The sequence below is a fragment of the Mucilaginibacter sp. R-33 genome (assembly GCF_049949235.1).
Lineage (GTDB): Bacteria > Bacteroidota > Bacteroidia > Sphingobacteriales > Sphingobacteriaceae > Mucilaginibacter.
Window position 1 is genome coordinate 1,153,432 of sequence record NZ_CP188089.1, and the last position, 230,686, is coordinate 1,384,117.

Genomic DNA, 230,686 nt, shown 5'->3' on the forward strand with positions numbered 1-230,686 from the left:
ACATCAAGATTATTGGTTTGCAGCTGCCTGGCTGCTTCCCGGGCTGTTTCGTTACTTTTGAGCACGATACATTGGATGGAGCTATCGCTGTTTAGCAGTGTATAGGTTTCGCCCGCGTTTACTTTCTGTTTAAATAACCGAATGTTCCTTTTTAGGTTAATGATGGCCTCGTTTGAGTTTTCCAATAGCTGATATGCCATTTTGATCGCCGCAAGCTGATGGAAAGATGCAGCAGTAGTATAAATAAAAGAACGTGAAAAATTGATGAGGTAATTCCGTAGGTTGCTGCTTCCAAGTACTATTGCACCATGACTACCCAAAGCTTTACCAAACGTAATCACACGGGCAAAGATCCTTTGCTGTAAACCAAGTTCACAAACCAACCCTTTAGAATAGAGACCTACAGCATGTGCTTCATCAACAATCAGGGCGGCGTTATATTTCTCAGTAAGGTTGAAAATCTCTAAAAGGGGAGCGGTATCTCCATCCATGGAGTAAACACTTTCAATAACCACATAGCAGTTGCCCTTAGCTAACTTTAATTTGGCTTCTAAACTTTCCAGGTCATTGTGCCTGAAACTATAGCGATTGGCATAGCTTAACCTTGCGCCGTCGATGATCGAGGCATGTACCAGCTCGTCCAAAATTAGCGTATCACCGCGCTGGGCCAGGGACGAAAGCAAACCCAGGTTAGCATCATAACCCGAATTAAAAAGCAGGCCGGCTTCACTTTGGTGATAAGCAGCTATTTGATCCTCCAGATCTTCGGCATATTGTATGTTGCCCGATAGCAGCCTTGAACCGGCGGCTCCATTTAAGCTAAGCGGATGGTTGTTTACCTCGCGAGCGATGCTTTGTTTCAGAACTGCCGATCGGGCAAAGCCGAGGTAATCATTAGAGCAAAAATCAATCAGGCTGCTTTCGGGTTTCAGTTGCCGGTATGTGCCTGCCTGTTGTCTTTCATCTAATCTGCGTTTTAAAAAGTCTTCGGCTGTATTCAATGTGCTTCGTTTTGTGCAAAAATAAAAAAAGCGACCATTGGCCGCTTTTTTCTATTTGATAATATTTACCGGCCGCCGCCGCCCTGGCGCATGCGATCCATTCTTTCCTTCATTGCCTTATCATAAGCAGCAGCCTGCTCTGCTGTTAAAATAGCTTTGATCTTGGTGTTGGTTGCTTCCATCATGGGGCGCATTGCCGAACGCATTGCATCCCTGTCGCCGTTGGCAGCAGTGCGTACGCTGTCCATTTTGGTTGCCTGCTCTTTGTAAATTGCCGTGATCTTAGTAGTTTGATCATCTGTTAATTTAAGCTGGGTTTGCAATTCTTTTGCTCTTTCTTCCGGGCTTCTTCTCATGCCACCCTGTGCGTAGCTGGCTGCTGAAATTCCTAAAAGGAAGCAGCACATTAACAATAATTTTTTCATAGCTTTTTAATTTAATTTACGTTTTATCAGTATGATAAAGATAGATCGTAATGGTTTAAAAAAGCCGATGTAACTTAATTGTTGCCTTGCTGTAAGTTAGATATGGAGCGCTGCATCTGGGCCATCATTGCTGTAAGGCTTTCCATGGTAGGCTCAGGAGAAGGTGTTGGTAATTGTGTTGAAATATAACCTTTAGCTTTCCATATTTCCAGTACATCTTCGCCCGATATTTCATAAGGTTCATAAACCGGGTTATCAGAAATAAGTTTTAGCTTTTTGTTTTCTTTAAATTTATTACCGATGCGTTTGTAAACCACGCCGTCATTTTTAGATATTACTACATAGGTTTCGCCGCTTTTTACATCGCCCCAATTCTCTACATATTCACCTATTATAATAGTACCGGATACAAGGGGTAGCATGGAGTCGCCTTTGATCTCGAAAGCACGGTAAGTGCCCTGTTTAAACATAGGCAGGTAAAACTTCGGAAGCTGTGCCACGTATTCAGGATCGGCATAACCATTAAGGTATCCGGCGCTGGCTTTTACGGGCACCATTTCTATATTTTCATTTTCTTCCTTATCAACAGAAATACTCAGGATCCGCAGGTTGGCGGGGTTGCCTTTTGGTTTTGGCTGCCATTTTTCGTTGATGGTTTCGTTGATAAAGTCATCAATAGTAACATCAAAATAGGTTGCTAATGTTTTTAGTAAGTCATATTTAGGGTCGGCCCGGTCTTCTTCGTATGCGCCTACTAATGAACGTTTTATACCTAATTCGTCCGCAAATTGCTGTTGCGTTAAACCCTTCTTTTTGCGGAGAAACTTAATATTTTGTGAAATTATTGACATAAAATTTGGATTTGCTAAATTTATTAGTAATTTTATGCTCATAAAGTTAGTAATAATTATCTGTTCACCAAATTTTTTATCATAAAATGAAACGTTTTGTTTATATCATTACCGACAGGAACCGTAAAAATCTGCATGTAGGCCTATGTTCAGACCTGATGAAAACCATCCAGTTTTACAGCGAAATGCCAACTTTGTTTTTCGATAATGCACAGCAGCTTAACCGTTTGGTTTATTTTGAGGAGATCAATACCGAAGAGCAGGCAATGGAACGTTTTAAAGTGGTGAGCACTTTTACACGCCCGCAAAAAGAAAAAATGATCAGATCTGTTAATGCCGATTGGATAGACCTCACCATTGGCTTAAAATATGAGCAGGGCTTACGTGTAAGGCCGCAGCTGCGCCCGTCCTTAAATGTGAACCGCAGGGTTATGGCTTTTTAATAAATTTTAAAGCCCCTGAGTTCATGCAGTACCTTTTGCCGCCGCGGTCGGCAGGCCCGTCATCAAATACGTGGCCAAGGTGTAAGCCTGTACTTTTTTCAATAACTTCATCACGACTCATGCCGTAGCTGTTATCAGTAATTATTGCTACTTTTTTCGGGTCGACAGGTTTAACAAAACTTGGCCAGCCCGTACCGCTATCAAATTTGTCATCAGAGGTGAATAGCGTATCGCCGGTTGCGGCGCTTACGTAAACACCTTTTTCATGATTGTTCCAATACTCGTTCTGATAGGGTGGTTCGGTGCCACTTTCAACCATAATATGGTATTGATTGGATGTAAGCGTCTTTTTCCATTCATCGGCAGGTTTGCTCAGTTTACGTTTGGCACCCTGCCCGTTGGTATTTTGGCATCCTAATGCTATCAGGATGCTTAAAGCTATCACTGTTAAGATGAGTGTTTTCATAACCCATTATGTTTTGATGTTATAGATGCTTCCTTTTCGTTGCCGGAAACTATTATGAGCTTTAACTCAAATACGTAATTTTATTGTATGAGGATTGTCATTTGGCAGTCTGTTTATATGAGCTTCTTTTTGGGTACCAGTACTTTGTTTACCAGATGTACTATGCCGTTGTTTTGTTTAATATCAAACTGACTGATTGTACTTTTACCTCCGTTGCCATCAATCAAAACAATATTGTTATTGCTATCTATTTTAGCGAACAATTTACCGCCCGATAGCGTGGTAAACACTGCCAACCCTTTTCCTTTGTTGATCTTTTTCTGAATATCTTTTGCTTTTAGCTGCCCGGCAATGGCGTGGTAGGTAACTAAATCTGTAAGTTCCCAAATATGCGCAGGTTTGGCAAGAGAGTCGAACTTTCCGGTAGGCATATCGCTATATCCGTCGTCAACCGGCACAAATACGGTGATTGGTCCCCGGCTGGTATAAGTGAGTGCAAGGTTTGTTTTTTGAATAAAAATGTAAAAGGTATGCGTATTGGGCGCTGCGGATATGTTTTTTACAATATCATTGGCCGGGAGCATTGCTGTGATATTACTGCTTTTGTTTTCGGTTTGGGCCAGCAATAATGCCGGGCAAAATACAATGGATATTAACAGCAGTAACTTTTTCATAGTCTGTAGGTTATAGGTTAAACATACAAAATATAAATAGGTTTTAAAATGGATAACCGGGTTGTAGATTATAAGCTACCTTTGTTAACCTATGGAAATCTTCCCTACGCAATACTCAACCTTATCATCAAAAGCACTGAATATAAAACTTCAGGAAAGTTATGGTTTAAGCCATACAACATGCCGGTTATTGATCCGCAATGTGAGCGACACTTATATTATAGAAAATGCAGCCGAAAAGTACATTTTTAAAATTTACAGGGATGCGCACCGAAAGCTGGAAGAGATCAAAGGCGAGGTAGAGTTATTAACTATCCTGTTTCAAAGAGGCGCAAAAGTATCCCGGCCTATTCCTGATAAAAGCGGCGAAACGTTACAGGTATTCAATGCTGCCGAAGGGATTCGTTATGGTGTGTTGTTTTCATGGGCACAAGGCGGTGTTGTTTATTCCATGAATGATCAGCAACTCGAAACTGTGGGCAGGGAGATGGCCGCTATTCATAATATTACATCTGCAATGGAGCTTAGCTATCACCGTCATACGTACTCAATAGAAACTGTTATCGTTAATCCACTTAAAATACTTGAGCCTGCATTTGCAGGCCTTGAAGATGACTATGCCTATCTAAAGCAAACTGCCGCTGAAGTAATGGAGAGGTATAATCAATTTGATGAAGGTTTTAGCTATGGCTATTGCCATTTTGATTTTCTTCCGAAAAACTTTCATTTCGATGATGCGGGTGAAATAACTTTCTTTGATTTTGATTTCGTAGGTAAAGGTCTGTTGGCTTATGATATTACATCTTTTTTTATTCACTATTTTTTAGAGTTTACCTACGGAAAAATCACTGAGCAAGAAGCGCGTGATGCTTTCCGGACTTTTATTAATAGTTACCGTAAAGTACGGGCTTTATCAAATGAAGAAATAGCCGCCATACCATATTTAGGTTTTGGATTTTGGGTGTTTTATTTTGGCTTTCAATATGAAAACTTTGATGACTGGTCGAATTTATACTGGGGGCCTAAGTTTATGAAAGACCGCGTTGCATTAATTAAGAAATGGATGGAGACGGCTCATCTTTTATTGCCATAGTTTGATATTGAAGTAAAGATAAAATAGAAAAGGCGGTCACTAAGCCGCTTTTCTGTTTTATCATCGTAATAAGTAGTATTACATATTACCAACCTGGTGTAAAACCTAAACCAAACAACGGTTTTTTAACATCGCTGCGGTTAAAGGGAACAGCCAGGTAAGGCTCTAAAATAAAAGCACCAAATACGTTAATACGAAGAGAAATCCCCGCGCTCAAGGCAGGTACCCGGCCGTAAACGTTTTGTGTTGTAGTAGTGCCGTCAGAGTTTATAAAATCCTGTTGACCAATCACCGGCGGATCTTTCTGAAAATAGATATGATCTCCGGCGTTCCAGGCTAAACCGGCATCAAAAAACAAGTTAAGATCGGTAAACAGGAATTTGGATTTAATAGCAGCCAATTTTTCGGGACCGGTAAATGGCAAGCGTACCTCAAAGTTAAACACAGCCAAACGACTGCCTGATAATTGATCGATAGTAAAGCCGTTGGTTGTAGCTTTACCGTTGTTATAAAATGTTTGCCCTTCGTAACCCCTGATGTAGAATGGATAGCCTACAAATAAGGGATAAAGTCCCTTATCATCACCAAATCTGCCCGTTGCAAAGAACCTCGCTGCAAAGGTTACAGGCGCGGTGCGTACATATTTCCTTACATCAATAGTGGGCGAAAAGAAACGATAGGTACCAAAGTTATAACCCGCTTCCAGCCTGTACCTGAAACCATTCAACGGCGCTGTTACACCAAAAAACGAATTATCACCAATTAACGCGGTTGAAAGCGTTAGGATGGAATATGATTTTAGATTATAAAAATAGGTTGAGCCGTAGTTTTGATTAAGGGTTGCAGACTCTTCTTCGTTAGGGATTTTTTTCCTGTCGGAGCTGATGTAATTACCAATTCCTATTTGCTGCTTGCCATTTACTACAGCAGTATCAATCAGGTAATAATCGCTGTAACGGTCAACACGGTAATAGTTGTGTGAGGCTGCTCCGCTCACCTCAAAACGGGTTGTCCTGGAAATAGGGTATGAGGTGAACACCCTGCCCGCATCCTCAAAATTGCGGATAATGTCAATGTTATCAGAATAAACGGTTTGATTTTTACCGCCCACATTCCTGACCGGGTAAGTAGTTGTATTGAAGCCGAACTGATAAGGGATGTGAGAAACGCCCACACCAAGGTTCCAGCGGCCGGTTTGGTTTACGTAGGTTACAGCAGCGCCTGAATCATAGATCTGCCCGTTTACCGATGCAGCGGCAAAGATTTGGTTGCGCCCTAATATATCACTGAATACGCCCTGGATCCCGCTTGAAAGACTTGTGCCATAGAAGTTACTTACACCAACACCAATGCCGCTGCCTGCAAGGTAATCAAGCTTAAACTTGGAACGGAACGGAATAGCCTTAACCGAATCAGTCGGAATTTTACGATAGGCTAAAAAGTTGTTCAGGTTAGAGTTAATCAGGTCGACGCCAACAGAGCGGTTTGGCGGCAGAGTGCCTGCTGCAAAGTTAACTTCACCCGGCTGCACAACAACAGGAGTAAAGTCGGACGCTTTGGCGTTATAAATGGAATATTTTTGCGCGCGATAGTAAGAGTAAACCACGTCATCGTGATTGGAAATACTTAATGCTGGTGAATATTCAGTAATGCCCGAAATGCCGGTAAACAGGTTGGTCATTTGTTCTATCTGACCCGACGCGATAGTATAGCGGTAAAGGTTGCGAAAGCCATCACGGTTTGACAGGAAGTAGATCTGCTTGCCATCAGCCGAATATTGCGGGTTCAGATTGTTTGCGCCGTTAAAAATTTTAATGTCGGTTACTTTTCCGGTTGTTAGATCAAGCTCGGCCAGATTAAAGGGGATATCCTGCTCCAACGACTGATCATAAGTGGTCCTATCGCTCGAAAAGATGATCTTTTTACCGTCCGGTGAATAGCTTGGCTGGTAATCGGAAAACTTATCGTTGGTAAGTTGCGTGATCTTTTTAGTATCGAAGTTATAAGAGTACAGATCACTTTGCCCTTCTACCAATCCCTGGAAAACGATATCCTTGCCGTTGGGTGACCATGACAGGTTACTAAACTGGACTACCTGCTCCATCGAAATATCATCAATTACATTGCCGCTTTTCAGGTCAACTACATCGAGCCTGTTACGCCCTTTGCTAAATACACTAAAGGCGAATTTAGTCCCGTCTGGCGACCAAGCACCTGCCGATTCGATGAAGTTAAACTCATCAATATGGGTGTTGGATACCTTACTCGTGAGCTTTCGTAATATGCGCCCTGTTTTAGCATCGGCCAAATAAAGATCAATGCTGAATAAACTTTTGGCCGATAAAAAGGCGACATATTTGCCATCGGGACTAACGGATGGAGCAACCACAAGGTCACCGCCGTTTTTACTGTCAACCAGTTTGATGCCTTTTGGTGTTTGAGTGGTATCCTTTAAAAAGGGTTTATAAGTAGCCTCGATAGAGTTTTTCCAAAGTCGGGAGAGCGTCCGGTCATCATAACCAAATGTACGCCTGATGCCATATTCCAGACCAAATCTGGCCGCGTTTTTAAAGAAGGGTACTATAACCGTATCACCATAAGTTGAACCTATGAACGACCAGAATGCTTCGCCATAACGATAAGGGAAGTATTTGCTGCTTTCGGTAAGATCGCGAACAGTAGGAATATCATGGTTCAAATAGGCGTCACGCATCCACATGGCTGTATAAGTGTCCTTCTTACCTAAAGACAGGTATTCGGCCATACCCTCTATCATCCAAAGCGGAATGTTGTTTATATTTTCGTATTCGGATGAATCATGTCCCAGCAATAAACGATATTGGAAAGCGTGTACCAACTCGTGCCCGATAACGTGCCTCGTGGTTTGGTTGGTTTCCATCACCGGCATCACCACCCGGTTTTTTAGGCCTTCGGTAACACCGCCTGTACCTACGCTAATTTCACCATCAATAGCGGTTGTTTGCTGAAAATCGGGATGGTTGGCATATAATATTATTGGATTGGCATGTTTAAATGTATCCTTGAAAACCTGTTGATGCAGGGTGTACCACAGTTCACTTTCCTGGGCAAAGCGTTTTACCATACTATCATTTTTCAGGTAATAGTAAATCTCGAAGTGAGGGGTTTTATAAACGTTAAACTTAAGGTTTTTGTACCTTACCTTGTTTTGGCCAAAATATTGCGCCCTGGCATTGATGCTTATCAACAGCGGGCCAACAAAACAAATGAATATAATGGTGTGCTTTTTAACTCTATTGAAAAGTGAGTAAACTTTATTCATATATTATTTAACTAAATAGATATGGCTAATTTAACAAAATAAGGTTGCTCTTAATTAAAAAACAACCTTATTCATTTTCTCTTCATTAACAGAAAGTAAGCGCCGATAATCCTTATTTATTGCCCGGCGGTATATTTTCCGGGTTTTCCGGATTGTTTTCCTGTACAGGTGTTACGCCTGTTGTATCAATTGGGTTGCTTATGCTATCTGTTGAGGTTGTATCTTCTTCAATATGCGGCGACGGGCAATTATAAGTTTTGGTGATCTTGGTCCATGGTTTTGGGAATGGTCCGTAAGTATATCCTAACGACTGATCGGCATATACTTTTTCCATAAACCTGCCGAAGATGGGCAACGCCGTATGCGAACCTTCGCCGGTTTCGGATGTGGTAAAGTGTACTGAGCGGTCATCGGCGCCAACCCAAACTCCCGTAACGAGATCTTTGGTGATACCCATATACCAGCCATCCACATAATCAGATGATGTACCGGTTTTGCCGCCTATCTGGTTGTCTTTTTTCCAAAGGCCGTTGTATTCCCACAGCGCCTGTGAGGTTCCACCGGGTTCTTCCATTCCCCCGCGGAACATGTAGAGCATGAGCCAGGCAGTTTCTTCACTTAAAACCTTTTCGGTTTTAAGCTTAAACTCCTGTATAACATTGCCTTGCTGATCAGTGATTTTAGTGACCAGCAACGGATCCAATTTTTCGCCCTTGTTAAGAAACGTGCTATAAGCCCTAACCATCTCATAAACCGAAACATCATTTGAACCCAATGATACCGATGGAACGGCCTTTAAAGGGCTTTCGATGCCGCAGCGGTGAGCGTATTCCACAATTTTATCCCAGCCCACTTTTTCGGTTAGTTGTGCTGTAATGGAATTTACAGATTTACCCATAGCCCAGCGCAGTGACATTTCACGATAGGAGAAATGGAAGTCGGCATTGTTAGGCTCCCAAACTTTGTCCTCGCCATTGTCTTTGTATTTGATGGATACCGGCTTGTCGGTAAACTTATCGCAAGGGGTAAAGCCATTATCAAGCGCCGTTAAATAGGCAAATGGCTTAAAGGTGGAGCCTGCCTGTCTGCGGCTTTGGTTTACGTGATCGTAATTAAAGAAACGGTGATCGATACCGCCAATCCAAACTTTTATTTTACCGGTTGATGGCTCCAGTGTCATCATGCCGGTGTTCAGGATTTTAGCGTAATATTTTATAGAATCTATAGTAGAAAAAGTAGTGTCCTGTTCTCCATGCCAGGTAAACACAGTCATCCGCTTTTTCGTTTTAAAGTAATCCTGGATCTTTATCGTATCCCCGCCGTATTTTTTTTCAAGTAACTTGTAAATGGGGAGCCTTTGTTCGTTTTTGAGAATGAAATCTTTGATCTCAACGCCTTTTGAATCGCGCCAGGGATTTTTGTTCCCCCAAAGATTATAGAAGCGTTTTTGCAGCATCTTCATTTTTTCGGTAACAGCTTCCTCGGCATATTGCTGCATTTTTGAATCGATGGTAGTATAGATTTTCAGGCCATCTTCATAAAGATTGTAATCGTTTTCCTTACACCATTTATCCAGCCATTTCTCAACGGCGCGGCGCAGGTATGAATCGCCGTGGGAGTCGTCTTCAACATAACTCAGGTCGAGCCCGAGTGGCAATGCAACGTTATTTTTATACTGGTCGGCAGTGAGGAACTTATATTTTTCCATTTGTCCCAATACAGTATTGCGCCTTTCGGTAGCGCGCTGCGGATTTTTAATGGGGTTGTAGCTCGATGTGGCTTTCAGCATGCCGATAAGTAAGGCTGATTCGGCAGGGTTTAAGGTGCCGGGCTGCTTATTAAAATATTTTAACGATGCTGTTTTAATACCGTATGAATTGTTGCCAAAGGGCACGGTATTGAAGTACAGCGTCAATATTTGCTGCTTGCTGTAAACGTGCTCAATTTTAAAAGCGGTAAGCCATTCCTTGCATTTATAAACAATGGTGCGCAGTACCGGGATATGCTTAATGACGCCCTGCGATTTCTTTTTACGCGTTTCAAAAAGGTTTTTGGCTAACTGCTGGGTTATGGTGCTGCCGCCGCGGCGGTCGCCTTTGGCTGTTGAGAGTACACTGGTAAAAAAGGAGTAAAAATCTACGCCGCCATGACTGTAAAACCGTACATCCTCAGTTGCCACAAGGGCGTTTATGAGGTTGGGGGAGATCTCTTTAAATTCAATTGGTGAGCGGTTTTCCTTGTAATATTGGCCTATTAGCTTTCCATCGGCAGTGTAAACTTCCGATCCCACCGAAAGTACGGGGCTTTTAATATCCTGCATGTCAGGTGAGTATCCGAAAAGCCAAAGGAAGTTAAGCTCAATAGAACAAAAGAAAATAATTACGAAGTAAATGAATATGACAAAATATCTCAGAAATCGGTTGCGTATACGTCTGAACATTGGGTAAAGATGTAAAATTATGACACTATATCATAGTGCAGTTTAACAAATATAAACAACGTAAAATAGACAGGTAAATTTTAGGTTAACGCTGGCATAATACATATTTATATTGTGCAAAGTACACAATAAATAAATCAAAAACTTTTTGGATATAAAAAATCGCCTATTGAAGGTTGCCGCGTGTATTTGAAATCAAGTTGCTAAAACTTTAATGTTGTTTTTGTACTTTGTATGGATATCTATTTATATGAAAAGTTTAACAGAACAATTTAAAGTACCAAGTAATAGCAAATTTTCGCTGAGTGATCATGATCCTGCATTTAGTGATGGTTACGAAAAAGAAGATGCTCGGTCTGTTTTGGATGAACTGATAGCTGAAACTTCTAAATTGGAGGCGCAACTTTATGCCTCAAATAGTTATTCATTGCTTATTATTTTTCAGGCGATGGATGCTGCCGGAAAAGACAGTGCTATAGCGCACACTATGTCGGGCATAAACCCGCAGGGCTGCCAGGTGTATAGCTTTAAACAGCCCAGTTCAGAAGACTATGACCATGATTTTTTATGGCGACATTATAAAGCCCTGCCTGAAAGAGGGCGTATTGGTATCCATAACAGGTCGCATTATGAAAATGTACTTGTCGTTAAAGTCCATCCGGAGCTTGTTTTAAAAGAAAATAACCCCGCGATAAAACAAGTAGAAGATATTGATAAACAGTTTTGGGAACAACGATATGAGAGCATCCGCAATTTTGAAAAGCATATCTGTAACAGCGGAACTGTTGTGATTAAATTTTTCCTTAATGTTTCAAAGCAGGAGCAAAAAAAGCGGTTTTTAAAGCGAATAGATAACCCCAAAAAAAATTGGAAGTTCCAGGCCAGCGATATTGCGGAACGGGAGCATTGGGATGAGTATATGAAAGCTTATGAAAAAGCCATTAACGAAACTGCTACAGATGATTGTCCCTGGTATGTTATCCCGGCTGATAAGAAATGGTTTACGCGCATCGCGATATCAACTATAATCAGGGATACCTTGAAAAAGTTGAAGCTGGAATTCCCTGTTTTGCCTAAAGACGAAATGGAAAAACTACAGGAGGCTAAACAGTTGTTAGAAAAACAATAACGGAAATATTAAGACTTACGAAATTTTCAAAACTTCGTAAGTCTTAAACTGCGCTGTGAAAATCTTAAATGCCTGAAAACATATTTTGTGCGGGCTCGCCTATAAGGGGCATTGGTTTTCTTTCGCCGTTAATTGCGCCAATTAAACCGATGATCCAAATAACCAGTAAGCCCAAGCGTATAATCCAGAGGATAGACGCACCAATGAATATTCCTGATGTTACAAAGGCCATGCCTATAATAAAACCGGCAATCCATGAAATAAGAATTGAAACCAGGTGAAACAATAAGGTTTGCCTCATATGGTAGGATGCAAGCGGTGTTTTATTGTTGGTGTATAATGCAAAATAAGCAATAAGCCACCCGATAAGCGTAAAATAACTGATGATGCCGGCGGTCTTACCGTCGTCGGTTGTTGGTTTGTAATTTTCCATGTGTGGTAAAGTTTTTTGTATAAAGCTAACCGTTTAAAAATGAAATAGTTTTATTCATTTTTAAATGGTTAGCTATAGCAAAACTTCAATCATTTGCACATCCACACATCTAAAATCACTCCACGGTTATCTCATCAGCAAAAATGTAGGACTGGCTGCCCTTATTCTCATGCCAATCTGGAAGCGGGCCGTATTGTTTGGCAATGAGTTTAATGTAACGGGCATTAGTGTTTAGTGGCGTGACAAACTCCTGTGTTTGTACGTTGGTATCTTTAATGTCAATTTTGGTATTAACGGTGGCAGCCAGCTTATAGGTTTTACCATCGTTTGATGTCCAGAATTGTACATATTTAGGGAACACAATCCATGCTCGGCTATCCTGCAAGGTACTGATGCTGATTTGTTTGATGGGCTTAACGGCGCTCATATCGACAATGGCTATAAAATCTTTTCCCTGGTAGCCCTGCCAATTGCCTAAACGCCAGTTGGTAGTGCCGTGCTGTCCATCAATTAATGATTCATCGCCTTTAGCCGCGTAGTTTGGCAGGTATTTGTTCAGTATAGTTAGCTTAATATCGTTGCGGAGTTTGATGAAACTTGCCTCATCAATAAAGCTGCTTTTACCCTCCTTTATCGCGATAGCTTTTACCGTGATGTTATCGCTAATAGTAATTGGCTGTGTATAAGGTGTTGACGATGCAGTAGGAGCAGAGCCATCGAGCGTGTAATAGATCTTCGCATCCGCATCCTGGTCTTTGATTTGAAGGGTGAAAGGCTGTTTGAATGATTTAGCAGGTGCAATGATATATGGGTTAGAAATAATCAGGTTATCCGTAATTTTTGAAACAGGTTTTTCCAGGTCCTGGGTAAAGATCTTATTAGCCAGCCTGCCGGTAAACACTTCAAAATCCCCGCCTTTGGTAATATCATCGTAGTTGATAAAAAGCTTACTATATACCTTTTTATCAAGGTTCATGCCCTGCAGATAGATATTGCTGCGGGTAATGCCGGCGCCGGGGTTAATAATGCTGAATTTTTTGCCGTTCTCCAAATTGATCACTGCCTTATCAAACTGCGGGATCCCAATCTGAAAATCCTGCTGGCCGGGTGCAATATTGTAAATTCCTAAAGAACTCATCACATACCAAGCCGACATTTGCCCGCAATCCTCATTACCGGCTAAACCATCAGGTTTGTTGCTGTATTCTTCGCGCAAAATTCGGCTCACGTAAAACTGGGTTTTATCCGGCGAGTCGGTAAAATTGTACAAGTATGCCATGTGGTGACTTGGTTCGTTGCCATGGGCGTATTGGCCTATCAATCCGCTTACATCGGGAATGTCACTGCCGCTAAGTTTTGATTGTGTGCTAAACAATTCATCGAGCTTATTTTCAAATGCCTGCTTGCCGCCCATTTTATCAATCAGGGTTTCTACATCGTGCGGTACCAGGAACGAGTATTGCCAGGAATTACCTTCGGTATAATTGCCGTTGATCTCTGCAGGATCGAAAGGCTCCAGCCAGCCGCCGTTGGTACGGGCTTGCATAAAAGTATTCTGGTTGTTGAAGACGTTTTTCCAGTATTGTGCCCGCTGAATGTATTGGGTATAATCGTCGGTTTTATTGAGCATTTTTGCCATTTGGGCTATACACCAATCGTCATAAGCATACTCCAATGTTTTAGACACGGACGCATCTTCTTTATCTGATTGAACTGCGCCGTTTTGGCGATAATTATCCAGCCCAAACTGGTTACGGTTTACGGCGGCTTTCATGGCGGCAAAAGCTTTCTCGGCATCAAAATCGCGGATGCCCTTCGCATAGGCATCCACAATAACCGGGATGGAATGATTGCCGATCATGCAGTAAGTTTCGGTACTCGCAAGCGGCCATATCGGTAATAAGCCGCCCTGATCATACATCGCCATAAAACTCTTGATAAAATCGAGCGTGCGCTTGCGGTCTATCAGCGTAAGCAGCGGGTTCTCGGCCCGGTAGGTGTCCCATAAGGAAAACACGGTATAATAGTCAAATCCCTGAGCTGTATGTACCTGTTGATCCATGCCACGATATTGCCCATCCACATCACTGTAAATATTGGGGGCAACCATGCTGTGGTATAAGGCGGTATAAAATATGGTTTGTTTGATTTTAGCATAATCGGGTTGCACCACTTTTTTAGCAGGAGGGGCATAACTGTATGGACTTGTTCCGCCTACGGGTTGGGTTTGGGTTGCCGGGGCCGGTGCGCCGCCTTCTACCTGAATCTTATTCAATTCATGGTTCCAGGCTATTTTGGCATCTTTCTGAACTTTTTTAAAGTCGAAATCAGGTATTTCTGCATCCAGGTTTTTTAAAGCACCTTCGGTGCTTACCGAGGAGATACCCACCTTACTGATCACTTCGCCGGGATTATCAAACTGCAAAAACAACTTTATATTCTTGCCCTGTGCTTTGCTTTGGCCATTTTGTACCTCGTTATTTACAGCAGTACCGTAGGTTTTAAAAGGCTTTGAAAACTTAGCGTAAAAATATACCTGCTGTTTGTCGGCCCATGATTTCGACATACGGAAACCACGTACTTCATGATCATTTACTACTTCTATCCATGAATCCAAAACCTCATCGCGGTGCTGCAAATCGATAATGATATTTGCCTTATCGGTTGATGGGTAAGTGTAGCGATGCATACCTACACGGGTTGTTGCAGTTAGCTCAACGCCAATATTATATTTATCGAGCAGTGTTTTATAATAACCTGGTGTGGCACTCTCATTCTTTTTGCTAAAGTGCGACCGATAATCGGTGTTTTTAAATTTGGGATCGCCAGTGGTTGGCATAAACAATACATCACAGTAATCAGGCACACCGGTACCGCTCAGGTGCGTGTGCGAGAAACCATATACCAGGCTATCGGTATAATGATAACCGGAACAGCCATCCCAACCCTCCAACCGGGTATCCGGACTAAGCTGTACCATGCCGAAAGGCATCACCGCACCGGGATAAGTATGTCCATGTCCGCCTGTACCTATAAATGGATCAACCAGTTGGGCGTAGTCTTTTTCCTTCTCTTTTTTCTTTTGCGCCGATGATAAAAAAGGCAGAACAAGCAACAGGGCAACCGGCAAAGCAGAGCGGAATACGGGTTTGATCAATGACATATTATTTAAAACCAATTATATGATTTGAGTGTGCACAAATTACACTAATTACCACGAATATTTACTAACAGGAAAGTTCCCTATTTTATTATTAGTGTAATAAATGGTCACTAAAAACAAATAGCGACAGGCATATCCCCATCGCTATTTATTTTAGAATAACTAATTCGTGAAATTCGATTTAATTCGAAATAATTAGTGTTCAGTTTTATCCTTTTATCATACCTACTTTTTTCAGCAGCTTACGGTTTTCACGAAGGTGTATTAAACGGTACACGATTGCATAAATAATAGGTAATATCAATAAGGTTAGTATGGTAGATGTCACAAGCCCACCTATAACTACTATAGCCAGCGGTTTCTGAGTTTCCGAACCAATACCGGTTGAGATAGCTGCCGGCATTAAACCAATAGCAGCCATCAGCGCGGTCATCACTACCGGGCGCACACGTGATATCACGCCTTGCATAATGGCCTCATCAAGGTGCATTTTTTCTTCAATGTTTTTCTTAAACACTGAGATCAGTATCACACCATTCTGAATACATACGCCAAACAAGGCAATGAAACCGATACCAGCTGATATACTAAAATTTGTATTAGTAATATGTAATGCTAAAATACCGCCTATCAAAGCAAAAGGCACGTTCAGGATAACCAACACTGCATCTTTAGCGTTACCGAAGGTGATGAACAGGATCAGGAATATCACCAGTAAACACACAGGCACTACGTGCGCTAATGTATTTGATGCCCTGATCTGGTTTTCAAACTCACCGTTCCAGGTAAATGAATATCCCTGGTCAAGTTTTACAGCGGCGCCTACTTTTTCCTGCGCTTCGGCTATAGTGCTACCTAAGTCGCGGCCACGCACCGAGAATTTCACAGCGATGTAACGCATGTTGTTATCGCGGTAAATAAATGCAGGGCCGGTTAATGTGGTGATTTTGGAAATCTCTTTGATTGCAATTTTTGAACCGTTAAGTGTCGGTACCATCAGGTTCTCAATTTTGCTTTGAGTATCCCTGAATTGTTTTTGATAACGGATCCGGATATCAAATTTACGTTCGCCTTCATAAAGCTGCGAGGCTGCTTTACCGCCTATCGCCATCTCAATAACCGAGTTGGCATCGGCAGTAGACACACCGTAAAGTGCCATCTTGCGCTGGTCAAGCTCAATACGAAACTCCGGCTGACCGAGGTTTCGTAAAATACCAAGGTCTTCAACACCATGGATCTTCTTGAGCACAGCCATTACCGAGTCGGCCTTCTGATCAAGCACCTGGAAATCAGGCCCGAATATTTTTACTGCCATAGATGCCGGTACGCCGGCAACTGCTTCGGCTACGTTATCGATAATAGGCTGCGAATAGTTAAATACAATACCCGGAAACTGACTCAGTTTTTTATCCATTTCGGCTATCAGCTCTTCTTGGCTGATGCTTCGTTTCCATTCTTTTTTAGGCAGAAGGTCAACCTGGATCTGAACGTTAAAGAAACCTTTCGGGTCGGTACCGTCGTTGGTACGGCCAACCTGCGACAGGGTTTGTTTCACTTCGGGGAAGGTTGAAAGGATCTGCCTCATTTTATCAGTTACCTTAACCGAACTTTCCAGCGAGGTACTCATTGGCAGCTGCGCGGTTACCCACAGGGCGCCCTCGTTAAGCTGCGGAAGGAATTCCGAACCTAAAAACTTAGCCGAAAAGAAGGTAACCGACATAAAGGCTATTGCTACAATGAGACTCAGTTTTTGGTTACGGTAAGTGTAGCTGAACATACGGCGGATACCGTTTTCAAAGAATATCACTACCGGGTTATGCTTCTCCCTTACATTTTTGTTAAGTAAGATACTTGACAAAGCTGGTACCAGGGTAAGGGTAAAGATCAACGCGCCAAGCAAAGCAAAACCCAAAGTGTAAGCCAGCGGAGAGAACATTTTACCTTCAACCTTTTGGAAAGCGAAAATTGGTACCAAACAGGTAAGGATGATAAGCTTGGAGAAGAAGATCGCTTTACCCATCTCGGCGCCGACATTTTTGAATAGGCCAAGTTTAGCCAACCCGTTGAATTTTTGCATCCCTACTTCCTTAGCCCGGTGATCAAGCGCCACGAAGATCCCCTCAACCATCACCACCGCGCCATCTATAATAATACCAAAATCGACTGCACCCATAGAGAGCAGGTTGGCGCTCATTCCCTTTAACCGTAAACAGATGAAAGCAAATAATAATGCCAGCGGTATAATGATAGCAACAATGAGCGTTGTGCGCCAATCGGCCATAAACAGGAATACGATAACGGTTACCAGGATAATACCCTCGCATAAATTATGGATCACCGTTTCGGTACAAAAATCCATCAGGTTGGTACGATCATAAAAGGTGGAGATCTTTACATCGGCAGGTAACACGCTTTTGTTGAGGTCGACAACTTTCTGGTTAATGAGCTTTAATACCTCGGCAGGGTTTTCACCTTTACGCATTACCACAATACCTTCAATAACGTCGTTGTTTTTATCCCGGCCCACCTGGCCTAAACGCGGTAAACCACCCTCTTTAATCTCGGCAATATCACGGGCCAGGATAGGAACGTTATTAACGTTTTTGATAATAATATTCTGAATTTCTTCGATATTATTGATTAAGCCAATACCACGCACTACATAAGCCTGGTCGTTTTTTTCGATGATATCACCACCTACGTTAATGTTACTGCGATTAAGGGCCGTGTAAACATCAAGCGAAGTAAGACCGTATTTTTGTAACAGCGAAGGGTTTACACTCACTTCATAAGTTTTTTCCTCGCCACCAAAACTGTTCACGTCAGCTACGCCGGGGATTGATTTAAACTGGCGGTCAAGCACCCAATCCTGTATGGCGGTAAGGTCATGCAAAGATTTGGTGTGGCTTTTTAGGGTGTAGCGGAAAATTTCACCTGTTGGGCCGTATGGCGGTTCAACCTCGGGTTTAACACCATCAGGCAAATCAGCGTTGCCCAAGCGGCTTAATACCTGTTGGCGGGCAAACGCATCATCAACATCATCATCAAAAATAATACGGATGTATGATAAACCGAAAGATGATGTGGTACGGAGGTTAGCCTTTTTTTGCACCGAGTTTAAAACGGTTTCCATTGGTATGGTAACCATTTTTTCCATTTCTTCGGCACTGCGCCCCGGCCATTGGGCTATAATTATGATCTGTGTATTGGTAACGTCGGGAAAAGTCTCGATAGGGGTGTTGGTGTAACTCCACACACCCAATGCTACCAATACAAGTGTCATAAAAAACACAAAGTAACGGTGCCTGAGCGAGAAGTATATTATATTTTTGATGAACTTGTTCATTGTTGTCTTTGTATTTTAAAAACGTAAATGCCTGGTTTTAAAACCCGGCAATTTTTGGTTTATCCACCTGTTAGTTGTTGCCGGCAATGGCATCATAAAAAAGCAGCTGGTTTTTTGAGATGATCTTATCACCGGCTTGCAAACCTGATGATATATAGGTGGTGTCTTCAACGGTTTTGATAACCGCTACCTGACGCACCTTCAAATCGTCTTTATTGTTATAAACCACTACAAAGTTTTTGCTATTGTCATAAACAACGGCTTTAGCTGGTATAGCAACCGACTGCGCTTTTTCGCTGTTGGCTATTATCACACTGGTGAACATCTCCGGCTTAAGCAGCATGCCATCGTTAGGTAGTACTATTTTGATTTTCAATACCTTGTTGTCCGGATCGAGTACAGAGCTCACTGCATCAACCTTGCCGGTAAATACCTTATCCGGATAAGCGATAGTGGTAACCTTCGCGGTATAACCAACTTTAACACGGCTAATGTCTGATTCAAACACGTTTGCCCAAATCCAAACATCTTTCATGTTGGAAATGGTGAACATGCTGTTATTATTATCCGGACGGATATAGCCGCCTGCCGTAATATTTTTTTCGACCACGAAACCGCTTTCAGGCGCTTTGATCACCAATGTACCGCCGGGGCTGGTATTACCGCCGCCGTTGATTGCAATCTGCTCTTTTACTTTGTTGTAGGCAGCTTCGGCTTTGTTGAAATTTTCTTTAGCCTCGGTATAATCGCGCTCGCTTGAGATGCCGTTTTTGTAGAGGTATTCGGCCTGTTCAAGCTGGCGTTTGTAAATAGCAAGGTCGGATTTTGACGAGCTCAGGTCGGTATAATTACCTGCAACATCGGCGCTCCGTACAATGGCGAGGGTTTGGCCTTTGCTCACTTTATCGCCCAGTGAAACTTTTACATCCAACACCTGCCCGCTTGAAAAAGGGAATACTTTAACAACGGTGTTGTCATCATATGATACCTCGCCCGAAAGTGTAAGCTCATTTTTTATGGTAGCGATTTTGGCAGTATCGATTGTGATAATTTTAGCCATCGAATCACTCACAGTTACCTGTTTGTTTTCAACAGCAGGAGGTGTCTTGCCTTTGCAGGCGGCAAGTAGTAGCAAAGCTGAGATGCCGGAAAACAGCGTTTCTCTTTTCATCATAGTAAGTCTTAAAAGTTTAGTCAGGATTTTATTACGGTTGTGCCAACGGCAAAATTGAGGTCGGCAATTGCTTTTTGCAGGTTGAATTGCTGTTGCAATATTTTTAATTTGGTGTCCTTATAGGTGTCAAAAAAGTCTACAAACTCCACAAGGCTTATCTGGCGCTGCTGGAAACTCTTTAGCATTGCGTCAAACAGTTTGTCGTACTGCTCATTAAAGGCGATTTGCTGGGTTGAGAACAACTGCACGTTTAGCTTATATTGATTAACAGCAGCAACTACATCATTTTTAAGCTGGAATTCATTTTGTTTCAGGGTGCTCTCCTGGCTTTTTATATTGTATTGTGCCGACTTGATATTGCCCTGGTTGCGGTTAAACAACGGTATCGGGAAACCAATTTGTAAACCATAGTAGTGCGCGGCGTAGCTGCTGTGTTGATCGTAGGATACACCTAAGGTAACATCAGGCACTGCAAGTGCTTTCTGATAAGCGAGGTTATGGGTAGCTGAATTTAATTGATACTGGTTCGATAAATAATCGGGCCTGTTGGTCATGGCCTGGCTAATAAGCGACTGCACATCAAGATCTACGGTTTCTACCGGCTTATCATTTATAACAGGCTGTACAAATGTGGTTTCCTTTGTTTGCAGCAATGTTTTAAGCTCTGTTTGCAGATCGTTGATCTGGCGGTTATTTTCAACCATATCATTTTGCAAACCGAACAAAAGGGCTTTCAAACGGATGAGGTCCTTCATTGAGGTATTACCTACATCAAATGATTTTTGAATTGCATTAACCAGTTCAGTGGCTGATTTAATTTCGTTTTGATAAACTAACTGTTGCGCATTCAAGGAGCCCAACTGGCTAAAATCAAGCTGCAGGTTATAACGCAGGTTACGCATCAAGTCATTAAAGGCGGCTTCCTGAACTTTAGCGTCGTCTTCGGCTACTTTTACCTGTTTACCACGTTTGCCGGCAGTGGCAAACACCTGGTTTAACTGGACAAATATTTGCCCGCCTCCGTTTGAGTGGTTGAAAAATTTATTGGTGCTGCCGTCATGAATATTCTGGTCGGTGCTTAACACAGGGTTGTCCCATAGTTTGGCTTGTTGAATGAGCGCCTTTGAGGCATCAACATTATACTTTTGGGCAAGCAGGCTCAGGTTATTTTCAATGAACTGTTTTTCAGCATCAGGGAAAGTGATCTTTAACGTATCTGTTTGTGCTTCGGCCTTTTGTGTTAATAAACTAAAAAATAACGGTGATATAAATAGCAGGGATTTTATAGTACGCATGTTTCCTTCTTCAATTCTACAGTACAAAATTTCAAAACGGTTATGAATTTTGTATGAAGTGAAAGAAAACTAATGGTAGGGAGGGGAACTATCTGAACCCGAATTAAACGAATTGAAGAATTTATTGAATTCTATATTCTGGCAATTCAATAAATTCTTCAAATTCCGGTTCAGATAAAATCAAGAAATCTTCAAATCCCATGAATCAGGGTTATTTCAGATATTTATTTCAAAATCATCCGCATCTTTCAAAAAAGGTAGTGCACGGCGTACTTTTTCAACCTCATCACCTATGATACTGAAAGTGTAAAGGTCTTCTTCATCACGTTTATAGTAAACTACCTTACCGTTAGGATCGATACAGGTGGAATCGCCGCTATGGTAAATTTCGTTTCCATCGTGGCCTACGCGGTTTACCGCTATTACGTACGACTGGTTTTCAACCGCACGGGCAGGTATCAGGGTACGCCAGTGTGCGGCACGGCGCTCGGGCCAGTTAGCAACCACGATGAGCAGATCGTAAGGATTAGCTTCTATATTACGCAGCCACACCGGGAAACGCAGGTCATAACAGATTACCGGGCAAATTTTCCAGCCGTTAAGTTCAACGAAAAGCTTTTTGGTGCCGGCGGTGTAGGTATTGTGTTCCTGGCCAAGTGCAAAGAGGTGGCGTTTGTCGTAATGTTCATGGCTGCCGTCAGGGCGCATCCAGATTAACCGGTTGTAGTACTTGCCGCCCTCTTTAATAATAATGGTCCCGGTTATCACACAATCATATTGTTTGGCTATTTTTTCCATCCATTGCATGGTTTTGCCATTCATAGGCTCAGCCAATTCGGCGGCGTTCATGGTAAAACCCGTACTGAACATCTCGGGCAGTATGATGAGATCTGTTTTTTCGCGGATCCCTCCCGATAACCTGAGGGTAATATTCTGAAGATTTTTATCGGTATTTTCCCAAAAAAGGTAGCCTTGAAAAACAGTAATTTTAAGATTTTCCATAATATTTGGTTCATAGTTGATGGATCATGGTTCATGTCAAAAATGAATGACGATTGGTTGATCCATATTGATAAAACTTATACAATTTGGCTACGATTCTTGAACTATCGACCATGAGCCAAAATCAAACTTAAATAATTTGGCTATGGTCCATAAACTATGGACGTTTAACCAAAAATTAAACTCGAATTAACCTATCAACGGCTTTATCTAAAGTTTCTTGCCTTTTGGCGAAACAAAACCTTAACACATGGTGATCTATACCCTTACTGTAAAATGCCGAAACAGGTATTGATGCTACCCCAAATTCCTTCGCCACACGGATAGAAAAGTCGGCATCTTTTTCGTCGGTAATAGCGCGGTAACTCACTGACTGAAAGTATGATCCTGAACACGGCAAAAGCTTAAAACGGGTTTGTTCAAGGCCTTTTCTAAAATAGTCGCGTTTGTCCCTGAAAAATTCGGCCAGGCCAAGATAGGTTTCTTCATTTTTTAAATGCTCGGCAATGGCATACTGAATCGGGGTGTTTACCGCAAACACCAAAAACTGATGGATTTTCCTGAACTCGTTCATCAAATAGGCAGGGGCCATGCAATAGCCCACCTTCCAGCCGGTAGCATGAAAAGGCTTGCCGAACGATGCTACGATGAAGCTGCGTTGCTGCAGATCAGGGTAGCGGGCCATGCTGTGGTGGGTTTCGCCATCATATATCAGGTGTTCATATACCTCATCGCTAAGGATCAGGATATCCTGGTTTTTCACCAGCGCACTCAGCTCATCGATATCTTCCTTATGTAAAATGGTTGCCGTTGGGTTATGAGGCGAGTTAAGGATGATCATTTTTGTTTTTTGATTAATAAGCCGCTTAACCATGTCCCATGCAATGCGGTAATTAGGCGGCTCAAGTGCCAGCGATTTTACAACACCGCCCATCAGTTTTATGGCAGGGGCATAGCAATCAAAAGCCGGTTCAAATATGATCACCTCATCGTTGGGGTGAATTACAGCACTTATAGCCGTAAATATGGCCTGTGTACCGCCGGCCGTGATGGTGATCTCCGTTTCGGGGTTATAAATCGCGCCGTAAAGTTTTTCGGTTTTTTCGGCAATACGCTCTCTTAAAGCCATTACACCGGCCATGGGCGCGTATTGATTATGCCCCTCTTTCATGGCTTTATTTACAAGCTCAATCAGGTCAGGCGAACAGTCGTAATCAGGAAAACCTTGCGACAGATTTATTGCACCCAGTTCGTTGGCCAGGGCCGACATAATGGTGAATATGGTAGTTCCGGTTTGGGGTAATTTTGAAACAACAGGTATCATCAATGGCTAAAGTAGGGAAAAATCATTATGAACGTATCCCCATAACCCGGTATTTTTGTATTTGGAAATATTTTAATTTAAAGGTTTAAACATGATTGGGATGTTTAAGCGGAAATCTTAAGCGGAAAACGATTTACTTCTCAGTGTGAAAAATTCCCCTTTTCCTAACGGATAAAAACTTCGGGACGATTACCATTGCTAACAAAAATGCCGAAATAGCCGATACTACCACATTGGCAAAAACATGGTAGTCGGGCACTATCCAAAACCTCAAGGCAATTACAATTATAGTAAAAATTGCAACCCATATCCAGTATTTTGAGGCGGGTTGGTTTGCATAACAACCTGCCGGCATTCTTTGTATATAATAAACTATATATATCGTACTTGCCAGCGTAAATAAATGTTGCAGAATTTTATAAAGAGGAATAGTCGCTACAACATTTTTATTAAATATTCCCGGAAGTAGTTTGACGAAATAACCTTTGGGGTGGGTAAAAGCATCTAAAAACAGATGAGAAAAGGCACCGATCAAAACGGAGATCAAAACCACATGCCAGTACCTTTTAAAATGGTTGCTCCAGTTAAAAGTTTTGTACCGGCATAACCGGTTGCTTAAAGCCGAGGGCAGGTTATCGAACAAATTATTGCGGACGATGTTGTGGAATAAAAACGCACTCAGCAAAGCCAAAGGAATATCGAACCAAAACAATCCCGCAATTGTATGACTGTAAATACTGTAGATGTGCATCCGGAGAAAATATTCAAAATCTGGAACAATTGCGCCTGCTATTAAGCCGGTTAAAGAAAACCACCGGGTTTTAAGTTTATCAAGTGGTAAAACGATGGCAGGATGCGCAAATGTAAAAGGCATAGGTTATTATGTAAATCTAAACCAAAATACTATCCGTAATCTTTGCAATATCATAGCTGATCTTGTTGATAAAGCCCAATTGTTCTTTCAATAAAGCATCTTCGGCCTGGGCTACAGGCTTTTGAGCTTCGGGGTTAACAGGAGGGATTTTACCTATATTAAATTCAATATTTTGAGCATGCAGTTTTTGACCGGTATCGTTCAATACGGTTATACTTTTTTTGATGAGCTTCATGGCTTCGGGGTGTGCAACCGGGATTTCCTTTTTGCTTTGTGCCGATGCTATGGTAGCGATGTATGATGAAAGGATATGGTTCAGCACCACAAATTTATGCACATCCTTTATTTTACGCTGTTTGCTTTTAGGTTCTGATGTCATGCGCTCAAATGCGGCCGAAAGGTTGGCCGATTTTACATATACCTCTTTTCGCGCCAGCTTATAAGTTGTAATGCTGATCATTTTGCCCGAGATGCTTTCGGCAATAGTTACGAGGTAGTTGATATTAGCAACAATCACGTCGCGAAGCGTTTCCTGGATCTGTTCAAACTCCCAGGTCGGGAAAATGAGGTAGCTGGCAACAAGGGCAATGGTTGAGCCAATAATAGTATCGATGATCCTTTCCTGCGCTACATTTAACAATCCCACACCTAAAAACTTAAACAGGATAAGTACATACGGGGTCATGAAAATTACGCTCACTACATAATTAAGGCGTTGAAAGCTGTAGGCACCCATCATAAAAATCACCAGGAAAATAAACTGCACGGTGACGTTAGGGATAAAGGTAAGTATGGCTATACCAATAACACCACCGCCAATGGTGCCTATTAAACGCTGGTAGTTACGCTGTTTTGAAAGACTGAACCCGGGCTTCAATATTACAATAATGGTAAGCAGCACCCAATAGCTATGATGGCCTAATGATACTAATTTAGCTGTGATAAAACCTACCAAGCATACCAACGCTACACGCAGGGCATGTTTGAATGCGCCGGATGCCAGCGTAAAATTGTCGAAGAAAATATGCGGTGCAAAATCCTGGTGGGTAACGAAGGCCGAATACTCTACATCGCCCTTGGGCTCGTTTAATGATTCGGCTGCTTTTGAACTGTAGTACTTATAAATATTGTTGATTCCCTCGCTAAGTGAACGCAGGTTTACCAACACCTTTTTAAGTACCAGATTGCTGGTTTCCTGGTTGTTTTTGCCGATGGAGTCAATTTTTATTTTTAGTTTTTCCAGCTCGATATTAAAATCAGTGAGATGGCGGCGACGGGTATTTGATAATATAATGTAGGCTATATCATCAAGCTCATCGGCCATATTATGGATAATACGGGCTATTTCGGTTAGTACGCCGGTGTCTTTAAATTTTTCGCGAATGTGGTTGTAATCATAATGCGTGGCCATGATCTGCTCGTAAATATCAACCAGGTCCACAAAGGTAAGTACCAGGATCCTGCTTGGTGCCGTTGATTCCCGGGCCATGATGCGGCTTTTAAAAAGCAGTTCGCGTACAGCATCCTGGTGCTGGCTCACCTGGATCTGTTTGGAAACCAGCTTGCGGTAGTTTTCGTCAATATCGGTATCCGATAAATAAAAATCGGCTTTGATGCGTAAAAAACGTGCTATATCGGTCACATTTTCACCAAGGGCCTGCTGTGCCGCGCGATAAGGACGGATACCGAAAAACAACAAGCTAAAGATCATATACCAAACACCGCCTGCTAAGATAGTCGCGCTGTAACCCAATACCTCGGGAGCCGCCAATGCCTTATCCATCATAAAGATCATGATCAATAATGAAGAAGTGCCTACGGATGCTGCCCTGTTACCATAAACCGTAAACATGGAAAACAAAAAAGCGAAGAAGGTGATCTCGAAGCCAAGGGTAAATACATTGAGCCGCGCAAACCCGGTAATAGCGGCAACCAAAAACAAACACAGGTTGCCGGCCGCCATTGCATTACGCTTGTGCGATACCGGGCCGGGAGTGTCTATAACGCAGATACACAATGCGCCCAGTGAAAGTGTAAGGCCCAGATCAAATTTATCAAACTGCATTAGCAAGAGGGAGGGCAGTAAAATGCCTATACAAATGCGGATCCCATCAGAAAAATATTGACTGTAAAAGAAACTTTTTATCTCCCTGATGTTTATAGACATGGTAGCAGTAGCTTTGTAAATAACAGAACTATTATAAGCAATTTTGTTTGTTCGGCCCGTTTTATTAAATATAATTTAATGGCTCAAAATGACGTTGCAAATTTACATAATTTTAATTTATGTATCTGTTTTTGATAAAAATGGCATTAATTGAAGATTTGTGTTAATAAATATTTACTTTTTGATGAAATTAAATTAAAGATCAGTAAATTCACCCCCCGGAAAAGGCCAAAAGCTAAACCAATCAATTTTACCTCAATTTAATTTTTTACTATGTCGCCAACGTTAAAACTCAGCCAAAGAGAAGCAGCCTTCAATAACGAGGTTGTTACCCGATTTGAGTTATATAACAGTTTGTTTCAAACACTTCCGTTTTACCAGGTAAAGGATACAGGGATCTTATTACCGTTCTTCAGTTCACATTGTGAAAAAGGCGCTATCACCCATGATTCGCCGACAGATATTATCGAGTCGTTTTTTGAAAAGTATGTACCGGATATCGATCATCGCGAGCAGATTAACCGCATGTTCAGGTTTATTCAGTACATTGAACGGCAGGTGGTTTTATTTGACGCCATTGAAGATTCGTCATTTAATAAAATAGGTAAGTTTGATGACAGTGGTACCCTGCAAAGCCTGTTGCAGCATGCAGCCATCAGTGATGAAAGCCGGCAGGATATCAGTGACAAATTAAAAGATTTTTCGTTACGCCTGGTGCTTACTGCTCACCCTACGCAGTTTTATCCGGGTACGGTGCTTGGCATTATGACGGATTTAATTGAAGCTGTAAAAACCAACGATATCAATAATATTGATGTATTGCTGCAGCAATTAGGTAAAACGCCATTCTTTAATAAAACATCGCCAACGCCGGTTGATGAAGCTATCAGCCTTTCCTGGTTCCTGGAAAATATATTTTATCATGCCGTATCTGGGATCCAGTCAAAACTGGAAGAGGAGTTTGATATTGATGCTGCAAGCCGCCAGATACTGGAACTTGGTTTTTGGCCGGGTGGCGACCGTGACGGTAACCCCAACGTAACTACCCAAACCACTAAAGAAGTTGCCAGCTTTTTAAGGCAGCGCCTGTTCAGGTGTTACTACCGGGATTTCAGGGTACTTAAACGCCGAATTACTTTCCGCGGTGTTGAGGGGGCCATGACTAAACTGGAAACGCTGTTTTACAAAAACGCTAATGAACAGTTAACCCCGGTTGATCTTCAAGGCGAACTACTGGAGTTGCTGCTTTCTATAAAAGAAGTTATCCTTCGGGATCACGATGGTTTGTTCGTGAATATTGTTGAGGATATGATCCAGAAGGTACGCCTTTTTGGATGCTATTTTGCAACACTTGATATCAGGCAGGACAGCCGTATTTTACGTAAGGTGTTTGATTACGGAACCAAAAATATTGACACAGGTGTAGCGGAAGGTTATTCGGAACTAAGCGAGGAAGATAAAATAAAGAGCATCACCTTTAAAGAGGCCGATTTTGTTTGCCCTAAAGAGGAAAAAGATGCTATGATCCACGATACACTGGATACGATCAGGTTGGTTAAGCAAATTCAACAGGGTAATGGTGAAAGGGCGTGCCAGCGCTTTATTATCAGTAACTGTCAGCGCGCTTCGGATATTTTGCAGTTGATTAACCTGTTTTTATGGAGCGGGTGGAAAAAAGACAGCTTAAGCATCGATTTTATGCCGCTGTTTGAAACCGTGAACGATCTGGAACATGCTGCAGGCATCATGGAACAGTTGTATACACATCCGTTTTATGCAGAGCACCTGAAAAACAGGGGGAGCCAGCAAACAATCATGCTTGGTTTCTCCGACAGTACTAAAGATGGCGGTTACCTGATGGCTAACTGGTCGATATATAAAGCTAAAGTTGAGCTTACCGCGATGGCCCGCAAATACGGCATCCAACTGGCTTTTTTTGATGGCAGGGGAGGACCGCCTGCCCGCGGTGGAGGTAAAACACACCGTTTTTATGCGTCAATGGGTAAAGAGATTGCTAACGAGCATATCCAGTTAACTATACAGGGTCAAACCGTTAGTTCACAATATGGTTCGGTTGAAACTGCCCAATTTAATATGGAGCAGCTGATCAACGCAGGTATTATCTCAGCTTTGCACCCTAACCGTAACGATCTGCTGGATAACCGTCATAAGGAACTCATTCAGCAAATGGCCGATGTAAGCTATAAGTTGTTTATTGATCTGCGTGCACATCCGCTGTTTGTTGAATACCTCGAAAAATTCAGTCCACTGAAATTATTATCAAGGATTAATATCAGCAGCCGCCCAACCAAGCGTAATGCTGGGGCCCAATTAAAACTGGAAGATCTTAGGGCTATCAGCTTTGTAACTTCATGGAGCCAGTTAAAACAAAGTATCCCCGGTTTTTATGGTGTGGGTACAGCACTTAAACAGGTTAAAGAAACTGGCGGCTGGGACGAGATTAAAGAGCTTTACCAAACATCAGGCTTTTTTAAAACTATGCTGGATAACTGTATGATGTCGATGTCGAAGTCGGACTTCAGGGTTACAGCGTACCTGGAACAGGATGAAAAATTTGGCGCCTTCTGGAAAATGCTTCGTGATGAGTTTATCCTCACCCGCGAAATGCTTCTTGAACTAACCGGTAGCACCGTACTGATGGAAGAATACCCGGTTGAACGGCGTTCTATCGCTATTCGCGAAAAAATAGTGTTACCGCTGGTGATCATTCAGCACTACGCCCTGCAATGTATTAATTATGAAAAGGATACTGAGCTTAATGATGTTTATAATAAATTGGTGATCCGTACGGTTTACGGTATTGTAAATGCCGGGCGCAATTTGGCTTAAGAGTTTATTGTTTTAATTTATATCCCCATCCACCTGTTAGCAATAGCAGGTGGATTTTTTTTGATTTAATTATATGATCATGATGGGCTGTGTTAAAAACTTTTTCAAAGGTTTTAACTTTTGATCTGAAAAGCCTCTGTCCTCAACTTAAAGAAAAAACCGGGAGCCATTATAAAATTAAAAGCAGAATACGTAAAGCTTAAAACTAACAGGTTGGTTATCCGTGTTTGTTCAATTGCTTTATATGCAAAAAAAAAAGACCGCATCATTTGTATTTGATGCAGCCTCATTTGTATTTAGGGGAAAGGAATTTTATTTCAATTCGAGTGTTACGATTGATTTTGCAGGCAGACTTACTACCAGTTTGTCACCGTCTTTTTTAGCGCCGGTAAAAGCGTTAAGGTGAATTTTGTTGGCATCTTTAAATGTATTAATATCTGTTAATTTAGCCGAAGTTAATACCTGGCCGCTAACGGTTTGCCATTTTATATCGCTAAGGCTGGTTGTAATAGTAATGGTATTGTGCGGATCAAGGTTAACTAATGAGATGTGTACCTTGCCGGCCGCATCCTGCGAAGCAGATGCATTTACAGCTTCAATTTTTTTGCCGTCAACTTCGTAATCAGGTACGCTCAACTTAATGGGCAGATATTTGGCATCCTGGTGTACTTTATACATATCAAATACATGGTAGGTAGGCGTAAGCACCATTTTTTCTTTATCAGTTAATATCAACGCCTGCAGCACGTTGATGGCTTGTGCAAGTGCAGCCATTCTAACACGGTCGCTATGGTTATTGAATATATTAAGCGTTGTGCCTGCTATTAAAGCATCGCGCAAGCTATTTTGTTGATACAGAACACCCCAGTTGCCGGGTTCCGGATCGGTCCAGATGCCCCATTCGTCAACAACGAGGGCCACTTTTTTATCCGGGTCATATTTATCCATAATGGCCGAATGTTTGGTAACCAGTTCCTCCATTTTAAGGCAGTTTACCATAGTGCTGAAGTATTCTTTTTCGTCAAAGTTAGTTGCCGAACCTTTTTTGCCCCAATTACCTGTTGGTATGGTATAATAATGCAACGATAAACCTGCCATCATACCGCTCGAGATGTTTTTCATGCAAACCTCCGTCCAGCGGTAATCATCTGCATTCGGTCCGCTGGCTATTTTATTTAATTTGGCGCCGGGGTAATCTTTAGCGAATGAAGCGTATCGTTTAAAAAGGTCGGAGTAATATTCAGGTGTCATATTGCCGCCGCAACCCCAGCTTTCGTTACCTACGCCCCAAAATGTTACTTTATAAGGAGCCGGATGCCCATTCTTTTTGCGTTCCTGTACTACCGTGCTGCTGCTGTTTGAATTAAGATATTCTATCCATTTCGACATTTCGTCAACCGTGCCGCTGCCCACGTTACCGGCAATATAAGGCTCACAACCCAGTAAATCACAAAGTTCCAAAAACTCATGCGTACCAAAGCTATTATCTTCGGTAACACCGCCCCAATTGGTATTTACCATGCGTGGGCGTGCGGTAGCCGGACCAATACCATCGCGCCAGTGATATTCGTCGGCAAAGCAGCCGCCGGGCCAGCGCAGGTTAGGAATCTTTATCTTTTTAAGGGCATCAACAATATCAAGCCTGATGCGGTCCTGTTTTTTTACAGGGAGGGTTTTATCAACCCAAAAGCCTCCATAAATGCCACGGCCAAGGTGTTCGGCAAACTGGCCGTAAATGTGCTTGCTAATGGTTGTTTTTGAATCGGTACTGATATTAAGTGTACCTGTTTGCCCGAAGGATGCCGAGCTCAATAAGGACAAAGCGATAACGCCGAGGTGTAAAAACGGGTTCTTTTTCATTGAAACTTAGGATTTAACTAATTGTGCAGTAAAGAAAAGAAAAAAAATGAGAATAAGTGTTAAAAGAACAATAAAAAATATTAACCATGATTAGCTTGATTAAAGGATTACCTTGAATTATAAGCATAATTGAATAAAACCGGTGGTTAGCCTTTAAGAAAAGTATTATCAGGGAATCCTTTAATCAAGCTAATCAAGGTTCCTCATAAATTTTTCAAATTCCTCGCTGCTATAATCTGCCGCGCCGGAGTGCTTATAAATAAGCATGCCCTCTTTATCAAATACGAGAGTAGTAGGGATAGTGCCATCCAGTAAAGTGCCGGGTACATTGCTCATTTGTATATATAAAGGTAGGTCGTAGTTGTTTTTAAGCATAAAAGCTTTGGCTTTGGGCAGGTCGTTATCTACATCAACCAAAAGAAAGGCTACTTTTGGATCGTTCCTGAATTTTTTGTAGAGTTCATTTACCTTAGGCATTTCTGCGATGCAGGGAGGGCACCAGGTAGCCCAATAGTTTATAAATACCACTTTAGATTTTAAGGTGCCTAACGATATGGTATTACCGCCTGCATCTTTAAACTGGATATCCGGTACATTGGCAATATTTTCGTGATGCTTAGCGTACCCCCCGGGATCGGGCTGGAAAAAACCCAGCGACATCAATCCCCTGATCAGATAGCCTTTTGCATTTGGATTAAAAATTATCAACAACGCCAATGCCATAATGAGGATGCTGAAAATATTTGAAACCGGGATCTTTTTTCGTTGGATCATGAAGTAATATTTAAGTGCTTGTAAATCCTTTGCTGCTTCGCACCTTTGCATGAAATTAATTTAATGTGGTAATTTTTCTCTGAGCAAGCCATAAACCCATGTCCCCACAATAGCGCTTAAAAGCGTAACTGAAGTAACCAAAAAGCCGCTTCCAATCTGCGCAAACAGCGGGCCGGGGCAGGCACCTGTAATTGCCCAGCCTAAGCCAAATATCAGCCCGCCATATACATTGCCCCAGCTAAATTTTTTGTCGGGAATAACAATAGCATCGCCGGTAAGGGTTTTGATCTTAAAACGTTTAATGATCATAACAGAGATCATCCCTACAATAATAGCACTGCCAATGATACCATACATATGAAACGATTGCAGTCTGAACATTTCCTGGATCCTGAACCACGATATCACTTCTGATTTCACCAGCACTATGCCAAAAAGGAGGCCTGCAAACAGGTATTTGATATTGCGCATATTATAAATGTAATAGGTAGGGTAAAATAAACCAGCTCATGATGAAACCGCCTGCCATAAAACAGCAGGTTGCCACCAGCGATGGCCATTGCAGGTTCGAGATTCCCATGATGGCGTGGCCGGATGTGCAGCCGTTGGCATACCTGGTGCCAAAGCCCACTAAAAAGCCGCCTGTCACCATAAAAATAAAACCCCTTAAGGTAAGCAGTTCACCAAAACTGAAGATATCCTTTGGTAATAAACCATTAAAATCTTTAACTCCATGTTGTTGCAGCAATGCATGGGTTTGCGGATTGATATTAACCGGATGATTAGCAGAAAGATATTGTGCAGCCAGAAAGCCGCCCAAAACAATGCCGGCAACAAAAAACACGTTCCAGCTTTCCTTTTTCCAATCATACTTAAAAAAGGAAATATTAGCCGGAATGCATGCCGCGCAGATATGCCTCAGTGATGATGAGATACCAAAAGTTTTATTTCCGATAATAAGCAGGGCAGGTACAACAAGGCCTATCAGCGGGCCGGCTACATACCAGGGCCAGGGTTGGGTTATCAGATCCATAGTTTACGGGTTAATACCCGCAAATATATCTAATGTAGATTGGCAAAATCCTAATTAGGCTGGCGTTTAATTGTGATTGATACAATTTTACTTTTTATTTGTTTTAACAATATTGTTACATATATTTACTGGCAATTATATACCCTGACAAAATTTCTTTTGGTGAAGAAGCTTATAGCGATACTTTTATTAAACGTACATCTGTTCAATTTGGGCGGATACAGTTTAGTATTTGAGTATTTTATTCACCGGTCCGAAGTACAAATTGTTAAGCAGATCTATGAAAATAAGGTTGACGCTACCAAACTTGTAGAGATCAAGATTCCTGTACATCTTCCCAAAATTCACAGTTGGAGTGGCTATGTCCATGATCAGGGGCAACTGCAATTAAAAGGTGTTTACTACAATTACCTGCGTTATAAGGTTACGCAGGATACCATGTCATTTATTTGTATAGCCAATAGTGTTAAAACCCGTTTGGTTAATGCAAACCTCATTATTGCTAAAGAAATAAGCGATGTGCCTTTAAGTAAAAAGGGGCATGATTCATCGCAAAAAAAGATAAACGCCGGGGGCGAATACAGCTTCCAGGTTATGCATTACCAATTCTTATCTTACGGAAGGACATTAAAGGTAAAACCACGCCCTATAGCCTACCATGTAAATTCACCCTTCATCGAGTCGCCCGGCAAACCGCCAAACTCTGCCTGCTGATTATTGCCTGTAAATTATGAGTTAAATTGATTTTTGTGCCTGCTCTTAAGGACACAAAGCTTTTTTTATCATTTTGTTGTTTGAACCTGCACAACAACTGTGCTGTTAATTTTAGGTACAACAGTTTCGTTTACAGCTTTGATCATGCTTCTTAATGCTGATGTATTATCAACAAATCGGTGGTTAAGCGATTTCAGTTGATAATGTTGATCCGGCTTTTGTTTTACCATTTTTTTATACCCTTTATTTAAACGTAATGAAATTTATGTCGCTGTATTTTTACAGATGTTGTATTGTAGTTTCTTTTTTAATGGCTGTTGCACAATGTGCCAAAGCCCAAACCGATGCTGACGCATTGATGATCCCTAAAAATTATTTTTGTGCTGCCGCAGTATACACCCATGGGAGTTGGGACCACTACTGGGAGGGTACCTTTAAAAGGGATAATCCAAATTTGGGCACTGTAAGTACCAATGTTTACAGTCTGGGTGGAAATTATGGTCTTTCAAACCGGATCAACCTGCTATTTATGGTGCCTTACGTAACCACCAACGCCTCTGCGGGTACTTTAAGGGGCGAAAAGTCATTTCAGGACCTTATGGTTTCATTTAAATGGATGGCGGTAAAAGAAGAGATAGGCCGCGGTTTATTCAGCGTTCATGCAATTGCTACAGGTAGTTTGCCGTTAGCCAATTATGAGGCCGATTATTTACCCCTATCTGTAGGTTTACATAGTAAAAGTGTAGCGCTCCGTGCGTTGCTTAACTATCAAACAGGCAGATTCTTTGTGGCAGGCTCAGGTCAGTACATTCGCCGCGATAATATTACTATCGATAGAAATTCATACTACACTACCGAAATGCATTACACCAATGAGGTGCAGTTACCAAACGCTACCAACTTTATGTTTAGCAGCGGCTACCGCAGCCTCAAATTTAATGCCGAGGCCACTTTTACAAAGATTACAAGCACAAACGGCTTTGATATCCGTAAAAACGATATGCCTTTTCCAAGTAACCGCATGAATAGCACAGCTGTTGGTCTAATATTGAAATACAGTTTCCAGTCTGTCAGCGGACTTGAGTTTACTGCAGGCGGTAACTATGTTTTAAACGGACGTAATGTAGGCCAAACCCGGTCGGGATTTGCAGGTGTGTACTATGTGTTTAGCACCAAAAAGGAGAAGTAATAACAGGTTGGACAATCAATGATCAATGAAATGAAAAAAACTATACTTAATATATTTACAATCACAGCTTTGGCGGCGGTAACCTTTAGCTCATGCCGAAAGGATATTTTAGACCGTACTTCGCTGTATCCCGCACTTAAACCCTCAAATCTTGACCTTACTGCCGATACCTGGAACCCCGTGCTTGTTAAAGATTTTAGTGTGTTGAACGTAGGCGCGCCTGATGCTGTTACATCACCGGCCTATGTAGCCGACCTGAACGAGATCAAAGGATTACAGAAAAATCTAACCAGTGATCAGCAGTCAAAGATCCAATATTGGAGCGCGGGCTCTGTATTAAGATGGAATGAGATTTTGCGCGAACTGGTAGCCAAACATAATATACCGCCATACCAGAACCCTGATGGTACTTATCCGGCTCCAAGTTCTACCAATCCTTTTAATTACCCCGAATTTCCGTTTTCAAACCCGCCTTATGCTGCACGTGCCTACGCTTATGTAAGTGCTGCACAATATGATGCGCTGATAGCTGCATGGCATTTCAAAAACGTTTATAAACGTACAGCACCATATAAAAATGACTCGGGTGTTAAAGCACTGATCCCGGCATCCGAACTGCCCTCATACCCAAGCGAGGACGCGGTAGTATCTGGTGCGACATCTGAGATCATGAAATTATTATTCCCTGCGGATGTAGCCTATATACAACAAAAGGTTGATGAAGAAAGATTATACAGGATGGCATCAGGAGCTAATACCCGTGGCGAATTTGCTGCCGGCGAATCGTTAGGCAGGCAGGTAGCCGCCATATTTGCCACCCGCGCCCGTAATGATGGTGCAGGCAAGGCCGGCGGTTCTCCCGCTATCTGGAAAAACTTTGAAACCATCACCGCTGCAAAAGGCGAGCAATTTTGGGTGAGCCTGGAAACCCCCAAAAGGCCACCAATGCTGCCGTTGTTTTCAAAAGTTACGCCTTTCTTGTTCGATTCAACTACTGTAGCTGCAATCAGGCCCCCGGCTCCGTACGCAACAAATTCAGCCGAATTTAAAAAAGAAACAGAAGAAGTATTGTCATTCAGTAAAGACCATAGCCGCGATCATGAAGAGCTGGTTGCTTTCTGGGCCGATGGTGCTGGTACTTATACGCCTACAGGTCACTGGAATGCTATTGCAGCTGATGAATTTGTAAAACAAAATTACAGCGAAGTACGCTGGGCTCGTAACTTTGCCTTGTTAAACATGGCCGAAATGGATGCTGCTATTGTATGCTGGGATACCAAATATTTTTACTTTAACCAGCGTCCGTCGCAAGCCAATCCAAATATCAAAACCTTAACCGGGGTGCCAAACTTCCCGGCTTATACATCAGGCCACTCTAACTTTAGCGGTGCGGCTGCTACTGTGCTAACCTATTTGCTGCCTGATAGGGGGAGTAAATTTACCGATATGGCGCATGCGGCGGCTATGTCGAGGTTGTATGGGGCTATTCATTATCGTAGCGACTGCGAAGTTGGTTTGGTAACCGGAAATAAAGTTGGCCAGTACGCAGTTAACAGAGGGAAGGCTGATAGGGCAGACGCGAAATAACAGGATGTTGATTTGAGGACGAATAAACAATGCGCAGCTTAACAAAGGATCAAAAGATATATTTCACACTTCGCCTTGCGGTGATTATGTGTTTCATTGGGCATGGTGCTTTTGGAATTATCACCAAGCAGATCTGGTGTAACTACTTTGGTGTTTTTGGAATAGGTAAAGAAATGGCCTATGCCCTTATGCCATATGTAGGTACCGTTGATATATTGATGGGGATTTCTATGCTGGTTTATCCAACCCGCGCCGTTGCTGCATGGCTGGTGGTTTGGGGACTGGCTACGGCATCTATGCGACCACTATCAGGCGAACCTTTTGCCGAGTTCATTGAACGGGCCGGCAATTACGGAGCTCCATTTGTATTGCTGCTGATCCAGGGCGGCTTCCCGACCGGAAGAAAACAATGGTTTACCCGTATGGATGATAGCGTGAGTATTAATGCTGACACGCTGCATAAGGTTGTTACCTGGTTAAAGGTATTTGCCTTTATGCTGCTGATAGGGCATGGCTGGCTTAACCTCATCCAAAAGCAAGGTTTGTTGAACCAATACCACGCCCTTGGTTTTGCCGATCCCGCTAAAGCAGCCCTGATTGTTGGCCTGTTTGAGGTGTTGGCCGCGTTTGCGGTGCTTATTCGTCCTTTTAAAAATGTACTCCTCGTTTTTATTATATGGAAAATATCCAGCGAGCTCTTTTATCCCAAATACGAAATGTTTGAGTGGATAGAACGTGGCGGGAGCTATGGTATATTGCTGGCCTTATGGTTTGCACTTAAGAAAGCCCCTGCCGGATCTATACTTTGGCCTTTTAAACATACCTCACATTTAAGAGCAAGCTAAATCATCAAAACAAAAAAATATCTACTGAACAGGGTGAAAATTACCCTGCCCTATAAACTTACTAACCAAACAATTGCAAATGCAAACCAACACTTTTAATAACACTATGAAAAAACCGGTCCTGAAATTTATTGGCGTTATAACGATCATCATATTTACAACCTTTGCAAAAGTAAACGCACAAGGCTGTGTTGCCATCAGAAGTACGGGTGGCCTATGTACTATGGATGAACATCCCGATAGTATTACCAATAGCGGTAGCTGGCTGTTAAACAGTAATAACCGGTATTTTCGTTCTTATAAACATTTTGTGGGTACCAAAGAGCAAAAACAACGTATTGCGCAGGGAACTAATGTAATTAATCATTCATATACGCAGGATCTTACTTTAACCCGCATATTCAATAACCGTTGGTCGTTTGCTGTGGACTTGCCGATAGTTGACAACAGCCGTTCATCATTATATGAGCATGGCGGTAAAGAACGTTTGCAAACTCATTCATTTGGTTTGGGCGATGTACGTTTAACCGCTTATGCATGGCTGCTAAACCCGGCCAAGGCGCGTCGCGGAAATATCCAGGTTGGGTTGGGTATAAAATTGCCAACCGGAAACTATAATTACCAGGATTATTTTTACCATACAGCTGCCAATGATGGCAAAACCCTTGGTCCCGTTGATCAGTCTATCCAGTTAGGTGATGGCGGCACCGGTATCACTACCGAGATTAATACATATTATAATTTCACGCATCAGTTTGGCTTATACGGAGGCTTTTACTACCTCATTAGTCCAAGGGAGCAAAATGGTGTGTCATCGGCCCGTGGGGGTACGCCAAGTGCCAAGGCGGTTGCCAATGGAAGCGACGTAATGAGTGTGCCCGACCAGGTAATGATCCGCGGTGGTGCAAGTTATGGTGTCAGCAAGTTTGATTTTTCGGCCGGTGTTCGTTACGAATGCTTGCCCGTGCATGACCTAGTAGGTGGCAGTAATGGCTTCCGCAGGCCTGGATATATCATCTCTGCCGAGCCCGGCGTTACCTATCGTGTTAAATCATTTTCAATTTATGCTTTTGTTCCTGTAGCATTAAAACGCGACCGCACTCAAAGTGTACCGGATAAAATTACAACCCGCTTAACAGGAACTTATGCCCAGGGTGATGCTGCATTTGCAGATTATGCCATTAACGTAGGAGTAACTTTTAGAATTAAATAAAGAATTGGCTTGTCGATTAAAGCCGGGCGTGAATCCCCGGCTTTATTTAACCAATCATTTACAAAACGCCTTAACGTAAACATTATATTATGAAACATACTTTACAATTTCTTTTTTGTACAGCGATATGCCTGACGTTAACTTATACTGGTGTGCATGCCCAGGGCTGTGTTGCCATTAAGGCTGATGGCCCGTTCAGCAACATGGAGCATACTACTCAGGATACCTCATACAAAGGCTGGGAGCTTACCGCTTCGTGGCGCTATTTTAAATCGTTCCGTCATTTTAAAGGCAGCGATGAGCAAAAGCAGCGCCTGGTGATAGGTAACGAGGTGATTAACCATCAGCATACTTTTGATCTAAACCTTACCCGTAATTTTAATCAGTATTGGTCGGTATCTGTTGGTGTACCGTACCTTGTTAACACCCGTTCTTCATTATATGAGCATGGCGGTAAAGAGCGCCGTAAGTCATACTCCCAAGGTATTGGTGATGCCCGCATCGTTGTTAACAGGTGGTTGTTTGACAGCCGCAAAAGCAATGGTAATATCCAGGTTGGTTTAGGTATTAAGCTGCCTACCGGCGATTTTAATTATAAATCACATTTCTACAACGTGATCCCATCCGAACGCCCTGTTGATCAATCTATCCAGTTAGGCGATGGCGGCGTTGGCATCATTGCCGAAGCAAATGGCTACCTGGGTTTTGGCAGTGGGTTTAGCGGGTATAGTAACCTGTATTACATGAGCAACCCGCGCAATACCAACGGTACTCGTACTTATCGCGAAACATTAAGCGCTACGCTTGCAAACGAAGCTATTTCAAGCGTGCCTGATCAGTATCTTGCCCGTTTAGGTGTTAACTACACCATAGCGCATGTGTTCACTATATCAGCAGGCGGTCGTATTGAAGGGATCCCTGTTCATGACCTGATCGGTAAAAGCGATGCTTTCCGCCGCCCGGGTTATATTATTTCGGCCGAGCCATCCCTAAGCTACGCCTTTAAAAAGGTGAGCATTTTTGCCAGCGTGCCCATCGCCCTGAAACGCGACCGCACACAAAGTGTTACTGATAAAGAAAACTCGATAGCCACCGGTAAATATGTTATCGGCGACGCGGCATTTGCCGATTATGCTATCAATTTTGGAGTGTCGTTTAAATTTTGAGATTATATATACTACTTAGTTGATTTGGTGAAGCCGGGAGTGAGATCCCCGGCTTTTTTATTTAAACTAATTTTTCGGAATTAAATTCTCTTCGGTGGGCTGCATTCGTGTAAAATTATTTTTTATGGATACTTTTTTACTTAAAAACAATAGTTTTACGTTCATGAACACTCCCGAAGAAAACTTTGCAGCGCTGGGTTTAAATCTGCCGCCTGCACCAAAACCACTTGGCGTTTATAAACCATGTTTAGTTGATGGCAAATATTTATACCTGTCGGGCCATGGTCCGGTACAGGATGATGCTTCGCTGATTATTGGCCGCATTGGTGATACCGTAAGCCAGGAAGCTGGCAAGCTCGCCGCACAACAGGTTGCTTTAACTATGCTTGCTACCATTAAAGCCAACATCGGCAGTTTCAATATGATAAAACGTGTTATAAAAGTGTTGGGTATGGTTAACTGTACACCCGAATTTGAAAAGCACCCATTCATCATAAATGGCGCAAGTGAACTTTTTGCCAAAATTTGGGGCGAGGAGAATGGCATAGGCGTACGCAGCGCGGTAGGTATGGGCTCATTACCCGATAATATCCCCGTTGAAATTGAAGCGCTGTTTGAATTAGAATAAAATCTACAATTTCCATTCTGTAGAGACGCATAATTGCGTATCCCGCTTGCAGAGGTACCATAATGGCGGCTCTGTATATTCGAAGACGCAATTATGCGTCTCTACATGAAAAAATAATTAAACCATGACCGTTAACTGGTATAATATACAGGATATTGATGAGTTGGATACCCCGGCACTGGTGGTTTACCCCGACAGGGTTAAAACAAACATAGCCACGCTTACCGGCATGATTGATGATATTAAGCGTTTGCGCCCACATGTTAAAACCTATAAAAATGCCGAAGTTACCGCTTTACTGCTGGAGGCCGGCATCAGTAAGTTCAAATGCGCTACCATCGCCGAGGCCGAACTGCTGGCCATAAGCAAGGCCTCCGATGTTTTGCTGGCTTACCAACCCCAGGGGCCTAAACTGCACCGTTTCATCAGGCTGATCCATGCTTATCCGCATACGCGTTTTTCGTGTTTGGTTGATAACTCCACATCGGCAAAGGAGATTTCTGACGAAGCGGTAAGATTTAATGCTAATGTCGATGTTTATCTGGACTTGAACGTAGGTATGGACCGTACAGGTATAACGCCAGGTTTTGAAGCTTTGCAGCTTTATATGGATTGCGGTGTATTGCCGGGTATTAACCCGGTAGGCTTGCACGCTTATGACGGCCACATTCATGATGTCGATCTGCAAAAACGGGCCGAACGCTGTGAGTTTGCATTTGCCCCCGTACTTAAATTGCAACAAACCATAAAAGGTAAGGGCTATCCCGAACCGGTTATCGTGGCTGGTGGTTCGCCAACTTTTTCCATTCACACTAAACGTAAATACGTTGAATGCAGCCCCGGTACGTTTGTTTACTGGGACAAAGGCTACCAGGTGGGTATGCCCGAGCAGGATTTTTTGCCTGCCGCACTGGTTATTACACGTGTAATCTCTCTGCCCGGCGCAACAAAGCTTTGTCTGGATGTTGGGCATAAGTCGGTTTCGGCAGAAAATGAATTAAGTAAACGCATTTACTTTTTAAATGCGCCCGAACTTTACCCGGTAAGCCAAAGTGAAGAACATTTGGTAGTTGAAGCGGGACCCAATCACCAATATAAGGTAGGCGATGTGCTTTATGGTATTCCGCACCATATTTGCCCTACTGTTGCGTTATACGAGCGCGTTTATACTATTGAGCACGAAAATATAAGCGGCGAGTGGCTCAACGAGGCCCGCGACCGCAAGATCACCATTTAATTTCCCCTAAGCAATGTTTGTTGTAGATGCCCATTTAGATTTAAGCATGAACGCACTGGAGTGGAACCGCGACCTCACGCGCCCGCTGGCTGAGGTAAACCAACGCGAGAGAGGTTTAACTGATAAACCCGATCGCGCCAAAGCGGTTGTTACCTTGCCCGAATTACGTAAAGGCAACATTGGCCTGGTAGTAGCTACACAGATAGGTCGTTACGTAGCACCGGATAATCCCTTGCCGGGTTGGCATTCACCTGAGCAGGCTTGGGCGCAAACGCAGGGACAGGTAGCCTGGTATAAAGCCATGGAAGATGCCGGGGAAATGGTGCAGGTGAATGATTTGTCATCACTTGAAAAACATCTGGAGCTCTGGAATGATGGCACACCGGCGGAAAAGAAGCCGGTGGGATATATTTTGAGTTTGGAAGGCGCTGACTCTATAGTAACTGTTAAATACCTGGAGCGGGCATATAATTATGGCCTAAGGGCGGTTGGGCCAGCGCATTATGGCCCCGGCAGGTATGCGCAGGGCACGGATGCTACCGGTTACATGGGGCCAAAAGGTCATGAATTATTGAAAGAAATGGAGCGCCTGAACATCATTTTAGATGCAACCCATTTATGTGATGACAGCTTTTGGGAAGCACTTGATCATTTTAATGGGCACGTTTGGGCCAGTCATAACAATTGCCGTGCGCTGGTGAACCATAACCGCCAGTACAGTGATGAAATGATCAAAGCCCTGATAGGCCGTGGCGCGGTAATCGGTGCAGCCCTTGATGCCTGGATGATGGTGCCGGGCTGGGTGAGGGGTGTATCCACACCAAAAGGAATGAACTGTAATATGGAAGTCATGGTTGATCATATCGATCATATTTGCCAGATAGCCGGTAATGCCCTGCACGTAGGCATGGGCACCGATCTTGACGGCGCTTTTGGCAGGGAGCAGTGCCCTTATGACCTGGAAACAATTGCCGATTTGCAAAAAGTACCGGATCTGTTAAAAAAACGTGGCTATACGGATGCGGATATCCAAAATATGATGCATGGCAACTGGCTCAGGTTTTTAAGGAACGCCTGGGCATAAATCAGTTGGCAGTTTTTAGTTTGCAGTGGGTTGTTTAGACACTGGTCGAAGCGATAGCACTAAACGAATAACAACCTTCAAATTCTGCCTATTCTTCATAGTACGGTAAAACAAACCGTACCTTAACGTATTTTTACCTAATTAAATCTACTTTGCAAAACACTTACCTTAAATTGGGGATAGTGTAAATTTGCTATCTATACTATGAATGCAGAACAATCAAGGTTAAAGGATACAGGCTGGAAAAAGTGGGGACCTTATGTGAGCGACCGCCAGTGGGGTACCGTGCGTGAGGATTACAGTGCCAACGGTGATGCCTGGAACTATATTACCCATGACATGGCCCGCAGCAAGGCTTACCGCTGGGGTGAGGAGGGCATAGCCGGTATTTGCGACAGGCAGCAATACCTTTGCTTTGCAATTGCGTTGTGGAACAAAAAAGACCCTATTATTAAAGAACGCTACTTTGGCCTGAGTAACCCCGAAGGTAACCATGGTGAAGACGTAAAAGAGATGTACTATTATTTAGATAGTACGCCTACGCACTCATACATGAAAACGCTATATAAATATCCGCAAAATGAGTTTCCGTACAAATGGCTGGTTGATGAGAACAAACGTCGTGGCCGCCAGGATCCGGAGTTCGAACTAATGGACACGGGGATATTTGATCGTAACGAATACTTTGATGTATTTACCGAATATGCAAAAAACGCCCAGGAAGACATCCTGATAAAAATAACCGTTCATAACCGCAGTGATAAAGATGCACCGGTTAATGTAATGCCGACCTTATGGTTCCGCAATACCTGGGGCTGGGGATATGACTCGCGTAAGCCTGATCTGTCGGCTTCTTCAGATAAAGCAGTAAGTGTTTTTCATAAAGATCTTGGTCAAATGTGGTTGCATACCGAGGGCGGCGGTCAACTATTGTTTTGTGATAATGAAACCAACTCGCGCAGACTATATAATTACGATGATGGCCGTAAATATTATAAAGACGGTATAAACGATTATATTGTACGTGGTGAGAATACCGTAAACCCTAAAAATATGGGTACCAAAGCAGCGGTAAACTACGATCTGAATATCCCGGCGGGGCAAAGTGTAGTCTTGCGTTTGCGCCTGTCTGAAGATGCCAATTATAGTTTCGAGGATTTTGACGAGGTTTTTGATATTCGTCAAACAGAAGCCGATCAATTTTATAATGATATCCATGGCGCTACAATGAACCCTGATCGTCGCCTTATTCAGCGGCAGGCGTTTGCCGGTATGCTATGGAACAAGCAGTTTTACTATTCAGATATCCGCCATTGGCTGGGCGGCGATAAAGGGATGCCGCGGCCTCCCGCACAAAGAGAAAAGGCCCGTAACAGCAAGTGGGCACATCTGAATACCCGTGATATTATTTCGATGCCCGATAAATGGGAGTATCCCTGGTTTGCAGCCTGGGACCTGGCTTTTCACTGCCTGCCGCTGGCAACCGTTGATATGGCCTTTGCCAAAAATCAGTTGATTTTGCTTACCCGCGATTGGTATATGCACCCTAACGGCCAGTTGCCGGCCTATGAATGGGACTTTGGCGATGTAAACCCTCCGGTACATGCCATGGCCGTATGGAACGTTTATAAAACTGATAAAGAAAACAATAACGGTAAGGGAGATACCTATTTTCTGGAGCGGGTTTTTCACAAACTCATGCTCAATTTTACCTGGTGGGTTAACCGTAAGGACCAATCGGGGAACAATATTTTTGAGGGTGGTTTCCTGGGCATGGATAATATTGGCGTTTTCGACCGTAACATGCATTTACCCTCCGGGCAGCATTTAGAACAAGCCGATGGCACCAGTTGGATGGCCATGTATTCGCTTAACCTGCTTCGCATTGCCACCGAGCTTACCGAAACCGACAAAGCTTACGCTGATATCGCTTCCAAGTTTTTTGAGCATTTCATTTATATTGTTGGGGCCATGTCAAACCTGGGCGAAAACAATGAAGGCCTTTGGGATGATGACGACGGCTTTTTTTATGATCAGATCCGTTTCCCTGATGATGGTTCTATTAAAATGCGGGTACGGAGCATCGTAGGGCTGATTCCACTGTTTGCTACCGAGGTATTAGATGAAAAAGATATTACGGAAAGCCCGGTGTTTAAAGACCGCATGAAATGGTTTGCCGAAAATCGCCCCGATCTTGCATCGCTGGTTTCACGCTGGAATGAGAAGGGGAGCAACGGTAAGCACCTGATAAGTTTGCTGCGTGGTTACAGGATGAAGTCATTGCTCAAATACATGTTAGATGAAAATGAGTTTTTAAGCGACTATGGGATCCGTTCACTTTCAAAGTATCACCTTAAACATCCTTATCACGTTTCGGTAAATGGAGTTGAATTTGGCATATCCTATGTGCCGGGCGAGAGTGACAGCGGTTTATTTGGTGGTAACAGTAACTGGCGCGGCCCTATCTGGATGCCCATCAATTACCTGATTATTGATAGTTTGCACCGGTTCCATATGTTTTATGGCGATGAGTTTAAAATAGAATGCCCAACCGGCTCGGGAAATTTTATGAACCTGAAAGAGGTAGCTAACGAACTATATGCCCGGGTTTCCAAACTGTTTATGAAAAACGAAAATGCTGAGCGGCCGGTGTATGGTAAAAATTCCAAACTGCAAACCGATCCGCATTTTAAAGATCACATTTTGTTTTATGAGTTTTTTGATGGCGATACAGGTCTTGGTTTAGGTGCCGCACATCAAACCGGCTGGACAGGACTGATTGCCAATTGTTTGTATCTGGAATAGGGTGTATGTATATAATAACCTGGCACGGTGCTATAAATCAACACTGTGCCATGGTTGGACTGCTGCAGATCATGTACACCCTTCCATCTGTCAATCGGCCTTCAGCGTTATGCTTTTAGCTTGATATAATTATTGTGTAAAAAAGACACAATAAAATTTCTTTGCTCATTATTAATTAATTAGCTTTACTGTACCAGTTAATTATTAACCATTATCGAAGCATGAATTACAGCAGAAGAAATTTTATTAAAGGCACCGGGGCATTGGTGCTTGGCGGCATGGCCTTATCGGGCAAAGCGGCAGGTTTTTTGACTAATATGGAGCATCATCCTGTTGGGTTACAGTTGTTTACTTTTTTTGGCGTTATTGACGAAGATGTTAAGGGTACGCTTAGCAAAATAGCCGCTATTGGCTACAAAGAAATAGAATCGGCTTTTAGTAAAAAAGGCGGATACTATGGTATGAAACCTAAAGAATTTAAAGCTATGGTGAATGACCTGGGCATGAGCTGGACTTCGCACCATGTTCTTGGCGCTCCGTTTAAACTGCCACCGGGAGCAAAAATGCCTGCAGGTGCAGATGGTAAGCCGATGGTATTGCCTCCTGTATTGAACCTGCGCGATAATATGCAGCAGGTGATTGACGAGGTTGCTGAAGGCGGCGTTCAATACCTGGTTTGTGCTAATTCGCCTACGGCTACACTTGAAGAAATAAAAGGCACCATTGAGGTATTAAACAAAACAGGGGAGGCTGCAAAAAAAGCGGGGATCCAGTTTGCTTATCATAACCATGATATGGAGTTCCATGCAGTTGATGGCAAAGTACCCTATGATCTGCTGCTAAGTGAAACCGATGCAAATAATGTAAAAATGGAGCTTGATTTGGCCTGGGCTGTTAAAGCAGGTAAAAATCCGGTGGAGATGTTTAAGGAGCACCCGGGGCGTTTCCCGCTTTGGCACGTGAAGGATCTGGACGCCGGCAGGGGAAATATACAGCCGGTAGGTGGCGGCACCATTGATTTTAAACCGATTTTCGCGGCGGCGAAATCAGCAGGGATGCAGCACTTTTTTGTCGAGCATGATATGCCTAAGGATGCCTTTGCAAGTATTACCGCAAGTATGGCTTATTTGAAAGATAAGTTAATGGTTTAAATAGGAAAAGTAGTTTGAATCACTAACTGTTGATTGTTTTTATAATAGAATGACAGCGGGTAAATTGAATTTTACCCGCTGTTTTTGTTGTTAGTGGCTATGGGCAGCTTTGAGTTTTGTGCTGTTTTGGTTTGTAAGCTTTTTCATATAAGATGATGCTGTAATTTGTTGTGTTTTTTTAAAAAGCAGGGCTTAACAATTCCATAATGTGCCGTAATTTTGATTTAACCTGCCTGTTGAGTAATTTAAGGCGATAAAATATTTATTTATAACAGCGGCGCATGGCAGAAACATCTACAGAACATTTAAAAAGGGTTTTGAAACCTATCCATTTATGGGCCATAGCCGTAGGTCTGGTTATTTCGGGCGAATATTTCGGGTGGAATTTGGGATGGGCTGTATCCGGCACTATAGGTTTGCTCATAGCCACCCTGGTTATCACCTTAATGTACATTACATTTATTTTTAGTTATACCGAATTAACTGCCTCCATACCTCATGCGGGCGGCGCTTTTGCTTACGCATATCGAGCCATGGGGCCATTTGGCGGGCTGATAGCGGGTTATGCAACGCTTGTGGACTTCCTGGTCGCTACGCCTGCCGTGGCGGTTTCTTTGGGAAGTTACCTTCACTTTTTATATCCGGTAATTCCTATAACTGCGGCCGCCATGGGCTTTAATGTTCTTTTTATCCTGCTCAATATGTTGGGCGTAAAGGAGTCGGCAACCTTTTCGGTGTTCATTACCATACTTGCTGTGGTTGAACTAATGCTTTACCTCGGCATTGTGTCGCCGCATTTTAAAATGGTAAACTATCTTACAAATCCTATGCCTTTTGGTTGGGCTGGCGTATTTGCAGCCTTGCCTTTTGCAGTTTGGTTTTACCTCGCTATTGAAGGAGTAGCCATGGTGGCCGAAGAAGTGGAGAACCCCAAAAGGAATATCCCACGTGGCTATATTTCGGCGATCATAACATTGGTGGTGCTGGCTTTAGGCGTAATGATCATAACCGGTGGCCTGACCGACTGGCGTAAGCTAAGCCATTTGGATTATCCGCTGCCCGAGGCTATTGGTATTGTATTAGGTAAGGGCAATGGTTTAACGAAAGTATTTGCCAGTATAGGTTTATTTGGACTGATCGCGTCGCTGCATGGTATTATTCTCGCCTCTTCGCGGCAGGTGTTTGCCATGGCACGCAGTGGATATTTACCCCGGATGCTATCTGATATTAACCGCAGGTTCAAAACGCCGCATTGGGCCCTTGTGATAAGCGGTATAGTAAGTTCCATCTTCATTTATAAATTTAAAACAGATCAGATCATCATGCTCTCGGTACTGGGTGCAGTGGTTATGTATATCATGAGTATGCTGAGCCTGTTTATACTACGCAAAAAGGAGCCGCGCTTAAACCGGCCCTTCCTGGCCCCGGTATACCCGGTTTTCCCGGCAATAGCTTTGGTTATTTGTGTAGTATGCTTATTTGCTACTATATATTTTAACCCCGATATGAGCCTCATTTTTGCAGGAGGATTAGTAATTGTATTGCTGATTTTTATAGTGATGGGTAAACATAAAGTTGCATTAACAGAAGACATGATGAGCGCACCGATGGATGATGAGGTCATTAATCATTGAGTCATAAGTCATTTGTTTGTTCGCTTTTTGAATAATGACCCAATGACATAATGATTGAAAAAAATGACCCAATGATCAATGACATAATGATATAAATATGTACCGCCACAACATACATCACCGGGTTTATAAATTTCCCAACCTTAAAACGTTACTGGGGAAGGCTTCGCCTTATCGCTCGGGCGATGAACTGGCCGGGCTTTGTGCCGCCGGGTATGAGGAACGTGTGGCTGCACAAATTACCCTGGCCGATGTGCCGCTTAAAAATTTTTTAAACGAAGTGGTGATCCCTTATGAGGATGATGAAATTACCCGCCTTATTATTGATGATCATGATGAGACAGCCTTTAGCCACATCAGTCATTTAACGGTTGGTGAACTGCGCGATTGGTTATTAAGTGATGAAACTGACTGTGCTACTTTAACAACTATAGCTCCCGGCTTAACACCCGAAATGGTTGCTGCAGTATCTAAATTGATGCGTAACCAGGATCTGATTGCCACGGCCAATAAATGCCAGGTAGTTACCCGCTTTCGCAATACTATCGGTTTAAAAGGGCATTTCAGTACCCGTTTACAGCCCAACCACCCAACTGATGATCCGCGGGGAGTAGCGGCCAGCATTATCGACGGTTTATTATTTGGCAGCGGCGATGCTGTTATAGGCATCAACCCGGCAACTGATAGTCCAGCGGCGGTAAGCAGTTTATTAACTTTGATGGATGACTTACGGCACCGTTTCGACATTCCTACACAAACCTGCGTGCTAAGCCACATAACTACCACATTACAATTGGTTAACGAAGGTGCCCCTGTCGACCTATGTTTTCAATCTATTGCAGGCACGGAAAAAGCTAATGCCAGCTTCGGGGTTAATTTAAGCTTGATTGAGGAAGCTTACCAGGCCACACTATCGTTAAAGCGGGGTACTGTTGGCAATAATGTAATGTATTTTGAAACCGGACAGGGTAGCGCCCTATCGGCCAATGCCAATTTCGGGGTAGATCAGCAAACCTGCGAAGTGAGGGCCTATGCCGTCGCCCGTAAGTTTAATCCTTTGCTGGTGAATACTGTAGTTGGTTTTATTGGCCCCGAATATTTGTATGATGGCAAACAGATTATTCGTGCCGCGCTTGAAGATCATTTTTGCGGAAAACTGCTTGGCTTGCCCATGGGAGTTGACGTTTGTTATACCAATCATGCGGAAGCCGATCAGGACGATATGGATAACCTGCTTACGTTGCTTGGTGTAGCGGGTTGCAACTTCGTGATGGGTATTCCGGGCTCGGATGATATTATGCTTAATTACCAGTCAACATCGTTTCATGATGCCCTTTACCTGCGCAAAGTATTAGGCTTGAAACCAGCCCCCGAGTTTGAGGGGTGGTTGATAAAGCAGGGGATTGTTGATGACAAAGGCTATATGCTGCCTGTTAGGGAGCATGGCTTGCTGGGTGGGATTTTTTAAGGTGAATGGAAAACGCGAATGGTAAAAGGTTCTTTATAGTGACGATAAAATCATGTCTTTGCGAGGAGCCGTGTGGACATGAGCATTCGGGGCGACGTGGCAATCTCATAGCTATACAAATTGGACATGCAATTGTTACGGGATTGCCACGCTACGCCAGCAATGACATTTTTTTTATTGAATGAAACGAAACATCCCACATGAAATTGGGCCATTGAAGGCTTTGCAGGAGTTTACTTCTGCAAGGATAGCTATTGGCCGGGTGGGAACGAGTATCCCCTTGAAGCAATCGCTTGAGTTTAAACTGGCGCACGCACATGCCCGGGATGCTGTATATTCTGAATTAAATTTAGGCAAACTAAGTAATTCACTTAAACACTTTGAACAACCTATTCTGCACCTGCACAGCCAGGTAACCGACCGGCGGCAGTATCTGCAACGCCCCGATCTTGGACGTAAGCTTAATGAGGCCTCATTGAATGAGCTTAACAGCTACAGTAATGAAAGTGATGTAGCCATTATGATAGTTGATGGCCTCTCTGCAACGGCGGTAAATGAAAATACCGTTGGCTTGCTCGACGCGCTAATTCCTTTATTAGTTGCTAATGGCTTAAAGCTTGCGCCGATAAGCCTGGTGGAGCAGGGCCGGGTAGCTATTGGGGATGATATTGGATATGGATTGAATGCTAAACTTTCGCTGATCCTGATAGGTGAACGCCCTGGTCTAAGTGCCGCGGATAGTCTTGGTGCATATCTTACCTATAACCCCAGGCCCGGTTTGACAGACGAATCACGAAACTGCGTTTCCAATATCCGCCCCAAAGGTTTAACCTATAAAAAAGCAGCAAGGAAAATTTTCTATTTAATTAACGAAGCATTTAAACGGAAACTGTCGGGAGTGGAGCTGAAGGATAACGCGGGGCTTATAGCTGAAGGTTGATAAGCTGAACGCCGAAAGCAAAAGGCCCAAAGCTTTATGCTCCGGGCCAATTTTACTGCTTTAAGCCTTGGGCTTTTAGCTTTTAAGCTTTACCTACTTACTTTTTCTCGCTTCCACATAACCATTAAATGATATTGGATCACGGTTACTGCTAATCACTTGCAGGGAGCCGTAGCCATCCTGCGAAATACTCAGGTTAAATGTTTGCACATCGCGCCAGTCGGCTATGTTTTTTTCTTTGGGTTTAATAGTGATATTCCAGCCCTTGCCTTTTGGGGTCGATGAGTATGTAAACTTTGTAGTATTAACTTTGATTCCGCCATCTGTTGTTCCGGGAGGTGGAGCTACATAGGCCCTGCCAAAATAAGGTAAGAATGATACAATGGTATCTTTACTTACTGTGAGATCGTAATCAGAGGTAAGCGGCCTTGTACCGCCACGCATCGGCAAAGCGTAGTTTGCTTTAAAAACAAAGTTTTGATCATCGATCATTTTTTTGATCTCAGCTTGCCTTGCCGCTTTTTTCTCGGCTTTGGTCTGGGCATAAGTTACGTTAAGCCCAATAAATATGAATGCAGCCACAATGGCTATCTTGTTTAAGATTTTCATGATATAAATGTTTAAATATTTAGACGGCAAAGAGTTATTTAGGTTTAAGTACTCTCAAATTTAAACAATCTTTTAAACAAAAAGCCACCCGGTTTGGGTGGCTTTTGAAATAGAAAATATCAAAAAGGGCCAGCTTGTGCGATTCCCCTCTTGAGAGGGGTGGAGGGGTGTGTTTCTGCTTTGATAACTCTAACGCAGAAACACACCCCTGCTAACGCTCATTCCTCCGCGCCCCCTCTCAAGAGGGGATTTGAAATATTATATCAAACTAACGCTGCGTTTAACAAACTCGGTTAAATCTGCACCGGTTAGTAAACCTTGTGATAACAGCGCCAGGTCAAAAGCCTGTTTTGAAAGCTGCGCCTGTACAGTTTCGTCTTCTTCCTGCAAAATACGGCTTACCAGTTTGTGGTTGCCATTTACAATTACTTTGTAGTTATCAGGCATGTTTCCGTAAAAACTCATGCCACCGCCCATCGATGCCATATCTTTCATACGGCGCATAAATTCGTCCATAGTTACTGTAACAGGCAATTCATCGGGGCTAAGGCTTTCAATTTGTACATTGTATGCAGGCCTGTTGATGGCTTTATTAAAAATGTCCTTAACCTGGGTGCTTTGCTCTTCAGTAAGTACGGTTTCAGGCGTGTCTTCTTTTTTGATCAGTTTATCAGCTACATCCGCGTCGACACGTTTTAATGATGTTTTCTCTAATTTCTGCTCTAACTGGCTGATGAAGTGATTGTCGATAGGAGAATTCATTACCAGCACATCATAACCCTTTTTATTGGCCGACTGGATAAACGAATCCTGCTTTGCCGGATCATTAGTGTAGATGTAAACCAGCTGACCGTCTTTATCTGTTTGGTTAGCTTGAACTTTGTCTTTATACTCGGGCAGCGTAAAGTTTTGTTTTTCGGTGTTGGTAACCAAAACAAAGTCTTTGGCTTTGTCATAAAACTTGTCTTCGCTCACCATACCATACTTTACAAACAGGCCAATGTCGGTCCATTTTTCTTCGTAAGCTTTACGGTCTGCTTTGAACAGGTCTGACAATTTATCAGCTACTTTCTTGGTGATATAGCTGTTGATCTTTTTAACGTTGCTATCTGCCTGTAAAAAGCTTCTTGATACGTTAAGCGGAATATCCGGTGAATCGATAACACCATGCAACAGCATTAAAAATTCAGGGACAATGTCTTTTACCTCGTCGGTAATAAATACCTGGCGGCTGAATAGTTTGATCTTGTTTTTCTGGAACTCGAAATCATTTTTCAGCTTAGGGAAATATAGTACACCTGTTAAGTTGAAAGGATAGTCTACGTTAAGATGGATCCAGAATAATGGGTCTTCGCTGAAAGGATAAAGTTGTTTGTAAAAGTCAAGATAATCTTCATCTTTTAATTCAGAAGGTGCTTTTGTCCAGATAGGGTTGGTAGTGTTGATGATATTATCAACCTCCACTGAAGTATATTTTGGTTTACCTTCTTCGTCAACACCATCCTCAACAGATTCTGTTTTAGTGCCGAATTTGATAGGCACCGGCAAAAATTTACAATATTTATCAAGGATCTCCTGTAGTTTGTATTGGCTTAAAAACTCAGCCGATTCATCGTTGATGTACAGTGTAATTTCAGTACCGCGCTCTTCTAAAACACCTTCGCCAATTTCAAATTCGGTACTGCCGTCGCATACCCAGAAAGCAGGCTCAGCACCTTCCTGGTACGACAGGGTTTGTATCTCCACCTTATCAGCCACCATGAATGCTGAATAAAAGCCTAAACCAAAACGACCAATGATCTCGTTGGCATCTTTAGCTTCCTTGAATTTCTCCATGAATTCGGTAGCGCCCGAAAATGCGATTTGGTTGATGTATTTTTTGATCTCCTCCGCGGTCATACCGATACCATTATCGCTAATGGTGATGGTCTTTTTGTCTGCATCAAAAGCAACCTCAACACGGAGGTCGCCAAGTTCGCCGGTGTACTGGCCTAATGAAGCTAAACGTTTAATTTTTTGGGTAGCATCTACCGCGTTTGATACCAGCTCGCGCAGAAATATCTCATTATCAGAGTATAAGAACTTCTTAATGATCGGGAAAATGTTCTCGGTGTGGATCGAAATGCTGCCTTTTTCTTGCATAACTATATTTTAATAGGATTGATTTAATGATTGTCGCCAATGCAACATCAATGTGTGTTCCAATTGTTATTATATTGTCAAAATGGCAGGATGAGGGGTTTTGGTCAGATAGGTCGTGGAGGTAAGGCTTATTCACACGTCATTGCAAGATACGAAGCAATCCCCAACTTTACAGACGGCTATGTAAGTGCCCCTGCAGAGTTCGCGATTGCTTCGTCGTTCCTCCTCGCAATGACGATTTTCCAAAAGCTATAGCAAAAAAATAAGGGATAAACATTTAAGCTTATCCCTTACCATATAATAAAGATTGCTTATATCGTTAATCGGCCATCATTTTGATAAACGAGGCTAATTTTTCTTTCATTTCTCTTCTGTCAACAATGAAATCAAGGAAGCCATGTTCCTGCACAAATTCGGCAGTCTGGAAACCCTTCGGTAGATCTTTTTTAATAGTTTCTTTAATTACCCTTGGCCCTGCAAAACCTATCAGCGCGCCAGGTTCGGCAATATTGATATCGCCTAACATAGCGTATGATGCTGTTACACCGCCTGTAGTAGGATCGGTAAGTAATGAGATATAAGGGATTTTTGCCTGTGCAAGTAAGGCAAGTTTGGCTGATGTTTTAGCCATCTGCATCAACGAAAACGCGGCTTCCATCATGCGCGCACCACCTGATTTTGAGATCATCAGGAACGGAACTTTATGTTGGATACAGTAATCAATAGAGCGGGCTATCTTTTCACCAACTACCGATCCCATTGATCCCCCAATAAAGTTAAAGTCCATACAGGCAATAACCAGGTCCTGACCGTCAATTTTACCGGCGCCTGCCCTTATTGCATCTTTTAAACCTGTTTTGTGCTGAGTTTCCTTAAGCCGGTCAGTGTATTTTTTGGTGTCTTCAAAATGAAGCGGATCACCCGAGGTAAGATCAGGAAAAAGTTCTGTAAACTCGTTATTATCAAATAGTACCGAAAAATATTCTTTTGAACCTATGCGCAGGTGGAAGCCACAGTAATGGCACACATATTGATTTTCTACCTGCTCAGAATAGTGTAAAGGTTTTTTACAATTAGGGCATTTATTCCAGATGCCATCGGGGGCTTCCTTTTTTTCCTCAGTAGTCGTAATTATCCCTTTCAACTCTCGTTTAAACCATGCCATATCTGTGTCTAACTCTTTCAATTGGGTACAAAGAAACAAAAAATATTAAACATGTAGTGCCGGTATATAAAAAGTTATGGAGGGCAAATTGTTTGCTTGAAAGTTTAATTACTTATTTAATGCTATTTTTGTAATAAAAGGATCGGATTGTTAATTAATTATATCATATTTTTAAATTAACCCTATTTTTACTACCGTTTTAATATACTTTTAAGATTGCTTATCCGAATTCAATAAATTTTATAACTTCGAGCCCCAAATAAACGCTAATGGATTTAAAAAATTATAGAGGTGTTCTGCACGGCGATCAGGTGCAGGAACTATTTGAAGCAGCAAAAAAGCATCAGTTTGCTTTGCCGGCAGTAAACGTTATTGGTACTAACACTATCAATGCAGTTATGGAAACAGCTAAAGCTGTTAACTCTCCGGTTATTATTCAGCTGTCAAATGGCGGTGCACAGTTTTACGCCGGCAAATCATTGGATAATTCAAAACTTCAGGCTTGTATTTTAGGTGGTGTATCTGCTGCAAAGCACGTTCACCTGTTGGCTGAGCATTATGGCGTAGCGGTTATCCTGCATACAGACCATGCTGCCAAGAAATTATTACCCTGGATTGACGGCTTGTTAGATCATGGCGAGAAGTTTTTTGCTGAAACCGGCAAGCCTTTATTTTCATCGCACATGCTCGACCTTTCGGAAGAACCTATTGAAGAGAATATTGAAATTTCGGCTAAATACCTTGAGCGTATGGCTAAAATGGGTATGACCCTTGAAATTGAATTGGGTGTAACCGGCGGTGAAGAAGATGGTGTTGACAATTCTGACGTTGACAGTTCACGTTTATATACCCAACCAGAGGAGGTTTCTTATTCATATGAGCACCTTTTAAAAGTAAGCCCCCGTTTTACTGTAGCTGCTGCTTTTGGTAACGTTCATGGTGTGTACAAACCAGGTAATGTTAAGTTACAACCGGTTATCCTGCATAACTCACAGGAGTATGTTAAACAAAAATTTGGTTTAACTGCCGAAAAACCGATCAACTTTGTATTCCACGGTGGTTCTGGTTCAAGCCAGGAAGAGATCCGCGAAGCTATTTCATACGGTGCTATCAAAATGAATATTGATACCGATATGCAATGGGCTTACTGGGAAGGCATTAAAGATTACTATAAATCAAAAGAAGGATACCTGCAAAGCCAGATCGGCAGCCCGGATGGTGAGGATTCTCCCAACAAGAAATATTATGACCCGCGTGTTTGGTTACGTAAAGGTGAGGAAAACTTTGTAAAAAGGCTTTCTGTTGCCTTTGAAGACCTTAACTGTATCGACGTTTACAGCAAATTATAATATTCATCAGAAATTAACAAAGCGCTTGTACATTTGTTGTACAGGCGCTTTGTTGTTTACAGGCAGCTGGCGGCTCCATTAAAAAAAGATAAAGTCTGCTATATGGTTGAAATTAATAAAAAGAAAAAGAATTTATTTGAACGCTTTGCCAATTGGGCCACTATAGCCACGGGCAGTTCGGGCGCATTTATCACGGCTTTTGGTATTATCATTGTTTGGGGAATAACCGGACCGTTATTCCATTATTCAGATACCTGGCAACTGGTTATCAATACCGGTACCACTGTGGTTACTTTTCTGATGGTTTTTTTGATCCAGAAATCACAAAATAAAGATTCGAAGGCTATACATTTGAAACTGAATGAGCTGCTTGCCTCGCACCAGGGGGCAAGTAACCGGATGGTTGATATTGAAGATATTACCGAAAAGGAGCTCGATCAATTGCATAAATTTTATGTGGAACTGGCCGGCCTTGCCGAAGAGGAAGATGATATCACCTGTACGCACTCTATTGATGCCGCGAGGGAAAACCACACCACAAAACTCAATCATTTCAAAACAAAACCGCATTACATCAATGCCCGCAAAAACCATAGTAAAAAAAGTAACGGAGCAAGCTGATCTTGATATCGTGCATGCCATAAGGCGGGAAGTATTTGTAGTTGGACAAAATTGCCCTCCCGACCTGGAATACGAACATGAAGATGTATCCCATCATTTTTTAGCTACTGCTGATGGGAAACCGGCCGGTGCCTGCCGCTGGCGTAAAACCGAAAATGGTTATAAGCTTGAACGGTTTGCCGTATTGAAAACGTTCAGAGGACTTGGTATAGGAGGGGAGCTGGTGAAAGCGGTGTTAACTGATTTGCCGGCCGATGCGGTTTATGTTTATCTTAATTCGCAAACCCATGCTGTGCCTTTTTATGAAAAACTGGGCTTTGAAGTATCAGGGCCGGAGTTTGAAGAAGCCGGGATCAAACATTATAAAATGGTGAAGAAGTAGAAAAACTTTGTCGTTTCGACGAGGTTAAGGTATGTGCGTTGGGGGAGAGGAGAAATCTTCTACATCAAGTAAGCCGCTTTGTAAAATTCGTTGAGCATGGCTTATAAGATTTCCCACTCGTTCCTCGTTTCTAAATGACACCTTGTTGTATTTGAATCGAAAGAAACAAATATTATAGGCAGGGCTACTGTTATTTACTTCTTTTCCTCTTTTTAGATGCCTCTGCTAATGGGTTAAATTCAAGGCACAAATTAATCCAGTAATTCAGCTGGTCGTTGGTTCGCAGGTTGAAGTCTTCAACATAAACATAGCCTTTCATCACCCTTTCGCCGCTTACCATTTGGTTGCAGTTTCCCTTCTCAAGCTCAACAGATGCCTGTTGTTCACCAATGCGGCACAAGATGCTATTATCGCGTACGCAAACACATAACTTATCATCTACCATAAAACAAACTCCCTGGAACATTTTCTTTTCTTCCACTACCGGAAGGTCCATTAATGCTTCGCGGATACGATCAGCCATTTGTTCGTTATATGCCATAAGGGTTATATTTTTTCATTCAGAGGCGCTAAGACAAGCAACGGAAATCCGGCTTCTTAGCGCCTTCGTGAAATAAAATTACAATTAATTCTTATCAACAAATTTGTAATTAGCCTCGTTATACCTGTCGCCGGTATCCGGGTATTTAGCTAAAACGGTTTCAATATCCTGTAAATCATTGGCTGTTAATTCCACATCAACCGAACCTGCATTGTCCAAAAGGTATTTTCTCCTCTTTGTTCCGGGAATAGGGATAATGTTATCGCCTTGTGCCAGCACCCAGGCAAGTGCCAGTTGGGCAGGTGTGCAATTTTTTTGAGCCGCAAGTTGTGCAAACTCATGAGCCAGGCCCATATTATTTTCGGCGTTGGCACTTTGGTAACGGGGCAGGCTTTTCCTGAAATCGTTGTCAGCCAGTTTGGTTACATCCAACGCGTTTGTTACCAAACCGCGCACCAGCGGACTGAATGGTACAAATGAAATCCCAAGCTCTTTGCAAACTGGTAATACCTCAGCCTCTACATCGCGCGTTAGCAAGGAATATTCACTTTGTAAGGCGCTAATTGGATGCACCGCATGTGCACGACGGACAGAGTTTGCCGAAGCTTCAGACAGGCCCAGGTATTTTACCTTACCTTCTTTTACCAGATCGGCCATGGCGCCAACCATGTCCTCAACAGGCACATTTGGGTCGATTCGGTGGGCGTAGTACAAGTCAATCACATCCGTTTTTAAGCGTTTTAAGCTCTGCTCAACCGCGGTTTTAAGATAAGCCGGCGAGCCGTCAAATTCAGTCAGCTTGCCATCGGCACCGGCCCTGAAACCAAATTTGGTGGCAATGAAGATCTTATCACGATTGGGTACCAATACCTTTGATACTAATTCTTCATTGCGGCCATTGGCATAAACATCGGCCGTATCCCAAAAGTTAATACCTATTTCTATTGATTTTTCAAGGGTGGCTATTGATTCATCGTCATCCGGCTGGCCGTAAGCATGGTTCATGCCCATACATCCCAGTCCAATGGCCGAAAGTTCAAGTCCGGTATTTCCTAATTTTCTGTATTTCATAACGTGGTAGTATTGTTGTACTATCAAAGTACGTGAAATAACAAAAGCACATCAACCTCAATTTATAAGTATTATGTAAGGTTATACATTGCAGATTAACTTTTTCTGGTTAATTTGAAAAAAAATGAGTGGTTGTCCAATTCAGCCAACCCTGATCGTCTTTTGGTTTTTAACCATTAAATTCAAAAAACATGAACGAGTTCTTATTGATCTTCAGAAGAGACGCAGAAGCCACTGCAGCAACGCGGTCGCCCGAACAGATGCAAACCATGATGAATTACTGGCGCGAATGGATTGGCGGGATTGCCGCGCAAAACAAACTGGTTGCTGTAGGCAATAGGTTGGATACCGCTGGCAGCGTAGTAAAACCTGACAATGTGGTAACAGACGGCCCTTATGTTGAGGTTAAGGAAGCCATAGGGGGTTACAGTATTATCAAAGCGTCATCGCTGGAAGAAGCCACGGAGTTATCAAAGGGCTGCCCGATCCTGTCGGTAGGGGGCAGTGTTGAAGTTCGTCCTATCATCCCAATGGAAGTGTAATTGATTTGCAGCCTCCCATATACGGGAGGCTGCTGGTTTTATGCAGCAAGATCAGCTTCTACCACATTTGTTCCGCTCCGAGTATCAAAAGATAATCGCGGTATTATGCCATTATTTCGGCTTTGAACATATAGAAGCCGCCGAAGATATTGCCAGTGATACTTTCCTCACTGCTGCCGAAACATGGGGAATCAAGGGGTTGCCGGATAATCCTAAAGCATGGTTATATACCGTGGCCCGCAATAAAGCAACCGATTATGTAAGACGTGGCTCCCGGTTTAAGCAAAAAATAGCCGAAGGGATTTTTGCAGAGGATAATTACGAGGCAGAGATCGATCTTTCTGACCAAAATATTAGCGACAGCCAGCTGCAAATGATGTTTGCTATTTGTCACCCGGTATTGCCGGCCGAGGCGCAGATTGGCCTGGCGTTACGCATCCTTTGCGGTTTCGGAATTGATGAAATTGCCGAGGCTTTCTTATCAAATAAAGAAACCATTAATAAACGCCTGTTCAGGGCTAAGGAAAAGCTTCGGGAACAAAAAGTAAAGATCGTTTTTCCTGAACCGGCTGATATTGTTAACCGGCTGGGCATCGTACTGAAAACTTTATACCTGCTGTTTAATGAGGGCTATTACTCCAGCTGCCAGAGCACTACATTGCGAAAAGATTTGTGTTTAGAAGCCATGCGGCTTAACTATCTCCTTATAGAAAACAAGCAAACCAACCTGCCCGAGGTGAATGCCTTGTTATCATTGATGTGTTTTCATGCTTCAAGGTTTGATGCCCGGGTAGATGAATATGGCGAAATGATCCGCTATGATGACCAGGACAGAATGCTTTGGAATGATGAACTGATAGTAAAGGGGCGATACTACCTAAACCTTGCCTCTAAAGGAAACGGCGCCGGTAAATATCATATTGAAGCTGCTATAGCTTATTGGCATACCGTTAAAACTGATGCTACCGAAAAATGGGAAAATATATTAATGCTCTACAACAGGTTACTTATCGCGGCTTATTCGCCTGCGGCTGCGTTGAACCGGGCTTATGCCTTGGCAAAGGTAAAAGGGAAGGAGAAAGCAATTAGTGAGGCCGAAAAGTTAAAATTGGATACCAATCATTTGTACCATGTACTGCTTGGTTACTTGTATACAGGAGTAGATCGTAAAAAGGCAGTATCGCATTTGCAAACTGCCCTGAAACTGGCTAAGACCGCTACAGATAAAAGTAGAATTATGAAGGATTTAGAGGCTTTACTGTGAGTTAGTTATAAAAAAAACGTCATTGCGAGGAACGAAGCAATCCCCGATAAGCAGGTTCTCCCTGTATAGCTTGGGATTGCTTCGTTCCACGCAATGACACCTTTAAGTATTACCAGACTTACGAAGTTTTTAAAACTTCGTAAGTCTTTATTAGTTTTTAATTAGATATCTTGAAATCAGCTACCAACTTTTCATCGGCCGAGCTGCTGCTCAGTACTAATTTGTAGCTGCCGGGATAAAGCTTCCATTTGTGTGTGGCAAGGTCCCATTTTTGTAAATCCTGAACAGGGATTTTCAAAGTAACGGTACCTTCTTTATCCTGCTCCAGACTGATGCGTTTAAAGCTTTTTAATTCTTTAACAGGCATCCTGTCGATGTTGGGATATTTAATATACGCCTGCACTACTTCATCGCCATTAAATTTACCGATGTTTTTAACGTTTACTGTTACTGCAAGGGTATCGGCTTTTTTGTAGGTGTTTTTTAATTTACTGCCCAGGGTGTAGCTGAACGACGTATAACTTAAACCGAAACCAAAAGGATATTGTACCGGGCCGGTATAGTAACGGTAGGTGCGGTTTTTCATATTGTAATCGCTGTAATCAGGCAGGTCGCTCATATCTTTATAAAAAGTAAGCGGCAGGTGACCAGATGGCGAAACTTCGCCAAAAATAATATCAGCTAAAGCGTTACCGCCCTGTTCGCCGGGGTACCAGGCAAATATAATGGCATCGGCATAAGGCTCAATAGCGGATATATCAACATCGCTACCTGCGGTAATTACAGCAATAAGAGGTTTGTTTTTTACACTTTTACGCAGCTCTTTCATAAAAGCAATTTCGCTGGCAGGCAGGCTTAGTGTCTTTTTATCGCCGCCGCTTTCAGACAGGAAAGCATCGCCTGCTTCGCCTTCCAAAACGGGGGAGAGGCCTATCACAGCAATGGTAGCATCAGCATTACCCGCAGCCCAGGTGCCGCCAAAATGGGTGGTATCTTTATAATCACATCCAAGGTCATATTCAACGCGGGTAGCTTTATCAACCGCGCCGGTAATGCCCTCAACAAAATTGATCACTTTACTGCTGGTGCCGTGGTAATTAGCTATCATGGCGTCGAGCGAGGCCGCGTTTGGCCCAACCACCATAATGCTGGAGTAGCTGCTTTTTTTGAATGGCAAAACATTGCTGTTATTCTTTAACAATACCATGCTTTGCTGGGCCACTTTACGGGCCAAAGCCAAATGTTGTTCATTGTGAACACTGTCGGCGCCGTAACCATGATAAGGATTAGCGGCCGGGTCGTCATAAAAGCCCAGTTTAAATTCGGTGCGTAAGATAGCGCTCAGGGCCTGGTCAACATCTTTTTCGGTAAGCAGGCCTTGTTTAATAGCTTTAATACCATCGTTCTGCAAAACGGACGAGCAATCCAGGTCAACACCAGCCTTAATGGCAGCAGCAGCTACTTCAACCGCAGTTGGTAGTGTTTTGTGGGTAAGGTACACATCATCCAGGGCACCACAGTCGGTTACTACATGGCCGTTAAAGCCCCATTCTTTCCGCAGAATGTCGGTAAGTAGCATTTTATTGATAGAGTTTGGTACACCGTTAACACGGTTGTAGGCGCTCATTACCGATTCAACGTGGTTTTTAACCAGTTCGTGAAAAGCATACAGGTAGGTTTCGCGAAGGTCTTTTTCATCAACCTTAGCGTCAAATTTATCGCGGGTGGCTTCGGGGCCGCTGTGTACGGCAAAGTGTTTGGCCGTGGCAGATGTTTTCAGGTATTTAGGATCATCGCCCTGCAAACCTTTAACAAAAGCTGAGCCCATACGGCCGGTCAGGAAAGGGTCTTCGCCATAAGTTTCCTGCCCGCGTCCCCAGCGCGGATCGCGGAAAATATTGATGTTGGGCGTCCAAAAGGTAAGTCCCATGTATTGCAGGTGCCTGTCTTGTGCAATGGCCAGGTTATATTTTGCACGGGCTTCAGTTGATATGGCCGTTGATACCTGTTTTAACAGATCTTCATTAAATGTAGCCGACATCCCGATAGCCTGTGGGAATATGGTAGCTTCACCGGCACGGGCTACGCCATGCAAAGCCTCGTTCCACCAGTTATAGGCAGGGATGCCTAAACGTGGCACGGCCTGGCTGCGGTAGCCTAATAAGGAGATTTTTTCTTCGATGGTTAATTTTGATAAAAGATCTTTTACGCGTGAATCAATCGATTGCGAACCGTCTTTATAAAAAGGAGCTTGTGCATTTGCGGTAGAAAATTTTAGTAATGCCGTAAGCATTACCAAACAACATAGGAGTTTGTGTTTTATGGTGGAAGCCATTTTTAGATGATTTATTTTTTGAGTTTAAAGTTAATATTTATTCCATAAGTATGGGTTGGCGGAAGGCTTGCTCCCTCAATTCCGGCATATTTTATATCCGGCGAAAATCCAGATTCCGGATCGATATTGGCCGAGCGCTTCATGATGGTCCAGAGGTTTCTGCCTACCAGTGAAAAGGTTATGCCTTCAAACGGTGTTTTATTAAGAAAGCCCTTTGAAAAAGTATAGCCAAAAGTAACCTGCCGTAATTTAATAAACCTGCCGTCAAGCACATTTAATGCAGATACATTTTGGGCCAGCGCCTGGTAGTAGTTTTGCGCAGGTACAGCAATGGTATTCCTTTCACCATTGGCGTTTACGCCATCGCCGACAACGCCGTTTTCCCTGCCTGCAAGGGTAAGCTGGTTAAAGCCCCTGTAAATGCTATTATAATTTGTAGCCGATAATATTTTGTTGCCAAAACGGTAATCAATCAAAAATGAGAGACTTAGTTTGCCAAATGCGAAATTGTTGTTTAATCCGCCGTATACATTAGGGACTGCGCTACCCATAGGTACACGGGGGCCGGCCATGGGTAAACCATTTCCGTCGAAAATGATCTGTCCTTTATCGTTTCTAAGGTAATCGTTGGCCATAATCTGGGGACCTGGCAAGCCTTTAACCAGTGCTGTAGCGGCATTTAGCGGGCGGTAAGTACCGAAGCTTATGTTAGCCGACTCGGGAGTACCGTCTGTTTGAAGGATCTTGTTTTGTACATAGGTGAAATTAAACGATGGCGACCAGTTAAAACCGGTTGTTTTAATAGGAGTGCCGCTTAGCTCAATTTCAATGCCGTTGTTTTGGGTTGAGCCCGTAGGGATAAACCGCCGTGCAAAACCCGTTGCCAGATCAAGGTCTCCTTTAATGATCTCATTTTTTGTTTTGCGGTGAAAATAGGCTACGTCAATTCCAAGTCTGCCATTTAAAAATTTAAGCTCGGTGCCGGCTTCCATTTCGGTAAGCGTGTAAGGCTTAAGAAATAAGTTTGGCAGGCTGTCGCTGAAGCTGCCTATGGCAACACCGTTTATCGAATAATTTGTTGTGTAATATTGGGTTGTTACATATGCATCAGTTGGCTCGCCGCTTGTTTGCGCATAGGATAACCTCAATTTTCCAAAGTCAAGGCTGGGAATATGAACAAGATCGGAAAATAAAAGACTTGCCGATACCGAAGGCGTAAAGATACTCCGGTTATCACTCGGCAACGTGGAGTAGGCATCGTAGCGGCCGGTAGTAGTTATTGTTAAATAGTCTCTTAATGAAAAATCAACAGCATAATAGCTTGAATGCGTTTCGGTACTATTATAGTTGTAGTTGCTGCTTTTAATGCTCAAATTATTATAGCTATAAAAATATGGTACAATGAATGGGCCTCCAAAAAGCTTCGTGTACTCGTATGTATTTTTGCGTAGGTTAGTCCCGGCAGATATGTCAAAACTCAGCACTTTAGCAATAATGTCATGTTTGGCACCTATTAGCAGGTCACTGTTTAGTTCAGATCGTCGCGTGTTTGACTGTTCATCAAGTCCTCCCATTCCGCCGGCGTAATAAGCGGTTCCGGTTGGGGTAACCGTTTTTCGTTTATCGTAAAGTATGTCGTTACCTAACCTCAACTGTGCATACATCCAATTATTGAAATTGTATTTACCCGATAATGCAGCTATTAAGCGGTTACGGTTTACATCATTAATAAACCTGTTAACGGTAAAATAAGGATTTGTAGTAAAGGTGTCGCTATTCCATCTTATTTCACTGCCATCTGGGGCATAACCAGGCGCAAGGATAGCCTGATCTTCGTTGGCTGCCAGGTATTGAATGTTATTTACATTAAAAGGCCCATCGCTCAGGTTGGGTTTTAAATTAGAAGTTTCGTTGATAAAATTAGCTACAACATTAATATTCAGTTTTTGGGTAACATTTTGACTTGCCGATAGGTTGAACGTTTTGCGGTTGAGATCACTGTTACGCACTATTGAGCCGTTGCTAAGGTTTGATAACGACAACCGGAAATTACCATTGTCGTTACCGCCGCTAAATGCAGCAGTGTTGGTAAAAGTATAGCCTTGCCGGTAAAACTTACTGATATTATTTTTTACGGCGGAGTAGGGGTAATATTCGCCATCAAACTGAATTGTGGGTTTACCGTCCAGTTTTTCGCCCCAGCCATAGTTGCCTGAGGATATTGCATTGGTTACGGTAGTCGGCCTTATCCCATACAAACCCTGGCCGTATTGTGTTTGATAATTAAAGGTATTAATTGCTTTATCAGTTTGGTAATTGGTATTAAATTCAACACCAAATGGGGTGTTTTTTTTTCCTGTTTTGGTAGTTATTAAAATTACGCCATTGGCCGCGCGTGCTCCGTAAAGTGCCGATGCCGCCTGGCCCTTTAGTACGGTCATATTTTCAACATCGTCGGGATTTATATTGCTGATGCCGTCGCCAAAGTCAGCACCGCCCCATTCATTGGCCGATCCTCTTTGGGTATTATCCATGGGCACGCCATTAATAATAAAGAGTGGAGCGCTTGCACCAAAACTTGTAACGCCTCTAAGTAAGATCCTCGCGGAAGACCCTGGTCCGCCGTTTATGCCATTGATACTTAAACCTGCTACGCGCCCCTCCAATGAGTATGCCACATTTGATTCCTTGGCTTTATCAAGCACCTCACCGCTAATAGTAGTTACTGAATAACCCACCCTTTTTTGTTCCTTGTTAATGCCAAGCGCCGTTACAACTACCTCGTTTAGCACGTTACTTACTGTAAGCGAAATAATTGACGGTGTAGCCCCATTAAGTTTTACCTCTTTTGTAACGTAACCTACAAAACTCACTATCAACGTTGACCCGGAGGGCACTTCAAGAAAAAACGCCCCCTTCGCATCGGTGAGCGAGCCCATAGTTGAACCTCTTACCCTAACTGTAGCGCCGGCAAGCGGTGCGCCATTTTCATCAACAACAATGCCCGTTACCTTAACTACATTAACTATTTCATCAATCGGGGCAATTACTATCAGGTGATTGGCAAGCTCGGTATAAGCGAAGCCCGAATTGGTCAAAATTTTATCTAAGATACTTTTAACGTCTTCATTATCAGCGTCTATGTCAACTTTGTTTAATGTGGGGATTTTTCTTTCGCTGTAAACAAAATGATAAATGCTTTGACGTTCGATGGCTGAGATCAACTTTTTAAAATCGGCCGATTTTAAATTGATAGTGACGCGGGTTTGTGAATATACAGTTAATATAGCCAGTAAATTGAAGAATAATATTAACGTAAACCGTATTTTCATTTATACTGATAACCTAAACCTGTCGCCGACATCCATTGGGGATGCCTAAATTTACATAAATTTTATAATTAGCACAGGTAATAGTGTAAAATGACCGGATTGGTAGGTAACAATTACAAATATTGTAAAGCACAGCGACCAATTGAGGCGACAAATGTACTGTTAATCACTGAAGAATTATCAGTTAATAAATATAAATGGCGGAATTTTTAATTTTATAATGAAAATTTTCGGTAATGCGTAACGCATCAAGTGCCTGGGTAATGGTTTCTTTTTCATAAGTGCCGGTAAAACGGTACTTCTTCATTTCATCATTTTTAAATTTGATCTCGACACCATACCAGCGTTCCATGCGGGCAGCGAGGTCGGCAAAGTTTTCATCTCTGAAAATGAGTTTATTCTGTGTCCACGAAGTTTCTAAAATGGCACTGTCAGCCTGATGAAGGCGTGTAAAGCTGGTTAAAACATACTGCGTACCCGCACTGCTATCGGTAGCGGGTGAAAGCTTTGTCTGATTTTTATGTATAGTAGTAAACGAGCCTTTTTTAACGATCAGTTTTTCGCTTGGTTTTAAAATGATCCTGTCGGATGGTCGGTCGTCAAGAGTAACTTCAATGGCGCCCCTGATAAGGGTTGTTTCACTTGATGGATCATCGGGGTATGATTTAACATTAAAAGCGGTACCCAGCACCTTGATGTTCATTTTTTCGGTATGGATAATGAACGGATGTTCATGGTCTTTATGTACATCAAAAAAGGCTTCGCCGCTTAAATAAACTTCGCGGGTTTTGCCTGTGAACTTTGTTGGGTATCTTAATGAACTTTGTGAATTAAGGGTGATACGTGTACCGTCAGTTAATACAATGGTTGATTTATCGCGGGCAGAAGTGTTTTTATTTTGCCAGGCGCCGGACGTTGTGCTTGCAATTCCGTGGCCCAAAGTAACCGTTTTTGAATAAAAAAGATACGAGCAACCTGCTATTAAAACAACGGCGGCCGCGGCACGCCAAAGATAATGTATTGTGCCCTTTTTAACGGGGGTAATGGCCGTTGCAGGTTCAATAACTTCCTGCGCTTTAATTTTTGACTTTATTTTTTGAAAGGCGAGGGCATTGTCGGCATATTGGGCATCGCTATGTTTCCAGTAAGCGGAAAGGGCCTCGTATTGTTCACGAAGGGAAGCATCATTAGCTAAGCAACGCTGAAATTCATTGTTTTCATCAGAGCTGATTTCATTTGACAGTTTTTTGCCGGCCAGCTCTATAAATTTATCATTGCCCATCGTATAATTGCATCCTTATTTATGATAGGACAACTTATTTAGGTTAATTACTTACAAGGTTAAAAAAAATAATTGAAAATTACAATTGTGCTTCCTAAAATGTTGATTGTATTGGTTTTAAGGGGGATTCGTGGTGTTTGTTATATTGTGTCAAAATGACACTAAGTTTCTTGATCGCCCTGAAAAGCTGGGTTTGTACTGTACGGGGCGAAATATTTAGAATTTCGGCTACTTCCTTATACTTCATACCGTCTTCTTTTATCAGCCTGAAAACGATGCGGCATTGTTGCGGTAAACCGGCTATGGCCTGGTCCATCCTAAAAATAAGCTCTTTGTTTTCAATTTCTTTTTGAGGGTTATAGGTATTTACAAATTCTACCGAATTGGTTTCCTCAATTTGTACAAGGTGAATGGTTGAGTATTTTTTAATGTGGTTGAGCGATTGATTTTTTACCGCTACAAACAGGTAGGTTTCGGGGTTTTGAATTTCGATGAGGTTTTTACGGTTAAGCCAACACTTTACAAACACATCTGACACTATCTCTTCGGCAATTTCCCGTTGATGTACGTATAACACACAAAATTTAATGAGCGAGTTGTTAAGGATATGGAAAAACAGCTCAAAAGCGTTCTCATCGTCATTATTACAAATGAGTTTCCATAATTTCAGCGTATCAACTTTTCTGTCTCTCAAACCGAAGGATTTTTAATTAATCAACTAAATCTAAAACTTAATAATGGTGTAACAATAATAACATATTAATACCACAAAATAAAATTTTATGATGTAAGTTGCGATGTTTTTTAAAAAAATTTAAAAAGTGTGTAAGCAATACACCATATAAAATTGTCAGTAATTAATAAAATAATAGCTTGATGAAACGATTATTTACAATATTTCTTTTGGTTTTGGGGGGCTTTGAAGTGTTTGGACAACAGCACAATATGTCAAAACAATATGTTCCTGCCGGCGATCCTGCAGTTGAGCAAAAAATTGCAAACTGGCAGGATCTCAAGTTCGGTTTATTTATGCATTGGGGTACTTACAGCCAGTGGGGGGTAGTAGAAAGCTGGAGTATTTGCCCCGAAGATGAAGGCTGGACACAACGCCGCGGCCCGTATGCTGCTACCTATAATGGATATAAAGCGGCGTATGAAAATCTGCAAACCACTTTTAACCCCACCAAATTCAATCCCGAAAAATGGGTGAAGGCTGCTAAAGATGCCGGTATGAAATACGTGATCTTCACTACCAAGCATCATGATGGTTTTTGCATGTTTGATACCAAAGAAACCGATTATAAAATCACAAGCAACAAAACCCCTTTTTCCACCAATCCCAGAAGCAATGTAACTAAAGAGATCTTCAACGCTTTCCGTAAAGATAACTTTATGATTGGCGCCTACTTTTCAAAACCCGACTGGCATACTGAAAATTACTGGTGGCCATACTTTCCGCCTAAAGACCGAAATGTAAACTATGATCCTCAAAAATATCCCAAACGCTGGCAGAAATTTAAAGACTTTACCTACAACCAGATCAGCGAACTAATGAGCGATTATGGCAAGGTTGATATTTTATGGCTCGACGGGGGATGGGTACGCCCTAAAAGCAGTGTTGATACTACCATCGACTGGCAGCGCGGGATCAAATTTGACCAGGACATTGATATGCCGAAGATAGCCGCAATGGGCAGGCAAAAGCAACCGGGGTTAATAGTAGTTGACCGTACCGTAGCCGGCAAATACGAAAACTATACTACTCCCGAGCAGGAAGTACCGGAAGTGCCCCTTGATCATCCCTGGGAAAGCTGTATAACCATGGGTAATTCATGGAGCTATGTTCCGGGCGATCATTATAAATCAGTACAGCAAATTGTGCAGCTATTGGTAAAAATCGTATCGCGCGGCGGTAACCTGCTCATGAACATCGGTCCCGGCCCCGATGGTGATTGGGACCCGGTTGCTTATGAGCGCCTGCAAGGTATCAGCAATTGGATGAAGATCAATGGCGAGGGTATTTACGCCTGCCAGTTGGTTGCACCGTATTCAACAGGTAATATATATTATACAAAAGCCAAAAACAGCAATACCATTTATGCCTTTGCTTTGAGCGACCAGGAAAAGGTGATTTTGCCTGCTACTATATCTGTAAAGCTTAAAGATGTTAAAAAGGTAAAGAAAGTAACCTTGCTTGGCAGCAGCCAAAGCCTTAAATGGAAACAGGTAGCTGATGGAATCGATATTAGTATCCCGGTAAAATTACAACAGGCCAGCGGCCTTAATGAAGCAGCCGGGTTTAAAATAGCTTATTAATATTTCATAATACCAATTAACCACAATGTCATTTCGACGAACAGGGTAGGGGCTAAGAAAAGGGTGAGGAGAAATCTTGTACAGGCGACGGGCAAATTTACAGGGTGTACAAAATTTCTCCTGATTACTACCAAAAATGCCCTGTATACTCGTCTAAATGACAATTATACCGACAAAATACCACATAATATAGCCAAGTTTTTACAGCTAAAATGATTTGGCAGTTTTTAATTTTGATCATCCATCCAATCCAAATAAATGACAACAACCCGTTCTGCAGGCAGATCTGCATTGTTTAAATTTTCATTAGTGTTATCCGTCCTCGCCTCAGGTGTTTACCAAAATGCTGAGGCACAAACCGGCTATGAGCTCAATAGCGGCTGGAAATGTACTTCTCTGAATAGCGTTAAGGATAATGGCACAATTATTTCTCACACCAATTATGATCTGGCTGCATGGAACCCTGCGGTAGTACCGGGAACTGTGCTTACAACCCAGGTAGCCAATAAACAGGTGCCCGATCCATTTTACGGGATGAACAATGAAAAGATCCCTGACATTTATAAGGTTGGTCGCGATTATTATACCTATTGGTTTGCCAAAAATTTTAAAGAGGCCGCGCCAACTGGCAGCAATCAAACTTACCTCAACTTTCGTGGCGTAAATTATAGCTGCGATGTTTTCCTGAACGGGCATAAGCTTAACAGCAAGCTGCACAAAGGCATGTTTTTGCGCCAAAGCTATAACATTACCAAATGGCTGAGCAAAAACGGTAATAACCGTTTAGCTGTTGTGGTATACCCTCCGGATGTTGTTGGTAACCCCAACGGTGGGCAAGGTGGTGACGGTACCATTGCGCGTGGTGTAGGTATCCAATATACAGCAGGCTGGGACTGGATCCAGCCCATCCGCGACCGTAATACCGGCATTTGGGATAAAGTGACCATTGAGCACACTGGTGCTGTGGTTATTAAAGATCCGCATGTGGTTACCCTTGTTCCGGGTGTTCGTCAGCCGGAAGGTGCGCAGCAGCCGGCTATTGTACAGGTGTCTGCCGAAGTTGAAAATACTACAGGTACTGCAGTAAGTGGTACTTTACAATATAATTTAGATGGCAAGCTGGTGTCACAGCCGGTTACCCTGAAAGCCAATTCAAAACAGGAAGTTAAACTGGCGGATTACAGCCTTAAAAACCCTAAGCTTTGGTGGCCTAATGGCTACGGTCCGCAAAATTTGTATAAGCTTAATTTGCAGTTTGTAGCAGGTGGCAAGGTATCCGACCAAAAACGCATTGAAGTTGGCGTACGCCAGATCACTACCGAGTGGAACAATAAAACCGAAAGTCGCCAGGTTAATGTGAACGGCCAAAAGGTATTTATTAAAGGCGGTAACTGGATCATCTCTGATCAGATGTTGCGTTTCAGCGATGCCCGTTATGATGCCGAAGTTCGTTTTCACCGTGATATGAACCTGAACCTGATCCGTGTTTGGGGTGGTGCGCTGATTGAACGCCCGGAATTTTATGAGGCTTGCGATAAATACGGTATGCTGGTTTTTCAGGATATGTGGGGATCGGGCGATTGCAATGGTCGCTGGATAGATCCAATGAAAGCTGATGACCAATGGACCCGTCGCAAATACCCTGATGATCATGACCTGTATTTAAAATCAGTCGCCGATCAGGTTAAATTGGTGCGTAACTTCCCCTCGCTGGCTATCTGGTGTGGTGGTAACGAGATCACTCCGCCTGAAGATATTTTTGCAGCCCTGCGTGATACCATTATGCCTAAGCTCGATAATACCCGTTGGTTTATCCCGTATTCAAACTCCGAAGAAATGTCGCGCAATGTACAGGGCGGCAACGGCGATGGCCCTTACGGCATCCAAAGCCTTACAACTTTCTGGGATCATCAAACTTATCCGTTCAACTCGGAAGTTGGTTCGGTTGGCGTCAGCGATTATGAATCATTAAAACGCTTTATTCCTGCCGAAAACATGGTGGTGCCCGAGTTTGATGCCTCAACCGGCAAAACCAAAACTGATCCGGTTTGGGAGTATCACAAGTATATTGGCTACGATGGTTTTATTGATAAATACGGAAAAGCTAAAAACGTTGAAGACTTCGCAACCAAAGCCCAGCTGGTAAACTATGATCAGTATCGTGCATTAATGGAAGGCTTTAGCTCGCACATGTGGGATTGGTATACAGGTACCATCATCTGGAAAACCCAAAACCCATGGACAGCCATGCGCGGCCAGATGTATGATTATTACCTTGATCCTAATGCTTGTCTTTATGGCTTGCATAACGGTAGTGAACCTTTACACATCATGTATAACCAAACGGATGGTATGGTGATGGTAGCCAATAATACTTTTAAAACACATAGCAATATGCTGCTGGTAGCCAAAACCTATGATATGGATGGTAAGGAGAAAGTATTAACAAAGGTTTTTGCCGATGTAACACCGACTACTACCAAACGCTATTTATCACTGAAAAGAGAGATTGAGAAAGAAGCAAAAGACAATGGTGTTTTCCTTTGCCTGCAATTGCTTAAATCAGATAAAGAAGTAATTAGCGAGAATATTTACTGGTTGCCTGATGCTAACGGAGATTTCTCGGGCTTACAGAAAATGCCTGCTGGCAATTTGGGCGCAACTGCTAAATATTTAAAAAATGGCAAGGTTGAAGTAACGTTGACTAATGAAGGCAATGGTGCATTGGCGTTCTTTAACCGTTTGTCATTAGTTAATGCCGATACCAAACAACGCATCCTTCCGGCCTTTTACAGCGATAACTATGTAACGGTGCTGCCGGGCCAAACTAAAAAAGTTGTTATCGACCATAATCCAGGTGCAGATAAAAACCTTGCAGTAAGCATCGGCGGCTGGAACGTAACTGAAAGAACCATATCTATCGACAAATAATAAACACAGACAATGAATACTATTTCAAAATATTTGTCAGCAGCGGCATTGGCCTTTATCTGTACAGGTGCTGTTAGTGCTCAGGAAACAGCGGCAAAATTTCCGTTGATCCCTTACCCGGCTCAATTAACAGCTGGTGAAGGTTCATTTACTATAACATCAAAAACCGGCATAGTAACTTCCAATGCTTTTAATACCGAGGCTTATGCCTTGAAAGATCTGTTGCGTAAAGGTTTAGGTAAGCCCATTGAAATAAGCAAGGTAAAGAAAGCTCACGCTATTAACCTGGTTTATGACGCAAGTATAACTGCTCCTGAAGCGTATCGTATGAGCGTTACTAAGGAGCAGGTTGTTATCCGTGCAAAAGACCCGGCCGGTGTGTTTCACGCGGTAGAAACTATTCGTCAGTTATTGCCTGTTGGTATTGAAGCCGGTGTTGTGCAAAAGCAATTGTCTTTACCGGTTGTAGCTATTGAAGACGCGCCTGTTTACGAATGGCGTGGTATGCATCTGGATGTATCGAGGCACTTTTTCTCGGTAAGCTATCTGAAAAAGTTTATCGACCGGATGGCTTTGTACAAAATGAATAAGCTACACCTGCATTTAACTGATGATCAGGGCTGGCGCATCGAAATAAAAAAATACCCGCTGCTTACTGAAGCCGGTGCATGGCGCACGTTCAATAACCAGGACTCAGCCTGTATGAAAAAAGCTAAGGATAATCCTGATTTTGTGATCGATAAAGAGCACATCGTTCAAAAAAATGGTAAAACCATGTACGGTGGTTTTTATACCCAGGATGAAATGAAAGGCGTGGTAGCTTACGCAGCAGCAAGACATATCGACATCGTTCCGGAAATTGATATGCCGGGGCACATGATGGCTGCCATTAACTCATATCCGTTTTTAACCTGCGATGGCGAAAATAAATGGGGTGAATTATTCACCAAACCTATCTGCCCTTGTAACGAAAGCACCTTTGAGTTTGCCGAGAATGTATTCACCGAGATTATGCAGATTTTCCCATCTAAATATATCCACATCGGTGGTGATGAGGTGAATCGTACCAACTGGGGTAAATCAGATGCCTGTAAAGCCTTGATGGCGAAGGAGGGCATTAAAGACCTTGCCGGTTTACATAGCTACTTCATCAACCGCATGGAGAAATTCTTCAACTCGAAAGGCCGCAAACTGATTGGTTGGGACGAGGTAATTGAAGGAGGCATTAGCCCAACAGCTATTATTATGTACTGGCGCACATGGGTTCCTGATGCACCGGTTAAAGCTGTGAAGAATGGCAATACTGTGATCATGACGCCCGGCGAACCGCTTTATTTTGATAACCAGCCAGATCAGTATTCTGTTAGCAAGGTATATCACTTTAACCCGGTACCAAAAGTGCTGAATGCCGAAGAAGCAAAATCAATCATTGGCGCACAGGCTAATCTCTGGTCAGAAATGATCCCGTCTGAAAAACGCGCGGATTATATGTATATGCCGCGCATGACCGCATTGTCTGAAATGCTGTGGACGCATAAGGAAAGTGAATACGATTCATACTTGCAGCGTTTAACAGAGCAATACAAACGTATGGACGCCATGAAGGTTAACTATCGTTTGCCTGATCTTCCAAATTTGCTTAATCAATATGTTTTCACAGACGAAGGTAAGTTGAGCATCGTGTCTCCATTGCCGGGCCTGACTATTCGTTACACTACGGATGGCACGCTGCCTGATGCCAAATCGCCGGTGTTGCCATCGCCATTAACTATCTCTAAATCACAATTGGTAAGGATTGCCGCTTTTACACCAACCGGTACCCGTGGTGACGTTTATAACCTGAACTACACACAACAGCAAATGCTTGGCCCGGTAAAAATCGCCCCGCCAAAACCCGGACTTACAGCTACTTATTACAAGGCTTTTTTCAAAAAGACTGCCTTAATGCAAGATGCGAAAGTTGACAGCACTTTCACTACCGATAAGATAGAAGTGCCTGCTACAGTTAAAGCACCATCGTTTGGTATCACCTACAAAGGTTACATTGATGTGCCAACTGACGGTATTTACAGCTTTTATTTAACCTGCGATGATGGCGGTGTACTGTACATTGGCGATAAAACTGTTGTGGATAACGATGGTAATCACTCGGCTCAGGAACGCAGCGGACAAGTCGCGCTAAAAATCGGTGCGCATCCCTTTAAGCTTGATTTTATTGAAGGTGGTGGCGGCTTTAAGTTGCTGCTAAAATATAGTGTTAATGGCTCGGCCCCGCAGGATGTGCCATCATCATGGTTTAAAAACTAATTATTAATTATGAAGAAGTTTACAGGCATTGCCTTATTGTTATTGACCGCCGGTTTAAACGGTTTTAGTCAAACGGCTCCCAAACCTTATGGTGTGTTACCTACTCAAGGACAGCTTAATTGGCAGGAAACAGGTATGTATTGCATTATCCACTATGGGGTGGATACCTACACCAACAAGGAGTGGGGCTTTGGCGATGAAGATCCGAAGATTTTTAATCCGTCACAGTTTAGTGCTTTGCAAATTGTAGCCGCCGCAAAAGCAGGAGGCTTTAAGGGCGTAGTTGTGGTTGCAAAACACCACGATGGTTTTTGCATTTGGCCAACTAAAACTACGGAGCATAATATCACTAAAAGCCCCTATAAAAATGGCAAGGGGGATATGTTGAAAGAATACCGCGAAGCCTGCGATAAGCTGGGCATGAAACTGGGGGTATACTGCTCGCCGTGGGACAGAAACAATCCTAACTACGGTACTGCAGAATATGTGAAGACATATCGTGCGCAATTGAAAGAGTTGTATACCAATTACGGTCCGTTGTTTATTTCATGGCATGATGGTGCTAACGGCGGCGATGGCTATTATGGTGGCAAGCGCGAAGTAAGAAAAATAGATCGTTCAACTTATTATGGCTGGGATACTACCTGGGCCATTACACGTAAACTTCAACCGAATGCTGTTTTATTTGGCGATGTTGGTCCGGATGTGCGCTGGGTTGGCAACGAGGAAGGCCATGCAGGCGAAACCTGCTGGGCAACCTATACGCCACATGCTCCTGATGAGGGCAAAGCTCCTGCCAATGGTTATGTGAAAGATTATGAAGGCACCGAAGGTACCCGTAACGGTAAGTACTGGATGCCTGCCGAATGCGACGTGTCGTTACGCCCGGGATGGTTTTATCATAAAACACAGGATGAAGGTGTAAAATCGCCTTATACCTTGCTTGATCTGTATTACAAAAGCGTAGGCCGTGGTGCAGCGCTTGATTTGGGCTTATCTCCCGACCAGCGTGGTATTATTAATGAGATCGACGTAAAATCATTAACCGAGTTCGGTAACCTTCTTAAACAAACCTTCGCGGTTAATTTGGCAAAAGGCGCAACGTTAAGGGCAAGTAATGTGCGTGGCGGTAACAAAGCCAAGTTCGGTCCGCAGTTTTTAGTAGATGACAACCGTTACAGCTATTGGGCAACTGACGATAAGGTGACTACTCCTGAATTAACTATCGATCTGCATTCGCCAAAAACATTTAACGTGATCCGCCTGCGCGAAAATATTAAGCTTGGGCAGCGTATTGAAGCTGTTGCTGTAGATGCTTACTTAAATGGCAAGTGGGAACAAATAGGTGAAGCTACCAGCATTGGCGGTAACAGGCTGATCCGTTTAACGCAAAATATAACTGCAAGCAAGTTAAGGCTGAAGATTACTGCTTCGCCGGTGGCTATTACCTTGAGTGATTTCGGGATTTATAAAGAGCCGGTACATTTAACTGCGCCAAAGATATCCCGCAATAAAAAAGGCGAGATAAGCATTACTACCGAAGCGCCGGTAAGCGCTATCCGCTATACGCTTGACGGGCACGAGCCAACGCTAAATTCGCCGGTTTACAGTAAACCGTTTACGCTTAATGAAGGCGGAGTAGTCAAAGCCCGCAGCTTTGAAGGTAAGGAGCACCAAAGCGAAAGTACTTACGCGGAATTCGGCTTTGCTAAAACCGATTGGAAAGTACTGGATGCCACTGCGGCTAATGACCAATGGAACAAGGCCGAAAATGCCTTTGATGAAAATACCGGTAGTCTTTACAGCACACTAAAAAAAGAAAGCGCGCAATTCCCGCAGCAGATCAGCGTTGATTTAGGAAAAGAGCAGAAAATAAAAGCATTCGGCTATTTGCCAAGGCAGGATAAGCAAGCCGAGGGCATTGTTGATAGCTATGTGTTTTATATCAGCAACGATGGCAAAACCTGGGAAAAGGTGGCATCGGGCGAGTTCTCAAATATCAAATCGAATCCAATTGAGCAGCCTGTAGTATTAAAGCAGGAGGTTAGCGCACGTTATTTAAAATTTGAAGCCGCGCATGTAATTGCAGGCAATGGTATTGCCGTAGCCGAATTAAGCGTTTATTAATAATCTATTAAGTATTGGGGTTTAATTGGCAGCAATAAAAACCTCAATAATATCATTTAAGTAAAGAATGAAAAAACAACTCGTTTTGGCCGGTTTACTGGCCCTGGTTAATTTAAGCTCCCAGGCGCAAAGGCACCAATCGCAGCCTATGAAAAAGGCCGGCGGTTTAACGCAATATGTCGATCCGTACATCGGCACCGGTTTCCACGGTCACGTTTTTGTGGGGGCAAGTGTCCCCTTTGGTGCGGTACAGTTAGGCCCAACCAATATTTCTGAGGGCTGGGACTGGTGTTCGGGCTATCACATTTCTGATTCTACCATCATCGGCTTCCAGCATACCCACCTGAGCGGTACGGGCATTGGTGATTTAGGCGATATATCCTTCATGCCGACAACCGGCGCTATTAACGTATACAAAGGCAGCAACAAGAATTTAAAAAGTGGTTATGTGTCGTTGTTCAGCCACAAGGATGAGGTCGTAAAACCAGGTTATTACAAGGTAAAACTTAAAAAATACGATATCGGTGTTGAGCTTACTGCCAGTACCCGCGTTGGGATGCATAAGTACACTTTCCCGGCAACAAAAGATGCGCACATCCTCATCGATCTGCAGGAAGGTATAGGCTGGGACAGGCCAATGGAAACCTATATTAAACAGGTTGATAAAAACACCATTTGCGGTTACCGTTTTTCAAAAGGCTGGGCAAATGATCAGCGTATTTACTTTACCGCTGTGTTTTCAAAGCCTATTAAAACTTTCGCTGTTTATGATAGTACAGCTAACGTAAAAGGTACCGAGCTTAAAGGGGTAAAAGTGAAAGGTGTTATCAGCTTTGCTACTGCCAAAGGCGAAGTTGTTTATGCCAAGGTGGGCATCTCACCGGTAAGTGCAGAGAATGCTATGCTAAACATTAAAGCCGAAATACCGGGCTGGGATTTCAATAAAGTAGTTACAGATGCCGATGCAGCCTGGAATAAGCAGTTTCAAAAAATTGTGATCAAAGCTGATTCATTATCGCAAATGAAGAAGTTTTATACAGCTTTTTATCACACCATGATAGCGCCGTCTATCTTTAACGATGTGAACGGCGAATACTGGGGAACCGATAAAAAGGTGCACAAAAACGAGGGCTTTAATAATGTAACTACGTTTTCATTATGGGATACTTACCGTTCAAATAACCCGCTGTCAACCATTATCCACCCGGAACATGTGAATGATATGATCAACTCTATGCTGGCCATTTATCAGCAACAGGGCAGCTTGCCGGTGTGGCATTTAATGGCTAACGAAACCAATTGTATGGTGGGCTACAGCGCAGTACCTGTTGTTGCCGATGCTTTGTTAAAAGGTTACAAAGGCTTTGATGCCAATTTAGCTTATGAAGCCATGAAAACCACCTCCATGGGTGATGACCGTGGTATCAAATACGTTAAAAAATATGGTTATATCCCGGCCGATAGCAGCCGCGAATCTGTTTCGATGGGTCTTGAATATGCTATTGACGACTGGAGCCTGGCACAGGTAGCTAAAAAGCTGGGCAAAACTGAAGACTATGCCTATTTCAGCAAACGCGGCGCCTACTATAAAAACTATTACGATGCCAAAGCAGGTTTTATGCGTGGCCGTTTGTCACAGGATGCATGGCGCACTCCTTACAGCCCGTTTATCTCCATCCATGAAACCGGCGACTTTACTGAAGGTAACGGCTGGCAATACACCTTCCTTGTTCCGCAGGATGTAGAAGGTTTGATTGATATGCTTGGTGGTGTCGATAAATTCAATACCAAACTCGACTCATTGTTTATTGCGCAAGGCGATATGGGCAAATTTAAATCGCCGGATGTATCTGGTTTGATAGGTCAGTATGCCCACGGTAACGAGCCAAGCCACCCGATGAGCTACTATTATGCTTACTCAGGCAAGCCATGGAAGACAGCCGAAAAGGTAAGGTTCATCCTTGATGATTTTTATACAGATAAACCAGATGGTATTATCGGTAATGAAGATGTTGGCCAGATGTCGGCATGGTACGTATTGTCTGCTGTTGGTTTCTACCCGGTTAACCCGGCTAATGGCCTATATGTATTCGGCAGTCCGGTAGTAAATGAAGCTACGCTACAATTACAAGGCAATAAGAAATTCCATGTAGTGGTTAAAAATAACGGCCCTAAAAACAAGTACATCCAGGCCATGAAGCTGAATGGTGCCGACTATACCAAAACTTACATCAAACACACAGACGTTATGCAAGGCGGTGAACTGGTGATTACCATGGGCGATAAACCTGGCACTGTTTGGGGCGTTGGGGAAGCCAACAAAGCGGTTTCGGTGTTGAAGTAAATCTTGTCAATATTATTCGCCCCTGTCATTTCGACGAGTAGCGGGCAGGAGAGCATTGGGGCGAGGAGAAATCTTGTACGAGCGATAGACAGTTTGCATATCGCGTGTAAAGATTTCTCCTCGCCCTTTCTTGTTGCCCGGCTTAGCTCGTCGAAATGACAAAAGTGTAAATGTTTTTATAAGATAAATCCCTAATTAAAACTTAATCTTGCCTTGACATGTTATCTCAACATGAACCGTCTCCTCAAAAAGCTCGAAAAAATTGGCCGCGATCCCAAGATCACTGCAAAGGCAGTCGGCCTGCGTTATGTTTCTGATTCATCACCAGGTTATACCCGCAAAAAATCGGGCAAGGGTTGGAGCTATTATGATGCGGATGGTAATCTGGTAAAAGACAAAGAGCTGATAACAAGGTTCAATAAGCTGGTGATCCCCCCGGCTTATACCAACGTTTGGATCTCGCCTTATGAAAACGGTCACCTGCAATTTACCGGTACAGATGCCGCAGGGCGCAAGCAATATCGTTATCATACCTACTGGAACCAGATCCGTAATCAATCCAAATATCATCGTATGCAGTCTTTCGCCGCGCACTTACCGGCAATTCGTGAGCAGGTAGATAAAGATCTGGCAAGGCGCACCCTCGATCATGAAAAGGTGGTGGCGCTGGTTGTAAGGTTAATGGAATTGACAAGTATCAGGGTAGGGAATGAGTCGTACAAAAAGTTATATGGTTCATTTGGCTTAACAACCTTGCAAAACAGGCATGTAAAGGTTGAAGGTTCTAATTTACGGTTTGAATTTAAGGGCAAAAAAGGTGTGTTTCATAAAGTATCGCTCCAGAGCCGTAAGCTGGCCCGTTTAGTAAAGCAATGCCGGGATATTCCGGGAAAAGAGCTTTTTCAATACTATAATGAGGATGGAACCCGTTGCAGTGTTGGTTCAGGCGATATCAATAATTACCTGCGCGAAATAACCGGTGAAGACTTTACCGCCAAAGATTTCCGCACCTGGGCCGGCAGCGTGAGTGCGCTATATGCCTTTAAAGAAGCCGGGGAGTTTAATAGTATAACCGAATGCAAAAAGAAGATTGTGAGCGTTTTGGATGAAGTTGCTATAAACCTTGGGAACACGCGTACTGTTTGTAAAAAGTACTACGTGCACCCATCGGTTATTAAAAGTTATGAGGAAGGCACTATTTTTAAGTATATCAGCCAGCTTGATGAACGCGAAGATGTAAAAGCCGCCGAACTTAATATTGCTGAGAAAGCATTACTCAACCTGCTGGAAACGGAAAAACTGGCCGAGGCCAGTTAAAAGTTGAGTATGTTTAAAGTTGCTTAAGAGAGTGGTTATTTCTATTAACTATTAACTATTAACTGATCTTATCTTATCGAAATAAAACTACTCACCTAATCCAACTTAATCAACCAATTACTTACTTTTTACGGGTGGTAATCACTACTACACCGTCTTTGGCTTTATCGCCGTATTTTTTCGTACTGTCATCGCCTTTCAATATCGAAATGCTTTCTATTTTGTCGGGATTAAGTTTTTTAAAGGCTTCTGTGGAACTGGTTTTACCGTCTATTACAATTAATGGGTCTTTATCGCCATTAGTCATAATGCTCATTCCGTTTACGTTTAACGCCTTAACGTTTGCTTTTTTGCCGTAGCCGGTAACAACCACATCGCCTCCATTTGCCACTATCGCGTCATCATCGGATTTTATGCTGTATGAAAGGGCCGTTGGTTTAGCTTTTACGCCGTTTATGGTTATGCTGCTACTGCCAGTTCCGTTTGATGAGTTGGTAGTGTTTTTTGAAATGTAAGTTTTTACGTTAGTGTAAGTTTTACCAACACTTTTACTAACCGGACCAACAGTTACTACGTTAATATTGTCATTGTCATTTAGCACAGTATAGCCGCTTAGGTTGGTGCTAACCTTTTTAAAAGTAATGTTGGGTACATCTTTTTCGAGCTCGTCCTTATTAGGAGCGTCTTTAGTAATTATGTAAGCAACTTTAACAGGTTTGTCATCATCAATTTTTACAAACTTCCGGGCGTTATCGCCGGTAAGTATATACATGTTCTCGATTTTTGTCGGATCGAGGGTTTTACTGGTAGATACCACGCCATTTATCACAAATACCAAAGAATCTTTTTTTATGAATGCAAAAGATATCTTTAGCTCTTTATTAGTATCCGGTTTGGCGGCCATTGGCGCGATAGCTATTAATGGTGTAAGTGAGGGTTGAGGCACAGCCGCGGGTGTAACCATTGGTTTTGCAGCAGGTGTTTTGTGGATTGGTTTACCTGCTCTTACCGGTTTTGCAGATGGAATTTCGTCCGCATTGATGTTAATGATCCTGGCCAGTGGTTGTACCGCGGCGGCAAGGGTGATCCTCACCGGTTTGGCAAAGTCAGCTTTTGAAATGCTGAATACCAATAGCAAGGCCATAACGGCCGGCACTACAAAAGCGTAGCGGGTGAGGTTAAGTTTCGACGATCTTTTCGCGTTCATCATGATTATCCGTTTTTTTATAGTTGAAATATTGAAATGATTTACGATGCCGGGTTGGTTGTTGTTAAAGCTTACATTAACCAAACTGTATTGGTACGTTTTACAGTCGATGCCATTTTTAAGGATCTTACGGTCAGTAATAAACTCGATATTTTCCCTTACTGCTCTTTTAATGAGCCAGATGCCTGGGTTAAACCAGTAAAAGATACTGCTCAATTCGGCTAACAAAATATCGGCAGTATGCCACTGGTTTACATGTACCTGCTCATGCAGTAGGATTGATTTCAGATCGGCGGGTTCGTGTTTGGCGGGATTTACATAAATGCTTCGCCAAAAAGAAAACGGTGCCGCGTCTTTGTCCATCACCCTTACCAAATGTTCGCCTATGTATTGAGGTTTGGAGTTTTTATACAATCGTAACAAGGATAAAAGTTGTAATACCAGGCGGATGAGCAACAAACCGGCACCCGTCCAAAATACAACGCTCAGCCAGTACCAATAATCAAATGTTTGAACCGGCTGGTTTACCAGTTGGGCAGATGACTGCCAGTTAATGGCTATTTGCTCCATAGGTTTGGCCAGTTCTTCGTGCCGCTGCACAAAGGCCAAAAAATTGATTTGCGGGTAAATGCTGGCAAACAGAATTGCCGCAAGCAAATAGATCCGGTTAAGTGTATAAAAGGTGAGGGGCCTTAGCACCAGGTAATAGCCCGCGCAAAATAATAACAGGGCTATGTTTACTTTTAATAAAAAAACAAATGTTGCCGGCATGATCGTAAGGTTTATTGTTTTTCAATGAGTTTAATGATCTCTTTCAGGTCGGTAGCGCTGATCTTTTTTTCGTTGGCAAAAAACGTCACCAGGTCTTTATAGGAGTTTTGAAAATAGTCGCTTACAAAACCACTCATAAAGCGCTTTTTATATTCCTCTTCCTGTATCATTGGCAGGTAGCGGAATGAGTTGCCTAATTTTTCGCTTTTCAAAAATCCTTTACGTTCCAGGTTTTTTATGGTAGAGGCAAGGGTGGTGTAGGGGGGCTTAGGTTCGGCCAGCTGATCTAAAAAATCCTTGATAAATCCCGGGCCCGATTGCCACACTGCCTGCATTGCTTCTTCCTCTTGTTGCGATAGTTTTTCCATTGTATTTACGATTATTTCGTAAATCTACGAACTATTCGTAGTAATGCAAATTTATTTTCAGTTTTTAACAGAATTTAACGTTTGGTTGGAGAGGTTAGTGGTTGGAGATCAGAGGTTAGGGAATTGTCTGAACTCGAATTAAACGAATTATTGGAATTGATTGATTTGCTTAGTATTCTGTTAATTCATTAAATTCTATAAATTCGAGTTCAGACTGAATTCGAGTTTAGATAAAACCACCAACCATATCTTAACATAAATCCCTCGGTCATCAAAATAACCCTGTTAATTTTATAAAAGCTGTAACAAAAGTTGATCTGCGCTTAACATAAACGCAAACAAAAAACTATATTTAGGCCTGAGTTGATTGTAAAACATAAATACGCGCTTATTGAAAACTATTACCCGCAGGGACTTTTTAAGCAAAGGTGCTATGCTGGCTGGCGGAGCATATCCCGCCATGCTTGCCCTTGGCCTGTTAAAACCATCGCCCGCACATGCTTTCAATCTTGAGGGCAGCGGCAAAGGCAAACACATTATTATTTTAGGGGCCGGTTTGGCAGGCATGACCTGTGCCTACGAGCTTGGTAAGCTCGGCTATCAATGTACTATTTTGGAGGCCCGGCAGCGTACCGGGGGGCGTTGCTTCAGTATCCGCAATGGCAGTACCAATACCGAAATTGATAAACCAACGGCTACAGCCCGTTTTGATGCAGGTCAATATTTTAATGCCGGCCCATCGCGCATTCCCCATAATCATGAGCTTACACTGCATTACTGTAAAGAGTTAGGTGTGCCTATCCAGGTTTATAATAACGTAAATGAAGGCGCTTATTATTTTGCTGAAGGCAAAGGTCCTTTATCCAATAAAAAAATAAAGGTACGGGAGGTGCATAACGACATCCGCGGTTATATGACCGAAATGCTGGCCAAAAGTATTGACCACGGTAGTCTCGACAGCAGTTTTACCAAAGAGGATGGCGAGAAGATCATTGAGTACCTGCAGGCCGAAGGCGGATTGGATATCGATAAACTGTACAAAGCTTCGGCGCGCCGGGGATATGCCGAATCGCCCGGTGCAGGTAATATGCCCGGCAAAGTTGCTGATCCGCATAAACTGGCCGATCTGCTGCATTCCGGTTTGATGGACCCCGACTTTTACAACGTGGCCGAATATACCTATGAACTGCAGATGACCATGTTTCAGGCCGTGGGCGGTATGGATCAGATAGCCAAAGCGTTGGAAAAGAAAGTGGCGCAATCAGTTAAAATGGGAGCGGAAGTTACTGCCATTAATAATGTACCTGATGGCGTTAAGATAACTTATAAAGACGCTACAGGGGAGCATATCTTAAATGGCGACCTGTGTATCTGTACCATTCCGCTGCCGGTTTTGAGTAATATCAGCAATAATTTCAGCGGCGATGTTAGCCGTGCTATTGATTATATCAGCTATAACCAAACCGGGAAGATTGGTCTGCAGTTTAAGCGGCGGTTTTGGGAGGAGGATGAGCATATCTACGGCGGTATAACGCACACTAACAATGATTTAACGCAAATTTTTTACCCCAGTTATGATTATTTAGGAAAAAAGGGTATCTTGATTGGATATTACAACTTTAACGAAAAAGCGCAGAAGATAGGCGCTTTAGGTTACGCCGAAAGGGAGAAGTTTGCGCTGGAAAAAGGCAGGCTGATCCACCCGCAATATGACAAGGAATTTGAAAGCTCGTTTTCGGTAAGCTGGCATAAAACCAAATATAATTTAGGCGGATGGGCGGTTTATACTACCGAAACCCGTAAAACACAATACCCGGTACTGTTAAAACCCGATAAGCAGGTATATTTTGCAGGCGAGCATTTAACATACCTTAATGCATGGATGGCCGGGGCATTTGAATCGGCCAGGAGTACGGTTGCCGCTGTACATGCCAGGGTTACTAACCAACGAACCCAATATCCGGTTCAAAAATAAAACGACGTTAAAAAACATTAAATACCACCACCATGTCAAGTACAATTAACCGCAGAAACTGGATCAAGTCCAGCGCATTTATGGCCGGGGGACTGGCCTTTTTTTCAGGAACAATTGGTAAGCTGGCAGCCATGCCGGCACGTGTATTTAAACCGCAAAGCCGGGCATTAACCGATCAGGAAGCCGTTACCAACGCCGGCTTTGAACTCAAGGCAAGGCTGCTGGCTAATGAAAACCCGTTTGGCCCGTCGGCTACGGTTAAAAAAGCCATTCAGGATGCTATTGATAAAAGTTATCAGTACCCTTTTATGCAGCTGTCCCAGATTTATGGGAAAATTGCTGCGTACGAAGGCGTAAACTCAAATAATATACTGATGGATGCGGGTTCAACACCGCTTTTACTTGCAGCTGCCATGCATTTTACTAAAGGTGGTAAAAGCGTAATCACCGGCGACCCTTCATATGATGACCTGCCAGCCAGGGCACAGGCGCTTGAGGGAAAATGGGTAAAAGTGCCCCTGACCGCCGATTATAAACTCGACCTGGATGCCATGGAAGCAAAGGTTGATGACAATACAGGTTTGGTTTATATATGCAATCCCAATAACCCAACCGCTACTGTGGTTGATACCGAAAAGTTAAAGGCCTTTTGCGAGCGGGTGTCAAAAAAAATAACCGTTTTTGTCGATGAGGCTTATATAGATTACCTGCCTGATCCGAAAGCTGCAAGTATGATAAGTTCTGTCAAATCGGGTAATAATGTGATAGTTGCACGCACCTTTTCAAAACTTTATGGCTTTGCCGGCTTAAGGCTCGGGTATATTATATCACAGCCGGATACCATCAAAACATTTGAAAAATACACTACCCAGGCCTGGAGTATTAGCGCAACTACACTCGCCGCTGCCATAGCGGGTTACCGCGAAGAAGCATTTCTGAAAGAAACCCTGGAAAAAACAAATGCTTCTAAGGAGTATCTGTACTCAGTACTTAAAAAAGAGGGATATGAATACATCCCTTCATCGGCAAACTTTGTCATGTTCCCGCTGAAAATGGACGGCAAAAAATTTGTCGGCGAAATGATGAAGCGCGGCGTAGGTATTCGTAACTGGCAATTTAACGGCAAAGACTGGTGCCGCGTAAGTATTGGCCGCATGGACGAAATGGAAGCCTTTGCCGATGCGTTTAAACAATTGTCCTGAGTTTTAAGAAGCACGAAATCAAGAGTCAGGAGACAAGAAGAAAAGTTTCTTGCTCCCGGCTCTGAAAATTACAGCAAACTTCTTGGCTCTTGAATCCTGATATCTTGAATCTTTTCTAAAATGCACAAACTAACATTAACACTATTACTAAGCTCTTCATTGTATTTTGCCAAGGGGCAAACAGTAAACCCTCGTCCGCTTACTATGGATGAGTATAAAAAAGCACAGTCATTCACCATTGCTAATTTGGATAATGACACCTACGTTAAATTTGAAAATACCTATGTGCTTGACCGGTACGAAAGCCGTAAACCTTATTTTATAACCGGGGCCGACGACTTGAAAAAACGTATCGACCTGTATAAACTGGTTGCCAAAGAAGGCATGCAGGAAATAGGTCTGATGGTATTTTATACCAACGAAAAAGGCAAGCTTTACAAAGCCCTTGTGCCCGATTTTACTGCCGATGGCAAGGTTTGGGAGCAGTATTTCCAGGATATTGATAATATCAACAAAGTGGAGCAGAACTTTATCCTGAAGCTGTCGTACGTATTGTCGAAGGAAGTCAGCTTTCAACAATATAAAGTACTCAACGCCGGCAAGGATCTGAAGGAAGAAGCCGCTACCTATGGCAATGACATCTGTTTCCCGGGTGAAGAACTGGTTACCATGGCCAATGGCGATAAAAAGATGCTTAAAGCCGTGAAAAGTGGCGATGAGGTAATAACGGTTGATCCGTTAACTAAAAAAAGTGCCGCTGTAAAAGTAAAAGAGCTTACCGTACATGAGGCCAAAAACTATGCTTTAACTCAACTGGTACTGGTATCGGCCCAAACAAAAAACACGGCCGAAGGCAGGCAGGTAAAACTGAATAGCAAAGTGTTACAGGCAACTCCTAATCACCCTATGTTAACCAAACAGGGCAACATTAAAATAGGAGAGGTAGCAGCCGGCCAGGAAGTACTTTGCCTGAACGAGCAAACCGGCAAATATGAAACTTTTACCGTACTGCAAAAATCAGAACACGCGGGCGGGGTACAAAGAGTATATAACATTGTTGCCGATGGCGGCAGCACCCTGCTCATGAATGGTGTAATGGTAATGCAAAAGTAATTTAGTGTTCCCTTTCTCTGCTTTAATCAAATTTAGTGTCGCTTCAGGATCTCTTGTGGAGTTTAAGTTTACCTATAAATCAATAGTCAAATTGGGTAATCTTGATGAGTTGAACCCCTCTGGGGTTCGGGTCAGGGGTGTGACGTTTCTACAAACTTGTTCCCCTTCTGGGGAATTTTACAATTTAATAAACATGTATTAATTGCCCAAGAACAGATGCACCAGAGGTGCAAAAGGTTTGTAGCTCGTAAAGTTATAGAATACCCTTTGCCCCACAGTGGCAAAACACTACGATTGCTGTTTAAACGACAGCAATTTTGTGGGTAAACTTCAACTGGTGGAGGGACCTTGAGCTATTCGTAAAATACTTAGCTTCTTAACAATGTCGGCAGCAATGTGTAGTCCGGCCAAGCATAAGACTTTCGGGAAACATGCTTCTGTAATGATGAAGTTACCGTGAATAATTCAATCATTTGCATGAAAAGGTTGCAACATTAAAATCTATAAGTTAATTTAGATGACTTAAACATGACAATTATGCCTGTTAACAAAAAATTATTAGTTACACTCGGTCTGCTATCCATAGTAGTGTTTGGCGCTATGACCAACATTAAACCGCAGGACGAAGGTTTTAAAAACCTTAAAGTTTTGCCTAAAAACATTTCGGGCGAGAACCTGCACAAGGTTATGGAAGAGTGGGAGCATTCATTAGGTGTACATTGCAACTTTTGCCATGCCCGTAATGAAGAAACTAAAAAGATGGATTGGGCAAGCGATGCTAAGCCCGAAAAAGCAATGGCGCGCGATATGTATAAAATGATGAACAAAATTAACCAGAAGTATTTTCATGCCAAAAAAGATTCTTTAGGCATGATCATGCAAAGTGGTGTTAACTGCAATACCTGTCACCGTGGTACAGCTCATCCAGAGGTTATGGTACCTGACGGAAAAGGTCCGGGTGGTCCGCCTGCGGGTCCTGCTCAGGGCAGCCCTGCGCCAACTAAACCATAATTAACAAGTGTATTATTATAAATTAAATGCCTTTGGTAATCCCAGGGGCATTTTTGTTTTATAGTGGTTATTATCAGAAGTGTTTACCCGCAAAGTAAAAATTAGGTTAAAGATTTTGTATTTATCTGTTGAATATTTATTCTTTTTGACAGATAGCTTCAAACTGTATTCATGAAAAATTCATGCTTGGTAACTATGTTTGTGCACGATAAAGATTCTTTGGTTTTGTTTAGGCATTGCTGGTTGGTTGTGATCAAATTTGCAATGTTGATTTATGAAACCGGGGATTAATTATTGTAACCTTTAATATTATCATAATTAATAAATGACTGCTGAGTTTCGGATTAAGCCACAGGAGCAAGCTAATATCTCAACAAATTCCGGCGATTTATTTTGCCGGAATTGCAAAAACCGGTTAAGCCGTATCAAACGGAGCAGCCTTGCGAAATTTTTATTGTTGGGTTTACCCTTTAAAAAATATATCTGTTATAAGTGCTCCCGTAAAACCTACAGGTGGGCCCCCAAATAATACTTCAATCGTTTTTATAAGCATTGGGCATATAGTATCTTTTTGCGTAAATCAATTACATTTGTTTTATGCAGAAAATACTGGTTGCCAACCGTGGTGAAATAGCTTTACGAATTATGCGCTCGGCGCGCGAAATGGGTATTAAAACCGTTGCGGTTTATTCACATGCAGATCGGGACGCCCTGCACGTGCGCTATGCCGATGAAGCTGTAAATATCGGAGAAGCTCCATCCAGTCAATCCTATCTTGTTGGGGAAAAGATCATAGCTGCATGTAAGGAAACCGGGGCCGAAGGTATCCACCCGGGATATGGGTTTTTGAGCGAAAATGCCGGTTTTGCCCGGCTGGTTAAGGATTCGGGACTGATTCTTATTGGCCCTTCTCCCGAGGCCATGGAAGTAATGGGTAACAAGTTATCGGCCAAAGCTGCGGCACTCAGGTATAATATACCGATGGTACCCGGAACGGAGGAAGCCATTACTGATGTTAACGAAGCTAAGAAACGAGCTATTGAGGTAGGTTTTCCAATATTGATCAAAGCGGCTGCGGGCGGCGGGGGTAAAGGGATGCGCATTGTTGAAAGCCCGGCAGACTTTGAAGAGCAGATGCAGTTAGCGGTATCTGAAGCTACCTCAGCTTTTGGCGACGGCTCTGTTTTCATCGAGCGCTATGTCTCGTCCCCTAAACACATCGAGATTCAGGTACTTGGCGATACGCATGGTAATATTGTGCACCTGTTTGAGCGGGATTGCTCGGTACAGCGCCGCCATCAAAAAGTAGTTGAGGAGGCGCCATCGGCAATATTAACACCCGAGATCAGGGAAAAGATGGGGCGTTGTGCAGTTGATGTAGCCCGGTCTGTAAATTATACAGGTGCAGGTACGGTTGAATTTATCATGGATGAAGGGTTTAATTTTTACTTCCTGGAAATGAATACCCGTTTACAGGTTGAGCACCCCGTAACTGAACTGATAACCGGCATTGACCTGGTAAAGGAGCAAATCAAAATAGCAAGGGGCGGGGCTATCACTTTTAAACAGGAAGATCTGAAGATTCATGGTCATGCAGTCGAACTGCGTATTTATGCAGAAGATCCGGCTAATAATTTCCTGCCCGATATTGGTACATTGCAAACTTATATAACACCCAAAGGGCCCGGCGTACGGGTTGACGATGGGTTTGAGCAAGGCATGGAGATTCCCATTTACTACGACCCGATGATAGCCAAGCTGATAACCTTTGCAGATACCCGCGCTGAAGCAATTGAGCGGATGATAAGGGCTATAGATGAGTATCAAATCACCGGTATTACTACCACCCTCGGTTTCGGCCGTTTTGTAATGCAGCACGAAGCTTTTACCTCTGGCAATTTTGATACCCATTTTGTAAAAAAATATTTTTCGCCCGAGGTGCTGCTGGAAAGTCGCGAGGATGAAGCTATAGTAGCAGCAATGGTAATGGAACAGCTGTTGAGCAAAAAAAAGGTTTCAATTGCAGCCCCGGCAGCGGGGGCTAATCCAAGCAACTGGATCAAGAACAGGAAGCAGATTTAATGATTGTTGATCGCGGCCAGTTCATCTATCAAAGCTGCCTGAGCAGGGTTGATCTTTATTTTTGCTGTCGCTATATCAAACCATTCGGCACGATCAATTTCATCAAAAGTTTGTTTTTTGCCTGAACGCGGCGGCCATTCTATTTCAAATGTATTGCTTTTGATATTTCCCTGATCAATACTGCCCTCAACAGCCCAGGCCAGTACCGTTTTGCCGCCTTTTTGTTTGATCGGGTTCAACGCTATTAAATTTCCAGCTATTTCAGATCCGGTTTCTTCCTGAAATTCACGTTTTGCCGCCATGAGGGGATCTTCATCGGGAAGATATTCACCTTTGGGCACCGACCATGAGCCTTCATCCTTGTTTTTAAAGAACGGCCCGCCCGGATGTACAAGAAATACCTGTAAACCCTTCGCTGATTTGCGGTACAATAAGATCCCGGCGCTTTGCTTTGGCATGTTTAAGATTTAAAGGCAAGTTAATGAAAGCCTTAATTATAATTGTTATTTTTGATTACAAACATCCATACCGATAGACAATTTTATGATGGCAGACGACAGATGGAGCAAATTTAAGGTAACGGCTGATATTGATACGGACGTACGCAGTGTGTATGAAGCCTGGGGTACTCCCGAAGGCCTGGAAACCTGGTTTTTGCGCAAGGCCGATTTTTTTGCCATAGCCGGCCGTCAGCGCGAACCGCAGGAGTTTATCAAAAAGGAAGATACTTACACCTGGTATTGGCATGGATATGATGATACCACAGTTGAGAATGGGCAGGTATTAGAAGCTAACGGAAGTGATTTTATTAAATTTACTTTTACCGGAGGCAGCATTGTCAGCGTTTCCATAACTTACAAATTGGAGGTTGTTATTGTTGAACTGGTACAGGAAAATATTCCGGAAGAAGCCAATCCCGAAAAAAATCTTTATGTGCAATGCCAGCTTGGCTGGACATTTTATCTGGCCAATCTGAAATCGGTATTGGAGGGCGGCAAAGACCTTCGTAATAAGCGTAAAGACCTGTTCTCGAGTTTCAAATAATTTCATTTACTGCTGACAAACCATACTATAAAATATTATAGCTTTGGTGCCAATCAAAATAGCCCTTCCAACGGGCCGGGAAGCATATGTTTACAGGAATTATAGAAACTTTAGGTAAGATCACCGATCTGCAGCAGGAAAAAGGCAACCTCAATATTACGGTCGAATCAGCTATATCACATGAGCTCAAGATTGATCAATCGGTAGCGCACAATGGTGTGTGCCTTACGGTGGTAGCTTTAGCCGATGGTTTGCACGTGGTAACCGCAATTGAAGAAACCTTAAATAAAACCAATCTGTCGCAGCTCAAAGTTGGCGACCCGGTAAACCTGGAACGCTGCATGCAAATGAACGCCCGGCTCGATGGCCACATTGTTCAGGGCCATGTTGACCAGGTGGCTGTTTGTACTGCATTTAAAGAACTCGACGGCAGTTGGGAATATACCTTTGAATATGATGCGGCAAGTGGTAATGTAACGGTTGAAAAAGGATCTATCTGTGTTAATGGTATCAGCCTTACCGTAGTTAATTCGCATGCCAACAGCTTTTCTGTAGCAATTATTCCATATACATTTGAGCATACCAACCTGCACAATGTGCAAGTTGGCAGCCAGGTTAACCTTGAGTTCGATATCATAGGCAAATACGTTGCCCGCTTGATGCAACGCTAAATCCCCAATGATTTAATGCGCTGTTTGGAGTAAGCGATATAAGTTTTTTGTGACTCTTTTGGCTTGCTTGCCAGGTACTTTTTATAGTACTTAATGGCTGTTGCCTTATTCTTCAGTTCGGTATCATACAAGGTTGCAAGGGCATAATAGGTAATAGGGTCCGGTTTATAAAGCAAGCTTTTCTGGTAAGCTTGAACTGCATTTTTAAGCTGGTGCAGCCTGTCGTACGAATCACCTTTTTCACTGTAATAGGAACTCACCCCTGTAGATATAGCCTCTTCAATGGCCTTATCCAGATAAGTTATCGCTTTTGAGTTATTGTGCAGGGCTTTGTAGCTCATGGCTGTATAATAATATGAAGCTTCGGTGCCGGTATTGCTGTCTTCCAATGTTTTAAAAATTTTAATACAATCAGGATAGTTGCCGGTCATATAATAAGAAGTGGCCAGCATAGATACAATGCTGCCGGCCTGCTCACCTGCATCCATTAGTTTTTTTGTAATAGCAATAGTTACCGGATATTTTTTTAAGGCATATGATGCCTGGGCTTTGCCTTTCAACAGCAGCAGGTTGGCTGTGTCGGCAACAAGGGCTTTGTCAATCACGCTTTCGGCATTACCATATAATTTAAGGTTGATATAAAAGGAAGATAAGTCGTACGCAACATCAGGGTTAAGCGGATTGATCTTATTGGCTTTTTGCAGATATACAATGCTCCCCTCTATATCGCTTAAATTTTGCGACAGGTCTGCCAGTTGCTTATACACATCAAAGTTGGTGGTATCTTTCAACAGGATCTTCTTTACAAACACGATCGCTTTTTTATTATTACCGCGCCTTTTAATGATCTCGCTCATGTTATACAAGTTAGTTAGGCTGGTGGTATCCGTAGCGTAAATGCGCTGGTAATAAGTTTCGGCATCGGGTAGGCGGGAAGCCATTTTTGAGGTGTAGGCGAGTTTAGCTAACACTTTAACATCGGTAACGGGCTCGGGATATATTTTTTTGAGGTAATCTGCCGCATCAGCAAAACGCTGATTTTGATAATAATCAAGCAGGAGCGAATCGTTTGCCGCTTGCTGAGCCCTTAATTGCAATACTGATAAGGTAAGGATTAGGAGTATAAATAGGCTTTTCATAACTAAATATTTAGTTAAACTAAGTTATTAGTTATAGGTGTTAATTCCAAATCTGAAACAATTTTTTATTGATGTGGTTAAAATATAAAGTGATACTTAAAACCACACATTATGGATAAGTTAAAGAAATTTGGACTGATGGAAAAAATTGTCCATGAACTGGAAGACCTGAAGAATAGCCAGCAGGCTATCATCACTAAGCTGACTAAAATAGAAGTTGATAATATTGACCTTGGTGATAAACGCCTTGAAAAGGACCTGCCCGATATGCACCAACGCGTATCAGAAAACCTGGATACTATCGCAGCTATCCTTGAGGACTTCGCCAATCAAACCGCAAGCTATAGTGACAGCAACAATATAGCCGCCCTGAAAGAACAGGAGGCTTTAGGGAAATAAGTTATAAAAGAAGCTTTAAAAACGCCTAATAAAACGTAGTACGGAAGCGCCATTGCGAGGAACGAAGCAATCCCAAACTGTACAGAGTGGCTCTGCCAATCGGGGATTGCTTCGTACACAGCAATGACATTTTAATAATATTTTATTACTGGTACTGGATATAAATAGGAGCAGGCTTTAAACTCAATATCTCTTTTGGAGTTAGCATTCTATGTGGCTCGTTCTTTAAGTCGTTTTTATAAAAAAGCTTAAAGCCGGTGAACTGCACAGGTTCTTCAGAAATAAAATATTTGTAGGTGCCTTTTTTTAGTTCGGGGCCGCCCCAGCCATCCATGTCCATCACTACCTGTACTTCGGGCCTTAGTTTAATGTCTTTGTAATTGGTCACCATGCGTTTGGTAAACCGGTGTACCACAAATATTTTGGGTGGGAGGTCATTCTTTTTTACCAGTTTGGCCAGATAGCCGGTTACGTAGTTAATATCTTCGGCGTCAAAGGTGCCTATACGTTTGCCGGGTACACTGCCTTCTTTCATAGAAAATTCCGGGTCGATGCCTAAATGAACGTTTGGCATCTTCATGTATTTTTCTAATAAAGGTAACTCCGTTTGTACGGTGCTGAAGCCAACCTGTATATCTAAAAATACAAGTGCGTTGATGCTTTTTGCCCAACTTAAAACTGTGTCTATCTGTTTAAAAGGCATCCGCAGGTTATGCAGACCATTGCGCCCGGCATCGGCCTGGGCTGTTACGCAGATGTAATGTAAAGCAGGTACCACATTAGTAGCTGTATCAGCCTTTTCCCAGTTTTTTACCTCTTCCTTTAATTTATTAAGCATGGTTTTGCGTGGGTATTGACCAAGCACGCCCATATTTTTTGAATAAAGGTTACCGTAAAAAGCCACAATGCGGTTAAATGGTAAAATAGCGCCGGGTAGGGGATAGTCTTTCGTTTTCACAGGCCAGCGTCCGCTTTTGTCGCCGTTGGCCAGTTTTTTCATCAACGAATCGTACTTTAAAGTATCCAGCATTGATGTTTTTGCAGAGGTATCCCGAAAATGTTTGCGGGTTGTAGAACATGCCGTATTAGCAACGGCAATAAAAATAAACAGGGCTAAAGCAGAAATTGTCCTTTTCAAATTTTAAGATTTTTTGGGTTGACCAGCAATATCTGTGCCTATTCTATACTTTTACCCTTCATGGCGGTGCTTATAGCCTCGTCCATTAACCGTTCGGCAAACGGACGGGTAAACTCATTAAGCTCATCAATTGTTTTTAGTATCAGGTCTTTATCGCCGCTGGTGAGGGCCTCTTTCAGTTTCTGAACAAGTTTGGTAGTATCGGCAATTTCTGTAACCGAAACATAATCAGCATTTTTTTGCAGGAAGCGTTCAACGGTATAAACCATTTGTTCGCCTTCAGTGCGCGCCTCAATAAGCATCCGCTGATTTACATCATCTTTGGCGTGGGTAATGCTGTCCATCAGCATTTGTTCCACCTGTTCGTCGGTAATGCCATAGGTTGGTTTTACTTCAACCTCCTGCTTTACGCCCGAACGTAGTTCGATGGCCTGTATGGTTAGGATGCCGTCGGCATTCAATAAAAAGTTAATATCAACTTTAGGGAAACCTGCAGGCATGGAAGGGATGCCTTTTAAATCAAATTCGGCCAGTTTACGGTTTTCTTTGATCAGGTCGCGCTCGCCCTGGTAAACGGCAATTTTCATGTTTACCTGTCCGTCTATTGATGTCGTATATTGCCTGCCCCCCTTGGTTGGCACCTTGGAATTACGGGGAATAATAACATCCATCAGGCCGCCCATAGTTTCAATACCTAAGGATAAGGGGGTAACATCTAATAGTAAAATATCTTTACGGTTGCCTGCTAAAATATCGGCCTGTATGGCGGCGCCTAAAGCAACTACTTCATCAGGGTTCACATCATCATGCACCGGGCGACCAAAAAACTCAGCAACCATACGTTTAACCAATGCCGTACGGGTTGAGCCGCCAACCATAACCACTTCATCAATCTGATCGATAGTTAGTTTAGCATCCTTAAGCGCGTTTCGGCAGCTGGTAATGGTTTGCTGTACTTTTGGTAATATCAGTTCTTCAAAAGTAGTACGGTCAAGTGTACACCAGATATCGCCTATTTTATCATTAACCAGGCTTTGGTGCGCGAAGGCTTTTTTAGCTTCTTCGGCCTTTAAGCGTAGTTGCTGGGCCAGCTCATTATTTGCAAGGACTTCGGCTTTATTAAGCTGGTTTTTCTCAATCCAGTAATCAACTATAATGCGGTCAAAATCATCACCACCTAAAAAGGTATCGCCATTGGTAGATAATACCTCAAAAATGCCGTTTTGAATTTGCAGTATGGATACATCAAACGTACCGCCTCCAAGGTCATAAACCGCTATAATTTTAGTTTCTTCGGGGTTGAGGCCTATCCCATAAGCCAAACTTGCGGCAGTAGGTTCGTTAACTATCCGCAACACGTCAAGCCCGGCAAGTTTGCCCGCATCACGGGTGGCCTGGCGCTGCGAATCATTAAAATATGCCGGAACAGTGATCACAGCACGGTTAACCGGGGTTTTAAGAGCATGTTCGGCGCGTGCCTTAAGTTCTTTCAATATCTGGGCCGATAGCTCGATAGGGGTGTAAAATTTATCGCCTACTTTGATCTTAACCAGGCTTTCGGTATCGTCGTCAATTACTTTATAGCTAAAAAAGTCTTTGTAGTTTTCAATATCGTGGTAACTGCGGCCAAGCAAGCGTTTAACCGAAAATATGGTGTTTTGCGGATCGGTTATCAGGAACTCTTTTGCCTCATTACCAACCAGCACATCGCCGGCATCGCCAAAATGAACTACAGATGGAACCAGTACACCTTTACCGGCATCATTAATTACCTGCGGGTTTTTATCAGGATTAATGAATGCTACCAGCGAGTTGGTGGTACCCAGATCGATGCCTACAATGATCTCTTCTTTTTGCAATGAGCCTGTTGCCAGGTTGATAGAAACTTTAGCCATTATATTAAGTTAACAAAGCGCAAATGTACTTAGTTTTGGCTGAGGATATGTCTTCTCAATCTCTAATTTGTTAAGTTTTGTGCGTTTTGTAACATCATCGCAGGTTGAGCCTTTATTTCATTATACTGACAAACAAATACGCTTAACGCCGCTTTATCCCTGTAATACCCTAAATAAATTATTATGAAAAATCGTGAATTAGGAGCATCCGGCATATCAACAGCGCCATTGGTTTTTGGCGGAAATGTGTTTGGGTGGACTGTTAAAGGTAAAGATACAGCCTTTTTATTGGATGCATTTGTAGATGCCGGTTTTAACACTATCGATACCGCTGATGTTTATTCGCGCTGGGTCGAGGGCAATAAAGGCGGCGAATCGGAAACCGAAATTGGTAACTGGCTTAGGCAAAGCGGCAAACGCGATAAAGTAGTTATAGCCACTAAAGTAGGCGCCGAAATGGATTCGGGCAGCAAAGGGCTTAAAAAGGATTACATTATTAAATCGGCCGAGGCTTCATTAAAGCGCTTGCAAACCGATTACATTGATTTGTATCAAACCCATTACGACGATCCCTCAACCCCGGTTGAAGAAACCCTGCGTGCTTATGATCAACTGGTGCAGGATGGTAAGGTGAGGGCTATAGGTACTTCCAATATGTCTGTCGAACGTTTGCATGAGTCGCTCAAAACGAGTATTGAAGAAGGCCTGATAGCTTATCAAACGCTTCAGCCCGAATATAACCTGTTCGACAGGGAAAAATATGAAACCACTTACGAGCCCTTTATTAAAGAGCAAAACCTTGGGGTGATCAGTTATTTTTCGTTGGCCAGCGGTTTTTTAAGCGGCAAATACCGTTCGGAAGCCGACCTGAAGGGAAGCAGCCGCGCGGGGATGGTTAAGAAATATCTTAACCAAAGAGGCTACAGGATATTAAAAGCCCTGGACGACCTTGCCGGGCAGTATCAAACCAGTCAGTCGGCAATTGCACTGGCGTGGTTAATTGCGAGGCCCGGTATTACAGCACCTATTGTTAGTGCCACCAGTTTGGAGCAGCTTAATGATCTTGTGGAATCAGCTGCTTTGAAATTAAATAATGAAGCTATTGAAATGCTGAATATCGCCAGTGTTTATTAAATATTAATTTATATTTCACTATATATAACAGCGCGCTTTTTAAATGAAAGCTGCGCTGTTTGCTTTTAGTTGCCTGATTAGCATTCCAATCACTTACTTTGGATTACTTAATAATTACATTGATTTTTTAAATTAATTATTAAACAATAATATCCTGTTTTTTACTTTTTTAAACACTAAAGTTTTAAATATTTCCTAAAAAATAGTTTATTTACTAAACCGAACTCCCTGTTTTTGAGTATAAAGAGTTCTCTCTAATTAATTTTTTATTTTAAATGGAAAAGCTGAAGCGGATTATTGGCTACGGGATGCCTGATTTGTCGCTGGAGAATAAGCTGTTTAATGCGCTCTCATTATTCATTTGTGTCAGCAGCGTTTTTTCGCTAATCTGCAATTTGTTTTTAGGCTTAAGTTATAAGCTTGAGCTTGTGGAGCTTTTTGTGATACTGATGTCGGGCTGGGCTTTTTACAGGAGCAGGTTCGTAAAGTACAAAGAGGATGCAACCCTCATTTACATTTGCTTAGGGTTGGCCGCAATTATTCCGGGCTGGTTTTACAATGGCGGTATCACGGGATCAACAACGCTTTCGGGAGTTTTTTTTATTGTACTTATAACCCTGCTTGTAAAAAAGCGATACCATTATATTTTTATTGGCGCGCTAATAGCTATATTTTTAGGGTGCTACTCTATTGAAAAACGTTTTCCGGGTTTAGTACAGGCTTATGATAGTACCGCGTCAAAGGAATCTGACCTCATCACTTCGGCTGTAGTAAACATATTGACTGTTGGGCTGCTTGTAGGTTTTATTAAAAAAAGTCACGAAACCGATAAGTGTGACCTGGTTCGTAAAAGTGAAGAGTTACAAGCTTCACAAATTGAGCTTTCGGCCTCACGTGACCAGGCTGAGGCGGCTACGTTTGCCAAATCGAACTTTCTGGCCAATATGAGCCACGAAATTCGCACACCTCTTAACGGTATCATCGGTACCGCCCAATTGCTATCACGTACTAATTTACAGCCCGAGCAGCAGGAACTGCTTCAAACTTTGCAATCGAGCAGTAATTTATTGATCAACATCATTAGTGATATTCTTGATATTTCAAAGATCGAAGCCGATAAACTGGTCCTTCACCCGGTTTCAACGCATTTGCGTAACTGCATAAAAACAGTTATTGAAATTACCGAACCGGCCATTACTTCCCTTCACAAAGCCCTAAGCTTAACCTATGATGTTGATGCTAATGTGGCAAATTATGTAATTGCAGATGAGGGCAGGCTTCAGCAAATCCTGGTTAATTTGATCGGAAATGCCATTAAGTTTACCGACGAAGGTTCGGTAAGTTTACGCGTCACGGCATCTGAGATCAGGAGCAACGTCCAGGACATAACCTTTAGTATCAAAGATGATGGTATTGGGATAAGTGAAGAGGCATTAGCACAGTTATTTAAACCATTTACGCAGGTAAATACTACAGCTTTGCGCAAATACGGCGGCACGGGGCTGGGCTTATCCATCTGCAAAAAACTTGTAGAGATGATGCACGGCAGGATCTGGGTAGAAAGTAAGGAAGCCCAGGGTTCATTATTTAGCTTTACCTTGCCCTTACATGTTACGCATGGCATTACCGAACCGGAGATGCAGCAAGATGAAAAGGAAGCTTTTCAATACCGTCCGTTACGCATTTTATTAGCGGAGGATAATAAAATGAACCAGTTGATAGCCAGTAAGATTTTTAAAAAGGTTGGTTATAATATTGATATTGCCGAAAACGGATTGGCCGCTGTAAATATGGTTGAGCAGTGTAACTACGATTTGATATTTATGGACATTCAAATGCCCGAAATGGATGGTTTACAGGCTACCCGCCATATATTAACCAAGCATGGTGAAGGCGCTCCGCCTATTATTGCCATGACAGCCAATGTGCTTAGCGAAAATGAGCGTGAATGCACCCAGGCCGGTATGAAAGATTTTGTAAGTAAACCTTTTACTTTTGAGCGTTTGGAAGATATCATCCAAAAATGGACTTGATTTATCAAAAATTTGTCAATCGTTGATTAGTACCATACAAAATAAAAATAGTACCATTAAGGAAGATAGTATTGTGTGTAGTTTTGTAATATGTTACAAAGCATTCCAACAATTGATATTTGCACACTTGCCGATGATATAAAGCAGGATGAGGTCCTGATCAGCAGGTTTGCGCCTTACCTGGATGCCCACAAAAACCTTTTCTTTCCGCACCGCCACTCGTTTTACCACCTGGTATTGTTTACTGATGGTGGTGGTTCGCATACCATAGATTTTGAAAGCTTTGAGGTAAAACCGGGTCAGATTTACTTTATGATTCCTGGTCAGGTGCATTCATGGGATTTTGAAGGTTTTATCGATGGTTATATTATTAACTTTTCAAGCTCCTTTATCCAATCGTTTTTATTGCGGTCGGGGTATTTTGACAATTTTTTCTTTTTGAACGGTAACCCGAAGGATGAAGTGATTGATTTACCAGCAGATCAGTTATCGGTGATAATTTCCCTTTTTGAGAAAATATTAGCCGAGGTTGAAAAACCGGCCGCTTTAGGCAGCGATATGGTTAAACTACTTATGCTGCAGATATTTATCCTCATAAGCCGTTGCGGGGGAAAGGCTGATAACTTCGGGAAACAGGGTTATAATCAAACCCTGATCCGCAACTTTCAAAAACTGATTGAGCAGCATTATATCGATGTGAAGCTCCCTAAAGATTATGCAGAACTGCTTTATATCACCCCCAATCATTTAAACGCGGTATGTAAAGATGTACTTGGCCTGTCGGCAGGAGAGGTGATCCGTAACCGTACTTTGCTTGAAGCAAAAAGACTATTAACTAATCCGAAGCTTAATATCAGCGAGATTGCTTTTAACCTTAATTTTAGCGATAACTCCTATTTTACCAAGTTCTTTAAAAAAATTGAGGGCATTACCCCCGAAGAGTTCAGAAAAAAAACCTTAAACAATAAATCATAACATTATGGAAACCCCTAAATATAAATTATCCGCCTGGTCTGCCTTTGTAAACGCCAAATGTCCGCGTTGCAGGCGCGGCGACCTGTTTGCTACCGGCATGTATGAATTTAAAGGACAGGAGATGCATAAAACGTGTTCACACTGCGGCCTGGTGTATGAGCGTGAACCAGGCTATTTTTATGTGGCGATGTTTGCCAGCTACGCGCTTAACGTTGCCGAGATGGTTACACTGGCAGTTGCTATCAGCGTTTTAACAGGTAGCAGTAACCCCTGGTTGTATGTAACTATTATTTTAGGTGTAGCGGTAGTTTTAGCGCCATTTAATTTCAGGTATTCAAGAGTGATGCTTTTGCACTGGCTTACACCGGGCTTACATTATCATCCGGAGATGAGCGAGGATAAAACGAAATAATTTAATTGACTGAGATACATACAGATGCCCTTGATTGAAAAATTAAGGGCATTTTCATTTAAACCAAAACCTGCAGCTACAGTCATAATAATAACAAGCTTGATTTATATAAATTAAATAAGTATTTGAAATTAAGCTATTTATAATCACTTAAAATCTATTATCATGAAAGCGAAACTTAAATCACTGAAAGCCGATCTATATAATGTATTTGTAGTAGGGAATGCCGATGACAAGCAATTGGCAAAAGCATACTTTTTGCTGGCTATTCCTTTATTCGCGATATTTTTTGGCCTGGGCTCATTTCCCAAATTCTGATCATAAAAAAAACAGTCGGAGCGTTTTGCGGCGACTGTTTACAACTGTTTCTAACTAATTAACTAACTATTAAACTAAATTACTTTTCGATTGGGTTAAGGCCCAGGTAATTTGCAGCAAAAAATAAATTGTTATTGATTTTGTGCCAGGCCTGGTGGCTGCCGATCGCATATCGGTTTAAAACATCATAGTAATAAGAATCCGAGAATGTGAGCCGGGTGTTTATTTCTGAATTATACAATGAATCTTTGCCTAAGTAGATGCCGCTGCGTTGCGCAGGTTTGTCGAATTTTTTTTCGGGTGTTGAGGCAAACATATTGGCACAAGCTACCAAAATTAGAGATGCTGCAACCAAAACAAGAAAATGGTAAAATAATTTCATAAGCAAGGTATAAGTTTTAAAAGATGCCTCCGGATGTTCAGAAACATATTATGCTCCAAAAATAACCAACGCTATATAAAAAGTAATCAGGGATTTCACCGTTTTGCGTACGTAGTTTTACGCAATTTTTAATAGACACAGGTGAATAGTTAAATGTAGAAAGAAAATTTGATATAACGTTGATATTTCTTTAAAAAAAATTAAAACCTTTTACCTTGTGGTCGCTTCATAACGGGTGTTGATGCATTCGATAATGTTTCGGCAATTGCAGGTACGGTCTTTTCGGGACCTGGCAGATGGAAAGAGTTCCAAAGCAAGCTTTTCGGTTCCTTACGGGCTGGCTGTTGACGCAGGAAAAGTTTATATTGCCGATACTTTCAATAATTTGAAAATGGTAATTGCTGCGCAATGACCATTTTCCTTTATAAATTAACATCAATGTGATAGCCGGCAGGGGTAAAAAAACTTATTTTTGCCGGCGATATGAATAACTCGCTTAAAAACAAATACGACAGCATAATTTTTGATCTTGATGGTACCCTTTGGGATAGTACCGCTAATGTGGCCCTTGCATGGCAGGCGGCTATCAGTAAGGTAGAATATATTAAAGAGGAAATGACGCAGGAACGTGTGCGTTCGATCACAGGGATGACCTATGACGCCATTTTTGATAAATTATTCCCTGAGCTTAATGCAGAGCAACGTAAAGAAGTACAATCACTTTGTGCTGTAAGTGAGCTGGAAATATTACATACCAAAGGAGGGGAGCTGTACCCCGGGTTAGAAGAAACGCTTAAATATCTTGCCGCAAACTATAAGCTTTATATTGTAAGCAATTGCCAAAATGGTTACATCGAACTGTTTTTGGATCTGAACCAATTGCATGGTCATTTTCTTGGACACCAGTGCTTTGGCACAAAAGGAAACCCTAAGGCCGATAATATCAAAGATGTGGTTAACGATCACCAATTGAAAGCCCCGGTTTACGTAGGTGATACCATGGGTGATTATAATGCCGCCAAGCAAGCCGGTGTACCTTTTATTTTTGCAAATTATGGTTTTGGCGTTGTACCCGATGGCATGGTAGCAACCATCAGTAACTTTGCCGAGCTTAAAGAGCTGCTTTAAACTTATGTGTTTTTATCACATTGGGTTTGAATAGTTGTTAGGCCAATTGCCTGGAAAGGTAATGCAGTCAATAATATACATGCTATCAAGTATTATATATAATTAAACGACTTGGTAATCGGATCGTTGGCTTTTGGCTTTGTGCGTTCCGCTGTAAGCTTTCGTATAATGATAATCCTATTGTAAAACAATTTTCGGCTTTTGCCTTTGTACTTTCAGCTTTACTGCTAAAAAGTTAATTTAGTAAAATGAAGTTTATCAAATATCTGCCGGTAGCCATATTACTTGTTTTTTTTGTATCCTGTAAACCCAAAACCAAATCAATGCAGGTGCCTGTAGTTGGTTTTGTTGATGCTTTTGAAGATGCCACCATATCTCAGGCCCGTAAAGGTTTTACAGATGCCCTGAGCAAAAATGGTTTCAGCGAAGAAAAGAAAACCGTGCAGATTGAGTACAGCAATGCCCAGGGCGATATCCCAACGCTTACACAGATAGTTAACCACTTTGTTACTGATAGTGTTAACCTGCTGGCAACGTGTACAACGCTGTCAACCGTAACGGCGCTTCAAAAAACAAAATATATCCCGGTTTTTGCTATGGTATCGCCAACTGCCGAACGTATGAAGGTTGTTGATGCCAACGGTAAAGCTCCTGCCAACCTTTTTGGCGCGGTAGAGGATCTTAATTATATTGATACTTCGTTCAGTATCATCCCCAAGCTGCTTAAGCCCAAAGGCGCGAAGCTGGTTATCGGGATGATCTATAACCAGTCGGAACCGCAATCGGCAGATGCCTTAACCCGTATTAAAACATTGGCCGCGGGCTTGAATGTTGATATTGTAGCGCTTCCGTTAAATACATCTGCCGATGCGCAGTTGGTTACGCAGTCGCTGCTAAGTAAAAACATCGACGCCTTTTTTGCTAATCCGGATAATACCGTTTTTGCATCTTTTGAAACCATCCTGAAAAACTGTAATCAAAAAAACATCCCGATTTTTACAAGCGAAGCAGGCTTAGTGCAACGAGGCGCCGTAGCTGCTTTTGGGGCTGATATTTATCAATGGGGATACCAGGCAGGGGAGCAGGCAGCCCAATTTCTTAAAACCCATAAAACCGATGGCCTGCAGCCTGAAATGGTAAAGATCAGAAAGAGGGTATATAACCCGGCTGCTGCTAAAAAATACAATATTACCATTCCGCCAAATTTTGAGCCTGTAAAATAAATGGATTTTTACCTTACCGCTTTACTGCAAGGCCTATGCTTTTCGGCCATAGCGCTGGGGATCTATATATCCATGAAGATCTTTAATATTCCGGATATCACTACCGATGGCACTTATACGCTTGGTGGTGTGGTAACTGCTGTATTGTTGACCAATCATCAGCCCACCTATGTTATTTTACCTGCCGTTATTTTGGCAGGAGGAACAGCGGGCGCGCTTACCGGTATTATCCATACCAAATTAAAGATTAATGCACTGCTGGCCGGCATCCTGGTCATGACAGCACTTTACTCGGTTAACCTTACTGTTTTAGGCCGGTCGAATTTACCGCTTATCAATTTGCCTTCGTTATTTACTATAGTAAATATTGTGGGCGATCCCAATCAAAATACATTCTGGATCCTGGCCATTTTTGTTATCGTGATCACTTTTTTGATCGGCTACCTGCTCAAAACCGATTTTGGTATAGCCATGCGGGCTACAGGTAACAGTGAATCAATGATTCGTTCGTTAGGTGTAAATACCGACAGGATGAAAATCACCGGGCTGGCTTTGGCCAACGCGCTCACGGCTTTGAGCGGTTACCTGGTAGCCCAGTTCCAGGGTTTTGCAGATATCAGCATGGGCATTGGAATTGTAATAGTAGGGTTAGGATCGGTGATCATAGCCGAAACATTGATCAATTGGTTTAAACTTACCTCGGTATGGTTAAGCCTGGTATTGGTATTAGCAGGGGCGGTGATATTTCAGCTGGTATTGGCGGTTACCCTTTCGGTAGGTGTCGATCCTAAATTACTTAAAATAGTAACTGCCGGTTTTGTGCTGGTAATTGTAAGCCTGCCGCGTTTATCTTTATTAAGATCATCATGATAACGATAACCGACATACATAAGATATTTAATAAAGGTAAGGCTAACCAGGTAAACGCGGTTAATGGCGTTATGCTGGAGATACAAAGCGGTGAGTTTTTGGTGATCGTTGGTTCGAATGGCTCAGGCAAAACCACCTTGCTTAATTTAATTGCCGGCAGTGTATTGCCTGATAAGGGTGCAATAAGCATTGATGGCGTCGATGTAACCAAACTGCCTGATTATAAACGCAGTCAATGGATCGCGAGGGTATTCCAAAACCCTTTGAGTGGTACTGCGCCAGATCTTAGTATTTTAGATAATTTTCGGTTGGCTTCGCTCCGCACAAAAAGAAAAGGTTTATCCGTTGGGGTAAACGATTTTTTTAAAAAACAGGTGCAGGAAAAAGTAGCCGGCCTTAGTATGGGCTTGCAGGATAAGATAGACCAGCCGATGGGTACCTTATCCGGAGGACAACGGCAGGCGCTTACCCTGTTGATGAGCGTAATGGACAGTTGCAAGGTTTTACTGCTCGATGAACCCACGGCAGCCCTCGACCCACGTTCGGCCGATGTAGTAATGCGGACGGCTGATACACTGATCCGTGATTTTAACCTGACGGCTGTATTCATCACGCATAATTTAAGGGACGCTTTTAATTATGGTACACGAATAATACAAATGGGCGAGGGGTTGATTATTAACGACTTATCTGGCGCGAGCAAAGCTTCTTTAAAACAAAGCGACTTGTTCGACTGGTTTGCATAAAAATTGGCAAAGTAATTGTACAGCTACCCGTACTATGAAAAATAATAATTTTGAAACCATATCCGACGCTTACCAGTTAGTAAGCGGTGCTAAAATAAAAGGCAAAAAGCACGACGAAATATTTGAACTTGGCGCATATGATGCCCTTAAACGCGGCTATGTACTTTACCCGCTTGAACACGGCGTTAAGTTTGATGATTTCAGCGTCATGATCTCTGAAAAAGAATTAAAAAACAACTTCCTGATTGAGGCAGTTAAACAAAACGCAATAGCAGCTTGATTTTAGGCTGCTATTTTTTCACATTGCTTTTTCAAGTCATATAAAGTCAATAAACCTCATGCACAGGGTATTGGGCTGTGCATGAACACTTCCTCTCTTGCTTTTCTCGTTCAATAATTGTAAGTTTGTATTCATAAAGTACAAACCGATGCTGTTTAATAAATCAATCTGCTCAACAATAATGTGGCCCATGGTGTCACAGCAGAAGGGTTTTGTGTCGATAATTCTCTTCTCTACTCCGGTGTAGTGCTTTTGAAGCACCCGAACCGATCCTGCATTTACCACATTAGTATAACATTAAGCCTTACATAAACGTAAGCTTAACTGAATTTGAAATTTTATATGGACAATTATTATTCAATAGAAGAAAAGTACCTCCAGGCTGTTGATGAACTATCGTTCGGAGAGACACCTAAGGGCTTAAACATATTAAACCAGATCATTACAGATGAGCCATTTTTTGCAAGGGCACATTACCAGTTGGGGATGATCTACTATTACAAGATCCAGGATTACCAAACCGCAGGTTATCATTTTAAAACCTGTATGGAGCTGGAGCCATCTTTTCCGGATAATTATACCCATTATCTTGACCTGGTAGTATTCCTGGGAATGGATAAGCTGGTTTCAACCATTTCGGCCCAGGCTTTAACCACACCGGGAGTGAACAAGGCCCGCACCTTTGAGCTGCTTGGTTTATTTTATGAAAAGCAAAAGGACTGGAATAAATCCTTAGGTTATTACCAGGAAGCCTTTATGGAAGTGACCGAAAAAGACGAGCGTAAAGACATTGAAGATAGTTTTAAACGCGTACGCTCAAAAATGAAGCAAAAACAGGCTTACCTCTATTTCATTACAGAATAAACTTAAATAGCTGTTTAATTGGATACTTAACGAATAAGCCCCTAATAAAGGGGCTTGTTCGTTAGAAAAAAATCATAATTAATAACGTATGTTTAAAGATAAGCTATTGTCGTAAGTTGCTGTTATACAATAAAGACACAATTTTTGTGAAAAATGTGCAGAGGCTGTAAATTGCATTGTAATAATTAAATTGTCCTCTTTACATCTTAATCGTGATTTAGCCATGCCTAAATATTTAGTGAAGCAATTGTTATTACTCGCAGTTATAGCTGTGATTGTTTTCCTCTTCAAGTATCTGATAGCGTTGTACGCTGTTAACAGATGAATTTAAATAGCCGGTAAATGCACCTCAGCCATCATGCACCTCGCGCTGCCGCCGCCATTAGTTTCAATGGTATTGATATCAGTATAAACCAGCTTTCCATACTGTTGTAAAGCGGAACGCTGCGCTTCAGTCAAAACGCCGAAAGCATTTTGCGACATCACGATCAAAGTATCACCGGCTTTGTTCTTCACCTCCAGCATATTGCCCGCAAACTGGTTCATCTGCTCAAAAGTGATTTCAATAATTTCTTTGTGCGATGATTTTAACGATTCGATAACCGTTATCCTTTCGTGCGGGTTAGGGATACTATCCAAACAGATCACCGCGAACCGGCTGCCGATGCACATCAGCACATTGGTGTGATATATAGCTTTGCCTTTTTCATCTACAGCTTCAAAACTAATGGGCTGATAACCCGATTGCTCACAGAAATAATTAAGCACATCTTTATCTGTTCGGGGAGACAAACAGGCGTATGCTATCTTATTGTCCCTGTCAAGCACCATGCTGCCGGTACCTTCCAAAAAGCGGTGGTCATGCTCAAAACGGCTTAGGTCAATTACATGGGCTACTTTAAATTTATCCTCCAGGTCAGTTATGATATCTTCCCTGCGTTCAAGCCGGCGGTTTTCGGCCTGCATGGGGTAAAGGAAAACGCCGCCATCATTGTGAAAAGATACCCAGTTGTTAGGAAATATCGAATCGGGCGTATAGGGCTGTGGGGTGTCATCTACAACGGTAACATCTACACCATTATGGCGCAAAATGTTAACCATACTATTAAACTCACTCAAGGCTTTTTCCTGTACGCCATTTTTTTCGGCATCAGGGTTTTGGAAAGCATTGCTTGCAGCGGTTTCCTCGTTAAACCCGAAATTAACCGGGCGGATCATTAATATATGTGATGTTGATTGACTCATGGTTTTTGTCATTATTTCATTAGGTCATTGAGTCATTTTTTTTAAATCATGCGAAGCAATGACTTAATGCCCAATGACTCAATGATAAATTAAATTACAGCGTCCCTGAATACCGGCATGCTCATGCAATGGAAACCACCGCGGGCACGGGAAAGCTCGGCTGAAGGCATTAATATCAGCGTATCGGTTAAACTTTGCGGGTCAAGTTCATTATTCTCAAATTTTTGAAGCAATTCGGCTACCCGGATCACATTAAAGCCACCTTCTTTAAAAGCCTCTACAGTTTTATCATTCCGATCATATCCAACAACAACGCCTTCTTTTAGTGCAAGCAGGTTGCAGGAGTCTGTCCATTGTTCACGGGCATCAAAGGGAAAGGTGTTGTTGCCCGAGTAAATAAACTTTGTTTTTACACCGCTTTTGAGATCGTTCTCGCTGATGTCGGAAAGCAGGTCCTCAATACAACCAAATAGCCTTGGTTTTTCATCTTTTTCAAACTGAACAATTTCCGCCCGTTCTTTTTGTTTTTTATCAGCAAACCATGATATCGGCTCCCGCTCCTCAATAGGGGCTTCGGCCACCGCAAGCGAGCGGAGTAGTACCCAGGTATCGCGCTTTACCTGTGTAAAAACAGTATCGATATGCATATAATCACGCTTGTTTGGAATTTTTACGATGGTTACCTTCTTCACAACATCGTGTTCAAACAACAGCCTGATAGCTTCATTGGCACCGCTGACAGATGTCCGCTCGCTGCAGCCGATCACTAAATGATCAGGACTTACCATCATCACATCGCCGCCTTCTAAAGTTGTGCGGCCTTCCGCGTCTTCGCCCGGGCGTAAAAAATGCTGCGCGGTTTCAGGAATCTCCAAAATATTATCGCGATAAGCTTCAAACAGCGGATGATTGAAAAATATGTAACGCATCAGCAAAGTTTCGCGGAAACGGGCTTTCTTTGCCGGCTTGTTGAGCAGCATATGATTATTAACCGCTATACCCAAATCCCTCGAAAAAATAAGATTGGGGATAGGGGCAAAGATCATTTCTTCGGTTGTTAACGAGCCCGAAATAAAGATCTTGGCCAGCTCAACCGGGTCGGTATCGGTAAGTTGCTGTTGTAAACGGTAATTGCAGCTTTCAACCGCGCATACAGCAGCTACCAGTTTTTTACGGATATCAGGCTGCTGTAAAATATCGGCCAGCAGGGTTTGGATCTCGATAACTTTATCTGATGAATGGAAGCCTGCATTATCAGGTTTAAAAAACGAACGGCGGGTAGCTTCATCATCAATTTGATGCAGCTTGCCTTTTATTTTATCCGGATCAAGAAAATAGAGCAACAGCTTTACGTAGTAATCATATTCATTCCTGCGTACCGTATCCAGGTGGATTATATCCTCAAAAAGCCAGTCCTGCGCCTTTGAAGGCACAACCTTGCCCAGGCCGCTATCCGGGCTGTGAATAAGCAGTGAACGCAGTGTGCCAATTTCGGAGGTAACATCTATTTTAAAATCGGAGTTGGTTAATGTCATATAGTACTATAATCGTACACAAATCTATCAGAAATTAAATTACAAAACGGGCTTATCCGGCAAAATTAAGGTTGAGTGATATTTGCCTGTTTTTATTATTTAAACTCAGGACGTGGATGTGTTGATTATAATCAGATGGAGCTCTTATTCAATGATCTCCTGGTAAGTATTTCTTTCCATCTTGATATTTAATCTTTGCAGCATTGCCTTCATATCAAAACCATGTTGCTGATATAGTTGCTGAACGGCCTCTTTAGCTTTTTGTAAAACATCTTCGTTTTGCCAAATGGCGGTTGTAATGCAAATGAGGTTGCCTTGTTCGTCATAACGTTCAAAAGCCCTGTCTTCAATAAAGCCCTCAAGTTTTTTAATAAAGTCCCTGTTGATTTTCATTCGTTCTTTAAATTCCTGTTGAGCTGTTGCGGGAACAATAAACTGATCTATAAATATCTGTTTCATGATAATCCTTGTTTTTTCTTCAAAAATCGGGACAATGAAAACTCAATGCTTGTAAAAAATCATTGATTTACCAGGCTTGCGGTATTTTAAAGAACTCGGTAGGGCTTAATCCTGTAAACAGTTTAAATTCTTTATTGAAATGTGGCTGGTCAAAGTACCCCGCTTCTAAAGCTACCTGGCTGAGCGAACCGTTTTTAGGTTTACTATTAAGTATCGACCTGATCTTGATAATATTGGAAAACTGCTTTGGCGAAGTACCAACCACTCGCCTGAAGCGTTTTTCAAGCGCATCCTGGCTTATATAATGAGTATCGGCAAGGTCCTTAATTTTGATCATGCCTTTTGATAAGCGGATCTTTTGCAGGGCAGATATGATCAGCTGGTCCTGTTTGTGGTTCTCAATATGTTTAAGCAGGAATTGTTCGGTGATGATTACCCTTTGCTGATTATTGGGTGCTTCTGCCAGTTGTTCTTCAATTAACGCTAATTCATCCGGTGCAATAAAATTATCAAGCGGAACACTTGCCTCAAACAATTCATGAAGTGGATTTTTGAAAAACGCTGCCGCTCCGGCTGCTTTAAATAATACCAGCATATTGCCTGTGCCTGGTGCGTAATTAATTAGCCTCGGCGATTTTTTTAAGCCGGTGATCAAAGAGGAGGGAAGTTTACTGCTATGCGTCTGGGTAATATCGCTGATCTTACCACCGTACCTGAACGCCATTACCAGCGATGTATCGGGCAAAATACGATTAACCAGATCATTTGCAGTCTCGATAAAAACGTATTGCCGTATAAAAGGCTTTAGTATTTCGCCGGGCGTAAAGCGTTCAATATGCATTTAACTAAGATACAGAATTTGTTAATCAGAAAATTCCCGCCCGGCGCGACTCAAGATTGTATTAATACGGATCAACATCGGGCTGTACAATACTGCCCGTGCTAAGTTTGGTTGTATAATACTCAGTGATCACGTCCCTTAAAACAGTTTTTGCCTTTATAATAGAGATCCCATCCTTCTCAAATTTGAGCATAATGCTTTTAATGTAATAATTGCGGATCCTGCTGATGAGCGGCTGCTCCGGGCCAATCACCCGCTCGCCGAAATGCTCCCGGAGACGCGCGCCGAGATATTCGGCCTGGTTATGGAGCACATCGGGATTTTTATGCTTGATATCGAGGTTGATGATCCGGTAGAAGGGAGGGTATTTAAAGCTTTTCCGCTCTTCCATCTCGGTAAAATAAAGATCGGCGTAGTTGTTATCAATCACCTGCTTTAACACCCGGTGATAAATATCATAGGTTTGCACAATTACTTTGCCCTGCTTGCCCCGGCGGCCGGCCCTGCCGCTTACCTGTGCAAGCAATTGAAACCCACGCTCATTTGCCCTATAGTCAGGGAATTTCAGCAGGCTATCAGCATTAATAATACCAATCAGTGTCACATCTGAAAAATCAAGCCCTTTGGCCACCATCTGGGTGCCAACCAATATATCTATCCTTTTCTCTTCCAGATCGTTGAGGATAGTTTGCAGGGAATTTCGTGACCGTGTAGTATCAAGGTCCATCCGGGCAATCCGGGCTTCGGGCAATAAAACACTCAGTTCATCTTCAATTTTTTCGGTACCGAAGCCTTTATATTCCAGGTGGGTGGAGCCGCAGGCGGGGCATATGGATGGCGTATCTTCCTTGTAACCGCAGTAATGGCAATGCAGCTTGCCGCTGCTTTTATGATAGGTAAGGCTTACATCGCAATTGATACATTTGGGTGTATAAGCACATACTTTGCACATCAGGATGGGGGCATATCCACGGCGGTTTTGGAATAAAATTACCTGTTCTTTATTTTCAAGCGCCTGTTTGATGCCCTCCATCAGCACGCTGGTAAAGTGCGACTGGATAGTTTTTTGTTTGGTTTCATGAGCGATGCTCACCACCTGCACATCGGGCAGCTCAACGCCGCCAAAGCGTTCGGTAAGCTCTGCAAAGCCGTATTTATGAGTGCGGGCGTTATAGTAGCTTTCAAAAGATGGCGTGGCCGAACCCAAAAGCACTTTACCCTGGTGCATGTTAGCCAAAAAAATCGAGGCGTCGCGTGCGTTGTAACGCGGCGCCGGATCAAATTGCTTGTATGATGTTTCGTGTTCCTCATCAACAATGATCAATCCCAGATCGGCAAAAGGTAAAAACACGGATGACCGCGCGCCGAGCACAATCTTATACTCTCCGCTTAAAACTTTCTGCCAAACCTCTACCCGCTCATTGTCATTAAAGCGCGAATGATAAACGCCGATATCAGCACCAAAATACATCCGTAGCCTTTCAATAATATGTGTTGTAAGTGCAATTTCGGGCAGCAGGTAAAGTACCTGCCTTCCGCTACGAACTATCTCTTCTATCAGCCTTACATATAATTGTGTTTTGCCTGATGAGGTTACGCCATGCAACAGCGTTACATCTTTTTCTTTAAACTGCCCGCGGATACTTTGAAGTACCTCCGTTTGTTGTTCGCTTAATTCAAAGTTATTGCCTTCTTCTCCTTCTTCCTCAAAATGCAGACGGCTAACGCTCCTGTCCTCCGAAAAGAAGATCTCTTTTTCAATGAGCGATTTAATGCTTGATTCACCTGCACCGCTTTCTTCAATAAGTTCGTTTTTGGTGATGTTTTTTTGATGACGGGAAAGCTTGATGTAAGCTAATAGGGCATCGGCCTGTTTAGGCGCGCGCTTTTCCAATATCGGGAATAACTCCCTCAGATTATCCTGATTGTTATAAACCGGGTTAAGCGTAATAAAAGTGCGTTTGCGGGGCTTATAACGTTCGTTTACCTCTTCGGATATGTTGATGATGTTTTTTTCAAACATCAGCTTCAATATCGGCATTACAGTTTTCTGCCCCAAAAGCTTGGTAATATCGCTTATAGTAAGCTCCGGCTGAATTTCGAGGGCTTCAACAATTAAAAACTCTTTATCATGAAGCGTGGTTTTATCTATCTCATATTCCCGGTTAAGCATGATGCGGGTTTCGCTGGCCAGTTTCAGTGCCGATGGCAGCGCGGCGTTCATAACTTCGCCTATGTTGCACATATAGTAATCTGCCAGCCACTGCCAAAATTCGAGCTGTTTAAGGGTTACAACCGGGCGGTCATCCAGGATCTCGATGATATATTTTGCTTCGTACTTTTCGGGCGCCAGTTTACCTATCTCTTTAACAATAGCTGTATAAAGCTTGCTTTTGCCGAACTGTACCACCACTCTTTTGCCAATAGCAATAGCATCGTTTTGCTCATAAGGAACCCGGTAGGTGTAGTTTTTTGAAATAGCCAATGGCAAAATCACTTCGGCAAAAAGTGTTTCGCGGTCGGTATGTTCAATTTCGGCAAACTCTAACATCGTTTATTATTTGTTGCGGATAGCAGCTAATGCCAGCATCAACCAGCCCAAAATAAACAATAAACCACCAATGGGTGTAATTGGCCCCATGGCTATAAGCCAGTTCCAGCCAAGCAGATCGCGACATGACAACAGGTACAGCGAACCTGAAAAGAATATAATGCCGAAAGTGAACAGGTAGTAAGCTGCTGATATTAAGCCCCCGCTCTTTTCGCGCGCAAAAACCGCTAAAAAAAGCAGGGCAAATACATGATAAAAGTTGTATTGTACAGCAGTATGCCAAACCTCAAGCTGGGCCGGAGCAAGCAATGCTTTTAAACCGTGGGCTCCAAAAGCGCCGGTTATAACGGCCAGCATACCTAAAAACGAAGCGGTAATAATTATTTGTTTGTTCATGCGATATAAAAAGCTAAGTTAACCAATTGAAAGTATTACTTTAACGCCGTGGGGTAAAATTCTATATTTGCTGCACGCCCCCTGCTATGAAACGACTGATAGTAACCACTATATTTTTGATTATAGCTACCGTGCTGATAACGGTGTTATATTTTAAAAATTTAAGTCCCCCGGGAGTGCGTACCGGGCAGGTTATGCGTGCTATTCCTGATAATGCGGTGGCAGTATTTGAGTTTGGTAATGAAAAGGGATTTTATGATATTTTTGCCGGCAACCAGCTCTTAAGCACTTTTGTTGGCCCCGCCAAATTACATGAACTTGATACCTTACGTAAGTTGCTCATTGCCTCTCCGCAGCTTGATCAGTTTTTTGCAGGCCAAAACATTTTCGTTTCCCTTCATCCTACAAATAATGATAATATAGATTTGCTTGTAACTACTTCGGCATCAAAAGCTTTTTCAGCAACTATGTTTAATCATTTAACAGGCAGTGCCAAAAACGCTTTACAAATAGCGCCTATGCAGATAGCGGCAAGCCAGGGTTATAATATATATGTCAAGCCGCTCGACAAACATTTTTACCTCATTAAAACCGGCGACAATATATTTTCGGGCAGTTTTTCAAAAGATTTGGTTGATCATAGCGCCATCTACCAGCAGGATAAAGGCCATAATGGCTTTGTACCGTTGCCTGAGCAGCAAAATGCCAATTCACTTGCCAATCTTTATATTAATTACAACCAGCTTAATCCGTTTTTTGATCAACTGTTCCTTAATAAAACTACCGATCTTTTTAAGAGCTTTAGAATGCTGCCGGCCTATGCGGCATTGAACTTGAATTATAAAAGCGATGCTTTGATGTTTAACGGGTTTACTACTAAACGAAATAATGCAACCAGTTATTTAAACATTTTTTCGGCCCAGCAACCTGTCGAGAATCATTTAAAAGATATCTTCCCGGCTACAACTGCCTACAGCACAAGTTTCGCCGTTTCAGATCCTAAAAAGTTTGAGGCCGACCTTTCACAATGGCACGATAAAGCGGGAGTGGGCAGGGAAAAGAATGAACTTTTGAACAAGGTAAAATCAGAAGCAGGGCTGTTTGTAAAACCTGAGTTTGAAAAGCTGCTTGGTAACGAGTTCGCGATTGTAACAACGCGATACTTTGAAAAATTTGCCATCATTTCTGTTAAAGATGGCTCAAAGCTTTTTCCGGTGATGATGAACATCAGTAATATGGTTACTGATAAAGTAGGCCAGTTTAATTATGAAAAACTGCCGTTCTTTTTATTGGGCGATGCTTTCAGCATTTTCCGAAAACCTTACTTTATGATCATTGATAATTATCTCATACTTGCCACGTCGATATCCGAGTTGGAAAGCTATAACGACACTTACTTCAATCGCAAATTCATAGGCAAAACCGATCAGTATACCCAGTTTGATAATTTGCTGGCCGAAAGGAGCAATGTGGCCTTCTTTATTAACTTTAAAAACATGCAGCCTGTATTAAAACGCGATTTAAAAAGGTCTTTTTACGATGCTTTTGAAAACAGCGACCCCGGTTGGAAAAATTACTATGGTGCAGCCTTCCAGCTCACCGCATCCGACAAAAACTTTTATACCAATTTTTGCATGCGCCTGAATGTGCCGGATACAAGTGCAGTAAAAAAATAAATTTGTTTACGTTTACACAACAATACCCGCGCAATTTCGTAAAACATTACAAAAAGCAATTTGTAAAAAATTTACAGACAATCAGCCTTGAGTTCTTTTCTTTAAGAAAATTCGGGGGCAAGATATGTGAGCCAATTATGAATAAGATTTTCTTTACTATTCTTTTCTTTATCTTTTATTCTTTATCCGTATCGGCTCAACAGTTTTCGCAGTATAATACCGGCACGCTTTACGATTCATTTGAAAATCCTTCACAAAGAGCCTTTATCCCTGATTCGAGCCGGGGGGTAGCATTCAATTTTTTTATCCCTAATTTCGATGCTAATTTTTATATAACGGGGGATGTACAACGGCCGCTAAAAAGCCGTGCATTTGCAAGCCCTTCGTATTATAATACCTCATCACTGCGGATTGGCCAAAATGCTTTAAATCATTTTAATGCCAATGCCAATGCCTATGCGGTAATGCTCAAGTTTTTCACCAGCTTAAACGGTAATGTTGAAATGGGCTTTTCGGCCCAAACTAAAGTAGAAAGTAAAGGCCTGGTCACCGATGAATCGATAGCTTTTCTTGATGGACCGTCAAATTTTGCGCGTGATAATTATGATAATATATTCAACAATCATTATAGGGTGCAGATGTACGACCAGTTAAGTTATATTTACCGGGAGCAGGTTAATAAACAACTGTCGTTAGGTTTTAAGCTGAGCTACCTGTCTGGTGTTCAGTATAACAAAATAGATGTGGAGGAATCGAGCCTGCAAATTAACCGGGACGCGGCAAATCCTGACAATGACAATGCAGATGTTTATATGAGGGGGCGGTATTACAGGAGCTATGTGCCGGGCAGACTGGACGGGCGTGACTTTTTACCAACGTTTCGTAACCCCGGCGCATCGATATCAATGGGGGCAACTTACCGAACAGAGGATGGGATCCTGATACAAGGAAATATAAAAGACCTTGGCTTTATTCACTGGAACAAGCGCTCAACCATTACTGATTTTAATAACACAATAAATATAACAGATATTACATCTCAGCATCGTGATGAGAATATATATAATGCTGTATATGACTTGTTCAGAGCCAACGGAGTAGTTACCTCATTTAATACAAAAACCAATGCCAAAGCCGAATTGAGCGTATCCAAAAGCTATTGGCTTGATGATGAAAAAACATTTAGGTACTTTCCCACGGTTGTAGCCCAAAAAGAAATGTTCTTTTCCGGTTTTACCGGTGCAATGGTTAACTCGGTACAAAAAAACAATTTGATAGCTACCTTAACGGCCACTTATGACGATTATAAATTATTTAATCTGGGCGCACAAATTATGGTAAAATCCCCTAATGTCGAATTTTTTATAGGCTCCGAACGCTTACTAAATACAGGCCGCCTTACCTTCGCCGCTTTAAATAATACCAATCAAATAAATAGAGTGGGGAACTATAGCGGGGCGGATATCTTCTTGGGCTTTTCACTTAAATTTGGACGGGTAATTGAACACCCCATGAACTCCAGCTATATCCCAATGGGCGAAAAAGGATTTTTGGGCCGTTTGTTTGGCCGCATTTTTAAAACTAATAATTAAAGCGCTTTTTTTCCGGCTATAAAATCTTTAAGGTAGTAAGGCTCGTAATAAGCTACATCTTCAAATGCGCCATCAGCAAATTTTTGAGCTGCTTTTTGGGTAAGATATGTTGCTGAGTTTACAAAATCATCCAAAAACGAGGCATTTGGGCTTTCACTTAAAACACCTTTGCATTTTTCGGCACCATCACCAAAAAACAGGATCTGATGGTCTTTCAAATAGTTGGCAAAGCTGTTTCCTTCTATAATATCAGCAGCTGTTTCACGCACTCTGTTGCCGGCTGCATCAAATAATGCGGTGTAAACCTCCATTCGGCGGGCATCTATCATAGGGCATAACAGCATATTACCATCAGCAGCAAACCCCGGGGCGTTAATAACGCCATGAGCCATAGCCTCAAGTGTTTCAATTGCTATCAAAGGCTTATCAAGGGCGAAGCACAATCCTTTGGCGGTAGATACGCCTATCCGTAAACCGGTGTATGACCCCGGACCACTGCTCACAGCAATAGCGTCAAGCTCGTTATAACTTACTCCCAAATTATTTAGTAATTCATTGATATATAAAGTAATAACTTCAGCATGGATATTACGGACGTTTATTTGCTTAAAGTCCAAAACCTTGCCATCTCGGGCAAGTGCTACCGAGCAGGATGTTGTTGCTGTTTCTATTTGAAGTATAAGACTCATATTATAAATTTATGGTACCGGATCATGCCCATGACCACCCCAGGGATTACAACTGGCAATGCGCTTTATGGTTAACCAACCGCCTTTAAAAGCACCATGCTTCCTGATGGCTTCAACACCGTACTGCGAGCAGGTGGGTGTATACCGGCATGATGCAGCCGAAAGCGGCGATATAAAATATTGGTAAAATTTGATCAGGATGATGAAAACTCCCCCAACTATTGCCTTTAAAAACCTGGCGATTGTTTCCATAAGCCCATTCATGTTAATTAGCCGTGACTGGTATTGCAGCAGTTAACTCACCGGAAAGTTGGGCAAGCATCCTCAGCATTTTTTTTTCGATGAAAGGGTATGGCTCAATTTCTTTGCCTACATAGCCTACCGAAACAATTATCTTTTTATCCGCTTGCTGCAGAATATGATAAAGATGCTGCTGTTTGTGGAGCCTGTACGCTTCGCGCATCAGGCGTTTTACCAAATTACGGTCGACAGCGTGCTTATAACGCTTTTTGGGAACGGAAAAAAGAATTTGCGCAGGATAGGGCTGCGGCTCGGAATTGACAAGCCAGGATACCCGGAAGGGATAACATAAAAAAGAAGAACCGTTATGAAAAAGCTTGTCAATAAGCCTCTTGTTACATAACCGTTCTTCTTTTTTAAAAGTATACATAGTTGCCATTTTTGAACCGAAGGATAAAGCAGATAAGCGGTTCCAGACCCTTGTAAATAGGGTAGGGCAACCTCAATTATGCTTTGTGCCTGCCTTCGTCAGAAACAGTTAACCTTTTTCTGCCTTTAGCTCTTCTGGCTGCTAATATTCTCCTACCGTTAGCAGTTGACATGCGTTCACGGAAACCGTGTTTATTTCTTCTTTTTCTTTGAGAAGGCTGAAACGTTCTTTTCATGGCTATATTTTATTCTATTCGTCTTTTTAAAACAAGAGCGCAAATGTAGTTATTTTATTTAATAATTCAAACACTATTTTTCTTATTTATAATAACATGTGTGCTGCCGCCCGGCAGCCACGAATCAGCGGCTCTTTTTTTGAAAAACTAATTGCATGCGCAATAATTAAATTCAAAATCCTGTTCATTATCTGAACTAAATAACAGCGCTAAGCTGTCATTCCAAATCATATTAAAAAGTTAAATTTAAACATTAATTATTTGTTACAGATTCAGATTTTGCAACAATGTGCACTCGCGAACTACGGCATTTGTTAAAAAACGCTGAATAAGCAGGGCTGAGTCATTAACAAAGTGTAAATTCAACAGCAAATGAAATTAATCCTTTCCGCAATATTCATATTTCTATCGGCTGTTACCATAGCGCAGGAGCTACCTGCAACACATTATAAAATTTACAGCACATCGGCACAAAAGATCATCACGCCCGACGATATTGTTAATGACATGGCCAATGCTGATGTGCTTTTCTTTGGCGAAGAGCATAATGATTCAACGGCGCACTATCTGGAGTTTAGCTTGTTCAAAAAGCTTTCGGAAAAATATCCGCAGAAAACAGCGCTTTCCATGGAGATGTTTCAAACTGACTGTCAACTGGTGCTGAATGAATATCTCGCGGGGCTTATTCGCGAAAAAAATCTGGTAACAGATGCGCGTACCTGGCCTAACTATAAGGATTACAAACCGCTTGTTGAACTTGCCAAATCCAATCATCTGCCGGTAATAGCAGCCAACGCCCCAACCCGCTATACCAACATGGTTACACGCGGCGGACTTGACGCTTTAAAGCAGCTTGATGCCCAGGCTAAAAGCTATCTTGCGCCGCTGCCTATCGATACCGCTACCGGAGCTTATTATGATAAATTTGCTAAAATAATGGGAGGTCATGCCTCAATGCCGGGCATGCAGATTTACCAATCGCAAAACCTTTGGGATGCTACGATGGGCTGGTCAATAGCGAAATTCCTGAAAAAACACTCAGGTTTTAAAGTATTACAGCTTAACGGCGGCTTTCACAGTGAAGAAAAACTGGGCGCGGTAGCCCAACTTAAAAAATACGCACCCAAATTACGCGTGCTTAACATAGCAACCTACATGGATGATAGTTTTGACAAGCCCGACTGGAGCAAATTAGCCGGCATGGCCGACTATATTATTTTAACTGATCCTAAGTTGCCAAAAACTTTTTGACAGTTCATTGTTGATAGTTCATAGATCATAGCTATTATGGAAAAAAACTATGATCCATGAACTATGATCCATTAAGCTTTCTTAGCCAGTAAATCGCGGATTTCGGTAAGTAAAACTTCTTCTTTAGTTGGTTCAGGTGGTGCTGCCGGGGCTGCTTCTTCTTTTTTCTTCAACGAGTTGATACCCTTAACAATTAAAAAGATACAAAAAGCAACGATCAAAAAATCAATTACATTATTGATAAATAAACCGTAATTAATTGCGGTTTCGGGTGTTTTATCAACAGCCGGCTTAAGTACATATTTTAAATCTTTAAAATCGATACCCCCGGTTGCCATGCCAATAGGCGGCATAATAATATCTGCAACCAGCGAGGTAACAATTTTACCAAAAGCGGCGCCGATGATAACACCAACTGCGAGGTCAACCACGTTTCCGCGCATTGCAAATTCTTTGAACTCTTTTACTATTGCCATAAATTAAAGTTTGGTTACTTAAAGTTAATAATATTACTCAAACTATCTATTTATATAGATTTTTTGTTCGCCCTAAAACAATTGGCATGCTTAAAACATTTAACAACTTTAAAAGCAGATACCTCAAGTAATTTTTAGTTGATATTAATTTGATGTATTTTTGGCTACATCTTAATTATGCTTAAACAGAACCTTCAACAAAAACTTTTACAAAAACTTTCGCCCCAGCAAATACAATTTATAAAATTGCTGCAGGTGCCTACTGTTTCGCTTGATACCCGGATAAAAGAAGAACTGGAAGAAAACCCCGCACTTGAAGATCTGAGCCTTACCAACCTAAACGAGCCCGAAGAACAATATCCCGACCGCGACCCCGACGAAGATAATTATAACAACGATGAGGAAAAGGGCGAGATGGATGAATTTAATATTGACGACTACCTGCAGGAAGACAACGTAAATGATTACGGATCACGCTATGATCAAAATGGTGATGACGAGGATGAGCGTAAAGAGATCCCTATTGCCGTGCAAAGTTCGTTTTTTGAAAGTCTGCAAGCACAGTTAGACTTGCTTCCCCTGAGTGATAAAGATTTCATGATCGGCAAGCAGATCATCGGCAGCCTGGATGACGACGGCTATCTGCGCCGTCCCATTATGTCGCTAACTGACGACCTTGCATTTTCACAAAATGTATTGGCTGAGGATGACGAAGTAGAAGAGATGCTCAAGGTGATCCAGGGCTTTGACCCTCCTGGGGTAGGCGCGCGCAGCTTACAGGAATGCCTGCTGATCCAGCTTAGAAAAAAAGACGCAAGCGACCCGATCGTAAAAAAAGCCATACAAGTTGTTGAACATTATTTGGATGAGTTTACCCGCAAACATTACGATAAGCTTGAAAAATCATTGAGTATGAACTCGGCTGAGTTACGTGCCGTGGTTAATGAGATCTTAAAACTCAATCCCAAACCCGGTGATTCAAACGAGATCAACACCAAACAAATGCAGGTGATCCCAGATTTTCATATCACTAACAACGATGGCACGCTCATCCTCACTCTCAACTCCAAAAACGCGCCCGAACTTAGGGTAAGCCGCTCATACCAGGAAATGTTTCAGCATTATGACAAGGCTTCCCAAAAAGATAAAAAACTGAAGGAAGCAGTGCAATTTGTAAAGCAAAAGCTTGATTCGGCCAAGTGGTTTATTGATGCTATTAAACAGCGCCAGCAAACGCTGCTTAAAACCATGAATGCCATTATGCAGTATCAGTATGAGTTTTTCCTTACCGGTGATGATAAAAACCTGAAGCCAATGATCCTGAAGGACATTGCCGACCGTATTGGCATGGATATTTCAACAGTGTCGCGCGTAGCCAACTCTAAATATGTACAAACGGAATTTGGTACCTTCCTGTTAAAATCCTTCTTCTCCGAAGCCATCCAAACTGAAAGCGGTGAGGAAGTATCCAATAAAGAGGTTAAAAAGATTTTGGAAGAACATATTGGCAAAGAAGATAAACGTCATCCGCTTGCTGATGAAAAATTGACCGAAATACTCAAAGATGCAGGCTACAACATAGCCCGCCGTACCGTAGCCAAATACCGCGAACAAATGAACATCCCGGTAGCAAGGTTGAGGAAGGAGTTGTAGCTTTTTAGAGATTCTTCAAAAGACATCTGTTACTCGCAATGATGTGTGAAAATTATATTTGATAATCAACACCTTGTAATCACGACATTATAAGGCACGTAGTAATCCCCGACTTACAAAAAAACTATCAAAGCCATTCTCCACCACGTCATTGCGAGGCACGAAGCAATCCCCAATTGGCAGAGAAATCATACTTTTTTCGCGTTAGCAAAATATTAAAGAATATATTTATTAAATGGTTATGCAACGCGGCGGATGTACTTACATCGTCACAAATAAAACGCATTCAGTGTTATATACGGGGGGTACATCAGATATTATCGGCAGGATCTGGGATCACAAGAACAAAACTTATCCCAAAAGCTTTACTGCTAAATGCAACTGTAATAAATTGGTGTATTATATTTTCTATTCCCATATCGAAGAGGCTATTGCTGCTGAAAAGGCCCTAAAAGGTGGAAATAGACAGATGAAAGTTGATCTTATCAATCAATTGAATCCTGAATGGAAAGATCTGTATGAAGATTTAACAAAAGAATAACTAACTGATTTTCGAAGCGACTCTGTACGGTTAATAAAAACGCCTTAAGAACCTAGTTCTTAAGGCGTTTTTATTATATGTACTTTCAACTTATACATTCACAGCACAAAGCTCGCGAACTTTAGCTACTACAAAATCAACTTCCTCTTTTGTATTATACTTTGAGAACGAGAACCTAACCGATGGCCTTGAAGAGCTGGCCCCGATAGCAGTTAACACGTGCGAACCAATATCACTGCCCGAACTGCAGGCACTACCGCCGGAAGCCGAGATACCGGCAATATCAAGGTTAAACAGCAGCATATCGCTCATTTCCATCTCGGGGAAAGCCACGTTCAATACTGTATACAAACTTTTTTCGGGGTCGGTTTCGCCGTTAAAGCTTACACCGGGTACGTTAGCAACCAGTTGCTCCATCATGTATGATTTTAAGCCCTGAATGTAGTTTTGGTGCTGTTCCATTTCGCCGTAAGCAAGTTCAAGCGCTTTGGCCAAACCAACTATACCATAAATATTTTCGGTACCGCCGCGCATGTTGCGTTCCTGGGCGCCACCGTAAATAAATGGTTTTATTTTGATTTTATGATTGATATGCAGGAAACCCACTCCCTTAGGGCCATGCAATTTATGACCGGCACATACCACAAAGTGAGCTTTAAGCTTGCTCAGGTCATGCTGGTAGTGGCCCATGGTTTGCACAGTATCGCAATGATAAATGGCATTGTATGTTTCGCACAGGTCACCAATGCGTTCCATGTCAGATAGGGTGCCTATTTCGTTATTGGCATGCATTAATGAAACAAAACTGCGTTCATTTTCTTTCAATAATGCTTCCAGGTGATTATAATCAATAACACCCTTGCTGTCTATATTTACCAGGCTCAATTTAATAATGCCCGATTTTTCCATTGCTTCCAGCGTGTGGAGCACTGCGTGATGCTCGGTGGGGCTGGTGATAGCATGGGTGATTTTGTGATCAATGATCCCGCACCTGATAGCCGTATTATCGGCCTCCGTACCGCTTGACGTAAAAAAGATTTCGGCGGGCGAGGTGTGCAGTAAACCGGCAATCGTTTTCCGCGAACGCTCAATTAAAGTACGGGCTTCCCTGCCGTGGGCATGTATTGACGACGGATTACCAAACTGGCTTTCCATCACCTTATACATCTCCTTCATCACATCAGGATCAAGCGGTGTAGTGGCGGCATTATCAAAATAAACGCGCATTTTTTTAAAAATTATAAATTAATGGATCAGTAACTTCAAAAACACATGCCCGGTAATGTATATATAAGCAAGCAACCAACGGTATTTACCGCCGGTTGCCTGCTATTTTTAATACCAGTAAAATTAACCTTTCAGCTGTAAGATCTCCTTAATATCGATGATGATCTTATTGGCCAAACCGTTTGCCACGGTTTCAGAATTGCCTTCAGAGTAAATCCTGATAATGGGCTCGGTGTTTGACCTCCGCAAATGTACCCATTCTTTATCAAATTCTATTTTCAGGCCATCAATTGTTGAGTGGGGCTGCTTGATGTATTTTTCTTCAACTTTCGCCAAAAGGGCGTCTATGTCCATTTCAGGTGTTAAAGTGATCTTGTTTTTTGAAATAAAATAACCCGGATATGACGCACGCAAACTTGAAACTGATTTACCATATTTAGCCAGATGAGTTAAAAACAACGCGATACCAACTAAGGCGTCACGACCGTAATGTAACTCAGGGTAAATAACCCCGCCATTACCTTCGCCGCCAATAACAGCGTTTACTTCTTTCATTTTGTTAACCACGTTAACCTCCCCAACCGCAGCCGCATGGTATTCGCCGCCTGCTTTTTCAGTAACGTCGCGCAACGCACGGGTTGATGACAGGTTAGATACCGTGTTGCCCACATTGTTTTTCAAAACATAGTCGGCTACGGCAACCAGCGTATATTCTTCGCCAAACATGTTACCATCTTCGCAAACAAAGCAAAGGCGGTCTACATCCGGATCAACAGCAATACCCAAATCGGCACGTTTACCCACAACCTCTTTTGATAAAGCTATCAGGTTTTCGGGAAGCGGCTCGGGATTATGCGGGAAATTGCCATCCGGCTCACAGTACAGTTCGTGAACGGTTTCAACGCCCAAAGCTTTCAGCAAGGCCGGTACAAAAATACCGCCTGTTGAGTTAACACAATCTATTACTACTTTAAAGTTGGCTTTCTTTATAGCCTCAACATCAACCAGCGGCAAGGCCAGTACAAGGTCGATGTGTTTTTGAAGCCAGGTATCATCATGAGTAACTTTACCCAGATCGTTTACATCGGCATAATTAAAGTCGCTGTATTCGGCAATTGTTAGCACTTCCTTGCCATCGGCATCACTGATAAACTCGCCGTTTGCATTGAGCAGTTTAAGGGCGTTCCATTGTTTTGGGTTGTGGCTCGCGGTTAGGATGATACCACCCGCTGCCTGCTCACCGGTAACGGCAACCTCAACTGTCGGCGTAGTTGATAACCCGAGGTCAATAACATCAATCCCCAAACCCTGTAGCGTGCCAATAACAAGATTGTTCACCATAGCACCCGATAAACGGGCATCACGGCCTACTACAATCTTTTTAATCCCCGATTTTTTCACAGCCCATGATCCGTAGGCCGAAGTGAATTTTACAATATCAAGCGGTGTTAAACCATCGCCAACAGCACCGCCTATGGTGCCGCGTATTCCTGAAATAGATTTTATTAATGTCAAAATGCGAAGTTTTTGGTGTGGTAAAAGTAAAAAATATAAGCTACAAATGATATTGTTTTAAGGATTTACGCAAACGCTTGCATATAAGGTTACGGTTAATTTGTTGTTTTTTAATACGGTGCAGGGTGGTTTCAATTGTCATCCCTGCGCATTATTTTATGCTTAACGGGATAATGCTGCTGCTAAGTATTAAAATTTGAAGGATTTTTTAAGCTATTTGATAACTTTGGAAATTACAGCAAACAAACACCTATAGTAAAAAACAATGCCCGACTATCTTTTAAACCTCGACCGGCATTTATTTTATTTCATTAATCATGACCTGTCCAATTCATTTTTCGACTGGATCATGCCCTTGTTGCGTAACCCCAAATTCTGGATCCCGCTGTACATTTTCATCATTATTTTTTGTTTATGGCGATATAAAAAAACAGGTGCTGTCATTATAGTGCTGCTGGCGGCATCGGCAGGCGTTGCTGATTTCACCAGTGGAGTTATTATCAAGCACAATATTCAGCGGCTTCGCCCTTGCCGTGATCCGGTTGTATCTGCAACCGATATCAGCCGTGTGCCCTGTGGTAGCGGGTATAGTTTTCCATCAACCCACGCCACCGATCATTTTGCCATGGCGATATTCCTTGGCTTTGTGTTTTTCAGAAAATGGAGGTGGATATGGCTTTGGGCGATACTTTGGGCAGGCAGTATTTGCTTTGCACAAGTATATGTGGGGGTGCATTTCCCGGTAGATGTATTGTGCGGCGCTTTATACGGGGCCTTTGTTGGATGGCTGTTTTCATTATTATTTAAAAAATTACAACCTGCCTTTTAATGGGATATTGGAAAATTCTGCTGCTTTTTTTTGCTGCCTTTTTTGGCGGTACTTCTGTGTTTTTATTTAAGGGCGATAACCACAAAACGCTGAAACTGGTACTGTCGTTCAGCGGAGCTTACCTGTTTGGTATTACCGTTTTGCACCTGATTCCTGATGCCTATCATGGTAATGATAACTATGTAGGCGTATTCATATTGGTCGGCTTCCTGTTTCAGATTGTGCTTGAACAATTTTCGGACGGAATTGAGCACGGCCACATGCACAAACACCCGCATGATCTGGCAGTTTTCCCAATTGGTATCATGGCAAGCCTTTGCCTGCATGCTTTTTTGGAGGGAATGCCGCTTGCCCAGGGCAACCAGGACCAATTAGTTTACGGCATTGCCTTACACCATATCCCGGCGGCCTTCGCACTGGCTACAGTGTTGCTCACTAACAAACAAGGTAAAAACAAAACCATACTTTTTGTGGCGGTATTCGCGGTGATGGCGCCGGCAGGTTATTTTTTCAGCGATGCATTAAGCAGCGGAAACATAGGTAACCTGCAGCATTATTTTAACAGGATCATGGGCGTTGTTATCGGCATCTTCCTGCATATCTCCACCACTATCCTCTTTGAATCGAGTGCTGATCACCGTTTCAATATGCGTAAAATGATGGCGGTATTGGCCGGTGTGGCCATTGCGCTGCTGGGCTTTTTGAAAGAGCTATAGATTATTAATGCTATTACTTTGTGTGAAATTAATTTCTATATAAACTTTTATTTTTCCAGCTCCAGGCCCCAGTCTTTCCCTTTATCAACTGCAGGTACTCCCTTATCCATCCAAACCGGCATTGGCGCGCCTTTTAAAAAGTGATCGAAAAATTGCTGCTCACGTATAGTAATGTCTTTGCGGTTTTGGCGCTGTACCAGGTTATGAGCCTCGCCATTGTATTGCAGTAACCAAACAGGTTTACCTAAACGGCGTAAAGCTGTAAACATTTCAATCCCCTGGTACCAGGGCACAGCGCCGTCGGCGTCATTGCTCATGATCATCACCGGTGTTTTTACTTTGGGCAACTGGAACAAGGGCGAGTTTTCGATATACAGCTCAGGCTTTTCCCAAAGCGTGGCGCCAATGCGGCTTTGTGATTTTTCGTACTGAAATTGCCTGTTCAGTCCCGATTCCCAACGGATCCCTCCATAGGCCGAAGTCATGTTAGCTACCGGCGCGCCTGCCCAGGCTGCGGCATACATATTGGTTTGGGTAATGAGGTAAGCCACCTGGTAACCACCCCAGCTCTGGCCCTGTAAGCCAATATGTGCAGCATCAACCCATGTGTTTTTCTTTAAAGCCTCAACACCTGAATTTACAAACTCGACCGCAGATGCCCCCGGATGGCCGGTTTGATAGCTGATATCAGGTGCGAACACAAGATAACCGTTGCTCACAAAAAATGAGATAGGCAGGCGGGAAGGGGTAGGAGCAGGTGCTATATAGTTAAAAAGCCCGTCAGAAAGTCTCTCATAAAAATAAACTATCATCGGGTACTTTTTGGCCGGGTCAAAGTCTTCAGGCTTATACAGGATCCCTTGCGACTGATAGCCTTTAGGTGTCATCCACCTCACAAGTTCGGCAGTGCCCCAGTTATATTCACTTTGCTGCGGGTTGATATTGCTTAGCTTAAGCTCTTTTTTCAGATCAGATGAAAAGTACAAATCAGGCGTCTGTTTATAGCTTGCCTTGGTGTAGATGTAAGCATCGGCATTTTTAGCTTTCAGCAGGTTATCATAACTCATTGGGGCCATGGTCACTTTTTCGGGCAGATTGTTAGTCTCAGGAAACTTCCTGAAATATCCCCATTGCCTGGTTTCTTCGTTTTGAGTTAACAGCCACATCGGCTCTTTCAGGGGGATGAATTTTTGCTCCGTATCGGTTTGATCATACCTCATGATCAGTTTGTTTTTGCGCCCGATGCCTTTGGTGAAGTTAAACGCGTCGCCTGTTGCCGGGTCAAAACGCCAGATGTCGTACCGGTCATAAATAAATACGGCCTTATCGCCCGCCGCCCAGCCTGCCACACCGTAAGCTGAAGGATAGCCGGGCACATCGTTCAGCTCGTCGCCCATTTTGGTGCCCGTTGCTTTGCTCAGGTTTATTTTTTGCCCTGTTGCAATGGTATAACAGTACCATGCCTGATCTTTGAGATCAAACCACAGCACATAATTGCCCTGTGGCGAGATATAATAACGGCCCAAAGAGGCATTAATAAACCTGTGATTGCCGCTCCGGGTATCAATTAAAATGGCTTGTTGCCTGGTACTGCCTTCCCACTGGGCTGATATGCGGGCGCCGGTATCTGTAAGCCCTAAAACATAGCGGGCATCTTTATTTTCGGCAGTTAACATTTCGGGAATGGCCTTGCTACCTAATTGAATAATTTTGGCATTCGTTTCTTCAGGTTTTATCACTGCAAGATAGCTACGCTTCAACTCGGTTTGCAGGTTTTTGAGCTGCTGGGGCTGCAGGTAATCATCTTTGTAGTTCCAGATATCCAGCTTGGCTACCTCAAAATCAGCAAGGGTGGTATCGGCAGGCTTGGGGATAGGTGCAGTGCCAAAGAAAAGGCTATTGCCGCTTTTGCTAAAGCTTACTTTGCCATCGCCGCTTACCGCCCAGTTATTGGGTATGCCTGCAGATCCGACAGCGGCAATAACTTCCGCGCTATCTTTTGCAGTGTTGTAGTAATAAAGCTTAAATGGTTTTACCAATGCCTTTTCCGGATTTTTCTCGGCAGTAAAAGCTACCTGGCGCCCGGCATCATCAATACTGATGTTATGGTAATTGCCTCTGCCGGTGCTTAGCCGTTTGACCGAGTTTTTTTCCAAATCAAATAGATACAGACCGGATACAGTCTCTTTTTGTTTTATCGGGGCTGTAACAGCAAACGTTACCCATTTGCCGTTTTTGCTGACCTGGTATTCGGTCACATATTTAAAAGTTCGTGCGATGCCGGTTTTTAATTTTTTAACAGTTAGGTCTGCACCTTCAAGCGTAGGCGGGGCAACAGTTGCAGCCACAGCTTTTTTTGAGGTATCGCCTGGTGCTGGTTTTTTAAGCGTATCGGCCGTTGCCAGGTAGGCTATAACAGCTGCATCTTCGGCTATTTTAAATGAACGGATGGCCGGGACTTTCCTTACGGATGATGATCCTAAAGCAATTATGCCTAAAGTATCTTTAGGGAAATCGTCCTGCTTTTTCTTTTTTATTTTGGCCTGCCTGGTATCCTTATAAAACGGCCGGATAAGGCATACAGCAAATTTTGAATCCCCGGTTATTTTAACTGTATCTGCACGGGGGATTTTAATTGAGCTGGTGTTTTTTGAATCTTTTATAATCAGTTCGGCATCGCCCTGTTGCGGCTTTATGACGTAGCCTATCCATTTACCATCATTGCTGATGCGTTGGCCTGTTATACTTTGCCATCCGTCAAACACAGTTTGATCTAAAGGTTTTTTAGCTGTTTTTTGAGCAGATACATGAAACCCAATAGCTAATAACAGGCAGGCTGATAGGAAAAGTTTACGCATACAGGAAAGATGTCAAACCTAAATATGCTGAAAACTTATGGCATACAGAAATTAGTTACTGTAAAGTTACAATTGATGTGAAAGGTGAAAGGCATTAGGTTAAGTAGAAAACAAAAAACCTTTATCCTTTTACCTTTCGCCTCCCTTAGCACATTGCTTTATTCAAAGCGCGGATCGCCTCATCGAAATCTTCGCGGGCTATCAAAAACTGGATATTGACCATTCTTAGTGCAAAGCCACAGCTTTTGATATTGATCCCTTTTTGGGCCAGTGCTGTTGCGGATTTGGCAAGTAAGCCCGGCTGATCCATGTTGGAACCTATCAGGCAAACCATCGCCATTTTTTCAACAGCAACTTTTTCGTAATTGTCTTCCAGTTCGCCAATCAGTTTTTTATTGTAGTCCTTCTCCCATATCACTATAGAAATGCTGTTAGCGCTGGTGGCCTTGAAGCTATAGCTAACGCCAAACTTGTAAAACAACTGCATGATATGAAAATCGGTACCTACATTACCAACCATTGATGGGTCATAAATATCGATCATGATCACCTTATCGGTGCCGGTGATAACCTCAACACGCTTTTTATCGCAAATATATTCGCGGGTGATCAGTGTACCCGGGTGTTCCGGTTGAAAGGTGTTTTTGATCCGCAGGTCGATATCATTTATTTCCAACGGTTTTGACGCTTTTGGGTGGATAGCTTCCATGCCCACATCGGCCAGCTGATCGGCAACATCATAGTTGGTATTACCCACCGGGAAACAATTTTCAACGCCAACCAATTGAGGGTCGGCAGTGCAAAGGTGGTATTCTTTATGGATAATGGCCTCCTGTGGCTGTACAGCAACGGCAATTTTACTGAAGGTAACTTCCGAATAGCCGCGGTCGAACTCGCGCATAATACCTTCCGTGCCTTTGGCGTAGCCGGTAACAACGGTAATGGTTTTTGAAAAATCAATATGGGCAAGGTCTTTCTTAATGCGTTGATCAATGGTTAATGCACGGTGGTCATGAAAACCGCTCAGGTCCACCAAAGTAGCATTGATACCCATATTTTGCAGGATATTGGTAAAGTTAAAAGCCGAGTGGCTTTCACCTATTGAGGCCAGGATCTCTCTCGCGGCCTGTAAAATGCCTTCTTTACCTACATACCCTGATGCCAGAATATTAGCCAGGTTCTCCAGATAGGTTTGAGCATCGTTGATCCTTGTTTCAATGTACCTATCGGCTTCGGCTATGTTCAAACCAAGGCCTTCATAAGTTTTATTGATCTGCTTTAAACGCGTAATTAATTGTTTTAATGGCGTATGAAAATCCTTGTAATTGGCAAGCTTGTGATATACACCCGGCGCGCCTGTCTTTTTGTTTTCGAGCAGGAGGTTGGTTACTCCTGAAAATGCCGATACTACAAATATGCGGTTGTAAAGTTGTTCCCCGCTGCGTTCAAACAGGATAATGTTTTTAATAACATCACCCAAAGCGGTCATGGATGTACCGCCAATTTTTTCTACTGTTAACATTTTATATTGAAAGATCGACAGTCAAATACCATAACCATACCAATTGTTGTAGCTATTTATTAATTGGTTGAATGTAAATAGCTTGTATCTGAACTGCTTTTTTAAAAATAACTCATTTTGATATACGCTATCAAAACGATTGAAATATAATGATTAAAAGCTTTGAGCCTTCGGCCTTAAGCTTTTCGCTTAATTAACTATCCTTTTTATACAAATCACCTGCTTTTTCGGCAGATAAACGAATGCCCTTGATCATGGCTGAGCTGAAACCGTGGTGCTCCATTTCATTTAAGCCGGCAATGGTACAGCCGCTTGGCGAAGTTACCTTATCTATTTCCTGTTCAGGGTGCGATGCCAGTTGTAATAGCAGGTCGGCCGCACCTTTAGCGGTTTGGGCTGCCATCTTTAAAGCGTCATGCGCGTGAAAACCAATCTCCGTTCCGCCTTGTGAAGCAGCGCGGATCGACCTTAAAAAGAAAGCGATACCACAGGCACAAAGCGCTGTGGCTGAGGTCATCAATTCTTCATTGATCTGGATAGTTACACCAACCGTATCAAACAATGATTTGGTCATGTTGATATTCTTATTAGTGCCGTTATCTGTAGCGATACAGGTCATGGAGTGGCCTATCGCAATCGCGGTGTTCGGCATTGCCCTGATCACCTGTACATTGAGGTCAAGGTGCTGGCGGATATCGGCACAGCTAACGCCCGAGATAACTGAGATCAATAATTGCTTATCCGGCTTTAACGAAGGTTTGATCTCGTCTAACAGTTTATTGAGTTGTTGCGGCAGTACGGCCAGCACAATAATATCGGCTTTGCGCACGGCACGCAGGTTATTGTCTGACACATGGTACCCCTGCTCGGCATATTGGGCCAGCGCAGCTACGTTACGACGGGTTAATGATATTTGCTGGGGTTTGCAAATACCCTTTTTAACTAAACCTTTGGCTAATGACAGCCCTATGTTACCGGAGCCTAATATTGAAATGTGCTGTTGTGCGTTCATGCGCTTTTTGTTAAACGTGTTCCAAATGGTTTGTTATCTTTCAATTGGCCCAAATCATCTGATTTGCCAATAATTACTGCCTTTACACCACAAGCAATTGCGGTAAAAGCGTTGTCAAGTTTAGGTAGCATACCACTGTGTATTATCCTTTCCACTTTTAGTTCCTCGTAGTGCTGCGGGTTAATTTCCCTAATCAGCGATTCTTCGTCATTAATATCCTTTAGCACGCCCTTTTTTTCAAAGCAATATATGAGGGTGGTTTCATATAATCCCGATAACGATACCGCCAGTGCCGAAGCAATGGTATCTGCATTGGTATTTAGCAGCTGCCCTTCGCCATCATGCGTTATCGCACAGAAAACGGGGGTAAAGCCTGCTTCCATCAACCGGCTTATATTTTCGGGGTTGATAGAGTCTTCAACAATATCGCCCACAAAACCATAGTCAATAGTTTTTACCGGCCGTTTAACCGCTTTAATAAAGTTGCCATCGGCACCGGTGAGGCCTATGGCGTTGTTGCCAAAACGCTGCAACTGGGCTACAATATTTTTATTGATGAGGCCTCCGTAAACCATGGTGACCACTCTCAGCGTTTCAATATCAGTGATGCGCCTGCCATCAACCATTTTTGATTCAATACCTAAATCTTCGGCCATTTGTGTGGCCACTTTTCCACCTCCGTGTACCAGGATCTTCAGCCCATCCAGTGCTTCAAAATCCTTTAAAAAATGATATAGGTTTTCAGAGTTATCAATAACGTTTCCACCTATTTTGATTATATAAAGGCTCTTATTTGATGGTAATTTATCCGTTTTGATATGATCTGTATCAATTTTATTCATTCCAGCTGTTAATATAACTCTTTTAGTGCCAAATTTCCACTTTTTTAAACGGAAAACTGTTAAAATTACGAAAATATAGTATGTTTTTTCAAAAATTGATTAAAAAATGAATAATTGGATCTGCAGTTTAAGTTTACAATTTGATTATGAAAGAATTAGTAATATTGGAAAACTTTAAGGCATTATCCTTGCTTATATCTATCTATGGAGCAAAAAAAGAATATCAGGCCGCGGGTGGCAATAATAGGAGGAGGATTTGGCGGGATCCATTTAGCTAAAAAACTAAAAGATGCGCCCGTTGATGTATTGATGATTGATAAGCATAATTATCACACGTTTCAGCCTTTGTTGTACCAGGTGGCAGGGGGCTCCATAGCTGCCGATTCAATTGGCTTTCCATTGCGACGGATCTTTACCAGGCAAAAGAATTTTCGCTTCGCGCTTGCTGAGGTAAAAAAGATCAATGCTGAAAACAATACGCTCGATACTGATATCGGTACCATCTATTACGATTACCTTGCTATAGCTACCGGCTCCAATACCAACTTTTTTGGTAATAAAGAGATAGAGCATTTTGCTATGCCGATGAAGAATATCCCGGAGGCCTTAAACTTAAGGAGCCTGATCCTCCAAAACCTCGAAATGTCGCTCGTATCTAAAGACCCGGAAGAAAAAGCGGCGCTAATGACCTTTGTGGTTGTAGGAGGAGGGCCAACCGGTGTGGAACTATCCGGTGCACTTGCCGAAATGCGCGAGCTGATATTAATGAAGGATTATCATGGTTTGCGTAAACACAGCATGAGTGTTTACCTTGTTGAGGGTAAAGCGGAGCTGCTGGCCGCGTTTTCGTCGGGGGCGAGGGCCAAGGCCAAAAAGTTTTTGCAGGATATGGACGTAACCATTTATAACAGCGCACACGTGGAAAGCTATAATGGCTATGAACTGAAGATAGATAATGGCACATCGCTGTTAACCCGTAATGTACTTTGGGCGGCAGGAGTAAAGGGGGAATTTCCTGAAGGTATTTCTGCCGATAATATAGCCCGGGGTAACCGCATCCTGGTTGATGAATTTAACAAGGTAAAGGGCTACGAAAATATTTATGCTATAGGTGATGTTGCCGCTATGATCACCGATGAATATCCAAACGGGCATCCGGGTGTTGCACCGGTAGCTATCCAGCAGGGACAAAATTTGGGTGAGAACGTTTACCGAATGTTCGACCGTAAACCGTTGGTGCCCTTCAAATACAGGGATAAAGGTTCGCTTGCAACCATAGGCCGAAATAAAGCGGTGGCCGACTTGGGGAAAATTCATTTTCAGGGATTTTTTGCCTGGCTGGTATGGGGATTTGTACACATCATGTCGCTTGCAGGCTTTACCAATAAGGGCATCATATTTTTTAGCTGGGCCATCAACTATTTCACCAAAAACAGCGACAACCGACTCATCGTACGCTATTTTGATACCGAAACCCGAATGACGAATCCCGAATCGAGATAAAAACAAACAATAATCCTTTTAAATCCTTACTTGTAAGTATTTATGGATCTGTTTGTTGTAATAGCTTTGCTGGTTATTGTCAGCGCGATATTTTCGTACCTTAACGCCCGCTTTATTAAGCTGCCGGGCACTATTGGCATTGTGCTGCTGGCAACCATTACTTCTATCACCATACTTATTGTAGATAAGATTGATTCGTCGATAGCGGATTACCTGGGTACACTTGCCAAAAATATCAACTTTTCAAAAGCGGTATTGAATGTGCTGCTTGGTTTCTTGCTTTTTTCAAGCTCATTTAACTTAGATGGCCGGAAGCTGAAGAGAGAAATGCGCCCCGTATTTGTACTAAGCACATTGGGGGTTGTTATTTCGACTGCGGTGTTTGGATGCCTGTTGTTTTATGTAGCCCCGTTTTTTCATATCCATATGCCGCTGATCTATTGCCTGTTGTTCGGCGCTTTGATTTCACCCACCGATCCGGTAGCGGTTGCAGCCATTATCCGCAATTCGAAATTGCCTGCAAATCTTGAAACCATTATTTCGGGTGAGTCGCTGTTTAATGATGGGATAGGTCTTATTCTGTTTGTGATTATTTTAGAAATAGCCCGGGTAGGCGAAGAGAAAATTGAACTTGCGAAAGTGGTGATGCTCATCATCAAGGAGATTATCGGCGGGATGGCGGCCGGTGCTGTTTTGGGTTACATAGCCCACAGGTTGATGCATTCAGTTAAAGATTTTCAGACCATTGTGCTGATCTCTCTGGCCCTGGTGATGGGCTTATCAGTTTTGGCCGTATTACTTGGTTTCTCCCTTCCGTTATCGGTTGTCATTGCCGGCTTATTTGCAGGGGGACAATCCATCAACCAGGATAACAAAGAAAAATCGCATGAGGCACTGGAAAAGTTTTGGAAGCTGGTTGATGAGATCCTGAATACGATTTTGTTTGTGATGATAGGCCTGCAGCTGGTCAATCTGCCCTTTGTAAATAACTACTGGGTAACAGGAAGCCTTTCTATAGTTACAGTTTTAATAGCCCGTTGGCTGAGTATTATGCTGCCGCTAACGTTTTTAAGGCATACTCTTAAAGTGAACTATAGCAATATCAACATTATGACCTGGGCAGGTCTGCGCGGGGCTATATCTATAGCCCTTGCGTTGTCTTTACCCAATACGCCATACCGGCACCTGATTTTGTCCGGCAGTTATTTTATTGTGATATTTTCGGTAATAGTTCAGGGATTGACGTTGAACAGAATGATAAACAGCGCTTCCAAAAAGATAGAAGAATAAACCATGCTGCGCGGGTTTGGTGCAGCGTAACCCGGTAGGATATTATTTAAGAAGCGACATGTATTTGCCAATCTCCGCTTCAGTAGTGTCCGTACTTTTGCCTAATGCATTGATGATGTTTTCCCGTTCCGTTTCGCTACGGTTTTGACTAAGTTTTTGTTTGCCTTGCAGATCATCAACGATGATCTCAAAAGCTACAATCCCTTTCATCATTCGTTGTTTATATTCATCTGGCAGGTTATTCCATTGGGTTAGATAATCAGCCTCGTAATTACTGATCATTTGCGCTAACAAACCGGCAGTTTGTTCACCCTCTGATAAAATGGTTGCTTTGCCATAAGCGTGTACAGCGATATAATTCCAGGTAGGTACGTTGGTTTCCTTTTCGTAATGTTTAGGTGAGATATAGGCGTGAGGCTCTGTAAAGATCACCAATCCATCTTTCCCAATGATCTCCGTAGCCTGTGGATTTGCTTTGGCGAAATGAGATGACAAAACAATTTTGTCATCGCGTTTGCTTACCAGGAAGGGAAGATGGGTAGCAAACGGAACGTTATCAGTAGCTGTTATAATCGTTGCAAAGCTATAGCGCTGCATAAAGCTGATTGCTTCCTGCTCATCGCTTAACTGAAAATGTTTGGGAGTATACATAGGAGGAAAGATTTAAGACGAGAAGAAGCAAGAACCAAGACAGATTTGCTTTGATTCTTGCTCTTATATGAATAACAATTATCTACAAACTTTCCAGCATCTGTTTGAGCACAGCTTGCGCAGCCCAAACACGGTTGCCGGCTTCATGTACCACAATTGAGTTTGGCCCGTCTAATATTTCGTCAGAAAGTTCCAGGTTGCGGCGTACCGGTAAGCAATGCATTACTTTGGCGTTGTTGGTTTGCTCTAACTTTTTATTAGTCAGCATCCATTCTTCATGTTTGCCTAATATGTTACCGTAAGGCTCGTAAGCCGACCAGTTTTTTACGTAGATAAAATCTGCATCGGCCAAAGCTTCATCCTGATTATAGCTGATGTTTGCACCCTGGGTAAAATCGGTACAAAGCTCATATCCTTTAGGCTGCACGATAGCGAAGTCGACATCCGCCTTGCACATCCACTCCGAGAATGAGTTAGGAACAGCCTGCGGCAAAGGTTTGATATGCGGCGCCCAGGTTAAAACCACTTTAGGACGCGCTGTTGTTTTCAGCTCTTCAATAGTGATCAAGTCGGCCAAACTTTGCAGCGGGTGGCGGGTTGCTGATTCCAGACTAACAACCGGCACTTTGCAAAACTCAACAAACTTGTTAAAAATCATCTCACTATAATCTTCCTCGCGGTTCCTTAAGCCGGGGAACGAACGCACACCGATAATATCAGCGTATTGTCCCATAACGCCTGCAGCTTCACGGATATGCTCAACAGTAGTGCCGTCCATGATCACGCCGTCGCGCAGCTCCAATGCCCAGCCTTCTTTATCGATGTTGAGCACCATTACATTCATGCCCAGATTGATAGCAGCTTTCTGCGTACTCATACGGGTACGCAAACTTGGGTTTAAAAACACCAGGGCAAGTGTTTTATTTTTACCAAGTTGCTGATGGGCAAAGGGATCCTGCTTAAGCGCCAATGCCTCTTTTACAAGTGCGTTAACATCAGCAACATCATTAACAGAAGAGAATAGTTTCATGAACTTTACAATTATTGGTGAGTTGTTCTGCTATTTATTTTTTTAAGTCTCCCCCTTCAGGGGGAGACTTAGAGGGGGCGTCTTATTGATTCAATACATTTACAAAAGCTTCCAGGAACCTATCAGCATGGGCCTTGGTTAGATTTAAAGCGGGTAACAGCCTGATCACGTTTGGTTTAGCTTCGCCGGTAAATATATGGTGCTTGTTCAGCAGTTCTTTACGCGCATGGGCCAATTCATCAGGCAATTCAATGCCGATCATTAAACCACGACCACGAACTTTCTTAACCTGCTCCAGCTTGTTAAGCTCCTTTATTAAGTAGCCGCCAACCTCGGCGGCATTTTGTAACAGGTTATCCTGTTCCATAGTTTCAAGAACGGCTAAACCTGCTGCGCAAGCCAAATGGTTCCCACCAAAAGTAGTACCTAACATGCCATATGCCGGCTGTATTTTTGGCGATATGATAATGCCTCCAACAGGAAAACCATTACCCATGCCTTTAGCCATGCTGTAAATATCGGCATTAACACCGGCAAAATCATGCGAGAAGAATTTACCCGTACGGCCGTAACCGCACTGCACGGAATCGGCAATGAAAACGGCATTATACTGGTTGCACAGCGAGCGGATTTTTTGCAGGAAGCCCTCAGGTGCAACCTGGATACCACCTACACCCTGGATGCCTTCAATAATTACCGAAGAAATTTCGTTGTTTTTGAACGCTTCTTCCAGCGCGGCTTCATCGGCCCATGGCAAAAAGATAACGTTATCAGTTTCATTGATAGGCGCAACGATCTTAGGATTATCCGTAACGGCAACAGCCAAAGAAGTACGGCCATGAAACGCTTTGCGGAACGCGATAACCTTCTTTTTACCATTGTAAAAAGAAGCCAGTTTCAGAGCATTCTCATTGGCCTCAGCACCAGAGTTACACAGAAATAACTGGTAATCTTCCTTGCCTGAAACTTTTCCCAACTTTTGAGCTAACTCTTTTTGAATAGGAATCTCGATAGAATTAGAATAAAAGCCAAGTTTATGCAATTGATCTTCTAAACGTTTTACGTAGTGTGGATGGGTGTGACCAATAGAAATAACGGCGTGGCCACCATACATGTCAAGGTATTCAGTATCGTGGTTATCGTACACTAAACTTCCTTGTCCTCTTACTATGTTGATCGGATTAATAGGATATACGTCGAACAGATTCATATTATTGAAGCCTCAAAGGCAATTAAAATTAATATTAAACAATTACTCCCCCTTTAGGGGGCAGGGGGGTTAAAACGCTATTCCCTTAAGTCGTAAGCCTGCGCGCTCGTCCAGCCCGAACAATAAGTTCATGTTCTGTACTGCCTGACCGGAAGCGCCCTTAAGTAAGTTGTCCATTATGCTGATAATGAATATTTTGTTGTTGTGTTTTTTTACCTGGATAAAGCATTTATTGGTGTTTACAATTTGCTTTAAATCAATATTGCGATTGGTGACATGCGTAAAAGGATGCCCATCGTAGTAGCTTTGGTAAAGTGCTAATGCTTCTTCCTCGCTCAAATCGCTCTCAGTATAAATTGAAGCAATAATGCCTCGGGTAAAGTCGCCACGGTAAGGGATAAAGTTGATAGCTTTATCAAAGCCGGCTTGCAACTGCCTTAATGACTGACCGATCTCATTTAAATGCTGATGGCTAAACGCTTTGTAAACCGATAGGTTGTCATTACGCCAGGTAAAGTGCGAAGTTGGTGATAAGCTTTGTCCCGCACCGGTAGAGCCAGTTGTAGCAGTAACGTGTACTTCGTTGTTTAGCAAACCTTTTGAAGCCAAGGGAAGCAGGCCCAATTGCAAACACGTAGCAAAACAACCAGGGTTAGCAATATTGGCAGCTGTTTTAATGGCTTCGCGATTTAATTCTGGCAGGCCATAAACAAAGCTTTTACCGTTTAAAGTTGAGTTTTGACTAAGCCTGAAATCCTGGCTTAAATCAATGATCTTAACCGAATCAGGAATAGTGTTTGCTTCCAGGAACTTTTTGGCATCACCGTGACCAACGCAAAGGAATAACACATCAATATCTGTAGATAATTCGGCCGCAAATTTCAGATCGGTATCACCAAACAGGTCGGTATGTACCTGGTAAACATAGTTACCCGCGTTGCTGTTGCTATGAACAAAAGCAATCTCCACGTTAGGATGGTTGATCAGGATCCGGAGCATTTCGCCACCGGTGTACCCTGCTCCGCCAATTATACCTGCACGTATCGCCCCCCGGCCCCCTGAAGGGGGAGCAAGAGTAGCGTCATTATTATCTTTAAATTCAGTCATAATTTTAACAATTATTCCCCCCTTTAGGGGGTTAGGGGGCTAAATTTATCCGATCATTATTTGTAGATGGATATGAATATAAAATAAACTCGAGGTCGCTCCGGTCGTTATTGCTGATGAAATGCTTTTGACCCGGATGGATCTCGATACCCTGTTCGGGCTTCAATACCGTAACCTCGCCGTCTATCGAAAATGTAGCCCGCCCTTTTAAAATAAAAAATACCTGTGTGGCTTTTTCGTGGTAATGCAATTGCTCGGCAGTATCTGGCGGCATCAGCTCCTGCTTAACGGATAAAGCTTCGGTGTCAATGAAAGTCCATCCGTGGCAATCATCGCCCCAGTTATAATGCTTTATGCAGTCACCTTTTGAAAACGCCGTATTAATCATTTTGGCTGTTTACTTTATGATAGATCATTACCTGGTTACCAAATATTTTGGAGAACCCTTTAACGTCTTCGCCGCTCCAGGCGTTGTTCATTTCTCCATAGCTGCCAAACTTGTTCGACATCAGATCGTATGGTGATTCAATGCCTACTACCTGGAAGCGATATGGGTGTAACTGAACAAATACTTTACCTGTAACGTTTTTCTGAGTATCGGTTAAAAAAGCTTCGATATTGCGCATGATCGGGTCATGGAACTGACCTTCATGCAGCCAGTTGCCATAGAAAGATGATAACTGATCTTTCCATGAAAGCTGCCATTTGGTTAGCACATGTTTCTCTAAAGTATGGTGAGCTTTGATGATCACCATAGGAGCGGCGGCCTCAAAACCTACACGGCCTTTAATACCGATAATGGTATCACCAACGTGAATATCCCGGCCAATGCCATAAGGCTGAGCAATAGCCTGCAAAGCTTGTATAGCTTTGGTTGGATGATCATATTTTTCATCACCGATAGCTACCAATTCACCTTTTTCAAAAGTAAGCACAAGATCTTTTACTTCAGACTTGGTAACTTGTGTAGGCCATGCTTCTTCAGGTAAGCCAAGGTTTGAAGTAAGTGTTTCTTTACCACCTACTGATGTGCCCCAGATCCCTTTGTTGATAGAGTATTTAGCTTTCTCGAAGTTCATATCAACACCATGTTTTTTCAGGTATTCGATTTCTTCTTCACGGCTCAGTTTCAGGTCGCGGATAGGGGTGATGATCTTCACTTCAGGTACAAGGATGTTAAAGATCATATCAAAACGCACCTGGTCGTTACCGGCGCCGGTGCTGCCGTGGGCAACAAATTCGGCACCAATTTCTTTAGCGTAGTTAGCAATAGCAGTTGCCTGGCTTACGCGTTCGGCACTTACAGATAGCGGGTACGTGTTGTTTTTTAATACGTTGCCGTAAATTAAAAAGCGTACGCAGGTGTTGTAAAAGTTTTCGGTTTCATCAACCACATGATGTGAAGTAACGCCCATTTTATAAGCGCGTTCTTCAACGCCTTTTAACTCTTCTTCGCTAAAACCGCCGGTATTTACAATAACCGAGTGAACCTCATAACCAAGATCCTGTGTTAAATAAATACAGCAAAATGAGGTATCCAAACCTCCGCTATAAGCTAATACTACTTTTTTCTTCATGTTTTTGGTGAGCTTAAAGCTAAAGGCACAAGGCTTAAAGCTTTACTTATCAATTATGGTGATCTGTTTTATTAATTTATGGGTGTTAACCTTTAACCTAATCCTTAAACATCGTGTTTTATACGTTTCTTTATGGCGTTCTCAATACGCTCAAGCAAGGTCGCTTTATGCGTGATACGTTGCATCTTTTCTTCGTACTCTTTTTGTTTTTCGGCAGGATCGAACAGCATGGCTGTGCACATGCAATTCTTACGGCCTTTGCTTGTCAGAATGTCAAAGTTTACGCAGCTTTTGCAGCCGGCCCAAAAGTTCTCGTCCTGGGTAAGTTCTGAGTAGGTAACCGGCTCGTAGCCAAGCTCCGAGTTGATCTTCATTACCGCTAAGCCTGTTGTAAGGCCAAATATTTTTGCATCGGGGTATTTGGTACGCGATAACTGGAAAATACGATGTTTGATGGCTTTTGCCAATCCCGCCTTACGGAACTGCGGATTAACAATAAGGCCCGAATTGGCAACAAAGTCGCCGTGGCTCCAGGTTTCAATATAGCAGAAACCGGCCCAGGTACCGTCTTTATGCAGGGCTATAACAGCCTTGCCTTCCAGCATTTTATTAGCAACATATTCGGGCGAGCGTGTAGCTATACCAGTTCCGCGCGCCTTGGCCGATTCGGCCATCTCATCGCAAATCATAGTGGCATAATCTACATGCTGTGCAGTAGCAACCTGAATATCAAAATCTTGTATTGTCATTTAAATAGATAATTACCGTGAAATTAATTGGCTTTACAAGCCTTAAATAATTAGATGGTTTTTTTAAAAAGACGTTTAAAAAACTCTTTTTGTGTGGACAGGAGAAAAATTAATTCAAACCCGTGGCATGTAGGTCCTTCGTCGGAGAGGGCAGTTTAAAAAAACAGTTGAACCCAAGGCAGCAGCAACCGGAGCAAAACTTGCTCTTGTAGCGGGCTTATTTAAGCTTGGTGTATTCATTTTTTTGTTGAATTACTGTGTTTTTAATTTGCTGCAAATTAGGCTATAAAATTTTATTTATACAAGAAAAAAATGTGATTATTTGTCGGTTGGTGAATGGTTGATTAAGTTTATTGAGTGGGTAGTTTGCTTTTCTATGTAATTATTTGATTTACATAGAGAACCATTTACCCAATCAACCCAATCAACCATTCACCTCCGGGCCACAATATCATTGATGATCATATCAGCATGAATGCGCGAGTTTTCGATGAACCAAAGATGGGTATCAAGGCCGCCGCAAACCACGCCTGCAAGGTATAAACCTGACATGTTTGTTTCCATGGTTTCGGGGTTGTATTGGGGGATGAATTTATCTTCAGAAAGTATAATACCAAGCTTTTTCAGGAACTCAAAATTGGGTTTATAGCCTGTCATCGCCATTACAAAATCATTAGGGATAGTGATTAATCCTTCCGGTGTTTTGATATCGACTTCATTTTCACGGATAGCCTCAAGATTAGAATTGAAGTAAGCTTTAATACTGCCTTCTTTAATTCGGTTAATAATATCGGGCCGTACCCAGTATTTAACCCGGTTGCTCACTTCGCTGCCGCGGATCACCAGTGTTACCTCGGCCCCTTTACGGTAGGTTTCCAGGGCCACATCAATAGCCGAATTGCTTGAGCCAACTACCACCACTTTTTGCAGGGTATAATAATGAGGGTCCTGGTAGTAGTGTTTCACTTTAGGCAGGTTTTCGCCGGGGATATTGAGGTTAACGGCAATATCATAAAACCCGGTTGAAAGGATCACCTTTTTAGCCTGGTAGGTTGCTTTTTTTGTGGTGATGGTGTAAAAGCCATCTTCCGGCTTTACTTCGGTAACTTCTTCAAAAAGATGAATGGGTAAGTTATTTGAAAGTGCTACGCGGCGATAATATTCCAAAGCATCATTGCGGGTAGGCTTGTTATGTACAGTAACAAAGGGAACGCCGCCGATCTCCAATTTCTCAGATGTGGAGAAAAACGTCATGGTAGCAGGGTAGTTGTATAATGAGTTTACAAGTGTGCCTTTTTCAACAATTACAAAACTTAAACCGGCTTTTTGAGCAGCGAGTCCGCAAGTTAAACCTATCGGGCCACCGCCAATAATGAATATATCGAGCATTTGTGTACAGTTAAGAAATTAAAGAAATCATGAACCTGTGCAGGTTCAGGGCATGTTTGCCGGTGCGGCAAAAATAAGAAAATAAAAAAGGGTAAGCTACTTTTATCGCGCCGCTCAACTCTCTACCCTTGCTGTGTTCCCACCCTGGGGGAGTTCAAGAGGAGCTGGCCGTAAAAGACTTACCCCGGCGCAAATATAGAAAAAGGTAGCGTTTATGGTTAAGAAAATGTTAAAAAAGGCTTATCTGTTGATTTATAGATGGATAATTTTTAATTTGCTTTGCTATTGCCAGGTTATCGTACTTTATTAAGGTGTTTTCATCTCCCCGAAATTCAAATTCCCGATAAGTTTTGGCATGTTGGTCGAGATCAAGCAACAAATTTTTTAAAATAGTAAGCCGGTTCACAACAAATTTTGCCTTCATTTCCCTTTTTTGAAAATAGGGCCAAAGCAGGTTAAATTGTTCGGGTGTTATGGCCCTTGCTATGGTAATATGAGGTATGGTACTGCTATCGCCAACAATACCCTTCAATAGTTTAATCCAATATTTATTTTGTTCGGTGAGCTTAAGCCTGGCAAAAATGGTTTTGTTATAGTCATTACTCTCATTAAAGCAATCAAATCCATCTGTTTCAAAAACAACGGGAGGCAGCAAACTAAGTTTACGGCTCAAAAACGAGAAGCCCTGAACGTCTACATCAAGCGGTTTGCGCGGATAATTGTTTATGGTGATATGCGACCGGGCATGCATGCTGGGATAATTACCGATAACACGTTTTGCTTCGCTTTTTAATTGCCGGATCATAACATCTACATGATCAGGTATCGGGAGGATAAAATGATAAAATGCGTAGTCCATGATTGTTAAATTTTAAATGAATAAATTAATCTGATCAGGGTCGCCGGCTTTAAGCAGTTCCAGTTCATGGCGGGTATAACCAGGGCCGGTCATGTTTTTAAATTCAAAAGTTTTAAACTTATCCCATTTGGCAAAGGCGTCAAGTGTATCGCGTTTCAATATGATAAGTTCTTTGATCCAAAAAGGCTCTACCAATTTTTTATGCTTAAAATGCGGCCAAAGTGTGTCGAAATCTTTTTCGGCAATATCACGCACAACCGTTATATGTGGGATAAGAGTCTTTTTAATGCGCAGCTTCTTTTTTAAGGTGTTAAACCATTCGTCGGTAGCGGGTGTTGCCCGGATGTTGGCATAAATGGTCATGCGGCTATGCAAATGGGTGAAATGATAAAAACCATCCATATGCAGCAATACCGGTGGCATGGTATTCAGGGCCTGTTCCATCAATTCCAGGTTTTTATCGGCCATAAAGGGCTTTTGCCTTTCCAGGTGTTGTATAGAGATATGAGCAGGCGAATCCATACTTTTATAATTGCCGATGAGCCTTGCCGATGCTTTTTTATAGCGTGAAATCTCATGCCTCACCGTTTCGGGAGGGGATAATAACAGCAGGTAATCTTCGTATATACTCATTTGCTTCACAATTTCTATACGTCAAATATGCTAATAAAATTAGCAAGATACAAAAAATATTAGCATTTTTGTTATGTGGAAGCTAAACGTTATATTGTTCATATCGATCTTGATTCGTTCTTCGTTTCAGTAGAGCGGAAGTTTCATCCTGAACTGATCGGTAAGCCGGTGATCATAGGTGGTTCGGCCGAAAGGGGAGTTGTGGCTTCCTGCAGTTATGAGGCGAGGGCATTTGGTGTGCATTCGGCAATGCCTACCAAGCAGGCGCTTAAGCTTTGTCCGCATGCAATCCTTATCCGCGGTTCGCATGGGCGCTATGGCGAAGCCTCACGCGAGGTAACACAGATTATTCATGACACGGTTCCTCTATACCAAAAAACATCGGTTGATGAGTTTTATATAGATTATACCGGTATGGACCGCTTTTTTGACTGCTATCAGGAGGCCACAAAATTAAGACAGAAGATAATTAAAGAAACGGGCCTGCCTATATCCTTCGGTATGGCATCAGGCAAAACCATAGCTAAAATGGCTACCAACCAGGCTAAGCCCAACGGACAAATGTTTGTAAAACATGGCGATGAACTGAAGTTCCTGGCCCCGCTTAACATCGGTAAAATACCCGGCCTGGGCGAAAGTACCCGCAATAAGTTATATCAATACGGCATCGAAAAAATTGGTGATCTGCAGCGCACCAATATCCGTTTCCTCGAAACCGTTTTTGGTAAATACGGGCATTCGCTTTGGGAAAAAGCCAATGGTATCGATCATAGCGAAATCGTTCCGCATTCCGACAGAAAATCCATCAGCACCGAACATACTTTCCATACTAATGTGTCTGATCACCGCACACTTGAAACTATTTTAGTATCCATGACGGAAGAACTATCGTCCAAATTACGACGGGAAAACAAGCTTTCATCATGCCTGGCTATTAAGTTGCGATATGGTAATTTTGAAACCCATACCCAACAGCAAAAGATAGCACTTACGGCAGCAGAACATATCCTGATTCCAGGTGTAAAAAACCTGCTTAAAATGGCCTGGGACCGGCACCGGCCTATCAGGTTGATAGGCGTACGGCTAAGCGATCTTTGCACAGGCAGCTACCAGATCAACCTGTTTGAAGATAATGAAGAGCGCATTAAACTTTACCAGGCTATGGATCAGATCAATTTCAAGTTTGGTGATAAAACCATCTGCCGGGCGGCAGGGATGGAAATTGGTACAAGGAATTTTAATCCGTTTATGCGCGGCTGACCGTTGATTGTTTTTGATTGTGTTGATCTTTTTTTGACGAGTTGATTGTTTGAAAAAGCGCCGGATTGCGCGATTCCCTCCCTTGGGAGGGTGTAGGGAGGGGTTTCATCGCCTTGCTTGTTCCTTTGAAATAGCGGATAAACCCCTCCCTGCCACTACACATTCCAGTCGCACCCCTCCCAAGGGAGGGAATTAAAGAATCTTCCAAACGCCTTGCGTTCCAGCCGGGTGGCAACTATCAAGAAGCCTCTGGCCGCCGTAGCAAATGTTCTTGTTTTCTACCAATGGTCAAAGGTTTTTTACCATTGGTCAAAGTAATTTTATGGGGCGATGGGTTGTGACTTCTTTTGATAAAAAAAGAAATCATGGAAACCACACAACGTCAAACCTACCTCGATTGGCTGAGGATCTTATCCATATTGGGGGTGTTATTTTTTCATTCGGCAATGCCTTTTGTTGCCGAGGATGGATGGCACATCAAAAACCACGAAACCAGCAACCTGATGATGGAATCGAATCATTTTTTGCACCTTTTTCGCATGCCGCTGCTCTTTTTTATTTCAGGTACCGTGAGTTACTACATGATGCAGCGGCGTTCTACACTCAGTTTCATCGGTTTGCGTTTCCGCCGTCTTTTTATTCCGCTGTTGGTGGGCATGTTCATCATAGTGCCGCCGCAGATCTACATGGAACGATTGGCCAATGGTTACAAAGGCTCATTCCTGGATTTTTATCCCAGTACATTTAACTTTCAGCCATATCCCAAAGGCAATTTCAGCTGGCACCATCTTTGGTTTATTGCCTATCTGTTTCTTTATGACCTCATCTTCGCGCCTTTATTTGCCTGGATGATCTCGCCCAAAAGCAATGGTTTTAAACAAAAGCTTGCCATTTTGGCCCGGGGGAAATGGGTTTATTTATTGATGCTTCCCGGAATCCTGTGGTTTACCTTCACCAGCTGGGACCTCCCCGAAACCAACGACCTGATCCATGATGGCAGTTACTTTGTTTACTGGCTATTGTTCCTCCTGGCGGGTTTTATCTGTATCCTTCAACCTAAACTGATGGATAGCCTTGAGCGCAATCGCCGTTTTGCCTTAACCATCGGTTTTTTAAGCCTGATGACATGGGAAGTCATGCGCTGGAACGGTATCGAACCATTGCATCCCCACTGGCCTTTTCAAAATATCGCATTCTCCTATGCTTTTACCGCATTGCGCCCAATCATTGCCTGGGGATGGGTGTTGGCGCTGGTTGGCTATGGCAAACATTATTTAAATAAGCCTCATAACGCGCTCAATTATTTAAACCAGGCGGTATATCCGTTTTACATATTGCACCAAACCGTTATTGTATTAATTGCCTATTATATTGTGCAAACGCAAAATGAAAGCATCCTATCAAAATATATTTATACGGTGGGTATTACCTTTTTTGTAACGATGCTTACCTATCATTTGTTAGTACGCCCTTACGCTTTAACCCGGTTTTTATTCGGTATGAAACCAAAGGAAAAACTCAAAACTGTGCCGATCCCGGAGATAGTAGAGACAAAACCCAAACCTGTCCTTTCTCCGTTAAATTTGTAATTTGCTGATATGAAGTTTTTCAGGAAGTACATTTTTCCGGCATTGTATGGCTTATTGGTATATTTTACCATAAGGCTGTTACATGATACTGACATTGGTCAGCATTTTTGGGAAAGAGATTTTTATGTTAATGGCATTGAAATGGCCTGTTCAATATTGGTTGGCTATTTGGCGATCTATATTTTTGAACGGCTTTTTAAGTACTATGACAGGCACCGGACGGTACAGCTATCCTACCGGGCCGTAGTGCGCGAGTTGGCCATATTGGTGGGAGCAAATTTGATATTAGTGAACGTCGTATTTGTTCCGATGGTCATAGCCCTGCACGTAAGCCAGGGCATAGATGAGCTGATGCCTTGGGCAGATGTGGCCGATATTAATATGATCCCCACTTTGTACGCTATTGTTTATTATGGGATTGCACGTAGCAGCACCTGGCTAAAGGCTTATGTAAATAATAAGATGCAACTGGAAAAGCTCACCAACGATCAGCTGGAAACCGAATTGAAGTTTCTAAAAGCCCAATACCATCCGCATTTTTTATTTAATGCCCTGAATACTATTTATTTCCAGATGGATGATGATGTTCCGGGTGCTAAAAAAAGTACCGAGTTGCTATCAAGTTTACTACGTTATCAACTTTATGATCAGCATCAACAAGTGCCGGTAAAACAGGAGTTGGAATATCTTGAAAATTATATCCGGCTGCAGCAGATCAGGGCGAGCAGCAAAATGCAGCTCAATGTTAATTTTGAAGGATGTTTAACGGATCAGCTCATCTATCCCCTGCTTTTATTGCCCCTGGTTGAAAACGCTTTTAAATATATAGGCGGTGAATATAAAATATCCATTGAAGCGTACATTATTGACGATAGATTAGTTTTTAAAGTTTATAATGATGTGCCTGCCAATATGAAAGCTCCCGATAATTACAGCGGTATTGGTTTGGAAAACTTAAGCCGCAGATTGCAATTGCTTTATCCGGATAAACATAAACTAACTGCAGGCCGCGAAGAAGATCATTACACAGCGGTACTTGAATTGAATATATAAAAGATGGCATTAATTAGCTGCATTATTACCGACGATGAACCCTTTGCCCGTAAGGGCCTGGAAGGCTATGTTAAAAAAGCCGGTTTTTTTGACCTGAAAGCACAATGTGAAGATGCAATGGAATTGGGTGCGTTGCTGGCCCGGCAACAGGTAGACCTGCTGTTCCTGGATATCCAGATGCCGCATTTAACCGGCGTTGAATTTATTCGTTCGCTGCCCAACCCGCCAAAAGTGATCTTTACTACCGCGTTTAAAGAATACGCTACTGATGGTTTTGACCTGGATGTGCTCGACTATCTCCTTAAACCTATCCCGTTTGAGCGTTTTATGAAGGCAGCTTTTAAGGCTAAGGATTACTTTGATTTAAGGAACAATACAAATAGTGTAGATTATCTGTTTGTTAAAAGCAATGGAAAGCTCGAGAAGATAATTTTTGACGAAGTGTTGTTCATTAAAGGCATGGAAAACTATGTAGAGGTTTATACCCCGGCGCGTAAGATCATAACCCACAGTACCCTGCGGGCCTTTGCCGAAAAGCTACCTCCGCGTAAATTCATGCAAACGCATAAATCTTACATAGTTGCAAATAATAAGATCACATCGATAGAAGGAAATATGTTGCATATAGGCACATTTGAGGTGCCGATCAGCAGGCAGCTTAAAGACCAGGTAATGCACGCGTTGATTAATCAGGGCAGATAGTAATCAAGTTTTAATAGTAGGATCAGAAATTTCTACGCGATTGCTTTTCATACCGGTCCCAATTAATCGAATCACACGAATTTTTCAATAGCGTAAATTTAAATTGATGTTATTAGGTTAATTCGGAAAAAATAGTGCGGGAATTTTTATTTGTTCGATTCTTCTTAGAAACTATCTAAGCTTGAAGAATATCGTTTACAGATAAATAAAACTTCATTGCCGTTGGTTTTAACCAACGGAGTAATGAGTAGCAATATGAGGGCTTCAGCCCAAATTCGCTTGCATAATTAGGCTAAAGCCAAGACTTTTTAGCTTTTTATCCCGTTGGTTAAAACCAACGGCAATGAATATTCTGTTTTTTTAAACAGCTGCTCACCATGCTTTTTAAAGTAATTTCCCTGTGTATAATTAAAACTATTTTGTAATATGCATTTATTCTACGTTGCATTACTTACAAAACCTCATGGGCGGCAAAAAACTGTTCAACGCTTTATCTCTTTTTTTAACGGCTGGCATTTGTTTAGCTGGCAATATTTCATATGCTCAAACCCCTGCCGATAGTATTAAACTGGCCATCGAACCATCTTATAATAATGTAAGCGGTACCCATCAGTTTTTTTTAGGCGATAATTACCGTAAACTTTGGGCTGCACCCGTCACACTGCCTATATTTCATCTTACTACAGAAAAAGGCGGTCTAAAAATATTACAAAGGGGCGGGGGCAAACAAACAAAATCACTACGCCTGCAGGATCCTACGGGCCAGCAATGGGTATTGCGTACTATTCAAAAATATCCCGAAAAAGGCCTGCCTGTTGATTTAAGGCCTACGGTGGCTAAAGATATCCTGCAAGACCAGGTATCGGCCGCACATCCCTTTTCGGCGCTCACCGTACCACCGCTGGCCGAAGCGCTCGGCGTTCCGCATTCAAACCCTAAAATTGTTTATGTTCCTGATGATCCTGCTTTTGGCGAGTATCAAAAAGATTTTGCTAACCAGGTTTTTTTATTTGAAGAACGTGAACCGCTCGATGCCGAAAAAACTGATAACACCGAAAAAGTACAGCGTAAACTAAAGGACGATAATGATAACCGGGTTGATCAGAAGACTGTGCTGCGCGCCCGCCTGTTGGATATGCTTTTAGGCGATTGGGACAGGCATGAAGACCAATGGCGCTGGGAAAAGATCGACGGCAAACACGAAACCGTTTACGAACCCGTTCCGCGCGACCGTGACCAGGTGTACTATAAAACTTCGGGTGTGTTGCCCTGGATAGTAGCGCACCAATGGCTTAAATCAAAATTTCAGGGTTATAGTGACGAGATCAGGGATATCAATGGATGGAATTTCAATGCCCGCTATTTTGACCGCTATTTCCTGAACCAGTTGAGCGAAGATGACTGGAAAGAGCAGATAACCTATGTGCAAAGCAAGCTTACTGATGACCTGATCAAAAAAGCGGTGCATTTAATGCCCGATACCATCTACAAACTGTCGGGGCCTGAGATCATCAGCAAAATGATAGCGAGGCGTAACATCCTGCAAAAACAGGCACTCGAATATTATAAATTCATCTCCATATATGTCGATGTACCAGCGAGTGATAAAACGGACAAATTTACTGTGGCTCATGAAACTAATGGTGACATCACGCTTACTATAAATAAGATAAAGAAAGACGGCAGCGTTGATAAGGTTACCTACCAGCGTACTTTTAAACCTGATGTAACCAAAGAGATCAGGATGTTTGGTTTTGATGGCGATGATTTATTTAAGGTGACGGGCTCAACGCCATCACCCATAACTGTGCGGATGATAGGGGGACAGGGCATGGATACGTTTGCGGTGGACAGCAGTTTAAATAATAAAGGCAAAACCTATATTTATGACCGTTCGGATCAAAAAAATGTACTTCCTCCTTCATCGCTGGCTAAAAACCGTACATCAACAGACACGGCGGTAAATAGCTATGATAAAACCGCCTTTAAGTTCGACAGGTTTGAGCCTATTATCCTGGCTAATTACAGTAATGATATTGGTATTTTGCTGATTGGAGGCTTCTCATACGAACGGCACGGGTTTCGCAAAGAACCGTATGCTTTCCGAGAAGAATTTTTGACCAATTATTCACTGGGGCGTAAATCATTTTTGTTTACCTATACCGCCGACTGGAAAAAAGCCATCGGTGAAAATGACCTGAAGATCAACCTGCTTTCGCGCGGGCCAAGCAACTTGAGCAATTTTTTCGGAATTGGGAATAACACCGTTTTTGAAAATAAGGACGACAGGAAGATCTCCTACTATCGTAACCGTTACGATTATATTACCGGCGATGTTTCCCTGCACCGCAGTTTTGGAAACCTGCACGTAAGCGCCGGCGTTGCAGGGCAGTTTTACAACAGCAAGGCATCAAACAATACCGAAAGGTTCTTGAATGGCTACAATGCGGCGTTTCCTGATGAGAAGGTATTTGGCACCAAAGTTTACGGAGGTTTAACAGCCAACGCAACGGTTGATACGCGGAATAAACTGATCATCCCTACTCAAGGCATTTTATGGACAACCACTGTGAGCGGCTTTAGCGGCGGAGGTTCTGGAAGTCATAACACCTACGGGCAGGTATTGTCTGAGTTTAGTTTCTATTTAAATCCAGACAAGGACTCGGTATTGGTAATTGCTAACCGCACAGGATTAGGTACTACGGTAGGGAATGCAGCATATTTTCAGCAGATGAAATTAGGCGGGGCACAAAATTTCAGGGGATTTCATACCAATAGGTTTACCGGTAAAACAATCGCTTATAATAACCTCGAGTTACGATTAAAGGTTATGGATTTCACCTCGTACCTGCTTCCGGGCTCATTTGGTCTGATTGGCTTTAATGATGTAGGCAGGGTATGGGTGCCGGGTGAATCTTCGGACAGGTGGCACGACGGCTATGGTGGTGGTTTATACATTATACCCGCTCAATTGGTGTTGATTGAAGCTGTAATGGGCTTTTCAAGAGAAGGATCCTTACCTTATATATCTATTGGGTTTAGATTTTAAGAATAACTGTATAATAGCTGGGGGGTAGCGAAGCATAACCGTGGTAAGCATGGTTAAAGCTTTCAGCTATAACTAAATTAACCGCATTTTTGGTGGCTCTGTTCTGTCAGTACCTTCTTGTCAATTTTAGGTTTGAGCGAAAAAATCAAAAAAACAACCAAAAAATCACCAAAAAACAAGGGTAAATAAAGTGCTTTTTGAAACGGCTATTTTTTACTCTAAAAAGTTTTAGTAGTTGATTATCAGCTATTAGTGGTGTTTCAGTCTGAATGTTAAATTGTTGATTTTCAGTTTGTTTCATTTTTAAGATGTTTCGTGTTTTTACACTCAAAAAATGGAACAGTTAAAAAACGGCGTCTGCGCGGTTTCATTTTTTTATGGAGAACGGCGATTTTGGGACAGGCACTTTTTTACAATTCTCCCATAAAAATAATTACACTATCAGTCCCATAGATTACCTGCTTTTATATATTTGCATATGAATCACCTCATAGCACCATCTATCTTAGCGGCCGATTTTGCCAACCTGCAACGCGATATCGAAATGATCAATAACAGCGAAGCCGATTGGATCCACGTTGATATTATGGATGGCATGTTTGTTCCAAATATCTCTTTTGGCTTTCCCGTTGTAAGTGCTGTAAAAAAACACGCCACCAAGCCGCTTGACGTACACCTGATGATAGTCGACCCGGATCGTTACCTGAAAGCGTTTAAAGACGCGGGTGCTGATAGCATTACCGTGCACCAGGAAGCTTGTCCGCATTTGCACCGTACTGTTCAGGTAATTAAACAATTGGGTTGCAAAGCCGCAGTTGCTATTAACCCGGCAACGCCTGTTTTTTTATTGGAGGATATTGTTGCTGACCTGGATATGGTTTTGATCATGTCGGTTAACCCCGGTTTTGGCGGACAGCATTTTATTGAAAATACCTATAAAAAGATCAAAGAACTCAGGACACTAAGTGCCGAAAAAAATCCCGGTCTGTTAATTGAGATTGACGGTGGGGTAGATGCTAACAATATCGCAAAACTGATAGAAGCCGGAGCAAATGTGTTTGTTGCGGGCACTTCAGTGTTCTCGTCGGCCAACCAGGCGGCCGCAATTTCAAAACTCAAACATCCCTAAAAGTTATTATAATGATAATAATTAAACCAGCCCTGTAGGGTTAGTTTAATTATTTGCAATCAAAGGCCCGTTTGTTGATTAATTGTATATTTTTTCAAAAAATGTAAATAATGTCTATATATTTTGTCAAATTAATTAACTTCGGCCCAACAAAATACAAACTTCCTAATAGTGTATTTAGAACCTACAATTCGTTAATATTATGAAACATAATTTTGGTGCCGGACCTGGCATTCTACCACACGAAGTTTTAAAGCAAGCTTCAGAAGCAGTTATTGATTTTAATGGTACTGGACTCTCTTTGCTTGAAATTTCGCACCGATCAAAAGAGTTTGAAGCCGTTTTAGACGAAGCTGTAAGCCTGGTAAAAGAATTGTTTAACGTTCCTGAAGGTTATTCGGTATTGTTTCTGCAAGGCGGCGCCAGCACCCAATTTGCTTTAGCTCCTTACAACCTGTTACCGGAAGGCGGCAAAGCTGCTTATGTTGAAACCGGTGTTTGGGCCAATAAAGCTTTGAAAGAAGCCAAATATTTTGGCGAAGTACAAATTGTAGCTTCATCAAAAGAGGCCAACTTTACTTACATCCCTAAGGATTTCGAAATCCCGGCCGATGCTGCTTATATCCACATTACTTCTAACAATACCATTTACGGTACGCAGTTACAGGAGTTCTTTAAATCGCCAATTCCGGTGGTTTGCGATATGTCGTCAGATATTTTCAGCCGCGTGGTTAACGTTGCCGATTTTGGTTTGATTTATGCCGGTGCTCAGAAAAATATGGGCCCTGCAGGTGTTACTTTGGTTATTGTTAAGGACGATCTGCTGGGTAAAACCGGTCGTAAGATCCCTGCGATGTTCAACTACCAAACTCAAATTGAAGGTGGTTCAATGTACAATACCCCGCCAGTATTTGCTATCTACGTATCAATGCTTACCCTTAAATGGTTAAAAGCAAAAGGCGGTGTACCGGCAATTGAGCAGGAAAATATTACCAAAGCACGTGTGCTTTACGAAGAAATTGACCGCAACCCGTTGTTTAAAGCAGTGGCAGCTGTTGAAGACCGTTCAAAAATGAACGTTTGCTTCGTAATGGAAAATCCTGAATTGGAAAAACCATTCCTGAAACTTGCCGAAGAACGCGGTATAGTAGGTATTAAAGGCCATAGGAGCGTAGGTGGTTTCCGCGCCTCTATTTACAACGCATTGCCAATAAGCAGCATCTACGTGCTGATTGACGTAATGCAGGAATTTGCTGAAAAGAATAAATAATTTATTTCATTAAGTCATTGAGTCATTAAGTCATTTTTATGGCAATGACTCAATGACCTGATGACTCAATGACCAAATAAGATGATCAAAATATTAGCTAATGACGGTATCGACCCGATAGGAAAAAAAATGCTGGAAGATGCCGGCTTTTTTGTAGATACCAACAATATCCCACAGGAAGAGCTTCCTGAAAAATTGAAAAACTATGATGCTATCACGGTACGTAGTGCTACTAAAGTACGTAAGGCAATAATCGACGCTACCCCTAACCTGAAATTGATCGGTCGCGGTGGTGTAGGTGTTGATAATATTGATGTTGATTATGCCAAAGAAAAAGGCATTGGTGTTTACAACACGCCAGCATCTTCTTCATTATCAGTTGCTGAATTGGTATTCGCCAGCTTATTTGGAGCTGTTCGCTTTTTGCCTGATAGCAACCGTAAAATGCCGGTTGATGGCGGTACCAAATTTAACGACCTAAAAAAAGCTTACGCTAAAGGCGTTGAGCTTCGCGGCAAAACTTTAGGTATTGTAGGTTTTGGCCGTATCGGCAGAGAAGTAGCTAAAATAGCTATCGGTGTTGGCATGGATGTTTTAGCTTATGACCTTTTTGATTTTAACCCCGAGCTGGATCTTGTTTTAGGCGGTGGTATCACTGTTAAAGCATCTGTTAAAAAAGCTACTCTTGATGAAATCATCACTACTGCAGATTTCATTACCCTACATACTCCATTTATCGACAAAGCCCTTTTTGGTGCTGAGGAATTGGCTAAAACTAAAAAAGGTGTTGGCCTGGTAAACATCTCACGCGGTGGTTTAATTGATGAGCTTGCTTTGGTTGACGCCCTAAACAGCGGCCAGGTTTCATTTGCTGCACTTGACGTGTTCGACAATGAGCCAACCCCACGTGCCGAGATCTTAACCCATCCAAAAATTTCTCTGACCCCACATATTGGTGCTGCTACCAACGAGGCGCAGGAAAGAATTGGTGTTGAACTTGCGAGCTTAATTATCGAGCATTTCAAAAACGCTTAACACTAATTTGCTCTAATTAGGGCGAACTACACGAGTACAAATCATATTATATTATAAGAGGCACTAATCGGTAAGATTAGTGCCTCTTGTTGTATACAAGCGAATTTGTGTAATTAGACTTAATTCGAGAATATTCGTGTTAGATTATATACGAAACACCCTTCTCCGGCAAAGTTACGCCATAACCTTCTTTCTCAAGATCATCGGCTAACAGCTGCATGCTTTCACCTTCGCCATGTACCAGAAATACGTGTTTTAATTTTTCCTTATCGATGGCTTTTACGGTATTCATAAGGTCGTCATGATCACCGTGGGCACTGAGTACATCGGTTTGTTTGATAGTCGCATAAACTGCCAGTTCACGGTCCTTGATGTGGACTATAGAATCTCCCCGTAATAAACGATGGCCTAATGTGCCCTTGGCGCAATAGCCTATGAACAGGATAGTGGCGTAGTAATTTTGGATGTTATAAAAAAGATGGTCCTGGATGCGGCCGCCTTCAAGCATCCCTGCAGATGAGATGATGATGCACGGCTCCCAATAATTGGAGATCTGCCTGCTATCCTTCAGCGTTTCTACATAGGTAAGGTTATCAAACTCAAATTCATCGCCGCGTTTTTGGTAAAATTCCTGGGCTTCCTGGTTAACGTGGTTATGGTATTTCCGAAATACCTCGGTAGCCTGCGTAGCCATCGGGCTGTCAACAAAAACCTTAACAGGCGGTAGTAAGCCGGTGCTGAAGATCTTGTTTAATGTATATACCAGTGATTGTGTGCGCCCTATACTGAACGCAGGGATGATCAAACGGCCTTGCTCTTTGATACAGGCCTTTTCAATAACCTCTATCAGGGTTTGTTCAACTGTTTTGTCCTTACTATGATAGCGGCCGCCATAAGTTGCTTCCGAAACCAGGAAATCAACAGGAGGGAGGGGCTGCGGATCATTCAAAACAGGGTAATTCTTCCTGCCGATATCGCCGGTAAAAGCTATTGATTTTTCTTCGCCTTTATCATTTATTTTAAATACAGCTGCGGCCGCACCTAAAAGGTGACCAACAGGTACGAAAGTTAGCTCGATATCGCCGGTGATCCTAAATGGTTTGTTGAATCCTATTGTAACGAAGCGCTCTACTGTGTCCATAACATGCTTTTGCATGTATAGGGGCTGTGCGTGGGTGTTAAATTTGCCTCTGCCGCGTTTATGGTGACCGCCCTTGCTTGCCGCTTTGCGCATGAATATGTTTACAGAATCGAGCAGCAATAATTCAGTCAGGTCTGCCGTGGGAGGGGTGCATAAGATCTGTCCCTCAAAACCTAAGCGGATCAGGGTAGGCAGGTTGCCCGAATGGTCGATATGAGCGTGGGTAAGTACTACCACGTCAATGTCTTCGGGCCGAAAAGGAAAGTTTTCGTTAGATATGATACTGCGGTCCTTTTCATAATCAAGTCCGCAATCCACTAAAATTTTATATTGTCCAACCTCGAGCAAATGCATGCTCCCGGTTACCTGCCGGGCCGCGCCGTGTATCGTTAGTTTCATTGTTTAAAGGCTATAGTCCATAGACGATGGACCATAGTGCTCTTATTCCTTATATGATTTTGTTAAATATCGATTATTTATTTTAAAATGCAGCTATGCACTATCGACTATTGTCTGTTAGCTGTTTTGACTTTCAAACTGAAGCTGGCTTAAGTATTTATAAAGGCCTTGTTCGTTGCCAATAAGTTCCATATGGCTGCCGCTTTCTACTATATGGCCTTTTTCAAGTACGATGATCTTATCTGCTTCGCGAATAGTTGACAGACGATGAGCTATGATGATCGACGTACGATCTTTCATTAATTCCTCAAGCGCCTCCTGTACAAGGCGTTCCGATTCAGAGTCTAACGATGATGTAGCTTCGTCAAGTATCAATATCGAAGGGTTTTTTAGCAATGCCCTGGCAATGGCGATCCGTTGCCTTTGTCCGCCTGAAAGTTTAACACCACGCTCACCCACAACGGTTTCATAGCCTTCTGGGAAGGAAGATATAAATTGATGAGCGTTAGCGCGTTTGGCAGCCTGGATGATATCTTCTTTTGAGGCATTTAAACGACCGTAGGCAATGTTTTCCATAATGGTGCCCCCAAACAACAATACATCCTGCGGAACAATGGCTACCTGGTTACGGATATCGGTAAGAGAATAGTTATCCGCTGGCTTGCCATCAAATAAAATGTTGCCGTTTTGTGGGTGATAAAACTGCAGGATTAATGAAGCCATGGTTGATTTTCCCGAACCGCTTGGCCCAACAATAGCAACACGCTGCCCTGCATCGGCGTTAAATGAAATGCCTTTTAACACGGTGATCTCCTGGCGCGATGGATATGCGAATACTACATTATCAAAGGCAAGATCGCCGTTAATGGGTTGTTTGATGCCATTTTCGCTTTCAATAATAGAAATGTCTTCGCCCTGCTCAGCAAGGATCTCCAGCACACGTTCGCTTGCACCAACTGCCTTTTGCAGGTTAGCATAAAGATCTGGAAAGCTACCCATAGCGGCGCCTACAAATATCGAGTACATGATAAAAGTAGTAAGGTCGCCAACATATATTTCATGATTGGCCACCAATACCGAGCCGTACCAGATTACACCAACAAATGTTCCAAACAAACAAAATACAATAAACGATGCGAAGGTGCCCCTGAACTTAGCGCCGCGAACAGCAATACTCACCACTTTGCGCAAGATTTTATCGTAACGGTTAGCTTCATACGCTTCGTTAACAAAGGCTTTTACGTTGGCAATGCCCTGCAGTGTTTCCTCAACTATGGTGTTTGATTCGGCTAATTTGTCCTGCGCCTCACGTGATAGCTTACGGATAAATCGCCCAAAGAATACAGCGAATGCAACGAGGAACGGCAATACAGCTAATAGCGCAAGGGTAAGTTTTATAGATACGATAGCCAGGAGGGTAGTGCTGCCTACCATGATCACCAACTGGCGGATCATTTCGGCAAAAGTAGTGGTTAGCGTGTCCTGGATCTGGGAAAGATCGGCAGAAATGCGGCTGTTTAGCTCACCAACACGGCGGTTGGCAAAAAAGTTCATGGGCAGGGTAATAAGTTTGAAATAAGTATCGCGCCTGATATCGGCTAACGATTTTTCGGCCACCTGTACAAACCAAACCACCCTGAAAAATGAAACAAATGCTTGTGCAAATAATATTATGAAGCCCATTATGGCAATGGCATTTAAGCCATGCGGCAGGTATTTGTATTTATAAATTCCCTGGGCTGCGTCAATCAAAGCTCCTAAAATTGCCGGAAAAGCCAGGCCTACCAGGCTTGATAAAAACAGGAAAACTAATCCGGCTATGAATTTAACCTTGTAAGGTTTTAAGTAAGTGAGCAGTTTTGCTACGTTACGCAGGCTGCTCCGGTTTATTTTTGCTTTAGGTAATTCTGCTTCGGCCTTGCTGCCACTGTTCAGTCGTCCTCTTGCCATGTATGCGTTTGAATGTTATAAGCCGCGAATTTACGCTTTAACACGGTTCTTTTTAACAAGTAGGAACAAAATTGACGCAATCATGAAAAGTATCACTACTACCAATATGTTTTGCCGGGTTTTGAAGTGCTCTTCTGAATTGTTTAACTGTTGTTTAAGATGGACATTTTGCTGCCTTAACCTGTTAATTACCTGTATATAACCGGCAGCTGTAGTTTCTGCCTCTTTGCTGTGGCTCTGGATCTGTCTTTGCTGAAAATCACGGTATTCAAGCAGAATCTTGAGTTCTTTAAAAATAGCATCGTCTGTTTTAGCGATATCCATCAGAATGCCGGCCGAACGTCGGACATCACCTTTGGTTTGAAAGCCGAAAATGCCGGTATGCTGACCCAGGCTTTGTTCATATTGCCCGAATTTTTGTTTACGGGCCGCCAGCATATTATTTATTTTTTTACGCTGAAGCTGGTATGCTACAGAATCGGAGTTAACAGTGCTTTGGGCCGATGCCCAAACGGTTGTTATCAAACAAAATAAAAAAAGCAGAGCAGTTTTTTTCATTTATATAAATACCTTATTGAAATTCAATGATCACCTTATCATTCAGGTTCAGGCCCAAAAGACCACTTGCATTACCTTTATTTATGGCAATTTCCAAATGGTCGCTGATACCAAATAAACAAAGTTTTTCGCCAACAGGTACTTCATTATAATGCCAGCTTAAATGGTTTATGGTTTCGTTGCGCTTAAAATTGAGCACAAAACGCCTGCCTTGCTGCACGCTGTTAAAAAACTCCTTGGTAATATTGGTTATCACATTCTGAAATGAATCGATATAGATCACAACGCCTTTGATCATGTTTTTTTCAATAACAGGCTGCAAATTCATTTTGTTTTCGATATCGCTCACCGGCAGACCTATTTCATCCAGTTTGCCGCCTTTGGCTAAATGGCAGGCCGTTTTTACAAAGATATCGGCCAGGGGGAAGTGAAGGAATTTAAGGTCCTGCATAATGTTGATCTCAACTATCTCTTCAGGCTCCTGGTCAAACATAAGCGAAAAAATGCCGTTATCAGCCCCTACAAAGTAGTGCTTTTTGTAGCGGATAGCAAGGTATTTGGTATGATCATTATAAACGGTGTCAATACCGATAAGGTGTACCGTATCTTCCGGAAAATAATGAAAACTGTTTTTAAGTATAAAAGCAGCCTGCTGTACATTAAAGGCCGCAACACTGTTGGTAATATCAACAATATTTACTGTAGGCAACAATTTGTAGATACTGCCTTTTAACGCAGCCTGGTAAATATCTTTATCGCCTAAATCAGTAGTTAATGTTATAATTGCCATTAATTTTATAAATATTTATTGCTAATCTTGTAGTAGCATTTGAAGCTACAAATATTCAATTTTTAATTCATATAAATCCGTAACTAAAAAATCAAATTAGTATTGAACGAACTTAAGCTATCAATTGAAAACGTAAACCCTGCGGTACTGTGGGGGCCAAATAATGATCATTTTGAGATCATTAAGAAACAATACCCCAAGCTTAAAATAGTTGCGCGCGGCAGTGAAGTGAAGGTTTTGGGTGATGATAATGAACTGAATGTTTTCCAGGAAAAATTTACTCACCTGATAAATCATGTTGAGAAATTTGAAAACCTCAACATAACTGATCTCGAGCGGATCCTTGGTTCAAGAAACAATAATAATACAACTACTGCCGAACCTGCTACTGCCGACAAGTTTGCAAGCGGCGAGGTGATTGTATTTGGGCCTAACGGTATAATGGTTAGGGCCCGTACCACTAATCAGCGCCGCATGGTTGATAGCCTCAACAAAAGCGATATCTTGTTTGCCATTGGGCCTGCCGGTACCGGTAAAACTTATACCGCTGTGGCCTTAGCGGTAAGGGCGCTTAAAAACAAAGAAATTAAACGTATCATATTAACCCGTCCGGCTGTTGAGGCAGGGGAGAACCTCGGTTTTTTACCGGGCGACCTTAAAGAAAAGATCGACCCATACCTGAGGCCTTTATATGATGCGCTTGATGATATGATCCCGGCCGAAAAACTGAAGGTTTACCTGGAGAACCGCACCATTGAAATTGCACCGCTGGCCTTTATGCGCGGCCGTACCCTTGATAACTGTTTTGTGATTTTGGACGAGGCCCAGAACGCTACCGACATGCAGCTAAAAATGTTCCTGACCCGTATGGGGCCATCAGCTAAATTCATTGTAACCGGCGACGTAACACAGATTGATTTGCCGAAAAAACAACAATCCGGCCTGCACACTGCTTTAAGGATATTGACCGATATCAAAGGTATCGAGATAGTATACCTGAGCGGCGAAGACGTAGTAAGGCACAAATTAGTACGTAAGATATTAGAAGCTTACGGGGATATACAGTAATTTAAGTTTAGTTCATAGTTCATAGTTGATGGTTCATGGTAATAATGCAAATCGGCTATGAACTATGAACTATCAACTATGAACTAAAAAAATGAACTCAATAAAAGAAACACATTTCAGCTTTCCGGGGCAAACGGCTTTTTACAAGGGGAAAGTACGCGATGTTTATACGATAAAAAATAAATTCCTGGCCATGGTTGTTACCGACCGGATTTCGGCCTTTGATGTTGTACTGCCTGAAGCAATCCCTTTTAAAGGACAGGTGCTTAACCAAATTGCTGCCCGCTTTTTAGAAGCTACAGCAGATATTGTTCCAAACTGGGTTATTTCTGTTCCGGACCCGAGCGTTACTATTGGCCGCATTTGCGAGCCATTTAAAGTAGAGATGGTGATCCGCGGTTATCTGGCAGGTCATGCTGCCCGGGAGTACAGCGCAGGCAGGCGCCACGTATGCGGTGTATCTTTGCCCGAAGGTTTAAAAGAGAATGACATACTGCCTCAACCTATCATTACGCCTACCACTAAAGCATCAGTAGGGCATGACGAGGATATTTCACGCGAGGAGATCCTGGCGAGGGGTATCGTATCCGAAGAAGATTATGTGAAATTGGAGGCTTATACCCAGGCACTTTTTAAACGCGGTACCGAAATTGCAGCCAAACAGGGTTTGATACTCGTAGATACCAAATACGAATTTGGTAAGGCTGACGGCCAAATCTACCTGATCGACGAGATCCACACGCCCGATTCTTCGAGGTATTTTTATAAAGAAGGATATGAGGAACGCCAGCAAAAAGGTGAGCCACAGAAACAGCTTTCAAAAGAGTTTGTACGCAAATGGCTTATCGAAAATGGCTTCCAGGGTAAAGAGGGGCAAGTAGTGCCGGTTATGACCCAAGAGATTGTTAATTCGATATCTGAGCGTTATATAGAGCTTTACGAACAGATTATAGGTGAGCCATTTGTTAAGCCTGCCCAAGGGGATGTATTAGCACGTGTTGAAACGGCAATTAATAACGCGTTGAGCGTTATGTAATTTTAAAATATCCATAAAATATTTATCTTAGCTTATTAAAATTTAATAAGAATGAAATTTACTGTAGATAAACATGAGAAATATATATTATTGAAACTTAATGAATCAAAATTAAATTCAATAGTAACGCCTCAGTTGAAATCTGAATTGATATTGATCAATACAGAGGGTCAGCGCAACATCATTCTCGACTTGTCGCAGGTGAAATATGCCGATTCATCAGGCTTAAGCAGTTTGCTGGTTGGTCACCGCTTGTGTAAAAATGCTACGGGTTCATTTATTTTGGCGGGTTTAAATGACGCAGTTGCGCGTTTAATAACCATATCACAACTGGATAATGTATTAACCATTGTTCCAACTGCCGAAGAAGGTGTCGATCTTATTTTTATGGAAGAGATTGAAAAAGAGTTAAAAAAGGAAGCAAGATAAACCATTTGATTGTTTACCTATTATGAAATTTGAGGTAACAATACTTGGCAGCAGCTCCGCAACCCCGATCTTCAACAGAAATCCTACGTCACAGGTGCTCAATATCAATGAGCGCCTGTATTTAATAGACTGCGGCGAAGGCACGCAGCAACAAATGCTCCGTTTTGATATCAAAGCCAGTCGCATTGATCATATTTTTATAAGCCATCTTCACGGCGATCATTATTTAGGTTTGGTTGGTTTATTATCATCCATGCACCTTAACGGGCGTAAAAAGGCGCTTAAACTGGTATGCCCTGTGCAGTTGAAAGAAATAATTGATCTGCAATTAAGATATTCAGATACCGAACTGCAATTCCCTGTTGAATATATATTTACCAATGCCCAACAAAGTGAAGTGGTGATCAATAATAGTGATGTTGTAGTTGAAACGATACCGCTTGATCACCGCATTGCCTGTACCGGCTTTTTGTTTAAGGAAAAGAAAAGACTTCGTAAACTTGTTAAGGAGAAAATAGAAAGTCTCGATATCCCGGTTGCCTATTATTCGGTATTGAAAAAAGGGGGGGATTATACTGATGAAAAAGGCAAAGTTTACAAAAATGAAGAGCTAACTATCGATTCGGCCGAGCCTAAAACCTACGCCTACTGCTCCGATACGATGTATAATGAAAACTATTTCGGCCAAATCGCCAACGCCACGTTGCTTTATCACGAGGCTACTTTTTTAAATGATATGCTTGACCGGGCAGTTATAACCCATCACACCACCGCATTACAAGCCGGAGAGATAGCCCTGAAAACCAACGCAAAAAAACTACTAATAGGCCATTTTTCGGCCCGTTATAAAACCCTGAACGAGTTACTGGATGAGGCTAAAATAAATTTCCCCTCAACTGAACTTGCAATTGAGGGGAAAACCTTTTTTATAGAATAGTTTTTAGAGTTGAAAGCTTAAGGCAAAATGCTGAAAGCTCAGAACTTTTAAAGCTTTAGGCTTTTTGCCTTAAGCTAAAATTAATCCTTTTTACCGCCAAATACCGAGAAGCTCACATAACGTTTTGGATGTGCCTTCAGATCAATAAACAGGTTATTGAGGTTGTTTGATGCATCTGTAAGGTTTTTGTACATTTTATCGTCATTAAGCAAAAGGCCCAAAGAACCTTGACCGGAGTTGATTTTGGCAATAGTTGCCTGCAAATCGGCCATAGCTTTATTTGCATTATCAAGTGTTTGTTTCAGGTTAGCAGCAGCAACGTCATTACTTACTTTTTCAAAGTTCGCTGTCATCCCGTTTAGGTGGGCTGTGCTTGTCTTTAAGCTGCCTGATACTTCCTCGGCATTGGTAAGTATGGCGTCGATATGTCCGGTTTGTGAACCTACCAGGTGGTCTATTTTTTTGGTAGTGCCTTCAAGCGTTTGCAATGAGTTCGCAATGCTCATGAAACTGCGGTCAATGTTTTTCTGAAAGTTAGGATTCAGGATCTTGTTAACAGCGCTCAGTGACGAATCGAGTTTAGACATCAGCATCTCTGCTTTTTTTTGTATGGGCTGCAGGCTTTCCGCAAGGCTGCCCTGAATGTCGGCTTTAAGTGTATCCTGATCTTCGGCGGGTACATTGCTGTTACCTAACTCAAAAACAATGGCTTTACTGCCTAGCAGATCCGTGCTTTCAAGCTTGGCGAGAGTGTTTTTAGGCACAACCACATCTGGTTCAATTTTAAATTCAACCACGGTACGCCCGTCCGGCTGAAGCTTCATTTTAGAGATGCGGCCTATCTGGTAACCGTTTACCAATACAGGTTTTGAAACGGTTAAACCTTCAACGCTGTTATAAATAGCGTAGTATTTATTTGATCCTGAAAAAACGTCATTACCGCGTAAATAACTGTAACCTAATATGAGTATGGTAATTGCTATTGCCGTAAGTGCACCAATTTTGGTTTCGTTAGAGATTTTCATCAAGTAGAGTTTATGCGTTAATTGTGTTTAAGGCTATAAACCTGCAACCAGGCTTATATGTTTTATGATGTACGTTTTATTTGCAAGGAAGGTAACAGTTTGGCTTCTACAATTATTGCGAAATCTGTTCCATCTCTTTTTTATAGGTTGTTAATGCACGGATAATTGAAGCTACAATCTCATTTTGTCCCTCTTCTGAATTAAGGTACTTCTCATCGTCGGGGTTATTGATATAGCCGGTTTCAACCAATACCGATGGCATTGCGCTGTGGCAAAGAACGTAAATGCCCTGCTCCCTGATCCCTTCACTACGCCTTCCATCGGTATCAACAAACTCGCCGTTAATTAAAGTAGCCAGCTTGATACTTTGCTGTCTGAACTTTCTCTTATACTCGTTTGTTAAAATAATGGTCATGGGGTCGTTCGGATCCAGTGCTCCGCCGTCGAGTTCGGTCTCTTCACCAACCTGGTTTTTTTGAATAGCGTTTTCCTCTTCGCGGGTACGGTGTAAACCATAAACCAAAATCAATACGCCTTTTCCCGATCTGTCCGGAACCCGAACGGTACGGTATACTGCTTTACGACGTTTGGTACCAACCTTTTCACGAATTGTTCTGTCAGATAGCGAATTGCAATGCAGAGAAATGAAGAGCTGCCCTTTGTTTTCATTGGCTATCTCAGCTCTGCGTTCAAACGAAACATCATCTTCGGTAGTACGGGTCATTACTGCTTTCACGCCGCTTAATTCTTTTTCTATAGCGGCTTGCAATTTAAAGCCAATAGCCAGCGTTACATTCCTTTCTGACGAATAAGAGCCCGATGCACCGTGTGAATAATGACCTGTAGAGGCTGATGGTTTACCACCATGCCCGGGGTCGATAATAATGGTTTTGATCTTAAAACCGGTACTGTTGACAACAGTGTCGGTTTGACGGGGAAGACTATTGGTTAAAACAGAACTGTATGATTTAAAAGGAAAAAATGAAAGGAGAACCAGCAACACCCACAAACTATAAATCAATCTTTTCAATGCCTTATTTTTCATTATTTTTGAACGCTGTTAACTATATCTGCAAAAATACTATTCATAATCAATTTTGAAATTCATAACCTTTTTTTTTCTGCTTGCAATTATATTAATAGTAAACGGACTTGCTGCTAATGCCGGCACTGTTTTAAATAACAGCCATGGCAGGAGGCCTTTAACGGATACTATTATCAAACTTGATTCGCTTCGTGATAAGAAACTTCTTAAAGGTAAACAATCCGGCTCAATAACGCCGCTACGAAACGGTAAGCCGGTAAATTCTTTACCTGCAAATGATACCACTAAAAAGAATAAAGGCGGCCTGCAATCAGAAGTAAAGGCAACTGCCGAGGACTCGACCCACTCAGACCGGGAGCACCAGGTTACCTATTTTTACGGGAAAGCCCGTGTAACCTATGAGGATTTTGAGCTTGACGCAGACTATATCAGGGTTGATGATAAAAACCACCTCATATTTGCACGGGGAAGCATTGACCCGCGTACACACCAATATGTCCGCAGGCCTATTATGAAGCAAAAAACGGATAAGCCCGTAGCATCCGATTCGCTGATTTTTAATTATCAAACAAAAAAAGTAAAGATATATAATCCTGCATCCGAGCAGGAAGGCAACTTTATTTCGGGCGGGCAGGCAAAAAAACTCAATGACGATGAGGTTGCATACCGTAACGTTATTTTCAGCACCTGCGATTTGCCTTACCCAGATACACACTTTGGTATAGTGATTACCCGTGGCATCGGCGAAAAGAAACGTATTATATCCGGGCCCGCTTACCTGGAGATTGAAGGGGTCCCCTTACCACTCGCCATTCCTTTCGGTTTTTTCCCTAAGCCGGATACCAGGACATCAGGTGTTATTTTGCCGACTTTTGGTGAGGATAATACCCTGGGTTTCTATTTAAAAGGACTTGGATACTATATTGGTATAAGTGATTATGTTGATTTGACTACCACCGGATCTATCTACTCAAAAGGCTCGTATGAGCTAAGCAGCACGGCACGATATCTTAAACGTTATAAATATACGGGCAACGTTACGCTCAGTTTTGGTTCGCATAACTATGGCCTTGAGGGCGACCCGGCCACTAAAGACGCGCATATTTACTGGTCGCATGTGCAGGATGCCAACGCTAACCCCGGTTCAACTTTCAGTGCTTCAGTTGATGCAGGTACTTCCGGTTTCTTCCGGAATACGCCATCGGCAAGTAACTATAATGTTAACTCCATTGCTCAAAGTAGTTTGCGCTCGAGTATCGCTTATGGTAAAACATGGGCAGGTACACCTTTTAACCTAAGTGTAGGTATCTCGCATAGCCAGGATATAGCCCGTAAAACGGTGAATATTGAGTTGCCCACCATTGCCTTCGGTATGTCGTCAATAAACCCCTTCGATTCTAAAGACAGGGTTGGCGAGCAAAAATGGTATCAAAAAATTACGGTGAGCTATAATTTAGTAGGTACTAACAAACTTAACGATATACCCGAGTCCCAGTTATTTAAAGGCGAAACTTTATCAAAACGGTTACAAAATGGTTTTCAGCATACCATCCCGGTTAGCCTGGGCTTAAACCTGTTAAAGTACTTTCAGTTTAATAACAGCATCAACTATACCGAACGCTGGTATTTTCAAAGTATTAATGAAAGATTTGAAAGGGGAAGCATTGCCGGTTCAAATCAGTTAATTATTGATACTATACCTGGTTTTAAGCGTGCCGGCGAGTATAGTATCAGTACAGGTATATCAACCAAATTGTACGGTACCATAAACTTTAAACATGGTAACCTGAGAGCAATCAGGCACGTGGCTACACCGTCAATAAGTTTTAGCTATCGTCCCGACTTCAGCGACCCAAGCTTTGGCTATTACAAAACAGCTGTTAGTACAGCCACGGTGCCTTATCCGTATACCTATCAAAAATATTCTATTTTCCAGAACGGAGTTTATGGCGGCCCCTCAGCGGGTAAGCAGGCAGGGTTAAACTTTTCGGTAGATAACACGATAGAGGCCAAAGTAAAAGCGAAAAGCACGGATACATCAGGCACCGACCGAAAAATCATGATTTTACAAGGTTTGTCGTTCTCCACCTTTTATAATTTCGCGGCCGACTCAATGAAACTTTCTGATATTTCATTTTCGGGGCATACCGCTATTTTCAATCAAAAATTAAGTATCAGTTTTTCGGGAGTGTTTAGCCCATACGTAACCAAGGTAAGCGATTCAATCTCCAATAATCAGATTGTAAGAACAAGCCGTTATATAAACAGGTATGCCTGGCAGGACGGCAAATTCCCAACTTTATCAGGTTTAAACATCTCTATGGGTGGGAGTTTGAATTCAACTAAAGCAACTCCGGGAAATGCCGCCCTGAATACTATCGCAACCATGAATCCCACCCAGGCTCAGAGACTCGCCCTGGTAAACAGCGATCCGAATGCATACGTTGACTTTAACGTGCCGTGGAATATCTCGCTCAATTACAGTTTTAGCTATCAAAACTACTTAAACAACAAAACAACCAGTAATACACTCCAGATCTCGGGCGATGTGAACCTTACGCAAAAGTGGAAGATCCAATATTCTACTACCTATGATATTAAGGCGGCGAAATTTGCAAGTGCTACCTCGTTTTCAATATACCGCGATTTGCATTGCTGGGATTTGGCCTTTCAATGGATTCCTTTCGGTGTATACAAAATGTATAACGTAACTTTAAAGGTTAAAGCTTCTATTTTGCAGGATTTGAAACTGAGCAAGAAAAGCGATTACAATCCACAATCATCTTTTTATTAATATAATAATGCTGGCAGAAATAATTACCATCGGCGACGAGATACTTATCGGACAAATTGTTGATACCAATTCGGCCTGGATGGCTACCGAACTTAACAAAATAGGGATAAGGGTAAAGCAGATCTCATCAATAAGCGACGATAAAGAACATATCCTGAAGGCATTAGCCGAAGCAGCAAGCCGGGCCAGTATCATTTTTATTACCGGTGGACTTGGCCCTACCAAAGATGATATCACCAAAAAAACATTAGCTGAATACTTTGGTGTTGAACTTGTTGAAAACGAGGATGCATTTGCTAATGTAGAACGCATTTTTGCCAAATATAACCGCCCGTTATTGGAGATCAACAAACAGCAGGCGCTTGTTCCGGCTAATTGCGAGGTTGTATTGAATGAAAATGGCACTGCCCCGGGTATGTGGTTTAACCACAACGGTGTCATCTATATGTCTATGCCGGGTGTTCCCTTTGAAATGATGTATATGATGGAGGAGCAGGTATTGCCTAAAATTAAGGCTACCTTAAACCTTCCGTCAATTATACATAAAACACTGCTTACCGTTGGCGAAGGTGAATCATTTTTGGCCGAACGCATTGCGGATATCGAAGATGATTTGCCATCACATATTAAACTGGCCTATCTGCCCAAGTTAGGCCAGGTGCGTTTACGCTTAAGCGCTTTTGGCAATGATGAAACTGCTTTGCAAAAAGAGGTGGATGCATTTGCCTCCCGGTTAATTGAACGCATAGGTTCACCGTTTGTTATTGATCAGGATATCCCGCTTGAAAAGGCCATACTTGACAGGATGGAAGCAAACGGCCTTACTTTATCAGTAGCCGAGAGCTGTACCGGAGGCTATCTGTCCCATTTGTTTACCCAGCATCCTGGTTCATCACAGGTGTTTTTAGGAGGCGCTGTATCCTATTCATATGAGTTAAAGGAGAGTACTTTAGGAGTAAAGAACGAAACTTTGTGGCAACATGGAGCCGTTAGTGAAGAAACGGTAACGGAAATGGTAGAAGGCGCACTGTTAAATTTCAAGTCGGATTTGGCTGTCGCTATTACCGGTGTAGCTGGTCCGGGCGGCGGCACAGAGGATAAACCCGTTGGTACTGTGTGGATTGCAGTTGCCGCAAAGGAGAAATCAATCATAAAGAAATATACATTTGGCAGTAAACGCAGGCAAAATATTGAGCGAAGTGCTGTGATGGCGCTGTCAATGTTGAATACTTTGCTTACTGAAATTAAAAAGTAAAGATTTAAATACATAATTTTGGGGTTAAACTATATTCTACTGTATGGCCAGATACCAGCTGTTATTGCCAAAAATGGGGGAGAGCGTTGCTGAGGCAACCGTTATCAAATGGGTTAAAAATCCGGGTGATAAGGTAAATGCCGATGACGCGGTAATGGAAATCGCTACCGATAAAGTCGATTCTGATGTACCTTCGCCTGTAGCAGGTAAGTTAGTTGAACAACTGTATAAAGAAAATGATGTTGTACAGGTAGGCGCGGTTATAGCTATAATTGAAACTGATGAGCCTGAAGAAACTGCACCGATAGTTGCCCAGTCTGAAGAGGTTGCGCCACAACCTCCCGAAGAACCGAAAATAGCAAACTCAACTTATCACGAAACCGTTCCGTTTACCGAAACTGTAAAAGCTCCTGAGCCCGGAAATTTATCCAATATCCCTGGTATTGATCAGCTTGAGAAAAAAAGTTCGCCTGCTGCTCCGGTATTTAAATCCGAAGGGCGTTTTTATTCGCCTCTCGTGAGAAATATTGCCGCACAGGAAGGCATCAGTATTGAGGAGTTGGACAGCATCCCCGGAACAGGTTCGGATGGTCGTTTAACCAAAGATGACCTGCTGAACTATCTGCAGGCAAAAACTTCATCTGTTCAAAATACGCGTTCGTCAACTCAGGTTGAGTCGTTTACTACTCAAACTGCCGGGCAGCCTGTAAAAACAGTTGAGCCTGCTAAGGAAGCACGACCGGCTGCTGAACCTGCGCCGCAACCGGTAATCGCTGCGATTCCGGAACCTGCAAAAACCGAAACGCCAAAAGGTGCCCCTGTTGAGCAGCAGCCTGCCCCGGCCGTTTCTGTGTCCGGCAGTGATGAAATCATAGAAATGGACAGGATGCGCCGTTTGATTGCCGACCACATGGTGATGAGCAAACAAACATCGCCTCATGTTACCTCGTTTGTTGAGGCTGATGTAACCAACCTGGTATTATGGCGTGAAAAAGTAAAAAATAACTTTGAAAAGCGCGAAGGCGAAAAAATAACCTTTACACCTATATTTATTGAAGCGGTGGCGAAAGCCATTAAGGATTTCCCGATGATCAATGTATCGGTTAACGGCACACAGATCATAAAAAAAGCCGCGATCAACATCAGTATGGCTACGGCTTTGCCAAACGGTAATCTGATAGTGCCTGTAATTAAAAAGGCTGATGAGCTAAACCTTGTTGGTTTAACTAAGGCCGTTAATGACCTGGCAAACCGTGCGCGTAACGGCAAGTTACTGCCCGATGACGTAAAGGAGGGTACATTTACTATCACCAATGTTGGCTCATTTGGCAACGTAATGGGTACCCCAATAATTAATCAGCCGCAGGTAGCTATTTTGGCTGTTGGAGCTATTAAGAAAAAGCCGGCTGTAATTGAAACAAAAGAAGGCGATATGATTGCCATACGCCACATGATGTTCCTTTCATTATCTTATGATCACCGTGTAGTAGATGGTGCCTTGGGCGGCTCGTTTGTACGGCGTGTGGCTGACTATTTGGAAAAGTGGGATAATAGCAGAGAGGTATAATTCTTTACTATATAAAACAAGGAAGACCGGGTTAATTAACCCGGTCTTCCTTGTTTTAGGATCATGCTGCTTAAAAAATAAATTTTAAATTTTTATGAATGAAGCACATAAACAGCTCCAGGCATTAAAACCCGCTTAAATCATATATAAGCCCCAAATGCTGTGAAAATTCGTATTAACTTTGCCTTTGAAAATGGCTTACAAGTATATTGATAATTACCGCGAACAGGGCGCCCGTAAAAGATTGGTTGATGTTTTAAGAAAAAAGGGAATTAGCGACGAACACGTTTTAGAGGCTATTGGTAAGGTAAAACGTCATTGCTTTTTTGATGAAACTTTCTGGAACCAGGCTTACAGGGATATTGCGTTCCCGATAGGCGAGGGGCAAACCATCTCACAGCCATATACTGTGGCCTATCAAACCGAATTGCTGCATATCCGGAAGGGAGATAAAGTTCTTGAAATAGGCACAGGTTCGGGCTATCAAACCTGCATACTGCTTGAGCTTGGGGCTACCGTTTATACTATCGAGCGGCAGGAAAAGCTCTACCACCGCACTAAATATGTATTGCCTAATGAAATGGGGTATAACGCTCATTTTTTTCTTGGGGATGGCTCTATCGGTATTTCCGAATATGCACCCTATGATAAGATCATTGTAACTGCCGGAGCGCCTACTGTACCTGAAGTGTTGTTAAAGCAATTAAAAATAGGCGGCATCCTGGTGATCCCGGTTGGTGACGAGGAAACCCAAAAAATGGTTACTATACTAAAAGTTGGAGATAACGACTACGAAAAAATAGTACTGGACACTTTCAGGTTTGTGCCGTTGGTAGGGGATAAAGCTTGGTAGGGGATTTTGGATTTCGAATTTTCGATTTCGGAATTAAGAATTATCATAATTTCATTTAAATAAATCCGAAATCGAAATTCCGAATTCCGAAATCAATTTATCTTTTCATCACCCTGTCCAGTTCAATCTTAGTGTCGCGCTCCTTCATGGTTTCGCGTTTATCATAGGTCTTTTTACCTTGTGCAAGTCCAATCTCCAGTTTGGCAAAGCCGCGCTCGCTGATAAATAATGCCAGCGGAACGATGGTTAAACCTCTTTCTTCGCCTCGGGTCTGGAGTTTTTTGAGCTCTTTTTTATTTAACAACAAGATACGGTCGCGCTTGGCTTCGTGGTTGTAAAACGAGCCAAATGAGTATTCAGAAATATGCAGGTTGCGTACGTACAACTGGTTGTTGATGAACGTGCAAAATGCATCATTGATATTTGCCTTCCCTTGTCTTATCGATTTGATCTCGGTACCCAGCAGTTGTATACCTGCCACGTATTTATCAAGTATATGATATTCAAAGTAAGCTTTTTTATTTTTTATATAGATGTTATCCTGGCTCATAATTATCAAACCGCAAACTTACAAAATTAGTTTGACTGTGGCTTTACCACCAGTACCGGCACGTTAACCATATGCCTTACCGAGTTTACGGTGGTGCCAAATATAAGGTCTTTCAATGCCTTGTGACCATGCGATCCCATTACAATAAAGTCAACCTTCTCGTCTTTTACGATTTTGGCAATAGCGCTGGCAGGGTTGCCGTATCCAATTTGGCCTTGCGCACTATAGCCAAGGTTTTTTAGGGTGCAAACATATTTATCAAGATTGTTAAAATCAATCTGGGTTTCATTGTCCATAACCTCACCGCCATAGTAGCGGGCACCCGCGGTTTCAACAACGTGTATCAATGTATAATCTGCTTTTTTACCACCTTGCATAATGGCATGGCGCAGGCAATCGGTGTCGTTCTTTGAAAAGTCTATCGTTATGGCAATGTGATTGTAAATTATCGCGTCAAGCTCGGTAATAGCATTGGCTATGCCATGTGGCACAATAGCAGGCCTGTCATGATGTTTAAATAATAATGGCCGTATGAAAACGTAGATAAGCAAAACAGCTACAGCAATAACAATGGGGACTACTACAGCATAAATCCATACCGGTGACGGGCTGCCATTTACCCAATCACCAATTTGTTCGTATACCAGCTTGGCATTTAAGGCAACGATTAACAAGGCACTTCCCCATGCTAACGCCCTTGTTTGGAAATTGATAGCAAGCTTGCCCATCCTTTTCCTGTCAGATGTAAAGTGTATGAGGGGGATTACCGCAAAACCCAATTGAAGGCTTAAAACAACCTGGCTTAAGATCAGCAGTTTTCCTAAACCTTCCTCACCATAATAAAGTATGGTAAATACCGCAGGTACAATAGCCAATACACGGGTAAGCAGGCGGCGTAACCAGGGCTCTATCCGAAGGTTAATGTGGCCTTCCATTATGATCTGCCCGGCGAGCGTACCTGTAATAGTTGAGCTTTGGCCTGAAGCTATTAAGGCTATGGCAAATAATGTAGGCGCTATTGCCCCGAAAATATGCTCCAGCAGTTTAAACGCGTCCTGAATTTCGGCTACTTCAAAATATCCGTTTCTGAAAAAAGCGCTTGCCGCTAATATTAGTATGGCAGCGTTTACAAAAAATGCCAGGTTAAGGGCTATAACGGTGTCAAACAGGTTAAACTTAATAGCCGACCTGAAGCCTTCCTCGGTACGGGTTATCTGCCGGGTTTGCACCAGCGATGAGTGCAGGTATAAGTTATGTGGCATAACCGTAGCACCAATAATGCCTATAGCTATATAAAGCATTTGCTGGCTTATTTTATCACCTTTAAACAAATTACCCGGGATAAACCCTTTGGCTATCTCTATAACATCCGGCTTAACGATAAACATTTCAACCAAAAAAGAGAGCCCTACTATAAAGATCATCGAAATGATAAAACCCTCCAGTTTTCGCATGCCCTTATTCATGAGGTAAAGCATCAGCACGGTATCGGTAATAGTTAATGATACGCCCCAGATCAAGGGCAGGTGAAACAGGAGCTTTAAGCCAATAGCCATACCTATGATTTCGGCGAGGTCGCAGGCTATGATAGCTATCTGGGCCAATATATACAACCAAAAATTCACAAAACGTGGATAGGCGTTTTTAGAAGCCTGGGCAAGGTCGAGCCCACGCACTATTCCTAACCGGGCTGCCAGCGATTGCAACAAGAGCGCTATCATATTTGATACAAACAACACCCAGATGAGTTTATACCCAAAGGCACTGCCGCCGGCAATGTCCGTTGCCCAGTTTCCCGGGTCCATATAGCCTACGCTCACCAGGTAAGCCGGGCCCAAAAAAGCCGCCAGCTTGCGCCACCCTGTTTTATTTTCGGTGGTTACAGATCCGTGTACGTTGCCTAAAGATTGGTTAGTTGTATTGTTCATAGGGCTATAAGTAGGTTATTAGCTACCTCACGGCTAATGTGCACTTCTTTATTGCCGGTTTGTACCACTACCGAATGGTCATATTCAATAATATCAGTGATCATTATTTTGCAGCCTATAGTAAGCTGCTTTTTATCGAGGTATTGTAAAAAAGATGAACTATGGTCACGAACGCCTGAGATTATACCGCATTGGTTTACTGTTACGGCCGAAACCGGTTTTAACTCGTGTGTGTCAAAACGCCCATTACAATCCGGTATCGGGTCGCCGTGCGGGTCATGTTTGGGATAACCCATAAACTGGTCAAGGCGGTCAATAAGTTCCTGGGATGAAATATGTTCCATCTCCTCGGCAAGGTCGTGTACCTGGTCCCATTTAAAATTAAGCTTCTCAACCAAAAAATACTCCCACAGCCGGTGTTTGCGAATAATGCCTATGGCTATTTTTTCGCCGGAGGGGGTGAGGCTTACGCCCTGGTAAGGGACGTAGTTGATGAGCGCTTTTTCGGCAAGCTTTTTTAGCATGTCGGTAACTGAAGATGCTTTGGTATTTAGCGAGGATGCGATTTGATTTGTACTCGCATTTCCATCATTTACAGAGAGATGATAGATGGATTTTAAGTAGTTTTCCTCGGCTAAAGTATTCATTTAAACAAATCTAATAAAAAATTTAGACTAATCTAAAAAAATAAACGTTAGGAAATATGTTTTCGTTGAAGTACTTTAACGAAAAATTAAATTTTGCGAAGCGAGGAAAATACTATATTTGCATACAACTATGGCCGCCGAATTAGATAAAATAGACCTACAGATACTCAAGATTTTACAGGAAAACGGAAGGATAACCAACCTCCAGCTGTCTAACGAGATAGGGCTTTCGCCAGCACCTACTCTTGAACGCGTGCGTAAACTTGAGAACGCCGAATACATAAAAAGCTATCATGCACTGGTAGATGAAGAGAAATTAGGATTAGGTATCAAAACCTTTATCCAGATCTCCCTTGATTTTCATCAGAAAAATACCATTCAAACTTTTTTAGATGAGATCAAGAACATTAAAGAGGTAACCGAGTGCCATCACGTAACCGGCCAGTGTGATTTTTTGCTGAAGGTATACGTTCGTGATATCAAATCATATGAGCAACTCATTATGGAAAAGATCAGCCGCATTACCGTGGTGAAAACGTTCCAAACAATGATGATCATGTCTACCAGTAAAAAAGAGCCTATAGTGCCGCTGGAGTATTAGACATAAGAAGCAAGACTATAAGAATCAAGAGTCAAGAAGAAGGGTTGAATATCTTTCATTTCTTGACTCTTTTTATTTTCAGACTTTTTTAAATCTTGTTTCTTGACTCTTGGCGTTTTGTCTCTCGCTCAATGTATTTGCCAGTCAATCTCTTTTTTACCTTCTTTTTTCAATATCTCGTTAGTTTTTGAAAACGGTTTGCTGCCGAAAAAACCGCGGTCAGCGGAGAATGGTGAAGGGTGTGGGGAGCGGATAATAAAATGTTTCTTTTCGTCTATCAAAACTGCTTTTGATTGGGCGAAGGCTCCCCATAGTATAAACACGATGCCTTCTTTTTTATCCGAGATGGTTTTGATCACTTCGTCTGTAAATTCTTCCCAGCCTCTTTTCTGGTGCGAGCCTGCGTTACCGGCCCTTACTGTAAGGGTGGCATTAAGCAGCAATACACCCTGTTGGGCCCACTCTTCAAGATTGCCATGTGCGGGGATTTTAAATCCGGGAATATCGTTTTGCAGCTCTTTGTAAATGTTTATCAATGATCGGGGAATAGCAATGCCCTTTTGTACTGAAAAGGAAAGACCATGGGCCTGGTGAGCGCCATGATAAGGGTCCTGCCCTAATATAACTACTTTGACATCCTCAAAAGGCGTGGTATTGAAAGCGTTGAAGATTTCGCCGTTTTTAGGATAAACAACTTGCCCTGATTGCTGCTCTTCTTTTAAAAATTGTTTAAGTTTTATCATGTAAGGTTTGTCAAATTCCTGCTGTAGAACCTCAAGCCATGATGGTGGTAATGCAATCGCCATAAATATTTATATAGAAGTTGGTTTAGCGTACAAATAAACAGATATTTGCGCTAATATTAGTATCACAAATTATGTCAAATATTGTTCGGTTAGTTATTGCTTGCGTGGTGATGGGTGCGGCGGTTGCGCTTTGTGCATTCGGTTTTTGGGGATGGGGTATTTTTGTTTTGTTAATGGGCGGTATTATATTGCTTAGCTTCTTCTTTAACGAGAACATGATCATCGCCCAGTATTTTTTACGCAAGGAAAATTCTGAAAAATCAGAAGCGTGGTTAATGAAAATTACCGATTACGAAAAACAGCTGCATAAAAATCAGCACGGTTATTACAATCTGTTGATCGGTTTGATCGAATCGCGTAAGGCGCCAATGAAATCAGAGAAGTATTTCAAGAAAGCTTTATCGCTTGGTATGAAAATGTCGCACAACACGGCCTTAGCCAAATTGAGCCTGGCTGGTATTTCCATGGCGAAGCGTAACAAGCGCGAAGCACAAATGTATTTATCGGAAGCTTCAAAGGATGATAAAAACAAATTGCTTACCGAGCAGATCAAAATGATGAAAGGCCAGTTGGCGCAAATGGATAAGCAGGTAGTAAGGGGCGGGTATCGTCAGTTTTAAAGAAAACAGAAAAACAAATAGAAAAAGGAATAAAAAATAAAAGGGACGCGAAAACCGCGTCCCTTTTATTTTTCTTCAATGGCACTGAAATAATCAGGCGTAGCTGAATGGTTTTGATAAGGCTGAACGTAGCTGTCTGTGTATGATGAATATTCAGTTTCTTCAGACGGGTTGGCCACTTCAACAAGCTTCAATAAACTCCTGATGAACGACAGGTTGAAATTGCTCCTGTTAAGTTTGATCAGGTATTCGTTTTCGGTGATCTCCAATATTGAGTTGGTCATGATATTTTGTAATATATGTTTATTACAATAGTAGCTAACTCTTTTTAAATGAAAGTATTATTTTTTTTAAGCTTTTGTTAAGAAATTATAATGAACCTTGATTAGCCTGATTGAAAGATTTCATGAGGGGAAAGCAGAACCTTGACTTTCTTGATTAAAAGATTTTATGATAGATCATAAACTAAAATGGCCTGCACGAAGCAGGCCATTATTAAATATCAGGGTAATCCTAAAATCCCATAAATCAAGGTTTACTTAAACCAAGCCATCACCTCTTCATTGGTCGGCATGGTAATATCGAGTTTTAGTTTTTTACGCATCCCGCCAAGATCGTTAAATACTTTATTGGGGTTAGATGCTTTTAATTCTTCAACCGTATTAAAGCCCATTTTATTCAATACAGGAACCCATTCAGCAGATACACCTATGTTTATAAAGTCCTCCGCAGTGGCGACCTTGGCTTTTTTCTCAGGACGCATTTGCGGGAAGAACAATACTTCCTGGATGGTGCTCTGATTCGTCATCAGCATTACCAGCCTGTCGATACCGATACCTAAACCAGATGTTGGCGGCATACCGTATTCAAGCGCGCGTAAAAAGTCGTCATCCATGGCCATTGCTTCGTCATCACCACGACCGGCCAGGATCAGCTGCTCTTCCAAACGCTCGCGCTGGTCGATAGGGTCATTCAGCTCCGAGTAAGCATTTGCTATCTCTTTACCATTCACGAATAATTCGAAACGCTCAACCAAGCCCTCTTTAGTGCGGTGCTTTTTGGCAAGCGGCGTCATTTCGATAGGGTAGTCGGTAATGTAAGTAGGCTGGATCAGGTGATGCTCAACTTTAGCGCTGAAGATCTCATCGATCAGTTTGCCTTTGCCCATGCTTGGGTTTATTTCTATTTTTAGTTCGTTACAAACCTCGCGCAAGCCTGCTTCGTCCATTGCCGATACATCAATACCAGTATATTTCAGGATCGAATCATACATCGATAGTTTTTCGTACGGACCTGCAAAGTTGATCTCATTGCTGCCAACTTGTACAACCGGGATTCCGTGAACTGCTTTGGCAACAGTTTCCAGGCACTCCTCAACCATAGCCATCATCCATATATAGTCTTTATAGGCTACATAAATTTCCATGGCAGTAAACTCCGGGTTGTGAGTGCGGTCCATGCCTTCATTGCGGAACATTTTACCAAACTCATAAACACCGTCAAAGCCGGCAACGATAAGCCTTTTTAAGTAAAGCTCGTTGGCGATACGTAAAAACAAGGGCATATCCAGCGTGTTATGGTGCGTTGCAAACGGACGGGCCGCCGCACCGCCATGAACAGGCTGCAGAATAGGGGTTTCCACTTCCATCCATCCCTGGGTGTTAAAGTAACTGCGCATAGCGCTGATCACTTTTGAGCGGTTAATGAAAATCTGCTTGTAATCGGGGTTAACCGTTAAATCCACATAACGCTGACGATAACGCAGTTCAGGGTCGGTAAAACCATCATGGATAGTTCCGTCTTCTTCGCGTTTCACAACCGGTAACGGTTTCAGAGATTTTGAAAGTACAACCAGCTCACGTACGTGAACCGAGATCTCGCCTGTTTGAGTAAGGAACACATAGCCTTTTACGCCAATGTAGTCGCCAATGTCCAGTAGTTTTTTGAATACGGTATTATATAAAGTTTTATCCTCGTCAGGGCAAATATCATCGCGTTTCAGGTAGATCTGCACACGGCCGGTCGAATCCTGTAATTCGGCAAACGAAGCGCTGCCCATGATACGGCGGGTCATGATCCTGCCTGCAATTACAACATCCTGGTAGGCCTCGGGTTTATCCTTAAAATTATCGGCTATATCCTGTGCCCAGGCGTTAACATTAAAAGCTTCGGCAGGGTAAGGGTTAATTCCCAGTGCACGTAGCTCCTGTAAAGATTTGCGGCGAATGATTTCCTGTTCGGATAATGCAATACTCATGTGATGTACGGTATTTTAATAAAGGTGCAAAAGTAAGGTTTTTTAAGTTATCACGCTATCACACCGATCAAAAATGTGTTTGGTAAGCGCAGTCAGGTGGGTTTATCTTCAATCCTACAAAACCACCACTTGTATCAAATATTTTACCCCTTTAAAATAATCGGTCTCAAAAACATATTACTTTAGCAAAACCATTATAACATTCCGTAAACCATGAAAAAAGTCTCTGCCCTCATTTTATTGATATCGGCGTTCTCTGTTAAAGTGTTTGCACAAACCGATGCCAATTTGTACGACCCCAATACCAAACCCCAACTGGTTGCCAAACAATTCTCCTTTACCGAAGGACCCGCTGTTGATAAAAAAGGCAATGTGTTTTTCACCGATCAGCCCAACAATAAAATCTGGAAATATGATACCGATGGCAAGCTTTCTGTTTTCCTGGACAGTGCTGGCCGCTCAAACGGGATGTATTTTGATAAAAAAGGCAACCTCATTAGCTGTGCTGATGCCGATGATCAGCTTTGGTCTATCAGCCCTAAAGGAAAGGTTACCGTTTTGCTGAAAGACTATGAGGGGCATAAGTTTAACGGCCCTAATGATGTTTGGGTACGCCCGGACGGAGGCATCTACATAACGGATCCCTACTATCAACGTGATTACTGGACCCGTAAACAGCCCGACCTTGATGGCCAAAAATTATATTTCCTGGCCAAAGGCAAGGCACCGGCTGTTATGGTTGATGATAAATTTGTACGCCCCAATGGCATCATCGGTACGCCTGATGGTAAGACTTTGTATGTAGCTGATATCGGCGATAACAAAACCTATCGTTACGATATCAATAAAGATGGTACATTATCTAACCGCACCCTGTTTATAGCTATGGGCTGCGATGGCATGACGATAGATGAGCATGGTAATATTTATATGTGCGGCAAAGGCGTCACCATCGTTAACCCCAAAGGCGAAAAAATAGGCCACATCGATATCGATGAACCGTGGACTGCCAACATCTGTTTTGGCGGCAAAAACAAAGATGTATTATTTATAACCGCATCAAAGGCAGTTTACACTTTTAAAATGAATGTAAAAGGAGTGGATTAATCCTGTTTCCTAATAGCTTCAGAATTAGCAAAACTTACACAAATGGCAGGTGTTCAATTTTTAAAAGTGTGAACACTTGTTGTTTTTGTCTAAATTTTATCCATTGATAATCAATTTGTTATAAATATCAAGAAATCCTCAATAGCATAAATTGAACACCTTGATATTGATAATCAGTTAGTTGTGAAAATTGATTGCAAAAAGTTGAACACCCCTTTTTTCAAAAATTGAACACCCGCGAAAAAGCCAACAAAAAAGCCGGAAATATTTACACTCCCGGCTTTCCTTTTTCAATTACCAATTTCTCATGTTCCCGAGGCTCCGGTATCTACCTTAACTTCAAGCGCTGTCCTAACCGCAGTTGGCAGGTTCGACAGTAAGGTATAACCTGTTGCTGTTTCAATATCTTTGATAGTTGTTATGTACTTGGTCCAGTCGGAGTTGATGGTGTTAACATTAGGGGTATTTACCGCGATAACCCTGGTTGAAGCAGTAACCCTCGCAACGTCGCCGTCACCTTTGGGTATGATCAGGGCGACTTTCCAAACGTTACTCGGTACATTTACGTGGCCATTATTGATAATATTGGCAGTCCCGTTTGAACCTGTTCCACCTGTACCGTAACTCCCCATAATGATATAAACTTCGTTGCCGGCTGCCACTTGTTCGCGCAGGTAATTTTCAAGATTGGCCCAGGTTTGCTGGTTATTTTGCGGTGCCTGTGGTATCATATTGGTCATCAGGAAGGTTGATGAGTTAGCGTTGGCTGAACTGGTACGATCGGCCGAGGGACAGTTATGCCCCCTGTCGAACCCGCTGCCCGAATAGCTGTTGCTTTCTACCTGGTACCAGCCGGAAGGAATCCCGCTCCAGCCGGCAAAATTATCCAAACGACCAGTCGCATTGGTGGTATTGGTCGCGTCAAGGTGCCAGCTTACCCAGTTTGGTTCGCCTTTGGTGGCGTTGTATGATTCTACGTAATACTTCTGGTCTATCAGGTAGTTATCCTTAGATGCCAGTGTTGAAAGGGCATTGGAGGGGTTGCCAAAAAGCAGGTTGCTGTTATCGCCGCTTGCAGGCGGGGCGTCTGCACCGGCGGTAACGTCCCTTGGTGTTGCTGAGTTTGATGTGCCGGTAGTATCGCCGCCGCCTGTATCGGGTATGCCAACGGTGATGCCCGGATCGCCGGTACCCTTAAAGGTAATATCGTCAATATTGATGCGGGTTGTGCCAGCTTTTTTGATCTCAAACCTAACTTTACCCGTAACGCTCACTTTAAATGAGTCGGTTACCAGTGTGGTATTGGTTTCAGTAATATCGGTACCTACCTGCGTGTAATTCGCCCCGCCGTCGGTCGACATTAGCAACTGCCAGGTCGATGTGGCATCGCTGCCATATTTACCGTGTTTAATGTATAACGTAGTAAGGCCTTTGATATCAAAATTCATCGCGATATCCCCGGTACGGAGCCTTACAGATTTACTGCCATCTTTAAGGTCGGCAGCGAGATTGCCTATCAGCGCATCGCTAAAATTCCAGCTTCCGGTGCTCAGGGTTACATCGGCTGCTGCATAGGCGGTTTTACTGCCCTGTTCAAAACCTTCGGTAATGGAATAAGGAACCGGGGCAGGAGGGCTTGCTGTAGTATCGCCGGTTTTGGGCGGGGTAGGCGAGTTTTTAAGGTCTTTGGAACATCCGGCAAAGGTTAAAGCTAAACCCAGGCCAATAAGTAGGTTGTTAATTTTCATAATGTTGTTTTTTATGATAGATAGATACAATGCATAGCAAATGCGTTTACGCTGCGTAAATTTTAAAACCGGAAAGATTTAGGGAAACTAAAAGAAACAGGAATACGCATTCACATGCTCCTGTTAGGATATTATTGTGCCAGTACAAGGCCGGTGCAGTGCTTGCACACTAATAGTTAAAATTAAAATATTACCGTCACCGGCTTTGGCAGTTGCCATAAGCACTATATCAACCTTTCAAAATTGAACTTTGTGTATTTAATTTAGGTTAAATCAATGTTAGTAAATAGGTTTTGAATAGTAACTTTTCAGTTGCAAAGCGGCGGTATAAATAACACCTGCAGGGTTGGTGCTTGACTTTAAAGGATTGGTTTTTTAAGTAAAAATCCCTTATACCGGTTAGGGTATAAGGGATTTATCCGCCTGTTGTTAGGTCAATTTATTGCTTTGGCTTGCCATCAGCATCAAGCTCAATAATCGGGTAGCTCAGTTTTTGCAGGCCCGGATAGATCCTTGCCTTATCGCCGACAACCAAAATGATCATGTTGTCGGGATTGAGGTATTTGGAAGCAAGCCCATTGATCTCGGCGGGAGTAATGGTCGATAGGATCTTGCCTTGCTCGTCAACAAAAGTAGGTTTAAGGCCGTACTCCTGGATGCGCGATAAAAACGCCGCTTTTTGGGCGTTGGTTTCATAACGGCGGGCATCACTCTGGCCGATAGAAGTTTGGGTGAACTTCAATTCTTCGGGTGTAATCCCTGTTTTTTGATAACTGGTGATCTCCTTCATAAACTCAACCACCGAGCTATCGGTAGCCGTAGCCAATACGCCGGCCGAAGCGGTGAAGTCGCCGCCATATTTACCCGAACTGAAAGATGAACGGGCACCATATGTCCAGCCTTTTTTCTCACGCAGGTTAAGATTGATGTGACTATTGAAAGCGCCCCCCAAGATGTAGTTGGCAATGTTCAGCTTATAATAATCGCCTGTTGCATCATAGTTTAGTTTATCCAGATACCCGATACGGATCTCAGACTGTGCCGCGCCTGGGATATCAACCAGGTATAAAGTGGTTTTATCAAATGTTTTACCCTCAGCAGGAGCCGGGATGGTCACCTTTTTATCCTTCCAGGTATTGAGGAAAGCGAGCGCGCTTTTTGCAGATGCCTCGCTAACATCGCCTACCACAACAATTTTGGTTAACGATGGCGAAAAGTTTTTATCGTAATAGTCCTGAACATCCTGCAACGTTATACCTGCAACAGTTTCTTCATTACCGCCCGCAGCGTAAGTGCGTACGTTATCGGTACCATAAAGGATTTTGCTGTAAACTGTGCTGGCTACGCCTGCAGGTTGGGTTTTAGCTTGTTTAAAGCCTTCCAAAGTTTGCTTCTTGATCCTGTCGAGTGCGTCCTGGGTGAATTTAGGGTGATATAACCTTTCTTCGAGCAGGGACATGGTTTTGCCCAGGTTTTTGGTGAGCGACGATACCTCAGCATCAATCTGATCTAAACTGGCATAAAAGGTGATACTGCTACCCAGTTTATCCAGTTCGGAGTTGAAATCTTCGGCAGTGTATTTCTGCGTTTCTTCATTCATCATACGGCCGACAATACCTGCCAAACCCGCTTTTGATGGGTTGTTGATGGCAAACAAACCACCGCCTTTAATAGAGATCGACATAGATACCGATGGGATCTCGTTGTTTTGAGTACCGATGATATTGATGCCATTTGGTGTATTGGCCGACCATATAGCCGGAACTTTAATGGCCGGGTTAGGGCCAACGCCCGGTTTTGCAGCACGATCAAAATTATCTTTAGGCTTGTGATAGGTTAAACCATTATAACCATAATCCGGTGCTTTGTAACCTGTGGTATCAACAGTAAAATTATCGGGTGCTACAGGTTGCAGGTTACCGCCTTTAGGCAATACGCTTAGTATTACTGCCGGTTTTCCTTTAATGTACTGATTATAAACGCGCATTACATCCTCTTTGGTTACCGCGCGGATAGCAGCCAATTCGCGGCCAATTTGGTTGGGGTTACCGGTAAAGGTTTGTGCCTGCGCCAGTTCAGATACTTTACCGCTTACGCTCGATAAACTGTTGATATAATCGGCTTCGGCAGTGGCTTTAAAGCGGGCCAGGTCATCATCACTTACACCTTTTTTCTCAAACTCGGCTAAGGATTCATCTACCAGTTTTTTAGCATCACCTAAAGTTTGACCAGGGAAAGGTACAACCCGCATGCTGATCTCACCGGCCAGTTCGGTATTGGATGAACTCATGGTGGCCTGTGCCGCCTTACGGGTTTTTACAAAGTTTTTGTAAAAGATAGAGTTACGACCCTGCCCGATGATGGCCGATAAAGCATCAAGAGGCGACATGTCTTTATCATAGATCTTAACGCCCGGATAGCTTACAGACAACAGGGGGAACTTGGCGTAATTATCCGTGTAGGATACATACCTGTCGGCCTTTAACACAGGTGCAGGTAAATACATATTCTTTACCACAGGACCTCTTGGGATCCCGCCAAAATATTTGCTCACCCAGGCAAGGGTTTGTTTTGGGTTAAGATCGCCGCCAATGGTTAGCGTGGCATTATTAGGGCCGTACCATCTCAGGAAAAAGTTTTTAAGGTCGTTTACGCCTACTTTATTCAGCTCCTCAATATAGCCAATGGTAAGCCATGAATAGGGGTGACCATACGGATAAAGTGTTTTTGAAGCATACTGGCCAACTAAACCGTATGGGCGGTTATCATAGTTTTGCCCGCGTTCGTTTTTTACGGTTGCGCGCTGCACCTCAAATTTTTGCTGGGTAACAGCATCGAGCAGGAAGCCCATCCTGTCCGACTCCAGCCAAAGCATTTTTTCCAGCTGATTGGCCGGTACGGTTTCATAATAGTTGGTACGGTCGCGGTTAGTTGAACCGTTTAGGGTACCGCCTGCTTCGGTGATGATCTTAAAATGATCGCCATTGGCTACATGATCTGACCCCTGGAACATCATGTGCTCAAAAAAGTGGGCGAAGCCCGATTTGCCGATCTCCTCACGGGCCGAACCTACGTGATAGGTGATATCCACATGAACCAGCGGATCGGAGTGGTCTTCGGCCAAAATAACCGTGAGGCCATTAGGTAATACATATTTTTCATAGGGGATCACCAGTTCGGTCCCCTTACGGGTAACCTTTTCAATAAGCTTTGGTTGCGCGGCGGTTTGGGCAACCGCGTTAAGCGCCAGTACAGCAATTGATGGAGTGATCAATGCGTGCTTTAAAAGTTTGATCATTTGTGTTAATTGTTTAAGTATTAGTCAGTCAACCGGTGTTTCGTTTGGTAAACACCGGAACCACTATATTAAGCAATTTATACTACTGGTTAATATTATTGCCATGTAATTTGATTTGTGTAACGGATTTGTGACGGGTGTGGCGTGCATTTTTCAATTCCCTCCCTGGGGAGGGGTGTGGAGGATAAGTGCGATAGCAGGGAGGGGTTTATACGTTTGTAAGTGGATATGCATATTGATGAAACCCCTCCCTACACCCTCCCAGGGGAGGTAATCGCACATTTCCACGCTTTTGATGACCCATAGAAACAAAAAAGGTACCTAAATAAGTACCCTTTTTCTATTAATGTTAACCATCTATTTATCTCCAGCCACCACCAACAGCCTGGTATAAATTAACCGAGCTTAAGAAAATATCCCGCTTAATGCCGGCCAGTTCAAGCTCGGCATCAAGTACGCTGCGTTGCGCGGTGATAATCTCAAGGTAATTGGCCCGGCCAACAAGGTACAGATCGTTAGCTACAGACAAGGCATTGTTTAGCGATTGCAGCTCCTGTTGTTTAAATTCAAAAGCGCGGTTAAAATTCTCTATCCCGCTCAAATTATTTTTCACTTCCTGGAAACCGGAAAGGATACTTTTTTGATAATTGTACACCGCTATTTTCTGCTCGGCTATAGTTCGCTCATATTCTGCTTTGATAGCCTTGCGGTTAAAAATAGGGGCGGTGATACCTCCTAAAATACCATAAGTAAATGAAGCGGGATCAAATAACAGGTTTGCTCTGAAACTGTTATAGCCAACATACGGAGTTAAAGTTAAAGTGGGGAAAAAATTTGCCCTTGCCGCTTTGATATCCGCGTTCATGGCGGTAAGCTCCAGCTCCGCACTTCGGATATCCGGGCGGTTCAGTAACATTTGCGATGGAACTCCTGTGCCAACAACCACTGGTAATTTCGTTTTCATGATAGAGGTGTCCCGTGTTACCGTGCCCGAATAACTTCCCGTTAAAAAACGAAGCTGGTTTTCAGTCTCGGTAATTTGCTGCCGGGTAGTGTATTCTAATCCTTTGGTACGGGCCAGCTGCGCCTCAAACTGCTGCACAGCCAATTCCGTAGCGCGACCGCCCAGTTTTTGGATTTTAACGATCTCCAGGGCATGTTCCTGTAGCTTAATATTTTTTTTGATGATGCCTAATTCGGTATCGTAAGCCAGTAACTGGTAATAGAGCCCTGCAATTTGGGCTGTAAGCGCGGTTGTTACCAGGCGATATCCGCTTTGACTGGCCAGGAAACGGGCAAAGGCCGCCTTTTTTTGGTTGTTTAGCTTGCCCCAAAGGTCAACCTCCCATGAGCTTTGAAAACCCAGGAAATAGTTGGGTACAGGATTGGGGATCCGTTGATCGCTGTTAATGTTATTTGAAAAATTGGTATCGTAATTACCAACGCCGTTTTGGGTATAATCACCATATTTTTCAACCCCTGCGTTGGCGGCCAGGTTTATGGTAGGTAAAAGCTTTGAGGCGTTGAACCGTAGATTGGCCCGCGCGGCTTCAACCCTTTGCAGGGCGCTTAACAAATCGGGGTTTGCTTTAAGGGCTGTGTCAATCAGGTTAACGAGCCTCTGATCGGCAAAAAACTGGCCTATTGGTAAGGCCGCAATTGTTACCGTATCAGTACTGTTATTGAATGACGATGGCAGATTAGCAGCCACTTCCTGGCCCGTGACCGGTTTGTAGCTTTTACAGCCGGCCATGATTACCATCAAAAGTGCCGTATGGAGTATATAGAAAATTGCTTTTTTTAGCATTGCAGATCTTGATTAATTATTAACGATATCCAGCTCATGATGAGTTACTTCTGTGGCTGGTTTTTGCTTTTTATTGCGTTCGGCCAAACCGGCGAAGATGACATACAAACCCGGAATAAGGATCAATCCGAAAATAGTTCCCATCAGCATACCTCCGGCAGCAGCGGTACCGATAGAGCGGTTACCCATAGCGCCCGCACCGCTGGCCACGCATAACGGTATCAAACCGGCTATGAACGCCAACGAGGTCATGAGGATTGGCCGCAAACGGGATACTGCACCTTCAATAGCGGCTTTTAGTACGCTCAATCCTTCTTTTTGCCTTTGGATAGCGAACTCAACTATCAGGATGGCATTTTTACCTAACAAGCCGATAAGCATTACCAGTGCCACCTGGGCATAAATGTTGTTTTCGAGCCCGGTGATTTTCAGAAAGAAAAATGCGCCGAAAATACCGGTAGGCAACGAGAGGATAACCGGAAGCGGCAGCAAAAAGCTTTCGTACTGGGCAGCCAGCAACAGGTAAACAAAGATCAAACAGATCACAAAAATGTAAATAGCCTGGTTACCTGAAAGGATTTGCTCACGCGTCATGCCCGACCATTCAAAGGCATAGCCTTTCGGCAGTTTTTCGGCAGCGATACGTTCAATGGCTTTGATGGCATCGCCGCTGCTGAAGCCTTTGTCTGCATCGCCGGTAACCATGGCCGATGTGTACATATTATAGCGGGTAAGTTGCTCGGGGCCGAAAACCTTCTCCATTTTAATGAATGTGGAGAACGGTACCATTTCGCCTTTGTCGTTCTTAACCTGCAGGTTTAAAACATCTTCGGGGCGCGACCTGTACTCAGGCGAGGCCTGCACCATTACCTTATACATCTGCCCGAAACGAATGAAATTGGAAGCATAAAAGCTACCCATCAGTGTTTGCAGGGTCGACATAGCCTTGTCAACCGTAATACCCTTTTGTGCTGCCGTTTGCTGATCGACAGAGATCATATACTGCGGAAAGTTAGGGTCAAAGCTGGTGAATGCTCCGGCAATCTCCGGTGAAGCGTTCAGCGCATTTACAAAGTTTTTAGTTACATCGGCAGCTTTCTGCAAATCGCCCTGGCCGCTTTTATCAAGTACCCTTATCTCGAAACCACTTGCGTTACCAAAGCCCGGTACGGTAGGCGGGGGGAAGAACTGAATGGATGCATCGCCTATATTCTTCGTTTTAGCGGTTAGTTCGGCAATAATATCATCCAATGATTCACTGCGCTCATCCCATGGTTTAAGGTTGATCATGGCCATGCCGTATGATGCGCCGGCAATCTCATTCACCAAGCTGTAACCAGAAAGGGTTGAAACCGATTCGATAGATTTCATCGATTTGGTTTTGGCTTCAATCTCTTTCAATACCTGTTCGGTACGCTCAACTGTAGCACCTGCCGGGGTGGTTACGTTCACGTAAAGCATGCCCTGGTCTTCAGTTGGGATAAAGCCCGTTGGCAAAATAGCGCTGGTTCCCCAGGTGAGGATAAAGAAGCCCGCCAGCAATATCAAAGTAATACCCTTGCGCGGCGACAGGTAAGTCATGAAGGTAGAATACTTGTTCTGCAACCCATCATACCGTTTATTGAAACCGCCAAAAAAGCGCTGCATCAAACTTTTCTTTTTTGAAGCAGGGCTATGTTTCAGCATGATAGCACAAAGGGCAGGGGTGAGCGTCAACGCATTGACGCCCGATATCACAATGGAAATAGCCAGCGTAAGCGAAAACTGCCGGTAAAATACCCCAACAGGCCCCGACATAAAGGCCACCGGAACAAACACAGCCGACATGACCAGTGTGATAGCCACAATAGCGCCGCTGATCTCGCGCATGGCGCTTACAGTGGCATCCATGGCGTTCATGTGGTTCTCCGTCATTTTTACGTGCACGGCTTCAACTACTACTATCGCGTTATCCACCACAATACCGATGGCTAATACCAATGCGAACAGCGTGAGCAGGTTGATGGAGAACCCCAGCATCTGCATAAAAAACAGCGAACCGATGAGGGCTACCGGGACCGCCAAAGCCGGGATCAGTGTCGACCGGAAATCCTGCAGGAAAATGAATACTACAATGAAAACCAGGATGAAAGCCTCAACCAGCGTACGTAATACTTCATGTATTGATGCATCCAAAAAGCGCGATACATCATAGTTTACGTTGAAGGTCATCCCGGCCGGAAATGAGCTTTCCTTAAGCTCGGCCATGCGGGTTTTAATGTTATTGATCACCTCGCGGGCATTAGAACCGGGGCGTTGTTTTATCATGATTGATGCCGAAGGCTTGCCGTCAGTATTGGAAACCATACTGTAGGTTAGGGAACCGAATTCAACATCAGCAATTTCTTTCAATGTTAATACCGAACCGTCTTCCTCGGCGCGGATCACAATATTTTCATATTGTTTAGGCTCAAAAAATTTGCCCGGGTAGCGCAATACATATTGCAGCATTTGCGGGGTTTTATCCGAGCTTTGGCCGGTTTTGCCCGGCGCGGCCTCTACGTTCTGGGCACGGATGGCATCTATCACCTCATCGGTTGATACCTTGTAGGCCATCATCCTGTCGGGCTTAAGCCATACCCGCATGGAGTATTCTTTGGCGCCCATGATCTCGGCACGGCCTACACCATCAATTCGTTTAAGTTCCTGTAAAACGTTGATATCGGTGAAGTTATAGATGAATTTTTCGTCCATGCTGGTGTCCTGGCTCATGATGTTCAGGTACATCAGCATACTGTTTACTTCTTTTTCTGTAGTAACACCGGCTTTGATCACTTCTTCCGGCATTTCGTCAATAATGGTGGCTACACGGTTTTGAACGTTCACCGCGGCCTGGTCGGGGTCAACCCCAACGTTAAAGTAGATCTGGATCACCGTTAAGCCATCGTTACTGCAAACGGTTGACATGTAGGTCATCCCCGGCACGCCGTTAATGGCACGCTCCAACGGAGTTGCTACAGCCTTGGCACACACCTCGGCATTGGCACCGGTGTAGTTGGCCGTTACTGTTACCGATGGCGGTACAATATCAGGAAACTGGGTAACAGGCAGCGTTATCAACGCCAGCACACCCAGCATGGTAATTATCAATGAGATAACAAGCGACAGCACTGGTCGCTTTATAAAAGTTTCGAACATAGTTTGTTAGGGTAAGTGTACAATAAACCCGTGCCGCGCGTTTTACACAGCCGGAAAAAGGAAATCTTGGCAATAATTATTTCATTGCCAGCAACGAATCTTTTGCCATTTTCCTTGGTTTAATGATCATGCCGTCACGTACGTTCTGCGCTCCCTGGTACAAGATCCTGTCGCCCGCTTTCAGGCCGTCTTTTACAATATAATAGGTAGAAAAACGGGTTTGCGGCGAAAAGGCCTGCATGTGCAGTTTATTATCCTTATCAACTATGTATACGTAACTTTTATCCTGGATATCAAACACCGACTGCTGCGGCACCATGACTACGTTATTGGCTTTGGTAGATATGAAAAGCTTACCGGTAGCACCATGCCTCAATAACCTGTTTGGATTAGGGAATTTTGCCCTGAAATTGATTGAGCCCGTTTTTTGCTCAATTTCAGCTTCTACTGTTTCTATTTCGCCCTGGTAAGGGAAGTCCAGGCCATCTGCTAATACCAGCTTAACCTTATCACTTGTTTGGCCGGGAGCTGATTCCTTTTTGCGGATATATTGTAAGTATTCATTTTCCGGAAAGCTAAAATAAGCATACATGGAGCTGATATCCGAAAGACTGGTAAGCAATGTGCCTTCGTCAATCAAACTACCCGACTTAAGCGGGATCCTGTCGATGATGCCATCAAACGGCGCATGGATGTAGGTATAAGCCAGTTGGTCTTCGGCGCTTTGTACCATAGAGCGTGCTTCTTCAATGGTTGCCCGATCGGCACTCATCTTTGATTCGGCAACTTCCAGTTCAGACTTAGATATTACTTTCTTGTCAACCAGTAGTTTAACCCTTGCTACCTCAAGTTCGGTTGCTTTGGCTGCGGCCACGGCATTACTTAACGCGGCTTTAGCTTTTGACAGGTTTACTTTAAATTCCTGGTCGTTAAGCTTAAATAAAAGCTGGCCTTTTTTAACCTGCTTTCCTTCATCGATGTATATTTTTTCGAGGAAGCCGCGAACACGCGAACGGATCTCGATGTTTTTTTGTGCCTGGATATCGGCAACGTATGATTTTTGAAGAACGGTATCCTGCGTATTTAACGTAAGTACAGGCAGCTGAAGCGTATCGGAAGCGGCAGCTTCGTTATTGGTTTTGGCTTTGGTTGAGCAACCCGTGACAAATATGCCGGCGGCCATGGCCAGCAGGGGTATATAAATGATGATCCTTTTCATTTTTTTCCGGATAGATTATAGGCATAGCAGTGCTAATCACGTACTGTTAGCCAATGTTAAAATTTGATTTATAAAAACATGGATTTGCCGCAAAGGCATCTGAAACGGAAAAAGGATCAGAACGGGCTGAGCCTGAAAAGGAAATTGTAATACGCAGGCAAAAAGCCTTTGATGGATTTATTCTGGTTTTGTCGTTTTTCGACTAATGATATAACATCTGCAAGTGAGGCCTGCTGACCAGGCATTAGTGCTGATGAATAATTTACCCGGCTGGGTAAAAAGCGTATGATGGTACGGTTATGATGAGCTTCGTTAGTATCTGAATCAGGTGAATCATCCTGAACCTCCTGCTGCTGAATTTGACCGATGATCCTTTGATGGGTACGGGAAATTAAATCGGCAGCCTGGCCGGATTTTTTGTAATGGGTTAAAATTGATTCGGCGTTAGCAGGGGCTACAGCTATTGCAAGCTGGAAAAAAAATAATGCGAAGAATATTTTTTTTATCGTCGGCGCCATGATTGCGAAAATACTAAAATATTTGAAGCTATCGAAATAGGTTTGTATTTTTTTTGATATAAAATGACTTTATTTTTATTTTTTGTTGCTGTTTTTTAGGATTTTATCTTTTTATAACTCAATTTTTACTTCGGTAGTTTTTATTTAATGCTTTCATAACAGCAAAAACGGTTATTTGTTCATGCTTCCTTAATACTGCCTAATAATATAGTTTGCAAGCTTTACTCAACGAATAATTGTATTTTAGCTACATGCTGCATCACGTTATTATTCAATGTGCCTGCCTGTTAACAGTTATCCTTTTTGTGGTAATGCTTGGGCAAAAAATCAAAATAGCTTATCCCATATTATTGGTTTTAGTCGGTTTACCTCTTGGTTTCGTTCCTTTTCTGAAAGGTATCGAAATACAGCCCGATCTGATCTTTGTTATTTTTCTGCCGCCTTTGTTGTATGAATCGGCCTGGAACACTTCCTGGAAGGATTTCTGGAAATGGCGCAGGGTGATCTCCAGTTTTGCATTTTTGATCGTTATTTTAACGTCATGTTTAATCGCGGTTGTGTCAAACAGCCTGATAGCGGGTTTTACCCTGCCCCTGGGTTTTTTGCTCGGGGGAATAATTTCACCACCTGACGCCGTATCAGCAAGCAATATCCTTAAAAATATTAAAATACCTAAACGCTTTATCGCCATTGTTGAGGGCGAAAGCTTGATGAACGATGCATCGAGCTTGGTGATATTCAGGTTTGCGCTTGCCGCGGTTGTTACCGGCAAATTTGCATTAGGACAAGCCACGCTAAGTTTTGTACTGGTAATTGTAATGGGTATCGTTATTGGATTGGCTGTAGGTTTGGTTTTTTATACCATACACCGCTGGCTGCCAACTACGGCTAATATTGATATTATCCTTACGTTTATTACACCGTATGCCATGTATATGGCGGCCGAAGAGTTCCACTTTTCGGGAGTGCTGGCTGTAGTAAGCGGCGGGTTGTTCCTGTCGTCACAACGGCACGTGATATTAAGTTACCGCAGCCGGTTGCAGGGAGTTAATGTTTGGGAAACGGTAGCTTTTGTTTTAAACGGGTTTGTGTTTATCCTGATAGGATTAGAGTTTCCGGTAATTATCAAGGCGCTTGGGCCCGAAGGCCTGAAACCGGCGATAAACTATAGCCTCATTATAACCTGTGTACTGATACTGGCCCGTTTAGCCAGTACTTTTGGTGCCTCTGTATTTACCGTATTCATTAGCCGTTACATTATCACTGCCGATCCGAGCCCGGGCTGGAAGGGGCCGTTATTGCTGGGTTGGGCAGGGATGCGGGGTGTGGTTTCACTTGCCGCTGCCTTGAGTATCCCCGAACTTTTACCGTCCGGTGCTGCCTTTCCTCAACGCAACCTTATTTTGTTTATCACATTCGTGGTGATCATGTTTACCCTGGTGGTTCAGGGCCTTACGTTGCCCTTATTGGTGAAGTTTGTAAATATGCCCGATCGCGACTATACCGTTTCGCCGGAGCAGCAAAAACAATTGGTCAGGAAAAAGTTATCGAAGTTAGCTTTACAAATACTTGAAGATAAATATGCCGACAGGTTAGAAGGTAACGATATGATCAAGGCATTTAGGTTAAGATTGAGTGCCGATATGGAACTGCTGAAAGACTGGGAAAAAGATGGCAGTGAACAACGCGCCGATAATTTTTATCATGATTACCGCATAATTTTAAATGATGTAATGGCACAGCAGCGGGCCTTGTTACTTACGCTAAATAAAAAAGAAAACATCAGCGATGATATTGTAAAGCAGCAATTAGATCTGCTTGATTTGGAAGAAGAAAAATTGAGGCAGCATTTTGAGGTGGTGTAGCCTATTATTTCTTTCATGCATAATAGCTACTTTTGCCGCTCTATATACATCAAACTATAATGAACTGGGATCAACTGTTATCGGCAAAACGCTGGGGTTACGAGGATAAATATATTGCAAACCATATCGATGCACGATCGGAGTTTCAGCGGGATTACGACCGGATCATTTTTTCATCACCCTTCAGGAGGTTGCAAAACAAAACCCAGGTATTCCCTCTACCCGGAAGTATTTTTGTACATAACCGGCTTACCCATAGTTTGGAGGTAGCCAGTGTGGGCCGTTCATTAGGGCGGATGCATTTTAACAGGATGCTTAAAGAAGATCCAGATGTAGAAAAGAAATATCCGCTGATCAGTGAGATCGGTAATATGGTGGCTGCCGCCTGTTTAGCCCATGATTTGGGTAATCCCGCCTTTGGCCATTCGGGCGAATCAGCCATTTCACATTATTTTGCGGAGGGAGCAGGTAAGGATTACAAAGACGCCGTTACCGCTCAGCAATGGGAAGATCTGACCCATTTTGAAGGTAACGCCAATGCCCTGAGATTATTGACGCATCCGTTTGCAGGTAAAGGCCGGGGGAGTTTGGCATTAACTTATTCAACCATCGCTTCTATTGCAAAATACCCGTGTTCATCTGTAGCCGGGCATAAAAAGGGTATCATCTACCGAAAGAAATATGGTTTCTTCGCCTCAGAGCAACTGGATTTTGAAAAGATAGCACAAGATTTGGGTTTGATCAGGGTAGAGGGAGATGAAGATGAACTTATTTACAAAAGGCATCCATTAGTATACCTTGTTGAGGCGGCTGACGATATTTGCTACAATGTCGTTGATCTGGAAGATGCCCATCGCCTTAAAATACTCTCCTATGAGGAAGTAAAAGCATTGCTAATGCCATTGTGTACTATTCCCCGGATGGAAGAACGACTGGAAGAGTTTGATGATACAGATGCCAAAGTTGGCTATTTGAGGGCAATAGCAATCAATACACTGGTAAATCAATGTTCAAATCTGTTTTATGACAAACAGGAAGAGATCATGAATGGCGATTTTAATTCGGCACTGATGGATGCGATTGAAGAACCACTCCGGTCTGCCATGAAAGCAATCGAAAAGGTTTCTGTAAAAAAGATTTACAATTATAGCTCGGTAGTGCAGAAGGAAGTTGCCGGTTATAAGGTAATGGGTGGTTTATTGGAAGAGTTTGTCCCTGCTTATTTAAAAAATAATTCAAAATACCACGAGAAACTGATCGAACTGATCCCTAAACAGTTTTTAACCAAAGCCAATGACGATTATTCAAAGATCCAGACCGTTCTTGACTTTGTTTCGGGCATGACCGATCTGTATGCGGTTGAGTTGTTCAGAAAAATTAAGGGGATTTCGTTCCCGTCAATGAGCTGATAGGCGGTAATAATCGGATACAAAGTACAAGCGTCATTGCGAGATACGAAGCAATCCCAAACTATACAGATCGGCCCTGCTTATAGGGGATTGCTTCGTATCTTACAGCAATGACGCTTTTTTATTTCAGTTCATCTGCCGAAAATGAACGTAATTCGTTCAATTCGTAATAATTCGTGCAAATAATAGTTATTATTGCTTACTATGCCGAAAGATATCCTGCCTGTACAGATGCATACCATGGAGCAATTGCTTGCCCCGCTTGGTATTACCAATCAGTATAAAGGCCTGCATATTATGTCGTTTAATCCGGGGGATATTGAGGTGCCTATTTTGCACCCCTTCCGGTCAGATCATTTTTTTTTAACGCTTGTTCATGAAGGTGAGTTATCAATTAATGCCAACCTTTTGGAGTATAAATTAAAAAAGAACAATATCCTGATGGTAGCTCCCAATACCGTTCGCCAGTTTCTGAATGTTTCGCCAGATTGCAGGCTTACCTCGATCATATTTACCTCGGCTTATCTATCTGCTACCAGTATCCACACAAAAAATGTAGAAGCGTTTGATTTTTTATCATCGCAGGTAAATCCGTTACTGGTTATTGATCAGGATTCGGCCGATAATCTTATATCAATTATGAAAATCCTTGAAAGTAAAATGGATAATCGTAATGATCTGGCATTCCAGGATGAAGTTGTGCTAAGCATTTTTACCGGTTTTGTTTATGAGATAGGCGCGTTATATCAAAAGCAACAAAAAATAGCGGAAGTAAAAGGCACGCGTAAGGAGGAACTGACTTTTCGGTTTCTAAAAATCCTTCCGCAGCATTTTAAGGAAGAAAGAAGCGTACAGGCTTATGCTGCCATGCTGAATATTACCCCTAAATACCTTTCGCAAACTGTAAAGGAAATTACCGGCAAAACCGCGGGCGACTTCATTGACGAGATTGTGATCCTGGAAGCTAAAGTCGCCCTTAACGACCCCTCGCTAACCATAGCCCAGATTGCTACCTATCTCAACTTTGCCGATCAGTTCTTTTTTAGCAAGTTTTTCAAAAAACAATGCGGTACCAGTCCCAGTAAATACCGTCAAACGCCTTTATAAGCCTATAGCCCTCCCTGGAAAAATTCTTCTCAGCCCGATCTCATTGGTACACAGTTACTACACTATCCGTTATAATTTTAATTGCAAATGATAAGTATCGTTGCAACGCTGTAACTATTATTACCATTCCATTACAATGTTTTTGGTAAAAACGACTTTTTGACATATTGCGCCATCCTTTAAACATTCTGCAAAAACGATAATTGAGCCACTTTTGCCCTGTCATCAGTTGTTGATGCAGCCGGGCGCAATAGTGTGCCCGGTTAAACGCCAGGTTTGTTTATGCCGATAAGGGACACAGGTGCCGAACAATTAATTAAGGACACCGCTAAGCACATTTTTTTTGCCGAGGGGCGGCTCCATGCCAATACCCAGGATATTGCCGACGCGGCCGGTGTAAGCCGCACCTTGTTAAATTACTATTTCCGCACTAAGGATGTTTTAATTGAGCAGGTGTTTAAGGAAGCTATGCTTGCTTTAACAACCCGCCTTGATGCTGTTATGGCATCCGACATGCCATTTAAAAGCAAGGTTGAAAGTTTTATAGAATTGTTTTTAACTGAGGCCAACAATTACCCCTACCAGGAAACTTTCCTGATCACCGAGATCAATTCAAACATCTGTAAGTACACAAACGAGGCCAGGCCGCACCATATCAATAAGTTCATGGAGCAGATCAGCGCCGAAATGGAAGCGGGTAATATTGAACGGATGAACCCCATGCATTTTGTGCTGAACCTGTTTTCGCTGATGTCATACCCGCTTATCATGGGGCCCATATATAAAAAGGCGTTTAACCTGAGCAATGAAAGTTATACCTGCCTCATTAATGAGCGAAAGAAGATGATCTGTAAAATGATTTTCCAGTAAAAAATTTATCCGGTGATTAACGCAATCGTCAAACAAAATAATTTAACACACATCACAATGTATTCAATATCAATTCACTCTAATAACTACAAGTTTATATTTATGAAAAATACAGTTCAACTGCTAACCGGCTTTGGGGCCGCTTTGATTTTATTGTCGTCATGCGGCGGCAGCCAAAACCAGGGCAGTGCCATGGCTGCGGGAGGCCCCCAGCCACCGCAAAGCTACCCGGTTTTTAAAATCAATTTACATGACGCCACGCTGAACAACGAATACCCTGCCACACTCCAGGGGCAGCAAAATATAGAGATCCGTCCTAAAGTTGATGGTTATGTAGATAAGATCTACATTGACGAGGGCAGCGTTGTAAAAAAGGGCCAGTTGCTTTTTAAGCTCAGCGCGCCGCAATACGCCCAGGACGTAAACACTGCTACCGCGACCATAGCCAGTGCCGAAGCTGATGTAAGCGCTGCCCAACTGCAGGTTAACAAAACCAGGCCGTTGGTTGAAAAAGATATCATCAGCCATTATGAGCTTGAATCGGCCGAGTACACGTTAAAAGCCCGCAAGGCCACCCTTGCCCAGGCAAAAGCCAGTTTAGCAAACGCCAAAACCAATTTAGGTTATACGGTAATAACCAGCCCGGTTGATGGCGTGGTAGGGGCCATTCCTTATAAATTAGGTAGCCTTATCACCGGTTCAACCGCGCAGCCTTTAACAACAGTATCCAATATCGGTAAGGTGTATGCTTACTTCGCGCTGAATGAAAAGCAGCTGCTTGATTTTTCGAGAACGGTAAAGGGAAAAACCATGAATGAAAAGCTGGCCAACACGCCTCCTGTTTCACTGGTATTGCCGGATGGCAGCACTTATGCCGAAAAAGGTAAGGTGGAAACCATCAGCGGTTTAATTAATACCGAAACCGGATCGGCAAGTTACCGGGCCGCATTCCCAAACCCTGTTGGCCTGATCCGCAGCGGCGGAAGTGCTACTATACAGATCCCCCAGACTGTAAAAGATGCCGTGCTGATCCCTCAAAAGGCCGCTTATGAGCTGCAGGGAAAGCATTTTGTTTATGTGGTTGACGGCAAAGGAACGGTTAAAAATACCGAAGTGAGGGTTATGGACCTCACCACGGGCCAATATTATGTAGTTACCGAAGGCCTTAAGGCAGGTGATACCATTGTTACCGATGGCGCTGGCAGTTTAAAAGACGGTATGGTTATCAAACCGGAAGTACAGGAAAACGCCGTGGTATATAAAGATCTAAAATAATTTTCACAACACCGGCCGGATTCCTTTTTACCCGGCATTAACATAAACAATATGTTACGTACATTCATTGAACGACCAGTACTATCTACCGTAATATCGGTAATTATTGTAATACTGGGTATCCTGGGCCTTACAACCTTGCCCATATCAGAATACCCCGATATAGCACCGCCTACCGTGCAGGTATCCGCATCATACCAGGGCGCTAATGCCGAAGTGGTAATGAAAAGTGTTATCGTACCGCTCGAAGAGCAAATTAACGGCGTGGAGAACATGACCTACATGACCTCTACTGCAAGTAATGACGGCAGTGCTGTTATCACTGTTTATTTTAAACAACGCACCGACCCCGACCTGGCGGCGGTAAACGTGCAGAACAGGGTGTCAAAAGCCACCAGTTTGCTCCCTGCCGAGGTTACCAAGGCAGGCGTTACCACCAGTAAACGCCAAAGCAGTATGGTGATGGTATTTTCCCTGTCGAGCGATAATAAAAGCTACGACGAGAAATTTTTGCAGAACTACGCCAACATTAACGTGCTGCCGCAGATCAAGCGTATCAGCGGTGTAGGTGATGCGTCATCATTTGGAATACAGGATTATTCCATGCGTATTTGGTTAAAGCCCGATGTAATGGCCACCTACGGCCTTGTGCCCGATGACGTGAACAATGCCCTGGCCGAGCAAAATATTGAGGCCGCGCCGGGTAAAGTAGGAGAGAACGATAACCAGTCGTTCCAGTATGTATTGAAATATAAAGGCAGGCTTACCAGTGTGCCTGAGTTTGAAAACATCGTTATCCGCTCATCAACCAAAGGACAGTTGTTGCGCCTGAAAGATATAGCGCGGGTTGAGCTTGGCGCGCAAAGTTACGCCAATGCTACTACCATGAATGGCAAACCTGCGGTAGCTATAGCCATTTATCAAACCGCGGGTTCAAACGCGCATGAGTTAATTAAAAACTGCGAGCAGACCATTGAGGCCGCGTCGAAAACGTTCCCCGCGGGCATTAGCTATATTTCCCTTTTTAGTGTTAATGACTTTTTAGATGCTTCGATAGAAAAAGTTGTGCACACCCTGATTGAAGCATTTGTATTGGTGTTTATCGTAGTGTTCGTATTCCTTCAGGATTTCCGTTCTACGCTGATCCCGGCTATCGCGGTGCCTGTGGCTATTGTGGGTACTTTTTTCTTTCTGCAACTGTTTGGTTTTACCATTAACCTGCTCACCCTGTTTGCTATGGTGCTGGCCATTGGTATAGTGGTGGATGATGCCATTGTGGTGGTAGAGGCCGTGCACGCCAAACTGGATCATGGGGCTAAATCGGCAAAAGCGGCTACAATCAGCGCTATGAATGATATCAGCGGCGCTATAGTATCTATCACTTTGGTAATGGCTGCCGTGTTTATCCCGGTTACGTTCATTACCGGTTCAACCGGGGTGTTTTATAAACAGTTTGGTTTAACGCTTGCTGTCGCGATTTTTATATCAGCAGTAAACGCTTTAACATTAAGCCCGGCATTGTGCGCGTTGTTATTGAAACCGCATCCCGAAGGCGAGCATCATAAAACAGGCCTGTTACAAAGGTTTTATACAGCCTTTAATGCCAGCTTTGATACAATTACCCGCAAGTACAAAAAATCTGTAAGCTTTCTTGCGGCCAAAAAATGGCTCTCCATTGCCGGCATTGCAGTTTTTGGGTTGATATTCTGGTTCCTGCTAAAAACAACACCATCGGGCTTTGTGCCTAATGAAGATCAGGGTTTTATTATTGGTGATATCTCATTGCCGCCAGCCGCATCACTGGAACGTACTACCGAAGTTATCGACAAGGTATCAGGTATGGTAAGATCTTTGCCCGAAGTGGAATCGACTATCAGGGTTGCCGGCCAGGGTATACTGAGCGGCGCGGGTGGCTCATACGGCTTAATCATGGTTAAGCTGAAACCCTGGGACAAACGCACGGCCAAAGGATCTGACGTGAACACCATTATTGGTAAACTATTTGGCATGACAGCCGGAGTTAAAGGTGCTACCGTCCTGTTCTTTGCCCCGCCAACTTTACAAGGCTTTGGTAACAGCAGCGGTTTCGAGTTCCAGGTGCAGGACAAAACCGGCGGCGATATTGTGAAATTTGCCGAAATAAACGGCAAGTTCCTGGGCGCATTAAACCAGCGTCCGGAAATTCAATATGCGTCTACGTTTTTCAATACCAACTTCCCACAGTTTTTGGTTGATGTTAACGTGGCTAAATGTAAGGATGCCGGTATTACTGTAAATTCGGTATTAAGTGCCTTACAGGGATATTTTGGCGGTGTTTATGCCTCCAACTTTAATGAGTTTGGCAAGCAATACCGTGTAATGATCCAGGCCGATGCCGCTTACAGGGGTACTACCGGCAGCCTGAACAACATGTATGTGCGCAATGCCAATAATACAATGGCGCCCATATCTGAGTTTGTTACGCTGAAAAAGGTTTATGGCCCTGAATCAGTTAACCGTTTTAACCTGTTTACTTCTATTTCGGTAAACGGCGCTCCGAAACCGGGCTTCAGCACGGGCGATGCCATTAAAGCCATACAGGAAGTAGGTGCAAAAACATTGCCTGCCGGTTATGGATTCGAGTTTTCGGGTCTTACCCGCGAGGAGATTGCCAGCGGCAGCCAAACTATTTTTATTTTCCTGCTGTGTTTGGTGTTTGTGTACTTCTTATTAAGTGCACAGTACGAGAGTTATATCCTGCCATTTGCAGTATTACTGTCACTGCCTATAGGTTTGGCTGGCGCGTTTATTTTCGCTAAGATCTTCGGCATTCAAAATAATATTTATTTGCAGATCACCCTCATCATGCTCATCGGCCTGTTAGCCAAAAATGCCGTCCTGATAGTTGAGTTTGCGGTAGCCCGCAGGCGTAACGGCGAAAGCATTGTGCAGGCCGCTATTGATGGCTCAGTTGCCCGTTTAAGGCCTATTTTGATGACATCCTTCGCATTTATACTGGGTTTAGTCCCGCTAATGATTGCATCAGGAGCAGGTGCCGAAGGTAACCGCTCAATAGGTACAGGCGCTGTAGGCGGGATGCTGATCGGTACCATATTCGGTGTGTTTGTGATCCCGGTACTGTTCATCATCTTCCAATCACTCCAGGAACGCGTAAGCGGTAAACCTGTGGGGAAAGAAATAGAGATTGAAACCGAAACGGTAGCCTGACCGCGAAATTTTTAAGAACAATAAATAAGCAAAAAAATGATCCATTCATATAAACGGCAAATATTGGCCACGCTGGCAGCAACGGCGGTATTTGCCTCATGTGTTACAAAAAAATACCAGCAGCCGGTAGTAAATACCGATAAGCTGTATCGCGATACCACCATCAGCGATACCACATCAATGGCCAGCATGCCGGTAAACCAGCTATTTTCTGATACCGTACTGGTAAACCTGATCCAGGAAGGGCTACGTGAAAACCTCGATTTAAAAACTGCCGTACAGCGCATTAACGAGGCGCAGGCAACATTTTACCAGAGCAAGGCGGCATATCTGCCAAGCCTTGAAGGGAGCGGAACCGTTACGAGGGCAAAAACATCAGCGGCAAGCTTAAATTTTCCGCCTGAGTTTGCCAACTCCTTCAACCTGAAAACCACTACTTACCAGGCAGCCTTGAATACCAGTTGGGAGGCCGATATCTGGGGTAAATTAAGCAGTTCGAAAAGAGCGGCGCTGGCATCACTGCTACAAAGTGACGCGGCAAAAAGAGCGGTTCAAACCCAGCTCATAGCCGATATAGCAAACGCTTATTATAACCTGCTGGCGCTTGATGAGCAATTGGCTATCACTCAGCAAACCCTTACCATACGGGTAAAAGATGTAGAGACCGTAAAAGCCCTGAAGGAAGGTGCTGTTGTAAACGGCGCGGCTGTGGTACAAAGCGAAGCAAACCGTTACGCCGCCGAGGTTACCATACCCGACCTTAAACAAAGCATCCGCGAAGCTGAAAATGCTTTAAGTATTTTACTGGCAAGGGCCCCGGGTACTATCAAACGTACAACGCTAAGCGAACAGAAACCTGTAGCCGACCTGAAAACGGGCATCCCATCCCAGCTCTTAAAAAACCGCCCGGATGTGCAGGAGGCTGAGTTTGCATTCAGGAGTGCGTTTGAGAATACCAACCTGGCACGTACTTATTTTTATCCGCAGCTTACCATTACCGGGCAGGCCGGTTTATCAACCCTGCAGTTGAAGAACTTTTTTGATCATTCCATATTTTACAACTTTGTTGGCGGCATTACCCAGCCCATTTTTAACAAAGGTCAAAACCGGGCGCGTTTAAGAACGGCGCAAGCCCAGCAACAGGAAGCTTATTATGCTTATCAAAAATCATTACTCACTGCGGGGCAGGAGGTAACCAACGCGTTGTTTTCCTATCAAAACGCCATTGAAAAACAAGGCTCAAGAGTTAAACAGTTGCAGGCGCTCGAAAAATCGGTTGATTATACCAAAGAGTTGCTGCGTTACAGCTCGGCAACAAATTATACCGATGTTTTAACTTCAGAACAAAACTTGCTTGCTGCCCAGTTAAGCGGCGTTAACGATCATTTGCAGGAATTACAAGCCATAGTTAACCTTTACCGCGCTTTAGGGGGCGGTTGGAAATAGATGACATTAGCACCATGTTAATCATGAAGCCCGGTTTGCAATTGAGCTGCCGGGCTTCTTTTATAACCAGTGGTGATTTTGACATATTTTGAAGTTGTTTAAACATTTATTATCTATGCCAACTAATTGATTTTTGTAAAACCTGTTATCATACAATCATCTAAACCAAATTGATAATTTAATTATGGTTAATTATTTATTAATGAATAAATTAAAGTAAATTTTGCTTGTGATTGAGAGGTTAAAACATGGGAAGTAAAGAACGGATATTGCGGCAAAAGGATGATACCCGCCGAAAGATACTGGACGCTGCGTTGGATATGATTAAGTGTGAGGGATGTGATGCGTTAAGTATGCGGAAACTTGCTGAGCATATCGAGTACACGGCTCCCGCTATTTACGAATATTTTGAAAGCAAGGAAGCTTTGTACACCGAGCTTGCCCGCAAGGGGCACCTGAAACTGGCAGCTATGGTGAAGCTGGCAAAAGAGGCACATACAGACGCCATTGAACAGATGGAGGCTATGTGGTTGGCTTACTGGAACTTTGCTATTGCCTATAAGGAGCTTTACCAGTTGATGTTTGCCGTTGGTACAGGTTGCAGCCCGGTAGAAAACCGGATAGCGGAAGCGTTGGTTTTTCCGGAGATGGTTTCTGAATTGATACGGGCGCTGTATGCACCCCGGGAGGTAAGTGAGGAGGAAGTTCAAAAAAAATACTACACCTACTGGGCCGTAATTCATGGATTGATAGCCATTAACATGATCCAGCTCACGCGGGATGAAAAAATGAACCAGGAGATCCTGATTGGCGCTATCAGGGGGATCACCGCGTTGATAACTACCTAATACTATGATTGATAAGGAGCGGGTTTTAAATGGGAGTGAAGCGCTTTTTCTTGAAGCAGGGATAAAAAGCATTACCATGGATGATATTGCCCGGCATCTGGGGATCTCCAAAAAAACAATTTACCAGCATTTCAGGGACAAAAACGAACTTGTTACTGCTCTTGTAAAAAAGCGGCTGGCCGATGATGAGGCAATGCTTTGCTCAATTATTAGTGACACTGGTAATATGATGGATGAGATGGTTGAGCTCACCAAATGTACAGGGGAGATCTTTTCGAGGGTAAACCCTGCTGTCTTGTTCGATCTGCAAAAGTACCATCATGAAGGCTGGATGTTATACCTGAAATTTAAAACAGGCTTCATGGTAAATATTATCGGGAAGCTTTTAAAAAAGGGCATCGATCAAGGGTATGTCCGTCCCGAAATTGATACCAGAATAATTGCCATTATGCGGGTTAACCAGATTGAACTTGGTTTTAACGCCTCCATATACCCGCATGTCGAATTTAATTTATGGGATGTTCAGCTGCAGCTTTTAAACCATTTTAACTATGGCGTGTGTACGCTCAAGGGTATCGCCGTTTTAAATAATCCCAACTGAGGGTTAGCGTTGAGGCCTTATAGTCCGGATACCATTTTCGCCTGCAATAATTGCCCTGCCGGCCATTTGGTAAAATAAGGAGTGTTCAACAACACCCGGTATCATTTTAACCAGGGTATTTAATTTAACCGGTTCGGGTAGCTCAGTAAATTGTACATCGATCAGCATATTGCCATTATCAGATATCAACGCACCATCTTTTTGTGTGCTCATACGCTGGGTAAGCGTAGCCTGAGGAAACAGGGTTGCCAGTTTTGCCAGTACAATTTGTAAGGCCTGGGGTAATATTTCTATAACCAGGGGATATGTAGCGTTAAGTTGGGCTGAGAATTTTCCCTCATCGCCCAGCAAAATAAATTCATGCGCCATTGAGGCAAGGATCTTTTCGGTAGTATGGATGCCGCCGCCGCTTTTCAGTGCGTTTAGTTCGCTGTCAAACTGGTCGCAGCCATCAAAATAGATATCGAGTTTATTAAGCAAGGCAGGCGACTGAATGCGCAACTCATGTTTGCTTAACAACTGGGTTGTTTTGAATGATGATGAGGTAAATATTAAGGAAGCCGCAAGCTTACGATCCTGGGCTAACATATTAACCAAATGAGCTATGGTGCTCCCGGCTCCCAAACCAATAATTTGATTGGGGGTAATCAAGGTTAAAGCGGCTTTAGCTGCTTCCAGTTTATAATCCGTCATGGCGCTAAGATACAGCACCCGCCGCTAATAACCTTTGTTAATTTACTCTTTTAGTCGTCTATGCCCTCCCACAACTGACTATGTGCTGTTGATATGATATGCTTTTTCATGTTATTGTTTATTTAATGATTTTAACCTTCTTTAATAATGAAGACGAATCAAAACCGGGAACATTTTAAAACAGCATAAATTTTTTGTAATCTGTTAGGATGGTATTATCGCATATCAAAATACACCACGTAAGTCTTAAAACCTGATTATAAAAACAGCGTTAGCAGATGTGACGCTAATTTTGCCCTCAGTATTTTTAAAGAATTGTTTACCTGCTTTCTAACAGTTAAGGGGCTTATTTCCAATATTTCGGCAATTTCGTTGTGCGACAGGTTTGAATCCCTGCTTAACTCAAATATCAGTTTCATTTTTGGGGGTAAAGAGCTTACTTCGGCCTTAATCAGGGCAATGAGTTCTTTATTTCTTAAATTTTCATCCGTGGTAGATTCACAGGTGTGCTCAAAATTAATTAGTGAGGTAATGTAATTGGCTTTTACTTTCTCGTGCTTAAAAACATTTAAAACCTTGTTCCGGATAGCGGTACATAAATAAGCTTGTAAACTGCCTTTAATATCAATTGATGTCCTTTGGTCCCATAAATGGATAAAAAGCTCCTGTAAAAGATCTTTAACGGTATCCCTGTCCGGCAATCTTTTATACGCATGCTGATATAACGCTCCGTAATAGCGCGAATGAATCGCCGTAAAAGCAGATATATCATCTTGCCTTACCAGCGTTATCAAATCGTCGTCACTATATTTACCGTACAAAGCCATTAAAGTTTACATTGATTATAATTTGCAAGCGATATTTATTGATTGCTGACCATTGAGGTCGGGGATAAACGAATCGCCTGAAACGGGGCCCTTGTTTATCTATTGTATAATTGTTATTACAAATTAAGAGGACTGGAGTGATTTTAAGCGCTAAAGTTCTACGCAACCGTTTGCGTTAATTTGGGCGAATCAGCTTTAACAAAAAGTTTCTTGCCCTCAATGCAAGCGCTATGTCGCTTTAATCCGCTGATTAAGAGCGCTATTTTTAACTGATTGGTAAAGATTTTACCGTCGGGGTAATTAATACAGGCTTTCAATAACAACACTTCGCGGTTATAAAACTCAAAAAACATATTTATGAGCCTTGTTGCGATAAACAAACGTTTGCGTTGAATTTATTTGTGACAAATTCTTATATCTGAAAGCATAGACGATGTCGATCCGGCGACTTGAAATAGCTGAATATAAGTAAGTGTTCAATAAGCTTTCTTACAATCACAACAGGTGATACCTTCCCCGTTTTATGATCCGGTAAATTATTTTTACTTTTTTTTATTTTTATCTACTCCCTCCCCCCGGTTGTAGTTGTATATGGGGTAATAAGGATGATATATCCTTTAACGATTATGCAACCACAAGACATTGAAAATTTAATAGAACGGTATAACAGCGGCATGACTACTCCGGCAGAGAATGCTTTGGTTGAAAGCTGGTATTTAAAATACAAGCACAGCGATCCTTATTTGTCGCAGGAGCAATTGGAAGAAGATCAGAAAGAGAGCCTTGATAATCTGCTGAATGAAATACAGGGAAGGACAAAAAGGATACAATTATCGCGTTGGGCAATAGCTGCTTCAATACTTTTTTTTATGGCTGTGGGGGGATACTTTTTTATCATTAATAATAATTCCCGCCGGCAAATAGCTGAAGTTAAGCCTCAGAAACAGGATGTAGCCCCCGGCGGAAACAAAGCCATATTAACATTAGGGGATGGGAGTACCATTGTATTAAATGGTGCAAAGATTGGAAAACTCGCACGTCAGGGTAACATCGTTATAAAAAAAGCCGCCGACGGCCAAATTAGTTATAGGGATGTTGTTGTGGACTTCCATCCGTCAAAGAACATTATATATAACACCGCAGCTACGCCGCAAGGCGGGCAGTATCAATTTATTTTGGCCGATGGTACTAAAGTATGGTTAAACGCATCGTCATCAATAAAATACCCGGTAGTTTTTAATGGTAACGAACGTAGGGTAGAACTTACCGGCGAGGCCTATTTTGAAGTTGCACACAATGCCAAAAAGCCGTTCAAAGTTATCTCAAACGGGCAAACAGTAGAGGTATTAGGCACCCATTTCAATATCAATGCTTACAATGATGAACAGGCTGTTAAAACTACCCTGCTCGAAGGCAGTGTAAAAGTATCAGCAGGGAAAGTGAGTAACATCATTAAACCGGGCCAGCAAGCAAGGTTTGACCACGGCCTGATCGATGTTATGAATGTAGATGCGGATGAAATGGTCGCTTGGAAAAATGGATTTTTCTTTTTTGAAGACAATAATATTCAGGAAGTAATGCGGCAGCTTTCGCGCTGGTATGGTGTGGAGATCAGATATGAAGGGCAATTACCCTCACGGCGGTTTTCGGGCGAAATTTCCAGGAACGTCAATCTGTCACAAATACTGGATATTCTGAGCTTCAAGCAAATACATTACAAAATAGATGGGAAAACAATTATTGTAATGAATTAACATCTGTAATTAACCAATTATTCACCTCAAAATAAAAGGAACCATATGGAAAAATAAATACACATCCGGCCTTCAAAATTTAGGCCCATCCCCATAAGGTTAACTCAAAAAAAACGCATCCCGAGGGCAATCGGAATGCGGATAAATGTTGAGTTAACCCTCCCCGCAAAACGGGAATATGTTTAGTGTCTCTAACTATCTGTTAACCCAACTCAGCAAAAGTATGAAATTAAATGCTTTTTTAATGGCCATGCGTTGTCCGTGGCCGCGCAAAATGTTATTAGTTATGAAATTGACTACCTTGATCATGTTAGTTGCCCTTCTTGAATGTAGCGCAAAAGTGTATAGTCAAAAAATTAACCTGGATGAAACAAATTCCTCACTGAAAAAAGTACTTAACCAGATAAATAAACAAACAGGATATGTGTTTTTTTATGATTCAAAAGATGTACAGAATAAAAGTGTAACCATTCATCTGAAAGATGCCTCAATAGACGAGGCTTTAAAGGAATGCCTTAAAAATCAGTCCTTAACTTATAAAAAGGTTAATAACAATATTGTCCTTCAGCAAATTGAAAAGGCTGTTGATAACGTGGTTACCAGTTTAAATGTAAGCCCGGTTAAGATAAGCGGGCAAGTATTTGATACCAAAAACATACCCCTGGCCGGCGTGACTATTTCAGTAAAGGGAAGTCAAGCCATCGCTATATCCGACGCCAGTGGTAAATTCAACATAGAGGTGCCGGATGGGAACGCAACACTCGTTTTTTCATTTGTTGGCTATGTGAAAAAAGAATTGCAGGTTACTCCCGGTACACCTATGCTGGTAAAGATGGAAGCCGATGTAAGCGGGCTCAGCGAAATAGTTGTGGTTGCCTATGGTACACAGAAAAAAGAAAACCTGACAGGTGCAATAGGTGTAATTAAATCATCTGCACTTGAAAACCGCCCTACATCTTCCCCCGCCAATTTGTTGCAAGGCCTGTCGCCGGGCGTTACCGTTACTACGCAAGGTAGTTATCCCGGCGCAAGCGCTAATATTAAAATCAGGGAATCCTCCACCTGGCAGGGCGGAACAGACCCGCTATACGTGATAGACGGTTTTGTAAGGGATGCAACAACATTTTCTACCATTAACCCGGCCGATATCGATAATATCAGTATCCTGAAAGATGCCGCATCAACCGCGATTTATGGTATCAGGGGCGGTAACGGTGTTGTTTTGATTACAACAAAACATGGCGTAGCCAATAAAACCTTTATATCCTACAATGCATCATATACCATGAATAACCGTGAAATTACACCGCGGAGAATGAATGCTTTTGATGCTTATACTTTTGCCAATGAGGCGTTTGCCCAAAAAGGTTTGCCGGCAAACGATCCAAGCTACTATACGCCTGACGAATTAGATTATTTCAAAACACATTCGTACGATTGGTTAAAAGATACTTGGCGTAATCCCTGGAATACTTCACATAACTTAGCCGTGAGCGGTGGTTCGCAAGCAGCCAGGTACTACATCTCGGCAGGTTATTTCCAGCAGGAAGGGGCAACCTCAAATTCCTTCCGTAAATATAATTTAACAGCAAAAATAGATGGACAAATCTCTGAGCGGTGGAGCTATAATTTAAATATCCAAAGCGAATGGAATAACGGCAGCCGTCCGTTCTGGGCCTATGATTATGGGGATTTCAATTTGTCGAACATGTACAACAGGTTGTTAATGGTAAATCCCGGCCGGCCGTCTTTTATTAATGGCCTTCCTGTTGGCAACTTTGATAATACTAATACCGCCAACCTGGCAAAGGGAAATGGTGGTTACACCAAGCCGTCGGGTAATAATATCACCCCGGTTTTTCAACTGAAATATGATATCCCCGGCATAACCGGACTATCAGCAAAAGGTACTTTCGCCTACAATACCACCAATAATTACACCAAAGCATGGCGTAATGCACCTTACATTTATTATTTCCAAACCGGTGGCGACCATAACCACATCGTTACCGATAAGTTGGATTTAACACGATCAGGAGGCTATCAGATATTAGATCAGGCCCAGATTTCCGGAATTGGTGCACCTACAGAATTGCAGGAGTCATATTCGCAGTCATCTAATTACCAACTGGATTTGATGTTGAATTATGACCGATCTTTTGGCCTTCATAATATCAGCGCGTTTGCCGGCTATGAACAATCGGCATACCGGGGCCATTATTCAAACATCTGGGACGATAATTATAGTAACCCTAACTATCAGCAAATTAACGGCGGATCAACCAATAGCACCGACTGGTACATCAGGGGCGATCAGAACCAGCCTACAGGCTTCGCTTCCTATTTTGGCAGGGTCGACTACAATTACGCCTCAAAATATTTGCTGGGCTTTACCATGAGGGCTGATGGCTCTTATATTTTCCCGGCAAATAAGCGTTGGGGATATTTCCCGGCCGTTTCAGCAGGCTGGAATATTGCCAATGAAAACTTCTTCGCAAATTATACTAAAGTCCTTGATGTCTTGAAGCTGCGTTTTTCTTACGGTATAACCGGCACAGATAATACCGCTCCATGGCAGTGGCAACAAACCTACAACTTTAACGCAAACTCAGGTATTTATATAGGATCCGGGCTTCCGCCTTCAACAACGTTGGGTTCAACTATCAACCCCAACATCACATGGGAAAAAAATCATAACTACAACCTGGGTTTAGACTTTGGCATGCCAAAAAGAATCCTTACCGGAACTGTTGATTTATGGTACAAAAAAACCACCGATATCCTTGGTGCACGTGTAGCATCGGTCCCAAGTACTGTTGGAGCAAGCTTGCCTGCAGTTAATTATGGAATAGCATCGGCACGGGGTATTGAGCTATCTCTTAGTCACGAACGGCACATCAATGACTTTTTCTATCGTGTGTCTGGCAACTGGTCATATTCTGCCAACAAATATCTGAAGGTTGACCAGGCCGCATCAGTTCGTGGTTACCAGAATTTGATCGGACAGCCAATCAACGGGGTTATATGGGGTTATGTATCCGACGGAATTATCAGAACACAGCAGGACGTAGATAATATTTTAAAAGCTAATGGTCCTAATTTCACCATATTTGGTAGCAAGCCACAGCCCGGGATGTTGATCTACAAAGATATCAGGGGCCCGCTGGGTACCGATTCGCCCGATGGGAAAATTGACGGGAACGACCAGCAAATCATTTCAAAAAACGGGGTACCGCGTGTTAATTATGGCTTCAACTTCACATTTGGCTGGAAAGGGCTTAACCTCACCGCGGTATTTGCCGGTTTGGGTCGCTACGACATTATGCCTACCGATGTTTACTACAGACGGCCTTTGCCTGGTAATGATAATTTAACCATCTGGAAAAGTGCATGGACTCCGCAAACAGCCTCTAGCGCCACGATGCCAAGTCCTATCATGACCGACTGGCAAGGCACAAGCAATAGCGAGGTGTCATCTACATTCTGGTTAAAAAATGGCGCTTTCCTGCGGTTAAAGTCCTTAATTGTTGACTACAGTTTGCCGGCAAGCTTGTTGGCGAAAATAAAAGTTAAAGCTGTGAAAGTTTATTTCAGCGGCGAAAACCTGTATCAATGGAACCATGTAAGCGATTGGGACCCTGAACTGGGCGGCGATTTCAGAATGTACCCGGTATTAAGAGGGTTTACCTGCGGGCTTAATGTAACACTTTAAACATTAAATTATTAGATCATGAAACTTAAATTCAATATACTATTCGTTTTATTGGGGATGATTGCTTTAACAATATCCTGTAAAAAGGTATTTGATGTTGATCATCCGGGAGGCCCAATTACGCCGGAGCAGGAATGGGGCAGTCCTGATTTTGTAAAAGGATATGTAACCGATTTCTATAATATTTTACCTTCCTGGAACAGGAACGAAGAACTGGCCGGCGAGGCTTATTCTGGCGGCAGCGGCGGAAACGGCCTTAACTCTTTCCTTAAAGGCACCTATACAAGCCAAAGTGGTTACCCCGACAGGGTTTGGGATTGGGGAAGGGTAAGGTCTATCAATAACTTTTTTGCAAATATTGATAAAAGCAAATCTGCTTTATCCGATGCCGATTATAAAAGCCTGAAAGGCCAGGCATACTTCTTCCGCGCGTATTTATACTATAGGATGGTAAAAGTATTAGGAGGGGTACCGATCATTACAGCGGTTCAGGACCCAACGGCCGACATAAATACTTTACTGGTAAAAAGGAATTCATCACTTGAGTGTTTTGATTTTATTGGCAAACAGTTGGATAGCGCAATTAATTTATTGCCGGCTACCTGGGGTTCAAATGATATTGGCCGGGTTACCAAAGGCGCTGCTATGGCGGTAAAAGGCGAAGCCCTGTTATTAAAAGCAAGTCCTCTGTTTTGCAAAACACCTAATGCCACTTATTGGAATGATGCTTATAGTGCCTTGCTGGCCGCTAAAACTGAGTTAGATGCTGATGGTTATGGCTTATATACAGATAATACTGCAAAACCAAATGAGAACATGTGGTATGATAAGGCAGGGGCTGCTAAGGAAATGGTTTTGAGCTTACGTTACCATTATCCCGAAAAAACAAATGGCTTTCAACAAGGGCAAAGGCCTTTAACTGAAACCTCTGGCGCTGCAGGCTCCTGCGATCCAACCTGGGAGATGGTGCAGGCTTATCCCATGAAAAATGGTCTCCCAATTTCCGACCCGGCTTCGGGATATGACCCTGCAGAGTTTTGGAAGGACAGGGATCCGCGCTTCTATCAAACAATTGTATATAATGGCGCCAGGTACGACTTTGCGGATATTACACCACGTGTGCAATGGATTTTTAACACGATAGCCGGTGATGATGCGTACAAAGCCACACCCAATTATAATATCACGGGTTTTTATTGCCGTAAGGGGATTGATACCACATTGGGTTCAAGCGTTTGGAACCGCCAGGCTTTTGATTGGCCTATCATCAGGTATGCTGAGGTTTTACTTAACCTTGCCGAGGCTGCTAATGAAGTACAGCACCCGGCCGAAGCAAGGGCCTATATTATTCAAATCCGCCAAAGGGCCCATATCACAGCAGGAGCAGGAAATTATGGATTGGCTGCATCGGTTGGTTCTGATTATCAAGCCACGTTGAACGCTATTATGACCGAACGGGCTATAGAGTTTGCTTTTGAAGGAAAACGATTTTGGGATTTAAGGCGCAGGCGGATGTTTAGTGTACTGAATAACATGGGCACGCTGCATGCTTACGGGCCGTACTTTAACAGCGCAGCTGCATCCTCTCAATATGGTATTGATATTACGCAAAGCAATAGCGGGATTGCTGCACAGCTTTCTAACCTGATAGTTAATTCACCTGCATCGTTTGATCGCAATGCTTTTCTTAAGGCTATTACCAATTACAAATATGAGCCGATAGATCCTGGTGCCACCAGTCAAATCAATATACCCGATGCCTATTATTTCGGTCCTATTGATCCGCAGTATATTTTACAAAACAAAAATCTGCAGCAAAATATAGGATGGGATGGCGGAACATTTAATCCGGTGATACAATAGGTGCCGAATGTGTTTTATTTTTTAAGTGTACTTCCGGTAATGAGACTACCTGAGGTTTAGTTGAAGAGGCGTCGCTGTATGGTGGTACAGGGCGCGCTCTTTTATCATTGATCAGAATGCGGTGCTTAGAAATTGGAAATGCTTTTTAGTTGATTATATATGAGTTTTTATAACATGATAAATAAATTGAACACAGGTTTTTTAGTTCTCCTGGCGTTCAGCATGATGCTGGTAATTCACCCGCAGGCAAATGCACAAACCATTACTTTAAACACAAAGTTTGTTACGCTTAGTATAAACAAACGTGGGTTCATTACCAGTATTAAGGATAAATCATCCCATAAAGAATATTGCCCTGCCGGTAAAGTTTCTGCCTTGCTTAGTCTGTACAAAGGCGAAAACTATATACTGCCGGTAGCTGCTGCATTTAATACGCTCAATAAGCGCATTACGCTACACTATCCTAATGGTTCGGTTGCAACGGTGCAAACTGATGAAAAAGGGGAGTACGTACGATTGAAACTGGTATCGCTTAAGCCGCGAAACGGGGTTGACAATATCGTTTGGGGCCCTTATAAATTAACTATCTCTAAAACAATAGGAGATATCCTGGGCGTAGTAAGAGATGATGATTTCGCATTTGGCATACTGGGTTTAAATGACAATACCACCAGCGGCCCCCCAACAGGAGGCGACATGTCTTTCATGTACTATTTTATTCATTCGCCTGATCCCCTGAAATACCCCTTGCCGCCAAATCTTAAGGAAGGTCAAACTTTCACAATAGGCGGAGATGGCATAAATGATGTGGCGTTTTATTCACATCCGGAAGAGTATTACCGGATGAATTACGGAAACGGAGCAAGACTTGAACCCGCTTTTGGTTCTACCGTTTGCATGCACTCAAGAGACCGGAGAAAGGAACAGATGATACGGTTCCCGGTGTTACCCGATAATTTGGATGGGAAGGTAAATTCGGCCAGGTACCAGTTGGTGCCGCCGGTAAATGCCGATTTTATCGGATCTTCGGTTGCTTTGCTTGCCTGCCCCGATTCTGTCGGGCTCCGCATTATCGAACAAATAGTTTTAAAGGAAGGGCTGCCGCATCCCGAAATTGATGGTCAATGGATCAAAGATCCTAAAGCATACCGCCCCGACATCGCGTGGCATGGCGCTCATGACAGCCTGATCACCTATGCTCATCAATTAGCCATCAAAGGAATACAGGATGAAGGATGGGGCGAATATTATCCCAACCCACAAAATCGCTGGACCAACAGAAAAATAAATTTCAACAACGCAGCTCCCATGGATATTCCGCAATATGGCGCATTGATGAAAAAAAATGGGATCAGGTATGGCCTGCATACCCTGTGCGAATTTCTGCAGCCTGATAATAACAGCGATGTGGCTCCGGTACCAAGCGATAGCCTCGCCATTATGCAGCGCACATTGATAACCAAAGATCTTACTGATCAGGACACGGTTATAACGGTGGCCGACAGGGCTTATTTCAACGAGTTTGGCGGGTGGGAAGGTAACCATACCAATGTGCTGAAAATAGGGAAGGAGCTTATAGAATACAATGGCATTAGCGAGAGCAAGCCTTACACCTTTTTACATATCAAAAGAGGGCTTTATGGAACAAAAAGAGGTACCTATAGAAAGGGTACCACAATAGTAAAGCTGCAGCCTAACTGCTATCGTGGTTTTGTTCCGGATATGAATTTGCAAAAAGTATATGCGGATTATTATGGCAAGTGGCTCACAGAAGGAGGGATGGATTATATTGATTTTGATGGCTTGGAGAGCTGTATGTACCAGGGGCAAGGGCAGTACTCCTTTAAGCAGTTTTTCAGGAAATTATTTGATAGCTACGCAAAAAATGGAGGTGATTATCTCCGCGTAATGGGGAGCGCGGTTTATGAAGGCAACTGGCATTATATGAGCGTCTGCAATGTTGGCGGCGGCAATAATATGTTTAATCCGGTATTGAACCAGTGGGGAATAGAGGGAAAAGATATGCGATATGTTTTTGAGAGCAGTTATTTAACTGCAACATTCGGAATAGTTGATTTGCACAGTGATTGGAGTTTATACGACGCAGAAAACCTGGAAGCCAAATCAATTGGATGGAATGCAACCTACATGCTTGGTTTGAGCCAGCATGCTGTTGAAAATTGCCCGGAAAAGAATAACATTTTCAAGGCATACCGCGCCTGGGAAAATGCCAGGGCATTGAATATTTTCACCAAAACAGTAAAAGAGCGTTTAAAAGATTTAAATTATAAATTTCACCTGGTGCAAAACGGCGAAAAGTCTTTCGTTTTATATCCTGTACGTGAAGCCCGTTTTCCTGACCAGCAATACACTGTCGAAAAAAATACGTGCCGGTTAAATAATGAATTTGATGCGCAGCCGCTGGATTGTGCGATACGGATATCATCTGCCGAAAAAGCCGGATATGCTGACGGGATCAGGATCACGTTTCAGGACGGTACAGAACTTTCAATCGACAAAAAAATTACCAATGGCGAATTTATTATCCTGAAGGATAATGCTTGCTATGTAGCGGATAAGAACAGAAAGAAGATCGCTGAAATTCCAGCCCAGGGCAATTTGACACTACCGCATGGGGCATCGTCAATCCAGGTTAGCGCCCTGCATAATAGCAATCAAAAAGTAAATATGGAACTGCTGGTTTCATCTGTAGGACCGGGCATAAAACTTTGATGATTTAACATGAACTTTAACAAAAAAAGCTGTCTTTCCGCATTCATAATTTATACATGTTTATTAGGCATTGCCCATGCGCAGGGAGTAAAAAAGCTTATAACCCCAGATTTTTTAAAAGCTGTGCATGGAAGTATGCATGTAAGCGCTATCCAATATGAGGGTACCAAAGCATTAAATAAATTTGCGTTTGGGAACAATAGCCTGACAACAGACAGTGCCCAGTGGTCGCTTAACTTAACCGCAAAACAGGGTGCAAGCGCCGGGATATTGGATATCACCGCCGATATTAAGTTAAAAGAAGGCCATGCAGCTGCCACGGCCCTGGAGGTATCTTTTGACTTCAGCCGCTGGAGCAGGAAGAATTATGTTATGGTGCCTGCAAGTATGTATAACGGGAACAGGTATCCTGCTATTGGCAACGGGTACAATCCACCCTACACCAGGGATATGTACTATAACCCCAAAGTACCGCTAACCATTTCAAATAACCCCAGGTTATCCGCAGAACCCGATAAAGCATCGCTGGTGCAGTTACAAACCGCCAACGCAGCAACGCCGGCAATGTGCTTTTTTTCACCATCGCTAAAGAAAGGCTTTATCCTGTTGACCACCCAGCAGACCCAGTTGGGCAATAGTGGCCTTACCATTGCAGAAAATGCAAAACAAGATAGTTGCAGCTTTAGCATTTCGGCACCGGCAGTGCGCAGACTGGCGCCCGGGTTTGGGGATTTTCATGAAAGTGGTGATAAAGCACACGACTGGAAACCCGGCGACCATATAACCATTGCGATGAGGTTATATGTATTTGATGCCCGCAGCATTCCCGATTTGCTTACGAAGTTTATGCAGGTACGTAAGGATATAACCGGGCCAAATAGCCCCCGCAATGTATTACCTATGAGTAAGTTACTTGCAGTAGGTTCGGCAATATGCAGCGGTAATTTTATACATGTTCCTGCCGGCAGTTATTACAAGCCCGAAAATAATGACGATTTTCAGTTAGGTTGGGTGAGCGGTATGATGAATACCTATCCTATGCTGGCGCTTAATAATGCAAAAGAACGTGAGCGGGTGGCGGAGGAGATCGACTTTGTTGTGAATAAACTTCAGGGGAAGAGCGGCTTTTTTTACGGTGGAATAGAAGCAAATGGCCGCCTTCTTTTTGAAAAAATGCACCCCGATTTCGCGGAAGGCCAGGCTATGGTACGCAAAAACAGTGACGCTTTATTGTGGCTGATGAAACATCTGTTGCTGCTGAAAGCGCAGGGTTTTGGAGTTATAATTAAGCCCGAATGGGAGTCGGCCGCTAAGAAACTGGCCGAAGCTTTTACTAACACCTGGAAAAGATACGGCGAGTTTGGGCAGTACATCGTACCCGAAACTGGCGAGATAGCAGTGTTCAATTCCACGGCTGGGGCGATAGCGCCTGGTGGACTGGCCATTGCGGCAAATTACTTTAATCATCCGGAGTGGCTTGGAGTAGCCAGGGAGGCTGCAAATTATTATTACCAACGCGATGTAGTAAAACAGGGCCTCACCGGCGGCGACTGCGGGGATATTAGTATGGATGCTAATTCAGAATCAGCATTTGGTTTTTTAGAATCATTGATGGCCTTATACAACGTTACGGGCGATAAAAGCTGGTTACAGAAGGCTGAGGTAGAGGCGGCGCTTTGTTCAACCTGGGTATTGTCCTATGATCCTGTTTTTCCGGCCGGCAGTCAAATTGCAAAGTTGAACTGCCATATGGCCGGTGCGGTTTGGGCCAGCATTCAAAATAAACATTCGGCTCCGGGTATCTGTGAAGCCTCGGGCGATTACGTGTTTAAATTATACCGGGCAACAGGTAATAAATTATATGCAGATTTAATAAGGGATATTCAACATGCGCATGCCGAAGCAGTGAATATGCCCGGCCATTATACTACCAACAACCTTATTGGATCGAGCATGGAACGAATTCAACCCAGTGACGCCGAAGGCCGGGGCAGTGTTGGCAATTTCATAAACACCCGGAATTCGTGGACGGAAACGAACGGTATGTTAATGGCCATTGAACTGCCCGGAATTTATCTTCAAACAGATAAGGGGAAACTCCTGGTTTTTGATCATGTGGATGCCGCTGTTTTGAAGAAGGATAAGAAATCGACCACGCTACTGATGAGTAACAACACCAGGTATGATGCCAACGTAGCCGTTTTTGCAGAAAGCAGCACCCAGGCTTGGAAGCCGCTTCCGTATACAGCGTTTTTACATTGGCCTAAAGTGATGGTAAAAGCAGGACAAAAAGTACAGGTGCAAATTACAGGCGGTAACAAAATTTTGGCAATTAAAACACTCAACTAAAAATATGACAAACACTGTCGACTCAAAAAAAAGGCGGGACCTGGTAAAGGGGATAGGGCTGCTCGCCATATCATTGCCATTGGGGGTAAAACGCGAACCGAATGTTTTGGCCGCGCCGCATGAAAAGAAACGGGTATTACGGGTAGCGCATATTACAGATGTACATATCCGCCCCGAATACAATGCCCCGGAACGTTTCGGGCGCTGCATTGAAGAAATAAAGAAACATAAGATCGATTTTTTTCTAAACGGAGGTGATTCCATATTCGCTGCCGACTACAATAACATTACCCGTGAACGGGTCAACGAACAGTGGGCGATATGGAAAAACGCTCGCGAAAGATTTAAGGGATATGAAGTATACAGTTGTTTGGGCAATCATGATATGTGGTGGGCTTGCCCTGACAAATCCGACAGCATGTATGGCAAACCGCATGTAATAGCTCAACTTGAAATGCCGGGCCGCTTTTACAGTTTTGAAAAGCATGGGTGGCATTTTATCATTCTCGACAGCAATAATGATAATGCAGGTTCATTAGATGCCGAACAGCGAAAATGGCTGGAGAACGACCTTGCGTCACTGCGGCGCGGCACGCCCGTTTTGTGTATGAGCCATTACCCGATTTTGGGCGTAAGCACCATAATGGAAGGAGGCAACCATACAGATGCGAGATATATCACTAATTTATTTAATAAACACCGGGACAAAACAATCACTTGTATAAGCGGCCATATCCATTTACTTGATGAGGCCGGTTATGATGGCGTTCGCTACTATTGTAACGGCGCCTTAAGTGGATTTTGGTGGGAAGACGGCGATAGTGATTCGGCGGCTAAATGTTATTACCGCGAAACCCCGCCCGGCTATGCTATATTAGATTTATTTGAAGATGGAAGCGTAAGTAACCGCTATTATCCGCATTCGTTCTGACTGAACAGGTTATCCGTATAGTGTTACTTTTAAAAGATTGAACAAATTGAAAAGAAATAAATGAAAAGAAAGCTGTTTTTTTCGACGATTGCTTTTTGGGGCATCATCAACACCGGCAGTTCACAAGAAGCGAATAATAAATTACCCGCCTGGAAGGAAAACGACAGGCCAATCCTTTCTCAGGATTGGCTGGTAAGCCCTGTTCAGCAAAAAGCCGATGTTTATGCTGATGGTAAAAACATTATTTTGAGCAATGGTTTGGTAAAAAGGACCTTCCGGATTCAGCAAAATGTGGCCTGCATTGATTACAGCAATATGAGCAACGGCCAGCAATTGCTGAGGGCTGTAAAGCCCGAAGCAAAGTTAACCGTTGATGGCAGGGAATATAATATCGGAGGCCTTTACGGGCAAAAGGAGAATGCCTATCTGCTGCCCGAATGGGTTAGCGGATTCAAAGGCAATGAAAATGATTTTCAGTTTCAATCCTTTTCGGTAACGGATATTCCTCCTTACATCCGCTGGAAACCGCGAGGATGGGCACTGAATACCGCACCCGGCTCCGGTAAAATGTTGTCATTTACCTATAAATCAAATGTTGACGGTTTAAAAGATCTGCTTGTTACTGTACATTATGAACTGTATAATGACATTCCTCTTATTGTGAAATGGCTTTCGGTTCAGAATAAAGGAAATAAAGCGATAACGTTAAACAGGGTTATAAATGAGGTGCTTGCAACGGTAGAGGAGGAGAGTGCCGTAGTTGGCTCGCCGGCGCAAATGGAAAAACAGCACGGCCTTTATCTGGAGACTAACTATGCCTTCAATAACTCTATGCGATATGATATCAGCGACCAAACTACCCATTGGAAAGCCGATAGTAATTATACATCACAGGTAAATTATAATTACCAAACGCCGTGTTTATTAGAGGTATATCCGGAAAAGGCTACTGGTATAGCGTTGGGAAAGGGGCAGGTTTTTAACTCGGTTCGCACTTATGAGTTACTGATGGATAGTTATGACCGCGAAAGGCGGGGATTGGCTATCAGGAAAATGTACAGCACCATAGCTCCATGGACAACAGAAAATCCCATCTTCATGCACCTCGTAAGCCGTAACGATGATGATGTAAAAAAAGCTATAGACCAATGCGCGGCGACAGGATATGAAGCCCTGATCCTCAGCTTTGGAAGCCATTGCAATATGGAAGACAGTTCGGCTGTCAACATACAACGCTGGAAAACACTATCCGATTATGCACACAGTAAGCATATCCTGATAGGGGGCTATTCTTTATTTAGTTCAAGGCGGATCAGCGATGAAGATGATGTGATCGATCCGGTAACAAAAAAGCCGGATGCCGCTGCGTTCTTTGGTAATGCCCCTTGTTTGGGCAGCAAATGGGGCCTGGCCTATCTGGGTAAATTAAAATACTTTATTGGTAAAACCGGGTTCGACATTTTTGAAAATGACGGCCCTTATCCCGGCGATGTTTGTGCTTCAACTACACACCCCGGCCATAAAAACCTGGATGATAGCCAATGGCAGCAAATGGAGTTGCAAAAAGGTTTATATCATTGGTGTAATGAGCATGGTGTTTATGTGAACGCTCCCGACTGGTATTTTTTGGATGGCACCAACAAAATTGCCTTAGGTTACCGGGAAGTTAATTTTTCTTTGCCGCGCGATCAGCAAATGATCCTGAACCGTCAGAATATTTTTGATGGTACCTGGGAAAAGACCCCTGCCATGGGCTGGGGATTTGTACCGCTTACCCGCTATCAGGGCGGTGGCCCCGAAGCCGTGCTGGAACCGCTTTCGGATCATTTGAAAGATTATGAACAATTGATGGCGCAATATTACGGGGCGGGAGTCCAGGCCTGTTACCGCGGTCCAAGATTGTACGATACCGAGGCTACCCGGAAGATGGTGGTAAGTGTAATTGACTGGTATAAAAAATATCGCAGCATCCTTAACTCCGATATTATCCATCTTCGCCGGGCCGACGGCAGGGACTGGGATGGTTTGCTGCATGTGAACCCGAAACTAGGTACAAAAGGAATGATCATGCTTTACAACCCGCTTAAAGTTGCGATCACAAGAACCATTAAGGTACCCCTGTACTACACAGGTTTAACAAGTTCGGCCCTGCTCAGGGAAAAGGGAGGGGTAGTTAAAAAGTATCCTGTTGACAGGAAGTATGAGATCACGCTAACCTTCAATATTGCGCCCGAGAGTTATACATGGTTCACTATTGAATAAATGGCTACGGATATGGTTAAAACCACCGGCGAAGCGACAAAATTACCCCTCCAGTTTTCTCAATTGTTATTTACAACCACATCGAAATTCATTTGAATGATCTCAACAAAAAAATTAATCACGTACATCACGTTCTTTGTTTTAATACAATCGGGCCTGCACGCCCAGGTGAATAACATTGCGCCGAATATTATACCGGCGGTTCATCAGTGGCAGGCAGGTAGCGGCAGCTTCATTATCAATTCTGCTACGGTATTTAAATTTAAGCCATCTGTATCAACACAAAAAACTGTTGCAATATTCCTTGAAGACCTGGCTGCGTTGCGAAGCAAGGAGCAACAAGCCGGGTTACAGGCAAAAGGAGGGAAGAATGATATCATCATAAAAATCAAACCGCGGCGTCATTTAACCCAACTCCAAAAAGAATCTTATCACCTGGAAATCAAGCCGGATAAGGTTATTATAAAGGCAATGGATGAGGCAGGTGTTTTTTACGCTACCAGGACTTTGTTGCAGTTAATTGAACAGAGCACCGATAAGCAAAGTATTCCTTGTTATACTATTTCAGATTTCCCTGCCTATCCTTTTAGGGGATTTATGCTGGATGTCGGGCGCAAATTTTTCCCGGTATCGCAGCTGAAAGATTACATATGCCGCATGAGCTGGTATAAAATGAACCAATTACAATTGCATTTAAACGATCAGGCTTTTCACGGTCAGCATTATGCAGCTTTCAGGGTCGAAAGTAAAACATATCCGCAGCTAACAGCAACAGATGGATTTTACACACAGCAGGAAATCAGGGATTTGATACAATACGCCGCAGATCGTAGCATAAATATTATCCCTGAAATTGATGCGCCCGCCCACGCCATGAGTATTTTAGATATTGCCCCCGAGCTAAAAAATGAAAAGTTGCAGGATGGACAGCTGGATGTATTAAATCCCAAAACTACCACCATGATGGAAAAGATCTTCGATGAATTTGTGCCGTTATTTCCATCACCGTATTTCCATATCGGAACTGACGAATACAGATTTAAAAAGGCTACTACGACAGAAGACCGTAAGACTTTTGCAGCAGGCTTTTGTAACTATATCAATCATTTCAACAGATACATAGGTGCTAAAGGGAAAAAAGTAATGATATGGTCCGGATACAACGAAATGCCGGGATTTACCCCTATTGATAGCAATATAATGATTGATATGTGGTTGGGTAATAATGCGAAGGAGGAGATTAAAGCGGGTCACCAGGTGGTACAATCAACGGACGGGTGGCTGTATATTGTTCCGGGTACAAATTACTATGGCGTAGATAATAAGTTTTTATATGAAAAATGGGCACCGAATGATTTCGGGCCAAACCAGCAGCTAAACCCGGGCGAACCTGATTTGTTAGGGGCGAAGCTGCATGTATGGAATGATCTTGGGCCAATGGGTTTTACCTATCATGAAACGGCAGAAGAGGTTGCGGTGGCTTTACCCGTAATGGCCGAGAAACTATGGGGCAATAAAATGTCACCTACTTTTGATGAATTTATAAAGAGAGTTGACGGCCTGAAAAACGTACCTCAGGTAAATGATACAAGGCTATTGGACGCTTCCAAAAACAGTGATCCAATCATTGACGTCGATTTTAAAGAAAATACTTTGCCCGATGCTGCAAATAAACAGCTAATAAAACCTTTAACAGGTTACGAATCAAAATCAGTATTAGCGCTTGATCAGCATGATTTTGTTCGGCTAAACTTACCAGCCGACGAGTTAGAACAACCCTGGACATTGAGCTTCCGGGTTAAAAAAACAGATACCCGCGATACAACGACGGTACTGTTCGAATCGCCTTACGGAACAATTTTCCTGAACCTTAAAGATAAAAAATCGGGCAAGACCGGTTTAGGTATTGCCCGGACTGTTGGCTATAAAGAGTACGCAGGTGAGGGTGAAGATTTTTACCGGCAGGTATTTACCGGCATTGTCCCTGTAAATAAATGGACGCAAATAACTTTGACCGGCGGGCATAATACCTGTACTTTGTATATCGATGGCAAAGAAACAGAGTCAGTCGAAAAGCAATTCGTTTGCCCGCTAAAAACAATAGGAAGCAGCTGCGGCCATCTTTCAGCTTCATCATTTTTAACTAACATAAAAGTGTTTGGCCGGATATTGAACAGAGATGAAATAATGGCATTGTATTTAAATGCTAAGCTATTAATCGATTAATTAAAGAAAATAGGTTACCATTCCAAATAGCTGGTATTGATTGTTTATAGCCAGCCGTTTTAATTTGATGATAAGGTAGAACGAAATACAGCTTACTATTGGCTGGGGTGCACAAAAAATGAGCCTCTGATGCTAAATTGGGTTTTCCTTATACGCGGGCTATTCAAACAGTGCTAAGATTAAAACAACCATTACCCTTTTGTTGCACCGATGATGGTTTAATTGAAAACGGCTTAGAAATTTTAAAAACAGCTTGCAAAAAAAAGAGTTCACCAATTAGCGGCATTCAAAAGTCATTGAAATAACATAATCGAAAATTTTTTATTAACAAACTTTATTTGAGACCGAAGGGTCTCTATATTTGTGTTGTCATGAAAAAAGGAGAAAGCACCCGGCAACGTATAATTGAGGAAGCCGCAATGATATTTAACAAAAAAGGTATTGCCGGCACATCTGTCAGCGATATTATGGAAGCTACAAAACTGGCGAAAGGAGGCATATACCGGCAATTTGAAAATAAAGAGGCAATTGTAATGGAAGCTTTTAATTTCCTTTCGAAAAGACTGATTAATGCGATCGATGACAAGATTAAAAGCCAAACCAGTGCAAAGGACAAATTATTTGCAGTGCTTGATCTTTATCATGACCGTTTATCGCTTGCAGAAAACGGAGGATGCCCATTATTAAATTTTGGCGTGGAAACTGACGATACCGATCACGTTATCAGGGATCGCGTTGCACTTGGCATCAAATCAATACAGGATAGATTTGCCCGAATAATTTCAGAGGGTATACAAACAGGTGAATTTAAAAAGCATATTGACCCACATGAATTTGGTATATATATGTTTAATTTATTGGAAGGCACGATACTTACCAGCCGGGTGTTTTCTAATAAAGGCCAAATGAAAATGGTTACTGACATGCTCAGGAGCGAAGTCCTGAGCTTTTTGGAATAAATTTTTTTGATATTATTGAGACCTTTTGGTCTCTTTTTGGATATTAATTTTAAAACTTAGTACAATGAAAGCAATTCAATTTACGCAACACGGGGCTTATGAAAATTTAAAGCTTATAGAACTCCCCGCACCCGATTTACTGCAGGGACAATTATTGGTAAAAGTTAATTTCGCAGCAATTAACCCGGTAGATAATACAATCAGGGCCGGGCTTATCCCACAAGCTCAAAGGCTGCCTATGATTTTAGGCAACGAGGCCGCAGGGATTGTTGTAAAAGGTAACAATCAGTTCCCCAATGGAACACGAGTTATTATATCGGCCTTTACCCCGGCGGGTGTCATAAGAGGCATCGCATCTGACGGAGCATGGCAAAGTCATCTTGCTTTATATCCTGAAGAGTTAATTAAAACACCGGCAAACCTATCAGACCAGGAGGCTGCTTCAGTTTTTGTAGGTTTTTTTTCTGCTCAGGCCTGTTTAAATAAAGCGGATTTTGCACCGGGCAAAACTGTGCTTTCTCTGGCAGTGGGTGGCGCAGTTGGCAATGCGGGCGTGCAGCTGGCTAAGGCACATGGTGCATCATTGGTAATAACAACAGCAGGATCGGCCTCAAAAGCAAAAGCTGCGGAATTAGCAGGTTTTGAAAATGTAATTAATTTGGAAAATGAAAGTATTAACGAAGGCGTTATGCGTATTACCGGTGGAAAAGGGGTTGACATCGTTATTGATAGTGTTGGTGGTAATTTAACCGGCAACGCTATTAAGGCCCTGGCCAGAAATGGCATCATCGTAAACATTGGGTATTCTGCAGGGGCACAGTTTACAGCAAACATTACTGATTTTGTGTGGAAGGGCCTTCAAATGCGGGGGCAAAGCCTTTCGGGCTGGTTTACAGCCGAGCAACAGCAATATGTATGGAATCAGCTATTACCATTACTTGCTAACGGCTCTGTAAAACCAACGGTAGCAAAAGTGTTTGATGCCGCCGATGCACCGGAAGCCCAGCGTTATTTAATAGAGGAAAAGCCTTTTGGAAAGGTGTTAATCAAATTTTAAATCAGCTCATTGCATATTAAAACACTTAAAGCCGCTTTAACTACCGGTCTTTAGGAGTTCATTTATCGTTTGGGGTACGAATTTTAGCAAGGGGAATTGATCTTCCGGTAGCCCGCAGATGATCATCAAGCTTATTTCAAGCAATAAGATAAAAAAGCGGCTGAATGCTTACATTTGGCTATCTGACTATGAAAACGACCTTACTGGCGTATCCTTGCGTCTTGATTTTGATGTGCTGTGCTTTCGTACAGCAGGAGCAGCCCCGCCGCTTCGAGCTGAAGGGATATGCACAAGGTACCACATATAGTATCGTGTATTATGCGCCCGACAGCCTGATGAATACAGCGCAAACGGATAGCCTGTTAAAGCGTTTTGATCAGTCGGTGTCCTTATATCAGCCTAATTCGCTTATCTGCCGGTTCAACCATTCTGCAAAAGGTATCCGTATAGATGAGATTTTTCGTGTGCTGATCACCCGTGCGCTGCAGATCAGCCACGCAACCGGGGGGCTGGTTGACCCCACAGTGAAACCTTTGGTTGATGCCTGGGGATTTGGTGTAATTAAACCGGCACATGACCCCGATCGGAAAGAAGTACAAAACCTCCTTCATCATGTAGGAGCGGATAAAATCAGTTTGAAAGGTACTTTTTTACACAAAACCCAACCGGAAGTACAACTGGATCTCAACGGCATCGCGCAGGGCTATTCTGTCGATCTGCTGGCTTCGTTATTGGAACAGCATTCCATTCATAACTATCTCATCGAATTGGGTGGCGAACTGCGCATTAAAGGCCATAAACCCGGAAACGAACCGTTTAAGGTGGGCATTGAAGGCATCAGTGGCGATGACCTGAATCCGGCCCCGATGCGGAAAGTGATTGAGCCGGGGGATGGCGCCATTACTACATCCGGCAATTACCGCAAACATCATGAAGCAGGCGGCAAACAGGTTTCGCATCTGATGGATCCGTTAACAGGTTACCCAATACAAAACGAAATGATCAGTGTTACCGTTTATGCGAAAGATGCAATAACAGCGGATGGCTATGATAACGGGTTTATGACAATGGGATTAAAACGCACGTTGAACTTTCTGAAAAACCGGAAGGATCTGGGTGCTTATATTGTATACCGGAAGCCGGATGGCCGTATAGCAGATACGGTTACTGCTTACTTTAAAGGATATCAACAATAAAACTGGATAAATGGAGAGAAGAACTTTTTTGAAAAATACAGGCCTGCTAACAGGCGGACTATTGCTAAACCAAAACCTGAGCGCAATACAGCCCGGGGCCGATCCCGTTAAAATTGCAGTGGTAGGCTGTGGCGACCGTGGTACCGGGATTATGAATATCCTTAACGGAATGCCCGATCAGTTCCGCATTACAGCCTTGTGCGATGTGCTCGATTTCAGGCTGACAGCAGCACAAAAACTGGTTAAGCCTGGTTCAGTGAAAATATATACGGATTACCGTAAATTAATTGATGATAAGCAGGTGGAGGCGATCATCGTTGCTGTTCCGCTGTACCTGCACTATGCTGTGGCTGCTGATGTTATCCGCTCGGGCAAACATTTATACCTGGAAAAAACGATGACCTATGCCATTGATCAAGCGCTTGAGCTTGTGAGCCTGATGCATGGCCGCGGCAACCAGGTGCTGCAGGTTGGTCACCAGTACCGCTATTCGCCTTTATATTACCGGGTTAAAGAGATGATCAATAAAGGCTACCTGGGCAAAGTAACGCAAGTAGATTGCCGCTGGGACCGCAATGGCAACTGGCGACGCCCGGTGCCTGATCCTTCACTGGAACGGGCCATCAACTGGCGCATGTACAAAGAATATTCGGGAGGACTGGCGGCCGAACTGCTTTCGCACCAGATTGATTTTATTAACTGGGTTTTTGATACCCATCCGCAGGAATTTTTTGCCACCGGCGGGATAGATGTGTTTAAAGATGGCCGGGAGACCTATGATAATGTACAATTGATGTTACGTTACCCAGACCTGGGCCTGATCGGTAATTTCGGCGCAATGTGCGGCAATGCGCATGACGGCTATCTTTTCAAGATTAAAGGTACCCTGGGTACTGTATCCCTGCTAACTGATCAGGGCATGTTTTACCCCGAGAAAAAACTATTGAAAGAAAAAGGGACTGTAGACGGCGTAACCGGTGCAACACGTATTGTATGGAATAAAGAAGGAGGCACACCCATTCTGCCCGAGGCGACGAAAGATGGTACCTGGTATGCATTCAACGATTTTTATCAAAAAATACAGCATAATGAGCTACCGGATAGTAATGTATTCACGGGAGCCCGCACCGCCATCAGTGTGCACCTGGGCAACCAGGCGCTGTACAGCAAAAAGATCTGCAACTGGGATAACAGTTATAAAATTGGATAATTAGAAGCCCCGATATCGCAAATATCGGGGCTTTGTGTTTCTATAACTATTTGATTTAGCAATTTTAAAATTTAGTCTTTAAAAAAAAAATCAAAATAAATTTGCGAAACCAATTAGTTGCGCATATATTTGCAACCAATCAGTTTCTTATTTAAATAAACCAAACCATGAAAACTAAAATCCTATTTGTTTTATGCCTGTTAACCGGGCTAATGTTTATCAACGCCGGTCTTGACAAATTTTTTCATTACATGCCCATGCCTAAAGAAATGCCCGAAAAAATGGTGAAAGCGGGGCAGGCCTTTATGCAAATAGGCTGGCTAATGCCGCTGGTGGGTGCCATGGAAATCCTTGGCGGTCTATTATTGATTATCCCAAGAACCAGGGCGCTCGGCGCATTAGTACTCGTACCTCTTTTAACCGGTATTTTATTGGCTAATATTAGTATGGCCCCATCAGGTTTACCTATCGTATTAGTATTGATCGCAATTGTTCTTTGGGTAATTATTGACAATTGGGAAAAATACCTGCCCATGATCAGGAAATAAGTTTTAAATGAACCGGCGGTCTTATTAACCGGTTCGTAAATAGTACTTCAATGAGA

184 protein-coding genes and 1 other RNA gene (2 of these 185 running past the window's edge) are annotated in these 230,686 nt (G+C 42.8%); 100 read left to right on the plus strand and 85 right to left on the minus strand.

The genetic code is table 11. The annotated features are described in order from the left end of the window. The 3 genes from ACP26M_RS05100 to ACP26M_RS05110 all read right to left on the minus strand — a co-directional run. On the minus strand, positions 1 to 1,001 hold the 5' portion of the coding sequence (locus ACP26M_RS05100; RefSeq protein WP_426586757.1) for an aminotransferase class I/II-fold pyridoxal phosphate-dependent enzyme. Its footprint begins 133 nt before the window's first position; only the first 1,001 of its 1,134 coding nucleotides appear in the window; its start codon is at positions 999 to 1,001; its stop codon lies off the left edge, out of view. A gap of 65 nt (positions 1,002 to 1,066) precedes the next feature. After that, positions 1,067 to 1,426, minus strand: a complete 360-nt coding sequence (locus tag ACP26M_RS05105) for a hypothetical protein (protein WP_090526887.1) — start codon at positions 1,424 to 1,426, stop codon at positions 1,067 to 1,069. Positions 1,427 to 1,500: 74 nt separating this feature from the next. Further along, positions 1,501 to 2,277, minus strand: coding sequence for an XRE family transcriptional regulator (locus ACP26M_RS05110; protein WP_426586759.1), 777 nt, complete (start codon positions 2,275 to 2,277; stop codon positions 1,501 to 1,503). 86 nt (positions 2,278 to 2,363) lie between these two features. Between ACP26M_RS05110 and ACP26M_RS05115 the strand changes: the two genes are divergently transcribed. After that, positions 2,364 to 2,720, plus strand: a complete 357-nt coding sequence (locus ACP26M_RS05115) for a nuclease (RefSeq protein ID WP_090526890.1) — start codon at positions 2,364 to 2,366, stop codon at positions 2,718 to 2,720. On the opposite strand, the gene msrB is transcribed toward ACP26M_RS05115, so the two are convergent. Both msrB and ACP26M_RS05125 read right to left on the minus strand, forming a co-directional pair. Continuing rightward, positions 2,707 to 3,186: a peptide-methionine (R)-S-oxide reductase MsrB gene (gene msrB, locus ACP26M_RS05120; protein WP_426586762.1), complete on the minus strand. Its 480-nt coding sequence runs from the start codon at positions 3,184 to 3,186 to the stop codon at positions 2,707 to 2,709. The two genes, ACP26M_RS05115 and msrB, sit on opposite strands and share 14 nt — an antisense overlap. 113 nt (positions 3,187 to 3,299) lie before the next feature. Continuing rightward, positions 3,300 to 3,860 carry a fasciclin domain-containing protein gene (locus ACP26M_RS05125; protein WP_426586764.1) on the minus strand — a complete coding sequence of 187 codons (561 nt, stop codon included), beginning with the start codon at positions 3,858 to 3,860 and terminating at the stop codon, positions 3,300 to 3,302. Positions 3,861 to 3,951: 91 nt separating this feature from the next. Between ACP26M_RS05125 and ACP26M_RS05130 the strand changes: the two genes are divergently transcribed. After that, on the plus strand, positions 3,952 to 4,953 hold the full coding sequence (locus ACP26M_RS05130) for a phosphotransferase enzyme family protein (protein ID WP_426586766.1): 1,002 nt from the start codon (positions 3,952 to 3,954) through the stop codon (positions 4,951 to 4,953). Positions 4,954 to 5,038: 85 nt separating this feature from the next. Here ACP26M_RS05130 and ACP26M_RS05135 read toward each other — a convergent pair whose 3' ends face one another. Together ACP26M_RS05135 and ACP26M_RS05140 are read right to left on the minus strand one after the other, a co-directional pair. Then, on the minus strand, positions 5,039 to 8,254 hold the full coding sequence (locus ACP26M_RS05135; protein ID WP_426586768.1) for a DPP IV N-terminal domain-containing protein: 3,216 nt from the start codon (positions 8,252 to 8,254) through the stop codon (positions 5,039 to 5,041). 112 nt (positions 8,255 to 8,366) lie between these two features. After that, entirely contained in the window at positions 8,367 to 10,694 is a 2,328-nt protein-coding gene (locus ACP26M_RS05140) for a penicillin-binding protein 1A (protein ID WP_426586770.1), read from the minus strand. A 250-nt stretch (positions 10,695 to 10,944) separates the two neighbouring features. Here ACP26M_RS05140 and ACP26M_RS05145 point away from each other — a divergent pair, with 250 nt between their 5' ends. Then, positions 10,945 to 11,823, plus strand: a complete 879-nt coding sequence (locus ACP26M_RS05145; protein ID WP_426586772.1) for a polyphosphate kinase 2 family protein — start codon at positions 10,945 to 10,947, stop codon at positions 11,821 to 11,823. Positions 11,824 to 11,887: 64 nt separating this feature from the next. On the opposite strand, the gene ACP26M_RS05150 is transcribed toward ACP26M_RS05145, so the two are convergent. The 9 genes from ACP26M_RS05150 to ACP26M_RS05190 form a co-directional block, all read right to left on the minus strand. Next, entirely contained in the window at positions 11,888 to 12,256 is a 369-nt protein-coding gene (locus ACP26M_RS05150; protein ID WP_426586774.1) for a DUF4870 domain-containing protein, read from the minus strand. Positions 12,257 to 12,371: 115 nt separating this feature from the next. Beyond that, positions 12,372 to 15,419 (minus strand): GH92 family glycosyl hydrolase, encoded by a 3,048-nt coding sequence (locus ACP26M_RS05155; protein ID WP_426586776.1) that lies wholly within the window; start codon positions 15,417 to 15,419, stop codon positions 12,372 to 12,374. Positions 15,420 to 15,627: 208 nt separating this feature from the next. After that, positions 15,628 to 18,765 carry an efflux RND transporter permease subunit gene (locus ACP26M_RS05160; RefSeq protein WP_188832634.1) on the minus strand — a complete coding sequence of 1,046 codons (3,138 nt, stop codon included), beginning with the start codon at positions 18,763 to 18,765 and terminating at the stop codon, positions 15,628 to 15,630. Positions 18,766 to 18,835: 70 nt separating this feature from the next. After that, positions 18,836 to 19,939 carry an efflux RND transporter periplasmic adaptor subunit gene (locus ACP26M_RS05165; protein ID WP_354483844.1) on the minus strand — a complete coding sequence of 368 codons (1,104 nt, stop codon included), beginning with the start codon at positions 19,937 to 19,939 and terminating at the stop codon, positions 18,836 to 18,838. A 20-nt stretch (positions 19,940 to 19,959) separates the two neighbouring features. Continuing rightward, the gene (locus ACP26M_RS05170; RefSeq protein ID WP_426586779.1) at positions 19,960 to 21,234 is read right to left on the minus strand and encodes a TolC family protein; all 1,275 of its coding nucleotides are present in this window, start codon (positions 21,232 to 21,234) and stop codon (positions 19,960 to 19,962) included. Between the two features lie 216 nt (positions 21,235 to 21,450). Continuing rightward, positions 21,451 to 22,236, minus strand: a complete 786-nt coding sequence (locus ACP26M_RS05175) for a nitrilase family protein (RefSeq protein WP_091162596.1) — start codon at positions 22,234 to 22,236, stop codon at positions 21,451 to 21,453. 178 nt (positions 22,237 to 22,414) lie between these two features. After that, on the minus strand, positions 22,415 to 23,560 hold the full coding sequence (locus ACP26M_RS05180) for a methionine aminotransferase (protein ID WP_426586782.1): 1,146 nt from the start codon (positions 23,558 to 23,560) through the stop codon (positions 22,415 to 22,417). Positions 23,561 to 23,693: 133 nt separating this feature from the next. Continuing rightward, positions 23,694 to 24,434, minus strand: coding sequence for a DUF4184 family protein (locus ACP26M_RS05185; RefSeq protein WP_426586784.1), 741 nt, complete (start codon positions 24,432 to 24,434; stop codon positions 23,694 to 23,696). Positions 24,435 to 24,450: 16 nt separating this feature from the next. Continuing rightward, a complete protein-coding gene (locus ACP26M_RS05190) occupies positions 24,451 to 26,601 on the minus strand; it encodes an FUSC family membrane protein (RefSeq protein ID WP_426586786.1) in 2,151 nt (716 codons plus the stop codon). Positions 26,602 to 26,874: 273 nt separating this feature from the next. Here ACP26M_RS05190 and ACP26M_RS05195 point away from each other — a divergent pair, with 273 nt between their 5' ends. Continuing rightward, positions 26,875 to 29,451 (plus strand): phosphoenolpyruvate carboxylase, encoded by a 2,577-nt coding sequence (locus ACP26M_RS05195; RefSeq protein ID WP_426586788.1) that lies wholly within the window; start codon positions 26,875 to 26,877, stop codon positions 29,449 to 29,451. A gap of 312 nt (positions 29,452 to 29,763) precedes the next feature. Here the strand turns inward: ACP26M_RS05195 and ACP26M_RS05200 are convergent, their stop codons facing one another. The 4 genes from ACP26M_RS05200 to ACP26M_RS05215 all read right to left on the minus strand — a co-directional run bounded on the left by ACP26M_RS05200 (position 29,764) and on the right by ACP26M_RS05215 (position 33,118). Beyond that, positions 29,764 to 31,311, minus strand: a complete 1,548-nt coding sequence (locus tag ACP26M_RS05200; protein ID WP_373613365.1) for an alpha-N-arabinofuranosidase — start codon at positions 31,309 to 31,311, stop codon at positions 29,764 to 29,766. Between the two features lie 189 nt (positions 31,312 to 31,500). Next, the gene (locus ACP26M_RS05205) at positions 31,501 to 32,136 is read right to left on the minus strand and encodes a TlpA family protein disulfide reductase (protein WP_426586791.1); all 636 of its coding nucleotides are present in this window, start codon (positions 32,134 to 32,136) and stop codon (positions 31,501 to 31,503) included. Positions 32,137 to 32,145: 9 nt separating this feature from the next. Then, on the minus strand, positions 32,146 to 32,556 hold the full coding sequence (locus ACP26M_RS05210) for a DUF6691 family protein (protein WP_373613367.1): 411 nt from the start codon (positions 32,554 to 32,556) through the stop codon (positions 32,146 to 32,148). Position 32,557: 1 nt separating this feature from the next. Beyond that, positions 32,558 to 33,118 (minus strand): YeeE/YedE family protein, encoded by a 561-nt coding sequence (locus tag ACP26M_RS05215; protein WP_426586793.1) that lies wholly within the window; start codon positions 33,116 to 33,118, stop codon positions 32,558 to 32,560. 162 nt (positions 33,119 to 33,280) lie between these two features. Here ACP26M_RS05215 and ACP26M_RS05220 point away from each other — a divergent pair, with 162 nt between their 5' ends. Beyond that, a complete protein-coding gene (locus ACP26M_RS05220; protein ID WP_373613369.1) occupies positions 33,281 to 33,832 on the plus strand; it encodes a hypothetical protein in 552 nt (183 codons plus the stop codon). Between the two features lie 68 nt (positions 33,833 to 33,900). Here the strand turns inward: ACP26M_RS05220 and ACP26M_RS05225 are convergent, their stop codons facing one another. Next, complete coding sequence (locus ACP26M_RS05225; RefSeq protein ID WP_373613370.1) at positions 33,901 to 34,062, minus strand: hypothetical protein; 162 nt, start codon at positions 34,060 to 34,062, stop codon at positions 33,901 to 33,903. An 80-nt stretch (positions 34,063 to 34,142) separates the two neighbouring features. Here ACP26M_RS05225 and ACP26M_RS05230 point away from each other — a divergent pair, with 80 nt between their 5' ends. The 13 genes from ACP26M_RS05230 (at position 34,143) to eutC (ending at position 50,779) form a co-directional block, all read left to right on the plus strand. Next, positions 34,143 to 35,021: a transporter gene (locus tag ACP26M_RS05230; protein ID WP_426586796.1), complete on the plus strand. Its 879-nt coding sequence runs from the start codon at positions 34,143 to 34,145 to the stop codon at positions 35,019 to 35,021. Positions 35,022 to 35,051: 30 nt separating this feature from the next. Continuing rightward, complete coding sequence (locus tag ACP26M_RS05235; RefSeq protein ID WP_188832627.1) at positions 35,052 to 36,608, plus strand: phosphatase PAP2 family protein; 1,557 nt, start codon at positions 35,052 to 35,054, stop codon at positions 36,606 to 36,608. A gap of 29 nt (positions 36,609 to 36,637) precedes the next feature. Then, positions 36,638 to 37,453 (plus strand): hypothetical protein, encoded by an 816-nt coding sequence (locus ACP26M_RS05240; RefSeq protein WP_426586798.1) that lies wholly within the window; start codon positions 36,638 to 36,640, stop codon positions 37,451 to 37,453. Between the two features lie 106 nt (positions 37,454 to 37,559). Next, a complete protein-coding gene (locus ACP26M_RS05245) occupies positions 37,560 to 38,666 on the plus strand; it encodes a hypothetical protein (protein ID WP_426586800.1) in 1,107 nt (368 codons plus the stop codon). Between the two features lie 89 nt (positions 38,667 to 38,755). Beyond that, the gene (locus ACP26M_RS05250) at positions 38,756 to 39,832 is read left to right on the plus strand and encodes a hypothetical protein (RefSeq protein WP_426586802.1); all 1,077 of its coding nucleotides are present in this window, start codon (positions 38,756 to 38,758) and stop codon (positions 39,830 to 39,832) included. 124 nt (positions 39,833 to 39,956) lie between these two features. Continuing rightward, positions 39,957 to 40,460, plus strand: a complete 504-nt coding sequence (locus ACP26M_RS05255) for a RidA family protein (protein WP_426586804.1) — start codon at positions 39,957 to 39,959, stop codon at positions 40,458 to 40,460. Between the two features lie 124 nt (positions 40,461 to 40,584). Beyond that, complete coding sequence (locus ACP26M_RS05260) at positions 40,585 to 41,697, plus strand: D-TA family PLP-dependent enzyme (RefSeq protein WP_426586806.1); 1,113 nt, start codon at positions 40,585 to 40,587, stop codon at positions 41,695 to 41,697. 13 nt (positions 41,698 to 41,710) lie between these two features. After that, positions 41,711 to 42,781, plus strand: coding sequence for a dipeptidase (locus ACP26M_RS05265; RefSeq protein WP_426586808.1), 1,071 nt, complete (start codon positions 41,711 to 41,713; stop codon positions 42,779 to 42,781). A 204-nt stretch (positions 42,782 to 42,985) separates the two neighbouring features. Continuing rightward, positions 42,986 to 45,586: an MGH1-like glycoside hydrolase domain-containing protein gene (locus tag ACP26M_RS05270; RefSeq protein WP_426586810.1), complete on the plus strand. Its 2,601-nt coding sequence runs from the start codon at positions 42,986 to 42,988 to the stop codon at positions 45,584 to 45,586. Between the two features lie 221 nt (positions 45,587 to 45,807). Continuing rightward, positions 45,808 to 46,737, plus strand: a complete 930-nt coding sequence (locus tag ACP26M_RS05275) for a sugar phosphate isomerase/epimerase family protein (protein ID WP_426586813.1) — start codon at positions 45,808 to 45,810, stop codon at positions 46,735 to 46,737. 281 nt (positions 46,738 to 47,018) lie between these two features. Continuing rightward, on the plus strand, positions 47,019 to 48,371 hold the full coding sequence (gene eat, locus ACP26M_RS05280; protein ID WP_426586815.1) for an ethanolamine permease: 1,353 nt from the start codon (positions 47,019 to 47,021) through the stop codon (positions 48,369 to 48,371). A 97-nt stretch (positions 48,372 to 48,468) separates the two neighbouring features. Next, positions 48,469 to 49,839: an ethanolamine ammonia-lyase subunit EutB gene (locus ACP26M_RS05285; RefSeq protein ID WP_426586817.1), complete on the plus strand. Its 1,371-nt coding sequence runs from the start codon at positions 48,469 to 48,471 to the stop codon at positions 49,837 to 49,839. Between the two features lie 181 nt (positions 49,840 to 50,020). Continuing rightward, positions 50,021 to 50,779, plus strand: coding sequence for an ethanolamine ammonia-lyase subunit EutC (eutC, locus tag ACP26M_RS05290; RefSeq protein ID WP_426586819.1), 759 nt, complete (start codon positions 50,021 to 50,023; stop codon positions 50,777 to 50,779). A gap of 93 nt (positions 50,780 to 50,872) precedes the next feature. Here the strand turns inward: eutC and ACP26M_RS05295 are convergent, their stop codons facing one another. The 3 genes from ACP26M_RS05295 to accD all read right to left on the minus strand — a co-directional run bounded on the left by ACP26M_RS05295 (position 50,873) and on the right by accD (position 54,695). Continuing rightward, positions 50,873 to 51,388, minus strand: a complete 516-nt coding sequence (locus ACP26M_RS05295) for a DUF4251 domain-containing protein (RefSeq protein WP_426586821.1) — start codon at positions 51,386 to 51,388, stop codon at positions 50,873 to 50,875. A gap of 258 nt (positions 51,389 to 51,646) precedes the next feature. Beyond that, complete coding sequence (gene htpG / locus ACP26M_RS05300; protein WP_426586823.1) at positions 51,647 to 53,530, minus strand: molecular chaperone HtpG; 1,884 nt, start codon at positions 53,528 to 53,530, stop codon at positions 51,647 to 51,649. A 319-nt stretch (positions 53,531 to 53,849) separates the two neighbouring features. Further along, on the minus strand, positions 53,850 to 54,695 hold the full coding sequence (gene accD / locus ACP26M_RS05305) for an acetyl-CoA carboxylase, carboxyltransferase subunit beta (protein WP_176627784.1): 846 nt from the start codon (positions 54,693 to 54,695) through the stop codon (positions 53,850 to 53,852). Positions 54,696 to 54,964: 269 nt separating this feature from the next. Between accD and fbaA the strand changes: the two genes are divergently transcribed. The 3 genes from fbaA (at position 54,965) to ACP26M_RS05320 (ending at position 57,047) form a co-directional block, all read left to right on the plus strand. Further along, positions 54,965 to 56,044 carry a class II fructose-bisphosphate aldolase gene (gene fbaA, locus ACP26M_RS05310; protein ID WP_090526963.1) on the plus strand — a complete coding sequence of 360 codons (1,080 nt, stop codon included), beginning with the start codon at positions 54,965 to 54,967 and terminating at the stop codon, positions 56,042 to 56,044. Between the two features lie 102 nt (positions 56,045 to 56,146). Then, positions 56,147 to 56,665, plus strand: a complete 519-nt coding sequence (locus tag ACP26M_RS05315) for a low affinity iron permease family protein (protein WP_090527640.1) — start codon at positions 56,147 to 56,149, stop codon at positions 56,663 to 56,665. Next, on the plus strand, positions 56,622 to 57,047 hold the full coding sequence (locus ACP26M_RS05320; RefSeq protein ID WP_426586826.1) for a GNAT family N-acetyltransferase: 426 nt from the start codon (positions 56,622 to 56,624) through the stop codon (positions 57,045 to 57,047). The genes ACP26M_RS05315 and ACP26M_RS05320 overlap by 44 nt, the downstream gene beginning before the upstream one ends. A 190-nt stretch (positions 57,048 to 57,237) precedes the next feature. Here ACP26M_RS05320 and ACP26M_RS05325 read toward each other — a convergent pair whose 3' ends face one another. Both ACP26M_RS05325 and ACP26M_RS05330 read right to left on the minus strand, forming a co-directional pair. After that, positions 57,238 to 57,588 carry a TfoX/Sxy family protein gene (locus tag ACP26M_RS05325; RefSeq protein WP_426586828.1) on the minus strand — a complete coding sequence of 117 codons (351 nt, stop codon included), beginning with the start codon at positions 57,586 to 57,588 and terminating at the stop codon, positions 57,238 to 57,240. Positions 57,589 to 57,672: 84 nt separating this feature from the next. Continuing rightward, the gene (locus ACP26M_RS05330; protein WP_426586830.1) at positions 57,673 to 58,659 is read right to left on the minus strand and encodes an aldo/keto reductase; all 987 of its coding nucleotides are present in this window, start codon (positions 58,657 to 58,659) and stop codon (positions 57,673 to 57,675) included. Positions 58,660 to 58,850: 191 nt separating this feature from the next. Between ACP26M_RS05330 and ACP26M_RS05335 the strand changes: the two genes are divergently transcribed. Together ACP26M_RS05335 and ACP26M_RS05340 are read left to right on the plus strand one after the other, a co-directional pair. Further along, positions 58,851 to 59,201, plus strand: coding sequence for a YciI family protein (locus ACP26M_RS05335; RefSeq protein WP_176627490.1), 351 nt, complete (start codon positions 58,851 to 58,853; stop codon positions 59,199 to 59,201). A gap of 40 nt (positions 59,202 to 59,241) precedes the next feature. After that, entirely contained in the window at positions 59,242 to 60,465 is a 1,224-nt protein-coding gene (locus tag ACP26M_RS05340; protein ID WP_426586832.1) for an RNA polymerase sigma factor, read from the plus strand. Positions 60,466 to 60,622: 157 nt separating this feature from the next. Here the strand turns inward: ACP26M_RS05340 and ACP26M_RS05345 are convergent, their stop codons facing one another. The 4 genes from ACP26M_RS05345 to ACP26M_RS05360 form a co-directional block, all read right to left on the minus strand. Continuing rightward, positions 60,623 to 62,800, minus strand: a complete 2,178-nt coding sequence (locus tag ACP26M_RS05345) for a glycoside hydrolase family 3 N-terminal domain-containing protein (protein WP_426586834.1) — start codon at positions 62,798 to 62,800, stop codon at positions 60,623 to 60,625. An 11-nt stretch (positions 62,801 to 62,811) separates the two neighbouring features. Further along, complete coding sequence (locus ACP26M_RS05350) at positions 62,812 to 66,132, minus strand: SusC/RagA family TonB-linked outer membrane protein (RefSeq protein WP_426586836.1); 3,321 nt, start codon at positions 66,130 to 66,132, stop codon at positions 62,812 to 62,814. Between the two features lie 184 nt (positions 66,133 to 66,316). Continuing rightward, positions 66,317 to 67,414 (minus strand): FecR family protein, encoded by a 1,098-nt coding sequence (locus ACP26M_RS05355; protein ID WP_426586838.1) that lies wholly within the window; start codon positions 67,412 to 67,414, stop codon positions 66,317 to 66,319. Positions 67,415 to 67,508: 94 nt separating this feature from the next. After that, a complete protein-coding gene (locus ACP26M_RS05360) occupies positions 67,509 to 68,108 on the minus strand; it encodes an RNA polymerase sigma-70 factor (RefSeq protein ID WP_426586840.1) in 600 nt (199 codons plus the stop codon). Between the two features lie 182 nt (positions 68,109 to 68,290). Between ACP26M_RS05360 and ACP26M_RS05365 the strand changes: the two genes are divergently transcribed. The 6 genes from ACP26M_RS05365 to ACP26M_RS05390 all read left to right on the plus strand — a co-directional run bounded on the left by ACP26M_RS05365 (position 68,291) and on the right by ACP26M_RS05390 (position 80,756). Continuing rightward, on the plus strand, positions 68,291 to 69,730 hold the full coding sequence (locus ACP26M_RS05365; RefSeq protein WP_426586842.1) for an alpha-L-fucosidase: 1,440 nt from the start codon (positions 68,291 to 68,293) through the stop codon (positions 69,728 to 69,730). A 258-nt stretch (positions 69,731 to 69,988) separates the two neighbouring features. Further along, positions 69,989 to 72,661: a glycosyl hydrolase 2 galactose-binding domain-containing protein gene (locus ACP26M_RS05370; protein WP_426586844.1), complete on the plus strand. Its 2,673-nt coding sequence runs from the start codon at positions 69,989 to 69,991 to the stop codon at positions 72,659 to 72,661. Positions 72,662 to 72,673: 12 nt separating this feature from the next. Next, complete coding sequence (locus tag ACP26M_RS05375; RefSeq protein ID WP_426586846.1) at positions 72,674 to 74,968, plus strand: family 20 glycosylhydrolase; 2,295 nt, start codon at positions 72,674 to 72,676, stop codon at positions 74,966 to 74,968. A 9-nt stretch (positions 74,969 to 74,977) separates the two neighbouring features. Further along, positions 74,978 to 77,095 (plus strand): alpha-L-fucosidase, encoded by a 2,118-nt coding sequence (locus ACP26M_RS05380; protein WP_426586848.1) that lies wholly within the window; start codon positions 74,978 to 74,980, stop codon positions 77,093 to 77,095. A 67-nt stretch (positions 77,096 to 77,162) separates the two neighbouring features. Beyond that, positions 77,163 to 79,439, plus strand: coding sequence for a GH92 family glycosyl hydrolase (locus ACP26M_RS05385; RefSeq protein ID WP_426586850.1), 2,277 nt, complete (start codon positions 77,163 to 77,165; stop codon positions 79,437 to 79,439). A gap of 231 nt (positions 79,440 to 79,670) precedes the next feature. Beyond that, positions 79,671 to 80,756, plus strand: a complete 1,086-nt coding sequence (locus tag ACP26M_RS05390; RefSeq protein ID WP_426586852.1) for a DNA topoisomerase IB — start codon at positions 79,671 to 79,673, stop codon at positions 80,754 to 80,756. A 121-nt stretch (positions 80,757 to 80,877) separates the two neighbouring features. On the opposite strand, the gene ACP26M_RS05395 is transcribed toward ACP26M_RS05390, so the two are convergent. Continuing rightward, the gene (locus tag ACP26M_RS05395; protein ID WP_426586855.1) at positions 80,878 to 82,734 is read right to left on the minus strand and encodes a M56 family metallopeptidase; all 1,857 of its coding nucleotides are present in this window, start codon (positions 82,732 to 82,734) and stop codon (positions 80,878 to 80,880) included. Positions 82,735 to 82,745: 11 nt separating this feature from the next. After that, a complete protein-coding gene (locus ACP26M_RS05400) occupies positions 82,746 to 83,102 on the minus strand; it encodes a BlaI/MecI/CopY family transcriptional regulator (RefSeq protein WP_426586857.1) in 357 nt (118 codons plus the stop codon). Positions 83,103 to 83,493: 391 nt separating this feature from the next. On the opposite strand from ACP26M_RS05400, the gene ACP26M_RS05405 reads away from it, so the two are divergent. From ACP26M_RS05405 to accC, 5 genes are all read left to right on the plus strand, one after another. Then, positions 83,494 to 85,077, plus strand: a complete 1,584-nt coding sequence (locus tag ACP26M_RS05405; RefSeq protein ID WP_426586859.1) for an FAD-dependent oxidoreductase — start codon at positions 83,494 to 83,496, stop codon at positions 85,075 to 85,077. Between the two features lie 32 nt (positions 85,078 to 85,109). After that, the gene (locus tag ACP26M_RS05410) at positions 85,110 to 86,279 is read left to right on the plus strand and encodes a pyridoxal phosphate-dependent aminotransferase (RefSeq protein ID WP_426586861.1); all 1,170 of its coding nucleotides are present in this window, start codon (positions 85,110 to 85,112) and stop codon (positions 86,277 to 86,279) included. Between the two features lie 120 nt (positions 86,280 to 86,399). Then, positions 86,400 to 87,392 carry a Hint domain-containing protein gene (locus ACP26M_RS05415; RefSeq protein ID WP_426586863.1) on the plus strand — a complete coding sequence of 331 codons (993 nt, stop codon included), beginning with the start codon at positions 86,400 to 86,402 and terminating at the stop codon, positions 87,390 to 87,392. Positions 87,393 to 87,929: 537 nt separating this feature from the next. After that, complete coding sequence (locus ACP26M_RS05420) at positions 87,930 to 88,403, plus strand: c-type cytochrome (protein ID WP_426586865.1); 474 nt, start codon at positions 87,930 to 87,932, stop codon at positions 88,401 to 88,403. A gap of 597 nt (positions 88,404 to 89,000) precedes the next feature. Beyond that, positions 89,001 to 90,485 (plus strand): acetyl-CoA carboxylase biotin carboxylase subunit, encoded by a 1,485-nt coding sequence (gene accC / locus ACP26M_RS05425; protein ID WP_426586867.1) that lies wholly within the window; start codon positions 89,001 to 89,003, stop codon positions 90,483 to 90,485. On the opposite strand, the gene ACP26M_RS05430 is transcribed toward accC, so the two are convergent. Further along, positions 90,482 to 90,943: an NUDIX domain-containing protein gene (locus ACP26M_RS05430; protein ID WP_426586869.1), complete on the minus strand. Its 462-nt coding sequence runs from the start codon at positions 90,941 to 90,943 to the stop codon at positions 90,482 to 90,484. The two genes, accC and ACP26M_RS05430, sit on opposite strands and share 4 nt — an antisense overlap. 85 nt (positions 90,944 to 91,028) lie before the next feature. On the opposite strand from ACP26M_RS05430, the gene ACP26M_RS05435 reads away from it, so the two are divergent. Together ACP26M_RS05435 and ACP26M_RS05440 are read left to right on the plus strand one after the other, a co-directional pair. Next, on the plus strand, positions 91,029 to 91,529 hold the full coding sequence (locus tag ACP26M_RS05435; protein ID WP_426586871.1) for an SRPBCC family protein: 501 nt from the start codon (positions 91,029 to 91,031) through the stop codon (positions 91,527 to 91,529). A gap of 86 nt (positions 91,530 to 91,615) precedes the next feature. Beyond that, positions 91,616 to 92,200: a riboflavin synthase gene (locus tag ACP26M_RS05440; RefSeq protein ID WP_176627476.1), complete on the plus strand. Its 585-nt coding sequence runs from the start codon at positions 91,616 to 91,618 to the stop codon at positions 92,198 to 92,200. Here the strand turns inward: ACP26M_RS05440 and ACP26M_RS05445 are convergent. Next, complete coding sequence (locus ACP26M_RS05445; RefSeq protein ID WP_426586874.1) at positions 92,197 to 93,339, minus strand: tetratricopeptide repeat protein; 1,143 nt, start codon at positions 93,337 to 93,339, stop codon at positions 92,197 to 92,199. The two genes, ACP26M_RS05440 and ACP26M_RS05445, sit on opposite strands and share 4 nt — an antisense overlap. Before the next feature lie 111 nt (positions 93,340 to 93,450). Here ACP26M_RS05445 and ACP26M_RS05450 point away from each other — a divergent pair, with 111 nt between their 5' ends. Then, complete coding sequence (locus ACP26M_RS05450) at positions 93,451 to 93,738, plus strand: hypothetical protein (RefSeq protein WP_321558443.1); 288 nt, start codon at positions 93,451 to 93,453, stop codon at positions 93,736 to 93,738. A gap of 145 nt (positions 93,739 to 93,883) precedes the next feature. Here ACP26M_RS05450 and ACP26M_RS05455 read toward each other — a convergent pair whose 3' ends face one another. Continuing rightward, a complete protein-coding gene (locus ACP26M_RS05455) occupies positions 93,884 to 94,876 on the minus strand; it encodes a hypothetical protein (protein WP_426586876.1) in 993 nt (330 codons plus the stop codon). 38 nt (positions 94,877 to 94,914) lie between these two features. Then, on the minus strand, positions 94,915 to 96,771 hold the full coding sequence (gene hscA, locus ACP26M_RS05460; RefSeq protein WP_426586878.1) for a Fe-S protein assembly chaperone HscA: 1,857 nt from the start codon (positions 96,769 to 96,771) through the stop codon (positions 94,915 to 94,917). A 183-nt stretch (positions 96,772 to 96,954) separates the two neighbouring features. Between hscA and ACP26M_RS05465 the strand changes: the two genes are divergently transcribed. From ACP26M_RS05465 to ACP26M_RS05485, 5 genes are all read left to right on the plus strand, one after another. After that, on the plus strand, positions 96,955 to 97,905 hold the full coding sequence (locus ACP26M_RS05465; RefSeq protein WP_426586880.1) for an aldo/keto reductase: 951 nt from the start codon (positions 96,955 to 96,957) through the stop codon (positions 97,903 to 97,905). Positions 97,906 to 98,180: 275 nt separating this feature from the next. After that, positions 98,181 to 99,938: an ATP-binding protein gene (locus ACP26M_RS05470; RefSeq protein WP_426586882.1), complete on the plus strand. Its 1,758-nt coding sequence runs from the start codon at positions 98,181 to 98,183 to the stop codon at positions 99,936 to 99,938. 90 nt (positions 99,939 to 100,028) lie between these two features. Then, positions 100,029 to 100,913, plus strand: coding sequence for a helix-turn-helix domain-containing protein (locus tag ACP26M_RS05475; protein ID WP_426586884.1), 885 nt, complete (start codon positions 100,029 to 100,031; stop codon positions 100,911 to 100,913). Between the two features lie 4 nt (positions 100,914 to 100,917). Beyond that, complete coding sequence (locus tag ACP26M_RS05480) at positions 100,918 to 101,325, plus strand: DUF983 domain-containing protein (protein ID WP_091162649.1); 408 nt, start codon at positions 100,918 to 100,920, stop codon at positions 101,323 to 101,325. A 165-nt stretch (positions 101,326 to 101,490) separates the two neighbouring features. Next, on the plus strand, positions 101,491 to 101,643 hold the full coding sequence (locus ACP26M_RS05485) for a hypothetical protein (RefSeq protein WP_426586886.1): 153 nt from the start codon (positions 101,491 to 101,493) through the stop codon (positions 101,641 to 101,643). A gap of 79 nt (positions 101,644 to 101,722) precedes the next feature. Here ACP26M_RS05485 and ACP26M_RS05490 read toward each other — a convergent pair whose 3' ends face one another. Continuing rightward, on the minus strand, positions 101,723 to 102,025 hold the full coding sequence (locus tag ACP26M_RS05490) for a hypothetical protein (protein ID WP_426586888.1): 303 nt from the start codon (positions 102,023 to 102,025) through the stop codon (positions 101,723 to 101,725). A gap of 241 nt (positions 102,026 to 102,266) precedes the next feature. Between ACP26M_RS05490 and ACP26M_RS05495 the strand changes: the two genes are divergently transcribed. The 7 genes from ACP26M_RS05495 to ACP26M_RS05525 all read left to right on the plus strand — a co-directional run bounded on the left by ACP26M_RS05495 (position 102,267) and on the right by ACP26M_RS05525 (position 107,136). Next, positions 102,267 to 102,437 carry a hypothetical protein gene (locus ACP26M_RS05495; RefSeq protein ID WP_426586890.1) on the plus strand — a complete coding sequence of 57 codons (171 nt, stop codon included), beginning with the start codon at positions 102,267 to 102,269 and terminating at the stop codon, positions 102,435 to 102,437. Between the two features lie 71 nt (positions 102,438 to 102,508). Then, positions 102,509 to 103,153, plus strand: coding sequence for an HAD family hydrolase (locus ACP26M_RS05500; protein WP_426586892.1), 645 nt, complete (start codon positions 102,509 to 102,511; stop codon positions 103,151 to 103,153). Positions 103,154 to 103,401: 248 nt separating this feature from the next. Beyond that, entirely contained in the window at positions 103,402 to 104,376 is a 975-nt protein-coding gene (locus ACP26M_RS05505) for an ABC transporter substrate-binding protein (RefSeq protein ID WP_426586894.1), read from the plus strand. Then, entirely contained in the window at positions 104,377 to 105,246 is an 870-nt protein-coding gene (locus ACP26M_RS05510) for an ABC transporter permease (protein WP_426586896.1), read from the plus strand. It abuts the gene before it with no gap. After that, positions 105,243 to 105,992 carry an ABC transporter ATP-binding protein gene (locus ACP26M_RS05515; protein WP_426586898.1) on the plus strand — a complete coding sequence of 250 codons (750 nt, stop codon included), beginning with the start codon at positions 105,243 to 105,245 and terminating at the stop codon, positions 105,990 to 105,992. The genes ACP26M_RS05510 and ACP26M_RS05515 overlap by 4 nt, the downstream gene beginning before the upstream one ends. Positions 105,993 to 106,026: 34 nt before the next feature. Next, complete coding sequence (locus ACP26M_RS05520; protein WP_091162656.1) at positions 106,027 to 106,272, plus strand: hypothetical protein; 246 nt, start codon at positions 106,027 to 106,029, stop codon at positions 106,270 to 106,272. Positions 106,273 to 106,614: 342 nt separating this feature from the next. Then, positions 106,615 to 107,136 (plus strand): tetratricopeptide repeat protein, encoded by a 522-nt coding sequence (locus tag ACP26M_RS05525; protein WP_090527040.1) that lies wholly within the window; start codon positions 106,615 to 106,617, stop codon positions 107,134 to 107,136. Between the two features lie 327 nt (positions 107,137 to 107,463). Here the strand turns inward: ACP26M_RS05525 and ctlX are convergent, their stop codons facing one another. From ctlX to ACP26M_RS05555, 6 genes are all read right to left on the minus strand, one after another. Further along, positions 107,464 to 108,381: a citrulline utilization hydrolase CtlX gene (gene ctlX, locus ACP26M_RS05530; RefSeq protein WP_426586901.1), complete on the minus strand. Its 918-nt coding sequence runs from the start codon at positions 108,379 to 108,381 to the stop codon at positions 107,464 to 107,466. Positions 108,382 to 108,470: 89 nt separating this feature from the next. Further along, complete coding sequence (locus ACP26M_RS05535) at positions 108,471 to 109,916, minus strand: arginine deiminase family protein (protein WP_426586903.1); 1,446 nt, start codon at positions 109,914 to 109,916, stop codon at positions 108,471 to 108,473. 144 nt (positions 109,917 to 110,060) lie between these two features. Beyond that, a complete protein-coding gene (locus tag ACP26M_RS05540; protein ID WP_426586905.1) occupies positions 110,061 to 110,375 on the minus strand; it encodes a hypothetical protein in 315 nt (104 codons plus the stop codon). Positions 110,376 to 110,442: 67 nt separating this feature from the next. Next, complete coding sequence (locus ACP26M_RS05545) at positions 110,443 to 111,216, minus strand: AraC family transcriptional regulator (protein WP_426586906.1); 774 nt, start codon at positions 111,214 to 111,216, stop codon at positions 110,443 to 110,445. A 61-nt stretch (positions 111,217 to 111,277) separates the two neighbouring features. Further along, positions 111,278 to 113,767, minus strand: coding sequence for a replication restart helicase PriA (gene priA / locus ACP26M_RS05550; RefSeq protein ID WP_426586908.1), 2,490 nt, complete (start codon positions 113,765 to 113,767; stop codon positions 111,278 to 111,280). A 6-nt stretch (positions 113,768 to 113,773) separates the two neighbouring features. Further along, entirely contained in the window at positions 113,774 to 114,163 is a 390-nt protein-coding gene (locus ACP26M_RS05555; RefSeq protein ID WP_090527050.1) for a DUF423 domain-containing protein, read from the minus strand. Between the two features lie 86 nt (positions 114,164 to 114,249). On the opposite strand from ACP26M_RS05555, the gene ACP26M_RS05560 reads away from it, so the two are divergent. After that, positions 114,250 to 115,839 carry a hypothetical protein gene (locus ACP26M_RS05560; protein WP_426586911.1) on the plus strand — a complete coding sequence of 530 codons (1,590 nt, stop codon included), beginning with the start codon at positions 114,250 to 114,252 and terminating at the stop codon, positions 115,837 to 115,839. 137 nt (positions 115,840 to 115,976) lie between these two features. Then, positions 115,977 to 117,431: a DUF5723 family protein gene (locus tag ACP26M_RS05565; RefSeq protein ID WP_426586913.1), complete on the plus strand. Its 1,455-nt coding sequence runs from the start codon at positions 115,977 to 115,979 to the stop codon at positions 117,429 to 117,431. On the opposite strand, the gene tsaB is transcribed toward ACP26M_RS05565, so the two are convergent. The 4 genes from tsaB to rpmH form a co-directional block, all read right to left on the minus strand. Continuing rightward, positions 117,428 to 118,120: a tRNA (adenosine(37)-N6)-threonylcarbamoyltransferase complex dimerization subunit type 1 TsaB gene (gene tsaB, locus ACP26M_RS05570; RefSeq protein ID WP_426586915.1), complete on the minus strand. Its 693-nt coding sequence runs from the start codon at positions 118,118 to 118,120 to the stop codon at positions 117,428 to 117,430. The two genes, ACP26M_RS05565 and tsaB, sit on opposite strands and share 4 nt — an antisense overlap. A gap of 9 nt (positions 118,121 to 118,129) precedes the next feature. Next, positions 118,130 to 118,372 (minus strand): membrane protein insertion efficiency factor YidD, encoded by a 243-nt coding sequence (gene yidD / locus ACP26M_RS05575; RefSeq protein ID WP_426586917.1) that lies wholly within the window; start codon positions 118,370 to 118,372, stop codon positions 118,130 to 118,132. 13 nt (positions 118,373 to 118,385) lie between these two features. Continuing rightward, positions 118,386 to 118,790, minus strand: a complete 405-nt coding sequence (locus ACP26M_RS05580) for a ribonuclease P protein component (RefSeq protein WP_426586919.1) — start codon at positions 118,788 to 118,790, stop codon at positions 118,386 to 118,388. A 76-nt stretch (positions 118,791 to 118,866) separates the two neighbouring features. Then, positions 118,867 to 119,025 carry a 50S ribosomal protein L34 gene (gene rpmH, locus ACP26M_RS05585; protein ID WP_110583460.1) on the minus strand — a complete coding sequence of 53 codons (159 nt, stop codon included), beginning with the start codon at positions 119,023 to 119,025 and terminating at the stop codon, positions 118,867 to 118,869. 372 nt (positions 119,026 to 119,397) lie between these two features. On the opposite strand from rpmH, the gene ACP26M_RS05590 reads away from it, so the two are divergent. Continuing rightward, positions 119,398 to 120,276, plus strand: coding sequence for a ChaN family lipoprotein (locus ACP26M_RS05590; RefSeq protein ID WP_426586921.1), 879 nt, complete (start codon positions 119,398 to 119,400; stop codon positions 120,274 to 120,276). 71 nt (positions 120,277 to 120,347) lie between these two features. On the opposite strand, the gene mscL is transcribed toward ACP26M_RS05590, so the two are convergent. Then, complete coding sequence (gene mscL / locus ACP26M_RS05595) at positions 120,348 to 120,752, minus strand: large-conductance mechanosensitive channel protein MscL (RefSeq protein ID WP_090527064.1); 405 nt, start codon at positions 120,750 to 120,752, stop codon at positions 120,348 to 120,350. 177 nt (positions 120,753 to 120,929) lie between these two features. Here mscL and rpoN point away from each other — a divergent pair, with 177 nt between their 5' ends. Then, a complete protein-coding gene (gene rpoN / locus ACP26M_RS05600; RefSeq protein WP_426586923.1) occupies positions 120,930 to 122,405 on the plus strand; it encodes an RNA polymerase factor sigma-54 in 1,476 nt (491 codons plus the stop codon). 235 nt (positions 122,406 to 122,640) lie between these two features. Continuing rightward, on the plus strand, positions 122,641 to 122,946 hold the full coding sequence (locus ACP26M_RS05605) for a GIY-YIG nuclease family protein (RefSeq protein WP_426586925.1): 306 nt from the start codon (positions 122,641 to 122,643) through the stop codon (positions 122,944 to 122,946). Positions 122,947 to 123,036: 90 nt separating this feature from the next. Here ACP26M_RS05605 and ACP26M_RS05610 read toward each other — a convergent pair whose 3' ends face one another. Both ACP26M_RS05610 and glmM read right to left on the minus strand, forming a co-directional pair. Next, complete coding sequence (locus tag ACP26M_RS05610) at positions 123,037 to 124,173, minus strand: cysteine desulfurase family protein (protein ID WP_426586927.1); 1,137 nt, start codon at positions 124,171 to 124,173, stop codon at positions 123,037 to 123,039. Positions 124,174 to 124,296: 123 nt separating this feature from the next. Continuing rightward, on the minus strand, positions 124,297 to 125,688 hold the full coding sequence (gene glmM / locus ACP26M_RS05615) for a phosphoglucosamine mutase (protein WP_090527070.1): 1,392 nt from the start codon (positions 125,686 to 125,688) through the stop codon (positions 124,297 to 124,299). 265 nt (positions 125,689 to 125,953) lie between these two features. Between glmM and ACP26M_RS05620 the strand changes: the two genes are divergently transcribed. Continuing rightward, positions 125,954 to 126,517, plus strand: coding sequence for a phosphatase PAP2 family protein (locus tag ACP26M_RS05620; protein ID WP_426586929.1), 564 nt, complete (start codon positions 125,954 to 125,956; stop codon positions 126,515 to 126,517). After that, complete coding sequence (locus tag ACP26M_RS05625; RefSeq protein WP_112654292.1) at positions 126,517 to 127,233, plus strand: ZIP family metal transporter; 717 nt, start codon at positions 126,517 to 126,519, stop codon at positions 127,231 to 127,233. The genes ACP26M_RS05620 and ACP26M_RS05625 overlap by 1 nt, the downstream gene beginning before the upstream one ends. A 47-nt stretch (positions 127,234 to 127,280) precedes the next feature. Here the strand turns inward: ACP26M_RS05625 and ACP26M_RS05630 are convergent, their stop codons facing one another. From ACP26M_RS05630 to argB, 4 genes are all read right to left on the minus strand, one after another. Then, the gene (locus tag ACP26M_RS05630) at positions 127,281 to 130,091 is read right to left on the minus strand and encodes a prolyl oligopeptidase family serine peptidase (RefSeq protein ID WP_426586932.1); all 2,811 of its coding nucleotides are present in this window, start codon (positions 130,089 to 130,091) and stop codon (positions 127,281 to 127,283) included. 145 nt (positions 130,092 to 130,236) lie between these two features. Then, a complete protein-coding gene (locus ACP26M_RS05635; protein WP_090527078.1) occupies positions 130,237 to 131,613 on the minus strand; it encodes an aspartate kinase in 1,377 nt (458 codons plus the stop codon). Positions 131,614 to 131,806: 193 nt separating this feature from the next. Next, positions 131,807 to 132,625 carry a pyrroline-5-carboxylate reductase gene (gene proC / locus ACP26M_RS05640; protein ID WP_090527080.1) on the minus strand — a complete coding sequence of 273 codons (819 nt, stop codon included), beginning with the start codon at positions 132,623 to 132,625 and terminating at the stop codon, positions 131,807 to 131,809. Further along, entirely contained in the window at positions 132,622 to 133,467 is an 846-nt protein-coding gene (argB, locus tag ACP26M_RS05645) for an acetylglutamate kinase (RefSeq protein ID WP_426586934.1), read from the minus strand. Before argB ends, proC begins: the two co-directional genes overlap by 4 nt. A gap of 204 nt (positions 133,468 to 133,671) precedes the next feature. On the opposite strand from argB, the gene ACP26M_RS05650 reads away from it, so the two are divergent. Further along, on the plus strand, positions 133,672 to 134,970 hold the full coding sequence (locus tag ACP26M_RS05650; RefSeq protein ID WP_426586936.1) for an NAD(P)/FAD-dependent oxidoreductase: 1,299 nt from the start codon (positions 133,672 to 133,674) through the stop codon (positions 134,968 to 134,970). A gap of 42 nt (positions 134,971 to 135,012) precedes the next feature. Then, positions 135,013 to 136,260, plus strand: coding sequence for a cation:proton antiporter (locus tag ACP26M_RS05655; protein WP_426586938.1), 1,248 nt, complete (start codon positions 135,013 to 135,015; stop codon positions 136,258 to 136,260). Positions 136,261 to 136,302: 42 nt separating this feature from the next. On the opposite strand, the gene ACP26M_RS05660 is transcribed toward ACP26M_RS05655, so the two are convergent. The 11 genes from ACP26M_RS05660 to ACP26M_RS05710 form a co-directional block, all read right to left on the minus strand. After that, positions 136,303 to 136,911 (minus strand): FMN-binding negative transcriptional regulator, encoded by a 609-nt coding sequence (locus ACP26M_RS05660; protein WP_426586940.1) that lies wholly within the window; start codon positions 136,909 to 136,911, stop codon positions 136,303 to 136,305. An 82-nt stretch (positions 136,912 to 136,993) separates the two neighbouring features. After that, positions 136,994 to 137,941, minus strand: coding sequence for an N-acetylornithine carbamoyltransferase (locus ACP26M_RS05665; protein ID WP_426586942.1), 948 nt, complete (start codon positions 137,939 to 137,941; stop codon positions 136,994 to 136,996). An 82-nt stretch (positions 137,942 to 138,023) separates the two neighbouring features. Beyond that, entirely contained in the window at positions 138,024 to 139,151 is a 1,128-nt protein-coding gene (locus tag ACP26M_RS05670) for an aspartate aminotransferase family protein (protein WP_426586944.1), read from the minus strand. Between the two features lie 69 nt (positions 139,152 to 139,220). Then, a complete protein-coding gene (gene argC / locus ACP26M_RS05675) occupies positions 139,221 to 140,150 on the minus strand; it encodes an N-acetyl-gamma-glutamyl-phosphate reductase (protein WP_426589702.1) in 930 nt (309 codons plus the stop codon). Between the two features lie 139 nt (positions 140,151 to 140,289). Continuing rightward, positions 140,290 to 140,646, minus strand: a complete 357-nt coding sequence (locus tag ACP26M_RS05680; RefSeq protein ID WP_188832572.1) for a cupin domain-containing protein — start codon at positions 140,644 to 140,646, stop codon at positions 140,290 to 140,292. Then, positions 140,639 to 141,835 carry an argininosuccinate synthase gene (gene argG / locus ACP26M_RS05685; RefSeq protein WP_354483738.1) on the minus strand — a complete coding sequence of 399 codons (1,197 nt, stop codon included), beginning with the start codon at positions 141,833 to 141,835 and terminating at the stop codon, positions 140,639 to 140,641. The genes ACP26M_RS05680 and argG overlap by 8 nt, the downstream gene beginning before the upstream one ends. Positions 141,836 to 141,939: 104 nt before the next feature. Beyond that, a complete protein-coding gene (locus ACP26M_RS05690; protein ID WP_112571573.1) occupies positions 141,940 to 142,584 on the minus strand; it encodes a GNAT family N-acetyltransferase in 645 nt (214 codons plus the stop codon). A gap of 432 nt (positions 142,585 to 143,016) precedes the next feature. Next, positions 143,017 to 143,973 (minus strand): YpdA family putative bacillithiol disulfide reductase, encoded by a 957-nt coding sequence (locus ACP26M_RS05695; protein WP_426586948.1) that lies wholly within the window; start codon positions 143,971 to 143,973, stop codon positions 143,017 to 143,019. Between the two features lie 86 nt (positions 143,974 to 144,059). Further along, positions 144,060 to 144,158, minus strand: an RNA gene (ffs, locus tag ACP26M_RS05700) — signal recognition particle sRNA small type. 44 nt (positions 144,159 to 144,202) lie between these two features. After that, the gene (locus ACP26M_RS05705) at positions 144,203 to 144,832 is read right to left on the minus strand and encodes a hypothetical protein (protein WP_426586950.1); all 630 of its coding nucleotides are present in this window, start codon (positions 144,830 to 144,832) and stop codon (positions 144,203 to 144,205) included. A 12-nt stretch (positions 144,833 to 144,844) separates the two neighbouring features. After that, positions 144,845 to 145,465: a 2'-5' RNA ligase family protein gene (locus ACP26M_RS05710; protein ID WP_426586952.1), complete on the minus strand. Its 621-nt coding sequence runs from the start codon at positions 145,463 to 145,465 to the stop codon at positions 144,845 to 144,847. Positions 145,466 to 145,540: 75 nt separating this feature from the next. On the opposite strand from ACP26M_RS05710, the gene dinB reads away from it, so the two are divergent. From dinB to ACP26M_RS05750, 8 genes are all read left to right on the plus strand, one after another. Beyond that, on the plus strand, positions 145,541 to 146,725 hold the full coding sequence (dinB, locus tag ACP26M_RS05715) for a DNA polymerase IV (RefSeq protein WP_426586954.1): 1,185 nt from the start codon (positions 145,541 to 145,543) through the stop codon (positions 146,723 to 146,725). 365 nt (positions 146,726 to 147,090) lie between these two features. After that, positions 147,091 to 148,314: an acyltransferase family protein gene (locus tag ACP26M_RS05720; protein WP_426586956.1), complete on the plus strand. Its 1,224-nt coding sequence runs from the start codon at positions 147,091 to 147,093 to the stop codon at positions 148,312 to 148,314. A gap of 9 nt (positions 148,315 to 148,323) precedes the next feature. After that, the gene (locus ACP26M_RS05725; protein ID WP_426586958.1) at positions 148,324 to 149,367 is read left to right on the plus strand and encodes a sensor histidine kinase; all 1,044 of its coding nucleotides are present in this window, start codon (positions 148,324 to 148,326) and stop codon (positions 149,365 to 149,367) included. Between the two features lie 3 nt (positions 149,368 to 149,370). Then, complete coding sequence (locus tag ACP26M_RS05730) at positions 149,371 to 150,069, plus strand: LytR/AlgR family response regulator transcription factor (RefSeq protein ID WP_426586960.1); 699 nt, start codon at positions 149,371 to 149,373, stop codon at positions 150,067 to 150,069. A gap of 463 nt (positions 150,070 to 150,532) precedes the next feature. Then, positions 150,533 to 153,118, plus strand: coding sequence for a BamA/TamA family outer membrane protein (locus ACP26M_RS05735; protein WP_426586961.1), 2,586 nt, complete (start codon positions 150,533 to 150,535; stop codon positions 153,116 to 153,118). 478 nt (positions 153,119 to 153,596) lie between these two features. Further along, entirely contained in the window at positions 153,597 to 154,247 is a 651-nt protein-coding gene (rpe, locus tag ACP26M_RS05740; RefSeq protein WP_426586962.1) for a ribulose-phosphate 3-epimerase, read from the plus strand. A gap of 202 nt (positions 154,248 to 154,449) precedes the next feature. Beyond that, entirely contained in the window at positions 154,450 to 155,517 is a 1,068-nt protein-coding gene (gene serC / locus ACP26M_RS05745) for a 3-phosphoserine/phosphohydroxythreonine transaminase (RefSeq protein WP_188832563.1), read from the plus strand. Positions 155,518 to 155,598: 81 nt separating this feature from the next. Beyond that, entirely contained in the window at positions 155,599 to 156,552 is a 954-nt protein-coding gene (locus tag ACP26M_RS05750; protein WP_426586963.1) for a D-2-hydroxyacid dehydrogenase, read from the plus strand. A 139-nt stretch (positions 156,553 to 156,691) separates the two neighbouring features. On the opposite strand, the gene ACP26M_RS05755 is transcribed toward ACP26M_RS05750, so the two are convergent. The 4 genes from ACP26M_RS05755 to ACP26M_RS05770 form a co-directional block, all read right to left on the minus strand. Beyond that, complete coding sequence (locus tag ACP26M_RS05755; RefSeq protein ID WP_426586964.1) at positions 156,692 to 158,092, minus strand: MBL fold metallo-hydrolase; 1,401 nt, start codon at positions 158,090 to 158,092, stop codon at positions 156,692 to 156,694. A gap of 117 nt (positions 158,093 to 158,209) precedes the next feature. Beyond that, positions 158,210 to 160,042, minus strand: coding sequence for an ABC transporter ATP-binding protein (locus ACP26M_RS05760; RefSeq protein WP_426586965.1), 1,833 nt, complete (start codon positions 160,040 to 160,042; stop codon positions 158,210 to 158,212). Between the two features lie 30 nt (positions 160,043 to 160,072). Then, complete coding sequence (locus ACP26M_RS05765; protein WP_426586966.1) at positions 160,073 to 160,600, minus strand: hypothetical protein; 528 nt, start codon at positions 160,598 to 160,600, stop codon at positions 160,073 to 160,075. A 13-nt stretch (positions 160,601 to 160,613) separates the two neighbouring features. Beyond that, positions 160,614 to 161,390: an SAM hydrolase/SAM-dependent halogenase family protein gene (locus tag ACP26M_RS05770; RefSeq protein ID WP_091162693.1), complete on the minus strand. Its 777-nt coding sequence runs from the start codon at positions 161,388 to 161,390 to the stop codon at positions 160,614 to 160,616. Between the two features lie 102 nt (positions 161,391 to 161,492). Between ACP26M_RS05770 and ACP26M_RS05775 the strand changes: the two genes are divergently transcribed. From ACP26M_RS05775 to ACP26M_RS05790, 4 genes are all read left to right on the plus strand, one after another. Then, positions 161,493 to 162,458 carry a PhoH family protein gene (locus tag ACP26M_RS05775; protein ID WP_426586967.1) on the plus strand — a complete coding sequence of 322 codons (966 nt, stop codon included), beginning with the start codon at positions 161,493 to 161,495 and terminating at the stop codon, positions 162,456 to 162,458. A gap of 91 nt (positions 162,459 to 162,549) precedes the next feature. Then, positions 162,550 to 163,494, plus strand: coding sequence for a phosphoribosylaminoimidazolesuccinocarboxamide synthase (locus ACP26M_RS05780; RefSeq protein WP_426586969.1), 945 nt, complete (start codon positions 162,550 to 162,552; stop codon positions 163,492 to 163,494). A 51-nt stretch (positions 163,495 to 163,545) separates the two neighbouring features. Continuing rightward, positions 163,546 to 163,923, plus strand: a complete 378-nt coding sequence (locus tag ACP26M_RS05785) for an STAS domain-containing protein (RefSeq protein WP_090527130.1) — start codon at positions 163,546 to 163,548, stop codon at positions 163,921 to 163,923. 22 nt (positions 163,924 to 163,945) lie between these two features. Next, positions 163,946 to 164,860, plus strand: coding sequence for a ribonuclease Z (locus ACP26M_RS05790; protein WP_426586972.1), 915 nt, complete (start codon positions 163,946 to 163,948; stop codon positions 164,858 to 164,860). A gap of 80 nt (positions 164,861 to 164,940) precedes the next feature. On the opposite strand, the gene ACP26M_RS05795 is transcribed toward ACP26M_RS05790, so the two are convergent. Beyond that, positions 164,941 to 165,885 (minus strand): MlaD family protein, encoded by a 945-nt coding sequence (locus ACP26M_RS05795; protein ID WP_090527134.1) that lies wholly within the window; start codon positions 165,883 to 165,885, stop codon positions 164,941 to 164,943. A 112-nt stretch (positions 165,886 to 165,997) separates the two neighbouring features. After that, the gene (locus ACP26M_RS05800; RefSeq protein WP_426586974.1) at positions 165,998 to 166,930 is read right to left on the minus strand and encodes an N-acetylmuramoyl-L-alanine amidase family protein; all 933 of its coding nucleotides are present in this window, start codon (positions 166,928 to 166,930) and stop codon (positions 165,998 to 166,000) included. A gap of 52 nt (positions 166,931 to 166,982) precedes the next feature. On the opposite strand from ACP26M_RS05800, the gene ACP26M_RS05805 reads away from it, so the two are divergent. From ACP26M_RS05805 to ACP26M_RS05820, 4 genes are all read left to right on the plus strand, one after another. After that, positions 166,983 to 169,724 (plus strand): putative LPS assembly protein LptD, encoded by a 2,742-nt coding sequence (locus ACP26M_RS05805; protein WP_426586976.1) that lies wholly within the window; start codon positions 166,983 to 166,985, stop codon positions 169,722 to 169,724. Between the two features lie 7 nt (positions 169,725 to 169,731). Then, on the plus strand, positions 169,732 to 170,979 hold the full coding sequence (locus ACP26M_RS05810; RefSeq protein ID WP_426586978.1) for a competence/damage-inducible protein A: 1,248 nt from the start codon (positions 169,732 to 169,734) through the stop codon (positions 170,977 to 170,979). A 43-nt stretch (positions 170,980 to 171,022) separates the two neighbouring features. Then, positions 171,023 to 172,546 carry a dihydrolipoamide acetyltransferase family protein gene (locus ACP26M_RS05815; protein ID WP_426586980.1) on the plus strand — a complete coding sequence of 508 codons (1,524 nt, stop codon included), beginning with the start codon at positions 171,023 to 171,025 and terminating at the stop codon, positions 172,544 to 172,546. A gap of 193 nt (positions 172,547 to 172,739) precedes the next feature. Continuing rightward, a complete protein-coding gene (locus ACP26M_RS05820) occupies positions 172,740 to 173,399 on the plus strand; it encodes a protein-L-isoaspartate(D-aspartate) O-methyltransferase (RefSeq protein WP_426586982.1) in 660 nt (219 codons plus the stop codon). Between the two features lie 97 nt (positions 173,400 to 173,496). Here the strand turns inward: ACP26M_RS05820 and smpB are convergent, their stop codons facing one another. The 3 genes from smpB to ACP26M_RS05835 are packed head-to-tail and all read right to left on the minus strand — an operon-like array spanning position 173,497 to position 176,524. Continuing rightward, positions 173,497 to 173,949, minus strand: coding sequence for an SsrA-binding protein SmpB (smpB, locus tag ACP26M_RS05825; protein ID WP_090527145.1), 453 nt, complete (start codon positions 173,947 to 173,949; stop codon positions 173,497 to 173,499). 26 nt (positions 173,950 to 173,975) lie between these two features. Continuing rightward, positions 173,976 to 175,877, minus strand: coding sequence for an Nramp family divalent metal transporter (locus ACP26M_RS05830; RefSeq protein WP_426586985.1), 1,902 nt, complete (start codon positions 175,875 to 175,877; stop codon positions 173,976 to 173,978). Continuing rightward, on the minus strand, positions 175,874 to 176,524 hold the full coding sequence (locus ACP26M_RS05835) for a metal-dependent transcriptional regulator (protein WP_426586987.1): 651 nt from the start codon (positions 176,522 to 176,524) through the stop codon (positions 175,874 to 175,876). Before ACP26M_RS05835 ends, ACP26M_RS05830 begins: the two co-directional genes overlap by 4 nt. Before the next feature lie 130 nt (positions 176,525 to 176,654). Between ACP26M_RS05835 and ACP26M_RS05840 the strand changes: the two genes are divergently transcribed. Beyond that, the gene (locus ACP26M_RS05840; protein ID WP_022832833.1) at positions 176,655 to 177,125 is read left to right on the plus strand and encodes an Lrp/AsnC family transcriptional regulator; all 471 of its coding nucleotides are present in this window, start codon (positions 176,655 to 176,657) and stop codon (positions 177,123 to 177,125) included. 128 nt (positions 177,126 to 177,253) lie between these two features. Here the strand turns inward: ACP26M_RS05840 and ung are convergent, their stop codons facing one another. Beyond that, on the minus strand, positions 177,254 to 177,931 hold the full coding sequence (gene ung / locus ACP26M_RS05845; protein WP_426586990.1) for a uracil-DNA glycosylase: 678 nt from the start codon (positions 177,929 to 177,931) through the stop codon (positions 177,254 to 177,256). A gap of 71 nt (positions 177,932 to 178,002) precedes the next feature. Between ung and ACP26M_RS05850 the strand changes: the two genes are divergently transcribed. Then, positions 178,003 to 178,551 carry a DUF2892 domain-containing protein gene (locus ACP26M_RS05850; RefSeq protein ID WP_426586992.1) on the plus strand — a complete coding sequence of 183 codons (549 nt, stop codon included), beginning with the start codon at positions 178,003 to 178,005 and terminating at the stop codon, positions 178,549 to 178,551. 65 nt (positions 178,552 to 178,616) lie between these two features. Here the strand turns inward: ACP26M_RS05850 and ACP26M_RS05855 are convergent, their stop codons facing one another. Both ACP26M_RS05855 and lysS read right to left on the minus strand, forming a co-directional pair. Beyond that, positions 178,617 to 178,835 (minus strand): hypothetical protein, encoded by a 219-nt coding sequence (locus ACP26M_RS05855; RefSeq protein ID WP_129571701.1) that lies wholly within the window; start codon positions 178,833 to 178,835, stop codon positions 178,617 to 178,619. Positions 178,836 to 179,086: 251 nt separating this feature from the next. Next, positions 179,087 to 180,808 (minus strand): lysine--tRNA ligase, encoded by a 1,722-nt coding sequence (lysS, locus tag ACP26M_RS05860; RefSeq protein WP_426586994.1) that lies wholly within the window; start codon positions 180,806 to 180,808, stop codon positions 179,087 to 179,089. A gap of 213 nt (positions 180,809 to 181,021) precedes the next feature. Here lysS and ACP26M_RS05865 point away from each other — a divergent pair, with 213 nt between their 5' ends. Beyond that, positions 181,022 to 181,915, plus strand: coding sequence for an SMP-30/gluconolactonase/LRE family protein (locus tag ACP26M_RS05865; protein ID WP_426586997.1), 894 nt, complete (start codon positions 181,022 to 181,024; stop codon positions 181,913 to 181,915). 305 nt (positions 181,916 to 182,220) lie between these two features. Here ACP26M_RS05865 and ACP26M_RS05870 read toward each other — a convergent pair whose 3' ends face one another. From ACP26M_RS05870 to ACP26M_RS05895, 6 genes are all read right to left on the minus strand, one after another. Continuing rightward, a complete protein-coding gene (locus tag ACP26M_RS05870; RefSeq protein WP_426586999.1) occupies positions 182,221 to 183,663 on the minus strand; it encodes a DNA/RNA non-specific endonuclease in 1,443 nt (480 codons plus the stop codon). Between the two features lie 439 nt (positions 183,664 to 184,102). Further along, a complete protein-coding gene (locus ACP26M_RS05875) occupies positions 184,103 to 186,961 on the minus strand; it encodes a M16 family metallopeptidase (RefSeq protein ID WP_426587001.1) in 2,859 nt (952 codons plus the stop codon). Between the two features lie 361 nt (positions 186,962 to 187,322). Beyond that, the gene (locus ACP26M_RS05880) at positions 187,323 to 188,768 is read right to left on the minus strand and encodes a TolC family protein (protein WP_426587003.1); all 1,446 of its coding nucleotides are present in this window, start codon (positions 188,766 to 188,768) and stop codon (positions 187,323 to 187,325) included. A gap of 12 nt (positions 188,769 to 188,780) precedes the next feature. Continuing rightward, on the minus strand, positions 188,781 to 191,945 hold the full coding sequence (locus ACP26M_RS05885; protein ID WP_426587005.1) for an efflux RND transporter permease subunit: 3,165 nt from the start codon (positions 191,943 to 191,945) through the stop codon (positions 188,781 to 188,783). A gap of 76 nt (positions 191,946 to 192,021) precedes the next feature. Further along, entirely contained in the window at positions 192,022 to 193,164 is a 1,143-nt protein-coding gene (locus ACP26M_RS05890) for an efflux RND transporter periplasmic adaptor subunit (RefSeq protein WP_176627415.1), read from the minus strand. A 116-nt stretch (positions 193,165 to 193,280) separates the two neighbouring features. Continuing rightward, the gene (locus ACP26M_RS05895) at positions 193,281 to 193,682 is read right to left on the minus strand and encodes a hypothetical protein (RefSeq protein WP_090527185.1); all 402 of its coding nucleotides are present in this window, start codon (positions 193,680 to 193,682) and stop codon (positions 193,281 to 193,283) included. 251 nt (positions 193,683 to 193,933) lie between these two features. On the opposite strand from ACP26M_RS05895, the gene ACP26M_RS05900 reads away from it, so the two are divergent. From ACP26M_RS05900 to ACP26M_RS05940, 9 genes are all read left to right on the plus strand, one after another. After that, a complete protein-coding gene (locus ACP26M_RS05900; protein ID WP_354483701.1) occupies positions 193,934 to 195,547 on the plus strand; it encodes a Na+/H+ antiporter in 1,614 nt (537 codons plus the stop codon). 59 nt (positions 195,548 to 195,606) lie between these two features. Then, complete coding sequence (locus ACP26M_RS05905) at positions 195,607 to 196,956, plus strand: deoxyguanosinetriphosphate triphosphohydrolase (protein ID WP_426587009.1); 1,350 nt, start codon at positions 195,607 to 195,609, stop codon at positions 196,954 to 196,956. Positions 196,957 to 197,160: 204 nt separating this feature from the next. After that, positions 197,161 to 198,063, plus strand: coding sequence for a helix-turn-helix domain-containing protein (locus tag ACP26M_RS05910; protein WP_426587011.1), 903 nt, complete (start codon positions 197,161 to 197,163; stop codon positions 198,061 to 198,063). Positions 198,064 to 198,345: 282 nt separating this feature from the next. Continuing rightward, complete coding sequence (locus tag ACP26M_RS05915; protein WP_188832544.1) at positions 198,346 to 198,933, plus strand: TetR/AcrR family transcriptional regulator; 588 nt, start codon at positions 198,346 to 198,348, stop codon at positions 198,931 to 198,933. Between the two features lie 102 nt (positions 198,934 to 199,035). Further along, positions 199,036 to 200,208: an efflux RND transporter periplasmic adaptor subunit gene (locus ACP26M_RS05920; protein WP_426587014.1), complete on the plus strand. Its 1,173-nt coding sequence runs from the start codon at positions 199,036 to 199,038 to the stop codon at positions 200,206 to 200,208. Positions 200,209 to 200,259: 51 nt separating this feature from the next. Continuing rightward, entirely contained in the window at positions 200,260 to 203,415 is a 3,156-nt protein-coding gene (locus ACP26M_RS05925) for an efflux RND transporter permease subunit (protein ID WP_426587016.1), read from the plus strand. Positions 203,416 to 203,451: 36 nt separating this feature from the next. After that, complete coding sequence (locus ACP26M_RS05930) at positions 203,452 to 204,861, plus strand: efflux transporter outer membrane subunit (RefSeq protein ID WP_426587018.1); 1,410 nt, start codon at positions 203,452 to 203,454, stop codon at positions 204,859 to 204,861. Between the two features lie 248 nt (positions 204,862 to 205,109). After that, positions 205,110 to 205,709, plus strand: a complete 600-nt coding sequence (locus ACP26M_RS05935; protein ID WP_426587020.1) for a TetR/AcrR family transcriptional regulator — start codon at positions 205,110 to 205,112, stop codon at positions 205,707 to 205,709. A gap of 4 nt (positions 205,710 to 205,713) precedes the next feature. Then, the gene (locus tag ACP26M_RS05940; protein ID WP_426587022.1) at positions 205,714 to 206,310 is read left to right on the plus strand and encodes a TetR/AcrR family transcriptional regulator; all 597 of its coding nucleotides are present in this window, start codon (positions 205,714 to 205,716) and stop codon (positions 206,308 to 206,310) included. A 3-nt stretch (positions 206,311 to 206,313) separates the two neighbouring features. On the opposite strand, the gene rpiA is transcribed toward ACP26M_RS05940, so the two are convergent. After that, the gene (gene rpiA / locus ACP26M_RS05945; RefSeq protein WP_426587024.1) at positions 206,314 to 207,003 is read right to left on the minus strand and encodes a ribose 5-phosphate isomerase A; all 690 of its coding nucleotides are present in this window, start codon (positions 207,001 to 207,003) and stop codon (positions 206,314 to 206,316) included. A 257-nt stretch (positions 207,004 to 207,260) separates the two neighbouring features. Then, positions 207,261 to 207,830, minus strand: coding sequence for an RNA polymerase sigma-70 factor (locus ACP26M_RS05950; RefSeq protein ID WP_426587026.1), 570 nt, complete (start codon positions 207,828 to 207,830; stop codon positions 207,261 to 207,263). Positions 207,831 to 208,456: 626 nt separating this feature from the next. On the opposite strand from ACP26M_RS05950, the gene ACP26M_RS05955 reads away from it, so the two are divergent. From ACP26M_RS05955 to ACP26M_RS06020, 14 genes are all read left to right on the plus strand, one after another. Further along, positions 208,457 to 209,584: a FecR family protein gene (locus tag ACP26M_RS05955; protein WP_426587028.1), complete on the plus strand. Its 1,128-nt coding sequence runs from the start codon at positions 208,457 to 208,459 to the stop codon at positions 209,582 to 209,584. Between the two features lie 286 nt (positions 209,585 to 209,870). Then, the gene (locus ACP26M_RS05960; protein ID WP_426587030.1) at positions 209,871 to 213,296 is read left to right on the plus strand and encodes a SusC/RagA family TonB-linked outer membrane protein; all 3,426 of its coding nucleotides are present in this window, start codon (positions 209,871 to 209,873) and stop codon (positions 213,294 to 213,296) included. Positions 213,297 to 213,314: 18 nt separating this feature from the next. After that, positions 213,315 to 215,159 (plus strand): RagB/SusD family nutrient uptake outer membrane protein, encoded by a 1,845-nt coding sequence (locus tag ACP26M_RS05965; RefSeq protein ID WP_426587032.1) that lies wholly within the window; start codon positions 213,315 to 213,317, stop codon positions 215,157 to 215,159. Positions 215,160 to 215,333: 174 nt separating this feature from the next. After that, positions 215,334 to 217,892, plus strand: coding sequence for a hypothetical protein (locus ACP26M_RS05970; RefSeq protein ID WP_426587034.1), 2,559 nt, complete (start codon positions 215,334 to 215,336; stop codon positions 217,890 to 217,892). A gap of 9 nt (positions 217,893 to 217,901) precedes the next feature. Beyond that, a complete protein-coding gene (locus tag ACP26M_RS05975) occupies positions 217,902 to 220,241 on the plus strand; it encodes a hypothetical protein (RefSeq protein WP_426587036.1) in 2,340 nt (779 codons plus the stop codon). A 4-nt stretch (positions 220,242 to 220,245) separates the two neighbouring features. Then, positions 220,246 to 221,172, plus strand: coding sequence for a metallophosphoesterase family protein (locus ACP26M_RS05980; RefSeq protein ID WP_426587038.1), 927 nt, complete (start codon positions 220,246 to 220,248; stop codon positions 221,170 to 221,172). Positions 221,173 to 221,232: 60 nt separating this feature from the next. Beyond that, complete coding sequence (locus tag ACP26M_RS05985; protein WP_426587039.1) at positions 221,233 to 223,434, plus strand: alpha-galactosidase; 2,202 nt, start codon at positions 221,233 to 221,235, stop codon at positions 223,432 to 223,434. A gap of 96 nt (positions 223,435 to 223,530) precedes the next feature. Then, positions 223,531 to 225,660, plus strand: coding sequence for a family 20 glycosylhydrolase (locus tag ACP26M_RS05990; protein WP_426587041.1), 2,130 nt, complete (start codon positions 223,531 to 223,533; stop codon positions 225,658 to 225,660). A 371-nt stretch (positions 225,661 to 226,031) separates the two neighbouring features. After that, a complete protein-coding gene (locus tag ACP26M_RS05995; RefSeq protein ID WP_426587043.1) occupies positions 226,032 to 226,619 on the plus strand; it encodes a TetR/AcrR family transcriptional regulator in 588 nt (195 codons plus the stop codon). 64 nt (positions 226,620 to 226,683) lie between these two features. After that, positions 226,684 to 227,676, plus strand: a complete 993-nt coding sequence (locus ACP26M_RS06000; RefSeq protein WP_426587045.1) for a quinone oxidoreductase family protein — start codon at positions 226,684 to 226,686, stop codon at positions 227,674 to 227,676. A gap of 188 nt (positions 227,677 to 227,864) precedes the next feature. Next, positions 227,865 to 228,872 carry an FAD:protein FMN transferase gene (locus ACP26M_RS06005; RefSeq protein ID WP_426587047.1) on the plus strand — a complete coding sequence of 336 codons (1,008 nt, stop codon included), beginning with the start codon at positions 227,865 to 227,867 and terminating at the stop codon, positions 228,870 to 228,872. Positions 228,873 to 228,882: 10 nt separating this feature from the next. After that, positions 228,883 to 230,082 carry a Gfo/Idh/MocA family protein gene (locus ACP26M_RS06010; protein ID WP_426587049.1) on the plus strand — a complete coding sequence of 400 codons (1,200 nt, stop codon included), beginning with the start codon at positions 228,883 to 228,885 and terminating at the stop codon, positions 230,080 to 230,082. A 167-nt stretch (positions 230,083 to 230,249) separates the two neighbouring features. After that, positions 230,250 to 230,630 (plus strand): DoxX family membrane protein, encoded by a 381-nt coding sequence (locus ACP26M_RS06015; protein ID WP_426587051.1) that lies wholly within the window; start codon positions 230,250 to 230,252, stop codon positions 230,628 to 230,630. A gap of 50 nt (positions 230,631 to 230,680) precedes the next feature. Next, positions 230,681 to 230,686, plus strand: the 5' end (the start) of a protein-coding gene (locus ACP26M_RS06020; RefSeq protein ID WP_090527244.1) for an ArsR/SmtB family transcription factor. It continues 315 nt past the right edge of the window; the window shows 6 of its 321 coding nt (coding positions 1-6); its start codon is at positions 230,681 to 230,683; the stop codon falls past the right edge of the window.

Excerpts from the sequence above, each read along its gene's own strand:
- ACP26M_RS05105 (WP_090526887.1), bottom strand. The coding sequence starts at position 1,426 with ATGAAAAAATTATTGTTAATGTGCTGCTTCCTTTTAGGAATTTCAGCA.
- ACP26M_RS05110 (WP_426586759.1), bottom strand. The coding sequence starts at position 2,277 with ATGTCAATAATTTCACAAAATATTAAGTTTCTCCGCAAAAAGAAGGGT.
- ACP26M_RS05115 (WP_090526890.1), top strand. The coding sequence starts at position 2,364 with ATGAAACGTTTTGTTTATATCATTACCGACAGGAACCGTAAAAATCTG.
- msrB (WP_426586762.1), bottom strand. The coding sequence starts at position 3,186 with ATGAAAACACTCATCTTAACAGTGATAGCTTTAAGCATCCTGATAGCA.
- ACP26M_RS05125 (WP_426586764.1), bottom strand. The coding sequence starts at position 3,860 with ATGAAAAAGTTACTGCTGTTAATATCCATTGTATTTTGCCCGGCATTA.
- ACP26M_RS05130 (WP_426586766.1), top strand. The coding sequence starts at position 3,952 with ATGGAAATCTTCCCTACGCAATACTCAACCTTATCATCAAAAGCACTG.
- ACP26M_RS05135 (WP_426586768.1), bottom strand. The coding sequence starts at position 8,254 with ATGAATAAAGTTTACTCACTTTTCAATAGAGTTAAAAAGCACACCATT.
- ACP26M_RS05140 (WP_426586770.1), bottom strand. The coding sequence starts at position 10,694 with ATGTTCAGACGTATACGCAACCGATTTCTGAGATATTTTGTCATATTC.
- ACP26M_RS05145 (WP_426586772.1), top strand. The coding sequence starts at position 10,945 with ATGAAAAGTTTAACAGAACAATTTAAAGTACCAAGTAATAGCAAATTT.
- ACP26M_RS05150 (WP_426586774.1), bottom strand. The coding sequence starts at position 12,256 with ATGGAAAATTACAAACCAACAACCGACGACGGTAAGACCGCCGGCATC.
- ACP26M_RS05155 (WP_426586776.1), bottom strand. The coding sequence starts at position 15,419 with ATGTCATTGATCAAACCCGTATTCCGCTCTGCTTTGCCGGTTGCCCTG.
- ACP26M_RS05160 (WP_188832634.1), bottom strand. The coding sequence starts at position 18,765 with ATGAACAAGTTCATCAAAAATATAATATACTTCTCGCTCAGGCACCGT.
- ACP26M_RS05165 (WP_354483844.1), bottom strand. The coding sequence starts at position 19,939 with ATGATGAAAAGAGAAACGCTGTTTTCCGGCATCTCAGCTTTGCTACTA.
- ACP26M_RS05170 (WP_426586779.1), bottom strand. The coding sequence starts at position 21,234 with ATGCGTACTATAAAATCCCTGCTATTTATATCACCGTTATTTTTTAGT.
- ACP26M_RS05175 (WP_091162596.1), bottom strand. The coding sequence starts at position 22,236 with ATGGAAAATCTTAAAATTACTGTTTTTCAAGGCTACCTTTTTTGGGAA.
- ACP26M_RS05180 (WP_426586782.1), bottom strand. The coding sequence starts at position 23,560 with ATGATACCTGTTGTTTCAAAATTACCCCAAACCGGAACTACCATATTC.
- ACP26M_RS05185 (WP_426586784.1), bottom strand. The coding sequence starts at position 24,434 with ATGCCTTTTACATTTGCGCATCCTGCCATCGTTTTACCACTTGATAAA.
- ACP26M_RS05190 (WP_426586786.1), bottom strand. The coding sequence starts at position 26,601 with ATGTCTATAAACATCAGGGAGATAAAAAGTTTCTTTTACAGTCAATAT.
- ACP26M_RS05195 (WP_426586788.1), top strand. The coding sequence starts at position 26,875 with ATGTCGCCAACGTTAAAACTCAGCCAAAGAGAAGCAGCCTTCAATAAC.
- ACP26M_RS05200 (WP_373613365.1), bottom strand. The coding sequence starts at position 31,311 with ATGAAAAAGAACCCGTTTTTACACCTCGGCGTTATCGCTTTGTCCTTA.
- ACP26M_RS05205 (WP_426586791.1), bottom strand. The coding sequence starts at position 32,136 with ATGCAAAGGTGCGAAGCAGCAAAGGATTTACAAGCACTTAAATATTAC.
- ACP26M_RS05210 (WP_373613367.1), bottom strand. The coding sequence starts at position 32,556 with ATGCGCAATATCAAATACCTGTTTGCAGGCCTCCTTTTTGGCATAGTG.
- ACP26M_RS05215 (WP_426586793.1), bottom strand. The coding sequence starts at position 33,118 with ATGGATCTGATAACCCAACCCTGGCCCTGGTATGTAGCCGGCCCGCTG.
- ACP26M_RS05225 (WP_373613370.1), bottom strand. The coding sequence starts at position 34,062 with ATGGTAAAACAAAAGCCGGATCAACATTATCAACTGAAATCGCTTAAC.
- ACP26M_RS05230 (WP_426586796.1), top strand. The coding sequence starts at position 34,143 with ATGGCTGTTGCACAATGTGCCAAAGCCCAAACCGATGCTGACGCATTG.
- ACP26M_RS05235 (WP_188832627.1), top strand. The coding sequence starts at position 35,052 with ATGAAAAAAACTATACTTAATATATTTACAATCACAGCTTTGGCGGCG.
- ACP26M_RS05240 (WP_426586798.1), top strand. The coding sequence starts at position 36,638 with ATGCGCAGCTTAACAAAGGATCAAAAGATATATTTCACACTTCGCCTT.
- ACP26M_RS05245 (WP_426586800.1), top strand. The coding sequence starts at position 37,560 with ATGAAAAAACCGGTCCTGAAATTTATTGGCGTTATAACGATCATCATA.
- ACP26M_RS05250 (WP_426586802.1), top strand. The coding sequence starts at position 38,756 with ATGAAACATACTTTACAATTTCTTTTTTGTACAGCGATATGCCTGACG.
- ACP26M_RS05255 (WP_426586804.1), top strand. The coding sequence starts at position 39,957 with ATGGATACTTTTTTACTTAAAAACAATAGTTTTACGTTCATGAACACT.
- ACP26M_RS05260 (WP_426586806.1), top strand. The coding sequence starts at position 40,585 with ATGACCGTTAACTGGTATAATATACAGGATATTGATGAGTTGGATACC.
- ACP26M_RS05265 (WP_426586808.1), top strand. The coding sequence starts at position 41,711 with ATGTTTGTTGTAGATGCCCATTTAGATTTAAGCATGAACGCACTGGAG.
- ACP26M_RS05270 (WP_426586810.1), top strand. The coding sequence starts at position 42,986 with ATGAATGCAGAACAATCAAGGTTAAAGGATACAGGCTGGAAAAAGTGG.
- ACP26M_RS05275 (WP_426586813.1), top strand. The coding sequence starts at position 45,808 with ATGAATTACAGCAGAAGAAATTTTATTAAAGGCACCGGGGCATTGGTG.
- eat (WP_426586815.1), top strand. The coding sequence starts at position 47,019 with ATGGCAGAAACATCTACAGAACATTTAAAAAGGGTTTTGAAACCTATC.
- ACP26M_RS05285 (WP_426586817.1), top strand. The coding sequence starts at position 48,469 with ATGTACCGCCACAACATACATCACCGGGTTTATAAATTTCCCAACCTT.
- eutC (WP_426586819.1), top strand. The coding sequence starts at position 50,021 with ATGAAACGAAACATCCCACATGAAATTGGGCCATTGAAGGCTTTGCAG.
- ACP26M_RS05295 (WP_426586821.1), bottom strand. The coding sequence starts at position 51,388 with ATGAAAATCTTAAACAAGATAGCCATTGTGGCTGCATTCATATTTATT.
- htpG (WP_426586823.1), bottom strand. The coding sequence starts at position 53,530 with ATGCAAGAAAAAGGCAGCATTTCGATCCACACCGAGAACATTTTCCCG.
- accD (WP_176627784.1), bottom strand. The coding sequence starts at position 54,695 with ATGGCATGGTTTAAACGAGAGTTGAAAGGGATAATTACGACTACTGAG.
- fbaA (WP_090526963.1), top strand. The coding sequence starts at position 54,965 with ATGGATTTAAAAAATTATAGAGGTGTTCTGCACGGCGATCAGGTGCAG.
- ACP26M_RS05315 (WP_090527640.1), top strand. The coding sequence starts at position 56,147 with ATGGTTGAAATTAATAAAAAGAAAAAGAATTTATTTGAACGCTTTGCC.
- ACP26M_RS05320 (WP_426586826.1), top strand. The coding sequence starts at position 56,622 with ATGCCCGCAAAAACCATAGTAAAAAAAGTAACGGAGCAAGCTGATCTT.
- ACP26M_RS05325 (WP_426586828.1), bottom strand. The coding sequence starts at position 57,588 with ATGGCATATAACGAACAAATGGCTGATCGTATCCGCGAAGCATTAATG.
- ACP26M_RS05330 (WP_426586830.1), bottom strand. The coding sequence starts at position 58,659 with ATGAAATACAGAAAATTAGGAAATACCGGACTTGAACTTTCGGCCATT.
- ACP26M_RS05335 (WP_176627490.1), top strand. The coding sequence starts at position 58,851 with ATGAACGAGTTCTTATTGATCTTCAGAAGAGACGCAGAAGCCACTGCA.
- ACP26M_RS05340 (WP_426586832.1), top strand. The coding sequence starts at position 59,242 with ATGCAGCAAGATCAGCTTCTACCACATTTGTTCCGCTCCGAGTATCAA.
- ACP26M_RS05345 (WP_426586834.1), bottom strand. The coding sequence starts at position 62,800 with ATGGCTTCCACCATAAAACACAAACTCCTATGTTGTTTGGTAATGCTT.
- ACP26M_RS05350 (WP_426586836.1), bottom strand. The coding sequence starts at position 66,132 with ATGAAAATACGGTTTACGTTAATATTATTCTTCAATTTACTGGCTATA.
- ACP26M_RS05355 (WP_426586838.1), bottom strand. The coding sequence starts at position 67,414 with ATGGGCAATGATAAATTTATAGAGCTGGCCGGCAAAAAACTGTCAAAT.
- ACP26M_RS05365 (WP_426586842.1), top strand. The coding sequence starts at position 68,291 with ATGAAACGATTATTTACAATATTTCTTTTGGTTTTGGGGGGCTTTGAA.
- ACP26M_RS05370 (WP_426586844.1), top strand. The coding sequence starts at position 69,989 with ATGACAACAACCCGTTCTGCAGGCAGATCTGCATTGTTTAAATTTTCA.
- ACP26M_RS05375 (WP_426586846.1), top strand. The coding sequence starts at position 72,674 with ATGAATACTATTTCAAAATATTTGTCAGCAGCGGCATTGGCCTTTATC.
- ACP26M_RS05380 (WP_426586848.1), top strand. The coding sequence starts at position 74,978 with ATGAAGAAGTTTACAGGCATTGCCTTATTGTTATTGACCGCCGGTTTA.
- ACP26M_RS05385 (WP_426586850.1), top strand. The coding sequence starts at position 77,163 with ATGAAAAAACAACTCGTTTTGGCCGGTTTACTGGCCCTGGTTAATTTA.
- ACP26M_RS05390 (WP_426586852.1), top strand. The coding sequence starts at position 79,671 with ATGAACCGTCTCCTCAAAAAGCTCGAAAAAATTGGCCGCGATCCCAAG.
- ACP26M_RS05395 (WP_426586855.1), bottom strand. The coding sequence starts at position 82,734 with ATGCCGGCAACATTTGTTTTTTTATTAAAAGTAAACATAGCCCTGTTA.
- ACP26M_RS05400 (WP_426586857.1), bottom strand. The coding sequence starts at position 83,102 with ATGGAAAAACTATCGCAACAAGAGGAAGAAGCAATGCAGGCAGTGTGG.
- ACP26M_RS05410 (WP_426586861.1), top strand. The coding sequence starts at position 85,110 with ATGTCAAGTACAATTAACCGCAGAAACTGGATCAAGTCCAGCGCATTT.
- ACP26M_RS05415 (WP_426586863.1), top strand. The coding sequence starts at position 86,400 with ATGCACAAACTAACATTAACACTATTACTAAGCTCTTCATTGTATTTT.
- ACP26M_RS05420 (WP_426586865.1), top strand. The coding sequence starts at position 87,930 with ATGCCTGTTAACAAAAAATTATTAGTTACACTCGGTCTGCTATCCATA.
- accC (WP_426586867.1), top strand. The coding sequence starts at position 89,001 with ATGCAGAAAATACTGGTTGCCAACCGTGGTGAAATAGCTTTACGAATT.
- ACP26M_RS05430 (WP_426586869.1), bottom strand. The coding sequence starts at position 90,943 with ATGCCAAAGCAAAGCGCCGGGATCTTATTGTACCGCAAATCAGCGAAG.
- ACP26M_RS05435 (WP_426586871.1), top strand. The coding sequence starts at position 91,029 with ATGATGGCAGACGACAGATGGAGCAAATTTAAGGTAACGGCTGATATT.
- ACP26M_RS05440 (WP_176627476.1), top strand. The coding sequence starts at position 91,616 with ATGTTTACAGGAATTATAGAAACTTTAGGTAAGATCACCGATCTGCAG.
- ACP26M_RS05445 (WP_426586874.1), bottom strand. The coding sequence starts at position 93,339 with ATGAAAAGCCTATTTATACTCCTAATCCTTACCTTATCAGTATTGCAA.
- ACP26M_RS05450 (WP_321558443.1), top strand. The coding sequence starts at position 93,451 with ATGGATAAGTTAAAGAAATTTGGACTGATGGAAAAAATTGTCCATGAA.
- hscA (WP_426586878.1), bottom strand. The coding sequence starts at position 96,771 with ATGGCTAAAGTTTCTATCAACCTGGCAACAGGCTCATTGCAAAAAGAA.
- ACP26M_RS05465 (WP_426586880.1), top strand. The coding sequence starts at position 96,955 with ATGAAAAATCGTGAATTAGGAGCATCCGGCATATCAACAGCGCCATTG.
- ACP26M_RS05470 (WP_426586882.1), top strand. The coding sequence starts at position 98,181 with ATGGAAAAGCTGAAGCGGATTATTGGCTACGGGATGCCTGATTTGTCG.
- ACP26M_RS05475 (WP_426586884.1), top strand. The coding sequence starts at position 100,029 with ATGTTACAAAGCATTCCAACAATTGATATTTGCACACTTGCCGATGAT.
- ACP26M_RS05480 (WP_091162649.1), top strand. The coding sequence starts at position 100,918 with ATGGAAACCCCTAAATATAAATTATCCGCCTGGTCTGCCTTTGTAAAC.
- ACP26M_RS05485 (WP_426586886.1), top strand. The coding sequence starts at position 101,491 with ATGAAAGCGAAACTTAAATCACTGAAAGCCGATCTATATAATGTATTT.
- ACP26M_RS05490 (WP_426586888.1), bottom strand. The coding sequence starts at position 102,025 with ATGAAATTATTTTACCATTTTCTTGTTTTGGTTGCAGCATCTCTAATT.
- ACP26M_RS05495 (WP_426586890.1), top strand. The coding sequence starts at position 102,267 with ATGCATTCGATAATGTTTCGGCAATTGCAGGTACGGTCTTTTCGGGAC.
- ACP26M_RS05500 (WP_426586892.1), top strand. The coding sequence starts at position 102,509 with ATGAATAACTCGCTTAAAAACAAATACGACAGCATAATTTTTGATCTT.
- ACP26M_RS05505 (WP_426586894.1), top strand. The coding sequence starts at position 103,402 with ATGAAGTTTATCAAATATCTGCCGGTAGCCATATTACTTGTTTTTTTT.
- ACP26M_RS05510 (WP_426586896.1), top strand. The coding sequence starts at position 104,377 with ATGGATTTTTACCTTACCGCTTTACTGCAAGGCCTATGCTTTTCGGCC.
- ACP26M_RS05515 (WP_426586898.1), top strand. The coding sequence starts at position 105,243 with ATGATAACGATAACCGACATACATAAGATATTTAATAAAGGTAAGGCT.
- ACP26M_RS05520 (WP_091162656.1), top strand. The coding sequence starts at position 106,027 with ATGAAAAATAATAATTTTGAAACCATATCCGACGCTTACCAGTTAGTA.
- ACP26M_RS05525 (WP_090527040.1), top strand. The coding sequence starts at position 106,615 with ATGGACAATTATTATTCAATAGAAGAAAAGTACCTCCAGGCTGTTGAT.
- ctlX (WP_426586901.1), bottom strand. The coding sequence starts at position 108,381 with ATGAGTCAATCAACATCACATATATTAATGATCCGCCCGGTTAATTTC.
- ACP26M_RS05535 (WP_426586903.1), bottom strand. The coding sequence starts at position 109,916 with ATGACATTAACCAACTCCGATTTTAAAATAGATGTTACCTCCGAAATT.
- ACP26M_RS05540 (WP_426586905.1), bottom strand. The coding sequence starts at position 110,375 with ATGAAACAGATATTTATAGATCAGTTTATTGTTCCCGCAACAGCTCAA.
- ACP26M_RS05545 (WP_426586906.1), bottom strand. The coding sequence starts at position 111,216 with ATGCATATTGAACGCTTTACGCCCGGCGAAATACTAAAGCCTTTTATA.
- priA (WP_426586908.1), bottom strand. The coding sequence starts at position 113,767 with ATGTTAGAGTTTGCCGAAATTGAACATACCGACCGCGAAACACTTTTT.
- ACP26M_RS05555 (WP_090527050.1), bottom strand. The coding sequence starts at position 114,163 with ATGAACAAACAAATAATTATTACCGCTTCGTTTTTAGGTATGCTGGCC.
- ACP26M_RS05560 (WP_426586911.1), top strand. The coding sequence starts at position 114,250 with ATGAAACGACTGATAGTAACCACTATATTTTTGATTATAGCTACCGTG.
- ACP26M_RS05565 (WP_426586913.1), top strand. The coding sequence starts at position 115,977 with ATGAATAAGATTTTCTTTACTATTCTTTTCTTTATCTTTTATTCTTTA.
- tsaB (WP_426586915.1), bottom strand. The coding sequence starts at position 118,120 with ATGAGTCTTATACTTCAAATAGAAACAGCAACAACATCCTGCTCGGTA.
- yidD (WP_426586917.1), bottom strand. The coding sequence starts at position 118,372 with ATGGAAACAATCGCCAGGTTTTTAAAGGCAATAGTTGGGGGAGTTTTC.
- ACP26M_RS05580 (WP_426586919.1), bottom strand. The coding sequence starts at position 118,790 with ATGTATACTTTTAAAAAAGAAGAACGGTTATGTAACAAGAGGCTTATT.
- rpmH (WP_110583460.1), bottom strand. The coding sequence starts at position 119,025 with ATGAAAAGAACGTTTCAGCCTTCTCAAAGAAAAAGAAGAAATAAACAC.
- ACP26M_RS05590 (WP_426586921.1), top strand. The coding sequence starts at position 119,398 with ATGAAATTAATCCTTTCCGCAATATTCATATTTCTATCGGCTGTTACC.
- mscL (WP_090527064.1), bottom strand. The coding sequence starts at position 120,752 with ATGGCAATAGTAAAAGAGTTCAAAGAATTTGCAATGCGCGGAAACGTG.
- rpoN (WP_426586923.1), top strand. The coding sequence starts at position 120,930 with ATGCTTAAACAGAACCTTCAACAAAAACTTTTACAAAAACTTTCGCCC.
- ACP26M_RS05605 (WP_426586925.1), top strand. The coding sequence starts at position 122,641 with ATGGTTATGCAACGCGGCGGATGTACTTACATCGTCACAAATAAAACG.
- ACP26M_RS05610 (WP_426586927.1), bottom strand. The coding sequence starts at position 124,173 with ATGCGCGTTTATTTTGATAATGCCGCCACTACACCGCTTGATCCTGAT.
- ACP26M_RS05620 (WP_426586929.1), top strand. The coding sequence starts at position 125,954 with ATGCCCGACTATCTTTTAAACCTCGACCGGCATTTATTTTATTTCATT.
- ACP26M_RS05625 (WP_112654292.1), top strand. The coding sequence starts at position 126,517 with ATGGGATATTGGAAAATTCTGCTGCTTTTTTTTGCTGCCTTTTTTGGC.
- ACP26M_RS05630 (WP_426586932.1), bottom strand. The coding sequence starts at position 130,091 with ATGCGTAAACTTTTCCTATCAGCCTGCCTGTTATTAGCTATTGGGTTT.
- ACP26M_RS05635 (WP_090527078.1), bottom strand. The coding sequence starts at position 131,613 with ATGTTAACAGTAGAAAAAATTGGCGGTACATCCATGACCGCTTTGGGT.
- proC (WP_090527080.1), bottom strand. The coding sequence starts at position 132,625 with ATGAACGCACAACAGCACATTTCAATATTAGGCTCCGGTAACATAGGG.
- argB (WP_426586934.1), bottom strand. The coding sequence starts at position 133,467 with ATGAATAAAATTGATACAGATCATATCAAAACGGATAAATTACCATCA.
- ACP26M_RS05650 (WP_426586936.1), top strand. The coding sequence starts at position 133,672 with ATGGAGCAAAAAAAGAATATCAGGCCGCGGGTGGCAATAATAGGAGGA.
- ACP26M_RS05655 (WP_426586938.1), top strand. The coding sequence starts at position 135,013 with ATGGATCTGTTTGTTGTAATAGCTTTGCTGGTTATTGTCAGCGCGATA.
- ACP26M_RS05660 (WP_426586940.1), bottom strand. The coding sequence starts at position 136,911 with ATGTATACTCCCAAACATTTTCAGTTAAGCGATGAGCAGGAAGCAATC.
- ACP26M_RS05665 (WP_426586942.1), bottom strand. The coding sequence starts at position 137,941 with ATGAAACTATTCTCTTCTGTTAATGATGTTGCTGATGTTAACGCACTT.
- ACP26M_RS05670 (WP_426586944.1), bottom strand. The coding sequence starts at position 139,151 with ATGAATCTGTTCGACGTATATCCTATTAATCCGATCAACATAGTAAGA.
- argC (WP_426589702.1), bottom strand. The coding sequence starts at position 140,150 with ATGCTCCGGATCCTGATCAACCATCCTAACGTGGAGATTGCTTTTGTT.
- ACP26M_RS05680 (WP_188832572.1), bottom strand. The coding sequence starts at position 140,646 with ATGATTAATACGGCGTTTTCAAAAGGTGACTGCATAAAGCATTATAAC.
- argG (WP_354483738.1), bottom strand. The coding sequence starts at position 141,835 with ATGAAGAAAAAAGTAGTATTAGCTTATAGCGGAGGTTTGGATACCTCA.
- ACP26M_RS05690 (WP_112571573.1), bottom strand. The coding sequence starts at position 142,584 with ATGACAATACAAGATTTTGATATTCAGGTTGCTACTGCACAGCATGTA.
- ACP26M_RS05695 (WP_426586948.1), bottom strand. The coding sequence starts at position 143,973 with ATGCTCGATATATTCATTATTGGCGGTGGCCCGATAGGTTTAACTTGC.
- ACP26M_RS05705 (WP_426586950.1), bottom strand. The coding sequence starts at position 144,832 with ATGGACTACGCATTTTATCATTTTATCCTCCCGATACCTGATCATGTA.
- ACP26M_RS05710 (WP_426586952.1), bottom strand. The coding sequence starts at position 145,465 with ATGAGTATATACGAAGATTACCTGCTGTTATTATCCCCTCCCGAAACG.
- ACP26M_RS05720 (WP_426586956.1), top strand. The coding sequence starts at position 147,091 with ATGGAAACCACACAACGTCAAACCTACCTCGATTGGCTGAGGATCTTA.
- ACP26M_RS05725 (WP_426586958.1), top strand. The coding sequence starts at position 148,324 with ATGAAGTTTTTCAGGAAGTACATTTTTCCGGCATTGTATGGCTTATTG.
- ACP26M_RS05730 (WP_426586960.1), top strand. The coding sequence starts at position 149,371 with ATGGCATTAATTAGCTGCATTATTACCGACGATGAACCCTTTGCCCGT.
- ACP26M_RS05735 (WP_426586961.1), top strand. The coding sequence starts at position 150,533 with ATGGGCGGCAAAAAACTGTTCAACGCTTTATCTCTTTTTTTAACGGCT.
- rpe (WP_426586962.1), top strand. The coding sequence starts at position 153,597 with ATGAATCACCTCATAGCACCATCTATCTTAGCGGCCGATTTTGCCAAC.
- serC (WP_188832563.1), top strand. The coding sequence starts at position 154,450 with ATGAAACATAATTTTGGTGCCGGACCTGGCATTCTACCACACGAAGTT.
- ACP26M_RS05750 (WP_426586963.1), top strand. The coding sequence starts at position 155,599 with ATGATCAAAATATTAGCTAATGACGGTATCGACCCGATAGGAAAAAAA.
- ACP26M_RS05755 (WP_426586964.1), bottom strand. The coding sequence starts at position 158,092 with ATGAAACTAACGATACACGGCGCGGCCCGGCAGGTAACCGGGAGCATG.
- ACP26M_RS05760 (WP_426586965.1), bottom strand. The coding sequence starts at position 160,042 with ATGGCAAGAGGACGACTGAACAGTGGCAGCAAGGCCGAAGCAGAATTA.
- ACP26M_RS05765 (WP_426586966.1), bottom strand. The coding sequence starts at position 160,600 with ATGAAAAAAACTGCTCTGCTTTTTTTATTTTGTTTGATAACAACCGTT.
- ACP26M_RS05770 (WP_091162693.1), bottom strand. The coding sequence starts at position 161,390 with ATGGCAATTATAACATTAACTACTGATTTAGGCGATAAAGATATTTAC.
- ACP26M_RS05780 (WP_426586969.1), top strand. The coding sequence starts at position 162,550 with ATGAACTCAATAAAAGAAACACATTTCAGCTTTCCGGGGCAAACGGCT.
- ACP26M_RS05785 (WP_090527130.1), top strand. The coding sequence starts at position 163,546 with ATGAAATTTACTGTAGATAAACATGAGAAATATATATTATTGAAACTT.
- ACP26M_RS05790 (WP_426586972.1), top strand. The coding sequence starts at position 163,946 with ATGAAATTTGAGGTAACAATACTTGGCAGCAGCTCCGCAACCCCGATC.
- ACP26M_RS05795 (WP_090527134.1), bottom strand. The coding sequence starts at position 165,885 with ATGAAAATCTCTAACGAAACCAAAATTGGTGCACTTACGGCAATAGCA.
- ACP26M_RS05800 (WP_426586974.1), bottom strand. The coding sequence starts at position 166,930 with ATGAAAAATAAGGCATTGAAAAGATTGATTTATAGTTTGTGGGTGTTG.
- ACP26M_RS05810 (WP_426586978.1), top strand. The coding sequence starts at position 169,732 with ATGCTGGCAGAAATAATTACCATCGGCGACGAGATACTTATCGGACAA.
- ACP26M_RS05815 (WP_426586980.1), top strand. The coding sequence starts at position 171,023 with ATGGCCAGATACCAGCTGTTATTGCCAAAAATGGGGGAGAGCGTTGCT.
- ACP26M_RS05820 (WP_426586982.1), top strand. The coding sequence starts at position 172,740 with ATGGCTTACAAGTATATTGATAATTACCGCGAACAGGGCGCCCGTAAA.
- smpB (WP_090527145.1), bottom strand. The coding sequence starts at position 173,949 with ATGAGCCAGGATAACATCTATATAAAAAATAAAAAAGCTTACTTTGAA.
- ACP26M_RS05830 (WP_426586985.1), bottom strand. The coding sequence starts at position 175,877 with ATGAACAATACAACTAACCAATCTTTAGGCAACGTACACGGATCTGTA.
- ACP26M_RS05835 (WP_426586987.1), bottom strand. The coding sequence starts at position 176,524 with ATGAATACTTTAGCCGAGGAAAACTACTTAAAATCCATCTATCATCTC.
- ACP26M_RS05840 (WP_022832833.1), top strand. The coding sequence starts at position 176,655 with ATGGCCGCCGAATTAGATAAAATAGACCTACAGATACTCAAGATTTTA.
- ung (WP_426586990.1), bottom strand. The coding sequence starts at position 177,931 with ATGGCGATTGCATTACCACCATCATGGCTTGAGGTTCTACAGCAGGAA.
- ACP26M_RS05850 (WP_426586992.1), top strand. The coding sequence starts at position 178,003 with ATGTCAAATATTGTTCGGTTAGTTATTGCTTGCGTGGTGATGGGTGCG.
- ACP26M_RS05855 (WP_129571701.1), bottom strand. The coding sequence starts at position 178,835 with ATGACCAACTCAATATTGGAGATCACCGAAAACGAATACCTGATCAAA.
- lysS (WP_426586994.1), bottom strand. The coding sequence starts at position 180,808 with ATGAGTATTGCATTATCCGAACAGGAAATCATTCGCCGCAAATCTTTA.
- ACP26M_RS05865 (WP_426586997.1), top strand. The coding sequence starts at position 181,022 with ATGAAAAAAGTCTCTGCCCTCATTTTATTGATATCGGCGTTCTCTGTT.
- ACP26M_RS05870 (WP_426586999.1), bottom strand. The coding sequence starts at position 183,663 with ATGAAAATTAACAACCTACTTATTGGCCTGGGTTTAGCTTTAACCTTT.
- ACP26M_RS05875 (WP_426587001.1), bottom strand. The coding sequence starts at position 186,961 with ATGATCAAACTTTTAAAGCACGCATTGATCACTCCATCAATTGCTGTA.
- ACP26M_RS05880 (WP_426587003.1), bottom strand. The coding sequence starts at position 188,768 with ATGCTAAAAAAAGCAATTTTCTATATACTCCATACGGCACTTTTGATG.
- ACP26M_RS05885 (WP_426587005.1), bottom strand. The coding sequence starts at position 191,945 with ATGTTCGAAACTTTTATAAAGCGACCAGTGCTGTCGCTTGTTATCTCA.
- ACP26M_RS05890 (WP_176627415.1), bottom strand. The coding sequence starts at position 193,164 with ATGAAAAGGATCATCATTTATATACCCCTGCTGGCCATGGCCGCCGGC.
- ACP26M_RS05895 (WP_090527185.1), bottom strand. The coding sequence starts at position 193,682 with ATGGCGCCGACGATAAAAAAAATATTCTTCGCATTATTTTTTTTCCAG.
- ACP26M_RS05900 (WP_354483701.1), top strand. The coding sequence starts at position 193,934 with ATGCTGCATCACGTTATTATTCAATGTGCCTGCCTGTTAACAGTTATC.
- ACP26M_RS05905 (WP_426587009.1), top strand. The coding sequence starts at position 195,607 with ATGAACTGGGATCAACTGTTATCGGCAAAACGCTGGGGTTACGAGGAT.
- ACP26M_RS05910 (WP_426587011.1), top strand. The coding sequence starts at position 197,161 with ATGCCGAAAGATATCCTGCCTGTACAGATGCATACCATGGAGCAATTG.
- ACP26M_RS05915 (WP_188832544.1), top strand. The coding sequence starts at position 198,346 with ATGCCGATAAGGGACACAGGTGCCGAACAATTAATTAAGGACACCGCT.
- ACP26M_RS05920 (WP_426587014.1), top strand. The coding sequence starts at position 199,036 with ATGAAAAATACAGTTCAACTGCTAACCGGCTTTGGGGCCGCTTTGATT.
- ACP26M_RS05925 (WP_426587016.1), top strand. The coding sequence starts at position 200,260 with ATGTTACGTACATTCATTGAACGACCAGTACTATCTACCGTAATATCG.
- ACP26M_RS05930 (WP_426587018.1), top strand. The coding sequence starts at position 203,452 with ATGATCCATTCATATAAACGGCAAATATTGGCCACGCTGGCAGCAACG.
- ACP26M_RS05935 (WP_426587020.1), top strand. The coding sequence starts at position 205,110 with ATGGGAAGTAAAGAACGGATATTGCGGCAAAAGGATGATACCCGCCGA.
- ACP26M_RS05940 (WP_426587022.1), top strand. The coding sequence starts at position 205,714 with ATGATTGATAAGGAGCGGGTTTTAAATGGGAGTGAAGCGCTTTTTCTT.
- rpiA (WP_426587024.1), bottom strand. The coding sequence starts at position 207,003 with ATGACGGATTATAAACTGGAAGCAGCTAAAGCCGCTTTAACCTTGATT.
- ACP26M_RS05950 (WP_426587026.1), bottom strand. The coding sequence starts at position 207,830 with ATGGCTTTGTACGGTAAATATAGTGACGACGATTTGATAACGCTGGTA.
- ACP26M_RS05955 (WP_426587028.1), top strand. The coding sequence starts at position 208,457 with ATGCAACCACAAGACATTGAAAATTTAATAGAACGGTATAACAGCGGC.
- ACP26M_RS05960 (WP_426587030.1), top strand. The coding sequence starts at position 209,871 with ATGAAATTGACTACCTTGATCATGTTAGTTGCCCTTCTTGAATGTAGC.
- ACP26M_RS05965 (WP_426587032.1), top strand. The coding sequence starts at position 213,315 with ATGAAACTTAAATTCAATATACTATTCGTTTTATTGGGGATGATTGCT.
- ACP26M_RS05970 (WP_426587034.1), top strand. The coding sequence starts at position 215,334 with ATGATAAATAAATTGAACACAGGTTTTTTAGTTCTCCTGGCGTTCAGC.
- ACP26M_RS05975 (WP_426587036.1), top strand. The coding sequence starts at position 217,902 with ATGAACTTTAACAAAAAAAGCTGTCTTTCCGCATTCATAATTTATACA.
- ACP26M_RS05980 (WP_426587038.1), top strand. The coding sequence starts at position 220,246 with ATGACAAACACTGTCGACTCAAAAAAAAGGCGGGACCTGGTAAAGGGG.
- ACP26M_RS05985 (WP_426587039.1), top strand. The coding sequence starts at position 221,233 with ATGAAAAGAAAGCTGTTTTTTTCGACGATTGCTTTTTGGGGCATCATC.
- ACP26M_RS05990 (WP_426587041.1), top strand. The coding sequence starts at position 223,531 with ATGATCTCAACAAAAAAATTAATCACGTACATCACGTTCTTTGTTTTA.
- ACP26M_RS05995 (WP_426587043.1), top strand. The coding sequence starts at position 226,032 with ATGAAAAAAGGAGAAAGCACCCGGCAACGTATAATTGAGGAAGCCGCA.
- ACP26M_RS06000 (WP_426587045.1), top strand. The coding sequence starts at position 226,684 with ATGAAAGCAATTCAATTTACGCAACACGGGGCTTATGAAAATTTAAAG.
- ACP26M_RS06005 (WP_426587047.1), top strand. The coding sequence starts at position 227,865 with ATGAAAACGACCTTACTGGCGTATCCTTGCGTCTTGATTTTGATGTGC.
- ACP26M_RS06010 (WP_426587049.1), top strand. The coding sequence starts at position 228,883 with ATGGAGAGAAGAACTTTTTTGAAAAATACAGGCCTGCTAACAGGCGGA.
- ACP26M_RS06015 (WP_426587051.1), top strand. The coding sequence starts at position 230,250 with ATGAAAACTAAAATCCTATTTGTTTTATGCCTGTTAACCGGGCTAATG.